Annotated in this window: 197 protein-coding genes and 2 pseudogenes (2 of these 199 only partly in view); 105 read left to right on the top strand and 94 right to left on the bottom strand. The window is 63.8% G+C overall.

The features are described 5' to 3' along the window. Together ACIPZB_RS10000 and ACIPZB_RS09995 are read left to right on the top strand one after the other, a co-directional pair. Positions 1–1,183, top strand: the 3' portion of a protein-coding gene (locus tag ACIPZB_RS10000) for a GntP family permease (RefSeq protein WP_400640074.1). 170 nt of this gene lie to the left of the window's left edge; 1,183 of the gene's 1,353 nt are visible here — the last part of the coding sequence; its start codon lies beyond the left edge, outside the window; it ends in the stop codon at positions 1,181–1,183. 84 nt (positions 1,184–1,267) lie between these two features. Beyond that, positions 1,268–1,564 carry a hypothetical protein gene (locus ACIPZB_RS09995; RefSeq protein WP_400640073.1) on the top strand — a complete coding sequence of 99 codons (297 nt, stop codon included), beginning with the start codon at positions 1,268–1,270 and terminating at the stop codon, positions 1,562–1,564. Positions 1,565–1,673: 109 nt separating this feature from the next. Here the strand turns inward: ACIPZB_RS09995 and ACIPZB_RS09990 are convergent, their stop codons facing one another. The 4 genes from ACIPZB_RS09990 to ACIPZB_RS09975 all read right to left on the bottom strand — a co-directional run bounded on the left by ACIPZB_RS09990 (position 1,674) and on the right by ACIPZB_RS09975 (position 6,985). Further along, positions 1,674–3,098 carry a sigma-54-dependent transcriptional regulator gene (locus tag ACIPZB_RS09990; RefSeq protein ID WP_400640072.1) on the bottom strand — a complete coding sequence of 475 codons (1,425 nt, stop codon included), beginning with the start codon at positions 3,096–3,098 and terminating at the stop codon, positions 1,674–1,676. Next, positions 3,067–4,566 carry a sensor histidine kinase gene (locus tag ACIPZB_RS09985; protein WP_400640071.1) on the bottom strand — a complete coding sequence of 500 codons (1,500 nt, stop codon included), beginning with the start codon at positions 4,564–4,566 and terminating at the stop codon, positions 3,067–3,069. Before ACIPZB_RS09985 ends, ACIPZB_RS09990 begins: the two co-directional genes overlap by 32 nt. Before the next feature lie 290 nt (positions 4,567–4,856). After that, on the bottom strand, positions 4,857–6,314 hold the full coding sequence (locus ACIPZB_RS09980; protein ID WP_400640070.1) for a sensor histidine kinase: 1,458 nt from the start codon (positions 6,312–6,314) through the stop codon (positions 4,857–4,859). Positions 6,315–6,391: 77 nt separating this feature from the next. Then, the gene (locus ACIPZB_RS09975) at positions 6,392–6,985 is read right to left on the bottom strand and encodes a lytic transglycosylase domain-containing protein (protein ID WP_400640069.1); all 594 of its coding nucleotides are present in this window, start codon (positions 6,983–6,985) and stop codon (positions 6,392–6,394) included. Between the two features lie 191 nt (positions 6,986–7,176). Between ACIPZB_RS09975 and gspG the strand changes: the two genes are divergently transcribed. Further along, a complete protein-coding gene (gene gspG / locus ACIPZB_RS09970; RefSeq protein ID WP_008091342.1) occupies positions 7,177–7,602 on the top strand; it encodes a type II secretion system major pseudopilin GspG in 426 nt (141 codons plus the stop codon). Between the two features lie 11 nt (positions 7,603–7,613). Continuing rightward, positions 7,614–8,804: a type II secretion system F family protein gene (locus ACIPZB_RS09965; RefSeq protein WP_400640068.1), complete on the top strand. Its 1,191-nt coding sequence runs from the start codon at positions 7,614–7,616 to the stop codon at positions 8,802–8,804. Positions 8,805–8,819: 15 nt separating this feature from the next. Here the strand turns inward: ACIPZB_RS09965 and xerC are convergent, their stop codons facing one another. After that, positions 8,820–9,734: a tyrosine recombinase XerC gene (gene xerC / locus ACIPZB_RS09960; protein WP_400640067.1), complete on the bottom strand. Its 915-nt coding sequence runs from the start codon at positions 9,732–9,734 to the stop codon at positions 8,820–8,822. A gap of 161 nt (positions 9,735–9,895) precedes the next feature. Here xerC and ACIPZB_RS09955 point away from each other — a divergent pair, with 161 nt between their 5' ends. Continuing rightward, positions 9,896–10,546 (top strand): DUF1345 domain-containing protein, encoded by a 651-nt coding sequence (locus ACIPZB_RS09955; RefSeq protein ID WP_400640066.1) that lies wholly within the window; start codon positions 9,896–9,898, stop codon positions 10,544–10,546. Here the strand turns inward: ACIPZB_RS09955 and ACIPZB_RS09950 are convergent. Further along, on the bottom strand, positions 10,469–11,698 hold the full coding sequence (locus ACIPZB_RS09950; RefSeq protein WP_400640065.1) for a pyridoxal phosphate-dependent aminotransferase: 1,230 nt from the start codon (positions 11,696–11,698) through the stop codon (positions 10,469–10,471). The genes ACIPZB_RS09955 and ACIPZB_RS09950 overlap by 78 nt on opposite strands. Positions 11,699–11,994: 296 nt before the next feature. Here ACIPZB_RS09950 and ACIPZB_RS09945 point away from each other — a divergent pair, with 296 nt between their 5' ends. Next, positions 11,995–12,255 carry a DUF1652 domain-containing protein gene (locus ACIPZB_RS09945; protein ID WP_400640064.1) on the top strand — a complete coding sequence of 87 codons (261 nt, stop codon included), beginning with the start codon at positions 11,995–11,997 and terminating at the stop codon, positions 12,253–12,255. Here ACIPZB_RS09945 and ACIPZB_RS09940 read toward each other — a convergent pair. From ACIPZB_RS09940 to ACIPZB_RS09900, 9 genes are all read right to left on the bottom strand, one after another. Beyond that, positions 12,252–14,339, bottom strand: a complete 2,088-nt coding sequence (locus ACIPZB_RS09940) for a putative bifunctional diguanylate cyclase/phosphodiesterase (protein ID WP_400640063.1) — start codon at positions 14,337–14,339, stop codon at positions 12,252–12,254. The two genes, ACIPZB_RS09945 and ACIPZB_RS09940, sit on opposite strands and share 4 nt — an antisense overlap. Positions 14,340–14,847: 508 nt before the next feature. Further along, positions 14,848–16,335, bottom strand: a complete 1,488-nt coding sequence (locus tag ACIPZB_RS09935; protein ID WP_400640062.1) for an efflux transporter outer membrane subunit — start codon at positions 16,333–16,335, stop codon at positions 14,848–14,850. Next, positions 16,332–19,439, bottom strand: coding sequence for an efflux RND transporter permease subunit (locus ACIPZB_RS09930; RefSeq protein WP_400640061.1), 3,108 nt, complete (start codon positions 19,437–19,439; stop codon positions 16,332–16,334). Before ACIPZB_RS09930 ends, ACIPZB_RS09935 begins: the two co-directional genes overlap by 4 nt. Then, the gene (locus ACIPZB_RS09925) at positions 19,436–22,534 is read right to left on the bottom strand and encodes an MdtB/MuxB family multidrug efflux RND transporter permease subunit (protein ID WP_400640060.1); all 3,099 of its coding nucleotides are present in this window, start codon (positions 22,532–22,534) and stop codon (positions 19,436–19,438) included. Before ACIPZB_RS09925 ends, ACIPZB_RS09930 begins: the two co-directional genes overlap by 4 nt. Beyond that, positions 22,531–23,832: an MdtA/MuxA family multidrug efflux RND transporter periplasmic adaptor subunit gene (locus ACIPZB_RS09920; RefSeq protein ID WP_400640059.1), complete on the bottom strand. Its 1,302-nt coding sequence runs from the start codon at positions 23,830–23,832 to the stop codon at positions 22,531–22,533. The genes ACIPZB_RS09925 and ACIPZB_RS09920 overlap by 4 nt, the downstream gene beginning before the upstream one ends. A 219-nt stretch (positions 23,833–24,051) precedes the next feature. Continuing rightward, the gene (tpx, locus tag ACIPZB_RS09915) at positions 24,052–24,552 is read right to left on the bottom strand and encodes a thiol peroxidase (protein WP_400640058.1); all 501 of its coding nucleotides are present in this window, start codon (positions 24,550–24,552) and stop codon (positions 24,052–24,054) included. Positions 24,553–24,720: 168 nt separating this feature from the next. After that, positions 24,721–26,001: a serine/threonine transporter gene (locus ACIPZB_RS09910; RefSeq protein ID WP_400640057.1), complete on the bottom strand. Its 1,281-nt coding sequence runs from the start codon at positions 25,999–26,001 to the stop codon at positions 24,721–24,723. A 197-nt stretch (positions 26,002–26,198) separates the two neighbouring features. Continuing rightward, positions 26,199–27,395, bottom strand: a complete 1,197-nt coding sequence (locus tag ACIPZB_RS09905) for an amino acid aminotransferase (protein WP_008091363.1) — start codon at positions 27,393–27,395, stop codon at positions 26,199–26,201. A gap of 223 nt (positions 27,396–27,618) precedes the next feature. Next, positions 27,619–28,644: an Ldh family oxidoreductase gene (locus tag ACIPZB_RS09900; RefSeq protein WP_400640056.1), complete on the bottom strand. Its 1,026-nt coding sequence runs from the start codon at positions 28,642–28,644 to the stop codon at positions 27,619–27,621. Between the two features lie 142 nt (positions 28,645–28,786). On the opposite strand from ACIPZB_RS09900, the gene ACIPZB_RS09895 reads away from it, so the two are divergent. The 11 genes from ACIPZB_RS09895 to ACIPZB_RS09845 all read left to right on the top strand — a co-directional run bounded on the left by ACIPZB_RS09895 (position 28,787) and on the right by ACIPZB_RS09845 (position 41,518). Further along, a complete protein-coding gene (locus tag ACIPZB_RS09895; protein ID WP_400640055.1) occupies positions 28,787–29,650 on the top strand; it encodes a MurR/RpiR family transcriptional regulator in 864 nt (287 codons plus the stop codon). Positions 29,651–29,671: 21 nt separating this feature from the next. Then, positions 29,672–30,424: a transporter substrate-binding domain-containing protein gene (locus ACIPZB_RS09890; RefSeq protein WP_400640054.1), complete on the top strand. Its 753-nt coding sequence runs from the start codon at positions 29,672–29,674 to the stop codon at positions 30,422–30,424. Positions 30,425–30,601: 177 nt separating this feature from the next. Beyond that, positions 30,602–31,321, top strand: a complete 720-nt coding sequence (locus ACIPZB_RS09885) for an ABC transporter permease (RefSeq protein WP_400640053.1) — start codon at positions 30,602–30,604, stop codon at positions 31,319–31,321. Next, positions 31,318–32,028 carry an ABC transporter permease gene (locus tag ACIPZB_RS09880; protein WP_008091370.1) on the top strand — a complete coding sequence of 237 codons (711 nt, stop codon included), beginning with the start codon at positions 31,318–31,320 and terminating at the stop codon, positions 32,026–32,028. Before ACIPZB_RS09885 ends, ACIPZB_RS09880 begins: the two co-directional genes overlap by 4 nt. 15 nt (positions 32,029–32,043) lie before the next feature. Further along, positions 32,044–33,288: an FAD-dependent oxidoreductase gene (locus ACIPZB_RS09875; RefSeq protein ID WP_400640052.1), complete on the top strand. Its 1,245-nt coding sequence runs from the start codon at positions 32,044–32,046 to the stop codon at positions 33,286–33,288. Between the two features lie 22 nt (positions 33,289–33,310). Further along, positions 33,311–34,093 carry an amino acid ABC transporter ATP-binding protein gene (locus tag ACIPZB_RS09870; protein WP_400640051.1) on the top strand — a complete coding sequence of 261 codons (783 nt, stop codon included), beginning with the start codon at positions 33,311–33,313 and terminating at the stop codon, positions 34,091–34,093. A gap of 382 nt (positions 34,094–34,475) precedes the next feature. After that, a complete protein-coding gene (locus tag ACIPZB_RS09865; RefSeq protein ID WP_400640050.1) occupies positions 34,476–35,285 on the top strand; it encodes a gamma-glutamyl-gamma-aminobutyrate hydrolase family protein in 810 nt (269 codons plus the stop codon). Between the two features lie 465 nt (positions 35,286–35,750). Next, positions 35,751–36,662, top strand: coding sequence for a 5-dehydro-4-deoxyglucarate dehydratase (gene kdgD, locus ACIPZB_RS09860; RefSeq protein WP_400640049.1), 912 nt, complete (start codon positions 35,751–35,753; stop codon positions 36,660–36,662). Between the two features lie 103 nt (positions 36,663–36,765). Next, the gene (locus tag ACIPZB_RS09855) at positions 36,766–38,127 is read left to right on the top strand and encodes an MFS transporter (protein WP_400640048.1); all 1,362 of its coding nucleotides are present in this window, start codon (positions 36,766–36,768) and stop codon (positions 38,125–38,127) included. Positions 38,128–38,206: 79 nt separating this feature from the next. Beyond that, a complete protein-coding gene (gene garD, locus ACIPZB_RS09850) occupies positions 38,207–39,760 on the top strand; it encodes a galactarate dehydratase (RefSeq protein ID WP_400640047.1) in 1,554 nt (517 codons plus the stop codon). A 177-nt stretch (positions 39,761–39,937) separates the two neighbouring features. Then, the gene (locus tag ACIPZB_RS09845) at positions 39,938–41,518 is read left to right on the top strand and encodes an aldehyde dehydrogenase (NADP(+)) (protein ID WP_400640046.1); all 1,581 of its coding nucleotides are present in this window, start codon (positions 39,938–39,940) and stop codon (positions 41,516–41,518) included. 148 nt (positions 41,519–41,666) lie between these two features. Here ACIPZB_RS09845 and ACIPZB_RS09840 read toward each other — a convergent pair whose 3' ends face one another. After that, positions 41,667–42,416, bottom strand: a complete 750-nt coding sequence (locus ACIPZB_RS09840; RefSeq protein ID WP_400640045.1) for a FadR/GntR family transcriptional regulator — start codon at positions 42,414–42,416, stop codon at positions 41,667–41,669. 154 nt (positions 42,417–42,570) lie between these two features. On the opposite strand from ACIPZB_RS09840, the gene ACIPZB_RS09835 reads away from it, so the two are divergent. Together ACIPZB_RS09835 and ACIPZB_RS09830 are read left to right on the top strand one after the other, a co-directional pair. Continuing rightward, on the top strand, positions 42,571–43,230 hold the full coding sequence (locus ACIPZB_RS09835; RefSeq protein ID WP_400640044.1) for a DUF998 domain-containing protein: 660 nt from the start codon (positions 42,571–42,573) through the stop codon (positions 43,228–43,230). Positions 43,231–43,301: 71 nt separating this feature from the next. Next, a complete protein-coding gene (locus tag ACIPZB_RS09830) occupies positions 43,302–43,631 on the top strand; it encodes a hypothetical protein (protein WP_008098255.1) in 330 nt (109 codons plus the stop codon). A 20-nt stretch (positions 43,632–43,651) separates the two neighbouring features. Here the strand turns inward: ACIPZB_RS09830 and ACIPZB_RS09825 are convergent, their stop codons facing one another. Together ACIPZB_RS09825 and ACIPZB_RS09820 are read right to left on the bottom strand one after the other, a co-directional pair. After that, a complete protein-coding gene (locus tag ACIPZB_RS09825; RefSeq protein ID WP_400640043.1) occupies positions 43,652–43,918 on the bottom strand; it encodes a hypothetical protein in 267 nt (88 codons plus the stop codon). Between the two features lie 107 nt (positions 43,919–44,025). Then, positions 44,026–45,240, bottom strand: coding sequence for a YeeE/YedE family protein (locus tag ACIPZB_RS09820; protein WP_400640042.1), 1,215 nt, complete (start codon positions 45,238–45,240; stop codon positions 44,026–44,028). A gap of 198 nt (positions 45,241–45,438) precedes the next feature. Between ACIPZB_RS09820 and ACIPZB_RS09815 the strand changes: the two genes are divergently transcribed. Continuing rightward, positions 45,439–46,347 (top strand): LysR family transcriptional regulator, encoded by a 909-nt coding sequence (locus tag ACIPZB_RS09815; protein ID WP_400640041.1) that lies wholly within the window; start codon positions 45,439–45,441, stop codon positions 46,345–46,347. On the opposite strand, the gene ACIPZB_RS09810 is transcribed toward ACIPZB_RS09815, so the two are convergent. Together ACIPZB_RS09810 and ACIPZB_RS09805 are read right to left on the bottom strand one after the other, a co-directional pair. Further along, positions 46,348–46,866 carry a DMT family transporter gene (locus ACIPZB_RS09810; protein ID WP_400640040.1) on the bottom strand — a complete coding sequence of 173 codons (519 nt, stop codon included), beginning with the start codon at positions 46,864–46,866 and terminating at the stop codon, positions 46,348–46,350. A gap of 131 nt (positions 46,867–46,997) precedes the next feature. Then, positions 46,998–47,576, bottom strand: coding sequence for a hypothetical protein (locus ACIPZB_RS09805; RefSeq protein WP_400640039.1), 579 nt, complete (start codon positions 47,574–47,576; stop codon positions 46,998–47,000). Positions 47,577–47,795: 219 nt separating this feature from the next. Between ACIPZB_RS09805 and ACIPZB_RS09800 the strand changes: the two genes are divergently transcribed. Both ACIPZB_RS09800 and ACIPZB_RS09795 read left to right on the top strand, forming a co-directional pair. After that, a complete protein-coding gene (locus ACIPZB_RS09800) occupies positions 47,796–49,916 on the top strand; it encodes a TonB-dependent receptor (RefSeq protein WP_400640038.1) in 2,121 nt (706 codons plus the stop codon). A 215-nt stretch (positions 49,917–50,131) separates the two neighbouring features. Continuing rightward, positions 50,132–50,431, top strand: coding sequence for a hypothetical protein (locus ACIPZB_RS09795; protein WP_400640037.1), 300 nt, complete (start codon positions 50,132–50,134; stop codon positions 50,429–50,431). A gap of 38 nt (positions 50,432–50,469) precedes the next feature. Here ACIPZB_RS09795 and ACIPZB_RS09790 read toward each other — a convergent pair whose 3' ends face one another. The 3 genes from ACIPZB_RS09790 to ACIPZB_RS09780 all read right to left on the bottom strand — a co-directional run bounded on the left by ACIPZB_RS09790 (position 50,470) and on the right by ACIPZB_RS09780 (position 54,277). After that, entirely contained in the window at positions 50,470–51,033 is a 564-nt protein-coding gene (locus ACIPZB_RS09790; RefSeq protein WP_400640036.1) for a hypothetical protein, read from the bottom strand. A gap of 27 nt (positions 51,034–51,060) precedes the next feature. Further along, positions 51,061–51,873: a class I SAM-dependent methyltransferase gene (locus ACIPZB_RS09785; protein WP_400640035.1), complete on the bottom strand. Its 813-nt coding sequence runs from the start codon at positions 51,871–51,873 to the stop codon at positions 51,061–51,063. Positions 51,874–52,090: 217 nt separating this feature from the next. After that, the gene (locus ACIPZB_RS09780) at positions 52,091–54,277 is read right to left on the bottom strand and encodes an OsmC domain/YcaO domain-containing protein (protein WP_400640034.1); all 2,187 of its coding nucleotides are present in this window, start codon (positions 54,275–54,277) and stop codon (positions 52,091–52,093) included. 268 nt (positions 54,278–54,545) lie between these two features. Here ACIPZB_RS09780 and ACIPZB_RS09775 point away from each other — a divergent pair, with 268 nt between their 5' ends. From ACIPZB_RS09775 to ACIPZB_RS09765, 3 genes are read left to right on the top strand one after another with little or no spacing between them, the layout of a single operon-like run. After that, complete coding sequence (locus tag ACIPZB_RS09775) at positions 54,546–55,001, top strand: (2Fe-2S)-binding protein (RefSeq protein WP_400640033.1); 456 nt, start codon at positions 54,546–54,548, stop codon at positions 54,999–55,001. Next, the gene (locus ACIPZB_RS09770) at positions 55,001–57,244 is read left to right on the top strand and encodes a molybdopterin cofactor-binding domain-containing protein (protein ID WP_400640032.1); all 2,244 of its coding nucleotides are present in this window, start codon (positions 55,001–55,003) and stop codon (positions 57,242–57,244) included. Before ACIPZB_RS09775 ends, ACIPZB_RS09770 begins: the two co-directional genes overlap by 1 nt. Before the next feature lie 18 nt (positions 57,245–57,262). Further along, a complete protein-coding gene (locus ACIPZB_RS09765; protein ID WP_400640031.1) occupies positions 57,263–58,609 on the top strand; it encodes a c-type cytochrome in 1,347 nt (448 codons plus the stop codon). Between the two features lie 18 nt (positions 58,610–58,627). On the opposite strand, the gene ACIPZB_RS09760 is transcribed toward ACIPZB_RS09765, so the two are convergent. The 5 genes from ACIPZB_RS09760 to ACIPZB_RS09740 all read right to left on the bottom strand — a co-directional run bounded on the left by ACIPZB_RS09760 (position 58,628) and on the right by ACIPZB_RS09740 (position 62,600). After that, positions 58,628–59,170 carry a membrane integrity-associated transporter subunit PqiC gene (locus tag ACIPZB_RS09760; protein WP_400640030.1) on the bottom strand — a complete coding sequence of 181 codons (543 nt, stop codon included), beginning with the start codon at positions 59,168–59,170 and terminating at the stop codon, positions 58,628–58,630. A gap of 26 nt (positions 59,171–59,196) precedes the next feature. Further along, complete coding sequence (locus ACIPZB_RS09755; protein ID WP_400640029.1) at positions 59,197–60,837, bottom strand: intermembrane transport protein PqiB; 1,641 nt, start codon at positions 60,835–60,837, stop codon at positions 59,197–59,199. Then, positions 60,821–61,465, bottom strand: coding sequence for a paraquat-inducible protein A (locus ACIPZB_RS09750; protein WP_400640028.1), 645 nt, complete (start codon positions 61,463–61,465; stop codon positions 60,821–60,823). The genes ACIPZB_RS09755 and ACIPZB_RS09750 overlap by 17 nt, the downstream gene beginning before the upstream one ends. Next, complete coding sequence (locus ACIPZB_RS09745) at positions 61,462–62,058, bottom strand: paraquat-inducible protein A (protein WP_400640027.1); 597 nt, start codon at positions 62,056–62,058, stop codon at positions 61,462–61,464. The genes ACIPZB_RS09750 and ACIPZB_RS09745 overlap by 4 nt, the downstream gene beginning before the upstream one ends. A 221-nt stretch (positions 62,059–62,279) precedes the next feature. Further along, on the bottom strand, positions 62,280–62,600 hold the full coding sequence (locus tag ACIPZB_RS09740) for a hypothetical protein (RefSeq protein WP_008093800.1): 321 nt from the start codon (positions 62,598–62,600) through the stop codon (positions 62,280–62,282). A gap of 255 nt (positions 62,601–62,855) precedes the next feature. Between ACIPZB_RS09740 and ACIPZB_RS09735 the strand changes: the two genes are divergently transcribed. The 3 genes from ACIPZB_RS09735 to ACIPZB_RS09725 all read left to right on the top strand — a co-directional run bounded on the left by ACIPZB_RS09735 (position 62,856) and on the right by ACIPZB_RS09725 (position 65,613). Further along, the gene (locus ACIPZB_RS09735; protein ID WP_400640026.1) at positions 62,856–63,518 is read left to right on the top strand and encodes a TetR/AcrR family transcriptional regulator; all 663 of its coding nucleotides are present in this window, start codon (positions 62,856–62,858) and stop codon (positions 63,516–63,518) included. Positions 63,519–63,586: 68 nt separating this feature from the next. After that, a complete protein-coding gene (locus ACIPZB_RS09730; RefSeq protein WP_400640025.1) occupies positions 63,587–65,065 on the top strand; it encodes an MDR family MFS transporter in 1,479 nt (492 codons plus the stop codon). A gap of 74 nt (positions 65,066–65,139) precedes the next feature. Further along, positions 65,140–65,613 (top strand): hypothetical protein, encoded by a 474-nt coding sequence (locus ACIPZB_RS09725; RefSeq protein WP_400640024.1) that lies wholly within the window; start codon positions 65,140–65,142, stop codon positions 65,611–65,613. A gap of 138 nt (positions 65,614–65,751) precedes the next feature. On the opposite strand, the gene ACIPZB_RS09720 is transcribed toward ACIPZB_RS09725, so the two are convergent. From ACIPZB_RS09720 to ACIPZB_RS09705, 4 genes are read right to left on the bottom strand one after another with little or no spacing between them, the layout of a single operon-like run. Continuing rightward, positions 65,752–66,543 carry a sugar phosphate isomerase/epimerase family protein gene (locus ACIPZB_RS09720; protein WP_400640023.1) on the bottom strand — a complete coding sequence of 264 codons (792 nt, stop codon included), beginning with the start codon at positions 66,541–66,543 and terminating at the stop codon, positions 65,752–65,754. After that, the gene (locus ACIPZB_RS09715; protein WP_400640022.1) at positions 66,540–67,280 is read right to left on the bottom strand and encodes an SDR family NAD(P)-dependent oxidoreductase; all 741 of its coding nucleotides are present in this window, start codon (positions 67,278–67,280) and stop codon (positions 66,540–66,542) included. The genes ACIPZB_RS09720 and ACIPZB_RS09715 overlap by 4 nt, the downstream gene beginning before the upstream one ends. After that, positions 67,277–68,626 (bottom strand): MFS transporter, encoded by a 1,350-nt coding sequence (locus ACIPZB_RS09710; RefSeq protein WP_008093793.1) that lies wholly within the window; start codon positions 68,624–68,626, stop codon positions 67,277–67,279. Before ACIPZB_RS09710 ends, ACIPZB_RS09715 begins: the two co-directional genes overlap by 4 nt. Before the next feature lie 40 nt (positions 68,627–68,666). Beyond that, on the bottom strand, positions 68,667–69,494 hold the full coding sequence (locus ACIPZB_RS09705) for an amidohydrolase family protein (protein WP_400640021.1): 828 nt from the start codon (positions 69,492–69,494) through the stop codon (positions 68,667–68,669). A gap of 147 nt (positions 69,495–69,641) precedes the next feature. Between ACIPZB_RS09705 and ACIPZB_RS09700 the strand changes: the two genes are divergently transcribed. After that, entirely contained in the window at positions 69,642–70,586 is a 945-nt protein-coding gene (locus ACIPZB_RS09700; protein ID WP_400640020.1) for a LysR family transcriptional regulator, read from the top strand. Here ACIPZB_RS09700 and ACIPZB_RS09695 read toward each other — a convergent pair. Then, the gene (locus ACIPZB_RS09695) at positions 70,576–71,055 is read right to left on the bottom strand and encodes an isochorismatase family protein (protein WP_400640019.1); all 480 of its coding nucleotides are present in this window, start codon (positions 71,053–71,055) and stop codon (positions 70,576–70,578) included. The two genes, ACIPZB_RS09700 and ACIPZB_RS09695, sit on opposite strands and share 11 nt — an antisense overlap. Positions 71,056–71,325: 270 nt before the next feature. On the opposite strand from ACIPZB_RS09695, the gene ACIPZB_RS09690 reads away from it, so the two are divergent. Both ACIPZB_RS09690 and ACIPZB_RS09685 read left to right on the top strand, forming a co-directional pair. After that, positions 71,326–71,634 (top strand): hypothetical protein, encoded by a 309-nt coding sequence (locus ACIPZB_RS09690; RefSeq protein ID WP_400640018.1) that lies wholly within the window; start codon positions 71,326–71,328, stop codon positions 71,632–71,634. 257 nt (positions 71,635–71,891) lie between these two features. Then, complete coding sequence (locus ACIPZB_RS09685; protein ID WP_400640137.1) at positions 71,892–72,530, top strand: TetR/AcrR family transcriptional regulator; 639 nt, start codon at positions 71,892–71,894, stop codon at positions 72,528–72,530. A 6-nt stretch (positions 72,531–72,536) separates the two neighbouring features. Here the strand turns inward: ACIPZB_RS09685 and ACIPZB_RS09680 are convergent, their stop codons facing one another. Both ACIPZB_RS09680 and ACIPZB_RS09675 read right to left on the bottom strand, forming a co-directional pair. Then, positions 72,537–75,332, bottom strand: coding sequence for an amino acid adenylation domain-containing protein (locus ACIPZB_RS09680; RefSeq protein WP_400640017.1), 2,796 nt, complete (start codon positions 75,330–75,332; stop codon positions 72,537–72,539). A gap of 131 nt (positions 75,333–75,463) precedes the next feature. Then, positions 75,464–76,645, bottom strand: coding sequence for an MFS transporter (locus ACIPZB_RS09675; protein WP_400640016.1), 1,182 nt, complete (start codon positions 76,643–76,645; stop codon positions 75,464–75,466). 305 nt (positions 76,646–76,950) lie between these two features. On the opposite strand from ACIPZB_RS09675, the gene mexE reads away from it, so the two are divergent. From mexE to ACIPZB_RS09650, 5 genes are all read left to right on the top strand, one after another. Then, on the top strand, positions 76,951–78,192 hold the full coding sequence (gene mexE / locus ACIPZB_RS09670) for a multidrug efflux RND transporter periplasmic adaptor subunit MexE (protein ID WP_400640015.1): 1,242 nt from the start codon (positions 76,951–76,953) through the stop codon (positions 78,190–78,192). A 12-nt stretch (positions 78,193–78,204) separates the two neighbouring features. Next, a complete protein-coding gene (locus ACIPZB_RS09665) occupies positions 78,205–81,384 on the top strand; it encodes an efflux RND transporter permease subunit (RefSeq protein WP_400640014.1) in 3,180 nt (1,059 codons plus the stop codon). Then, a complete protein-coding gene (locus ACIPZB_RS09660; protein ID WP_400640013.1) occupies positions 81,381–82,796 on the top strand; it encodes an efflux transporter outer membrane subunit in 1,416 nt (471 codons plus the stop codon). Before ACIPZB_RS09665 ends, ACIPZB_RS09660 begins: the two co-directional genes overlap by 4 nt. Positions 82,797–83,049: 253 nt before the next feature. Next, positions 83,050–84,105: a tetratricopeptide repeat protein gene (locus ACIPZB_RS09655; RefSeq protein ID WP_400640012.1), complete on the top strand. Its 1,056-nt coding sequence runs from the start codon at positions 83,050–83,052 to the stop codon at positions 84,103–84,105. Between the two features lie 100 nt (positions 84,106–84,205). After that, entirely contained in the window at positions 84,206–85,810 is a 1,605-nt protein-coding gene (locus ACIPZB_RS09650; protein WP_400640011.1) for a response regulator, read from the top strand. A 6-nt stretch (positions 85,811–85,816) separates the two neighbouring features. Here ACIPZB_RS09650 and ACIPZB_RS09645 read toward each other — a convergent pair whose 3' ends face one another. Next, complete coding sequence (locus ACIPZB_RS09645) at positions 85,817–87,883, bottom strand: response regulator (RefSeq protein ID WP_400640010.1); 2,067 nt, start codon at positions 87,881–87,883, stop codon at positions 85,817–85,819. Between the two features lie 251 nt (positions 87,884–88,134). Between ACIPZB_RS09645 and ACIPZB_RS09640 the strand changes: the two genes are divergently transcribed. Both ACIPZB_RS09640 and ACIPZB_RS09635 read left to right on the top strand, forming a co-directional pair. Then, on the top strand, positions 88,135–88,818 hold the full coding sequence (locus ACIPZB_RS09640; RefSeq protein ID WP_400640009.1) for a type 1 glutamine amidotransferase domain-containing protein: 684 nt from the start codon (positions 88,135–88,137) through the stop codon (positions 88,816–88,818). A gap of 149 nt (positions 88,819–88,967) precedes the next feature. Beyond that, on the top strand, positions 88,968–89,753 hold the full coding sequence (locus ACIPZB_RS09635; RefSeq protein WP_400640008.1) for a CSS-motif domain-containing protein: 786 nt from the start codon (positions 88,968–88,970) through the stop codon (positions 89,751–89,753). A gap of 16 nt (positions 89,754–89,769) precedes the next feature. On the opposite strand, the gene hppD is transcribed toward ACIPZB_RS09635, so the two are convergent. Then, a complete protein-coding gene (hppD, locus tag ACIPZB_RS09630) occupies positions 89,770–90,846 on the bottom strand; it encodes a 4-hydroxyphenylpyruvate dioxygenase (RefSeq protein ID WP_400640007.1) in 1,077 nt (358 codons plus the stop codon). A gap of 301 nt (positions 90,847–91,147) precedes the next feature. On the opposite strand from hppD, the gene ACIPZB_RS09625 reads away from it, so the two are divergent. Both ACIPZB_RS09625 and rarD read left to right on the top strand, forming a co-directional pair. Then, complete coding sequence (locus ACIPZB_RS09625; RefSeq protein ID WP_400640006.1) at positions 91,148–92,734, top strand: EAL domain-containing protein; 1,587 nt, start codon at positions 91,148–91,150, stop codon at positions 92,732–92,734. A gap of 33 nt (positions 92,735–92,767) precedes the next feature. After that, positions 92,768–93,655 carry an EamA family transporter RarD gene (gene rarD / locus ACIPZB_RS09620; RefSeq protein ID WP_400640005.1) on the top strand — a complete coding sequence of 296 codons (888 nt, stop codon included), beginning with the start codon at positions 92,768–92,770 and terminating at the stop codon, positions 93,653–93,655. On the opposite strand, the gene ACIPZB_RS09615 is transcribed toward rarD, so the two are convergent. Further along, positions 93,618–95,189 carry a TerC family protein gene (locus tag ACIPZB_RS09615; protein WP_400640004.1) on the bottom strand — a complete coding sequence of 524 codons (1,572 nt, stop codon included), beginning with the start codon at positions 95,187–95,189 and terminating at the stop codon, positions 93,618–93,620. The two genes, rarD and ACIPZB_RS09615, sit on opposite strands and share 38 nt — an antisense overlap. A 259-nt stretch (positions 95,190–95,448) precedes the next feature. On the opposite strand from ACIPZB_RS09615, the gene ACIPZB_RS09610 reads away from it, so the two are divergent. Then, the gene (locus ACIPZB_RS09610; RefSeq protein WP_400640003.1) at positions 95,449–96,030 is read left to right on the top strand and encodes a LysE family translocator; all 582 of its coding nucleotides are present in this window, start codon (positions 95,449–95,451) and stop codon (positions 96,028–96,030) included. Here ACIPZB_RS09610 and ACIPZB_RS09605 read toward each other — a convergent pair. Both ACIPZB_RS09605 and ACIPZB_RS09600 read right to left on the bottom strand, forming a co-directional pair. Further along, positions 96,005–96,913 carry a helix-turn-helix domain-containing protein gene (locus ACIPZB_RS09605; RefSeq protein ID WP_400640002.1) on the bottom strand — a complete coding sequence of 303 codons (909 nt, stop codon included), beginning with the start codon at positions 96,911–96,913 and terminating at the stop codon, positions 96,005–96,007. The genes ACIPZB_RS09610 and ACIPZB_RS09605 overlap by 26 nt on opposite strands. A 10-nt stretch (positions 96,914–96,923) precedes the next feature. Continuing rightward, positions 96,924–97,466 carry a helix-turn-helix domain-containing protein gene (locus tag ACIPZB_RS09600; protein WP_400640001.1) on the bottom strand — a complete coding sequence of 181 codons (543 nt, stop codon included), beginning with the start codon at positions 97,464–97,466 and terminating at the stop codon, positions 96,924–96,926. Positions 97,467–97,618: 152 nt separating this feature from the next. On the opposite strand from ACIPZB_RS09600, the gene ACIPZB_RS09595 reads away from it, so the two are divergent. Both ACIPZB_RS09595 and ACIPZB_RS09590 read left to right on the top strand, forming a co-directional pair. Continuing rightward, on the top strand, positions 97,619–98,401 hold the full coding sequence (locus tag ACIPZB_RS09595) for an aldolase (protein WP_400640000.1): 783 nt from the start codon (positions 97,619–97,621) through the stop codon (positions 98,399–98,401). Between the two features lie 32 nt (positions 98,402–98,433). After that, a complete protein-coding gene (locus tag ACIPZB_RS09590) occupies positions 98,434–99,321 on the top strand; it encodes a dihydrodipicolinate synthase family protein (RefSeq protein ID WP_400639999.1) in 888 nt (295 codons plus the stop codon). Between the two features lie 174 nt (positions 99,322–99,495). Here the strand turns inward: ACIPZB_RS09590 and ACIPZB_RS09585 are convergent, their stop codons facing one another. The 3 genes from ACIPZB_RS09585 to ACIPZB_RS09575 form a co-directional block, all read right to left on the bottom strand. Then, positions 99,496–100,914 carry a short-chain fatty acid transporter gene (locus ACIPZB_RS09585; RefSeq protein WP_400640136.1) on the bottom strand — a complete coding sequence of 473 codons (1,419 nt, stop codon included), beginning with the start codon at positions 100,912–100,914 and terminating at the stop codon, positions 99,496–99,498. A 159-nt stretch (positions 100,915–101,073) separates the two neighbouring features. Continuing rightward, complete coding sequence (locus ACIPZB_RS09580; protein ID WP_400639998.1) at positions 101,074–101,730, bottom strand: CoA transferase subunit B; 657 nt, start codon at positions 101,728–101,730, stop codon at positions 101,074–101,076. 35 nt (positions 101,731–101,765) lie between these two features. Beyond that, positions 101,766–102,464 (bottom strand): CoA transferase subunit A, encoded by a 699-nt coding sequence (locus ACIPZB_RS09575; RefSeq protein WP_008093761.1) that lies wholly within the window; start codon positions 102,462–102,464, stop codon positions 101,766–101,768. Positions 102,465–102,604: 140 nt separating this feature from the next. On the opposite strand from ACIPZB_RS09575, the gene ACIPZB_RS09570 reads away from it, so the two are divergent. Both ACIPZB_RS09570 and ACIPZB_RS09565 read left to right on the top strand, forming a co-directional pair. Then, positions 102,605–103,510, top strand: coding sequence for a LysR family transcriptional regulator (locus ACIPZB_RS09570; protein ID WP_400639997.1), 906 nt, complete (start codon positions 102,605–102,607; stop codon positions 103,508–103,510). Further along, positions 103,498–104,319, top strand: a complete 822-nt coding sequence (locus ACIPZB_RS09565; RefSeq protein ID WP_400639996.1) for an aldo/keto reductase — start codon at positions 103,498–103,500, stop codon at positions 104,317–104,319. The genes ACIPZB_RS09570 and ACIPZB_RS09565 overlap by 13 nt, the downstream gene beginning before the upstream one ends. A gap of 123 nt (positions 104,320–104,442) precedes the next feature. Here ACIPZB_RS09565 and ACIPZB_RS09560 read toward each other — a convergent pair whose 3' ends face one another. The 4 genes from ACIPZB_RS09560 to lexA are packed head-to-tail and all read right to left on the bottom strand — an operon-like array spanning position 104,443 to position 110,173. Then, positions 104,443–107,523: an error-prone DNA polymerase gene (locus ACIPZB_RS09560; RefSeq protein WP_400639995.1), complete on the bottom strand. Its 3,081-nt coding sequence runs from the start codon at positions 107,521–107,523 to the stop codon at positions 104,443–104,445. After that, entirely contained in the window at positions 107,520–108,938 is a 1,419-nt protein-coding gene (locus ACIPZB_RS09555; protein WP_400639994.1) for a Y-family DNA polymerase, read from the bottom strand. Before ACIPZB_RS09555 ends, ACIPZB_RS09560 begins: the two co-directional genes overlap by 4 nt. 6 nt (positions 108,939–108,944) lie before the next feature. Beyond that, entirely contained in the window at positions 108,945–109,556 is a 612-nt protein-coding gene (imuA, locus tag ACIPZB_RS09550) for a translesion DNA synthesis-associated protein ImuA (protein WP_400639993.1), read from the bottom strand. Continuing rightward, positions 109,556–110,173 (bottom strand): transcriptional repressor LexA, encoded by a 618-nt coding sequence (gene lexA, locus ACIPZB_RS09545; RefSeq protein WP_008093754.1) that lies wholly within the window; start codon positions 110,171–110,173, stop codon positions 109,556–109,558. Before lexA ends, imuA begins: the two co-directional genes overlap by 1 nt. Before the next feature lie 93 nt (positions 110,174–110,266). On the opposite strand from lexA, the gene ACIPZB_RS09540 reads away from it, so the two are divergent. Both ACIPZB_RS09540 and ACIPZB_RS09535 read left to right on the top strand, forming a co-directional pair. Then, positions 110,267–110,920, top strand: coding sequence for an HAD family hydrolase (locus tag ACIPZB_RS09540; protein ID WP_400639992.1), 654 nt, complete (start codon positions 110,267–110,269; stop codon positions 110,918–110,920). Between the two features lie 227 nt (positions 110,921–111,147). After that, positions 111,148–111,876 carry a DUF899 domain-containing protein gene (locus tag ACIPZB_RS09535; protein ID WP_400639991.1) on the top strand — a complete coding sequence of 243 codons (729 nt, stop codon included), beginning with the start codon at positions 111,148–111,150 and terminating at the stop codon, positions 111,874–111,876. A gap of 5 nt (positions 111,877–111,881) precedes the next feature. Here the strand turns inward: ACIPZB_RS09535 and ureG are convergent, their stop codons facing one another. The 8 genes from ureG to ACIPZB_RS09495 are packed head-to-tail and all read right to left on the bottom strand — an operon-like array spanning position 111,882 to position 117,434. Then, positions 111,882–112,505, bottom strand: coding sequence for an urease accessory protein UreG (ureG, locus tag ACIPZB_RS09530; RefSeq protein ID WP_008093751.1), 624 nt, complete (start codon positions 112,503–112,505; stop codon positions 111,882–111,884). 11 nt (positions 112,506–112,516) lie between these two features. Then, positions 112,517–113,191, bottom strand: a complete 675-nt coding sequence (locus tag ACIPZB_RS09525) for an urease accessory protein UreF (protein ID WP_400639990.1) — start codon at positions 113,189–113,191, stop codon at positions 112,517–112,519. Then, the gene (locus ACIPZB_RS09520) at positions 113,191–113,736 is read right to left on the bottom strand and encodes a HupE/UreJ family protein (RefSeq protein ID WP_008093749.1); all 546 of its coding nucleotides are present in this window, start codon (positions 113,734–113,736) and stop codon (positions 113,191–113,193) included. Before ACIPZB_RS09520 ends, ACIPZB_RS09525 begins: the two co-directional genes overlap by 1 nt. 20 nt (positions 113,737–113,756) lie before the next feature. Then, positions 113,757–114,242, bottom strand: a complete 486-nt coding sequence (gene ureE, locus ACIPZB_RS09515; protein WP_400639989.1) for an urease accessory protein UreE — start codon at positions 114,240–114,242, stop codon at positions 113,757–113,759. Between the two features lie 10 nt (positions 114,243–114,252). Beyond that, on the bottom strand, positions 114,253–115,956 hold the full coding sequence (gene ureC / locus ACIPZB_RS09510; protein ID WP_400639988.1) for an urease subunit alpha: 1,704 nt from the start codon (positions 115,954–115,956) through the stop codon (positions 114,253–114,255). Next, positions 115,953–116,270 (bottom strand): urease subunit beta, encoded by a 318-nt coding sequence (locus tag ACIPZB_RS09505; RefSeq protein WP_400639987.1) that lies wholly within the window; start codon positions 116,268–116,270, stop codon positions 115,953–115,955. The genes ureC and ACIPZB_RS09505 overlap by 4 nt, the downstream gene beginning before the upstream one ends. 18 nt (positions 116,271–116,288) lie before the next feature. Continuing rightward, on the bottom strand, positions 116,289–116,591 hold the full coding sequence (locus ACIPZB_RS09500; RefSeq protein ID WP_008093745.1) for an urease subunit gamma: 303 nt from the start codon (positions 116,589–116,591) through the stop codon (positions 116,289–116,291). A 9-nt stretch (positions 116,592–116,600) separates the two neighbouring features. Beyond that, complete coding sequence (locus tag ACIPZB_RS09495; RefSeq protein WP_400639986.1) at positions 116,601–117,434, bottom strand: urease accessory protein UreD; 834 nt, start codon at positions 117,432–117,434, stop codon at positions 116,601–116,603. Positions 117,435–117,699: 265 nt separating this feature from the next. On the opposite strand from ACIPZB_RS09495, the gene ACIPZB_RS09490 reads away from it, so the two are divergent. The 6 genes from ACIPZB_RS09490 to ACIPZB_RS09465 all read left to right on the top strand — a co-directional run bounded on the left by ACIPZB_RS09490 (position 117,700) and on the right by ACIPZB_RS09465 (position 123,609). Then, a complete protein-coding gene (locus tag ACIPZB_RS09490) occupies positions 117,700–118,077 on the top strand; it encodes a glyoxalase superfamily protein (protein ID WP_400639985.1) in 378 nt (125 codons plus the stop codon). Further along, on the top strand, positions 118,074–118,433 hold the full coding sequence (locus ACIPZB_RS09485; protein WP_400639984.1) for a hypothetical protein: 360 nt from the start codon (positions 118,074–118,076) through the stop codon (positions 118,431–118,433). Before ACIPZB_RS09490 ends, ACIPZB_RS09485 begins: the two co-directional genes overlap by 4 nt. Positions 118,434–118,601: 168 nt before the next feature. Next, positions 118,602–120,194, top strand: coding sequence for an ABC-F family ATP-binding cassette domain-containing protein (locus ACIPZB_RS09480; RefSeq protein ID WP_400639983.1), 1,593 nt, complete (start codon positions 118,602–118,604; stop codon positions 120,192–120,194). Between the two features lie 122 nt (positions 120,195–120,316). Next, the gene (locus ACIPZB_RS09475) at positions 120,317–121,336 is read left to right on the top strand and encodes a branched-chain amino acid aminotransferase (RefSeq protein WP_400639982.1); all 1,020 of its coding nucleotides are present in this window, start codon (positions 120,317–120,319) and stop codon (positions 121,334–121,336) included. Between the two features lie 223 nt (positions 121,337–121,559). Continuing rightward, positions 121,560–122,240, top strand: a complete 681-nt coding sequence (locus tag ACIPZB_RS09470; protein ID WP_008093740.1) for a response regulator transcription factor — start codon at positions 121,560–121,562, stop codon at positions 122,238–122,240. Beyond that, positions 122,218–123,609, top strand: a complete 1,392-nt coding sequence (locus ACIPZB_RS09465; RefSeq protein ID WP_400639981.1) for a sensor histidine kinase — start codon at positions 122,218–122,220, stop codon at positions 123,607–123,609. The genes ACIPZB_RS09470 and ACIPZB_RS09465 overlap by 23 nt, the downstream gene beginning before the upstream one ends. 102 nt (positions 123,610–123,711) lie before the next feature. Here the strand turns inward: ACIPZB_RS09465 and cysS are convergent, their stop codons facing one another. Then, entirely contained in the window at positions 123,712–125,094 is a 1,383-nt protein-coding gene (gene cysS / locus ACIPZB_RS09460) for a cysteine--tRNA ligase (protein ID WP_400639980.1), read from the bottom strand. Positions 125,095–125,103: 9 nt separating this feature from the next. Continuing rightward, positions 125,104–126,807 carry a glutamine--tRNA ligase/YqeY domain fusion protein gene (locus ACIPZB_RS09455; protein ID WP_400639979.1) on the bottom strand — a complete coding sequence of 568 codons (1,704 nt, stop codon included), beginning with the start codon at positions 126,805–126,807 and terminating at the stop codon, positions 125,104–125,106. A 235-nt stretch (positions 126,808–127,042) separates the two neighbouring features. Between ACIPZB_RS09455 and ACIPZB_RS09450 the strand changes: the two genes are divergently transcribed. Both ACIPZB_RS09450 and ACIPZB_RS09445 read left to right on the top strand, forming a co-directional pair. Then, the gene (locus ACIPZB_RS09450; protein ID WP_008093692.1) at positions 127,043–127,543 is read left to right on the top strand and encodes a peptidylprolyl isomerase; all 501 of its coding nucleotides are present in this window, start codon (positions 127,043–127,045) and stop codon (positions 127,541–127,543) included. Continuing rightward, the gene (locus ACIPZB_RS09445) at positions 127,540–128,262 is read left to right on the top strand and encodes a UDP-2,3-diacylglucosamine diphosphatase (protein ID WP_400639978.1); all 723 of its coding nucleotides are present in this window, start codon (positions 127,540–127,542) and stop codon (positions 128,260–128,262) included. The genes ACIPZB_RS09450 and ACIPZB_RS09445 overlap by 4 nt, the downstream gene beginning before the upstream one ends. Before the next feature lie 65 nt (positions 128,263–128,327). Here the strand turns inward: ACIPZB_RS09445 and ACIPZB_RS09440 are convergent, their stop codons facing one another. Beyond that, positions 128,328–130,646 (bottom strand): acylase, encoded by a 2,319-nt coding sequence (locus ACIPZB_RS09440; protein ID WP_400639977.1) that lies wholly within the window; start codon positions 130,644–130,646, stop codon positions 128,328–128,330. 197 nt (positions 130,647–130,843) lie between these two features. Between ACIPZB_RS09440 and ACIPZB_RS09435 the strand changes: the two genes are divergently transcribed. Further along, positions 130,844–131,218: a hypothetical protein gene (locus ACIPZB_RS09435; RefSeq protein WP_008093687.1), complete on the top strand. Its 375-nt coding sequence runs from the start codon at positions 130,844–130,846 to the stop codon at positions 131,216–131,218. 36 nt (positions 131,219–131,254) lie between these two features. Here ACIPZB_RS09435 and ACIPZB_RS09430 read toward each other — a convergent pair whose 3' ends face one another. Further along, positions 131,255–131,443, bottom strand: coding sequence for a hypothetical protein (locus tag ACIPZB_RS09430; protein ID WP_400639976.1), 189 nt, complete (start codon positions 131,441–131,443; stop codon positions 131,255–131,257). Between the two features lie 151 nt (positions 131,444–131,594). Here ACIPZB_RS09430 and ACIPZB_RS09425 point away from each other — a divergent pair, with 151 nt between their 5' ends. Both ACIPZB_RS09425 and ACIPZB_RS09420 read left to right on the top strand, forming a co-directional pair. Beyond that, positions 131,595–132,053, top strand: coding sequence for a hypothetical protein (locus tag ACIPZB_RS09425; protein WP_400639975.1), 459 nt, complete (start codon positions 131,595–131,597; stop codon positions 132,051–132,053). A 281-nt stretch (positions 132,054–132,334) separates the two neighbouring features. Beyond that, the gene (locus tag ACIPZB_RS09420) at positions 132,335–132,703 is read left to right on the top strand and encodes a transcriptional regulator (protein ID WP_400639974.1); all 369 of its coding nucleotides are present in this window, start codon (positions 132,335–132,337) and stop codon (positions 132,701–132,703) included. A 271-nt stretch (positions 132,704–132,974) separates the two neighbouring features. Here the strand turns inward: ACIPZB_RS09420 and ACIPZB_RS09415 are convergent. Together ACIPZB_RS09415 and ACIPZB_RS09410 are read right to left on the bottom strand one after the other, a co-directional pair. After that, positions 132,975–133,537: pseudogene (locus ACIPZB_RS09415) on the bottom strand (IS5 family transposase); the annotation flags it as partial. A 148-nt stretch (positions 133,538–133,685) separates the two neighbouring features. Further along, positions 133,686–134,498: a transporter gene (locus tag ACIPZB_RS09410; protein ID WP_400639973.1), complete on the bottom strand. Its 813-nt coding sequence runs from the start codon at positions 134,496–134,498 to the stop codon at positions 133,686–133,688. A gap of 316 nt (positions 134,499–134,814) precedes the next feature. On the opposite strand from ACIPZB_RS09410, the gene ACIPZB_RS09405 reads away from it, so the two are divergent. The 4 genes and pseudogenes from ACIPZB_RS09405 (at position 134,815) to ACIPZB_RS09390 (ending at position 138,923) form a co-directional block, all read left to right on the top strand. Next, positions 134,815–136,305, top strand: a complete 1,491-nt coding sequence (locus ACIPZB_RS09405; protein WP_400639972.1) for a DUF1254 domain-containing protein — start codon at positions 134,815–134,817, stop codon at positions 136,303–136,305. A gap of 63 nt (positions 136,306–136,368) precedes the next feature. Beyond that, positions 136,369–137,664, top strand: a complete 1,296-nt coding sequence (locus ACIPZB_RS09400) for a DUF1254 domain-containing protein (protein WP_400639971.1) — start codon at positions 136,369–136,371, stop codon at positions 137,662–137,664. Positions 137,665–137,820: 156 nt separating this feature from the next. Continuing rightward, a pseudogene (locus ACIPZB_RS09395) lies at positions 137,821–138,315 on the top strand (DUF3313 domain-containing protein); the annotation flags it as partial. 92 nt (positions 138,316–138,407) lie between these two features. Then, positions 138,408–138,923, top strand: coding sequence for a hypothetical protein (locus ACIPZB_RS09390; RefSeq protein WP_400639970.1), 516 nt, complete (start codon positions 138,408–138,410; stop codon positions 138,921–138,923). A gap of 267 nt (positions 138,924–139,190) precedes the next feature. Here ACIPZB_RS09390 and betT read toward each other — a convergent pair whose 3' ends face one another. After that, complete coding sequence (betT, locus tag ACIPZB_RS09385; protein ID WP_400639969.1) at positions 139,191–141,416, bottom strand: choline BCCT transporter BetT; 2,226 nt, start codon at positions 141,414–141,416, stop codon at positions 139,191–139,193. A 1,227-nt stretch (positions 141,417–142,643) separates the two neighbouring features. On the opposite strand from betT, the gene ACIPZB_RS09380 reads away from it, so the two are divergent. Both ACIPZB_RS09380 and ACIPZB_RS09375 read left to right on the top strand, forming a co-directional pair. Continuing rightward, positions 142,644–143,306 carry a DUF2589 domain-containing protein gene (locus tag ACIPZB_RS09380; RefSeq protein WP_400639968.1) on the top strand — a complete coding sequence of 221 codons (663 nt, stop codon included), beginning with the start codon at positions 142,644–142,646 and terminating at the stop codon, positions 143,304–143,306. Between the two features lie 71 nt (positions 143,307–143,377). Next, the gene (locus tag ACIPZB_RS09375) at positions 143,378–143,932 is read left to right on the top strand and encodes a DUF2589 domain-containing protein (RefSeq protein WP_400639967.1); all 555 of its coding nucleotides are present in this window, start codon (positions 143,378–143,380) and stop codon (positions 143,930–143,932) included. Between the two features lie 9 nt (positions 143,933–143,941). On the opposite strand, the gene ACIPZB_RS09370 is transcribed toward ACIPZB_RS09375, so the two are convergent. The 3 genes from ACIPZB_RS09370 to ACIPZB_RS09360 are packed head-to-tail and all read right to left on the bottom strand — an operon-like array spanning position 143,942 to position 150,056. Continuing rightward, positions 143,942–147,613 carry a translocation/assembly module TamB domain-containing protein gene (locus tag ACIPZB_RS09370; protein WP_400639966.1) on the bottom strand — a complete coding sequence of 1,224 codons (3,672 nt, stop codon included), beginning with the start codon at positions 147,611–147,613 and terminating at the stop codon, positions 143,942–143,944. Next, positions 147,613–149,355 (bottom strand): autotransporter assembly complex family protein, encoded by a 1,743-nt coding sequence (locus ACIPZB_RS09365; RefSeq protein ID WP_400640135.1) that lies wholly within the window; start codon positions 149,353–149,355, stop codon positions 147,613–147,615. Before ACIPZB_RS09365 ends, ACIPZB_RS09370 begins: the two co-directional genes overlap by 1 nt. 50 nt (positions 149,356–149,405) lie before the next feature. Continuing rightward, complete coding sequence (locus tag ACIPZB_RS09360) at positions 149,406–150,056, bottom strand: GNAT family N-acetyltransferase (RefSeq protein WP_400639965.1); 651 nt, start codon at positions 150,054–150,056, stop codon at positions 149,406–149,408. A gap of 162 nt (positions 150,057–150,218) precedes the next feature. Between ACIPZB_RS09360 and xthA the strand changes: the two genes are divergently transcribed. Continuing rightward, complete coding sequence (gene xthA, locus ACIPZB_RS09355; protein WP_400639964.1) at positions 150,219–151,031, top strand: exodeoxyribonuclease III; 813 nt, start codon at positions 150,219–150,221, stop codon at positions 151,029–151,031. A gap of 106 nt (positions 151,032–151,137) precedes the next feature. Here the strand turns inward: xthA and ACIPZB_RS09350 are convergent, their stop codons facing one another. After that, the gene (locus tag ACIPZB_RS09350) at positions 151,138–151,890 is read right to left on the bottom strand and encodes an anti-sigma factor family protein (protein ID WP_400639963.1); all 753 of its coding nucleotides are present in this window, start codon (positions 151,888–151,890) and stop codon (positions 151,138–151,140) included. Then, entirely contained in the window at positions 151,887–152,408 is a 522-nt protein-coding gene (locus ACIPZB_RS09345) for a sigma-70 family RNA polymerase sigma factor (RefSeq protein WP_400639962.1), read from the bottom strand. The genes ACIPZB_RS09350 and ACIPZB_RS09345 overlap by 4 nt, the downstream gene beginning before the upstream one ends. Positions 152,409–152,538: 130 nt before the next feature. On the opposite strand from ACIPZB_RS09345, the gene ACIPZB_RS09340 reads away from it, so the two are divergent. From ACIPZB_RS09340 to ACIPZB_RS09325, 4 genes are all read left to right on the top strand, one after another. Next, complete coding sequence (locus ACIPZB_RS09340) at positions 152,539–153,585, top strand: catalase family peroxidase (RefSeq protein WP_400639961.1); 1,047 nt, start codon at positions 152,539–152,541, stop codon at positions 153,583–153,585. Then, complete coding sequence (locus ACIPZB_RS09335) at positions 153,582–154,115, top strand: cytochrome b (RefSeq protein ID WP_008098174.1); 534 nt, start codon at positions 153,582–153,584, stop codon at positions 154,113–154,115. Before ACIPZB_RS09340 ends, ACIPZB_RS09335 begins: the two co-directional genes overlap by 4 nt. Positions 154,116–154,194: 79 nt before the next feature. After that, complete coding sequence (locus ACIPZB_RS09330; protein ID WP_400639960.1) at positions 154,195–155,400, top strand: MFS transporter; 1,206 nt, start codon at positions 154,195–154,197, stop codon at positions 155,398–155,400. 77 nt (positions 155,401–155,477) lie between these two features. Continuing rightward, entirely contained in the window at positions 155,478–156,023 is a 546-nt protein-coding gene (locus ACIPZB_RS09325; protein WP_008098170.1) for a cupin domain-containing protein, read from the top strand. A 19-nt stretch (positions 156,024–156,042) separates the two neighbouring features. Here ACIPZB_RS09325 and ACIPZB_RS09320 read toward each other — a convergent pair whose 3' ends face one another. After that, entirely contained in the window at positions 156,043–156,648 is a 606-nt protein-coding gene (locus ACIPZB_RS09320; RefSeq protein WP_400639959.1) for a 2-hydroxychromene-2-carboxylate isomerase, read from the bottom strand. A 27-nt stretch (positions 156,649–156,675) separates the two neighbouring features. After that, positions 156,676–157,407 carry an SDR family oxidoreductase gene (locus tag ACIPZB_RS09315; protein ID WP_400639958.1) on the bottom strand — a complete coding sequence of 244 codons (732 nt, stop codon included), beginning with the start codon at positions 157,405–157,407 and terminating at the stop codon, positions 156,676–156,678. Between the two features lie 88 nt (positions 157,408–157,495). On the opposite strand from ACIPZB_RS09315, the gene ACIPZB_RS09310 reads away from it, so the two are divergent. Next, positions 157,496–158,059: a TetR/AcrR family transcriptional regulator gene (locus tag ACIPZB_RS09310; protein ID WP_400639957.1), complete on the top strand. Its 564-nt coding sequence runs from the start codon at positions 157,496–157,498 to the stop codon at positions 158,057–158,059. Beyond that, complete coding sequence (locus ACIPZB_RS09305; protein ID WP_400639956.1) at positions 158,046–158,639, top strand: DUF4157 domain-containing protein; 594 nt, start codon at positions 158,046–158,048, stop codon at positions 158,637–158,639. The genes ACIPZB_RS09310 and ACIPZB_RS09305 overlap by 14 nt, the downstream gene beginning before the upstream one ends. A gap of 45 nt (positions 158,640–158,684) precedes the next feature. Here ACIPZB_RS09305 and ACIPZB_RS09300 read toward each other — a convergent pair whose 3' ends face one another. Then, positions 158,685–159,677 (bottom strand): bile acid:sodium symporter family protein, encoded by a 993-nt coding sequence (locus tag ACIPZB_RS09300; RefSeq protein ID WP_400639955.1) that lies wholly within the window; start codon positions 159,675–159,677, stop codon positions 158,685–158,687. Between the two features lie 121 nt (positions 159,678–159,798). Between ACIPZB_RS09300 and ampC the strand changes: the two genes are divergently transcribed. Continuing rightward, positions 159,799–160,947, top strand: coding sequence for a class C beta-lactamase (gene ampC, locus ACIPZB_RS09295; RefSeq protein ID WP_400639954.1), 1,149 nt, complete (start codon positions 159,799–159,801; stop codon positions 160,945–160,947). 297 nt (positions 160,948–161,244) lie between these two features. Next, positions 161,245–161,577 (top strand): hypothetical protein, encoded by a 333-nt coding sequence (locus tag ACIPZB_RS09290; RefSeq protein WP_400639953.1) that lies wholly within the window; start codon positions 161,245–161,247, stop codon positions 161,575–161,577. A 46-nt stretch (positions 161,578–161,623) separates the two neighbouring features. Here the strand turns inward: ACIPZB_RS09290 and ACIPZB_RS09285 are convergent, their stop codons facing one another. The 4 genes from ACIPZB_RS09285 to ACIPZB_RS09270 form a co-directional block, all read right to left on the bottom strand. Next, a complete protein-coding gene (locus tag ACIPZB_RS09285) occupies positions 161,624–161,923 on the bottom strand; it encodes a hypothetical protein (RefSeq protein WP_008098152.1) in 300 nt (99 codons plus the stop codon). Between the two features lie 151 nt (positions 161,924–162,074). Next, a complete protein-coding gene (locus ACIPZB_RS09280; protein WP_400639952.1) occupies positions 162,075–162,263 on the bottom strand; it encodes a hypothetical protein in 189 nt (62 codons plus the stop codon). 135 nt (positions 162,264–162,398) lie between these two features. Beyond that, the gene (locus ACIPZB_RS09275; RefSeq protein WP_008098148.1) at positions 162,399–162,719 is read right to left on the bottom strand and encodes a YbjQ family protein; all 321 of its coding nucleotides are present in this window, start codon (positions 162,717–162,719) and stop codon (positions 162,399–162,401) included. 74 nt (positions 162,720–162,793) lie between these two features. After that, positions 162,794–163,678, bottom strand: a complete 885-nt coding sequence (locus tag ACIPZB_RS09270; RefSeq protein ID WP_400639951.1) for an EamA family transporter — start codon at positions 163,676–163,678, stop codon at positions 162,794–162,796. A 233-nt stretch (positions 163,679–163,911) separates the two neighbouring features. Here ACIPZB_RS09270 and ACIPZB_RS09265 point away from each other — a divergent pair, with 233 nt between their 5' ends. Continuing rightward, the gene (locus tag ACIPZB_RS09265) at positions 163,912–165,309 is read left to right on the top strand and encodes a purine-cytosine permease family protein (RefSeq protein WP_400639950.1); all 1,398 of its coding nucleotides are present in this window, start codon (positions 163,912–163,914) and stop codon (positions 165,307–165,309) included. A 139-nt stretch (positions 165,310–165,448) separates the two neighbouring features. Here the strand turns inward: ACIPZB_RS09265 and ACIPZB_RS09260 are convergent, their stop codons facing one another. Next, entirely contained in the window at positions 165,449–166,204 is a 756-nt protein-coding gene (locus tag ACIPZB_RS09260) for a class II aldolase/adducin family protein (RefSeq protein WP_400639949.1), read from the bottom strand. 17 nt (positions 166,205–166,221) lie between these two features. Beyond that, on the bottom strand, positions 166,222–167,265 hold the full coding sequence (locus tag ACIPZB_RS09255) for an ABC transporter substrate-binding protein (protein ID WP_400639948.1): 1,044 nt from the start codon (positions 167,263–167,265) through the stop codon (positions 166,222–166,224). Positions 167,266–167,436: 171 nt separating this feature from the next. On the opposite strand from ACIPZB_RS09255, the gene ACIPZB_RS09250 reads away from it, so the two are divergent. The 6 genes from ACIPZB_RS09250 to ACIPZB_RS09225 all read left to right on the top strand — a co-directional run bounded on the left by ACIPZB_RS09250 (position 167,437) and on the right by ACIPZB_RS09225 (position 175,246). Beyond that, entirely contained in the window at positions 167,437–169,389 is a 1,953-nt protein-coding gene (locus tag ACIPZB_RS09250) for an FAD-dependent oxidoreductase (RefSeq protein WP_400639947.1), read from the top strand. A 39-nt stretch (positions 169,390–169,428) separates the two neighbouring features. Then, positions 169,429–170,031: a helix-turn-helix domain-containing protein gene (locus ACIPZB_RS09245; RefSeq protein ID WP_400639946.1), complete on the top strand. Its 603-nt coding sequence runs from the start codon at positions 169,429–169,431 to the stop codon at positions 170,029–170,031. Positions 170,032–170,125: 94 nt separating this feature from the next. Further along, entirely contained in the window at positions 170,126–171,331 is a 1,206-nt protein-coding gene (locus tag ACIPZB_RS09240) for an NAD(P)/FAD-dependent oxidoreductase (RefSeq protein WP_400639945.1), read from the top strand. A 230-nt stretch (positions 171,332–171,561) separates the two neighbouring features. Then, complete coding sequence (gene yghU, locus ACIPZB_RS09235) at positions 171,562–172,401, top strand: glutathione-dependent disulfide-bond oxidoreductase (RefSeq protein WP_400639944.1); 840 nt, start codon at positions 171,562–171,564, stop codon at positions 172,399–172,401. 136 nt (positions 172,402–172,537) lie between these two features. After that, a complete protein-coding gene (locus ACIPZB_RS09230) occupies positions 172,538–174,241 on the top strand; it encodes an amidase (protein WP_400639943.1) in 1,704 nt (567 codons plus the stop codon). Positions 174,242–174,328: 87 nt separating this feature from the next. Then, on the top strand, positions 174,329–175,246 hold the full coding sequence (locus ACIPZB_RS09225) for a pyridoxal-phosphate dependent enzyme (RefSeq protein WP_400639942.1): 918 nt from the start codon (positions 174,329–174,331) through the stop codon (positions 175,244–175,246). Between the two features lie 117 nt (positions 175,247–175,363). On the opposite strand, the gene ACIPZB_RS09220 is transcribed toward ACIPZB_RS09225, so the two are convergent. Continuing rightward, entirely contained in the window at positions 175,364–175,822 is a 459-nt protein-coding gene (locus ACIPZB_RS09220; protein WP_400639941.1) for a metallophosphoesterase family protein, read from the bottom strand. Between the two features lie 225 nt (positions 175,823–176,047). On the opposite strand from ACIPZB_RS09220, the gene nspC reads away from it, so the two are divergent. Continuing rightward, a complete protein-coding gene (nspC, locus tag ACIPZB_RS09215; RefSeq protein ID WP_400639940.1) occupies positions 176,048–177,145 on the top strand; it encodes a carboxynorspermidine decarboxylase in 1,098 nt (365 codons plus the stop codon). A gap of 33 nt (positions 177,146–177,178) precedes the next feature. Continuing rightward, entirely contained in the window at positions 177,179–178,423 is a 1,245-nt protein-coding gene (locus ACIPZB_RS09210) for a saccharopine dehydrogenase family protein (RefSeq protein ID WP_016394970.1), read from the top strand. A gap of 147 nt (positions 178,424–178,570) precedes the next feature. Here ACIPZB_RS09210 and ACIPZB_RS09205 read toward each other — a convergent pair whose 3' ends face one another. Beyond that, complete coding sequence (locus tag ACIPZB_RS09205) at positions 178,571–179,617, bottom strand: class I SAM-dependent methyltransferase (protein ID WP_400639939.1); 1,047 nt, start codon at positions 179,615–179,617, stop codon at positions 178,571–178,573. Between the two features lie 165 nt (positions 179,618–179,782). Further along, complete coding sequence (gene mqo, locus ACIPZB_RS09200; RefSeq protein WP_400639938.1) at positions 179,783–181,372, bottom strand: malate dehydrogenase (quinone); 1,590 nt, start codon at positions 181,370–181,372, stop codon at positions 179,783–179,785. Between the two features lie 224 nt (positions 181,373–181,596). Between mqo and ACIPZB_RS09195 the strand changes: the two genes are divergently transcribed. From ACIPZB_RS09195 to ACIPZB_RS09180, 4 genes are all read left to right on the top strand, one after another. After that, positions 181,597–182,268, top strand: coding sequence for a histidine phosphatase family protein (locus ACIPZB_RS09195; RefSeq protein ID WP_400639937.1), 672 nt, complete (start codon positions 181,597–181,599; stop codon positions 182,266–182,268). 2 nt (positions 182,269–182,270) lie between these two features. Further along, on the top strand, positions 182,271–183,092 hold the full coding sequence (locus tag ACIPZB_RS09190) for a phosphatase PAP2 family protein (protein ID WP_400639936.1): 822 nt from the start codon (positions 182,271–182,273) through the stop codon (positions 183,090–183,092). Positions 183,093–183,118: 26 nt separating this feature from the next. Beyond that, on the top strand, positions 183,119–183,781 hold the full coding sequence (locus tag ACIPZB_RS09185; RefSeq protein WP_400639935.1) for a class I SAM-dependent methyltransferase: 663 nt from the start codon (positions 183,119–183,121) through the stop codon (positions 183,779–183,781). A gap of 77 nt (positions 183,782–183,858) precedes the next feature. Beyond that, positions 183,859–184,743, top strand: coding sequence for a DMT family transporter (locus ACIPZB_RS09180; protein ID WP_400639934.1), 885 nt, complete (start codon positions 183,859–183,861; stop codon positions 184,741–184,743). Here ACIPZB_RS09180 and ACIPZB_RS09175 read toward each other — a convergent pair. Continuing rightward, the gene (locus ACIPZB_RS09175) at positions 184,740–185,618 is read right to left on the bottom strand and encodes a hypothetical protein (RefSeq protein WP_400639933.1); all 879 of its coding nucleotides are present in this window, start codon (positions 185,616–185,618) and stop codon (positions 184,740–184,742) included. The genes ACIPZB_RS09180 and ACIPZB_RS09175 overlap by 4 nt on opposite strands. Before the next feature lie 305 nt (positions 185,619–185,923). Between ACIPZB_RS09175 and ACIPZB_RS09170 the strand changes: the two genes are divergently transcribed. The 4 genes from ACIPZB_RS09170 (at position 185,924) to ACIPZB_RS09155 (ending at position 189,942) form a co-directional block, all read left to right on the top strand. Beyond that, positions 185,924–186,904: an aliphatic sulfonate ABC transporter substrate-binding protein gene (locus ACIPZB_RS09170; protein ID WP_400639932.1), complete on the top strand. Its 981-nt coding sequence runs from the start codon at positions 185,924–185,926 to the stop codon at positions 186,902–186,904. A gap of 16 nt (positions 186,905–186,920) precedes the next feature. After that, complete coding sequence (locus ACIPZB_RS09165) at positions 186,921–188,285, top strand: LLM class flavin-dependent oxidoreductase (RefSeq protein WP_400639931.1); 1,365 nt, start codon at positions 186,921–186,923, stop codon at positions 188,283–188,285. A gap of 132 nt (positions 188,286–188,417) precedes the next feature. After that, a complete protein-coding gene (locus ACIPZB_RS09160; protein ID WP_008093910.1) occupies positions 188,418–189,254 on the top strand; it encodes a bifunctional allantoicase/(S)-ureidoglycine aminohydrolase in 837 nt (278 codons plus the stop codon). A gap of 88 nt (positions 189,255–189,342) precedes the next feature. Beyond that, entirely contained in the window at positions 189,343–189,942 is a 600-nt protein-coding gene (locus tag ACIPZB_RS09155) for an START domain-containing protein (RefSeq protein WP_400639930.1), read from the top strand. 64 nt (positions 189,943–190,006) lie between these two features. Here ACIPZB_RS09155 and sodC read toward each other — a convergent pair whose 3' ends face one another. Continuing rightward, positions 190,007–190,522, bottom strand: a complete 516-nt coding sequence (gene sodC, locus ACIPZB_RS09150) for a superoxide dismutase [Cu-Zn] SodC (protein ID WP_400639929.1) — start codon at positions 190,520–190,522, stop codon at positions 190,007–190,009. A 138-nt stretch (positions 190,523–190,660) separates the two neighbouring features. On the opposite strand from sodC, the gene ACIPZB_RS09145 reads away from it, so the two are divergent. Continuing rightward, entirely contained in the window at positions 190,661–191,572 is a 912-nt protein-coding gene (locus ACIPZB_RS09145) for a LysR family transcriptional regulator (RefSeq protein ID WP_400639928.1), read from the top strand. Between the two features lie 168 nt (positions 191,573–191,740). On the opposite strand, the gene ACIPZB_RS09140 is transcribed toward ACIPZB_RS09145, so the two are convergent. Continuing rightward, the gene (locus ACIPZB_RS09140; protein ID WP_400639927.1) at positions 191,741–192,196 is read right to left on the bottom strand and encodes an REP-associated tyrosine transposase; all 456 of its coding nucleotides are present in this window, start codon (positions 192,194–192,196) and stop codon (positions 191,741–191,743) included. Between the two features lie 318 nt (positions 192,197–192,514). On the opposite strand from ACIPZB_RS09140, the gene ACIPZB_RS09135 reads away from it, so the two are divergent. Both ACIPZB_RS09135 and ACIPZB_RS09130 read left to right on the top strand, forming a co-directional pair. After that, positions 192,515–193,432, top strand: coding sequence for an AEC family transporter (locus ACIPZB_RS09135; protein WP_400639926.1), 918 nt, complete (start codon positions 192,515–192,517; stop codon positions 193,430–193,432). 48 nt (positions 193,433–193,480) lie between these two features. Beyond that, positions 193,481–194,092, top strand: a complete 612-nt coding sequence (locus ACIPZB_RS09130) for a cell wall hydrolase (RefSeq protein ID WP_400639925.1) — start codon at positions 193,481–193,483, stop codon at positions 194,090–194,092. A gap of 19 nt (positions 194,093–194,111) precedes the next feature. On the opposite strand, the gene ACIPZB_RS09125 is transcribed toward ACIPZB_RS09130, so the two are convergent. Beyond that, positions 194,112–196,289, bottom strand: a complete 2,178-nt coding sequence (locus ACIPZB_RS09125; RefSeq protein ID WP_400639924.1) for a TonB-dependent receptor — start codon at positions 196,287–196,289, stop codon at positions 194,112–194,114. 256 nt (positions 196,290–196,545) lie between these two features. On the opposite strand from ACIPZB_RS09125, the gene ACIPZB_RS09120 reads away from it, so the two are divergent. Further along, positions 196,546–197,397: a CAP domain-containing protein gene (locus ACIPZB_RS09120; RefSeq protein WP_400639923.1), complete on the top strand. Its 852-nt coding sequence runs from the start codon at positions 196,546–196,548 to the stop codon at positions 197,395–197,397. 50 nt (positions 197,398–197,447) lie between these two features. Here ACIPZB_RS09120 and ACIPZB_RS09115 read toward each other — a convergent pair whose 3' ends face one another. Next, entirely contained in the window at positions 197,448–198,431 is a 984-nt protein-coding gene (locus tag ACIPZB_RS09115; protein WP_400639922.1) for a GlxA family transcriptional regulator, read from the bottom strand. Positions 198,432–198,532: 101 nt separating this feature from the next. Here ACIPZB_RS09115 and ACIPZB_RS09110 point away from each other — a divergent pair, with 101 nt between their 5' ends. The 5 genes from ACIPZB_RS09110 (at position 198,533) to ACIPZB_RS09090 (ending at position 206,017) form a co-directional block, all read left to right on the top strand. After that, positions 198,533–199,144 (top strand): LysE family translocator, encoded by a 612-nt coding sequence (locus ACIPZB_RS09110; protein WP_400639921.1) that lies wholly within the window; start codon positions 198,533–198,535, stop codon positions 199,142–199,144. Between the two features lie 155 nt (positions 199,145–199,299). Beyond that, a complete protein-coding gene (locus ACIPZB_RS09105) occupies positions 199,300–199,653 on the top strand; it encodes a cupin (protein ID WP_400639920.1) in 354 nt (117 codons plus the stop codon). A gap of 125 nt (positions 199,654–199,778) precedes the next feature. Continuing rightward, complete coding sequence (locus ACIPZB_RS09100) at positions 199,779–201,983, top strand: TonB-dependent receptor (RefSeq protein WP_400639919.1); 2,205 nt, start codon at positions 199,779–199,781, stop codon at positions 201,981–201,983. Between the two features lie 237 nt (positions 201,984–202,220). Continuing rightward, a complete protein-coding gene (locus ACIPZB_RS09095) occupies positions 202,221–204,638 on the top strand; it encodes a glucose/quinate/shikimate family membrane-bound PQQ-dependent dehydrogenase (RefSeq protein ID WP_400639918.1) in 2,418 nt (805 codons plus the stop codon). 110 nt (positions 204,639–204,748) lie between these two features. Next, entirely contained in the window at positions 204,749–206,017 is a 1,269-nt protein-coding gene (locus ACIPZB_RS09090; protein WP_400639917.1) for a carbohydrate porin, read from the top strand. Positions 206,018–206,118: 101 nt separating this feature from the next. Here the strand turns inward: ACIPZB_RS09090 and argE are convergent, their stop codons facing one another. Both argE and ACIPZB_RS09080 read right to left on the bottom strand, forming a co-directional pair. Next, on the bottom strand, positions 206,119–207,279 hold the full coding sequence (gene argE, locus ACIPZB_RS09085; protein ID WP_400639916.1) for an acetylornithine deacetylase: 1,161 nt from the start codon (positions 207,277–207,279) through the stop codon (positions 206,119–206,121). Beyond that, positions 207,272–207,949: a DUF1028 domain-containing protein gene (locus ACIPZB_RS09080; RefSeq protein WP_400639915.1), complete on the bottom strand. Its 678-nt coding sequence runs from the start codon at positions 207,947–207,949 to the stop codon at positions 207,272–207,274. The genes argE and ACIPZB_RS09080 overlap by 8 nt, the downstream gene beginning before the upstream one ends. A 303-nt stretch (positions 207,950–208,252) precedes the next feature. Here ACIPZB_RS09080 and ACIPZB_RS09075 point away from each other — a divergent pair, with 303 nt between their 5' ends. After that, positions 208,253–209,572: a flavin-containing monooxygenase gene (locus ACIPZB_RS09075; protein ID WP_400639914.1), complete on the top strand. Its 1,320-nt coding sequence runs from the start codon at positions 208,253–208,255 to the stop codon at positions 209,570–209,572. Next, the gene (locus tag ACIPZB_RS09070; protein ID WP_400639913.1) at positions 209,572–209,988 is read left to right on the top strand and encodes a RidA family protein; all 417 of its coding nucleotides are present in this window, start codon (positions 209,572–209,574) and stop codon (positions 209,986–209,988) included. Before ACIPZB_RS09075 ends, ACIPZB_RS09070 begins: the two co-directional genes overlap by 1 nt. A gap of 118 nt (positions 209,989–210,106) precedes the next feature. Here ACIPZB_RS09070 and ACIPZB_RS09065 read toward each other — a convergent pair whose 3' ends face one another. Continuing rightward, entirely contained in the window at positions 210,107–211,012 is a 906-nt protein-coding gene (locus ACIPZB_RS09065; protein WP_008090951.1) for a LysR family transcriptional regulator, read from the bottom strand. Positions 211,013–211,193: 181 nt separating this feature from the next. On the opposite strand from ACIPZB_RS09065, the gene ACIPZB_RS09060 reads away from it, so the two are divergent. Both ACIPZB_RS09060 and ACIPZB_RS09055 read left to right on the top strand, forming a co-directional pair. After that, the gene (locus tag ACIPZB_RS09060) at positions 211,194–211,580 is read left to right on the top strand and encodes a VOC family protein (RefSeq protein WP_008090953.1); all 387 of its coding nucleotides are present in this window, start codon (positions 211,194–211,196) and stop codon (positions 211,578–211,580) included. A gap of 76 nt (positions 211,581–211,656) precedes the next feature. After that, positions 211,657–212,226 carry a hypothetical protein gene (locus tag ACIPZB_RS09055; RefSeq protein ID WP_400639912.1) on the top strand — a complete coding sequence of 190 codons (570 nt, stop codon included), beginning with the start codon at positions 211,657–211,659 and terminating at the stop codon, positions 212,224–212,226. A gap of 120 nt (positions 212,227–212,346) precedes the next feature. Here ACIPZB_RS09055 and ACIPZB_RS09050 read toward each other — a convergent pair whose 3' ends face one another. The 4 genes from ACIPZB_RS09050 to ACIPZB_RS09035 all read right to left on the bottom strand — a co-directional run bounded on the left by ACIPZB_RS09050 (position 212,347) and on the right by ACIPZB_RS09035 (position 216,408). Then, positions 212,347–214,026: an MFS transporter gene (locus ACIPZB_RS09050; RefSeq protein ID WP_400639911.1), complete on the bottom strand. Its 1,680-nt coding sequence runs from the start codon at positions 214,024–214,026 to the stop codon at positions 212,347–212,349. A gap of 184 nt (positions 214,027–214,210) precedes the next feature. Further along, positions 214,211–214,990, bottom strand: coding sequence for an alpha/beta fold hydrolase (locus tag ACIPZB_RS09045; protein ID WP_400639910.1), 780 nt, complete (start codon positions 214,988–214,990; stop codon positions 214,211–214,213). Continuing rightward, positions 214,987–215,406: a VOC family protein gene (locus tag ACIPZB_RS09040; RefSeq protein ID WP_008090958.1), complete on the bottom strand. Its 420-nt coding sequence runs from the start codon at positions 215,404–215,406 to the stop codon at positions 214,987–214,989. Before ACIPZB_RS09040 ends, ACIPZB_RS09045 begins: the two co-directional genes overlap by 4 nt. 75 nt (positions 215,407–215,481) lie before the next feature. After that, positions 215,482–216,408 (bottom strand): alpha/beta fold hydrolase, encoded by a 927-nt coding sequence (locus ACIPZB_RS09035; RefSeq protein ID WP_400639909.1) that lies wholly within the window; start codon positions 216,406–216,408, stop codon positions 215,482–215,484. 191 nt (positions 216,409–216,599) lie between these two features. Between ACIPZB_RS09035 and ACIPZB_RS09030 the strand changes: the two genes are divergently transcribed. Beyond that, a complete protein-coding gene (locus ACIPZB_RS09030) occupies positions 216,600–221,471 on the top strand; it encodes a dermonecrotic toxin domain-containing protein (protein ID WP_400639908.1) in 4,872 nt (1,623 codons plus the stop codon). Positions 221,472–221,477: 6 nt separating this feature from the next. Here ACIPZB_RS09030 and ACIPZB_RS09025 read toward each other — a convergent pair whose 3' ends face one another. Then, a complete protein-coding gene (locus tag ACIPZB_RS09025; RefSeq protein WP_400639907.1) occupies positions 221,478–223,982 on the bottom strand; it encodes a UvrD-helicase domain-containing protein in 2,505 nt (834 codons plus the stop codon). A 186-nt stretch (positions 223,983–224,168) separates the two neighbouring features. Between ACIPZB_RS09025 and ACIPZB_RS09020 the strand changes: the two genes are divergently transcribed. After that, positions 224,169–224,867, top strand: coding sequence for a pirin family protein (locus ACIPZB_RS09020; protein WP_400639906.1), 699 nt, complete (start codon positions 224,169–224,171; stop codon positions 224,865–224,867). 141 nt (positions 224,868–225,008) lie between these two features. Here ACIPZB_RS09020 and pgm read toward each other — a convergent pair whose 3' ends face one another. Together pgm and ACIPZB_RS09010 are read right to left on the bottom strand one after the other, a co-directional pair. Continuing rightward, positions 225,009–226,646 (bottom strand): phosphoglucomutase (alpha-D-glucose-1,6-bisphosphate-dependent), encoded by a 1,638-nt coding sequence (gene pgm / locus ACIPZB_RS09015; protein ID WP_400639905.1) that lies wholly within the window; start codon positions 226,644–226,646, stop codon positions 225,009–225,011. An 84-nt stretch (positions 226,647–226,730) separates the two neighbouring features. After that, positions 226,731–227,476, bottom strand: partial view of an ATP-dependent DNA helicase gene (locus tag ACIPZB_RS09010; RefSeq protein ID WP_400639904.1) — the 3' portion only. 1,516 nt of this gene lie beyond the right edge of the window; the window shows 746 of its 2,262 coding nt (coding positions 1,517–2,262); its start codon lies off the right edge, out of view; the stop codon is at positions 226,731–226,733.

Below are 227,476 nucleotides of genomic sequence, written 5' to 3'. Positions count from 1 at the left end.
GTTCCAGGATGGCTTCGGCGGCGTGCTCGGCTTCGTCGGCATCGTCCTTGCCTTGGGCACGATGCTCGGCAAGCTGATGGCCGACTCCGGCGGCGCCGACCAGATCGCCCAGACCCTGATCCGCGCATTCGGCAAGAAGAATGTGCACTGGGCCATGATGTTCGCCGCGTTCCTGGTCGGCATTCCGTTGTTCTTCGAAATCGGCTTTGTGCTGCTGGTGCCACTGGTATTCATCGTCGCCCGGCGCTCAGGCGTGTCCTTGATCAAGATCGGTATCCCGCTGCTGGCCGGCCTGTCCGTGGTCCACGGCCTGGTGCCACCACACCCGGGACCATTGCTGGCGATCGGTATCTTCCACGCCGACATCGGCAAGACCATCTTCTATGGCCTGCTGGTGGCCCTGCCGACGGCCATCATCGCCGGCCCGCTCTACGGTAATTTCATTGCCCGCTACATCCCCGGCAACCCTTCCCAAGAGCTGATGGACCAGATCGCCAAGGAGTCGGACCAGAACAACCTGCCCAGCTTCACCATCACCCTGGTCACCGTGCTGCTGCCCGTGGTGCTGATGCTGCTCAAGACCTTCGCCGACGTGGTGCTGCCGGCCGAGCACATCGTGCGCCAGTGGATGGACCTGATCGGCCACCCCATCACCGCCCTGCTGGCCGCACTGCTGCTGGCCTTCTACACCTTCGGCGCGGCCCGAGGCTTCAACCGCCAGCAGATCATGAAGATGCTCGACCAGAGCCTGGCACCGACCGCTGCCATCGTGCTGATCGTCGGTGCCGGTGGTGGCTTCAAGCAGATGCTGGTGGATACCGGTGTCGGTAACGTGATCGGGCAGATGGCGGTACAGGCGCAGATCTCGCCAATCCTGCTGGCCTGGCTGGTGGCTGCGGTGATTCGCATCGCCACGGGCTCGGCCACGGTGGCCACCATCACCGGCGCCGGCATTGTTGCTCCGGTGATCGACCTGGTGCCTGGGGTCAATCGCGAATTGCTGGTGCTGGCCACCGGCGCTGGTTCGCTGATCCTGTCGCACGTCAACGATGCCGGTTTCTGGTTGGTCAAGCAGTACTTCAACATGACCGTGGCTGAAACCTTCAAGACCTGGAGCATGATGGAGACCATTCTTTCCGTGGTCGGCATCATCTTCATCATGATGCTGGCGGCGGTGGTGTAACCGCTGATCGGCGTGAGGGCACCTTGGCGCGCTGGGTAGGGCCGAACAGAAGTACAAGCCCTACCCTCGCCAAGGAGCCTGCCCATGATCCGCACAAGCTTGTTGCTCGCTGCCCTGCTCGCCTCCCCGCTGGCCCTGGCGGTCGGCACCGGGACGACCTACCCCGACGACCCGCACAACCCGGCGCCCCAGCCGGGTGTCGACAGCACACTCAACCCGATTGAAAAGCCCATGCCGCGGGACACCGATCCGCGTATCCAGGGCAGTGACCCGCAAAGCCCACCCGCCAAGCAGAATGACAACCGCGACCTGCCGGGGATGGATGGCAGTGGGTCTGAGGGTACGGGTGGGCAAGGTGGTTCGGCGGGTAGTCAGCGCTGAAGGGGCTGCTTTGCAGCCCAATCGCCGGCAAGCCGGCTCCCACAGGTACGGCGGCGCCTCTCACTGTGGGAGCCCTTGCCGGCGATTGGGGCGCAAAGCGCCCCCAGCCTCACCACTGTCGCTTGTCCGGCCGCGTAAGCCCGAGCTTCTCGATCCGGTAACGCAACATGTCCCGCGACAACCCGAGCATCCGCGCCGACTTGGTCACGTTCCAGTCGGTGCGATCCAGCGTCTTGCACACCAGGTCGCGCTCCATGTCCGGCAGGCTGGTACCCGGCTCCGGCTCATGCCGCGGTACCTCGTAAAGCATCGGCGCCGGCGCGGTCAAAGGCTCGTCGATCAAGGTCATGCACAGGTTGAGCTGGTGCGCCTGGACCACTTCATTGGGCGCCAACAGCACAGTCTGCTCCAGCATGTTGCGCAACTCGCGGACATTGCCCGGCCAGCTGTAGCCCAACATCAGGTTCTCGGCCTCGGCGCTGAAGCGCAGGTTCGGCTTGCCATAACGGCGACCGTGATGGGACAGGAAGTGCCGCGCCAACAGCAGCACATCTTCTCCGCGGGCATGCAGCCGCGGTACTTTCAGCGCAATGATGCGCAGGCGGAAGAACAGGTCACGCCGGAATTTGCCCTGCTGCACCATCTGCTCCAGGTTGCAGTTGGTGGCGCTGATGACCCGCAGGTCGACCTTGCGCTCCTTCACCGCACCGATGCGCCGGATGCTGCGGTCTTCCAGTAGCTTGAGCAACTTGGCCTGCAGCACCAGGTCCATCTCGCCGATCTCGTCGAGGAACAACGTGCCACCGTCGGCCGCCTCGACCAGCCCCATGCGCCGCTCCTTGGCGTCGGTGAACGCGCCCTTCTCATGACCGAACAATTCAGCCTCAAGCAGGTTGGCAGGGATCGAGGCGCAGTTGAACTCGATGAACGGCCCCTTGCTGCGCGCACCATCGAAGTGCAAGGCACGGGCGACCAGTTCCTTGCCGGTACCGGTTTCGCCTTCGACCAGCACCGGAGGAAGCTCTTCACTGGCCATGCGGCGCTCAGCGTCGAGTACCTGGCGCAGGGTGTGCTTGAGCGTCTGCATGACCGGCGACTCGCCGATCAATGCTTGCAGTCCGGACTTCTGCGCCTCCCTGTCCTGATAGAACGACAGGGTACGCTCCATCCGGTCGGCGGCCAGGGCCTTGTCCAGGGTCAACTTGAGCTCGGCCAGCACCACCGGTTTGGTCAGGTAGTGGAAAGCGCCCTCCTTCATGGCCTGCACGGCATCCTCGACGTTGCCGTAACCGGTCATCATGATCACCTTGAGGTCCGGCGCCTGGGCGACCAGTTTGCGCAGCAGGTCGTGCCCGCTCATACCGGGCAGCGAGTTGTCGGTCAGTACCGCATCGGGCTGGGCCCGCTTGATCTGCTCGAGCGCAAGCTCTGCGGTGTTGCACAACGTCACCTCGTAGCCCTTGAGGCTCAGATAGGTGCGAATGTTATCGCCGAGAATGTCATCATCCTCGACTACCAGGATGCTCTGCTCCATGGTCCCCTCCCGCTGCGATATTGAAAGTGAGGCTGACGCGGGTTCCTTCCTCTTCGCGGCTGCTCAGGCTGACTGAGCCGCCAAACCGTTCCATGATGCGCTTGGCCAGGGCCAGGCCAACGCCGAGCCCGCCCTGCTTGGTGGTGAAGAACGGCTTGAACACCATCCGTTCCTGTTGCTCGTTCATGCCCTTGCCGGTGTCGCTGAGCAGCAGCTGCACGCGCTGGCCATCCTGCACACTGACCTGGGCGCGCAATTCCCCGCCCTTGGGCATGGCTTCCAGGGCATTGGAAAACAGGCTGTTGAGGATCTGCGTCAACTGCAGGGGCTGGCTTGCCACCCACTGGCTCTGCGGTCCTTCGAAGCTGAAGCGCACGCCGTTGCGTTCGATCTGCTGGGCAAAGGCCAGGTGGGTGTCTTCGATGGCCGCCACCAGGTCCACTGCCTCGGCCTGGTCGCTGGTCGGGCGCAGCGACACCAGCAATTCGCGAACCCAGCGCGACATGCGGTCGACCTGGCTGATGATGTCAGTGATGTTCTTGCGCGCCTGCGGGTTGGCGATCTCCTGGGCCAGCTCGGCACTGGAGCGGATATTGGCCAAGGGGTTGCGCAGGCTGTGGGCCACCGCCGAAGACATCTCGCCCAGGGCCACGTAGGTTTCGCTGGCCACCAGCCGCTCCTGCTGATGCTGCAGCATCTGCGCGGCGCGGCGCACGATCCAGAACAGGCCGAAGTAGATCAACGCCCCGCCCACCAGGGTCGAAGCCCAGATCACCACATAACCCCGCTGGATACGCCGGATCAGGTCCTGGGGCTCTTTGTAGATCTCGACCATGGCCAGCACCTGCTCGCCCTGGCTGTCAAACAAGGGAATGTAGTTCTCGATGAACAGGTACTGCGGATCACGCAGGAACTTCTGCTCCTCGCGATCATCCTCGGCCTTGTGGTAACTGGCCGAGACTGCCTTGCGCGAGCGGAAGGCATGGTCCAGATCGCTGTCGGCGTCAATGCGCTTGCCGATCAGTACGGGATTGGTCGACCACACGATCGTGCGGTCACGGGCATAGACATTGGCCAGCAAGGTGTCGGGCAGGTGCTCCACATGGTCGAGGAACTCGACGCGGGTCGACTCCGCCAGCGCGGGGCTGAACTGAAGGTGCTGTTGGTCCAGGCGCGAGTCGAGCAGCTCACCCATGGTAGTACCCGGCGGCAGCTGCGAGTGGCGTACTTCGGCCTGGGCCATGGCCTGGATGAACTGCGAGGTGAGCATGGCATCGCGCTCGACACTGTCACGGACCACGAAGCGCGTGGACACATAACCCAGGCCCCCGGCCACCGAGGCAATGATGAGCAGGCTGATCAGGGAAAACCAACGCAGCAAGTTGAACTGTTTGAGCGGTGTGGCGATGCCGCCACCGGGTGGTACCCCAGCCTTGTCGGGAACATCGTTTTCCAGCGTCTGCTGCATTGCTTTGTTCCCGCGCGGGATTCCGTTCAGAACGCCATCAACGACCTGCTACGCCAAGTAGCAATTTGATGGCGTTCACCAAGGCAACCGCAGCTGCCAGTTGATGCGCGTAAATCGTTGCAAAAAGCCAGCCAGTGAAACGACACAACTTTATATTTTTATATTTCAATGCCTTACAAAACGGTTATCAATCGAGTCCGGATATCAGCCCCCACTATTGGGGATTTTTTACCCACTTTAAATGTAATCGTTGTAAATCAATTAATTATGTAGCTTTTATAAATACTTAATTAAGTATCTGCCAATCGGAAAGTGAGTGAAACGCGGGTGCCATGGCCTTCGCTGCTGCTCAGCCTGACCGAGCCGCCGTAACGCTCCATGATGCGTTTGACCAGCACCAAGCCCACACCCAACCCACCTTGCTTGGTGGTGAAGAACGGCCTGAATGCCATGCGTTGCTGCATCTCGTCCATGCCCTTGCCGCTGTCGGAAAGGCGCAGGGTCAGGCTGCGTCGATCCTGCTTGACCACCTCTACCCGCAAGCGACCACCTTGCTCCATTGCTTCAAGGGCATTGGCGATCAAACTGTTGAAGACCTGCCTGAGCAATGCCGGCTGGCTCAACACCTCCATTGTCGGCAACGGTTGAAGGTCCAGGGCTACCCCACTGCGTGACAGCGGCACGGCAAACGCCTGCAGGCTTTCCTGCAAGGCTTGCGGCAGGTCAACCGAAACGGGGTCGTCATTGAGCGGTCGCAACGACTGCAACAACTGGCGAATCCAGTGTGACATGCGGTCGACCTGGCTGATGATGTCGTTGACATTGCGCTGTACCGGGCCCTCGTCGAACGCCTGGGCCAGTTCGGCACTTGAACGAATGCTCGCCAGGGGGTTGCGCAGGCTGTGGGCCACCGCCGAGGACACTTCGCCCAGGGCCACATAGGTTTCGTTGTTGATCAGTCGTTTCTGCTGCACCTCCATGACCCGTGCGGCGCGGCGCATGATGCCGTACAGCCCGACGTACACCAGCCCGGCCCCGACGGTGATGGCCAGCCAGATGAGCATCAGCCCATGTTCGATGCGCACGATCAGGTCATGGGGCTCCTTGTAGATTTCCACCATCGCCGTGACGCGTTCGCCGTCGGCGTCAAACAAAGGGATGTAGTTTTCGATGAACAGCTGCTCGGGCGGTGTCACGAACTTCTGCTCGGCACGGGCTTGCTCGAAATTGTGGTAGCTGGCGGAGACGCGCATCTTGTATTCGAAGGCCCGGTCCAGGTCGTCGTCACCCTGGATGAGCTTGCCTATCAGGGCCGGGTTGGTCGACCAGATCACCGTGCCGTCCGGGGCATAGATATTGGCCAGCAACATGTCAGGCAGGTGGGCGATGTGGTCGAGGAATTCACCCCGCGCCTTGCGCCGCGCTTCGGGGTCGACGTCTGGCAAGGCCGCCCGGTCGGTCCGTGGATCGAGCAGCTCACCCATGGTGCGCACGTTGGCAATCGCCACGTGGCGCACCTCGGCGTCGGCGATCGAGGTGATGAACTGGGCCGTCAACAAGGCATCGCGTTCGACGCTTTCGTTAATGATGAACCGGCTGGAAATCAGCCCCAGCCCCGCCGCCACCGAGAGGATGATGGCCAGGCTGACCCAGGCATACCAACGCAGCAGGTTGAAGGGCTTGCGCGCGGTTGCCGCCTCGCCGTGGTCGAGCACTTCGGGTGTATCGGAACCGCGGACGATGTCCATGTCGAGCTCCACTGCAGGGCACCTGTTGAGAGGTTATAGCCCAGAGTTGGGTAACCGGCGCATCTATTGGTGTTCAGTCAAAGCGGGGCGTCGGCTGCCAGCCCCTGCAGCTTGCGGTACTCACGCAGCACGTTGGGCACGTAGCGCCGGGTCTCGGCGAACGGCGGCACCGCGCCACGGCGCAGCACCGCATCGGGTCCGGCGTTGTAGGCGGCCACGGCCAACGTGATGTCATTGTCGAACAACTTCAGCATGCGCTTGAGGTAGCGGGCGCCGCCCTGCACGTTGTCCTCGGGGTCGAGGGCATTTTCCACCCCCATTTCCCGCGCGGTATCCGGCATCAGTTGCATCAAGCCGACCGCTCCAGCCGCCGATCGGGCCTTGGGGTTGTAGCCTGACTCCGCCTTGATCAACGCATGCAGCAAGGCCTGCGGTACGTTGTGCGCCCGTGCTGCAGCCGCCACCAGTTCGGCATAGGGCCGCCCCGTGATCAACTGGGCATTGGCCGGCCCGGCCTGGGCGATCGGTTCGCTGATCACCCGGTCATAGTGGCGCCCGGGTCGATGGACGTTGCTCAGCACATAGCCGCCCTTGGCATCGATGGAGATGTACACATCGGCCTGGGCGGCACCTGCCGCCAGCCATAGCAATCCCAGGATAAGTCCACGCATGTCGGTCGCCTCCCCGCCGTGCCCCCGATGTGGGGGAAATGCCCCGGAAAAACCGGGCTTTGCGGTTACGACGCAAGCACTGTGCCGGTTGCCATGGCGCATGGCGCAAGGGCCCGAGGCAGACGTGCACGACAGTTGCATGCGCCAGCAAAACCCTGAAAAAGCATGTCCCCATGCAGGAGGGCTTCACCATGCAGCGCAAACCCAATCGCCAACGTGGCTTCACCCTGCTCGAACTGCTGGTGGTGCTGGTGGTGCTCGGCCTGTTGGCCGGCATCGTCGCGCCCAAGTACTTCAGCCAGCTCGGGCGCTCGGAGGCCAAGGTGGCCCGGGCGCAGATCGAAGGTTTGGGCAAGGCCCTGGACCTCTATCGCCTGGAGGTGGGCCATTACCCCAACAGTGAGCAAGGGCTCCAGGCGCTGACCGCCGCCCCTAGCGGCGAATCACGCTGGTCGGGTCCTTACCTGCAGAAAGCCGTGCCGCAGGACCCCTGGGGCCGCCCCTACATCTACCGTCAACCCGGTGAGAACGGCGGGGAATACGACCTGCTGTCGATGGGCAAGGATGGCCAGCCGGGCGGCGATGGGGAAAACGCAGAAATCACCAGCTGGCAGTGAGGAGCATGACCATGCGCTACAGCCTCAAGGCCCTGGGCAGACAGGGCGTGGTGCAACTGCAGATCGACGCCGATGACGCCGAGCAGGCCCGTCGCCAGGCCGAAGATCAGGGCCTGCGGGTGGTCAGCGTGCGCGGCCGGGGGAGCGCCATGCCTGGCCTGCCCTGGCGCCGCGAAGCAGCCTTCGACCTGGTGCTGTTCAGCCAGGAGCTGACCACGTTGCTGCACGCCGGCCTGCCCTTGATCGATGCACTGGAGAGCCTGGCCGAAAAAGCCCCGACCGGGGGGGCGCGCAAGGTCCTGGAAGCGTTGGTGCGCCAACTCTATGAGGGACGTTCGTTGTCCCAGGCACTGGCCCTGCAACCACGGGTGTTCCCGCCTTTGTACGTGGCTCTGGTGCAATCCAGCGAACGCACCGGCGCCCTTGGCGATGCCCTGCACCGCTACATCGGCTATCGCCAGCGCCTGGACCTGGTTCGGCAGAAGCTGGTGGGCGCCTCGGTCTACCCGCTGTTGCTGCTGTTGGTGGGGGGTGGCGTGGTGCTGTTTTTGCTCGGCTATGTGGTGCCGCGCTTCAGCCTGGTGTTCGAGGGCATGGGCAGCGAGCTACCGTGGTTGTCGCGGGTGCTGATGCAGATCGGCCTGTTCCTGCACGCCCAGCAGCTGCCCCTGGCGCTGGCTACAGTGGCCGTGATCGGTACGCTGGTGGCACTGCGGCGCAACCCGCTGGTGCGGCGTTGGGGTTCACGCCAGTTGCGGCGCCTGCCGGCCTTGCATTCGCGGCTGCTGATGTACGAGCTGGCACGCTTCTATCGATCCCTGGGCATTCTGCTGCAAGGTGGCATCCCCATCCTGACGGCCATGGCCATGGCCCGCGGGCTGCTGGGCAGCGCTGCAGCGCAGGGCCTGGAACAGGCCACCGGGCGAGTGGGCGAAGGCCTGCCGTTGTCGGATGCGCTGGAAGTCGGGCAGCTGGTAACGCCTGTTTCGCTGCGCTTGCTGCGGGCTGGGGAGCAATCAGGCAACCTCGGCGAGATGCTCGAACGCTGCGCGGATTTTCATGACCAGGAGATCGGGCGCTGGGTCGAATGGTTCGTCAAGCTGTTCGAACCATTGCTGATGACCTTCATCGGCCTGCTGATCGGCCTGATCGTGATCTTGATGTACATGCCGATCTTCGAACTGGCCTCAAGCATCCACTAGTGCGCTCCGGTCGCTTCAGTAATCGAACCGGTCCACCGCCCGCCGCCGTTCGTTGTCATCGCGCCGGTCATAACTGGCGGTGGTCTGGATATTGGCGTGATGCGCAAGCTTCTGGGCAATCGACAAGTCGTGCTCTTCGATCACCCGGGTGATGAACGCCCGGCGAAAATCATGGGGCATGATCTTCACCCCCACTTGCGCACCGCGCTGGCGGGCGATGTAGTAGATGGCATGCTTGGTGATGCGTGCCCGGGTAATGTGGTTGCCACGGCGGATACGGTTGAACAGGAACGGGTCGTCTGCCGCGCCTTCGGGCAACGCCTGACGCCGCAGGTCGAGCCACGCCTGCAGCTTTTCGAATGCCCAGGCCGGCGCGTACTTGATCAGCTGCCGATTGCCTTTGCCCACCACCTGCAGGCTGCGGGCCTCGAAATCGACCTGGTCGAGGTCGATGTCCACCGACTCCGACTTGCGCATGCCGGTGCCGTACAGCAGCGCAATGATGGCTGCATCGCGCACGCCCTGGGGGCGTGGGTCGGCAGCGCACAGCTCCATCAGCTCGCGAATCAGGCTACGTCGCAGGTTGCGCCCAGGTGGTAGGCGGCTGCCGGTAGCCGGCTTCACCTCGCGAATGCGCAGCAGCTGCTCATGGTCGATCAAGCCCTGGCGCCAGGCTTCATTCATGACCCCGCGCACGGCGTTGACGTACAGCGACGAGCTGTTGGGCGCATAGCCATCGGCGCGCAGCGCCGCCACCAGGCCGATCACATGGCCAGGCTCGAGCCGGTGCCACGGCACCTCGGCCAGGTTGCAATCGACAAAGCCAAGGCGGTCTGCAGCGTCCTGCAGGATGTAGCGCATCGTCTGCTGACTGGACGGGGCAAGCCGGGCCAGGTACTGCAGCAGGGGATTTTGCGAAAGGTCGGACAAAACGTGAATCCTGTAGCGATGCCTGGCGGCGAAGTCACCGGCGCCAGGCGTGAAGCGGCCATGCCATTCCCTTGAATATCAGGGGCTTCGGCATGGACATGAGCGGAAATGTTATCCCATAGGCTATCGTGGTAGCCATGACTCCCTGTCGCCGAGGCTCCATGGCACTGCACCGACTGACCCGCACCCACCCCCGCCTGAGCCTCGCGGCACTGGTCGGTATCATCGGCGCCTGGTTGATCCCTGCCGACGACATCGTGCAGCGCATCCTGGCCGGCTGGAACCTCGGCGTCTGGCTCTACCTGCTGCTGGTGCTGTGGCTTACCTGGCGGGCCAGCCCGGAAAAAGTCCGCAACGTCGCCCGGGTGGAGGACGAAAACGCCGGCCTGGTGCTGTTCACCGTCTGTATCGCAGCGATTGCCAGCCTCGCCGCCGTGACCCTGCAATTGGTGTCCAGCCGTGACCTGCAGGGCGGCGACCTGGCCATGCACTACCTGTACACCGGCTTGACCGTAGCGGGCTCGTGGCTGTTGATCGGTTGTATTTTCAGCCTGCACTATGCTCGGCTGTTCTACACCGGTGACCACCAAGAACCCCTACTGCGCTTCGCCGATGGCGAACGCAACCCGGATTACTGGGACTTCCACTACTTCTCTTTCACCCTCAACGTGGCCGTGCAAACCTCGGATGTCGGTGTGGGCGGTCGCAGCATGCGCCGGGTGGTGCTGGCCCATTCACTGGTAGGTTTCGTGTTCAACACGGCGATTCTGGGCTTCACCATCAATATCGCCGCCGGCCTGCTCGGCAAGTAGGCGCAGCGCACAGGCGCGGATCCGCCCGCAGACCGCCTGCAATTGCTCGGCATCGAGCACCAACCCCATACGCACATGGCCGGCCGCGCTGGGTCCGAAGGCATCTCCGGGCAACAGTGAAACCCCCTCCTCCATCAGCAGCCGCTGGGCGAATGCCTGAGCGCTGAGCCCGGTGGCACGGATGTCGAGCATCACGAACATGCCGCCCGCCGGCCGATGGGCACGCACGCCAGGGCAGTCGGCAAGGGCCGCGCAAACCCGGTCGCGCCGCTGCCGATAGGCCTCGCGCATGCCCCGCACCGCCGGCAGGTCCTGCTCCAGGGCGACACAGGTCGCCTGCATGACGAACTCTGGCAAGCCGAACAGCATGGCCATGGCCAGATTGGCCAAGTGCGCGACCAGCGTCTCAGGTGCGACCACCCACCCTACCCGCCAGCCGCTCATGGCATGGGACTTGGACACGCTGTCGATGATCACGCAGCGCTCGGCCATGCCCGGCAGGCTGCCCGGGTCAACCGCTGCGCCCTCGTAAAGCAGGCCGCTGTAGACCTGATCGCACACCAGCCACAGGTCATGTTCACGGCACAGCTGTGCCAGCTGCGCCATGTCCTGCGGCGAAATTGCGGCACCGGTGGGGTTATGCGGAGTGTTGAGCAGCAGCCCGCGGGTTCGTGGGGTGATGGCCCGCGCCACCGCCAGCGGGTCAAGGTGAAACCCCAGCTCCGGGCTGACCGACACCGGCACCGGCCGAGCGCCGCAGGCACCGAGTACGCCGTGGTAAGTGACGTACATGGGTTCGGCGACGATCACTTCGTCGCCCGCCTCGAACAGGCATTGGCAAACGGCATAAAGCGCACATTGCGCCCCAGCCAGCACCATGACCTGATCAGCGCTGACCTGCGGGCCGCTACGCCGTGCGATGGCCTGGCGCAGCGCCAGGCTGCCGCGCACATCGCTGTAATGGGTTTCGCCCCGGCGCAAGCTGTTGACTGCGGCGTCGACGATGGCCACCGGTGTGTCGAAATCGGGGTCGCCCACCGACAGCAGAAAGATCTCGCGCCCCTCACGGCGCAAGGCCTGGGCTTGATAATGGATATCCCACGCCGCGGCGGCGTCGCCGGCGATGCGTTGGGTGAGCGTGGAAAAGCGCATGACTGTCTCCCTGTCTGCCCAGCTCGCACCGCTTGTCCGAAAACGCTGTGCGCCGAATGTCGATAAAAATAGCAGAACTGGCCTGTAGTTCTTGCGCCTCGGCACACGCAAAACGTTTGCCTGGCCATTTGCCGCCAAACGGCGAACATGAACCCTGTGTGACAGGGATCATGCAATGACAATTTCGTCATGTCTTCTCAGGAGTATGCGGCTTACCAGGTGCTATGGTTAGGTTCCCGGCGGCCACCGGCGTGGCCAAATGCTCACCGCTTCCAGGTACGGACAAGGAGGCTGGCATGAACAAGATGACATTCCCCAACGCCTGCCAGGTGATGCGCTGGCATTTCCACCCGCTCGGTTTCGAAGCCAGCATGGATGCGCCCCGCAGCATGATCGCCCGCCTGTTCGACAGGGCCACGGGTGAAACCTTGCTGGCCATTGCCGGTATCCCGTGCAGCGCGATCATGGCGGCTGCGGATGTGGAACGTATCATCGAGGCGGTGGAAGCCGAGATGGAGGCGTTCGTGCCTGTACTGGTCCTTCGCGACGCCGGCTAGCTCAGCGCCGGGCTGCTCTCGCGTAACACCTGCAATTTATTCATGAACTGCTCGGCCGGCACCGGCTGCCCGAGCAGATAGCCTTGCAGCGAATCGCAGCCCAAGCGGGTCAGGAAGTCCTGTTGCCCGTCGGTCTCCACCCCCTCGGCGACGATCCGCAGCCCCAACGCCTGACCCAGTGCGACGATCGCCGAAACGATCGCTGCATCGTCGCTGTCCTGCTCCAGGTCGCGGACGAATCCGCGGTCGATCTTCAGTTCGTTGGCCGGTAGCCGCTTGAGGTACATCAGGCTTGAGTATCCCGTGCCAAAGTCATCGATCGACAGATCCACGCCCATGTCGGACAAGCGCTGCAGCACGGTCAGGCTGGCATCGGCATCGTGCATGGCCGTGGTTTCGGTGATTTCCAGGGTCAGGTGGTTGGCCGGCAGACCGTTTTCGCGCAGGGCACGGGCGACGCTGTCGACCAGGCCGGCATGGCAGAACTGCAGGGCCGACAGGTTGACCGCCATGCGCCAGTCGCCATGGCCTTGCTCCAGCCATTGGCGCATCTGCCGGCAGGCTTCATCGAGCACCCACTCCCCGATGGGGATGATCAGCCCGGTCTTTTCCGCAAGGCCGATGAAACGGTCCGGCAGCAGCAGGCCGTGCTGCGGATGCTCCCAGCGCAGCAAGGCTTCGGCGCCGATGGGCTGGCAGGCCTGGGCGTCGAACTTTGGCTGGTAATGCAGGCGGAACTGACACTGCTCCAGGGCCATGCGCAAGTCCTGCAGCAGTTGCAACTGCTGGCGTGCGTTGCTGTTCATCGACACATCGAAGAAGCTGTAGCCATTCTTGCCGGCGCTCTTGGCGTGGTACATGGCGGCGTCGGCGTTGCGCAGCAGTTCGAGCTGGTCCTCGCCGTTGCCGGGGTACAACACGATGCCCAGGCTGGCCGTGAGCTGCAGGTCATGTTCGGCCACCCGGTACGGCCGCGACACCAGGTTGACCTGCTTGACCGCCACGTCCATGGCGTCGTCCGGTTCCTGCAGTTCCACCAACAGCACAAATTCGTCTCCGCCAATGCGCGCCAGGGTGTCCTGACTGTGCAGGTGCCCGCGCAAGCGTGCGGCGACGGCCTTGAGCAACAGGTCGCCGACATGGTGGCCGAAGGCATCGTTGACTGGTTTGAAACCATCCAGGTCGATGAACATCAGGGCAAAACAGCCCCCCTGCTCCGCGACCTTGCCGATGGCCTGCTCGATTCGGTCCGACAGCAGCGTGCGGTTGGGCAGGCCGGTCAGGGTGTCGTGCAGGGCCAGTTGGGTCAGTTCCTGATTGGCCAGTGTCAACGACCGGGCCAGCTCCGCGGTGCGGGCCTCCATCCGGGCGTCCAGCACCGAGGTGAGCAAGGCCACCGCGAGCACCGCCAGGGTGGTGATCAGCACCAGATACACCAGACCATCCCCCTGCAAGCCACCGCCCAGGGCGCCGCAGAAACTGCCTGCCGGGAAGTTCGCCGCAGCCATGCCCGTGTAGTGCATGCCGACAATGGCAAGGCCCATCAGCATGGCCGCCAGGCCTCGGATCTGCCGCACGTAAGGGGTGTGCTGGCGCAGGCGGAAGGCGATCCACAAAGCCGCTGCCGAGGCGCCCACGGCGATAGCCAGCGAGGCACCGAACAGCGTCGGGTCGTAGTCGATGCCCGGCAGCATCCTCATTGCCGCCATGCCGGTGTAATGCATGCAGCTGATGCCCGCGCCCATGAACAACGCGCCGAAGGCCAGTTGCAGGATAGGCAGGCTCGATTGGCTCACCAGCCACAAGGCAAAGCCCGACGACAGGACCGCGATCAACAGCGACAGCGCGGTCAGGCCAACGTCGTAACCCAGGTCGATGGGCAGGCTGAAGGCGAGCATGCCGATGAAGTGCATCGACCAGACGCCGATGCCCATGGCCAAGGCGCCACCTCCCATCCATAGATAGACCGCCCGTCCCTTGGCGGTGGCGATGCGACCGGTCAAGTCCAGGGCGGTATAGGACGCCAGGATGGCCACGCACAGCGAGATCAACACCAGCGAAAAGGAGTAGCTACCGGTAAGCATTGGGAGTTCCAGCGGAGGGACAAGGGGCCCAGAAAAGCTGACGATTGTACTCAAGCTTTGGCGAAACGCACGGGGTTTTTGCGAATGGGAATAGGTCTGATAGACCCTGTAACGGTGTGTCTGCGCGATCCCTGTGGGAGCAACTGTCTTGCTCAATTTCTAAAAGCTGACGCGATTTCCTGTGGGAGCCGGCTTGCCGGCGATAGGGCCCGAACAGGCAGCTCGAGATTGCATGCCCCGGCCTCATCGCCGGCAAGCCGGCTCCCACAGGTAAAGCACAGTCTTCATTCCTGCTCGGCATCCCAGCCACCGCCCAGCGCGGCGATCAACTGCACGCTGGCCACCAGGCGCCCCTGAAGCAAATCCAACTGTCTTGCTCAATTTCTAACAGCTCACGCGATTCCTGTGGGAGCCGGCTTGCCGGCGATAGGGCCCGAACAGGCAGCTCGAGATTGCCAGCCCCGGCCTCATCGCCGGCAAGCCGGCTCCCACAGGTACAGCACAGTTTTCATTCCTCATCGGCGTACGCCTGCTCGGCATCCCAGCCACCGCCCAGCGCGGCGATCAACTGCACGCTGGCCACCAGGCGCCCCTGGAGCAAATCCAGCACGCTACGCTCGTTGCTCAATGCCGTGGTCTGCACGCTCACTACATCCAGATAACCGATCAACCCGGCGCGGTACTGGTTCTCGGTCAGGCGCAACGACTCGCGCGCAGCATCCAGCGCTTCCTGGCGCACCACGGCCTCGTCGGCATACACCTTCAGCTGCACCAGGTAGTTCTCCACCTCCTTGAAGCCATCGAGCACGGTCTGGCGGTACTGCGCCACGGTCTGGTCATACACCGCGACGGTACGGTCCACCTCGGCGCTGCGCTTGCCCGCATCGAACAGGGTCAACGCCAGTTGCGGCCCCACCGACCAGTAACGGTTGGGCAGCTCGATCCAGTTGCTGAAGCTGCTACTGGAGTAACCGCCGCTCATGCTCAGGCTCAAGTCCGGGAAATAGGCGGCACGGGCCACGCCGATGTTGGCGTTGGCCGCCATGACATTGCGCTCGGCCGAGGCAATGTCAGGCCGGCGTTCAAGCAGCTGCGACGGCAGGCTGACCGGAATCTGCGGCAATGCCGGGATGTCCTTGCTGTCGGCCAGGGCGAAATTCGCCGGCGCCCGACCCAGCAGCACGGCGATGGCGTTCTCGAACTGGGCGCGCTGCCAGATCAGGTCGATCAGGTCGGCCTGGGTGCTTTTGAGCTGGGTGCGCGCCTGCGCCACTGCATCCGGGCCGGCCACACCGGCGCGGTACTGGTTTTCGTTCATGCGCAGCGAGCGCTGGTAAGCCGCCACGGTGGCTTCCAGCAGGCGCTTCTGTTCGTCGATCACACGCAACTGCAGGTAGTTCTGCACCAGCTCCGACTGCTGGCTGAGGCGAATCGCCGCGAGGTCGGCGAAGCTGGCTTCGGCACTGGCCTCGTCGGCGTTCAGGGTCTCGCGCAGCTTGCCCCACAGGTCGATTTCCCAGCTCACGCCGAGTTGCGCATTGTAGGTATTTCGAATGCCGCTGCTGTTGTTCGACAGGCTCGAACTGGAGCTGCCGGTGCCTTGCGCCGAACGGGTCTTGCCGGCGCTCAGGTCGAGGCTGGGGAACAGCGAGGCACGGCTGCTGCGCACCAAGGCCTGGGCCTGACGGTACTGGGCTTCGGACTGGGCGACGGTCTGGTTGCTGCGGTTGAGCTCATCCACCAGCGCATTGAGCCTGGCATCACCGTACAGCTCCCACCAGGCGCCACGGGCGATGGCATCGGCCGGGCTGGCCTGGGTCCAGCCTTCGGCCTGCTTGAACTGCGCGGGCGTGCTCAGTTCGGGGCGATGGTAGTCCGGGCTCAAGGTACAGGCGCTGAGCAGCACCACGCACAGGCCGGCGCCGACCAGGCGCGAACCTCGCCCCCGGGTCAGCAGCTGCAAGGCACGGTGGAGTGGAGTCTGGGCAAAAGTCATAGCGGAGTTTCCAGAGCGGCGTCGGTGCGCACGCCGCGCCAACGGTTGAATCGATGGCGCAAGCGGTCGAGGTACAGGTACACCACCGGCGTCGTATAAAGGGTCAGGACCTGGCTGAAGACCAGCCCGCCAATGATCGTCAGGCCCAGCGGCTGGCGCATCTCCGCACCCTCGGCGCGGCTCAGGAGCAGTGGCAAGGCGCCGAGAATGGCCGCCAGGGTGGTCATCAGGATCGGCCGCAGGCGCAACAGGCAGGCTCGGCGGATCGACTCCTCCGGTGTCATGCCCTGGTTGCGCTCAAACTGCAGCGCCAGGTCGATCATCAGGATGGCGTTCTTCTTCACCACACCGATCAGCAGGAACAGGCCCAGCAACGAGATCAGGCTGAATTCGCCGCCGGTGAGGTAAAGCGCCAGCAAGGCGCCAACGCCGGCCGAGGGCAAGGTCGAGAGAATGGTCAGCGGGTGAATGTAGCTTTCATAAAGAATACCCAGCACCAGATACACCAGTACCAACGCGCCGAGGATCATGAACGGCTGCCCTTCCTGGGTCTTGGCGAAGGCATTGGCGGTACCGCCAAGCTTGGCGATCACTTCCTCGGGCAGGCCCACCTTGGCCACTGCCCGCTCCACTGCGGCCATGGCCTGGTCGGTGCTGTAGCCCTCGGCAACGTCGAAGGCGATGTCTTCCGAGGCGAACTGGCCCTCGTGGCTGACCCGGTCGTTGGCCAGGCTGTTCTCGTAGTGGGCGATGGTCGACAGCGGCACGCGTGCGCCGTCGCTGGTAATGACCTGCACCTGCTCCAGCGTGCTCGGGTCCCAGGCGAACTTGGGGTTGATCTCCAGCACCACCTGGTACTGGTTCAGGCTGTCGTAGATGGTCGAGATCTGCCGCTGGCTGTAGGCGTTGTTCAGCACCGTGGTGACCATCGCCATGTCGATGCCCAGGCGCTTGGCCTGATCACGGTCGACCACCAGCGTCACCTGCTGGGTGCCGGCGCCATCGTGGGCATCGATAGCGGTCAGCTCAGGCAGCGCGCGCATCGCCGCGACCACCTTCGGGAACCACTCGCGCAGCGCCGCCAGATCACCACTCTGCAGGGTGTAGAGGTACTGCGAGGAGGTCTGGTCGCGACCACCGCCACCGAGCTGCAGGTCCTGGTCGGCCATCAGGAACAGCCGCCCACCCGGCACCTTGGGCAGTTCCTTGCGCAACCGCTCGATGACTTTCTGCGCGTCGAGCTTGCGCTCGCTGATCGGCTTCAGGCGCACCAGGACAAAGGCATTGTTGGTCCCGCTGTTGCCGCCGATGAATCCGGCCACGCTCTGCACCGCAGGGTCGGCGAGCAAGGCGCGACGGTAGATCTCCATCTTCGGCTGCATCACGCTGAACGACAGGCCGTCGTCGCCGCGGATGAAGCCTATCAACTGGCCGGTGTCCTGTTGCGGCATGAGGGTTTTCGGCACCACCACGTACAAGGCGATGTTCATGGCGATGGTCGCCAGCAGGCTCACCAGGGTCAGCCGCTTGTGCCGCAAGGCCCAGCCCAGGCTGATGTCATAGGCGCCGACCATGCGCTGGTGCAGCGAGTCGCTCCAGCGCTGCAGGCGAGTCGGCTCGGCGCGGTGCGGCTTGAGCCAGCGGGCGCAGAGCATGGGTGTGAGGGTCAACGACACGATCAGGGAGACGATGATCGCCGCCGCCAGGGTGATCGAGAACTCCTGGAACAGGTTGCGCACGATGCCGCCCATGAACAGGATCGAGACGAACACTGCCACCAGCGAGACGTTCATCGACAGCAAGGTGAAACCCACTTCCTTGGCGCCGAGAAACGCCGCGCGCATGGGCGGCTCGCCGTCCTCGATATGCCGGGAGATGTTCTCCAGCACCACGATGGCATCGTCCACCACCAGACCAGTGGCGAGGATCAGCGCCATCAGCGACAGGTTGTTGAGCGAGAAGCCGCACAGGTACATCACCGCAAACGTGCCCACCAGCGATACCGGCACCGCGAGGCTTGGGATCAACGAGGCGCGCAGGCTGCCCAGGAACAGGTAAACCACCAGGATCACCAGCACCACGGCGATCAGCAAAGTGTGCTCTGCCTCCGCGAGGGTCGCCTTGATCACTGGCGAGCGGTCCATGGCCACGTTCAGCTGGACATTGGCCGGCAGCAGCGACTGCAGGGCCGGCAACTGGGCCTTGATCTGCGCGACCGTCTCGATGATGTTGGCGCCGTTCTGGCGGTTGACCACCAGCAATACCGCGCTCTGGTCGTTGAAAAAGCCGCTGTTGTAGCGGTTCTCGACGCTGTCGGTGATGGTCGCCACGTCGGACAGGCGCAGGATCGCGCCATTCTGCTGGCGAATGACGATCGGCTCGTAGTCCTTGGCGGTTTCCAGCTGGTCGTTGGCACGCACCTGCCAGTTGCGCTCGGCGTCTTCGACGAAGCCCATGGGCCGACGCTGGTTGGCGTTGGCCACGGCCGTGCGCACCTCGTCCAGCGACAGGCTGTACTGGTTGAGCAGCTGCGGCTCCACCGCGATGCGCACCGCCGGCAAGGAGCTGCCACCGATCTGCACCTCCCCTACCCCGATGACCTGGGCCAGGCTTTGCGCCAGGATGGTATCGGCCAGGTCGTACAGCTGGCCCTTCTGCAGCACGTCCGAAGTCAGCGACAACACCATGATCGGCGCCTGGGACGGGTTGTACTTCTTGTAGGTAGGCATGCTGCGCATGCCGCTGGGCAGCAGGTTGCGGGTGGCATTGATGGCCGCCTGCACCTCGCGCGCCGCACCGTCGATGTCACGCCCCTGCTCGAAACCGATGATCACCCGGGTCGAGCCCTGGTTGGAGCTGCTGGTCAAGGTGCTGACGCCCGCGATGGTGCCCAGCTTGCGCTCCAGCGGCGTGGCCACCGTGGCCGCCATCACCTCGGGGCTGGCGCCGGGCAGGTTGGCCTGCACCACGATCACCGGGAAATCCATCTGCGGCAGCGGTGCCACCGGCAACAGGCCGAAGCTGACGCCACCGAGCAGCATGATCGCCAGGCTCAGCAGCATGGTCGCCACTGGCCGGCGAATGAAGGGTCCGGACAGGTTCATGCCTGGGCCTGCTGGACGTCGGTGGCTGGGCGCCAGCGGCGTGCCAGGCGGTCGAAGTACAGGTAGATGACCGGCGTGGTGAACAGGGTCAGCACCTGACTCACCAGCAACCCGCCGACCATCACCAGGCCCAGCGGTTGACGCAATTCGGCGCCGGAACCGGTGGCCAGCATCAGTGGCACGGCACCGAACAATGCCGCCAGCGTGGTCATCAGGATCGGCCGGAAGCGCAGCAGCGCGGCCTGGTAGATGGCGTCAAACGGGCTCATGCCCTGGTTGCGCTCGGCTTCGAGGGCAAAGTCGATCATCATGATCGCGTTCTTCTTGACGATACCGATCAGCAGAATGATGCCGATGATCGCGATCATGCCCAGGTCATTGCCACTGAGGATCAGCGCCAGCAAGGCACCGACCGCCGCCGACGGCAGGGTCGAGAGGATGGTCACCGGGTGGATGTAGCTTTCGTACAGCACGCCCAGCACGATGTACATGGTTACCACGGCCGCGAGAATCAGCAGCAAGGTGCTCGACAGCGACGCCTGGAAGGCCTCGGCGGCGCCCTGGAAGCGGGTCTGCACGCCGACCGGCATGCCGATCTCCTGCTGCACCTGCTCGATCACCTTGACCGCTTCGCCCAGGGACGCGCCGTGGGCCAGGTTGAACGACATCATCACCGCCGGGAACTGGCCGATGTGCGAGATCGCCAGCTGTGCCTGCCGCTGTTCGATGCGCGCCAGCGCCGACAGACGCACCTGGCCGCCATCGCTGGCCTTGACGTGGATCGACTCCAGCGCCTGCGGCCCGAGGCTCGCTGCGTCACGCGCCTGCAGCACTACGCGGTACTGGCTGGCCTGGGTGTAGATGGTCGAGATCTGCCGCTGGCCGAACGCGTCGTACAAGGCGTTGGTAATCTGCCCCACGTTGATGCCCAAACGGCTGGCCATGTCCCGGTCGATCACCAGGTACACCTGCAGGCCCTTGTCCTGCAGGTCGCTGGCCACGTCCTGCAGCTCCGGGCGCTGCTGGAGCGCCTCCACCAGCTTGCCGCTCCACTGCGCCAGCAAGTCGGCGTCGGGCGAGGACAGGCTGAACTGGTACTGGGTACGACTGACCCGGTCTTCGATGCTCAGGTCCTGCACCGGCTGCATGAACAGGCGGATACCGACCAGCTTGTCGAGTTGCGGTTGCAGGCGACTGATGACCTCGCCTGCCGTCACGTCACGTTCGCCATGGGGCTTGAGGTTGATCAGCAGGCGGCCACTGTTGAGCGTGGCGTTGTCGCCGTCCACGCCGATGTAGGACGACAGGCTCTGCACCGCTGGGTCTTGCAGGATCACCTTGCTCAGGGCTTGCTGGCGTTCGCTCATGGCGGCGAACGAGGTCGACTGCGGCGCTTCGGAAATGCCCTGGATCACCCCGGTGTCCTGGGCCGGGAAGAAGCCCTTGGGCACCGCCAGGTACAGCACCACGGTCAGTGCCAGGCTGGCCACGGCCACCAGCAGGGTCAACGGCTGGTGCCTGAGCACCCACTGCAGGCCCCGGCCGTAGTGCGCGATCAGCCAGTCGATCCAGGCGCCGCTGGCGCGGTAGAAACGGCCCTGCTCCTCGAACTTGGGTTCGCGTTTGAGCAAGCGTGCGCACATCATCGGGGTCAGGGTCAGCGACACCACCAGGGAAATCAGGATGGCCACCGCCAGGGTGATGGCGAATTCGCGGAACAGCCGGCCGACCACATCGGCCATGAACAACAGCGGGATCAGTACCGCGATCAGCGAGAAAGTCAGCGAGATCAGGGTGAAGCCGATCTGGCGGGCGCCTTTGAGGGCCGCCTGCAGTGGCGTCTCGCCTTCTTCGATATGACGGGAAATGTTCTCCAGCATGACGATGGCATCGTCGACCACGAAGCCGGTGGCGATGGTCAGGGCCATCAGCGTCAGGTTGTTGATCGAGAAGCCGGCCAGGTACATCACGCCGAAGGTGCCGATCAGCGACAGCGGCACGGCGATCGATGGGATCAGGGTGGCGCTGAAGCGGCGCAGGAAGACGAAGGTGACCATGACCACCAGGACGATGGCGATCAGCAGTTCGTGCTGCACGTCCTTGACCGCTGCACGGATGGTCTGGGTACGGTCGGTCAGTACCGAGACGTCGAGGCCGGCCGGCAGGTTGTCGGTGATCGACGGCAACAGTTCCTTGATGCTGTCGACCACCTCGATGACGTTGGCACCCGGCTGGCGCTGGATGTTTACCAATACCGCCTGGTTCTGGTTGGCCCACGCGGCCAGGCGCTCGTTCTCGGCGCCATCGACGATTTCGGCGACGTCCTTCAAGCGCAGCGGCGCGCCGTTGTTGTACGTCAGGATCAGGTTGGCGTACTCCTCGGGGGAGCGCAGCTGGTCATTGGCGTCGAGCATCGACACCCGGGTCGGGCCATCGAAGTTGCCCTTGGGCTGGTTGACGTTGGAGGCGCCGATCAGGGTGCGCACGTCTTCCAGGTTCAGGCCGTTGGCAGCCAGCGCATCGACGTTGACCTTGACCCGCACGGCCTGGCGTTGGCCGCCGGCGATGCTGACCATGCCCACGCCGCTGATCTGCGCGAGCTTCTGCGCCACGCGGGTGTCGACCAGGTCGTTGAGCTTGGGCAAGGGCATGGTCTTGCTGGAGATCGCCAGGGTCAGCACCGGCGTGTCGGCCGGGTTGACCTTGTTGTACACCGGCGGTGCCGGCAGGTCGCTGGGCAACAGGTTGCTGGCCGCATTGATCGCGGCCTGGACCTGTTGCTCGGCAACGTCCATGTTCATGTCCAGGTTGAAGCGCAGGGTCAGCACCGAGGCGCCGCCAGAGCTGGTCGAGGCCATCTGGGTCAGGCCGGGCATCTGGCCGAACTGGCGCTCCAGCGGTGCGGTGACCGCGCTGGTCATCACCTGGGGGCTGGCACCGGGGTAAAGAGTCAGGACCCGGATCGTCGGGTAGTCCACCTGCGGCAGCGCCGAGACCGGCAGCAACTTGTAGGCGATCAGGCCGGCCAGGACGATGGCCAGCATGCTCAGGGTGGTGGCGACCGGCCGCAGGATGAACAGGCGCGAGAGGTTCATGCGCCCGCCTTGCCTGCTGCTTTACCAGGCTGTGCTTCGCCCGTCTGCGCCGAGCCCTTGGCGTCCTGACCCTGCAAGTGCTGGCCGGGGGTGGTGGGCACTTGCGAGCTGTCTTCGACGACTTCCACCTTGGTCCCTTCGCGCAGGCGGTCGGTGCCTTCCAGCACCAGGCGCTCACCGGGCTTGAGGCCCTCGAGGATCACGCTGTTCTGACCGTCGGTGGCTCCTACCTTGAGCTTGCGCACGTTGACGGTGTTCTCGGCGTTGACCACATAGGCGAAGGTGCCGTCGTTACCGAACTGGATCGCCGCCGCCGGGGCCATGACCACCTGCTTGAGGGTGTCGGCCAGCAGGCGCACGTTGACGAACTGGTTGGGGAACAGGGCCAGGTCCTTGTTTTCGAAGCGACCCTTGAACTTCAGGGTGCCGGTGGTGGTGTCGATCTGGTTGTCGATGCTGCCCAGCACACCGCTGGACTGCAGCTTGCTGTCGCTGCGGTCCCACGCCTCGACCGGCAGGCTGGCGCCACTGCGGTAGCGCTCGAGCACGGTGGTCAGTTCGGTCTCCGGCAAGGTGAAGGCCACGCTGATCGGCTCGGTCTGGGTGATCACCACCAGGGCGGTGGTGTCGTTGGCGGCTACCAGGTTGCCCAGGTCGAGCTGGCGCAGGCCTACGCGGCCACTGATGGGCGAGCGGATCTGGGTGAAATCGAGGTTCAACCGGGCATCGCTGACCTGGGCCTGGTTGGTCTTGACCAGTCCCTGGAACTGCGCCACCTGGGCTTCGGCGGTATCGAGGGTCTGTTTGGCGATGCTGTCCTCGGCATACAGGCCTTTATAGCGCGCCAGGTCGACCTGGGCGTTCTTCAACTGCGCCTGGTTCTGCGCCAGGGTGCCTTCGGCTTGTTGCAAGGCGATACGGTAGGAGCGTGGGTCGATTTCGGCCAACAGGTCGCCGGTCTTGACCTGCTGCCCTTCCTTGAAGTGGATCTTCACCAGTTCGCCGGCGACCCGGCTGCGCACATTGACCGTGTTGGTCGCGGTGACCGTGCCCAGGGCCTTGTAGTAGAGCGGGAAGTCGCCCTGGCGTACCGGCTCGACGCGCACCGGCACCGGGTCGGTGGAGCCACCGAACCCTGGACGTCCGCCCATGCCCATGCCTTTGCCCGGGCGCCCCCCCACCGCCTCTTTATGAGCAGGCGTTGCGGGCCACAGCCACCAGGCCAGCAGGGCCACCAGCAGCAGGATCAGCAGGCCGACGAGCCAGCGACGGGGGGATCGGGAGACAGAAGCTTGCATGGGTTGAACGAACCTTGTTCGAAATGACGACTTTAGGAGGGTGAACGATAAGCACTGGCATCGTTTTAGCAAAGGGCCTTTACCAGAGGTTTACCTTTGCCTGACGTTGGCAAAACGCTGAACTTTAAATGAAAACGGCCCGGAACATGTTCCGAGCCATTACAGGGTGTTGCTTGGATGGCAGGTTGCAGCGTTGCGCTGTCAGGGCCGGCGCAATCCTTACTTCAGTACAGCCAGCGCCGCGTCGTAGTTCGGCTCGTCGGCAATTTCGCCAACCAGTTCGCTGTGCAGCACTTTATCGTTCTCGTCCAGCACCACCACGGCGCGGGCAGCCAGGCCGGCCAGCGGGCCGTCGGCAATCGCCACGCCGTAGTTCTCGAGGAACTCGGCACCGCGCAGGGTCGACAGGTTCTTCACGTTATCCAGGCCTTCGGCGCCGCAGAAGCGGGCCTGGGCGAACGGCAGGTCGGCGGAGATGCACAGCACCACGGTGTTGGCCACGTCATTGGCCTGGGCGTTGAACTTGCGTACCGAAGTGGCGCAGGTCGGGGTGTCGACGCTTGGGAAGATGTTCAGCACCTTGCGCTTGCCAGCGAAGTCCTTCAGCGACTTGTCAGCCAGGCCTTCACCTACCAGCGAGAAGGCAGGCGCCTGGGCACCGGCCTGCGGCAGGTTGCCTTTGACTTGAACCGGGTTGCCTTTGAGAGTCACTTGAGCCATGGACGAAATCCTTATGCGGGGTTTGAAAAAGACCCTGAGTTAAGCATGAAGGCGGCCGGGTGCCTATGGGGAACGATAAAATTGTTCTATTGCCAGACAATTCTTGTGGACAAAAAAATGTCCGGATGGCGACAAGCCAACCGGACACTCTTTACAACAGCGGTTGTATCAGGCCAGCAGGCCGTATACCACCGAGGTCAGCGCGACCAGGCCGACTAACGTTACGAACACGTTCGACATCGCGCCGCTGTACTTGCGCATCGAGGGCACACGACGGATGGCGTACATCGGCATCAGGAACAGCAGTACCGCGATGATCGGGCCGCCGAGCGATTCGATCATGCCGAGGATGCTCGGGTTGAGCGTGGCGACGATCCAGCACACCACCAGCATCAACGCCGCAACCACACGGTCCAGGGTCTTGGCGGCCGGGCGTGCGCCGGTCTTGGCGATGATGCCCTTGAGGCCTTCGCTGGCGCCGATGTAGTGGCCAAGGAACGACTTGGCGATGGCGATGAAGGCAATCAGCGGCGCGGCAAAGGCAATGGTCGGGTTGCTGAAGTGGTTGGCCAGGTAGGACAGGATCGACAGGTTCTGCGCCTTGGCCTCGGCCAGCTGGGCGCTGTCCAGGGTCAGCACGCAGCTGAACACGAAGAACAGCACCATGGCGACCATCAGCAGGTGGGCACGGGCCAGGATCTGCCCGCTGCGCTCGTCGGCGTGCTCGCCGTAGCGGCGTTTCTGGTCAACCGCAAAGGCCGAAATGATCGGCGAGTGGTTGAACGAGAACACCATCACCGGAATCGCCAGCCACACGGTGTGCAGGAAGGCCGAACCCGACGGCAGCTGGCTGGCGCTGTCGAGAATGCCACCGGTCCAGTGCGGCACCAGGTACAGGCCCAGCAGCGCCAGGGCGACGATGAACGGGTAGACCAGCAGGCTCATGACCTTGACCGTGGCCTGTTCGCCGCAGCGCACGATGGCCAGCAGGCCGAGGATCAGCACGAACGACAGCAGCGCCCGCGGTGGCGGTGTCATGTGCAGCTGATGCTCCATGAAGCTGCTGACCGTGTTGGTCAGGGCCACGCTGTAGATCAGCAGGATCGGGAAGATGGCGAAGAAGTACAGCACGGTGATCAGTGCACCGGCCTTGATGCCGAAATGCTCTTCGACCACTTCGGTGATATCGCCGCCACTACGCCCGGAGAGCACGAAGCGGGTCAGGCCACGGTGGGCGAAGTACGTCATGGGGAAGGCCAGCGCGGCCAGGATCAGCAGCGGCCAGAAACCGCCGAGGCCGGCGTTGATCGGCAGGAACAGCGTGCCGGCGCCGATGGCGGTGCCAAACAGGCCCAACATCCAGGTGGTGTCGTGACGCGCCCAGCTGCCAAGGGTGGCGGGGGTCGATTCTGCAAAGCGTTGTTCAACGCTAGAGGCCTGCTCATTCATTCCGGGTGAAGCTCCACTCGCAAGACTGCAACAGGCTGAGAATGGCGAAATAGACCACTCGCCCTACTCAACCGAATAAAGAAGGGCGCGATTGTGCGCTGATGGTTGCACTTTGGAAAGCCCCACCCGAGGGACGGTTGCACTTGTCATGACAACTGGAGATACGAAGGGGCCGCAACGCGGCCCCTTTTGTCACATCACTTCTGAACGGCGGCGAACGCCTCGGCAACCCGTTGCAGGTTGGCCGGGCGCAACCCGGACATGCACACCCGACCACTGTCGATCAGGTACACACCGAACTCGTCACGCAGACGGCGCACTTGCTCGACGCTGAACCCGGTGTAGCTGAACATGCCGCGCTGGCGCAGGAAGAACTGGAAGTCCTGGCCCGGCAGCAGCACGGCCAGGGCATCGACCAGCGCCTGGCGCATGTCGAGGATACGCTTGCGCATCACTTCCACTTCTTCCGCCCACTGGGCATTCAGGCCCGCATCGCCGAGCACGCCGGCCACCAGCTGGGCACCGAAGTTGGGCGGGCTGGAGTAGTTGCGGCGCACGGTCGCCTTGAGCTGGCCGAGCACGCTCTGGGTGGTGGCTGCATCGTCGCAGACCACCGACAGGCCCCCTACCCGCTCGCCGTACAGCGAGAAGATTTTCGAGAACGAGTTGCTGACCAGGCAAGGTACGCCGGCACGGGCCATTTCGCGGATGGCGAAGGCATCTTCCGCCAGGCCCACGCCGAAGCCCTGGTAGGCGATGTCGAGGAACGGGATCAGCTCACGCGCCTTGACCACTTCCACCACTTGTTGCCACTGCTGCGGCTCGAGGTCGGCGCCGGTGGGGTTGTGGCAGCACGGGTGCAGCAGCACGACGCTGTTGGCCGGGAGGGTCTGCAGGGTGGCCAGCATGCCGTCGAAGTCGACGCCACGGGTGGTCTGGTCGAAGTACGGGTAGGTGTGCACCTTGAACCCGGCACCTTCGAAGATGGCGCGGTGGTTGTCCCAGGTCGGATTGCTGACCCAGACTTCCGACTGCGGGAAGTAACGCTTGAGGAAGTCGGCACCGACTTTCAGTGCGCCGGAACCGCCGACGGTCTGTACGGTGGCCACGCGCTGGCCGGTCACGGCCGGGTGATCGGCGCCGAACAGCAGTGCCTGGATCGCCTGGCGGTAGCTGGCCAGGCCTTCCATCGGCAGGTACAGCGACGCCTCATGGGCCTGGCCTGCGATGCGTTTTTCCACCGCATCCACCGCCGCCAGTTGCGGCACCACGCCGGCCTCATCGTAGTACAGGCCGATACTCAGGTTGACCTTGTCGGCGCGCGGGTCGGCCTTGAAGGTTTCCATCAGCGAGAGGATCGGGTCGCCGGCATAGGCATCGACATGTTTGAACACAGCGTGCAGCTCCTTGGATCAGGACAGTTCGGAATGACTGCCCTGAGGATACCCGCAGTCGCGGGGAAGGAACATCACCTAATGTGCAAGGTTGTCTATGCAAGATTGCATGGCGGGCTGCTGGGGTGGATCGACTGGCCTCATCGCCGGCAAGCCGGCTCCCACACCAAGCCCGCCCAGGCGCGATCGGCGTGGGAGCCGGCTTGCCGGCGATGAGGCCCGTTCAGCCAGCCAATGCCTCAAGCTCCTGCAGCTCCCGCTCAGTCACCGCCACCCCTTCCCGCTCGGCAATTTCCCTTTCCCGATAACGCCGCTCACCCGGCATCCGCGTCAACCCCACCGCCTGCATCTGCTCGACCAGCGCCCGGCTGCGCAGGGCAAACCGCTCGCCTTCAGCCTTGCTCGGATCAATGACGATGATCAGCTGCCCGGTCCAGGGCGTCTTCGCCCCCGGATGGCCCGACCAGTCGAATTCCCAGGAGAAATGCCCGCCGGTCAGCGCCGCCGCCAGCAACTCGACCATCATCGACAAGGCCGACCCCTTGTGCCCGCCGAACGGCAACAATGCCCCACCTTCGAGGATGGCCTTCGGGTCGGTGGTCGGCAGCCCTCGGGCGTCCACCCCCATGCCCTCGGGCAATGTCTGGCCGGCACGCGCGGCGATCTGCACGTCGCCATGGGCCATGGCACTGGTGGCCATGTCGAAGACGATCGGGTCATGCCCTGCGCACGGTGCGGCGAACGCGATCGGGTTGGTGCCGAACAACGGCTTGCGCGCCCCGTGCGGCACGACGCAGGTCATGCTGTTGACCACGCTCAAGGCCACCAGGCCCTCATCGGCGAACGGCTCGACATCCGGCCACAGCGCGGCGAAATGGTGCGAGTTGTGGATCGCCAGCACGGCGATACCGGCATTGCGCGCCTTCTCCACCAGCAGGCCGCGCGCCGCGGCCAAGGCCGGCTGAGCAAAGCCACCCCCGGCATCGACCCGCACGAACGCCGGCGCCACGTCGGTGACCTGCGGCGTGGCCTGGCCATTGACCCACCCGCTGGCCAACGTCGAGACATAACCTGGAATGCGGAATACGCCATGGCTGTGGGCACCGTCGCGCTGGGCGCTGGTGCAGTTATGGGCAAGCACGCCGGCCACGTTCTGGCTGCAGCCGTGGCGCTGGAGAATCGCTTGCAGCAGCCCCTGCAATTGGCTGAACGGCACGCGCACGACAGGGCTGTTGGAAGGTGCAGACATCTGAAGCTCCTTTCTTGGAATTGGAATGGCAACAGCGTTGGCAACGACAAAAACTTTCCTGCAAGTGACAGCTATCTGTCAAATATTGACTTGATGACAGAAAACATCCATTTTCTGTTTCACGCCTCACCGGAGCAGCAGCATGAACCAATCGCTCAAGCAACGCCTGGAAAGCAGCCTGCAAGGGGCCGCCGCGTCGGGCCGCAAGATTGCCAGCTACATGCTCGCCAACCTCCACGAACTGCCGTTCCAGACCTCGGCCAGCATCGCCGCCAAGCTCAGTGTCAGCGAATCCAGTGTCGGGCGTTTCTGCCGTGCCCTCGGTTATGCCCATCTCAAGGCCCTCAAGCAAGACCTGCAGAGCGACCTGGGTGATGGCCCGTGGCTGGTCGGTGACCGCCTGCAAGAATACCGCCAGCAGCACGACGACACCGCCAGCGCTGGCAGCCTGGAGCTGGAAATCGCCGCGCTGGTGCGGGTGCATGAATACAGCCGTAGCGAGCCCTGGCATCGCGCGGCCCAGCGCCTGGCCGAACGGCCACGGGTATTCATTGCCGGTTTTCAGACCGAGCGCGGTGTCGCCCAGTGCATGGCGCACCTGCTGCATTACCTGCGCGACGGCGTGCAGGTGGTCGATGGCAGCGCCGGGCATTTCGGCGAAGTGCTGCTGGGGCGCCCGGAAAACAGCGCCCTGGTGGTGTTCGAGGCGCGCCGCTATTCCCGCCACGCCCTGTTGCTGTGCCAGAAGGCACGCCAGGCGGGCATCCCGGTCACCCTGGTGACCGACACCTTCTGTGACTGGGCCGATGCCAACGCCGACGAGGTGTTCCGCATCCCCACCGAGTTCAATCTGTTCTGGGAATCCACCTCGGCGATGCTGTCGTGGGTGCACCTGATGGTCAACGAGGTCTGCCGGAAACTCGGGCCTGATGTTGAAAAACGCTTGGAAGCGACTGCCGCTCTACATAACGAGTTCGTCGGCTACACGGCGGGCAAACAACAATAGCAAGAGTGCAAGAGGTGCAAGATGAACAAGACCATGGCTATGGTGGGTGCGTGTGCCCTGCTGCTGGCGGGTGCAGCCAGTGCCGAAACCCTGCGCTTCGCCACCGAGGGCGCCTACCCGCCCTTCAACTATGTCGATGCCGATAACCAGCTGCACGGCTTCGACATCGACATCACCCACGCCCTGTGCGCGCAGATGAAAGTCGAGTGCACCCTGGTCGCCCAGGACTGGGAAGGCATCATCCCGGCGCTGATGGCGCGCAAGTACGATGCCGTGGTCGCCTCGATGATCGACACCGAGGAGCGGCGCAAGAAAATCGCCTTCACCGACCACTACTACCGCACACCGCTGACCGTTGCCGTGGCCAAGGACAGCAAGATCAGCGACGCCCAGACCACCTTCAACGGCTTCACCGTGGGTGCCCAGTCGTCTTCGACCCAGGCGATCTACGCCGAAGACGTCTACGCCAAGGCCGGCGCCGACGTGAAGCTGTACCCGACCATGGACGAAGCCAACGCCGACCTCGCCGCCGGCCGCCTGGACGGGGTGATCGCCGACAAGTTCCCGCTGCACGAGTGGATGAACAAGAACGGCCAGGACTGCTGCAAGGTCCTCGGTGACGTGGCCGGAACCAAGGCCGATGCCGCCATTGCCGTGCGCAAGGACGACGAGGCGCTGCGCCAGCGGCTCAATACCGCACTGGCCGAGATCGTCGCCAACGGCACTTACCAGAAGATCGCCAGCAAGTACTTCGCCTTCGACATCTACAACTGATCCCGCCTGTTGGCGCAATTTCTGTAGGAGCGGCCTTGCGTCGCGAAAGGGCCGCAAAGCGGCCCCAGGATTTCGGCGGCGCCCCATGAATCTTTGGGGCTGCTACGCAGCCCTTTCGCGACACAAGGCCGCTCCTACAGAGTCCGCGCTTGGAGCAGTCCATTCAAGGGGTATGTCATGCTCGACCAATTGTCCTTGCTGTCCTTCGCCAGTGGTGGCTGGGGCCAGGCGCTGCTGGCCGGTGCCCTGGTCACCGTGTCGCTGGCCCTCGCCTGCCTGCCCATCGGCCTGCCACTGGGCCTGATCGTGGCCCTGGCGGCCCGTTCGCGCAAACGCCTGCCGCGCGCCTGGGCCACTACCTTCTCCACGGTATTTCGGGGCCTGCCCGAACTGCTGACCCTGCTGATCATCTACTACGGCTGCCAGATCGCCGCCCAGAAACTGCTGGCCGCCATGGGCTATGAAGGCGAGTTCCTGATCAACACCTTCCTCGCCGCGATGATCGCCTTCAGCCTGGTGTTCGCGGCGTTTTCCAGCGAAATCTGGCTGGCTGCCTTCAAGACCCTGCCCAAAGGCCAGCTGGAAGCCTGCTCGGCGCTGGGCCTGGGCAAGCGCACGGCGTTCTTCAAGGTGGTGCTGCCCCAGTTGACGCGCATCGCCCTGCCGGGCCTTTCCAACAACTGGCTGTCGCTGCTCAAGGACACCTCGCTGGTGTCGACCATCTCGCTGGTCGACCTGATGCGACAGACCAACCTCGCGGTCAGCGTGACCAAGGAACCGATGTTCTTCTATGGCGTCGCCTGCGTGGGCTACCTGCTGTTCTCGGCACTGTCGGGGCGGGTCTTCGCCTACATCGAACGGCGCAGCAACCGCCACCTGCAAGGAGCACGCGCATGAGTGCCGAACAACTGCTGAGCCTGGTCCTCGACCCTGACCTGCTGGAGCGCTATGGCCCGCGCTTCGTCGATGGCTTGCTGGTGACCGCCAAGCTGGTGGCGATTTCCTTCAGCCTGGGGGCCGTGCTCGGCCTGCTGCTGGCCCTGGCCCGCCTGTCGCGCAATCTGCTGCTGCAACGCCTGGCGGCGGGCTACATCTACTTCTTCCGCGGCTCGCCGCTGCTGGCCCAGCTGTTTCTGCTGTACTACGGCCTCGGTTCGCTCAAGGGCTTCTGGCAGGACGTCGGCCTCTGGTGGTTCTTCCGCGAAGCCTGGTTCTGCACTTTGCTGGCCTTCACCCTGAACACCGCCGCCTACCAGGCCGAGATCTTCCGCGGCAGCCTGATGGCCGTGGCCCCGGGGCAGTACGAAGCCGCGCGGGCACTGAACCTGAAACGCTCGACCACCTTCTTCAAGGTGATCCTACCGCAATCGTTGCTGGTGGCCATCGGCCCGCTGGGCAACGAGCTGATCCTGATGATCAAGGCCAGCGCCATCGCCTCGCTGGTGACGATCTACGACCTGATGGGCGTGACCAAGCTGGCCTTCTCGCGCAGCTTCGACTTCCAGATCTACCTGTGGGCCGCCGTGCTCTACCTGGTGGTCGTGGAGCTGGTGCGGCGCCTGCTCAAACACCTGGAAGCCCGCCTGGGCCGCCACCTGAACTGACCGAAGGATACCTCCATGCACTGCCAAACCCTTGTCCTCGGCGCCGGCATCGTTGGCGTCAGTACCGCGCTGCACCTGCAGGCTCGCGGGCGACAGGTGATCCTGATCGACCGCGACCAACCCGGCAGCGGCACCAGCCATGGCAATGCCGGGCTGATCGAGCGCTCCAGCGTGATCCCCTACGCTTTCCCCCGCCAATTCGGCGCCCTGCTGCGCTACGGCCTGAACCGTCAGCCGGATGTGCGCTACAGCCTGCTGCACTTGCCCAAGGCCGCGCCCTGGCTGCTGCGCTACTGGCAGCAGTCGGCGCCTAGACGCCTGGCCAGCGCAGCCGCCGACATGCTGCCGCTGGTGCAGCGCTGCGTCGAAGAGCACGACGCCTTCATCGACGCGGCCGGCCTGCAAGGGCTGGTGCAAGCCAAGGGCTGGATCGAGGTGTACCGCGACCCGGCACTGTTCGAACGGGCCAAGGCCGAGCTCAAGGGGCTGGCTCGCTACGGCCTGCAGTACGAAGTCCTTGAACGTGGCCAGCTGCAGGGGCGCGAACATCAGCTCGACAGCGCCGTGGTCGGCGGCATCCACTGGCTTGACCCGAAAACCGTGAACAACCCTGGCGCCCTGACCCGTGGCTACGCCGGGCTGTTCGTCCAGCGTGGCGGGCAGTTCCTTCACGGTGACGCGCGCACCCTGCGCCAGGTCGGCGGCCAGTGGCAAGTCGAGAGCCAGCGCGGGCCGATCACCGCCGACGAAGTGGTGGCCTGCCTGGGCCCGCAATCGGCCGACCTTTACCAGCACCTGGGCTACCAGATTCCGCTGGGCATCAAGCGCGGCTATCACATGCACTACGCCACCCAGGGCAACGCGCAGCTGCAGCACGCGATCTGCGACACCCAGGGCGGCTACGTGCTGGCGCCCATGGCCCGCGGCGTGCGCCTGACCACCGGTATCGAGTTCGCCGCCAGCAATGCGCCGGGCAACGAAATCCAGCTCGAACGCTGCGAAGCCCTGGCCCGCAAGCTGTTCCCGGCCCTGGGCGAGCGCCTGGACGACAAGCCTTGGCTGGGCCGCCGCCCATGCCTGCCGGACATGCGCCCGGTGATCGGCCCGGCGCCACGACACAAGGGTCTGTGGTTCAACTTCGGCCACGCCCACCACGGCCTGACCCTGGGCCCTGTCAGCGGCCGCCTGCTGGCCGAGCTGCTGACCGGCGAGCGCCCTTTCACCGACCCTGCGCCTTACAGCGCGGCACGTTTCGACTGAAACCCTGCGGGAGAACAACAACATGACCGCCCCTCTGAGCGTTGCCAGCCTTGCCCCCGAACCCGACCCACGCCCGGTATTGATCCGCATCGAGGGCCTGAACAAGCACTACGGCGCCTTCCATGTACTGCGCGACATCGACCTGCAGGTGCGCGAGGGCGAGCGCATCGTCCTGTGTGGCCCGTCCGGCTCGGGCAAGTCCACCCTGATTCGCTGCATCAACCGCCTGGAAGTGGCCCAAAAGGGCAGCATCCAGGTAGCAGGCACCGACCTTGCCGCCACCACGCGCCAGGCTGCCCAGGTGCGCAGCGAAATCGGCATGGTATTCCAGCATTTCAACCTGTTCCCGCACATGAGCGTGCTCGACAACTGCCTGCTGGCACCCACCAGCGTGCGCGGCCTGTCGCGCAAGGATGCCGAGGAACGGGCACGGATGTACCTGAGCAAGGTCGGTATCGAAAGCCAGGCGCACAAATACCCCAGCCAGCTCTCCGGTGGCCAGCAACAGCGGGTGGCGATCGCCCGGGCGCTGTGCATGAAGCCGAGGATCATGCTGTTTGACGAACCGACGTCGGCGCTTGACCCGGAGATGGTCGCCGAGGTGCTGGATGTGCTGGTGCAACTGGCCGATACCGGCATGACCATGCTCTGCGTCACTCACGAGATGGGCTTTGCCCGGCAGGTAGCGGAGCGGGTGCTGTTCCTGGAGGGTGGCCAGATCATCGAGGACAGCCCGCCGGAAGTGTTCTTCAACCAACCGCGTACGGCGCGGGCCAAGGGGTTCCTGGCGCAGATTCTTCATTGACTGCACTGGCCCTATCGCCGGCAAGCCGGCTCCTACAGGGTGTGGGAGACGGCTTGCCGGCGATGGGGGCGCAAGGCCCCCTTTATTGCACGGCTGCAATGATCCAACTGCGTCGTTAAATATTATTGACCTCACCCCCTGCCAAACCCTTGCCGCCTCAGGCTCGCAAGGGTTTTACCCCCCGAAATTCGGCGCAAAACCCCTTCCCACGGCCCCTTCAGCCGTTTGACATATCGAACGGCTCTGGCAAGCTATCAACAAGCCCCGACCGGAATCGTCGCCTCTGACGAGCCGGCAGTGCTCGGGACTTCAGGTGACACACCAGGCCCCGCGCCGTGCACCTGCACAACAACGGCAGGTCGAACCTGTCATAAGGTGACATATGTCCAACAGCAACATTGGCAACAAGAAACCCTCCCTGCGCAAACCCGTCGTCCTGATGACCATGGGCAGCCAAGAGCGCAAAGGCCATGACTATCAGGTCATGACCCACAAATACATCACCCCGCTGGTCGAGTTCTCCGATTGCGTCCCGGTGCTGGTGCCCACCTGCTGTGGCATCGAAGACCTCGAGACCTATCTGGACATGGCCGACGGCGTGTACCTGACCGGTGCCGGCAGCAACATCGAGCCGAGCCTGTACGGCCAGGAAAACCAGACTCCAGGCAAAGGCCAGGACGTCAACCGCGACCTGTTCGATATTCCGCTGGTGAAGGCGGCGATCGCGCGCGGCCTGCCGATCTTCGGTATCTGCCGTGGCATGCAGGAAATCAACGTGGCCCTGGGTGGTGATATCTACCAGAAGGTCTACGCAGAACCTGGCTTCAACGACCACCGGGAAAACCCGGAAGACCCGGTCGAAGTGCAGTACGCCCAGGTGCATGGCGTGAAGATCAAGCCAGGCAGCTGGCTGCGTGACACCCTTGGCACCGACGAGATTCGCGTGAACTCGCTGCATGGCCAGGGCCTGCGCAACCTCGGCGCCGGCATCGAGCCGATCGCCCTTGCCGAAGACGGCCTGGTCGAAGCGATTCATGCGCCAAGCATTTCGCCCTTCCTGTTCGCCGTGCAGTGGCACCCGGAGTGGCAAGCGGCCAAGAACCCTGATTCGATCAAGATCTTCCAGGCCTTCGGCGACGCCTGCCGCGCCCAAGTGCGCAAGTCCCAGGTCAAGCGCCAACAGGCGGCCTGACACTCAGCTTCGTTAGCTTTGATCGCGGGGCGGCGCAAGGTCGCCCCCGCTTCCCCGGTCACCCTCTGCTGGTCCCAGAACACTTCCCGTGGAAGCGGGCGGCGGGCTTGTGCCTGTCTCCGCGATCGTTTTTTACCCCTCCCAAGAGATACGATGACTGAACCCTGTGCTCAGCTTCTGTCGTGTCGACTCAAAATTCAAAAGCGCGCTCGATCCCTGTGGGAGCCGGCTTGCCGGCGATGAGGCCGGAGCAAGCAAAGCGACAGCCTGCCCTATCGCCGGCAAGCCGGCTCCCACATAGAACCCACAGCCTTCAAGACCTGCAGGATACCTGCGAAAGGTCGCACTCCAGCAACAGCAAAAAATTTCCCAAGGAGGACTAGTCATCGTACTGGTTGTACGATAACTTACCTCCATCGCAGCACGACACCCCTACACCCCAAGCGCCACAGGATGCTTACAACAATGAACCCACAAGAACTGCAATCCATCCTCTCCCACGGCCTGCTGTCTTTCCCGGTCACCGATTTCAACGCCCAGGGCGACTTCAACCAGGCTGGCTACATCAAGCGCCTGGAGTGGCTGGCCCCTTACGGCGCCAGTGCCCTGTTCGCCGCCGGTGGCACCGGTGAGTTCTTCTCCCTGGCCGCCAGCGAATACAGCCAGGTGATCAAGACCGCGGTCGACACCTGCGCCAAGTCGGTGCCGATCCTCGCCGGCGTCGGTGGCTCCACCCGCCAGGCCATCGAATACGCGCAAGAAGCCGAGCGCCTGGGCGCCAAGGGCCTGCTGCTGCTGCCGCATTACCTGACCGAAGCCAGCCAGGACGGCGTTGCCGCCCACGTCGAAGCCGTGTGCAAATCGGTGAACATCGGTGTGGTGGTGTACAACCGCAACGTCTGCCGCCTGAACGCCGACCTGCTGGAAAAACTCGCCGAACGCTGCCCTAACCTGATCGGCTACAAGGACGGCCTGGGCGACATCGAGCTGATGGTGTCGATTCGTCGCCGCCTGGGTGACCGCTTCAGCTACCTGGGTGGCCTGCCGACCGCCGAGGTGTATGCTGCGGCCTACAAGGCACTGGGCGTGCCGGTATACTCCTCGGCGGTATTCAACTTCGTGCCCAAGACCGCGATGGACTTCTACCACGCGATCGCCCGTGACGATCACGCCACCGTGGCCAAGCTGATCGACGATTTCTTCCTGCCGTACCTGGACATCCGCAACCGCAAGGCCGGCTACGCCGTGAGCATCGTCAAGGCTGGCGCCCGGATCGCCGGTTATGACGCGGGCCCGGTGCGCACGCCGCTGACCGACCTGACCGCCGAAGAGTACGAAATGCTCGCAGCACTGATGGACAAGATGGGTCCGCAATAAGCGCACCCCGCGGCCTGCCATAGCCGCACCCGGAGTGGGCTGCCCCCACTCCGGCTACAACTCGTGAGCCCGCACAAAAATAACTAGTGGGAGTATTGCCAGCATGCAAGCGACGAAAAAAACGCATGTGCGCTACCTGATCCTGTTCATGCTGTTTCTGGTGACCACGATCAACTATGCCGACCGAGCCACCATCGCCATCGCAGGCTCCAGCCTGCAGAAAGACCTTGGCATCGACGCCGTCACCCTCGGTTATATCTTCTCCGCCTTCGGCTGGGCCTACGTGGCTGGCCAGATTCCGGGCGGCTGGCTGCTGGACCGCTTCGGTTCGAAGAACGTCTACGCCTTCAGCATCTTCACCTGGTCGCTGTTCACCCTGTTGCAAGGTTTTGTCGGCGGCCTGCCGGTAGCCTGGGCGGTGGTCACCCTGTTCACCCTGCGCTTTCTGGTCGGTTTCGCCGAAGCCCCGTCGTTCCCGGGCAATGCCCGTATCGTCGCGGCCTGGTTCCCCACGCAGGAACGGGGCACGGCATCGGCGATCTTCAACTCGGCGCAATACTTCGCCACCGCGCTGTTCGCGCCAATCATGGGCTGGATCGTGTTCAGCTTCGGTTGGGAGCATGTGTTCGTGGTCATGGGCGCACTGGGCATCGTGTTCTCCATGGTCTGGCTCAAGACCATCCACAACCCGCGCCAGCACCCGCGCATCAGCCCCGCCGAGCTCGAACACATCGAGCAGAACGGTGGCCTGGTGGACATGGACCAGAAACGCGGCAACGACGGCCCGAAATGGGGCTACATCAAGCAGCTGCTGACCAGTCGCATGCTCCTGGGCGTGTACCTGGGCCAGTACTGCATCAATGCCATCACCTACTTCTTCCTGACCTGGTTCCCGGTGTACCTGGTGCAGGAACGCGGCATGACCATCCTCAAGGCCGGCTTCATCGCCTCGCTGCCTGCAGTGTGCGGCTTCATTGGCGGCGTGCTCGGCGGGGTGATCTCGGACTGGCTGCTGCGCCGTGGCAATTCGCTGACCTTCTCGCGCAAGCTGCCGATCGTCTGCGGCCTGCTGCTGTCGACCACCATGGTGTTCTGCAACTACGTCGACGCCGAGTGGATGGTGGTCGGCTTCATGACCCTGGCCTTCTTCGGCAAGGGCATCGGTGCACTGGGCTGGGCGGTGGTCGCCGACACCTCGCCCAAGCAGATCGCCGGGCTTTCCGGTGGCCTGTTCAACACCTTCGGCAACATCGCCTCGATCACCACGCCGATCGTCATCGGCTACATCATCAGCGCCACCGGTTCGTTCAAGTGGGCCCTGGTCTACGTGGGTGCCAACGCCTTGGTGGCGGTGTTCAGCTACCTGGTGATCGTCGGCCCGATCAAGCGTATCGAGTTGCGTGACGACGCAAAGCCTGAAACCCAGCCTGCCGCCAGCGGCGAGCTGGCCGACACGCGTCACTGAGTGAACACGCCCGCCCCGGCGACCCCGGGCGCGGGCAGCAGTACAAAGCCTGAGCACATATGACAGACAGGGCCCCATCATGCAGTTGATCGAACATTCCGACTCGCCGCGCTACGTCCGCCTGCACGACGACGATAACGTCGTGGTGGTGGTCAACGACGGTGGCCTGGGCGAAGGCGCCCGCTTCGCCGACGGCCTGACCCTGGTCGAGGGCGTGCCGCAGAGCCACAAGGTCGCTACCGTGCCTATCGCCAAGGGCGAGCCGGTGCGCCGCTACGGCCAGATCATCGGCTACGCCCTGGAAGACCTGCGCCAGGGCAGCTGGGTACAGGAAAGCCAGCTGGCCATGCCCGCCGCCCCGGAACTGGACAGCCTGCCCCGCTGCGACGCGGTGCCCGCCCCCTTGCCACCGCTGGAAGGCTTCACCTTCGAAGGCTACCGCAACGCCGACGGCACCGTCGGTACCCGCAACATCCTCGGCATCACCACCACCGTGCAATGCGTGACCGGTGTGCTGGAGCATGCGGTCAAGCGCATCCGCGCCGAGTTGCTGCCCAAGTACCCCAACGTCGACGACGTGGTCGCCCTCACCCACAGCTACGGCTGCGGGGTGGCGATCAACGCCCGCGACGCCTACATCCCGATCCGCACCGTGCGCAACCTGGCGCGCAACCCCAACCTGGGCGGCGAGGCGCTGGTGATCAGCCTGGGCTGCGAGAAGCTGCAGGCCGGCCAGGTGATGCACGACAACGATCCCTCGGTAGACCTCAGCGAACCCTGGCTGTACCGCCTGCAGGATGCCAGCCTCGGTTTCAGCGAGATGATCGAGCAGATCATGGGCCTGGCCGAAACCCGCCTGAAAAAGCTGGACCAGCGCCGCCGCGAGACCGTGCCGGCCAGCGAACTGATCCTGGGCATGCAGTGCGGCGGCAGCGATGCGTTCTCCGGCATTACCGCCAACCCGGCGCTGGGCTATGCCGCCGACCTGCTGGTGCGCGCCGGCGCCACCGTATTGTTCTCGGAAGTGACCGAGGTGCGCGATGCCATCTACATGCTCACCTCCCGTGCCGAAAACCAGGCAGTCGCCGACGCCCTGGTGCGTGAGATGGACTGGTACGACCGCTACCTGCAGCAAGGCGCAGCCGACCGCAGTGCCAATACCACGCCTGGAAACAAGAAAGGCGGCCTGTCGAATATCGTCGAGAAATCCCTCGGCTCGATCGTCAAGTCGGGCAGCGGCGCCATCCAGGGCGTGCTCGGCCCGGGCGAGCGTGTCAACCGCAAGGGCCTGATCTTCTGCGCCACCCCGGCCAGCGACTTCGTCTGCGGCACTTTGCAGCTGGCAGCCGGCATGAACCTGCACGTGTTCACCACCGGCCGCGGCACGCCTTATGGCCTGGCCATGGCCCCGGTGGTCAAGGTCTGCACCCGCACCGAACTGGCCCAGCGCTGGCCCGACCTGATCGACATCGACGCCGGGCGCATCGCCAGTGGACGGGCGAGCATCGAGGAGCTGGGCTGGGAGCTGTTCCACTACTACCTGGACGTGGCCAGCGGCCGCAAGCAGACCTGGGCCGAACAGCACCGTCTGCACAACGACATCACCCTGTTCAATCCGGCCCCCATTACCTGATTGCTCACGGATCTTGTGGGAGCGGGCTTGTCCCGCGAAGCAGACAACGCGGTACCTGTGGGAGCCGGCTTGCCGGCGATGCAGGCACTGCGGTGCGTGGCACCGGCTTTGCCGGTGATCGCCGGCAAGCCGGCTCCCACAACACCACGATCAACCCATTCATCAACGGAGCACCCCATGCCTGAGATTCTTGGCCACAACTTCATCGCCGGCCAGCGCAGCGCCGCCGGCCTTCAGCGCCTGCAGAGCCTGGACGCCACCACCGGCGAGGCCCTGCCCTACAGCTTCGCCCAGGCCACCGAGGCCGAAGTCGACCAGGCCGCCCAGGCAGCCGCCGCAGCCTTCGCCGAATTCCGCCAGCTGGCGCCTGCGCGCCGCGCCGAATTCCTCGACGCCATTGCCGCCGAGCTGGATGAACTGGACGACGCCTTCGTCGCCATCGTCTGCCGTGAAACCGCCCTGCCTGCCGCGCGCATCCAGGGCGAACGTGGCCGCACCAGCGGCCAGATGCGCCTGTTCGCCCAGGTACTGCGCCGTGGCGACTACCTGGGTGCCCGCATCGACCTGGCCCTGCCCGAGCGCCAGCCGCTGCCGCGTGTAGACCTGCGCCAGATGCGCATTGGCGTCGGCCCGGTGGCGGTGTTCGGCGCCAGCAACTTCCCGCTGGCCTTCTCCACCGCCGGCGGTGACACCGCTGCTGCCCTGGCCGCCGGCTGCCCGGTGGTGTTCAAGGCGCACAGCGGCCACATGGCCACCGCCGACCTGGTCGGCTGTGCGATCCAGCGCGCCGCCGAACGTACCGGCATGCCCAAGGGCGTGTTCAACATGGTCTTCGGGGGTGGCGTCGGCGAGTGGCTGGTCAAGCACCCGGCGATCCAGGCAGTCGGCTTTACCGGCTCGCTCAAGGGCGGTGATGCCCTGTGCCGCATGGCCGCCGAGCGCCCGCAGCCGATTCCGGTGTTCGCTGAAATGTCCAGCATCAACCCGGTGATCATCCTGCCCGGCGCCCTGGCCAAGCGCGGGGACGCCATTGCCCGCGAGCTGGCCGGCTCGGTCTGCCTGGGTGCTGGCCAGTTCTGCACCAACCCCGGTCTGGTGATCGGTCTGCAATCGCCGCAGTACAGCCAGCTGCTTGCCGACCTCGGCCAGCACCTGGATGCCCAGGCCGGGCAGACCTTGCTCAATGTCGGAGGCCTGCGCAGCTACGTCGGCGGCCTGGAGCACCTGCAGGCACACGCCGGCATTACCCATCTGGCCGGCCAGCCCCAGCAAGGCAGCCAGGCGCGTGCCCAGCTGTTCAAGGCTGATGCCCGTCTGCTGGTGGAAGCCGACCCACTGCTGCAGGAAGAAGTGTTCGGCCCGACCACCGTGGCGGTCGAGGTGCAGGACAATGCGCAACTGCGCGCCGCCCTGCTCGGCCTGCGCGGCCAGCTGACCGCGACGCTGATCGGCGAGCCGGAAGACTTCGAAGCCTTTGCCTGGCTGGTGCCGCTGCTGGAAGAGAAAGTCGGCCGGATCCTGGTCAACGGTTACCCGACCGGTGTCGAGGTGTGCGATGCGATGGTGCACGGCGGCCCTTACCCGGCCACTTCCGATGCCCGAGGGACGTCGGTCGGCACCTTGGCCATCGACCGCTTCCTGCGCCCGGTGTGCTACCAGAACTACCCGCAGGCGCTGCTGCCCGAGGCGCTGCGCGATGGCAACCCGCTGGGCTTGCGGCGCCTGGTGAATGGGCAGTGGAGTGATGGGGCAATCTGAGTGCCCTGATGCAAGAAGCCCCGCAAATGCGGGGCTTTCTTTTGTCTGTACTGGCCCTATCGCCGGCAAGCCGGCTCCCACAGGGTTCGAGGTGATCCTTGTGGGAGTCGGCTTGCCGGCGATAGGGCCGCAATGGCCAGCGAGAAAATCAGACCCCTTGCGCCTCGGCCTCTTCATGCGCCTGGCGCAACCGCTCGCGGCTATTGCTCAAATGCATGCGCATGGCCATCTTCGCGCCCTCGCTGTCGCGCCGGGCAATGGCCTCGTAGATAGCTTCGTGCTCATGCATCAGGCGGCCCATGTAGTGCGCCTGGTCATCATGCGCCAGGCGCGCCGAATTGAGCCGGGTCCGTGGAATGATGCTGGTGCCCAGGTGGTTGATGATGTCGGCGAAATAATGGTTGCCGCTGGCCTGGGCGATGCGCAGGTGGAACTGGAAATCCGCCGACACCGCATCGTTGGCATGGGCGGCCCCTTCGTTGAGCTCATCAAGCGCCGCACGCATGCCGGCCAGCTCATCATCGCTGCGCCGCTGCGCGGCCAGGCCGGCGGACTCGATCTCCAGGGCGATGCGCAGTTCCAGCACCGCCAACACTTCGCGCAAGGTGACCACGGTGGCGGGGTCTATGCGGAACCCGCCCGTGGCAGGCATGTCCAGCACGAAGGTGCCGATACCGTGGCGCGTCTCTACCTGGCCTGCGGCCTGCAGCCGCGAGATCGCCTCACGCACCACGGTGCGGCTGACCCCTTCCTCGGCCATGATCTGCGATTCGGTCGGCAGTTTGTCGCCGCGCTTGAGCTGGCCACTGCGGATGCGCTCGGTCAACACCGTGACCAGTTCCTGGGCCAGACTGCGCGGCTTGCGCCGGGTCCGTGCTTGTATCTGCTGCTCTGTCATGTCCCTGTATTTCACCTCGAAAGACAGCGGTCATGATAACGCAAGCAGTTGTACGATCACATACGCACATGCACTATTTGTCACAGTGCAAGAGACAGGACAATTGCCATTGAACACGGGTACTGTATGCGTTTCCATGGAAGGAAGCCCAAGCATGCAAACACTTGATCGCTCGCTGCTCACCTGTGGCCTGCTCATCCCCCTCTGGCTCCTGCTCGGCGTCTGGCTCACCGCCCAGGCCTACCCTGGCTACGACCACCTGCAACACGCTATGAGCCTGCTCGGTGCTCAGGGCGCACCCACCCAGCACTGGTCGCCGCTGGTCAACAACTACCCGCTTGCCCTGCTATTTGCCCTTTTTGCCTGGGGCCTGGCTCGACGCTGGCGGGGCTCCAGGCTGGCGTTGCTGAGCGCCATGCTGATCCTGTTACATGGTCTGGGCAGCCTTGGTACCGGCTGGTTTTCCTGCGACGTGGACTGCACACCTGTTCAGCCCTCACCCTCACAGCAACTGCACAACCTCTTCGGCATGTTGATGTTTCTCTCGCTGACCATGGCTTCCGCCCTCTGGGCATGGCTCGGCAAGTGCGAGGCTGACTCACTGCCACTAGGGTGGTTTTCACTGATTTGCGTGATCGCGTCTATCAGTACCGTCGCCCTCATGGCGCACGCCGCACAAAGCGGCCAATTTTTCGGCCTGTATCAACGACTGAATTATGGCGTATCCGTGCTGTGGATCGCCGGTTTGGCACTATTCAGCCTGCGCTCCACAGCAGCGAACAGTGCGCACAGCACCTCGCAACGGCCTAACTAGCAAAATACTGGCCCCCAGGCATCTCAAGCGAAGGCAAACTCCCTTAATCTTCAGATGCTTAGGACAGCAACATGCGAGTATTTCTAGCAACGATGGCCGGCTGCCTGCTGGCCTCGACCGCCTTCGGCGCCCACGCCAGGACGCTGAGCCAGAATGATCGCCAGGTCTGTGACTGGGGTTCCCAGATTGCCGCCGAGGCCCAGCAGGCCAAGCTTTCCGGCGTCACCCTGTACGCTACGCGCAATAAGCTGCAAAAGCGCAAGTTCCCCAAGCCATGGATGCGCATGACGGCCTTCGGCATTACCGAACAGACCTACAACAGCCGCTCCCAATTGAAGCCGCCTGCGATCAAGCAAACCTACTACGAGCAATGTGTTCAGCATGCGCTAGCCAAAAAATAAATTATATATTTTTCATATGCTTAACAGACATTTCTCATATTAGATCGAGAAAATGGTGTGCCGAGTCGCGCACCACAAGTAGATACCTGCTGCCACGCCCAGCGCCATTGCGGTAGCACCCGCGCGCGTGAGTCGCCGTTCAGAAAAAGATCGTAAGACACTGAAAGATAAGCAATTGTGTTGCGCAGACTGTGCATGCATTGCTGGCCGGGCTGCTGGGCTTGCAGGTGTTCGAGTTGCATGACCTCAGCGCCGCCGGTGGCGCTGAGGACGATACGGGTAGCCATGTTCGATTCCTTGAGGGAGTGCAAGATCGGCTCAGGCTAATTAGCCCGCGGGAATCGAACAATCAGGGCAGGTGCAGATGATTGCTGCACCGGGTGAAGCAATCTATTCAGCAGCCAGTGAGTGCCACCGGCCGGCGCTCCCCGGCAAAGAACAGCGGACGCAGGCGCACACCAATCAGGTTGCCGGTGTAGGCAGCCACCAGCCACAACCAGCCATGCACACTGCCCGAGGCGATGCCGCTGAAATAGGCGCCAATATTGCAGCCGTAGGCCAGGCGCGAGCCATAACCCAGCAACAGGCCACCAATGACCGCGGCGATCAGCGACGGCAGCGGAATCTTAAGGCTCGGCGCGAAGCGGCCGGCCAGGCCTGCGGCCAGCAGCGCACCGAGCACGATGCCGATGTCCATGACCGTGGTGATGTCTTGCCACAATGGCGCGGCCAGGGCCTTGGCGTTGGCCGGAGCCTGCCAGAACACCCAGCTGCCGACGTCCACACCCAGGCTGGAGAGGGTCTTTGCACCCCACAGGGCGAAGGCCGAGGTAATGCCCCATGGGCGCCCGGCCAGGGCCAGGGTGGCGTAGTTCAGCAACGCCAGTGCGACAGCACCCCAGAGCAGTGGCCACGGACCGCGCAGGAAGCGACGCAGGCCCCGGTGTTCGCTGCTCACTGGGGCTTCGAGGGCACCGTGGCGGCGCCGTTCCAGTACCACGGTGGCCCAGGCGATCAGCGCAAACACTGCCACGCTTGCCAGCAGCGCCGGGCCAACACCCCAGACTTGAACGATCGAGGTGGCCGGGAACGATGGCAGTGCGAACCACCAGTCAGCATGGTGCGTGGCGGTGACCGAGCCGATGATGAAGAACAGCAGGGTCACCAGCATCCGCGCATTGCCGCCGCCGACAGTGAACAGCGTGCCGGAGGCGCAACCGCCGCCCAATTGCATGCCGATACCGAAAATGAACGCCCCGAACACCACCGAGACCCCGGCCGGCGCTACCAGCCCGGTGACGGGGTTGCCGAACAGGCTGCCAGCGGACAGTGCAGGGAAGAACAACAGCACGGCCAGGGTCAGCATGACCATCTGCGCGCGCAGACCTGCGCCGCGTCGTTCGTTGATGAACACGCGCCAGGCCGAGGTGAAGCCAAAGGCGGCGTGGTAGAGCGTCAGGCCAAGGGCGGCGCCAACGCTCAGCAGCAACACCTGCTTGAAACCGGCGTTGAGATTGAGGAACCAGGCGCCGGCCAGCAGCAGGGCCAGGGCGATCAAGGGCGCGCCCAGGCGGCGCGGTACGGGTGTGGCGGTTGCGGAGAGACCCATGGGAATGCTCGGATTACAGTGAAACGGGCCGCGAGTATAACGCCGTTGTGCCTGTTCTGGCCTCATCGCCGGCAAGCCGGCTCCCACACAGATTTCAGTGTCTGTGCTGTACCTGTGGGAGCTGGCTTGCCGGCGATGAGGCCAATACATCTGTTAGGCTGATACAACCTCCCCCGAAGCCACCCGACCATTCGCCCCATGGATGAACTGCGCAAGATCGACCTCAACCTCTTGCTGGCCCTGCATGCGCTGCTCAGCGAAAAGCACGTGACCCGCGCCGCCCTGCGCCTGCACCGCAGCCAGCCGGCGGTCAGCCACGCCCTGGCGCAATTGCGCACCTATTTCGACGACCCCCTGCTGATCCGCCAGCATGGCCAAATGACCCTGAGCGCGCGTGCCCAGGCCTTGGCCAAGCCCCTGCAAGACGCCCTGGGCAGCCTCAACGGCCTGCTCGCCACGCCGCATTTCGACCCGGCTAAGGCGCAACGTCGCTTTCGCCTGTCATTGTCCGATTACTCCTCGCGCATCATCCTGCCGCCGTTGGTCCGTCACCTGCGCCGGGTGGCGCCAGGTGTCGACCTGGCGATCAGCCAGGCCAGTCGCGAGACCATGCTGGCGCAACTGCAGGATGGCGAACTCGACCTCGCCCTGGGCATCTTCCCTGAGCTGCCGCCAGCCATCACCGCGCAAACCCTGTTCGAGGACAGCTTCATCAGCGTGGCCGACCGCCAGGTATTGCCCGCCAAGGGTGGCCTGGCGCTCGACGACTGGCTGGCGCGCCCCCACGTGCTGATGGCCATGCGCCCGGACGCCCACGACGAAATCGAACGCGCCCTGGCCGCACAGGGCTTGCGCCGGCGCATCGCCCTGGCGCTGCCGCACTGGAGTGCTGCGGTCGAGGTGCTGAGCGGCACCGACCTGGTACTGACCGTGGCCAAGCGTGCCGTTGGCCCGATGCGCCAGTACCAGACCCTGCGCCAGTTCAGCCCACCCTTGCCCATTCCCACCTTTGCCTATCAGCAAGCCTGGCACGCGCGAAAGGACACCGATCCAGGCCATCGCTGGCTGCGAGAGGCGGTATGGGCGTGCAGCCAGCCCGGCCAATGATCAACCTTCAGGCTGTTTGGCAATGACCGCGCCATTACCCGCCGGGCTTGCCGCCCAACTGCCCTGAACCAGAAATACCCCGGCCAGGATCAGCACTACCCCGGCAACCCGGGCCAGGCTGATCGGCTTGCTGGTGACGCCCATCAGGCCGAAGTGATCGACGATCACCGAAGTGAGGATCTGCCCCGCCACCACCAGTACCAGAAAGCCCGCAGTACCCAAGCGAGGGATCAAGGCTGCAGCGCCCGCCACGTATAGGGCACCCAGTACGCCGCCGATCCACAGCCACCAGGGGCCTTGCAGGGCCTTGCCCAGGTCGGGCATGGGCACCCGCAGAATCAGCAGCGCCGCGATGACCACCAGTGAGCTGACCGTCAGCGACGTGAACGCGCCCCACAACCAGTGCCCCAGCGCACGGCCGACGGCCGCATTACCCGCTGCCTGGAAAGGCAGGACGGCGCCGGCGATCAGGGCCATGAGCAAAGGAAGGAACGCGAGCAGCAGGGTTTTGTTGGACATGGATGCACTCATCGACAGTCAGGATGAGTGCATCATGGTGAATTGACAGGGCGAATGGAAATCGAAGCGGTGCACCCTGATTATTCGCGGTATTGATAAGACGATTCAGCAGTGCCGCTTATCCCTGAGGTTCAACGCGAGGTTTCGACCCTCAGCACCTCGGTGTAGATCGCATCGACGGTCTGGCCTTTCTTGAGGTTCTTCATGCGCGCTTGCAGATCCGGGTTCTCGACTTTCACCACCTGCACCTTGCCTTCCGGCGGCATCAGGGTCACCTCGTGTTTTTTCAGGTCGATCGCCTCGATTTTCGAAGTGACCTTCACCTGACGGAACGCCTCGCCCCCCGGGTTCGGGTTGGCCTCGGTGGCGCGGATGGTACCGGATTCCGAACTGGCTTTCGGCGCCCCGCCTACCTCGGTATTGAGCACATACGCCACCGCACGGGTGACGTAGATGTCGACCTTGTCACCCACCTTCAGATTCGGCAGGGCCTTGGCCTTTTCCGTCAACTGGAACGTCACGGGCTTGTCATCTGCCCCTTTCACCGTGACCTGGCGGGTTGCCTGGTCGATGGCCGTGACCTCGGTTTTGATATGGCTTTCCAGCGCTTCGCTAGCGATCGGAATATCGGCCGCCTGCACGGTAAAACTGGCAGTGGCAACCAAGCTGGCGAGCGCAACGGCACGCGCGAGAGTGCTAAGAGAATTCATAGGCCTGCATCCCTGTGATCAAGAGCGGAGTCGTGTGCGTGAGAAGTTCACGCGCAAACAAGCATAGCTATTACCCGGCACTCTGCCCTTGTCCCATGTCATTTCGCCGCAACCTGACCTCGGCGCTATTGCGATAGCAAATACGAATTCTTTACACTTGCTTTACATTTACAAATCGTTACTATTCGTGACCTCAGATCAACAATCGAGTCGCGATTCATGACAAAGAAGTCTGTTGCCCCGGCCTCCCTCTCGGTCCTGGGCCTGCTGGTGGTTCCTGCGGTACATGCTGAAAGCCAGGGCGAACTCGCCTTGCCCGCCACCTCCGTCACCAGTGCCTACGAGCAGCAGAGCTACAAGGCCAGCGACAGCCGCAGCGCGCTCAAGATCGACGCCCCGCTGCGCGACATTCCGCAAACCGTCAACGTCGTGCCGGAAAGCGTGATCAAGGACCAGGGCGCCCAGTCCATGGAAGACGTGCTGAAAAACGTGCCTGGGATCGGCATGTCCAACGGCGACGGTCAGCGCGACCAGGTGACCATCCGCGGCTTCAGCGCTATTGGCGACATGTACATCGACGGCGTGCGCGATGACGCCCTGTACTTCCGCGACCTGTCCAACATCGAGCGCGTCGAGGTCGTCAAAGGCCCGGCCGCCGTGCTCTATGGCCGTGGCTCTTCCGGTGGCCTGATCAACAGCATCAGCAAGAAACCCAACTTCGCGCCCAAGCGCGAGGTGGGCGTGACCTTCGACAGCGAAGGCAAGCGCCGCACCCAGTTCGACACCGGCTGGGCCGACCCGCAGGGCAACCAGGCCTACCGCATGACCGGTGCCTTCGAAGACAGCGACACCTTCCGCGACGACGGCTACATCGACCGCAAGGCGATTGCCCCATCGGCCTATTTCAAGCTGTCCGACGACCTGGAGCTGAACCTCGGCGCCACTTACCTGTACGACAAACGCCTGATCGACTTCGGCGTCCCGGCGCTGGGCGACCGTCCGGTGGACGTCGACCGCGACAAGCGCTTCGGTTCCGGCGATGCCGACCAGGACTATGCCCGCAGCGAAGTGTTCTCGCTGACCGCAAGCTTGGACTATCGGATCAATGACGACCTCACCCTGACCAACACCAGCCGTTACTACCGTTACGACCTGGACCGCAACAACACCCTGGCCGACACCAGCCCGACCCGCTTCGTCACCTCCCCCGATGGCGAGCTGCTGATCAAGCTCAACCGCGGCAACGTCGCGCGTGACGAATACGGCGTGTTCAACCAGACCGAACTCAAGCAGCAGGCGCAGTTGCTGGGCATGCAGCACAATCTGCTGTACGGCGTGGAAGTCGGCTTCCAGGACAAGTACCAACGGGTGTTCAGCCAGAACAACGTGGCCCAGGTGCCGGTCTTTGGCGATGGCCTGGTGCCTGTACCGGAGCATGCCGCCAACCTGTCCTCCAAGGGCACCAACTACCAGGAGACTACCGGCCTTTACGTGCAGGACATGATCGAGCTGAACGAGCACTGGAAAGCCCTGGTCGGTGTGCGCTACGACATCTTCGGCCAGGAGTACGACGACGACCGCGTGCAGAATGTCGACCTCGACCGCACCGACAAGACCTGGAGCCCACGCGCAGGTCTTGTGTATCAGCCGGACCAGATCCAGTCGTACTACGTGTCGGTCAGCCGCAGCTACCAGCCTTCGGGCGAAGTGTTCGCGGTCAGCCCAAGCAGTGAGCACCTGGAGCCGGAAGAAACAACCAACTACGAAATCGGCGCCAAGTGGGACTTGCTCGACAGCCGCCTGGCGGTGACCGCGGCCATCTTCCGCCTGGAACGCACCAACATGAAGACCGCCGACCCGGCCAACCCGAACCTGACCGTGCTGGCTGGCGAGCAGCGCACCGATGGCTTCGAGGCCACGGTCAGCGGCCAGTTGACGGACAAATGGCAGGTATATGCCGGCTATGCCTACCTGGATGCCGAGATCACCAAGTCCAACAGCAAGACCAATGGTGTGCCCAACGAAGGCCAGGTGCCGACCCTGACGCCACGCAACAGCGCCAACCTGTGGCTGGTGCGCACGCTCACTCCCCAGTGGCGTGTGGCGGCGGGTGCCAACTACGTCGACGAGCGCTACACCGCACTCGACAACAAGGTGGTCATGCCGGGTTACACCACCTTCGACGCCGCCCTGCTCTACGGCGAGCCCGAGTGGGACATGGCGCTGCGCCTGAAGAACGTGTTCGACCGCGACTACTACGCCTCGGCGCACGGCTCGGTGGACCTGATCACCCCCGGTGCGCCACGCACCCTGGAAGCCAGCCTGAACTACCGTTTCTGATCTGGAGCAGGCTCGGCCCAATCGCCGGCAAGCCGGCTCCCACAGGAATCCCATGCAGTTCAAGGACTGCGCAGTACCTGTGGGAGCCGGCTTGCCGGCGATTGGGCCCGAACAGGCGACAGAGCTTGCGGATCGCCACGTCGTCCGATTGGTTCACCGCCTGGCTTGTTTGACATATCCTCAAAGCATTAACCCGCCCCAACAGAGGCAAAGGCATGAACGCTCACCCCGCACGACCCTACGCGTTCTGGGCTGCGCATGCCCTGCTTGCCCTGTGCGTGGCGCTGACCGCAGGGTGTTCGAGCAAAAGCAGCAAGCCCCGTTCCTACGCTGCGGCGCAGGGCTCCAACTGCTTCGCCAAAGCCGTGCCCAGCCTTGGCGAAGGCGGCCTGGCCTGGGGCAACACACTGAGCATCGCCCGGCAGAAGTCGATGAACAACTGCATTCGCTATGCAGGCCGCTCGGGGGGAACCCCGAACACTTGCCAGGTCGTCATGGCCAAGTGCAAGAACTAGTCGCTACTCAGGTTCTCATCCGCTGAGCGGGAAAGCATTCAGTCATCAACTACCGGTTGGCCAGTGGCGGCCACGTAACGGTCGAAGGCCGCGACCTGGGCAGCCATGCGGTCGGCCGACTGGTAATGCTGAACATGCTGCCTGTACCCGGCAAACTCGGCAGAGTGCGCACCATCGGCGAACAGGGACGCAGTGGCTGCGCTCTGCACCAGCCAGTAGACCTCATCCGAAAGTTCATGGGCTTTGCTGCAGCCCAGGGTGATGGCCTGGCTCAGCAGCTCGCTGGCCAGATGCCGACCTGCGTCGCGCAGCGCGTCATCGGTCACCGGCGCAGGCGCTTTGGTCACTTGCGCCAAAAATGCCGCATAGCGCTGCTGCAATGGCGCGCCAACAAGGCCTAGCGGTGGGATTTCAGGAGGCGGCAGGTCGAGCGGTTCGTACGCCCGGTTACGTGGTAGCCAGGCCAGGTTCTGCTCGACACGGGAGGGAGCAAAACCCGGCTCGACGGCCACCTGTTTGCCTGATCTGCGCTCGAGACAAGCTCTCAGACGGTGGTAGAACGTGATCACCATGACATCCTTGTGGGTGCGCGAGAACTGCATGCTACCCGGATCTCGAAAAGCCAGTACTCAGCGCTTCATGATTACAACTTCCAGGTATTCGCTGGGTACCACGAGCGACGATGACCCGCCCTGATTGTTTTCATTCAGCAATGCGGTCAGGTCGCTTTCCAGTGCCGCAGCGGCATCCGCTGGCAACGCCGCGAAAGCCTTGTGCACCGGCCCATACCAGGTGCGAAACATCTCGATGAAATGCGCCGCCGAGCGGTAACGGAAGTTGAAATGCTGGCGGGTGATGTCCATGGCGCCGATCGCGCCTTCGAACATGGCGCGAAGTTGTTCTTCATCGCCCCAGCGCGACGGCGGCAACGCCCCGGCGGGCGGTGGCACGTGCCGGCCGAGGGTCTTGAACATCTGCCCGACGAAACCCTGCGGCGTCCAGTTGGCCAACCCTACCCGGCCACCGGAACGACAGACCCGGGCCAGTTCTCGCGCGGCCTGGGCCTGGTCGGGGGCGAACATCACGCCAAAGGTCGAAACGACGGCATCGAAGGTGGCGTCCTTGAACGGCAAGGCCTCGGCATCGGCCACCTGAAAAACAACGTTCAGGCGTTCGGCGCGGGCACGCTCTTCCCCGCGCTTGAGCAGCTCGGGCACATAGTCCGTGGAGGTGACTCGGCAACCGCGCCGGGCGGCGGCCAGGGTGGCGTTACCATTGCCCGCCGCGACATCCAGCACCTGCTCGTCCCAGCGCAGGTCGCAGGCCTCTGCAAGCCGTTCGCCCACCAGTTGCAAGGTAGTACCGATCACTGCGTAGTCACCGCTGGCCCAAGCCGCCTGCTGTCGGGCCTTCAGTGCATTGGTATCCAAAGGAGTGCTCATTCGTCTGCGCCTTCTTGTTGTGAGCGCGGCCGAGGTCCTTCTGGCGGTCTACGCGCCATGCAGTAGGTGAAGTGTGTGGCCAGCTACGGCCGGCAAACAGCTAAGCGCTGGTACGGGAATGCAGCAAGCGCTAATGCCTGACTGGCAATACGGATTGGCAATAGGGATAAGACGTTGCCGCTATAAGAGGGGCGCATGGCGCCCCTCGGCAGCGCCGTCAGACCGCTTTGGCCCGCGCGGCGTGCAGCTTCTTGTAGCTCTCGATCAGGCGCAGGTGACGGTCCAGCCCTTCGAGCTTCATGCTGGTCGGCGTCAGGCCATGGAAGCGCACGCTGCCGTCCACCGAACCCAGCACCGCGTCCATGCGCGGGTTGCCGAACATGCGGCGGAAGTTGGCCTCGTAGTCCTGCATTTCCAACTCGTCGTCGAGCACCACTTCCAGCACGACATTAAGCGCCTGGTAGAACAGGCCGCGCTCGACGGTGTTGTCGTTGAACTGCAAGAAGGCCTCGACCAGTTCCTTGGCGTCCTCGAAACGCTGCAACGCCAGGCAGATCAGCAGTTTCAGCTCAAGGATGGTGAGCTGGCCCCACACGGTGTTGTCGTCGAACTCGACACCGATCAGGGTGGTGATGGTGGTGTAGTCATCGACATCGCAGTTGTCCAGACGCTTGCGCAGCGCACGCAGCGCGCGGTTGTCGAGACTGTGCAGGTTGAGGATGTCGGCACGGAAGCCAAGGGCGCGGTTGGTGTTGTCCCAGATCAGATCCTCGACCGGGTAGATCTCCGAGTAACCCGGCACCAGGATGCGGCAGGCGGTGGCGCCGAGGTTGTCGTACACGGCCATGTACACTTCCTTGCCCAGGTCCTCGAGGATGCCGAACAGGGTCGCGGCCTCTTGAATGTTGGAGTCTTCGCCGTGACCGGAGAAGTCCCACTCGACGAACTCGAAATCGGCCTTGGCACTGAAGAAGCGCCACGACACCACACCGCTGGAATCGATGAAGTGCTCGACGAAGTTGTTCGGCTCAGTCAACGCATGGCTTTCGAAGGTCGGCTGCGGCAGGTCGTTCAAGCCCTCGAAGCTGCGCCCTTGCAACAGCTCGGTGAGGCTGCGCTCCAGCGCCACCTCGAAGCTTGGGTGCGCGCCGAACGAGGCGAACACGCCGCCGGTGCGCGGGTTCATCAAGGTCACGCACATGACCGGGAACTCGCCACCGAGCGAGGCATCCTTGACCAGCACCGGGAAGCCCTGCTCTTCCAGCCCCTGAATGCCAGCGAGGATAGCCGGGTACTTGGCCAGTACTTCTTGCGGCACGTCCGGCAAGGCCAGCTCGCCTTCGAGGATCTCACGCTTGACCGCCCGCTCGAAGATCTCCGACAGGCACTGCACCTGCGCCTCGGCCAGGGTATTGCCGGCGCTCATGCCGTTGCTCAGGAACAGGTTTTCGATCAGGTTGGACGGGAAGTACACCACCTGCTCGTCCGACTGGCGCACGAACGGCAGCGAGCAGATGCCACGGGCGGTGTTGCCCGAGTTGGTGTCGTACAGGTGCGAACCGCGCAGCTCGTCGTCCGGGTTGTAGATCTCCAGGCAGTACGCATCGAGAATCTCGGCCGGCAGCGCATCCTTGGGGCCTGGCTTGAACCACTGCTCGTTGGGGTAATGCACGAACGGCGCGTTGGCGATGTCCTCGCCCCAGAACTGGTCGTTGTAGAAGAAGTTGCAGTTCAAGCGCTCGATGAACTCGCCCAGCGCCGAGGCCAGCGCGGCCTCCTTGGTCGAGCCCTTGCCGTTGGTGAAGCACATTGGCGATTGCGCATCGCGCACGTGCAGCGACCAGACGTTGGGCACGATGTTGCGCCACGAGGCGATCTCGATCTTCATCCCCAGCCCGGCAAGAAGGCCCGACATGTTGGCGATGGTCTGCTCCAGGGGCAGGTCCTTGCCGGGGATGTAGGTGGTGGTGTCGGCCACCGGCATCAGCAGGCCCTGGGCATCGGCGTCGAGGTTGTCGACTTCTTCGATGATGAACTCGGGGCCGGTCTGCACCACTTTCTTGACCGTGCAACGGTCGATGGAGCGCAGGATGCCCTGGCGGTCCTTTTCGGAAATGTCTTCGGGCAGCTCGACCTGGATCTTGAAGATCTGGTTGTAGCGGTTCTCCGGGTCGACGATGTTGTTCTGCGACAGGCGGATATTCTCGGTGGGGATATCGCGGGTCTGGCAGTACAGCTTGACGAAGTACGCGGCGCACAGTGCCGACGAGGCAAGGAAATAGTCGAACGGGCCTGGCGCCGAACCGTCGCCTTTGTAGCGAATCGGTTGGTCGGCGATCACCGTGAAGTCGTCGAACTTGGCTTCCAGACGAAGGTTGTCGAGAAAATTGACCTTGATTTCCATGCGGGATTACCGTGATTTAAGCGTGCAAAACGAAATTGGCCGGCATTATCCGGGTTTTTCGACTGGAAGTCCTGTTTGTCGGCACTGGCCCTATCGCCGGCTTGCCGGCGATGGGGCCACAGGTTTGCGCATTCCAACGGAATGCTTGCCTGATCCTCTGGACCTGCCGCCCACGGCAGACGAACGGTTCCTGCCCTGTGCTAGCGTTTCTGGATTGGGGAACAACGTATTCCCCACGTGAAGACAACCGATGATCAGCAGGTGAGCCATGGAACTTCGTATCAACCAGCAGACCTACCAGGTCGAGGCTGCCGCCGACACGCCCCTGCTGTGGGTGATCCGCGACGACCTGGGCCTGACCGGCACCAAGTATGGCTGTGGCCTGGCCCAGTGCGGCGCCTGCTCGGTCCTGGTGGACGGCAACGTGGTGCGCGCCTGCGTGACCCCGGTGGCCGGCGTGGTCGGGCGTGAGGTGACCACCATCGAAGCCATCGAGGCCGATGCCGTGGGCAAGCGCGTAGTGGCGGCCTGGGTCGAGCATCAGGTGGCCCAGTGCGGGTACTGCCAGTCCGGGCAGGTGATGGCGGCCACCGCGCTGCTCAAGCACACCGCCAAACCCAGCGATGAGCAGATCGCGGCAGCGATGGTCAACCTGTGTCGTTGCGGCACCTACAACGCCATCCATGCCGCCGTGCATGCACTCGCCCAAGGGGAGAAGGCCTGATGAACGTGCCAATCGATACCCCGGCAGCGCTTCTTGACCTGCCACTTGGCGAAACCGTGAACCTGTCGCGCCGGCGCTTCCTCGCCGGCACCGCCGTAGGTGCCCTGGTCCTCGGCTTCGGGCTGCCCTTGGGCGGCGCTCGGGTCCAGGCGGCAGCGGCCGTGGAGCGCGGCACCCAGGTGCCGGCATTCCTGGAGATCCGCCCGGACAGCAGCGTGCGCCTGCTCTGCCCGTTCATGGAGGGCGGGCAAGGCACCTACACGGCCATGGCGCAGATCGTCGGTGAAGAGCTGGACGCCGACCCCGCCACCTTCCTGGTCGACAGCGCCCCGCCCGGCGAAACCTATGTGGTGATGGAAAACGGCATGCGCATCACCGGCGGCAGTATGTCGGTGCGCATGAGCTACCCGACCATGCGCCGCCTCGGTGCCCTGGCCCGGGCCATGCTGATGCAGGCTGCCGCCGAGCAATGGGGGGTTCCGCTCGGCGAACTGTCGACCGAACCCGGCAAGGTGCTGCACACCGCCTCTGGCCGGGCGCTGACCTACGGCGAGTTGGCCGGGCGCGCCATGGACCTGCCGGTGCCGGACCCCACCAGCGTCAAGCTGCGCGACCCCAGCCAGTTTCGCTGGATCGGCAAGCCGGTTCGGCGTGTCGACGCCTACGACAAGTCCACCGGCAAGGCGCAATACACCATCGACATCAAGGTCGACGGCATGCTCCACGCGGCCGTGCAACACGCACCGCGCCTGGGTATGACCGTGGGCAACCTGCGTAATGAAGAACAGGTCAAGGGCCTGCCTGGCGTACACTCGGTGCACCGCTTGCCGGGCGCCGTGGCGGTGGTCGCCGAACGCTGGTGGCACGCCAAGCGCGCGGTCGAGGCGCTGCAGGTCGATTGGCGAGAGCCCACGGCGGACAGCAAAGTGCGCCCCATGCCCGCGGACTTCTCCAGCGCCGCCTGGCGCGAGCACCTGGCGGCGCAGCAGGGCCCGGCCCGAGACGATGAACGCGAAGGCGATATCGACGGCGCCTTGGCCAACGCCAAGACCCAGATCGAGGCCACCTACCACAACCAGTACCTCAACCATGCCCAGCTGGAGCCGCCGAGCGCGCTGGCGCGTTTCAACCCGGACGGGTCGCTGGAGGTGTGGCTGCCGAACCAGGCACCGGACATGTTCCGTGACGACATCGCCAAGCGCACCGGCCTCTCCCCTGCGCAAATCACCCTGCACTCACCGCTGCTCGGCGGTTTCTTTGGCCGCCACTTTCTCTATGATTCGGCCAACCCCTACCCGCAGGCCATCGAACTGGCCAAGGCCGTTGGCCGGCCGGTGAAGCTGATCTGGAGCCGCGAAGAAGAATTTCTGCGCGATGTGTTGCGGCCTGTGGCCGTGGTCAAGTTCCGCGCCGGGCTCGATGCCGACGGCCTGCCCATCGCCCTGGAAGCGGTGAGCGCCACCGAAGGCCCGACCGAAGCCCTGGCCGGCAAGCAAGGCGAGCAGATCGACCCGACCGCGCTCGAAGGCCTGTCGGGCAAGGCGTATGCCATCGCCAACAAGCGCATCGCGCAGGTCTATGTCAAAGGCCCGGCCATGCTGGGTTACTGGCGCTCGGTAGGCAATTCGCTGAACGACTTCTTCTATGAGGCGTTTCTCGATGAACTGGCCGACAAGGGCGGCAAGGACCCCTTCGAGCTGCGCCTGCACCTGCTGCGCGACAACCCGCGACTGACCACCTTGCTGCGCGCGGTCGGCGAACTGTCGGGGGGCTGGAAACGCGGCCCGTTCACCGCCGAAGACGGCAGCAAGCGCGCGCGGGGCGTGGCCATGGCATCGCCGTTCGGCTCGCAAGCGGCAGTGATTGCCGAAGTGTCGATCGAACAGGGTCAGGTCAAGGTGCACGACATCTGGCAGGCCATCGACCCCGGCAGTATCGTCAACCCGGCGATCATCGAAGCCCAGGTCAATGGCGCCGTGGCCCTTGGTCTGTCGCAGACGCTGGTCGAGGAAGCGGTGTACGTCGATGGCCAGCCGCGGGCGCGCAATTACGACCTGTATCCGATCCTGCCGGCCTCGCGCATGGCCCGGGTGCATGTGCGCATCGTCGAAAGTGGCGAGAAGATGGGCGGTATCGGCGAACCGCCGCTGCCCGCGGTGGCACCGGCAGTCGCCAATGCGGTGGCGCAGCTCACCGGCCAGCGCATCCGCAGCCTGCCCCTGAGCCGCTATACCTTCAGCTGACCGGACAAGGACCGCCCCATGACCCACCGCCGATTGGCAAGCGTTGCAGGATGGCTGGTGTTGCCGTGCCTGCTCGGTGCAGGCCTGCTGGCCTGGTACGTGACCCGCGAGCCCGCCTCGCCTTTCGCCGCTGAACAGCCCCCCGGCAGCGACCCGGCGCTGGTCAGCCGCGGCGAGTATGTGGCCAGGCTCAGCGACTGCGTGGCCTGCCATAGCCTGCCAGACGGCAAGCCCTTCGCCGGTGGGCTGGAAATGGCCACCCCGCTGGGTGCGATCCATGCCACCAATGTCACCCCCGACCGTACCACTGGAATCGGCAACTACAGCCTTGCCGACTTCGACCGCGCGGTACGCCACGGCGTCGCGCCGGGAGGCCGGCGCTTGTACCCGGCCATGCCCTACCCTTCGTACGCCAAGCTCAGCGATGAGGATGTGCGCGCCTTGTACGCCTTTTTCATGAACGGTGTGCAGCCCGCGCAGCAGGCCAATATTCCCAGCGACATCCCCTGGCCATTGAACCTGCGCTGGCCCATCGCCTTGTGGAACGGCCTGTTCGCTGCCACCACGCCTTATGCGGCCAAGCCGGGGCAAGACGCGTTGTGGAACCGCGGCGCCTACATCGTCCAGGGGCCTGGCCACTGCGGCAGTTGCCATACCCCGCGTGGCCTGGCATTCAACGAAAAAGCCCTGGACGAGGGCGCTGCGCCCTACCTCGCCGGTGCCTTGCTCGATGGGTGGTACGCCCCCAGCCTGCGCAGCGACCCCAACACCGGCCTGGGCCGCTGGAGCGAGGCGCAGATCGTGCAGTTCCTCAAGACCGGGCGTAACCAGCACGCAGTGGTGTTTGGTTCGATGACCGAAGCGTTCAACAACTCCACGCAGTTCATGACCGATGACGACCTGGCGGCGATTGCCCGCTACCTCAAGTCGCTGCCCGGTGACCCCCAGCGCGACGGTACGCCCTGGCAGTATCAGGCCAATGCAGCCGGCGAGCGCCTGGACAGTCCCGGCGCCCACACCTATGTGACCCGCTGCGCCACCTGCCATGGCCTGGACGGCAAGGGCCAGGCCGAATGGATGCCGCCGCTGGCCGGGGCGACCTCGGCGCTGGCGAAGGAAGATGCATCGGCGATCAACATCACCCTCAATGGCTCGCAGCGCATCGTCGCGGCGGGCTTGCCGGATGCCTACCGCATGCCGGCCTTCCGCGAACAGCTGTCGGACCAGGAAATTGCCGACGTCCTGAGCTTTGTGCGCAGCACCTGGGGTAACCACGGCGGTGCAGTGGCTGCACAGGCGGTTGGCAAGCTGCGCGACCACACCGGCCCCGCCAGCAGCAGGCCGATCATCCTGCACATGCGCTGAAGGGGATGTGTGAGGGGATCACTGCGTGCTCGGGCAAGCGCTCCTGCCCGGCGCCGCGGCCGCCCTCACCGCTTCGGCCAGTTTGCGCAGGTTGGCCTGGTGGGCATTGACCAGGCTGGTGATGCTGTTGTCGGCTGCAGTCTGCACCGATGTGCGGCAGGTCATCTCAGCCTCGGCCGGTTTTTTCAGGCGCCACAGCGTATCCAGTGACGCGTACTGGCCCGGCACGCTGTCGAAGCGCTGAACATCCACACGCAGCAGCGCGGTAGATCCCGCTACCGGTCCGCCCAGCATGTCCTGCAAGGCGCTGCGAAACTCATCCACCAGGTTGGCGCCCCACCACTCGGTTTCAAGGATCGCCAAGCCACTGGCGCCCTGACGCACCACCAGCTGCGAGCGATCCACCTGGGGCGGCAGGCTCACCCGGCCGACCATGATGTGCTGGTTATTTCCCTGGGCCGGCTGCGCCGGCACCAGCGTGTGGTAGTTGTTCGGGGTACTGCTGCACCCCGACAGCCAGATCAGCAAACCGGCTCCACACAGATTGCGCAATCGATGCATCGGCAGCACTCCTCTGGCCTGCGCCCTCAAGGTTTCAAGTTTTCTGCGCCGGCCGCTTTGGGGCGGCCACGGATCAGCGATTCGGGGTGCCGGCCCAGGTAGTCGGACAGGTCACGCAACGAGCGCGACATGCGCTCCAGTTCGTCCAGTGTCTCGCCCAGCCGTTCGCGTTGCGGCGAGTCCTCGGCAAGGGTCGAATTGGCGCTTTTCAAGGTCTTTTGCATCTCGTCGAGGGTGGTCTTCACACCCGGCAACGTCTGGCCATTGAACTGCTTGAGGTTGGCACGCAGCTCACGCAGGCTGCCGTCGAGGTTGTTGGCGATGCTCTCCAGCGGCAACTTGCTGACGCGCTCGATGAAGTGCTGCAGCTGCTCTTGCAGTTTTTCCAGGCTGCCCGGCAGCGTGGGAATGACGATGGGCTCGGCCGTCATGTCGAACGCGACTTTCGGCGCATCGGGGTAAAAGTCCAGGGAAATGAACATTTGCCCGGTGATCAGGTTGCCGCTGCGCGCCTGGGCGCGCAGGCCATGCTCGACGAAGGTGCCGATCAGCCGCCGTGCCCCGGCCAGGTCGCCGGGGGTCTGCTTGAACACGCCGAGCATCTTCTGGTGCACAGGGCCAAGGCGCTGCGGATAGATCACCGCATCGACCACCACGGGGAAACTTTGTTTGGCCTGATCGTAGTCGAGCTGGATTGATGTGACCTTGCCGAATTCCACGCCCTTGAACTCCACCGGCGCCCCCACCGACAGGCCGCGCATGGCCTGGTCGAAGCGCAGTTGCAGGTACTGCGGCCGGCCATGGGGCGGCGACAGTGCCATCTCCCGGTCAGCAAACAGACGGAAACGCGCCTGGTCCTCGGCGGGCTCGGCGTCCGGCGCGAAATCGGGAGAGCCGAACGCCAGCCCACCCACCAGGATCGACGAAATCGACTCGGTGTCGACTTTCAGGCCATTGGCGCCAATCTGCATGTCGACACCGCTGGCATTCCAGAAGCGTGTGTTCGTGGTCACGAAGGCATCGTAGGGTGCTTGCACGAAGACGCCGAGTTCCACGCCCTTGCCATCTTCGCGCAAGTTGTAGGACACCACTTCGCCTACCGGTATCTTGCGGTAATAGATCGACGAGCCGATATCCAGCGAGCCCAGGTCGCGGGCCCTGAGGGTGAAGCGCTTGCCAATTTCGCCATAGGTGATCGCCGGCGGCAGCTCCAGACCAGTGAATTTTTTCTCCGGTGACTTCGACTCACCGGCATCGGCGCCAATGAAGCTGCCGGACAGCAGGGTATCCACCCCGGAAATCCCTCCCGCGCCAATCCGTGGACGGACCACCCAGAACCGCGCGCCCTTGGTCGCGAACGATTTGGCTTCGTTGGACAGCTGCACTTTGACCAGCACGCTCTTGTGGTCGTCGGCAAGGTCCACCGTGGTCACCTCGCCGATCACCACGCTGCGGTACTTGACCTGGGTCTTGTGCGCCACCAGGCCTTCCCCGGAACGGAAGGAAATCGAGATCACCGGCCCCTGCTCCATCCAGTTGCGCACTACCAACGAAGCCCCGACCAGGATCGCCAGGATCGGCACGATCCATACCAGTGACACATTCCAGCGCCGGGTACGGATCTGCGCTTGCCCTGCACCTTCTTGCCTGTCACTCACTTGCGCCATCGGTGCCGCCTCCGTCGTTGCCAGGGTCATCCCAGATCAAGCGTGGGTCGAAACTCATTGCCGAGAACATGGTCAGCACCACGACCATGCCGAAGAACAGGATGCCCGGCCGGGGTTCGATGGTGCCAAGGCCACGCAATTGCACCAGCGCCGCCACCAGCGCCACCACGATCACATCGAGCATGGACCAGTAGCCGATCAGCTCGACACCGCGATACAACTGCGAACGCTGCCGGCGGGCCCAGCTGGAACCGCTTTGAGCGGTGAACAACAGCAGGCCGAGCGAGAAGAACTTGATTGCCGGCACGCCGATACTGGCGATGAAGATGATCAAGGCGATATCCCAGGCGCCGGCCTCCCAGAACTCGATCACGCCGCCGACAATCGTGCTGTCACTGCCACTGCCGAGCATTTCGGTGTGCATGACCGGCAGCAGGTTCGCCGGGACGTAGAACACCAGCGCGGCGAACAGGAAGGCCCAACCGCGGGTGATGGCATTGGTCTTGCGCGGGTGCAGCGCAGCACCGCAGCGCTCACAGCTGTGCGAACCGTCGCTCAGGTCGCAGGCCTGGCCACAACCGTGACACAGGCACAGGCCCAGGTCCTCGGCTTGCGCGGGCGTGTTCATACCTGCTCCCACAGGTCGCGTATGTCACGCCCGGCGATATAGATGATGAGCACGCTCAGCGCGGCCAACGCGATCAGGCCAATGCCCGGGATGACATCGAGCAGGCCCGCCAGCTTGATCACCGCCACCAGTGCCCCCAGCAGGCAGACTTCCAGCATGCTCCAGGGGCGCAGGCCTTCCAGGCAGCGCATGCACATGGCAAAACCGGGGGCTCGACGACCGGCCAGGGCAAAGCTCAGTACCCAGCACAGCAAGGCGATCTGCAAAATGGGGGCGAAGATGATGGCCAAGGCCATCACCAGGGCAATGAAGGTGATGCTGCCGCTGCTCAGGATCAACACCGAATCCCACAGGGTGGCCGAGTTGGACAGGCCCTGCATGCCGATGGTCATGACCGGGTACAGGTTGGCGAACACCAGCAACACAGCGCCTGTGACACTCAGGGCCAGACGCTGCTGAATGCCAAGGCTGGAATGCCGGTACAGGACGCCGCCACAACGGGTGCACAGCGCCCGCTGATGCCGTTGCACGGGCGCACGCTCGTACACCGCGTCGCAGTATTCGCAGATGATCAGGTTCCGGGGCCCACTCATGCTCATGCTCTTTCCCTAGGACGTCTTGTTACAGGCAGTCACTCCAGGCCTTCACGCACGCTGACACGTGCAAGCCTAGTAGGAAAATGTACTTATGCAGGGTGAAGGAAAACGATTTATGCACCGAATGGTGCAGCCAGCGGGCCAGTGCATCGAGCGGCGCGTCGATGCCCTGCCGCCGCGTCAGGCCCTGATGGAACAAGGCCCGAGCGAAATTCGAATCAGCCGCGGATACGCGCCAGCGAACGCTCCGCTGCCGCTTGGAACACGCGCCGCAAGGCGTCGATCTGGCCTTGCGCAAGGCCCCTGGAGCAGATCAGCCCCTGCAAGAAGCCAATGCCCCAGTTGCGGGCTTCTTCCAGTTGCTGGTGGTCTTCAGCGTCAGCGATATCACCCAGGTGCAGGGCAGCATGGTGCTCGTAGCGGTCTTCCAGCGCCAGATTGCGCAATTCCTTCAGCGCAATCTTGAATTCTGCAGCGGCAACATCGTCCAGGCCCAGGTGCTCGAACTGCAGCAGGCTCAGACGGTCGGTGGCGGTCATCGGCGAATCTCCGTTTCTTAATCAGGGCAGCGGGCAAGAAAATCACCAGCCAAGCGTCGACGCATCCAGGTGGCGGGCGATGGTGGTGTCGGTAACGGCTTGTATACCATAGGAACCACCTCTCTCCCTAGCGGTGAGCGCCGTCCGGTCGGCTTTGAAGCGGGCTTTTGCCTTTTGTCATCATCACTAAATTTAAATTGAATTTAACTTAAAACTAGCCCAGGCTTCTCCCATTGCTCAACGGAGAGAAAAGCCATGGCGACAACCGTTCGTGAACCCCGCAAGGACGGCGAAGCTACCCGCGCCCGTATCCTCCAGGCGGCCGGCGAACTGTTCGCGGCTGTCGGGTACGCCGAAGCCAGCAACAAGGCCGTGGCAGCCAAGGCCGAAGTCGACCTGGCGTCGATCAACTATCACTTTGGCAGCCGCAGCGGCCTCTACCTGGCCGTGCTCGATGAAGCCCGGCGGCGTTTTCTGGACATTTCCGACCTGCAGCGCATCACCCTCGCCGAGCAGCCAGCGACAGAGAAACTGCGCGCGCTGGTCGAGCTGGTGGTGAACAAGGCGCTGCAGGGGCACAACAATTGGCACCTGCGCGTGCTCGCCGCCGAAATCCTGGCGCCCAGCCCGCACGGCCAGGCGCACCTGCAGACCGGGGCGCCGATGAAACTGGCACTGCTCAAGGGCCTGTTCAGCGAAATCACTGCCATCCCGGCAGACGCACCAGCGCTGACCCGCTGCATTCTTTGCGTCACGGCGCCCTGGGCCATGCTGCTGATCGGCCCGCGCGCAACGTCCGGTGCGCTGCACGAGATCCTTGGCATGCCTGCTGATCAGATCAGCACGCACTTGTATCACTTCGCGCTGGCGGGCCTTGAAGCAATCGGCCGCCAGTACGCTCAGGGCGAGGGCTGCTGATCATGCACGGACGCGCCGCTGAAACTGCCCTCCCGGATCAAGCCAGCCCCTCACCTGCGCACGCCAACGTGGATAGGCAGACGTCCATCCCGTGGTTGCTCGGTGCCTTGATGTTGGTGATGTTCCTCGCTGCCCTCGACCAGACCATCGTCTCCACCGCGCTGCCGACCATCGTCAGCGACCTCGGCGGCCTGCGCTGGTTGTCGTGGGTGGTTACCGCGTACCTGCTGGCCTCGACCGTGGTGGTGCCGCTGTACGGCAAGTTCGGCGACCTCTACGGGCGCAAGCGGGTACTGCAGATCGCCATCGCCTTGTTCCTGCTGGGCTCGGCGTTGTGCGGCGTGGCCCAGGACATGACCCAGCTGGTGCTGTTCCGCACCTTGCAGGGCCTGGGTGGCGGCGGCCTGATGGTGGTGGCGATGGCCGCCATCGGCGATGTCATTCCACCTGCCGAGCGCGGCCGCTACCAGGGCTTGTTCGGCGGTGTGTTCGGCCTGGCGACTGTGGTCGGGCCACTGATCGGCGGCTTTTTGGTCGAGCACCTGTCGTGGCACTGGATCTTTCTCATCAACCTGCCGCTGGGCCTGCTGGCGGTGCTGGTCATCGGTTACGTGTTCCGCCCGCATGTCGCCCCGGTCAAGCACGTGGTCGACTACATCGGTGCCTTCTTCCTCACCGTTACCCTGGGTTCGCTGGTACTGATCACCAGCCTCGGCGGCAGCCTGGTGCCGTGGGCGTCGCTGGACATTCTGTGCCTGGGGCTGTTCGCCGTAGTCGGCCTGGCCGGCTTCATCTACGAGCAGCGCCGCGCCGTCGAGCCGATCATGCCGCTGCACCTGTTCCGCCACCGCACCTTCGTGCTCGCCGGGCTGATCGGCCTGGTCGTCGGCGTGTCGCTGTTCGGCTCGGTGACCTTCCTGCCGCTTTACATGCAGGTGGTCAAGGACGCCACCCCGACCAGTGCCGGCTTGCAGATGCTGCCGTTGATGGGTGGTTTGCTGGTGGTGTCGGCCATCACCGGGCGGCTGATCAGCCGCTGGGGACGCTACCGGATCTTCCCGATCCTGGGCACGCTGCTGCAGGTGATTGCCCTGGGTCTGTTGAGCCGCATCGACCTGGACACGCCGAAGATGCTGATGAACCTGTACATGGGCCTGCTGGGTGCAGGCCTGGGCATGGTCATGCAGGTGCTGATCCTGGCGGTGCAAAACAGCGTGGAGCGGCGCCATATTGGCGTGGCGACCTCGGGCGCCACCCTGTTCCGCTCGATAGGTGGGGCGGTCGGCGTGTCGGTGTTCGGGGCGTTGTTCGCCCATACCCTGCTCGATCGCCTCCCCAGCGATTTCGCCGCCACCACCGGCGGCCCCGCAAGCCTTTCGCCGACAGCGGTACATGCGCTGTCGGCCCCCTTGCAGCAGGCCTACCTGCAGGCGTTCTCCGGAGCGATGCATGGCGTGTTCCTGCTGGCTGCAGTGATTACCTGCGTGGCATTCGCGTTGTCGTGGATGCTGCGCGAGGTGCCCCTGCGTTCGGCCGCAACCCCATGAGGGCTGCGGTCTCCCGGCCCGGAGTAGTCCGGGCTATTCTCAATGATACGGTTCATATTTAGTGGAGGTGTGCCATGCGTGCGCTCACGTTGAGTTACATGCTGGTACTGCTGTGTGCAGCCCCGGTAGTCCAGGCCCAATCAGTAGTACCGCTCAAGGGTCAGAGCAGCCAGCAGACGCAGCTGGACATCAATGATTGCAATACCGTGGCGACCAACGCCGCGAACAGTGCCACCAGCAGCACCAGCCCGCATGTCGGTGGCCGGGTGAAAGGCGCGGCCGTAGGCGCCGCGGCGGGCGCAGTCGGGGCGCAGGTGCGCGGTAACCAGCACGATGAGCTCTATGACCGGGTCGGCGACGACGCCAAGCAAGAGTATCGCCAGAACCGTGCCGGCGAAGTGGCAGCAGCCGGTGCCGTGGTCGGTGGCTCACGCCAGCGCCAGGAGCGTCGCCAGGACCGGCGTAACCAAGGCGAAGCACAAAGCTCGGCACATGCCAATGCCTTCAGCGGTTGCCTGCAAGGACGGGGGTACCAGGTCAATCCTTGAAGACTTGCACGATCCCTGTGGGAGCCGGCTTGCCGGCGATGAGGCCGGGGCAGGTAAACTTGAATTGCCTGTTCGGGCCCTATCGCCGGCAAGCCGGCTCCCACAGGGGATGGCGCTGGCTGCAGCCCCCCTCTTAATTTACAGGCACGCTAACCAGGAGCAGGTAGCGTCATACGCCCGCCGTACGTTCTGCTTGCCAGCGTGCTGTCGCGTTGGTGTTTCCACGCTTATCTGCACGTCCACCGGCAACGCCCCGAGCAACGGCGCCAACGGCAGTTGCCCCTGCCCCGGCAACAGCCGCCCTTCTCGTGCCTCCTGAATGATCAGCGCGTCCACCGGCGCCAGCCGCGGCGCATCGCACAGTTGCACGGCCCGCAGGTAACCTGGGTCAACGCCGGCAAGGGCCGCGACATCGCCCCCCGAACGGAACAGGTGCAAGGCATCCAGCAACACGCCACTGTTGCCCTGCCCGGCCGCCATCACCACGGCAAGCGCGTGTTGCAGCGTGGCCACCGGCCGCCAGCGCATGAACTCAAGGTCCACACGCAACCCGTAGCCACTGGCCAACTCGCACAATGCCGCGAAGCGCTGGGTCAGCCGCGCGAGCTCCGGGTCGTCCCCGGAAACCGTAAGGCTCTGCGCTCCCAGCTCGGCGCCTGCCGCCAGCAACGCTTCGCAGTCGGCTACCTGAAACGCGGGCGTCAGCGCGACGAACTCGATATCGGCAACCTGCACGCCCTCGCCGGCCATCACCGCCTTCAGCTCGCCCATGGCCTGGCTGCCTTGCGCCACCGGGTAGGCCCGCGCACCCGGCTGTACCGGGTGCAGCCGCAGCCCCACCGCGGCGAAACCGGCCCGGCCGGCCTCGCGCACCAACACAGCCGGGGCCAGGTCCAAGGCCGTCAGGTGGGCCACCCCCAGCGCTTTCAATAGGTCGCCCTGCCGCCGCTGAGGTCGAATACGAAGCCGGTGGTGAAACTGCATTCGGGTCCGGCGATCCAGGCCACCATGTTGGCGATCTCCTCGGCCTTGAGGAACCGCCCCATGGGGATCTTGGCCTTGCTCGCGGCAATGTGCTCCGGGGTCATCTCGGCCATCAGCGGCGTTTCGACCATGGCCGGCGCGATGCAGTTGAGCAGCACGCCGTCCTGCGCAAGCTCCTTGGCCGCGGCCTTGGTGAAGGCGATGACCCCGGCCTTGGCCGCGGAATACCCCGAAATGAACTGAACGCCGTCCTTGCCCGCCATCGAAGCGACATTGACGATACGCCCGTAGCCACGCTCGCGCATGTGCGGTATGGCCGTGCGGCAGCAGTAGAAGACGCTGTTCAGGTCAACGGCGATGACCTTGTCCCAGGCCTCTGGGGAGTACTCCCAGCACGGCAGCACCGGACCATTGATGCCGGCATTGTTGACCAGGATCTCGACCTGCCCCAGGCGCTCCAGCACCTCGGCGAATGCGCTCTGCACAGACGCCAGCGAGGCCACGTCCACCGCCTGGCGTAGCACCGGCTCGAAGCCACTGGCAGCACTGTCCCAGCCGTCGACCGCCAGGTCCCAGATCACCACCTGGGCGCCAGCCACCTGCAGCCGTTGCGCAATGGCCAGGCCGATGCCGCGCATGCCGCCGGTGACGATTGCCGTTTGCCCTTGCAAAGATTGACTCATTGTCTTGCTCCATTTTCGACAGAGGGAATATCCGGCAGGCGACGCAGGTCGCGCACCATGAACAGGTAGCACAGCGCACCCAGCGCGGTGATGGTGGACACGAAAGCCAAGGCCCAGACGAACGAGCCCGTGGCGCTGACGATCAGGCCGATGGTCAGCGGGGTGACAATGCCGGCGGCGTTGGCGAACAGGTTGAACAGCCCGCCGCTGAGCCCCAGCAGGCCTTTGGGGGCGATATCGGAAACGATCATCCAGGCCAGCGCCGACATGCCCTGGGCAAAGTAGGCAACGCAAAGGATGGTGATCACCAGCGCGTCGGACTCAACATAGTTGGCCAGCACGATCACCGAGGCGGTCAGCAGTCCGGCAATCACCGGCAGCTTGCGCGCCACGTTCAGCGAGTAGCCGCGGCGCAGCAAGGCATCCGACAGCCAGCCACCGGCCAGGGTGCCCAGCGATGCGGCGATGAAGGGCAGCACCGCGACCCAGCCGACCTTGAGCCAGGGCATGTGCCGCTCGGTGACCAGGTAGGTGGGGAACCAGGTGAGGAAGAACACGTTGGTCGAGTTGCAGGCGAACTGCCCCAGGCAGATGCCCAGCATGTTGCGGTGCTTGAGCAGTGCCGGAATCTGCGACCAGCGGAACACGGTGGCTTTCTGTCCGCCGTCGACCACGCCGCCGCCGGCGGCGATGTAGTCCAGCTCGGCCTGGTTGGCGGAGGTCGACTGATGTGGCTCATGGTACTTGCGCCACCACACCAGACCGTACAGCACCCCGAGCAGACCGACCGCCATCAACAGGAAGCGCCAGCCATAGGCGTGCAGCACCCAGAACAGCAGCGGCGTGAGGAACGCAAGCCCGGTGTACTCGGCAAAGGTGTAGATGCCGGTTGCCCTGGCTCGCTCGCTCTGCGGGAACCAGGTCGCCACCACGCGGCTGTTGGTGGGGAAGCACGGTGCCTCGGTCACGCCCACCAGAAAGCGCATGCCCAGCAACGACAGAAAACCCTGGGCCAGGCCCTGCAAGCCTGTGAACAGCGACCACAGGGTCAGCGCCAGCCAGTAGGTGAACTTGGTGCCGAGGCGGTCGATCAGGATGCCACCGGGAATCTGCGCCGCGGCATAGGTCCACGAGAACGCCGAGAAGATCACCCCCATCAGCGCAGCGTTGAGGCCCAGGTCGGCGCTGATACTGGGTGCGGCGATCCCCATGACACTGCGGTCGAGATAATTGATCATGGTGCCGCCCGAGATCAACGCCAGGATCATGAAGCGGGTGCGGGTCCTTTGTTGCAGGCGCGCGGGCGTGTCTAGCACGCCTTGGCCGAGGTGCTGTTCAACGGTCATGACAATTGCTCTCTTGTTATTGGAATGGCAATGCGTGGGGTCAGGCGAAGCCGAACAGGCGCCTGGGCGTGTCCCACATGATCGTTCGGCGCAGCCGAGGGTCCGGCATCAAGCGCTCGGCCAGTTTCAGCAGCGGCCCGTAATCGACCCGCGCAGGTTGGCGGATGAAGGGCCAGTCCGAGCCCCAGACACAGGCATCCGGGCCAAACGCCTCGATCAGCGCCTGGACATAGGCGGCGCTCTGCGCGTGCAGCGCATGGGCAGCCGCGAACTTCTGCATACCGGAGAGCTTCACGCTGACGCGGCCAAGCCGGGCCAGCCTCAGCAGCGCCTGGAAACCGGGCTGCTGCAACCCGGCAGCGGCCTGCGGGCGACCGCAGTGGTCGATCAGCACGCGCACCGGGCTACGCTCGATCAGGCCCTGCAAGTCGACCAGTTGGTCTTCGCAGACCTGGATCTGGGCGAACAGGCCCAGTTCGGCCAGCTTGCCCAGCAGCGGCTCGGCCTCCTGCAGCCTGGTCAGGCCATGCATCGCGGGGTTGAACGCCACGCCCACCACCCCCTGCTCACGCAGGACGGCCAGTTGCTCCAGGCCGATCTGGCGATCGACCACCGCCACCCCCTTGAAGCGCCCCTGGCCGCTGGCCAGGGCGTGCAACAGGCAGCGATTGTCGGTGTGATAGCCGCTGTTGGGCCCCACCAGCAGGGCATGACGCACACCGTAGGCATCCATCACCTGGTTGAACTGCTCCAGCGGGGCGACTTCCTGGCCGGACGGTGCATAAGGTGCATCCGGGTGATAGGCAAAGCGCGCAGGGTCAAACAAATGGTTATGGCAATCGATCTTCGGTTCATCAAAGATGTTCAAAAGGCGGCTCCTTCAAGCGCCACTGCGCTTGCCTGCAGATCTTGTTATCGTTCGCCATCCAGGCGATTGGCCTGGGCTCAAGATACTGCGGGCGTGTGCGTTGCGCTCATACACAGATGGCGTAGACCATAACCAGAGGTAATACCCATGCAGCTCGGCAAAGAAGGCGCGGATGCCAGCGCGATGCTGTTCAAACTGCGCCATATGGAAGTGTTTCGCGCAGTGATGCTGACCGGTTCGATCAGCGCCGCCGCCAAGCTGCTGTATGTTTCGCAACCGGCGGTGAGCAAGCTGATCGGCTATATCGAAGGACGGCTGACCTATCGCCTGTTCGAGCGCATCAACAACCGCCTGGTGCCCACCGAGGAGGCGCAGGTGCTGTTCCGTGAGGTCGAACGGGTGTACCAGGCGGCTTTGCAGGTCAACGAGTGCGCGCTGTCACTGGCGGCGGGTACGCACCGTAGCCTGCGCCTGTGCTGCAGCGCTTCGTTATCCACGGTGGTCATCCCGATGGCCCTGGCCCAGCTCAAGCGCGAGTCGCCCGCGCTGCAGATCGAGTGGCAGACCTCGCTGATGGGCGAGATGCCTAACCAGATCCTGGCGAAGAAGGTGGATCTGGCGATCGCCGCCCTGCCGGTGGTTCACGATCACTTGCATTCGCAGGCGTTCATGCGCGGGCGCATGGTGGCAGTGATGCCGGCCGATCACGTGCTGGCGCAGCAGCCTTCACTGACCCTGCAGCAGCTGGTGGGCCATGCGTTGTTGCTGTTCCGCCCGGACATGCCGTTCGGCCAGTTGCTGGCCGAAGCGATACGCCGGCAGGGTTTGCAGCTGGATTCGCTGCTGTCGTTCACCAATGCCAATGAAGCGGTGGCGCTGGTCAAGCAAGGCATGGGCATCACCCTGATCGACGAGTTCGTGGCGCAGGACAGCGGCCTGGCCGTGGTGCCGCTGGCGGAAGACATTCACTTCGACATCAGTTTCGTCTACTCGCGCTTCGAGCCCCCCTCGCAGGCGGCGTTGCAGCTGATGCGGGTCTTGCAGGCCCAGGCGCACAAGCTGGGCCGCAGTATCGAAGGGGTCAGGCTGTGAGCTCGGCCTGTACCTCGGCCCGGGTAGTGACATTGCCGAAGTGATGCTTCCACAACTCGATGCCCATTTTCCCTGAGCGGTCGAGCGATGAGCCTACCGTCAGGTCGGTGATCAAGGTCGGCACCAGCCCCGCATCGAACAAGGCGAAGCCAGCGGCAAGCACGCAGGTTTCGGTCTGCAGCCCGCACACCAGTACCCGCTCCGCCCCCAGTTGGCGCAGGTGCTCGATCGTCTCTGCAGTCTGCCCATAGCCGTGCTTGACGAACACCCGGTCGGCCTCGACCAGGCTCTCGTCCTGGGCTGCCGGGTGCCAGCCGAGCTGCTTGTCGAACGGGGTGATCTGCTCGTCGTGCAGCTCGATCGAGGCGATGGTAGGAATCGTCGCGGACAACGCCCGTATGCCATCGACCAGCCACTCGGGCGGGCTGAAGGTGGACTGGACATCGACGATGAGTAAAACCTGCCGCATGAGCGCTCCGAGGCCTGGGTAAAGGTGCGAAGTATAGCGTTCCTGGCAGCCGCTGACTGCATTCGGCCAGCAGCGAGTGGCCCCTTGCTGGTGTTTTAAGTGACGGTTTTCTAGAACTTTTTCCGGATTGCTGGTCTATGTGAACAGGCCCTTGGCCTAACGCCCAATACTCAGCAGAGGTTGTCTTCGCTCATGAAAATCCATGTCCCACGGATAGTGCTTGTCAGCCTGTTCGCGTTCGCGGCAATGGGCTCGGCATCTGCAACACCGATGAAGGTTTCAATCCCTGTACGCGCCACCGAGGTGCCCGCCGAGAAGGCCGCCGAGAACCCGTGGCCAAGCCTGGCCAGTGTGGCAGCGCAGCAGCCGGCGACACTGCTGGCCCATGATGACCGCTACGAGCACGACCACTACCGGCATGACCGGCGCAACGACTGGCGCCGTGAAGAGTGGCGCCGCGAGCAATGGCGCCGGGAGCAGGCGCGCCGTGACTACGAGCGCCGCCGCGACTGGGAACGCCGGCATGAGCGAGCGATGCATCATCGTTATGATGGGGATCATCGTTACTACCGGCGCTGAGTCCAGTACCTGAAGGTTACGCGATCCCTGTGGGAGCCGGCTTGCCGGCGATGAGGCCAGCACAGGCTCAATGCACAGCCTGTTCGGGCCCTATCGCCGGCAAGCCGGCTCCCACAGGTCTGTCACTGACTTCGATAGCAGTGCAGGTCCTGTAGGAGCGGGCTTGTCCCGCGAATGGGCCGGCCCGGACACACTTTCGCTATATATTTTTGTATATTACGGCTTTGGCGTTTCAGGGAAGCCTTGCCGTGTACATCATGCCGTTCGAGTTGCCGCGAGAAATGCCCAAGGCTTGCGAAGAGCCATCGGCCGAGCCCGTGCGCTGCACCATCCTCAATGCCGCCAGCGAAGCGTTCGCCCAACAGGGCTATGCCGCAACCAAGCTCTCGGCCATCGCCGCCCTGGCCTGCCTGCCGCGGTCCAACGTCCTCTACTACTTCAAGTCCAAGGCGAACATCTACAGCCACGTGCTGCAAGACATCGCCCCCCGCTACCTGGACGCCTGCGCACCTTTTCGCCACGACGACCCGCCGCTGGAAGCGCTGAGCCGCATGGTCAGCGTGATGATCCGCCTGTTCGAGGGGCGCCCGTTCGCCTCGAAAGTGCTGTTGCAGGAACTCAAGGAAGGTGGTCGACGCATACCGGGGGACTTTCTCGAACGCTGGGCCTGCCAGGCTCAGGAAAATACCGCCCACATTCGCCAATGGGTCGGCAGCGGGCAATTGGCAGCGGTCAACCCGGAGCACGTGCTGCCGTCGGTCTGGGCCATTGCCCAAGCGTGCATCGACCGATGCTGGCACGCGCCGAAAGAGACGCAGCAACGTATCGACTACCAGGCCGCAACAGCCTCGTCAGTACGCTTGCTGCTCAATGGCCTGGCGCCAGGCAACCCCTGACGCCGCTCAAGCGACAGGTTCCAGGGTATCGGCTTCGTGCTTCTTGCGTGCCCGGCTCCAGCGTTTCAGGGCCAGGCCTAGCGAAGCGTTCCAGCAGTAGGCCACCAGGATGCCGCCGACGATGGCCAAGGCCACCGCGACCAGTGGCTGATCGCTGATACGCCGGGCCACGGACTGGAACTGGAAATGGGTCAGGTAGATGAACAGGGTCGACGAGGCGATCAGCGCACCGACCCGTGCCACAACAGCGGGTACCGGCACCGACCTGAACCAGATCAGCGCCAGCACCGCCGGCAAGGCGATGTCGATGTGCACCCCGCTCAGCCAGGCATCCCACCCGTAGCCTGCGATGGTGGCGATCTCCAGTTCGCCGATCACCAACATGGCCACCGCACTGGCCAGCCATTTGCGCGACGTCGAATCGGCGTATTGCACGGCCATGCCCAGCACCATGGCCGCCAGGTAATGCTGGGGGACGCGGTTGTAGAGCGGCGTGGCGTCGAACACCCAGCGGCCAAGCACGAGGTCCATCACCAGCAGGACGCATGCAGCCTGCAACAGATGGCGGAACGGGTCGGCCATGATCAGCAGGCGCACCGGCCTGATCGACAGGACCAGGCCGACGATCAGCAGCATCTGTACCAGCACTTCGATGTACCAGTAGCTGAAATGGCCGACCCGTTCGGCAGGGAACCAGTTGGAAATCAGCAGCAGCGATTGCCAGTGCACCTTGTCGAACAGGCACTGCACCAGCGCGGTATACAGCACGGTGGGCAACGCGATGGCGAGCATCGACTTGAGCAGCACGCGGGCGTCGCCGCGCTCATTGATCGCATTGACCTGGAACCTGGCAAAGCCGATGCCAGACACCAGGAACAGCGCGGTGGTTTCGCCCGTGATCACCCACTTGCCGAGCACGCCCAAGTGCCCCATGACGATCAACAGGATCGACAACATGCGCATCAATACCGGCATCTCCATCGCCCGCAGTGCGTGCCTGGGCGCCTTGGCCTGACCGGCCAGTTCGGCCAGCCGCTTCACCGGGATCAGTTCCCAGCGTGCCGGCAATTGTCCGATCAGCTCTTCAAGCACCCTCGAAGCCTGGACGAACGACAACGAATCGCCGCCCAGCTCTACGAAACTCAAGTTGGCGTCGATACTCGGCACCTGGAGTATCTTGGCCCAGGCATCGGCCAATTTTTGCGTCACCGGCGTCAGCGCCTCGCCGGCATGGCCATCAGATGGCGCCGGCAGTGCCCGCCGATCGATCTTTCCATTGGGTGTCAGCGGTATCGCCTCGATGAACACGAACAGCGCCGGCACCATGTAGTCCGGCAACTGCGCTGCCAGGGCCTCGCGCAACTGCGCAGACGCAACAGTGGATCGCGCGACGCAGTAGGCAATCAGCCTTGGCGCTGCACTGTCGGCGCTGGCCACGACCACGCACTGCTCGATCTGCGGCTGCCTGGCGAGCACGCTTTCGATTTCTGCCAGCTCGATGCGGTGGCCGCGAATCTTCACCTGGCAGTCGGCGCGGCCGAGGAAGGCGACACTGCCGTCAGGCAGATAGGTGCCCAGATCGCCCGTGCGGTAGCAGGTATCGCCCTGCACGCCGGTAAACGGATTGACCACGAATTTTTCCGCGGTCAGCGCCGCGTCCCGCCAGTAACCCATCGACAGGTACGGGCTGCGGATAAGGATTTCGCCCACCTCGCCTTCGCCGACCAACTGTTGCTGTTCGCCCACCACCACCAGCACCTGGGCGTCGTCGATGCCTTTGCCCAGCGGTAGCGCCGTCTGCCCAGGCTGCCCATCGAGTTGATGGAACACCATCGCCTGCGGCGTTTCCGTGGTGCCATAGAAATTCACGCTAGTGGCATTGGGTGCGATCGTTCGCATCGTCTGGTAGAGCGTGGGGCTCAGTGCATCGCCGCCCCAGAACAGCCAGCGCAGTTCACCGAGCGGCTGCGGGTCGATGCTCGCGCCGGTCGCGATCAGCTTGCCCAGGGGCGGTGTCAGGTGGATGACCGAGATGCCATGTTGGCGTATCCAGGCTGCCAGCTGCGCCGGGTGGGTGAGTGTGCATTGAGCCGGGCAAACCACTGCCGCGCCAATCGACAAGGGCGTGAAGACATCCCGGTAGACCGGATCGTGCCCAAGGCCCGACAGCAGCGAAAAGCGATCGTGCTCGGTGAAACCGTGGCGGCGCACATGCCAGTCGATGAAATGCACCAAGGGTGCGTGATGGGTCACGACCCCTTTGGGTGTTCCGGTGCTGCCGGAGGTGAAGGTGATATAGGCAGGACGGCTGGGATCGATTTCGGGCAGGGCCCTGGACTGCTCGGGGAACTGCTGCAAGGCCTGGGCGGGTGCTTCCGCTACCCTGACAAGCTGCGCCGGGTTACGGCCTGCCGGGACGGCGACCTGCGCGTCGCCACAGAGCATGATGAAGGCCGGCTCCAGGCTATCGACCAACTGCGCGATGCGGGCTGCCGGGTAAGCCACATCGACCACGCTGAAGGGCAAGCCGGCGCGTAGCGCGCCGAGCATGGCATAGACCAGGCCCGCGCCGCGGCTGCAGACGATCAGCACCCGATCGGTGCCAGCGGTACCGTGTTCGAGCAGGAAGCTGGCGATGCCCAGGCTGATCCGCTGCAGCTGCTGATAGCTGCAGCTTGCGCCCTCGGCGATGATCGCCGGGGCATCGGGCGAACGCTTCGCTTGCTGCAGGAAGTCGCTGACGATCGGCCGTTCGGCACGATATTCCAGGGGGAACGTCGGATTCGGGCGCGAGTCCTGCATAGGTGTCTGGTCTCACAGCGGGGGGACTGACGTCGGCGTTCGCGGACCCAGCGCGATGAACGCTGCTGGCGAAGTTGAACAAAACGCTAGTGCACCCGGTGCCTGTGCGCCAATGCGGCTGGTCGGAAGCTTCAACCCGTACAGGCGCTGCGGCGTACCCTGCGCATCACTGCCAGCACCAACCCCACGTTGGCCAACGCCAGCAGGCACAGCGTTGCCAGCACCCCCATCGCGCCAAAATGCTCGAACAGGTAACCCCCGACCAGCGGCGTCAACGCCTGCCCGATCAGCGAAGGCCGCGACATGCGTCCCATCAGCAGCACGTATTGCGCAGGTGGCATCATCGCCAGCGGCAGTAACCCCCGCACGATCGCCCGCAGGCCATTGCCGCAACCGAATACCAGCAGGCCCACGGCGGTGGCCGCCGGCACCAGCGTGACCAGCAGCAGGCCGACCAGCACCAGGCTCACCCAGGCCAGCGCCGTCCAGACCGGATGTCGCTTGCCTGCAAGAATCTGCAGGACCCGCGACGCCACCTGGCTGGGGCCGAGCATCGCGGCCAGGCCGATGGCCGCCGGTAGCGAATGCCCAAGGCCCTGCAGTACGGCCACCAGCTGCACGGCAATGGCCGTCATGATGATCGCGCCGATGGCGAACAGGCTGGTCAGCAGCAGGTAGAGCTGGCGGTCAACCTCGCCTCCCTCAGCGCTTTGGTGTTGTTTACGCGGCTCGACCCGGCCACCCGCGGGCAGGACCCGCCAGTACAGCGGCGCCACCACCACGATCAACACCAGCGCGTAGCAGACGCAGGTCACCCGCCAGCCCAGGTGCTCGATGGCCAATGCCACGATGGGCCAGGACAGGGTCGAGGCGAAACCGGCGATCAGGGTGATGCCGGTGATGGCCTTGCCTGCACCCTCCCCATACAACCCGCCAAGGGTAGCGAACAGGGCTTCGTACAGCCCCATGGCCATGCCCACGCCAATCACCGCCCAGGCCAGCAGGAACAACGCCAGGCTGTGGCTGGCGGCCATGATCAGCAGGCCCAGCGCGACCACTGCGCCGCTGGCGGCCATTTGCGGGCGGCCGCCGTAGCGGGCGACCAGACGGCTGCTCAGTGGGGCCAACAGGGCCGAAACCATCAGGCTCAGCGACAGTGCGCCGTAGACCCATTGGCTGGGCCAGCCGGTGTCGCGGCTGATCGGGTCGGCCATGACTGCCATGAGGAAGAAGGAACCGCCCCAGACCAGGATTTGCAGTACGCCCAGCCAGACGATGCCGAGGGGACTGGGGAATTTTGGGGGGGTATTCACGGTTGGAGCCTTAGGTCACTTTTGCGAGGGTGCTGGGGTTTCACTGTGGGAGCGGGCCTGCACTGGCCTCATCGCCGGCAAGCCGGCTCCCACCCGTACCCCATCGCCCTTCAGGCCTGCGAGCTCTTATGTGGGAGCCGGCTTGCCGGCGATGAGGCCAGTGCAGGCACCCTACCATGCCCACCATCGATGAAACATGCCGACCTATCATTGCCCGTGATAATAACCTTCGCTGCGTTCGATTCGTGCGCCGCGCGCAAGGCACTCACACTCCGCCCACTACTAATATCTTGGCGGAGTTCTCCATGGACCACTCACTCAAACCCTTGCGCTTCCCCCTCGCTGCCCTGGCAGTGGTGGTGCTCAGCGCTTGTGGCCGAACCCCGGACGCTGTGCAGGCGCCCGCCGCGCCAAAGGTCAGCGTGGCCAAGGTGATCGAACAGCCGATCAACGAATGGGACGAATTCACCGGCCGCCTCGAAGCCCCGGAAACCGTCGAAGTACGCCCACGGGTCTCCGGCCAGATCGACCTGGTGGCCTTCACTGAGGGCGCCCAGGTCAAGAAAGGCGACCTGCTGTTCCAGATCGACCCACGTCCGTTCCAGGCTGAAGTCCGCCGCCTCGAAGCGCAGCTGCAGCAGGCCAAGGCCACCGCCATTCGCAGCGCCAACGAAGCCCTCCGTGGCGAGCGCCTGCGCGACAGCAATGCGATCTCCGCCGAACTTGCCGAATCGCGCAGCAGCGCCGCCGCCGAAGCCCGCGCCGGGGTCGACGCGATCCAGGCCCAGCTCGACCTGGCACGCCTGAACCTGAGCTTCACCCGCGTCACCGCGCCGATCAGCGGCCGCGTCAGCCGCGCCCAGTTCACCGCCGGCAACATCGTCAGCGCCGATGTCACGCCGCTGACCAGCGTGGTCTCCACCGACAAGGTGTACGCCTACTTCGACGCCGACGAGCGCGTGTACCTCAAGTACACCCAGCTGGCGCGCGACGGCCAGCGCGGCCAGAGCACCCCGGTGTACCTGGGCCTGACCAGCGAAACCGGCAACCCGCACCTGGGCCAGATGAACTTCGTCGACAACCAGGTCAACCCGCGCACCGGCACCATCCGTGGCCGCGCGGTGTTCGACAACCGCGACGGACAGTTCACCCCGGGGCTGTATGCGCGCCTGAAGCTGGTCGGCAGCGCCCAGTACGACGCCATGCTGATCAACGATGAAGCGGTCGGCACCGACCTGGGCAAGAAATTCGTGCTGGTGATGGACAAGGACAACAAGGCGACCTACCGCGCCGTGGAGCTGGGGCCGAAGCTCGAAGGCCTGCGCATCGTGCGCAGCGGCCTGGCCAAGGACGACCGCATCGTGGTCAAGGGCCTGCAGCGGGTTCGCCCAGGCTCGCCGGTGACCCCGGAGGAAACGCCGATGGCCAGCGAACAGACCCTCGCCGCCCTTGCCCAGCAGCGCCAGGCCCTCGAAGCCAGCAACAGCGCGCAGAAGGTAGCGGGCTCCACTGAGAAAGTCGCCAGCGCTCAGTCGCCGCGCGGTTAAGGGATCACACCGATGAACTTTTCGAAATTCTTCATTACCCGGCCGATCTTCGCGGCCGTGCTGTCGCTGGTACTGCTGATCGCGGGCTCGATCTCGCTGTTCCAGCTGCCGATCAGCGAATACCCGGAAGTGGTTCCGCCCACCGTGGTGGTACGCGCCAACTTCCCCGGCGCCAACCCCAAGGTGATCGGCGAAACCGTCGCCGCCCCCCTGGAGCAGGCCATCACCGGTGTCGAGAACATGCTGTACATGTCCTCGCAGTCCACCGCCGACGGCAAGCTGACCCTGACCATCACCTTCGCCCTGGGCACGGACCTGGACAACGCGCAGGTGCAGGTGCAGAACCGCGTCACCCGCACCCAGCCCAAGCTGCCGGAGGAAGTGACACGGATCGGCATCACCGTCGACAAAGCCTCGCCCGACCTGACCATGGTCGTGCACCTGACCTCGCCGGACAACCGCTACGACATGCTCTACCTGTCCAACTACGCCATCCTCAACATCAAAGATGAGCTGGCACGCCTGGGCGGCGTGGGCGATGTGCAGCTGTTCGGCATGGGCGACTACTCGCTGCGTGTGTGGCTCGACCCGAACAAGACCGCCTCGCGCAACCTGACCGCCAGTGACGTGGTCGCCGCCATCCGCGAGCAGAACCGCCAGGTCGCCGCCGGCCAGCTGGGCGCCCCGCCCGCCCCCGGTTCGACCAGCTTCCAGCTGTCGATCAACACCCAGGGCCGCCTGGTCAACGAGGAAGAGTTCGAGAACATCATCATTCGCGCAGGTGCCGACGGTGAAATCACTCGCCTGAAGGACATCGCCCGGGTCGAGCTCGGCTCCAGCCAGTACGCCCTGCGTTCGCTGCTGAACAACCAGCCGGCGGTGGCCATCCCGATCTTCCAGCGCCCAGGTTCCAACGCCATCGAGATCTCCGATGAAGTGCGGGCGAAGATGGCCGAGCTGAAGAAGGACTTCCCCGAAGGGATGGACTACAGCATCGTCTACGACCCGACCATCTTCGTGCGCGGCTCCATCGAAGCGGTGGTGCACACCCTGTTCGAAGCGCTGGTGCTGGTGGTGCTGGTGGTGATCCTGTTCCTGCAGACCTGGCGCGCCTCGATCATCCCGTTGCTGGCCGTGCCGGTGTCGCTGATCGGTACCTTCGCGGTGATGCACCTGTTCGGCTTCTCGCTCAACGCCCTGTCGTTGTTCGGGCTGGTATTGGCCATTGGTATCGTGGTGGACGACGCCATCGTTGTGGTGGAGAACGTCGAACGTAATATCGGACTGGGCCTTAAACCCCTGGAAGCCACGCAAAAGGCCATGAGCGAAGTGACCGGGCCGATCATCGCCACGGCGCTGGTACTGTGCGCCGTGTTCGTACCTGCCGCGTTCATCTCCGGCCTTACCGGGCAGTTCTACAAGCAGTTCGCCCTGACCATCGCCATCTCCACCGTGATCTCGGCGTTCAACTCGTTGACCCTGTCGCCAGCCCTGGCTGCCGTCTTGCTCAAGGACCACCATGCACCCAAGGACCGTTTCTCGCGGTTCCTCGACAAACTGCTGGGCAGCTGGCTGTTCGCCCCGTTCAACCGCTTCTTCGATCGCGCCAGCCACCGCTACGTCGGCGGCGTGCGCCGGGTCATCCGCTCCAGCGGCATCGCCCTGTTCGTCTATGCCGGCCTCATGGGCCTGACCTACCTGGGCTTCTCGTCCACCCCGACCGGTTTCGTGCCGGCCCAGGACAAGCAGTACCTGGTGGCCTTCGCCCAGTTGCCTGACGCCGCCAGCCTCGACCGCACGGAGGCGGTAATCAAGCGCATGAGCGAAATTGCCCTGAAGCAACCCGGTGTTGCCGACTCGGTAGCCTTCCCTGGCCTGTCGATCAACGGCTTCACCAACAGCCCGAACAGCGGCATCGTGTTCACCCCGCTCAAGCCGTTCGACGAGCGCAAGGACCCAAGCCAGTCGGCCGCCGCCATCGCCGCCGCGCTGAACGCCCAGTTCGCCGACATCCAGGACGCCTATATCGCCATCTTCCCACCGCCGCCGGTACAGGGCCTGGGCACCATTGGTGGTTTCCGCCTGCAGATCGAAGACCGCGGCAACCTGGGCTACGAAGCGCTGTACAAGGAAACCCAGAACATCATCGCCAAGAGCCAGAACGTGCCGGAACTGGCGGGGCTGTTCACCAGCTACCAGGTCAACGTGCCGCAGGTCGATGCCGCCATCGACCGGGAAAAGGCCAAGACCCATGGCGTGGCGATCACCGACATCTTTGACACCCTGCAGGTCTACCTGGGCTCGCTGTACACCAACGACTTCAACCGCTTTGGCCGCACCTACCAGGTCAACGTCCAGGCCGAGCAGCAGTTCCGCCTCGATGCCGAGCAGATCGGCCAGCTGAAGGTGCGCAACAACCAGGGCGAGATGATCCCGCTGGCCACCTTCCTCAAGGTCAGCGACACCGCAGGGCCCGATCGTGTGATGCACTACAACGGTTTCATCACCGCGGAAATCAACGGCGCGGCGGCGCCGGGCTACAGCTCCGGCCAGGCCGAAGCTGCCATCGAGAAGCTGCTGAAAGAGGAACTGCCCAACGGTATGACCTTCGAATGGACCGACCTAACCTACCAGCAGATCCTCTCCGGCAACACTGCCCTGCTGGTGTTCCCGCTCTGCGTGCTGCTGGCGTTCCTGGTGCTGGCGGCCCAGTACGAGAGCTGGAGCCTGCCGCTGGCGGTGATCCTGATCGTGCCGATGACCCTGCTGTCGGCCATTACCGGGGTGATCGTCTCGGGTGGCGACAACAACATCTTCACCCAGATCGGCTTGATCGTGCTGGTGGGCCTGGCGTGCAAGAACGCGATCCTGATCGTCGAGTTCGCCAAGGACGAGCAGGCCAAGGGGCTGGACCCACTGGCTGCGGTGCTGGAAGCCTGCCGCCTGCGTCTGCGGCCGATCCTGATGACCTCCATCGCCTTCATCATGGGCGTGGTACCGCTGGTGTTCTCGTCCGGTGCCGGTTCTGAAATGCGCCATGCCATGGGTGTCGCGGTGTTCTCGGGGATGATCGGTGTAACCGTGTTCGGGCTGTTCCTGACCCCGGTGTTCTTCTTCCTGATCCGCCGTTTCGTCGAGCGTCGCCAGGCCCGCAAGGCCGAACGCGCTCACTCGCTGGAGAGCCACGCATGAAACTGCTCAAACCCCTGACCCCGAGTCTGCTGGCCCTGGCCCTGGCGGCCTGTGCGGTAGGCCCTGACTACAAGGTGCCGGACACCGAGCCTGCACGTGTCGATACCGAGCTGCAAGCCAAGGCCTTCGACCGCAGCCGCTTCGAGAGCGTGTGGTGGAAACAGTTCGACGACCCGGTGCTGAACCAGCTGGTGCAGGCATCGCTGGACGGCAACCGCGACCTGCGGTTGGCCTTTGCCCGGCTCAAGTCGGCACGGGCGATCCGCGATGACGCCGCCAACGACCAGTTGCCGGTGGTCACCAGCCGCGTCAGCAGCGAAATCGGCAAGGGCCAGATCCCTGGCCAGACCGACCAACGGGTCAACAGCGAACGCTACGACCTGGGCCTGGACATGGCCTGGGAGCTCGACCTGTTCGGCCGCATCCAGCGCCAGATCGAAGCCAGCGAAGCCCAGGAAGCGGCCGCCCAGGCCGACCTGCAACAGCTGCAGGTCAGCCTGATCGCCGAGCTGGTCGACGCCTACGGCCAGCTGCGCGGGGCGCAACTGCGCGAGAAGATCGCCGTGGCCAACCTCAAGACCCAGGAAGAGTCGCGCAACATCACCGTGACCCTGCGTGACGCCGGGGTCGGCAACGAACTCGACGTGGTGCGTGCCGATGCGCGCCTGGCCGGGGTCGAGGCCACCGTGCCGCAACTGCAGGCTGAACAGGCAAGGGCTCGCCACCGCATCGCCACCCTGCTCGGCCAGCGCCCGGACGCCTTGAGCGTGGACCTTTCGCCCAAGGCCCTGCCCGCAATCGCCAAGGCCCTGCCGGTGGGCGACCCCGGCGAGCTGCTGCGCCGTCGCCCGGATATCCGCAGCGCCGAGCGCCAGCTAGCGGCGGCCACCGCCAATGTCGGCGTGGCCACCGCCGACCTGTTCCCTCGGGTGAGCCTCAGTGGCTTCCTCGGCTTTACCGCGGCACGCGGTTCGCAGATCGGTTCGGCGGCGGCCAATGCCTGGGCGTTGGGGCCGAGCATCACCTGGGCGGCATTCGACCTGGGCAGCGTGCGGGCCCGCCTGCGCGGCGCCAAGGCCGATGCCGAAGGGGCGCTGGCCAGCTATGAACAGCAGGTGCTGCTGGCCCTGGAAGAGTCAGCCAACGCCTTCAGCGACTACGACAAGACCCAGCAGCGGCTGTTGTCCCTGATGCGCCAGAGCGACGCCAGCCGCAAGGCCGCGGAGCTGGCCTCGGTGCGCTATCGCGAAGGCACGGTGGACTACCTGGTGCTGCTCGATGCCGAACGTGAACGGCTGAGCGCCGAAGACGCCCAGGCCGTGGGCGAAGTCGAGCTGTATCGCGGCATCGTGTCGATCTACAAGGCGCTCGGCGGCGGCTGGCAGCCCGAAACGGTCGCCAGCGTGCGCTGAACCTCCCCTTTGCAACGACTCCTTTGGTTGGTCTCTCCCAACCTTTTGCCCCGCAGGCCTTGGTCCGCGGGGCTTTTTTATGTTGGCTGCACGGGCCTCATCGCCGGCAAGCCGGCTCCCACAGGGTGGCAACTCCCAGGCCCCCTGTGGGAGCCGGCTTGCCGGCGATAGGGCCGGTGCAGACAAGCCACGGTGCTTGCAGCCCACGGCATTCTGCCCCAAGCTCTTCCTTCCCACCGCCATGGTTCGCACGATGCCCACACGCCACCGCTACCTGATCGCCTTGCTGCTGCTGATCCTGGTATCGGTCACCATCGGCTACCTTCGTCGTGATACCCCGCCAGCGCCACCGGCCCCTCCTGCGCAAAGCTATGCCAAGGCCTTGCGCATGGCCCACGAAGGCCGGCCGGGTGCCGCGCGGGTGTTGTACCAGCAACTGCAACGTGACGACCTGGCACCGATTCGCCGTGCCGCGCTGTTCGCCGAACTGCCCAACTACCCCTCGCCACAAGCGCTGAAACTGGCGCGTGCGGGGCTGGACGCCGATGAACCGTTGGTGCGCCGAGCCGCCATCGCCAGTCTTCGCCGCCTCGTCCCGGCAGCGCAGCGCAGCCTGATACTGGGGCCGCTGCTGGACGATGACGAGCAGAGCGTGCGGTTTGCCGCAGTCGATGCCCTGCTGGGCCTCGACCCCGATGCCATCGGCCTGTATTTCGGCCCGCTGCAAGTGGCATTGGAGCAGTACCAGCAGGTGTTGGAACAACAACCCGACGACGCCGCAGCGCAAGTGCACCTGGCGCGTCTGTACCTGCACGAAAATGACTACACGCAGGCAGCCATTGCCTTGCAACGCAGCCTGGCAGTGGACCCGGACAGCCCCGACGCGTTGGCCACCCAGGTTCGCCTGCTCGAACGCCAGGGTCACCATGACCAGTCCAGGCAGGTACTGGCCAAGGCGCTGGCCTTGCGCCCGGACTCGGCGTTCCTGCAAAACCAGCTGGGGCGCTGGCTGATCCGCCACGATCAGCGCGAATATGCCCTGCTTGCCTTGTCGCGCGCCGTCGAGCTGGAACCGGACAACGCCGCTTATCGCTATACCCTGGCGGTTACCCTGCACGACCTGGAGCAGGCTGATGCGGCGCAAAAGCAACTGGAAACCCTGCTCAGCCGGCAACCGGCCAACCGCGCCGCGCGGGTATTGCTCATCGAGTACTGGAAAGAAACCGGGCAACTGCAGAACGTGCAAGTGCTGCTGGCCGAGCTGGAGCGGCAGAACCCGGACGATCCGTATCTGCAGCAAGGCCTGTAGTTGCGTTGAACCCTTGGCAAGTGGCTGTGGTCCAGTGGGTATCGGACCCCTGACGGCATGACCCTGCATCGGCCTTGCCCACTGTCAAAGGAGATACGCATTGGCCAGCTCTGTGTCACTGGACGAACGTGCCGTGATCCTGGCGCCCAGGCAGGTTGCCACGGACACTTCGCGGCTGCTGGCGGCCGCGGGCGTGCAAAGCCTGTGCGCCCGCGACATGTCCGGCCTGCAGGCGGGCCTGGTCGAAGGCGCAGGGCTGGCGATCATCGCCGAAAACACACTGAATGAAAGCCCTGGCGCTGTGCTGCAGCAATTCGTTGCGCAGCAACCCAAGTGGTCCGACCTGCCGATCGTGATGCTCACCGCGACCTCAACCACTGCCACCACGCCCGCCGATCACCCGCTGGGTAACCTGACCCTGCTGGTCATGCCGTTCGAAGAAGCGCAACTGCTGCAACTGATCCAGACCGCCCTGCGCACCCGCCGACGCCAGTACTTGGCACGTGATCAGTTAATCGATCTGCAGCAGCGCCTGGACGCTCGCAGCGAAGCGCAACAGCGTGAAGCGCTGGCCACTCACCAGGCCCGCAAGATGGAAGCAATCGGCCAATTGGCGGGCGGTGTGGCACACGACTTCAATAACCTGCTCACCAGTATTGGTGGCAGTTTCGAACTGATCGACCGGCGCTTGAAACAGGGGCGCAGCGAGGGCCTGGAGGGCATCTTGCACATGGGCCTGGAAGCGGTGTCGCGCGCGGCCCGGCTCACCCACCGGCTGTTGGCGTTTTCGTCCCGCCAGTCCCTGCACAGCCAGCGCATCGACCTGCCCACACTGCTACAGACGCAGCGCCTGAACTCGGTGCTCACGGCCAGCGTGACCCTGCAATTGCAACTGGCCCCCGACCTTTGGCCGGTCCAGGCAGACCAGACACAACTGCAGGAGGCCATCGACAACCTGTTGCTGAACGCCTGCGAAGCCATGCCCAGCGGCGGCCTACTGCGTATCGAAGCGAGCAACCGGCAGGTCAGGACGCAACAACTGGCGGGAACCGGCTTGAGCGCCGGCGATTATGCTTGCCTGAGCATCATCGATGAAGGCCAAGGCATGTCGGAAAGCACCCTGGAGCATGCCTTCGAGCCGTTCTTCAGCACCAAGCCGGTCGGCCAGGGAATCGGGCTGGGCCTGTCGATGGTGTACGGCTTCAGCAAACAATCCCAAGGCCATGTGGTGCTGCGCAGCCAGATCGGCCATGGCACGCGGGTAGAACTGTTCATGCCACGCCACCACGGCCGCACGCCCGTGCAGAAAACTGCGCCAGGGCCGCCTACGGGCCGCAAAGGGCGTTGTGTATTGCTGGTCGAAGATGACCCGCATGTGCGCCAACTGTTGTGCCAGACCCTGCAGGAGGACGGCTTCCCCTGCAATAGCGTCAGCAATGCCAGTGAAGCGCTGCAAGTGTTGCGCTCCAGCGAAGTCATCGACCTGCTGGTCAGCGACGTTGGCCTGCCGGGCATGAACGGCAGGCAGCTGGCAGAGATCGCCCGCACCTTGCGCCCACAGCTGCCGGTGCTGTTCATCACCGGTTACGCTGAAACCGCAACGACCCGGGAGGAGTTTCTCGCCCCTGGCATGCAACTGATCTGCAAGCCGTTCGAACTCAAGCAACTGCAGGCACAGATCGCGCAGATGCTCGGTGGCCGTTGATCGGATTCATTCGGTGAGCATCAGCATCGCCTGGTTGGCCAGGGTCTCCAACGGGAAAGGTTTGAGCAACAGCGCTGTACCGGGCGCTTCGAGCAACTGCGGTTCCAAGGTGGGGTGGGTATAGCCGGTGATGAACAGAATCTTCTGTTCCGGTTTGATCATGCGCATCGCCCTGGCGACCTGGCGCCCGCTGAACCCACCCGGCAAACCGATATCGGTGATGACCAGATCGAAGGAACCCTTGTGACGGAAGCGATCCAACGCCGAGTTGGCATCTGTCACGTCACACACCTCGAAACCCCGTTCGCGAAGGTATTCACGCATCAACAGACGCAGGTTGTGCTCATCGTCCACCAGCAGCACGCGCTGACCGTTGGCCCGCTGTACGGTCGGCACACGTACAGGCGGCACTTCAGGGATGGCATCGGCACAACGCGGAAACAGCATGGAAACCGTTGTCCCTTGATCCTGGACGGACTCTATCCACATGTAGCCACCGGACTGGCCGACGAACCCATGGATCATCGGTAGCCCCAACCCCGCCCCGCGCCCGACGGGCTTGGTGGTGAAAAACGGCTCGAATGCCCTGGCCACGTCTTCAGCCGGCATGCCATGGCCATCGTCCGAGAAGTGCACGGCGACGTAGTCGCCCGGCGGCAGGCCAGCTTCATCGGGAAACGCAGTAGCCAGACGCGTATTGGTCGTGCGTACCGTCACAGTGCCACGCCCCAGGCAGGCATCGCGCGCATTGGCACACAGGTTGACCAAGGTACTTTCCAGTTGCGAGTCATCCAGGCAGACCGCCCAAGGCTCCACGTCCATCTGCCAGAGCAAGCGCATCTCCGCCCCCAATACGTGGTGCAGCAAAGGTTCCAGGGTTGACAGTTGGCGGTTGATATCGAGCGGTTTCGGTGAAAGCGGCTGGAGACGGGAAAAGGCCAGCAAACGATGGGTGAGGGTCATGGCACGCTGGACCGAATCGCGGGCCAGGACGACATAATGATCGATCCGCTCCAGGCGCCCTTGGCTCAGCCGTCGCTGCAGCAATTCCAGGCTGCCACTGATGCCCGACAACAGGTTGTTCATCTCATGGGCCATGCCGCCTGCCAGGTGGCTCACCACTTCCAGTTGCTGGTTGCCACGCAGCAGGGCCTGAGACTGGCGCATCGCCTCCTCGCGGTCATCGGTGATGTCACGCCCTACGGCGGTCAGGAAGGTACCGTCGAACTTGGCCGTCCAGCGGAACCAGCGGTAATGCCCATCGCTATGGCGCAGGCGGGTTTCCAACTGTTCGGCGCCTTGGTCACGCACGAAGTCGATCACCGCCACTTCCACTTCTGCCCGGTCGGCCGGGTGCACCAGCTGCAGGATCGGGATGTCATGCACCTCGGCCATGGTCCAGCCGAGAATACGCAGCCAGGCGGGGTTGGCCGCCTGTAACCTGAGGTCGCGTGTCACGGTGATCATGGCGTCGCGTGACAGTTGCCAGATCGATTCGCGATCGACCAGATAGCGCTTGATCTGCTGTTCGAAGGCCTCGGCCTGCTCACGCCACTTGTTCAGCGCATCGACACTGGCGGTGGTTTCGATGACCGTGTGCAGAAACCCCGCCACTTCCCGCTGCTCGTCGCAGATCGGCGTATAGCTGAAGGCGTACCAGGCCTTGACTCCGTCATTGGCGGAAACGACCCACAGCGGTTGGTCTTCGACAAAGCTGGCATGGCCCTGCAGTGCCTTGAACACCCACGGCCCGACCTCTTCCCAGTTTTTTTCCCACAACGCGTCGAATCGCTTGCCCAGGGCAGCGTTCAGGCCATCGAGCAACCTGACGTACGCACTGTTGTGAATCACCGTCAGGTCCGGCCCCCAGACCACAGCGCTGGGAAAGGGCGACATGAGCATCGCGTCGACCGCCAAACGTAACGGCGCCTGCCACAGCGGCAATGGCCCAAGCGCGGTTCGCTGCCAATCATGTGCGGCGATCAACTCGCCCATACCGCTGGCCGATGCGGCCAACGGAGTCAATTGAATGCGTTGCCCCGACAGTTTGCTCCGACCGTTTTTAACGACCATTGTCGTGATTCCACCGTAACGCTGAACAAACAAGCGATTCGCACATCATCTGCTCCTCTTTCAGCGCCGCAGTCCCTGGTAGGGGCAAAGGCTCGCCATTGGATCAACAGGATATTCACTGGTAATCGGCCCCCAACAACAGTAGCACACAGCCACTATTGGTGGGCGTACCAGCAACCGGCAGCTATGCTCACTAGGTTTCCCTACGTCATGGCGCAACTTTCCTTATTACTACAGACCGGAGTGTGGTGATGAGCAAGAAAATTCTCGTGGTATTGACCAACACCGCCAAGTACCCGGAACTGAACCGGGCCACCGGCCTGTGGCTGGGTGAAGCCGTGCATTTCATTGATGTGGTGCAAAAAGCGGGGTACAGCGTTGATTATGTTAGCCCCGAGGGCGGCTACGTGCCGATCGACCCGCATAGCCTGCAATTGGCACCAGAACTGGACTGGCAATGGTACGACGACAAGTCGTTCATGAATCGCCTGGGCGCCTCACTGCCACCGGGCATGGTCAAGGCCGAGGACTACAGCGTCATTTACTACACCGGCGGACATGGGGTGATGTATGACTTCCCTGATAATCAGCCATTGCAGGAGCTGGCGCGCAGAATCTACGAAAACAAGGGCATAATCGCTGCAGTGTGTCACGGCGTGGTCGGCCTGCTGAACATCAAGCTCAGCGACAACACGCTGTTGCTCAAGGACCGTAAGGTCACAGGCTTCTCCAATACCGAGGAAAAGCTTGCCGAACTGGACAAAGTTGTACCGTTCCTGACCGAAAACGAAATGGGGGCTCGCGGAGGTATTTACAGCAAGCATGACGATCCCTGGGCGCCATTCGTGGTCGCCGACGGACGTCTGATCACAGGGCAAAACCCAAACTCTACGCATTCGCTGGCGAAGAAAGTGCTGGAACAGCTCAGCCCATGACAATTCCTACGCATCAACGCATTGCTTGCCCAGCCATAAACGGCGGTGGATTACAGTAGACCTGCCACAGTTTTCCTAGGCTCTTCGCTCGACTGCCCATCCCGGACAGCCTGGAAGCGGAGGGCCGCAGGCCTATGTCAAGAACCACCATGATCGGTCGCTCCCTGCTGGAAGTGCTGCTGGTCTTGTCTATCAGCCTGATACCTGTCGCCTCAGGGCTCGTGGTGATGGTTTACCAGCAGGATCGCAAACTCGCGGAAAACGCGCGGATCTCCTTGCAGGAAGCGATTTATTCCGTCGATTTGTCGCTGGACAGGTTAGATGCCGTTGCCAACAACGCCTTGATGCTGACAGGCAAGCCCTGTGCAGAGGTGAAACCAAGCCTGATCAAGCAAGTCACGGAAACGCAATACTTGCGCTCACTCACGTTGAGCCAGAATCGCAAGGTCTACTGCAGTTCATTGGCGGGTGTCACTGACAGCGGTATCAATTTCGCCGAGATACAAGCGCCCCTGCAATTGGTTATCGACACCACATTGACACCGAGTCACGCCGTTCTCGTCTACCAGCTTCAGCGCGATGATTTCAGTGCGACGGCCACCGCCTATGCCGATCAACTGCGCGATGAACTTCGTGCTTTCCAGGACGGGCTGACCTTGCTGCTCGAATTTGGCGACACCTATCTCTGGGATGGGGACTCACGCAGCCAGTCTCGGCCTTCCCAATCCGAGTACTTCCAATCGGCTGTATCGGAAAAGTACGGCTATACCGTCAAGGTTGGCTATGCAAAAGGCTACTCCGCCCAGGAGGCTCGCCAGTCGATGATCCTGGTGCTCCCCTCTTTGGTGCTGATCGGAATCGTCACCGGCTCTATGATCTACTGGGCCATGTTCCGACGCGGCCCTCGAGGCGGTAACGCCGTCAACCCGCGTTGACGGCGTTACGCTGGACTCACTCAGCGTTGAGCACACCACGGCGAACCTGGTCGCGCTCGATGGACTCGAACAGCGCTTTGAAGTTGCCTTCACCAAAACCGTCATCGCCCTTGCGCTGGATGAACTCGAAGAACACCGGACCCAACAGGGTTTCCGAGAAAATCTGCAGCAGCAGACGTTTGTCGCCGGACTCGGAAGCACCGTCAAGCAGGATACCGCGGGCCTGCAGTTGGTCGACCGGCTCACCGTGCCCTGGCAGGCGCTCTTCGAGCATTTCGTAATAGGTCTGCGGCGGCGCAGTCATGAAGCGCATGCCGTAGCCCTTCAGGGCATCCCAGGTCTTGAGCAGGTCATCGGTGAGGAACGCCACGTGCTGGATGCCTTCACCGTTGAACTGCATGAGGAACTCTTCGATCTGGCCAGCACCCTTGGACGATTCCTCGTTCAGTGGAATGCGGATCATCCCGTCGGGCGCAGTCATGGCCTTGGACGTCAGGCCGGTGTATTCGCCCTTGATGTCGAAGTAGCGGATCTCACGGAAATTGAACAGTTTTTCGTAGAACCCGGCCCAGTACGCCATGCGCCCGCGGTAGACGTTGTGGGTCAGGTGGTCGATGATTTTCAGGCCTGCGCCCACGGGATTGCGGTCGACGCCTTCGATGAAGTTGAAATCGATGTCGTAGATCGAGCTGCCTTCTTCGAAGCGGTCGATCAGGTACAGCGGCGCACCGCCGATGCCCTTGATCGCTGGCAGGCGCAGCTCCATCGGGCCCGTTTCGATCTCCACCGGCTGGGCCCCCAGCTCAAGCGCACGGGCATAGGCCTCATGGGCATTGCGCACGCGGAAGGCCATGCCGCAAACCGAGGGGCCATGCTCGGCGGCAAAGTACGAGGCGATGCTCTTGGGTTCGTTGTTGAGAATCAGGTTGATGCCACCCTGGCGGTACAGGTGAACATCCTTGGAGCGGTGAGTGGCCACCTTGGTGAAGCCGAGTATCTGGAATACCGGCTCAAGCACACCTGGGGTCGGCGAAGCCAGTTCGATGAATTCGAAGCCCATCAGGCCCATTGGATTTTCAAAGATATCAGCCATGTTCGTGTCCTCATCTGCAGCGAAAGATTATTGAATGCGTGGGATGTGGAACGGTAATGGCGGTGAGCACGGGATACCGCGCACGCTGCGGGCGAGGAAGTCACCAATGATCAGCTTGAACCCAGGGTATGTCATATGGACCATTCTCGGTGGGGTTGATCCTTCAGCAAATGAAGGACCTTATTGTTGTATTCGTAAACCGATTCTACAGTGCGTAAATTCTCTTGTCGCGCTTTTGTTCTCCATCGGCGCCGACAAACGGCTATCCTTTCCAGGTTACCTTTCACAAGATTAGGCCAGCATGCCCCTTACCGTTAAACGCCCTGCCCGTTGGAGCTGGCGCACCCTGCTCCCCTGGATTGTTGGCGCGTTGCCGCTGGGATTCGGCCTGATCGTGATGAATTGGCAAATCGAGCGCGAACTGCGTGCCGACAGCAAGGCCACCACGCGCCAGGTGGTGGAGCAAATCGAACACATCCTCGACAACCTTTCCAGTACTGCCCAAGCCCTGCTGCCCCTGGCCGGCAGCCCGTGCGAGCAGACCCAGCTGACGCTGCGCGGCCAGCTCACCCGCAATGCCTTCGTGCGTTCGACCAACCTGTTCCAGCACAATACCCTCTATTGCACGTCGCTGTTCGGCGAGTTCGATGAGCCGGTCGATCCCCGCGATTACACTGACGGCACCTTGTGGCTGATGGATGGCAATTCGGTCACACCGGGCCGTGCCTTGCTGGTGTACCGTGCCAGCGATGGCGATCGCGGCGCCATCACCACCGTGGACGGCGAACACCTGTTGACCGCACTGCGCCTGATCGGCCCCAATCAGGAGCTGCAACTGCGGGTGGGCGATGACTGGATGGGCAAGGACGGCCTGGTGCACCAAGGCCAGTTACCCCGCGCCCCTGTCGCCGAAGTGACGCAAAGTTCGACGCGCTACCCGTTCAGCGTGCACGGCGGCTACAGCGACGGTACCCCTGGCCAGTTGCTGCGCAGCCACTACCCGGCACTGCTCAGCCTGCTGCTGTTGCTGGGCGTGGTGGCCGGCATCGCCTGTCGCTGGCAGATCCGCCGCGCCAACTCGCCGCGTGCCGAACTGCGCCGCGCCCTGGAGGCCGACGAGTTTCTGCCGTATTTCCAGCCGGTGGTGCGCAAGGACGATTACCGCTGGGCGGGCGCCGAAGTGTTGATGCGCTGGAACCACCCGCAGGAAGGCCTGGTACGCCCCGACCTGTTCATCCCCTATGCCGAGCACAGCGGGCAGATCGTCGAGATGACCCGGGCGCTGATCCTGCAGGCCGCGCAAAGCCTGGCCCCCTACGCTGCACTGATGGAGGATGGCTTTCACATTGGCATCAACATCACCGCCGACCATTGCCGCAACTTCGAGCTGCTCGACGATTGCCGCACCTTCTTGCAACATTTCCCGCCCGGACGTGTGGTGCTGACCCTGGAACTGACCGAACGCAAGCTGATCGAGGCCTCCCCGGTCACTCTGGAGCTGTTCGAGAAGTTGCATGAAATGGGCGTGATGATTGCCCTCGACGACTTCGGCACCGGCCAGTCGAGCCTCAGTTACCTGCGCCAGTTCCAGGTCGATTACCTGAAGATCGACCAGAGCTTCGTGGCCATGATCGGTGGCGATGCACTCTCGCTGCACATCCTCGACAGCATCATCGAACTGTCCGCCAAGCTGGGCCTGGGCCTGGTCGCCGAAGGCGTGGAAAGCGAGGTCCAGCGCGACTACCTGGCCCGACACGGTGTCGACTTCCAGCAGGGCTACCTGTTCGGCAGGCCGATGCCGGCAGCCGAATTTCTCCAGGCATTGGCCACCCGGCCAGGGGTTGAGCAGTTGCCGCAGGGCGCGCCCCCTGAGATCATGCGCGGCTGATCCACCCGCTCACTCCCCCTATCCGAGGCATTCGTGTCAAAAGGCATTCTCTGTTCGGTCATGGCGTCCTGTCTGTTCGCCGTGATGTACTTCTATACCTCTCTGCTTGCCCCCCTCGATGGCGAAGAAATCTTCGGCTGGCGCACCCTGCTGACGCTCCCTTGCCTGACCCTGTTCATGCTGGTGAGCAAGGACTGGAAGCGGGTTGGAGACTTGCTCGCACGTGTGCGCCAGACGCCTATCCTGCTGCTGGGCATGGTCGGCACCTCGTGGTTGATGGGTGTGCAGTTGTGGCTGTTCCTCTGGGCGCCGCTGCACGGGCGCAGCCTGGAAGTATCGATGGGTTACTTTCTCCTGCCGTTGGCGATGGTGCTGACCGGTCGCCTGGTTTATGGAGAACGTCTGTCGCGCCTGCAGAAAGTGGCGGTGAGCTGCGCCGCACTGGGCGTGGGCCACGAGCTGTACCAGAACGGCAGCTTTGCCTGGGAAACGCTGCTGGTGACGATCGGCTACCCGATCTACTTCGTCCTGCGCCGACGCTGCCGCACCGACCACCTGGGTGGTCTGTGGTGCGACATGTGCCTGCTGTTGCCCTGGGCCCTGTACTTCGTCAGCCAAGGGCCACTGACCAGCGCTGACCTGCTGGCGCACCCTGGCCTGTACGGCTTGATCCCACTGCTCGGGGCGATCAGTGCCTCGGCCCTGATCGCCTACGTGCTGGCAAGCCGCTTGCTGCCGTTCAGCCTGTTCGGCCTGCTCAGCTACGTGGAGCCTGTGCTGCTGGTCGGCGTTGCGCTGCTATTGGGCGAGACCATCGGCCCGGATCAGTGGCTCACCTACCTGCCGATCTGGGCCGCAGTGCTGGTGCTGGTGCTCGAAGGTTTCAAGCACCTGCTGCGTCAGCGTCGACGTTCGGTGTAAGGCGCACCTGACGCACCCGGCGCTCCTCCACCGCCACCACGGTCATGCTCCAGCCGTTCCAGGCCAGGTGGTCACCGACCACCGGAAGGCGATCCAACAGGCTCATCACCAGGCCCGCCAGGGTCTGGTAGTCCTCTGTCGCACGGGCGGCAAAGCCGGTACGGGCTTGGACCTGGCTAAGGTTCAGGGCACCGCTGACCACAAAGCTGTCCCCCTCCTCCACGATCGCCGGGCCTTCCACCTCACTGGCATCCGGCAGTTCACCGGCGATCGACTCCAGGATATCGGTCATGGTCAACAGGCCGGTGAAGTCACCGAATTCGTTGACCACGAAGGCAATGTGCGTCGACTGGCTGCGCATCTGTTCCAGCGCGTTGAGGATGCTGAAGCTCTCCAGCAGGTTCAACGGTGCCCGGGCCATGCGCTCAAGGTCGGGCTCAGCACCCGACAAGAACTCCTTGAGCAGCTCTTTCTTGTGCACGAACCCCAGCGGCTCGTCGATGCGGCCATCGCGAATCAGTGGCAGACGCGAGTACGGCGAGTTGGCCAGGGCCTCGGAGATGGCGGCAGCAGGCTGCGCCAGGTCAAGTACATCGACTTCGGCACGGGCGGTCATCACGGTACGGATCGGCCGCTCGGCAAGGTTCAGCACCCCGCTGATCATCACCCGCTCACGTCGGTCGAACAGCACCTGCTCTTCGCCTCCCGCCACCAGGTCGGCGATTTCCTCGCCGACCTCGTCAGCCTCGACCCGACGCCCGCCGAGCAGGCGCAGCACGGCATGGGCCGTGCGCTCACGTAGCGGCCGGTGCTGCTGCAGGCTGCGCTTGCGACGGGCGCGGGCCAACTGGTTGAACAGCTCGATGAGGATCGAGAAGCCAATCGCCGCGTACAGGTAGCCTTTCGGGATATGGAAGCCCAGGCCTTCGGCGGTCAGGCTGAAACCGATCATCATCAAGAAGCCCAGGCACAGCATGATCACGGTCGGGTGGGCGTTGACGAAGCGGGTCAGTGGCTTGCTGGCGACGATCATGATGCCGATCGAGAAGATTACCGCGATCATCATCACCGACAGCTGCTCGACCATTCCCACAGCGGTAATGACCGCATCCAGCGAGAACACCGCGTCCAGCACCACGATCTGCGCCACGATCGGCCAGAACGCCGCGTGGCGTACCGCACCGCTGGCCTGGGTGACGTGGCCCTCAAGGCGTTCATGCAGCTCCATGGTGGCCTTGAACAGCAGGAACACACCACCAAACAGCATGATCAGGTCACGACCGGAGAAGCTCTTGCCGAACACCTCGATCAGCGGCGCGGTCAGGGTGACCATCCAGGAGATACTGGCCAACAGGCCCAGGCGCATGATCAGCGCCAGGCTCAGGCCGATCACCCGCGCGCGGTCGCGCTGATGCGGTGGCAGCTTGTCCGCCAGGATGGCGATGAACACCAGGTTGTCGATACCCAGCACCAGCTCTAGGACGATAAGCGTCAACAGGCCTAACCAGGCCGTGGGGTCAGCTAGCCATTCCATTAGCGGGTACTCTCGAAGAAGGCGTCACGGGGACGGGGGGAAGATGGCCGGGACGGCCGGGGACTGGGGGGCTCCGCGAAGGTGCTCATGGGGACCTTGATAGCAATTAGGGACGGTGATCCTACAAGCACAGCAGGTTTTTCTGATAGCGCAAAACTATTACAAAACCTGTAACAAAGCCGCTGGGCACTTTTCTTCAATACGCCTGCCTGGCGGGGCGGCAGGATGCCCGGACATCCTTCATCGCGGAAGAAATTCAATGAGCCTGTCACTTTCCATGGCCGCCTTCGCACTGGCGGCTTCCATCTCACCTGGCCCGGTGAACATCGTTGCGCTGGGCAGTGGCGTTCGCCACGGGTTGCGCGCGAGCCTGGCACATGTAACAGGCGCAACACTGGGGTTCTGCCTGTTGCTGGTGCTGGTGGGACTGGGCCTGCACGAGCTATTGATACGCTGGCCGTTGCTGGGCGTGGCGCTGCATTGGGGCGGCGTGGCGTTTTTGCTGTTCATGGCCTGGAAACTGGCTAGCGACAACGGCCAGTTGGGCGGTGCGCATCAGCATCAGGCGCCCTCGGCCTGGCATGGCGCCGTGATGCAGTGGCTGAACCCGAAGGCCTGGCTGGCAGCGGTTGCGGGTGTGGGTGCCTATACCGGTGGGGAGCAACAGCTGTTGTGGTGGTTTACCTGGATCTATGCACCGATCTGTTTTGTCTCGGTGGCCAGTTGGGCTTGGGCGGGGAGCGTTATTCGGCAGTCGTTGAGTGAGCCACGGTACTTGCGGCTGCTCAATCGCGGCTTGGCTGTGCTGCTGGTGATCAGTGCGGGGTATCTGGTTTTCTGAGGCTGGCCGTACTGGCCTCATCGCCGGCAAGCCGGCTCCCACAGATATTTCCTTGCCCTTGAGGGCAGTGCAGACCCTGTGGGAGCCGGCTTGCCGGCGATAGGGCCAGGCCATTTCTATAGTGCCCCGGCGTCGCCGCCAGGTGCTGCTTGAACGCCCGCTGCAGGTGCGCCTGATCGGCAAACCCCGCCTCCGCCGCTACTTCAGCAATCGCCCTGCCCCTGCGCAGTTGCGCGCGCGCATGCTGCACCCGCTGGTCGAGCAGGTAACCATGCGGCGTCAGGTCAAAACGCTGGCGGAAGGCGCGTATCAGATAGGATCGGGACAGGCCGCTGGCAGCGCAGATATCTTCAAGGCTCAGCGGGTCGGCCCGGTGTGCGCGAATGAACGCTGCAGCCGTTTCCAGGCGCGGGTGCTCTGTACGTGCAGGCCCCTCAACGGCGTGCAAGTAACCGGGCAGCTCGTTGAAAAAGCAGACCAGCCCGGCCTCCCGATCCTCGTTCGCACTATCGAAAAGATCGGCGAACAGTTGCAGCAACCGGTGGTACAAATCAGGCGAGCTACTCCAGGTCTGCGTCGGCAGCAAGAAGCCACGCGCCTGCAACCACGGCATGTCGACATACAGCATCAGGTACGACCAGCCCTGCCCCGCGACCGGATTGCAGGCGTGCACCACGCCCGGGTTCATCAGCACCGTGGAACCGGCGCTCAGCTCGACCTGGCGGGCTCCGCTCAAGTAGGTGCATTGCCCGCCGGTGATCACACCGATGGAAAAACTCTCATGGGAATGGGCCGCATAGCACACCTTGCGCCCGTCCCCCACGCGGCGGGCTTCGACGAAGGGCAAAGCCGGATCCCGCCAGAACCGCGACACCTCCATCATCGATCGGCCCTCACTCGCCGTTGTCGTGCACCACCACCAGCAGCTGCGCCGGGCGTGCGCCTACCGATCGCAGGCGGTGCGGGGTCTGGGCATTGAAGTGCAACGCATCGCCCTGCGCAAGCAAGACGCGCTCGTTCATGAAGTCCACTTCCACCTCTCCCTCATGCACGAACAGGAACTCTTCGCCCTGGTGCTCCTTGAAGGTCGGGTCACTGAATTCGGTCGGCGGCTGGATGAGGAACGGCAACAAGCTGCGCTGCCCGACCTGGTGGGTCAGCGCGGCGTAGCCCGGTCCATGACCATCCCCGACCAAGGCCTGACGCTCGCCCTGGCGCACCAGGCTGTAGCGGCTCTGCCCAGCCTGCTCCTCGGCGAACAGCTCCTCGACATTGACGTTCAGCGCCCGCGCCAGCTTCAGCGCAGCCGCGATCGACGGCGTGCTCAAGCCCCGTTCGACCTTGGAGAGGTAGCTCTTGGTCATGCCGGCCTTCCCGGCCAACACCTCCAGCGTGATACCCAGTTTTTTTCTCAGCAATTTCAATCGGATAGACATGTGAAGCAGCTTTCCCAGGCGAACCCACTTGCTCATGACACCTTGTGTCATATAGGATAATTTGTGTCATGTAGTTGACCGCCTCTCTACCGACCAAAGCATCGAGGCGGGCAAGCACTGACATCGACCATCACGCCACAGAGGACACCCCCATGGCCAAGACCCTGACACACAGCAAAGACCAGCTGGTGCAAAAAGCCCTGACGCAGATGCAAGGCTCGCTTGCCGATAATACGTGGACTGTACGGGAAAAGCTGGCCCTGACCTGCCGAATTCTCTTCGACCATGGCCACGACTCTGGCCTGGCCGGGCAGATCAGCGCCCGTGGGCCACAGCCAGGCACCTTCTACACCCAGCAACTGGGCCTGGGTTTCGACGAGATCAGTGCCAGCAACCTGCTGCTGGTCAATGAGGACCTGGAGGTCCTCGAAGGCCAGGGCATGCCCAACCCGGCCAACCGCTTCCACAGCTGGGTGTACCGCGCGCGCCCGGATGTTAACTGCATCATCCACACCCACCCGACCCACGTCGCGGCCCTGTCCATGCTCGAAGTGCCGCTGGTGGTCTCGCACATGGACCTGTGCCCGCTATACGACGATTGCGCGTTCCTCGAAGCCTGGCCGGGGGTGCCGGTGGGCAACGAAGAAGGTGAGCTGATCAGTGCCGCCCTCGGCGACAAGCGCGCCATCCTGCTCTCGCACCACGGCCAGCTCTCTACCGGCACTAGCATCGAACAGGCCTGCGTCTACGCCCAGTTGATCGAGCGCGCCGCACGTCTTCAGTTACTGGCCATGGCCGCCGGTACCGTGAAGCCCATCGCCCCGGCGCTGGGGCGCGAAGCGCACGACTGGATCGACCGGCCCAAGCGCCATGGCGCTGCGTTCAACTACTTTGCCCGGCAGAGCCTGCGTGCCCACGCCGACTGCCTGAACTGACCCAGAATGCCTTGCTTGCGGAGCCCACAACCATGACCACAGAATTCAACGGCATCATCGGCTACACCATTACTCCGTTCAGCGCCGACGGCGAGTGCCTCGACCTGCCGGCCCTCGGCCAGTCCATCGAGCGCCTGCTCGACGGTGGCGTGCAAGCCATCGCGCCCTTGGGCAGCACCGGCGAAGGCGCCTACCTGAGCGACAACGAATGGCAGCAAGTGGCCGAATACAGCCTTGCCCAGGTCGCCAGGCGCGTCCCCACCCTCGTCAGCGTGTCCGACCTGACCACCGCCGGTGCCGTGCGCCGTGCGCGCTTCGCCCAGGACCACGGCGCCGATGCGGTGATGGTACTACCGGCGGCGTACTGGAAGCTCGGCGAAGCGGAAATCCTTCAGCACTACCGGGCCATCGGCCATGCCATCGATATCCCGATCATGCTCTACAACAATCCCGCCACCAGCGGTACCGACATGCCGGTGGAGCTGATCCTGCGGATCGTGCGTGAGGTCGCCAACGTGACCATGGTCAAGGAGAGCAGCGGCGACATTCAGCGCATGCACAAGCTGCAGCTGCTCGGTGAAGGCCAGGTGCCGTTCTACAACGGCTGCAATCCATTGGCGCTGGAAGCGTTCGTGGCCGGGGCCAAAGGCTGGTGCACGGCGGCGCCGAACCTGATCCCGGCGCTGAACCAGCAGCTCTATCAGGCCGTGCTGGCAGGTGACCTGAAGCAAGCCAGCGCGCTGTTCCACCGCCAGCTGCCGTTGCTCGACTTCATTCTCAAGGGTGGCTTGCCGGCAACCATCAAAGCCGGATTGGCCCTGACCGGGCTGCCGGTGGGTGAACCCCGTCGGCCGGTGTTCGGGCTGGACGAGCAAGGGCGGGCGAACTTGGCGGCATTGCTCACAGACCTGAGCAACTAGCACCTCACCCCGCTCTAACGCGATCCCTGTGGGAGCCGGCTTGCCGGCGATGAGGCCAAGGCAGGCACAAACCGGCTCGGGCCCTATCGCCGGCAAGCCGGCTCCCACAGGTTCTCTGCAAGTTCTCTGCAAGTTCTCTGCAAGTTCTCTGCAGGTCCTCAGCACCCCATCACTTCAAGGCATCACCGGCGGCACATACTCCAAGGTGGTGCCCAGCGCCCACAGCAGCACCAGCACCAGTGGGATATGCACCAGCAGCTGCACGAACGAGAAGCCGATCAGGTCGCGCGCCTTCAGCCCCAACACACCCAGCAGCGGCAGCATGTAGAACGGGTTGATCAGGTTCGGCAGCGCCTCGGCGGCGTTGTAGATCTGCACGGCCCAGCCCAGGTGGTACTGCAGGTCGTTGGCGACCATCATCACGTAGGGGGCTTCGATGATCCATTTGCCACCGCCCGAGGGGATGAAGAAGCCCAGCACCGCCGAATACACGCCCATCAACAGTGCATAGGTGTCATGGGTCGCGATCTGGGTGAAGAACAGCGAAATGTGGTGGGCCAGGGTCTGCTCGTCCACGCCCTTCACCTGGGTCATGATCGCCGCGATCGAGCCATACAGCGGGAACTGGATCAGCACCCCGGTGGTGGTCGGCACGGCGCGGGCGACAGCATCGAGGAAACTGCGCGGGCGCCAGTGCAGCAAGGCACCGAGCATGATGAACAGCAGGTTGTAGGTGTTGAGTCCGGAAATCGCGGTGATTGCAGGCTTGGTGGCGAACTCCTGGTACAACCAACCGCCCGCCAGGGCCACCAGCATCAGAATCAGGATCGGGCTGTATTCCAGCCACTCGCCGGGACGGCTACGCTGGGGCGTCGGCGGGGCCGTGAAGCTGGGGTCGACGCCACAGTCCTGGGCGCTGCGCGCGCTGTTCTCCCCGGGAGCGGTGGCATAGGCAATCACCAGCGAGACCACGATCAGCGCCGCCAGCATCACCCCCGACTGCCACAGGAAAATGGTGTCGGTGAACGGAATCACCCCGGTGATCGACAGAATCGATGGCGGCAGGCTGGCCGGGTTGGCCTGCAGCTGCGCCGCCGAAGACGACAGGCCCAGCGCCCAGACGGCGCCAAGGCCCAGGTAGGCGGCGGCGCCGGCGGCGCGGTAATCCATCTTCAGCTCGGTGCGGCGCGCCAGCGCACGCGCCAACAGGCCTGCGAACACCAGGGCCAGGCCCCAGTTGAGCAGTGAAGTCAGCATCGAGATCAGCGCTACCCAGCACACGGCGGAGCGGCCATTGCTCGGCAGCCGCGCGAGGCGGTCGATCAGCCGTGCAGCGGGCGGCGAGCTGGCCACCACGTAGCCACCGATGACCACGAAGGCCATCTGCATGGTGAACGGGATCAGGCTCCAGAAGCCATCGCCAAAGGCCTTTGCGGTGTCGGTGGGCTTGGCGCCCATGGCCAGGGCACCCAGGCTTACCAGCATCACCGCCAGGGCTGCGAATACCCAGGAATCGGGGAACCAGCGTTCGGCCCAGCTGGAGCAGCGCAGGGCAAAGCGGGCGGAGCGGCTGTCTTGCAGTTCAGCGGCCATGGTTACTTCCACGGTTACATCCTTTTATTGGTCTTATCGAATTGCAGAAACAACGCAAAAAACCTGCGGGAACAGGTCTACCTGCAAATGCTTGGGTATCGTGGCCTTCGCATTCGCGGGTAAACCCGCTCCAACAGGGTCATTGCACAGCGGGTGAAATCAGAAGGTCATTTCCTTCACATCGTCCGGGACGATCAGTTTGCCAGCGGTTTTCTCGATGATTTCCTCGACGCTCACGCCCGGCGCAGTCTCGCGCAGGATGAAGGCGCCGTCCTCGATCTCCAGGTAGGCCAGGTCGGTCAGCACCTTGCGGATGCAGCCGGCGCCAGTCAGCGGCAGGCTGCATTGCGACAGCAGCTTGGACTCGCCGTCCTTGGAGGCGTGGGTCATGGTAACGATGATGTTGTCGGCACCGGCCACCAGGTCCATGGCGCCGCCCATGCCCTTGATCAGCTTGCCAGGGATCATCCACGAGGCGATGTTGCCCTGCACATCCACCTCGAAGGCACCCAGTACGGTGAGGTCGACGTGGCCGCCACGGATCATGGCGAACGATTGCGCCGAGTCGAAGATCGAGGCGCCGCGGCGGGCGGTGACGGTCTGCTTGCCGGCGTTGATCATGTCGGCATCGATGGTGCTTTCGGTGGGGAATTCGCCCATGCCGAGCAGGCCGTTTTCGGACTGCAGCATCACATCCATATCGGCAGGTACATAGTTGGCCACCAGGGTCGGAATGCCGATGCCGAGGTTGACGTAGTAGCCGTCCTTCAGTTCACGGGCGACGCGTTGCGCCATCTGTTCGCGGGTCAGTGCCATGGTCAGGATCTCTTTGTTGTTCTGGTGGACGGCGCTCAGGCCTTGACGGTGCGCTTTTCGATGCGTTTTTCGAAGCTGCCGACGATGACCCGGTCGACATAGATGCCCGGGGTGTGGATTTCGCTGGGCAGCAGCACGCCGGGCTCGACGATCTCTTCCACTTCGACCACGGTGATCTTGCCGGCGGTGGCTGCCAGCGGGTTGAAGTTCTGCGCAGTGTTGCGGTACACCACGTTGCCGTAGTGGTCGGCCTTCCAGCCCTTGACGATGGCGAAGTCGCCGGTGATGGATTCTTCGAGGATGTATTTGCGCCCGTTGAACTCGCGCACTTCCTTGCCGTCGGCAACCGGGGTGCCGTAGCCGGTGGCGGTGAAGAATGCGGGGATGCCGGCGCCACCAGCGCGCATTTTCTCAGCCAGGGTGCCTTGCGGGGTCAGTTCGACTTCCAACTCGCCGCTGAGCAGTTGGCGCTCGAACTCGGCGTTTTCCCCTACGTAAGATGCAATCATCTTGCGGATCTGCCGGTCTTTCAGCAGTACGCCAAGGCCGAAGCCATCGACGCCGCAGTTGTTGGAGACCACGGTCAGGCCCTTGACGCCACGACGGCAGATTTCGTTGATGAGGTTTTCCGGGATGCCGCACAGGCCGAAGCCGCCGGCCAGTACCGTCATGTTGTCGGTCAGGCCTTCAAGGGCCTGTTCATAAGTAGCTACGCGCTTGTCCAATCCGGCCATGCTGATCCGCCTTTTGTAGTTGTTGAACCGACGAGGCTGTCGGTGAGCGAGTGCATGCATCTTCACCGCTGGCGACTGATTTGTTAATTTTGTTTTCATCATCGATTGATAATATTTTCAAAACAAACCGTGAGCCTGCCATGAACGTCAAGCAACTACGCGCCTTCGTTGCCGTGGCCAAGTACCAGAGCTTTGCCCAGGCGGGCGAACACCTGCACGTTTCCCAGCCGGCCCTGAGCCTGACCATCAAGGCGTTGGAAGACAACCTTGGCGGCGCCCTGCTCGCCCGCACCACCCGCAGTGTCAGCCTTACCGCCGAGGGCGAAGTGCTGCTACCCCTGGCCCGTCGCCTGCTGGCCGACTGGGACGACACCGAGGAAATGCTGCGCCAGCGCTTCACCCTGCAGCTGGGCCGGGTATCGGTCGCGGCCATTCCAGCCTTTGCCGGCAACCTGTTGCCGCACAGCCTCAAGGTATTTCGCCAACGCTACCCCAAGGTCAACGTCACGGTGCACGACGTGATCAACGAACAGGTGCTGGAACTGGTGCGTCACCGCCGCGTCGAACTGGGCATCGGCTTCGAACCCGACAACAGCGATGGTTTGAACTTTCATCCCCTGTACCTGGACCGTTTCGTCGCGGTCGTGCCCGCCGATTCGCCGCTTGCCGCCCAGCGCGAGGTCACGTGGGCACAGTTGCTGGCCGAGGACTTCATCGCCCTGCAACGCCCTTCGGCGGTGCGCCTGCTGCTTGAGCAGAATGTCGCCGCCTTGCACGGCAAACTGGCGGTGGCGTTCGAAAGCCACCAGCTGTCCACCATCGGCCGCATGGTCGCCAGCGGCCTGGGCGTCAGCGCCGTGCCGGCGTTGTGCATCAACCAGATGCAGGAACTTGGTGCGCGTTGCGTCACGCTGGTCGAACCCGCGATCGAACGGCGTATCAGTGTGATGGCCCTGAGCGACCACAAGCTTTCCACCGCAGCGCAGGCGCTGCTCGAAGTGCTGCTTTCCCATACCCAAGCTCCGGAGGTGACATGCGTTACGTGAAACTGGCAGGTTGCAGCGTGCCGGCCATTGGCCAAGGCACCTGGTACATGGGCGAAGACCCGGCCCAGCGGGCCGCCGAAGTGGCCGCCCTGCAGCAAGGCATCGACCTGGGCATGGGCCTGATCGACACCGCCGAGATGTATGCCGAAGGGGGTGCCGAGGCGGTGGTCGGCCAAGCCATTGCCGGGCGCCGCGACCAGGTGTTTCTGGTCAGCAAGGTATACCCGCACAATGCCAGCCGGCGCGGCGTACCGGCGGCCTGTGAGCGCAGCCTGCAGCGGCTGGGTACGGACGTGATCGACCTGTATCTGCTGCATTGGCGTGGCCAATACCCGCTGGAGGAAACCGTCGAGGCGTTCGAGCGTTTGCGTGAACAAGGCAAGATTCGACGCTGGGGTGTTTCCAACTTCGATGTCGATGACCTGCGCGAGCTGCACAATCCTGACTGCGCCACCAACCAGGTGCTGTACAACCCGGTGCAGCGTGGCATCGAGTTCGACCTGCTGCCCTGGAGCCGGCAACGCAAGTTGCCGACCATGGCCTACTGTCCTTTGGCCCAGGCCGGGCGTCTGTTGCAGCATCCGCTGCTGAGCGAGATCGCCGAGCGCCATGGGGCGACGCCCGCGCAGGTCAGCCTGGCCTGGGTGACGCGTGATGAGGGGGTGATTGCCATTCCCAAGGCCGTGGTGCCTGAACATGTGCGGTTGAACGCGGCGGCTGGGGCGTTGACCTTGACCAGTGAGGACTTGCGCGCCATTGACCGGGCGTTTCCGGGGCCGACGCGCAAGCAGCATCTGGCGATGGTCTGATTGGCATTGCAGGGGGCTGCTTTGCAGCCCAATCGCTGCGGTTCGTCGCCACGACAAGCCAGCTCCTACAGGCCTGTAACGTTCCTTGTGGGAGCCGGCTTGCCGGCGATGAGGCCAGTGCAATCAATGAAAATCCCGGCTGCGCACATCCAACCCCTGTAGCAACACGCTGATATCTTCGAGCCGCCGCGCAATCAGGTGACGCACCCCATTCTCCTGCTCCAGCCGCCCACTCACCTTGAGCAGTTGCGACCCCACCAGCGCCCGCCGCTGCCGCTCGGCCAGCTCACGCCAGACCACCACATTGACCATCCCGAACTCGTCCTCCAGCGTCACGAAGGTCACACCACTGGCCGTCTGCGGGCGCTGCCGCCCCACCACCAGGCCGGCCACGGCAATCGCATCGCCATGCTCGACGCCTGCCAGCTCGCCCGAACTCCGACAACCCAAGGCGCGCAGTCGCGGGCGCAGCAAACGCAGCGGATGAGGGCCCAGGGTCGTGCCCAGCGTGTCGTAATCGGCCACCAGGTCCTCACCCACGGTGGGCGCCGGCAAGGCCACCGCAACCTCAGGTGCCGCCTCAAGGTCGGCGAACAACGGTAACTGCGGTTGCACGGCAGCCACCTGCCAGCGGGCCTGATGACGGTCGCGGGCCAAGGCACACAACGCACCCGCATCGGCCAGCCGCGCACGGGCACGGCTGTCGAGGCCGGCACGCAGGCACAGGTCCTCGACATCACGCCAGGGCCGCTGCGCCCTCGCCTGCTCCAACCGCCGGGCATCGGCCTCGGCGAATCCGCGGATCTGCCGTAACCCCATTCGAATGGCCAGGGCACCCTGGCCGACAGGTTCCAGGGTGCAGTCCCACTCACTGTGGAACACATCCACCGGTCGTACCTCGATCCCCTGCCGCCGGGCTTCCTGCAGCAGTTGGTCGGGGCTGTAGAACCCCATCGGCCAACTATTGACCAGGGCACAGGTGAAGATCGCCGGTTCGTGGCACTTGAGCCAGCTGCTGGCATAACACAGCAGGGCGAAACTGGCCGCGTGCGACTCGGGGAAACCGTAGCTGCCAAAGCCTTTGATCTGCTCGAAGATGCGTTCGGCGAACGCCAAGTCATAGCCGTTGCGCAGCATGCCCTGGATCAGCCGCTCGCGGTGCGGCTCCAGGCCACCGTGGCGCTTCCAGGCCGCCATGCTGCGGCGCAGTTGGTCGGCCTCGCCGGGGCTGTAGTCGGCGGCGACCATGGCCAGCTCCATGACCTGTTCCTGGAACAACGGCACACCCAGGGTGCGCTCGAACACTTCCTTGAGCTTGAGCGATGGGTAGGTGACCGGCTCCTGCTTCAAGCGCCTGCGCAAGTAGGGATGCACCATGTCCCCTTGAATCGGCCCAGGGCGCACGATGGCCACCTCGATCACCAGGTCGTAGAAAGTGTTGGGCTTGAGCCGCGGCAGCATGGCCATCTGCGCCCGCGATTCGATCTGGAACACACCCATGGTTTCGGCGCGGCTGATCATGGCATAGGTGGCCGGGTCTTCAGCGGGGATGGTCGCCAGGGTCAACTGCCTACCCCGGTGGTGTTGCAGCAGGTCGAAACAGCGGCGCAAGGCACTGAGCATGCCCAGCGCGAGCACATCGACCTTGAGCAGGCCGACCATGTCCAGATCGTCCTTGTCCCACTGGATCACCGTGCGCTCTGCCATGGCCGCGTTTTCCACCGGCACCAGGTGATCCAGTGGCTGCTCGGAAATGACAAAGCCGCCGGGATGCTGGGACAGGTGACGCGGGAAGCCGATCAACTGCTCGGCCAATAGCAGGATACGCTGCAAGGACGGGCTAGCAGGCTCGAAACCCGCCTCGGCCAGGCGCTGCTCATCAGGTATGCGGTCGCTCCAGCGGCCGCAACACCTGGCCAGGGCATCCACCTGGTCGGCGGGCAGGCCCAACGCCCGGGCGACATCACGCACGGCACCGGCCGCGTGATAGGTATTGACCACCGCCGTGAGCGCGGCACGGTGCCGACCATAGCGGCGGAACACATACTGGATCACTTCTTCGCGCCGGTCGTGTTCGAAATCCACGTCGATGTCGGGAGGTTCATTACGTTCGCGGGACAGGAAGCGTTCGAACAGCAGGCGGTGCTCCATGGGGTCCAGCTCCGTGATGCCCAGCACGAAACACACCACCGAGTTGGCTGCCGAACCACGCCCTTGGCAGAGAATATGCTGGCTGCGGGCAAAGGCGACGATGTCGTGAACTGTGAGGAAATAGCTTTCGTAGCCCAGTTCCTCGATCAGCGTGAGTTCCTTGGCCAGCACTGCGCGAACCTTCTCGCCAGGCCCTGACGGCCAGCGCAGGGGCAAGCCACGCTCGCACAGTTCGCGCAACCAGCTGGCGGGCGTGTGGCCCTGCGGTACCAGCTCGCGCGGGTACTGGTACTGCAACTCGCCCAGGTCGAAGCGACAACGCTCGGCGATGCACAGGGTTTCGGCGATCAGATCGGCCGGGTACAGCTCGGCCACTTGCGCCAGGGTACGCAGGTGGCGCTCGCCATTGGCGTACAGGTGACGCCCGGCCTCGGCCACGCTGCAGTGCTGGCGGATGGCCGTCATGCAATCTTGCAGGGCGCGCCGACCGCGCACATGCATGTGCACATCACCACAAGCCACGGCACGGATGCCCATTTGCACCGCCAGGTCGCGCAAGCGGGCCAGTCGGGTTTCATCATCGCTGCGCCGATGCAGGTGCACGCCCAACCACAAACGTTCGGCGAACAACGCCTGCAGCCACTCGCCCGATGCCCGATCGTTCGGGTCATCGGCGATCCATAGCGCCAGCAGCCCGGCATGGTGCTGGTGCAAATCATCACGGAACAACTGGTAGTCGCCCTTCTCCGCCCGCCGCCTGGCACGGGTGATCAAGGCACACAGGTTTTGATAGCCGGTGAGGTCTTCCACCAGCAGCACCAGTTTCGGGCCATCCTGCAGGCGTACTTCGCTACCGACGATCAAGCGTACCTGCTGCGCCTTGGCAGCCTGCCAGGCGCGGACGATGCCGGCCAGGGTGCACTCGTCGGTGATGGCCAGGGCCTGGTAACCCTGTTCACGGGCGCGACGGAACAACTCTTCGGCACTGGAGGCACCGCGCTGGAAGCTGAAATTGGACAGGCAATGCAGTTCGGCGTAGTCCGCTGTACTCATGCGAACCAGCCTTGCAGCCACAGCGGGCCGGGTTGCGCCAGGTCGCGATACGCCCAGCCGCGCAGCCCTTCGCGGGTTTCGATGCGGTAATAGTCACGGCGCACATCGCCTCCATCCCACCAGCCCGACTCGATTCGCTCGGCCTGGCTCAGTACGGTGTGGCCATGGGCGTCCAGTGCCTGGGGTTGCGGCAACAACCAGCCAGGGCGGCTGCCGGGCGGGACTGCCAGGCTGCCCAGCGCCCCTTGCTCGGCCCCTTGCCAGGCGCATTCAGGGCGGTGGTCGGCTTCGGCGCGCAGGCCCTTGACCGCCTCATCGCCCAAGCGGGCGCGCAGGCGTTCGCGCAATTGCTCCCAGGGTTGCGCCTGTTGCGCGCGTGGGTCGAACAGCGCCTGATGCTGGGGCACGAACGGCGGCAGGTCCGTGGCCACCAGGCGCAGGTTGCGCACCGGGGCCGGAATGCGCAGCGGCTCCAGGCGACCGCGCGCCAGCTCGAACAGCATCGCCGCATCGCGCTCGGCGGCCAGCAGGCCAACCTGCAGCTGCGTGTCGGGCCCCTCGGCGTGCTCCAGGTACAGGCAGAATCGCTGCACACCGCAATCGCGCCCGGCGAGAAAGGCGGCCAGGTCGTTGAGCATGCGTCTCAGCGGGAACAACAGGGCCTGGTGCGACTCGACGTCGAAATTGAGTTCCAGCCGCGTCTCGAAGCGGTCGGGGGGCTGATAGAAACCCAGCCCCAGCGTGCGCAGGCCGAGCAATTGGTCCAGGTGCAACTGCACCTGTGCCGTAAAGCGTTTGGCCAAAGCGTCACGCGGCAAGGCCAGCACCTGACCCAGCTGGTGCAGGCCCATTCGGGCAAACGCTTCGGCCGCCTCCGGGGGCAGCCCCACGCGCGCGATGGGCATGCGTGCCAGCGCGGCACGGGTCTCTTCGGGACAGGTCAACGCCAGGCCGTCATGGCCGTTGGCAAGCATGCGCGCCGCCACCGGGTTGGTCGCCAGCACGATACGCTGGCGCAGCCCCAGCGCTGACAGCTCCTCGCGCAGCCGCGCCTCGAACAACGGCCAGGGGCCGAACAGCTGCAAGCTGGAGCCCACCTCCAGCAACAGTGCCCGCGGGTAATGCAGGCTGACCTGGGCACTGAAGCGGTAGGCCCAGGCGGCCAGCAACTGCTGCAGCTGCTCGATACGCGCGGCATCGGCCTCGACACAGTGGAAGCCGTCTGCCATGGCTCGGGCGGCAGTCAGGCTCTGCCCGGCACGCAAGCCCAGTGCCGCTGCAGCCGGGTTGACCGCCTGCAGCACGCGACGCTGGCTGGGCCCGCCGATCAAGACCAGGGGCGAATCGGCGTCGTCACGTTCGCGCAGGATCGAGTCCAGCGCCAATTGCGGCAAGAGAATGCAGGCCCAGAGCATGGTGCATCAGCCCCGCCCGATTGGCGCAGTCGGCGGCAGGCCACCGCGGCACTTGAGCACGCGCCACTGGGCCGGAAGGGTGTCGATGGCAATGCGCAGCGCAGCCGGTGAAGGGTTGTGCGCCGCCGATTGAGGGCGGCAGGCAATGGCCAGTGCCTGGCCCGTTTCGGCGGCCACCTGCAGGCGCCGCAGGGCACGGTCGTCGGCCCGCTGGGGCCAGCACAACACGGCGGCACAACTGCCAGAACGCAGGCACTGCTCGGCGGCCCAGAGTGCGTCCTGCGGCTCGGCATCGACCTGAACCAGCCAGCGCAAGTCGACACCCGCCGCTTGCCAGGCTGGCGCGTAGGGAATGAATGGCGGTGCCACCAGTACCACCCGCCCGCCCTCGCCCGTCAACCGTGACAACGAGGGCCAGAGCAATTGCAGCTCTCCGCAGCCAGGGCTGGCCAACAGCAACTCGCTGAGCGCTGCGGCCGGCCAACCGCCCTCGGGCAGGCGCCCGTCGAGCTCGGCATGGCCAGTGGGCTGCAGGCCGCTCGGGCGGACCTGGGTCTGCCGCCCGCGCCAGACCTGGCGCTGATCCAGCAGCCGATCGAGATCGACCACCGCGCCCATCAGTCGCGCCTCAACAGGCCACAGAACACGCCTTCGATGAAGAATTCGCGCTCAGGCCCGACATCGATCGGCGCGTAGGCCGGGTTGCGCGGCAATAACCGATAGCCACCGGGTTGGCGCTGCAGGCGCTTGATGGTGACTTCGCCGTCCAGGCGGGCGACCACGATCTGGCCGTCTCGGGCGTCGCCCTGCTGGCGAATGCCTACCAGGTCGCCGTCGAAGATGCCGTCATCGACCATCGAGTCGCCGCGCACCTTGAGCAAATAGTCCGGGGTGCGACGGAACAGGCTCGGGTCGAGCAGCAACTGTTCGTGGATGCCCAGGTCCGGCCCGATAGGGGCGCCTGCCGCGACCTGGCCGAGCACAGGCACTTCGAGGATTTCCGGGCGACGCAGAGGCTCGGCCAGGCGGATACCGCGCGCCTGGTTCGGGGTGACGTCGATGTAGCCAGCCTGGCACAGGGCCGTGATGTGCTTGCGCGCCACGCTGCGCGAAGCGAAGCCGAAGCGGCTGGCAATGTCGGCCAGGCTCGGTGGCTGGCCGTGGTCGGCAATGCGCTCGCGGATGAACGCGAGGATTGCCCGGCGTTTTGGGGTGAGATTGTCCATGGAGTACATTTGTACTCTTTTCGACGCACACTGAACAGCCCCCTTCGTCGTCGGCTTTCGCTATCATCCCCGTGCTTGTGTTTTTAACTGACTGGATACCTGATGCTGACTGCCCTGCTGTTCGACCTCGACGGAACCTTGACCGACACCGACACCCTGCATTTGCAGGCGTTTCGCCAGTTGCTGCGCGAGTACGACGGGCGTGAGCTGACCCAGGCACAGTTCGATGCCAAGGTCAGTGGCCGGGCCAATGGCGAGTTGTTCGCCGAGCTGTTTCCGCAGGCCTCCCCCCTTGAATGCCAGGCATTGGCCGAGCGCAAAGAAGCGCTGTTTCGTGCGCTGGCGCCGGCACTCGACCCCATGCCGGGCCTGTTGCGCTTGCTCGAGCATGCCCAAGGGCGCGGGATTGGCATGTGCGTGGTGACCAATGCGCCCCGGCTCAACGCCGAGCACATGCTGGCGGCCATGGGCTTGGGCGAGCGCTTTGCACATGTGCTGGTGGCCGAGGAGCTGGCACGGGCCAAGCCTGATCCCTTGCCCTACTTGACCGGGCTGGAGCGACTGCAGGCGGTCGCCGGGCAGGCGCTGGCGTTCGAGGATTCCTTGCCGGGGGTGAAGGCGGCCAGTGCTGCGGGGATCTTTACCGTGGGGATTGCGACTACACAGACGGCCGAGCGGTTGCTGGCTGCCGGGGCACAGTTGGTGGTGGGTGATTTCGATGATCCGCGACTGTGGGCGCTGATCGAATCCCTGTAGAGGGTATCTGCGCGCGATCCCTGTGGGAGCCGGCTTGCCGGCGATGAGGCCCTGACAGGCAAACGCCGGCCTGCTCGGGCCCTATCGCCGGCAAGCCGGCTCCCACAGGTTCTTCGCTGGCCTTGGGTTTGTGGCAAACCCACCATTCGTCGCCCTGCTTTTTTCCCTGTCGAAACGCCCCTTACCCACTCGACCACTCATGAATCCCCAAGCGCGGAGTCACCGCCATGAGCCATTCAGAAAAGGGTCACCCGGTCGTGTCACGCAGCCAATGGCTGGCCGCCCGCCACCAACTCTGGCTGCACGAAAAAGCCCTCACCCACCAGCGCGATGAACTGGCCGCGGCCCGCCGTGCCCTGCCCTGGGTCAAGGTCGAACAACCCTATCGCTTCCAGGGCCCGGACGGCGAACTGAGCCTCGCCGACCTGTTCGCCGGGCGCAGCCAGTTGCTGCTCTACCACTTCATGTTCGTCGAAGGCTGGAGCGAAGGCTGCCCCGGCTGTTCGTTCCTCGCCGACCACTTCGACGGCGCCAACCTGCACCTGGCCCATCACGATGTGTCGCTGGTCGCCGTGTCGCGCGCCCCCTATGCCGAGTTCCAGGCGTTTCGCCAGCGCATGGGCTGGCGTTTCCCGTGGTATTCGTCGCAAGGCAGCGGCTTCAATGAAGACTTCGGGGTCAGTGTCGGCACTGAAGGCGAGCGGCAATACAACTACGAACCCTATACCGGCAACGAAGCCGAGCTACCGGGGTTGAGCGCCTTCTACCGCGGGCAGGATGGCGCGGTGTATCACACCTACTCCACCTATGCCCGCGGGCTGGACATCCTGGTCAATACCTACAACTTCCTCGACATCGCCCCCCTGGGGCGCAACGAGGACGGGACCATGGACTGGGTGCGGCACCACGATCGCTACGAGGGGCAAGCCGGGAAGCCGCACTGCTGTCATGAGTGAAGGGCTCAGCCCCTCACGCCTAGCATGCCGCGCTCGACGATGAAGTCGATCACCGCCTGCAGGCCTTCGCCTTTCTTCAGGTTGCTGAAGGTCCACGGGCGCTGTGGGCGCATGCGCTGGGTGTCGCGCTCCATCACCTCCAGCGACGCACCCACATACGGTGCAAGGTCGGTCTTGTTGATCACCAGGAAATCGGACTTGGTGATACCAGGGCCGCCCTTGCGCGGGATCTTCTCGCCCTCGGCCACGTCGATGACATAAATGGTCAGGTCGGCCAGCTCCGGGCTGAAGGTGGCACTCAGGTTGTCGCCGCCGCTTTCCACGAAGATCACTTCCAGGTTGCCGAACTTGCGCGCCAGCCCTTCCACGGCAGCCAGGTTCATCGAGGCATCCTCGCGGATCGCGGTGTGCGGGCAGCCACCGGTCTCGACGCCAACGATACGCTCGGGTTCAAGCGCCCCGGCCTCGGTCAGGATGCGCTGGTCTTCCTTGGTGTAGATGTCATTGGTGACCACGGCGATCTGGTAATGGTCGCGCATGGCCTTGCACAGGCATTCGAGCAGCGCGGTCTTGCCAGAACCGACCGGGCCGCCGACACCGACGCGCAGGGGTTGCTGATAGCTTTGCATGTAGGCAGTCCTCAGGATCGGAACAAACGGGTGTATTGGGTTTCGTGACGCGATGAGGCAATCGCCAGCAACGGCAAACCGCCGCCAAGCTGGTCATCTTCAAGGGCCAGGGATTGGTCGAGTAACGCCGGCAAGGCTGCCGCCAGGTCACGCAACAGGGTCTGCGCGGACTGCTGGCCGAACGGCACCAGCTTGACCCCGGCCATGACCGCCCCTTCCAGCCAGGCGAAGGCATGGCCGAGGGCGAGCTGGCGCAGCGGGATCGACCAGTGCACGGCCAGCCAGGCCATACCGCCCAGCTGGCTGAGTTCGAGACTGGCACGCCAGGCTGGGGCCTGGCCCAACTGCCAGCCATCGAGCAGCCGAGCGAACGCCGAGCCGCGTTGCTGCTCTTCAAGGCGCAGCTCGGCGGTTTCGCGGTTGGCCAGCAGAAAGCGGCTCCAGTGGCCGAACGCTTCGGCGTCATCGGCCTGGCAGGCGTGGTACAGGCGCACCAGGACCGGCCAGTCGAGACAGGCCAGAGTGTCGTGCAGCTGTTCATGCTGCCAGGCGCTGAAACCGGCGGCGTCACGCACCCAGCCCGCTTCCACGGCCCACTCCAGGCCCTGCGAATAGGTGAAACCACCCACCGGCAACCCGGGGCTGGCCAACTGCAGCAGGCGCAGCAGTGCCAGGTCACTGTTCATCAACCGGCCAACACCAGCGCGGCACCGGCCAGCATGCCGCCGCCGAACGCCTTCTGCAGGCCGCTGTGACGGCGCAGCAGGCAGCCGACGGCAAAGCCCACCACCAACAGCAGGCCACTGACCGTGACGAAGCCGGCGCTGAACTGCCAGAACGCGCTGGGGGTGGCTTCAACGCCGTGGGCCCAGCCATGGAACAGGGCAAATACCGGCATCGCCAAGGCCAATAGCAGCTGGCGGCTGGGCAACAGCACGGCGGCGGCGGCGACCAGCACGGACACGGCGATCAACGTTTCCATACCCACTACATCCCCAAACAGGTGGCCGCACACGGCCCCGGCGAACATCGCCGCCAGGGTCGCCAGTGGCAGGCTCAAGTTGCGCCGGGTCAGCGCGGCCAGCACGCCAGTACCCAGCAGCATCAGCAGGTGGTCGAGACCGGTCAGCGGGTGCAGCAGGCCATCCTGCAGCGGGTTGCTGTCGTGGCCGGGATGGGCGAAGGCCGGCAGTGCGACCAGCAGCAGGACAAGGGCGAAAGTCTTTTTCATGGGGTGCTCCATTGGGCAGATCAGGAATGGGCTGGCAGGCGCACGAACGGATGATCGTGGCCGTGGCTGTGGCTGTGTGGCGCGCTCTGGTAGGCACCGGCTTCTGGCTCGAACGGTGCCTGCTCGGTGTTCACCGCCAGGCCCAGGCCGCGCAGCATGTCGTCGAGCACATGGTCGTGCTGGTAGCGCAGCAAGCCAGGCTCGATCTGCAGCGGCACATGGCGGTTACCCAGGTGGTAGGCCGCACGGGCCAACAGATGCGGGTCGTCGCAGCGTACCGTGGACACCCGTTCGGGGGCGGCGAGCACGCGCACCACCTGGCTGCCGGCAGCATCTGCAAGCAGCTCGCCGCCGCGCAGCAAGTGGCCGCGTTCGAGCATCAGGCCGGCCTCGCGGCCGTCATCCAGGGTTACGCGCAGCCGGCTCTTTATACGGCTGTCGACGTCCAGGGTCAGGGTACCGGTGACCGTGTCGGCGGCGCCGAGGCGGCGGGTCAGAACAATCATCTTCGCTCCTTCAGAACAGGAAATAACGCTGGGCCAAGGGCAATTCGCGGGCCGGCTCGCACACCAGCAGCTCGCCATCGGCGCGCACCTGGTAGGTCTGCGAATCGACTTCGATCAGTGGCTGCAAGGTGTTGTGGACCATGTCGGCCTTGCGTACGCGTCGGCAACCGTGGGCCACGCCGATCAGGCTCTGCAGTCCCAGCTCACGGGCCAGGCCACGGTCCATGGCGGCCTGGGACAGGAACGTCATGCGCGTGGCATGGCGGGCCGCTCCGAGCGCGCCGAACATGGGCCGGTAGTGCACCGGCTGTGGGGTCGGGATCGAACCATTGATGTCGCCCATGGGCGCGGTGGCGATCATCCCGCCCTTGATCACCAGGGCGGGCTTTACCGCGAAGAAGGCCGGTGCCCACAGCACCAGGTCGGCCAGCTTGCCCACTTCGATCGAACCGACTTCATGGGCAATGCCGTGGGTCAGCGCCGGGTTCAGGGTGTACTTGGCGATGTAGCGCTTGACCCGGAAGTTGTCGCTGTAACCGGTGTCCGGTGCCAGCGGCCCCCGGCGCAGTTTCATCTGGTGCGCCACCTGCCAGGTACGCAGCACCACCTCGCCGACGCGGCCCATGGCCTGGGAGTCGGACGAGGTCATGGCGAAGGCGCCCATGTCGTGCAGGATGTCCTCGGCGGCGATGGTTTCGCGGCGGATGCGTGATTCGGCGAAGGCCACGTCCTCGGCGATGCTCGGGTCCAGGTGGTGGCAAACCATGAGCATGTCGAGGTGCTCGTCGACAGTGTTGATCGTGTACGGCAGGGTCGGGTTGGTCGAGGACGGCAGCACGTTGGCCTGCCCCGCCGCGCGGATGATGTCCGGCGCGTGACCACCACCGGCACCTTCGGTGTGGAAGGTATGGATGGTGCGGTCGCCGATGGCGGCCAGGGTGTCTTCGATGCAACCGGACTCGTTGAGGGTGTCGGTGTGGATCGCCACCTGGATGTCCATCTCCTCGGCAACACCCAGGCAGCAGTCGATGGCGGCCGGCGTCGACCCCCAGTCCTCATGCAGCTTCAAGCCCACCGCGCCGGCGGCGATCTGTTCGCGCAAGGCTTCGGGCCGCGAGGCATTGCCCTTGCCCAGCAGGCCGATGTTGATCGGCAGGCAATCGGCGGCCTGCAGCATGCGCGCCAGGTACCACGGCCCCGGGGTGCAGGTGGTGGCGTTGGTGCCGGTGGCCGGCCCGGTGCCACCGCCGATGAAGGTGGTCACGCCACTGGTCAGTGCTTCTTCAACCTGTTGTGGGCAGATGAAGTGGATGTGCGAATCGATACCGCCGGCGGTCACGATCTTGCCTTCGGCGGCGATCACTTCGGTGCCTGGGCCCACTGGCACGGTCACGCCCGGCTGCACGTCGGGGTTGCCGGCCTTGCCGATGGCCGCAATGCGCCCGTATTTGACGCCGATATCGGCCTTGACGATGCCCCAGTGGTCGATGATCAAGGCGTTGGTCAGCACCAGGTCCATGGCCTGGGCGGCCAGCATCTGGCCTTGGCCCATGCCGTCGCGGATGACTTTGCCGCCGCCGAACTTGACCTCTTCGCCATAGACGGTGAAGTCCTTCTCGACTTCCACCCACAGCGCGGTGTCGGCCAGGCGCACGCGGTCGCCGACCGTGGGGCCGAACATGTCGGCGTAGGCCCTGCGGGAAATCCGGCTCATGCCCTGCCCTCCAACGCACCCATCACCTTGCCCTGGAAGCCGTAGACCTCGCGTTTGCCGGCATAGGCCACCAGTTGCACGGTGCGCGACTGGCCCGGCTCGAAGCGCACGGCGGTACCGGCCGGAATATCGAGGCGAAAACCAAGGGTCGGCGCGCGCTCGAACACCAGCGCATCGTTGACCTCATAGAAGTGATAATGCGAGCCGACCTGCACCGGCCGGTCGCCATGGTTGGCCACGCTGACACTGACCGTTGCACGGCCGGCGTTGAGCTCGATGTCGCCGTCGGCGACCTGAATTTCACCTGGGATCATGCTGGGCTCCTGGCCAGGTCAGACGATGGGGTCATGCACGGTCACCAGCTTGGTGCCGTCGGGAAATGTGGCCTCGACCTGCACGTCGTGGAGCATCTCGGCAACGCCGGCCATGACCTGCTCGCGGCCGATCACTTCGCGGCCCAGGCTCATCAGCTCGGCCACCGTGCGGCCGTCGCGGGCGCCTTCGAGCACCGCGGCGCTGATCAGTGCCACCGCCTCCGGGTAGTTGAGCTTCAGGCCACGGGCCAGGCGCCGTTCCGCCAACAGGGCAGCGGTAAACAGCAGCAGTTTGTCTTTCTCTCTCGGGGTCAGCTCCATGGCGCTCTCTCAAGTGGCCCAGATACGCGGCGGGCACGCGGGCAGGCCGAGAACGGCCGGACGCAGGACGTGCCAGAGGCGCTGCAGGGTGCGTTGCAGGTGTTGGTTGTCGTGGTCGAGCAGGCGAATCACCAGCAGCGAGCCGAGCAAAGTCGCGCCGGCGGGCGTGTCGAGTTCATCGATCACGGCCCTGACCTGCTCCAGTACGGTCGGGTCCGCAGGTGATGCACAGAAGGTGGCGGACAACGGGTGCCCGCCCAGCTTGGCCAGTTGGCCGCCGCTGATGCGCAGGCGCTCGTGCAGGCCGGGGGCGTCGGGCAGCTCGATGCGCAGGCGGCTGTCCAGGGTGCCCTGGTCGAAGCGCTCGTTCATCACCGGGCGGCCCAGGCACAAGGTTTCCCAGGCCAGTAGCCGGGCCCCGGCCTCCAAGGTGAAGCAGCTGTCCAGGCTGGCGCGCGCGCCGCAGAAGAAGATGCTGTCCTGGGGCAGCCACTCCAGCGTGCTGCCGGCTTGCAGGTGAAAGCGCTGGGCCAGGTACGCGGTCGGGCCGATGCTGCGGTAGAACTTGCTGGCACCGGGCATGGTCAGCAGCGCATGGCTGCCGGGCTCCAGGTGAATGTCCAGCTCCAGCCGGTCACCGGCGACGATGCCGCCGGGTGGGTGCAGCACATAAACGTGGCAGGGTGCGCCTTCCGGGTAGAACGGGCGCTGCACCAAAAGAGGTCCGAAATGACGACGCGCACCAAGGCGGGTCACGCCATCGCGCTCGATGAAGCGCAATTGTAGGTGGGCGCTCCACCCTGCATCCCTTTCAGATTTATCTACCTGTACGGCGAGCGACATCCTACAGCCCCCGAGATTCATGGCCTTTCGGCTCTCTGGAGGGATCTGGCCACTGCGCGAACGCGTGATTGGCCTGACCACTCGATCAAATTCAATGGCTGGGATATAGCAGGTAGCGGGCCAACTACGCAGGCAGATGAAATATTCGGGGCGATAGCTCTGGCATGGGGCATACAAAGGACCAGGCGCACAATGCGGGCGCGCCGCTTGGCCCCAATCGGGTGCTGCGCTACAGTCGCGGTTTACCCACGGCCAAGGAACCGCCATGTCCCTCGCACCCGCCATTCCCGTGCTGCGCATCTTTTCGGTCGACAAGGCCAAGGAGTTCTACCTCGATTTCCTCGGCTTCACCCTGGACTGGGAGCACCGCTTCAGCCCGGACCTGCCGCTCTATGCGCAAATCCACCGCGACGGGCTGATCCTGCACTTGAGCGAACACCACGGTGATGCCTGCCCAGGCTCGACCGTATTTGCCCGGACCGAAGACCTCCGCGCACTGGAGCGCGAGCTGCAAGACAAGCAATATGGCTATTCCCGCCCACATGCTGAGCCTGTCGACTGGGGCCTGCAGATGCAGATCCACGACCCGTTCGGCAACCTGCTGCGCTTCTGCCAGCAGATCGACGACGAGGCCGCCCAGTGAAACCCATGAGCAAGCGCGAACTGGCGCGCCTTGAGCGTGAACTGGTCGCCTGCCTGACCGATGCCTGCGAAACGGCCAAGGCGCACATCGTGGGCTTTACCTGGCTGACCCATCGCCTGGACCCTGACCAGTTCCCGGCCAGCCTGCGCATCACCTGGGTCTTCGAGCGCGAGGCCGACAAGGCCGCAGCGCTGGCTGGGGAGGCAAAAGCGCGCATGCTCATGCTGACGTCCCAGGCGCTCGACGAGGCCGGCATTCAGCTGGATCACCCCGCCTGGCACGTGCGTTTCGACAGTGAAGAAGCCTGTGCACGCAGCCATGCGGGCGATTGGAACAAGCGCTTGCAGGGGCGCTGAGGGCAATCGGCGAGCGGTGCTTTACCTGCCCTCGCCTGTCCGCTAGCCTGTTGCATCCCACTTCACGAGGTGTTCGTCCAATGCGCCATTGATGCCGCCGTCCCTTCGACGGCCAGTCTTCAGCCTTCGGTTCGCTCCGGAGATGTCGCGGCATGAGTGGAGTTGTGCATGACGAATACGTCGATCCTGACGCTGGACAGCGTCTCCCTGGTCTTGCCTGATGGCAGGCCACTGTTTACCAACCTGAACGAGTCCTTCGACCTGCGCCGTACCGGCCTGGTCGGGCGCAATGGCGTGGGCAAGAGCTTGCTCGGGCAGATCCTCGCCGGCCAGCGCTCACCCAGCAGCGGCCGTTGTCTGCGCCATGGCCGGGTTCATCACCTGGACCAGCAGGTGATCCGACACAGCACCTGCGTGGCCGAACTGGCGCAGGTCGGCACAGTGATCACCGCGCTGCAGCGTATCGAGCAAGGCAGCTTCGACCCGCTTGATTTCGACACCGTGGGCGAACGCTGGGATATCCGCGACAGACTGCACGTGCTTTTGCAGCGTCACGGCCTGGGCCACCTCGACCACGATCACCCCGCTACCCACCTCAGTGGCGGCCAGGCCATGCGCATCGCCCTGCTGGGCGCCTGGCTCAGCGATGCCGATTACCTGATCCTCGACGAGCCCAGCAACCACCTGGATAGCGAGGGCCGCGATCAGCTGATGGCAATGATCGAGACCTGGGACAAGGGTTTGCTGGTCATCAGTCATGACCGCCGCTTGCTCGACCGCCTGTCGCGCATCGTCGAGCTTTCCAGCCTTGGCCTCCAGCCATTCGGGGGCAATTACAGCTTCTATGCCCAGCACAAGGCCGAACAGCGCGATCAGGCCCAGCAACAACTGGCCCGCGCCAAGCATGAGCGTCAACGCGTGACCCGCGAGCTGCAGCAGCAGCGCGAGCGCCTCGAACGACACCAGGCGCGCGCCAGCCACCATGCCAAGCACGCCAATCAGGCGAAGATACTCATCGACCGCCAGCAGGAACGCAGCCAGGCCACCGCAGGAAAGCAGCGCCGAGACCATCGCGACGCCCTCCAGGCACACCAGATGCAGGTGCAGGCCGCAGCGCGCCAGGTTGAACGAGACGACGCGATCACGCTCCATGCACCGATTCCGCAACGGCACGCCGGCCGTGAAGTGCTGGTACTGCAAGGCCTTGTACTGCCACGTGGCAGCGCCAGCCCCATCGACCTGCACCTGTGCCTGGGCCAGCGGCTTGGGCTGGTCGGTGCCAACGGCAGCGGCAAATCCACGCTCCTTCAGGTGGTGTGCGAGGCACTACCCGTCCAGGCCGGCAGTGTTCGAGTAAGCGGTGAAGTAGCCTTGCTGGATCAGCACTGCAGCGCATTACCCGGGCAGCAGAGCGTTCTCGATCACGTGCGCGAGGCCAATCCGACACTGCAACCTGGCATCCTGCGCACCCGGTTAGCGCAATTGGGGCTCGATGCCGCGCGAATCGACCTGCCCAGCAGCCTGCTCAGCGGCGGCGAGCGTCTGAAGGCAGCGCTGGCTGCCGTGCTTTACCGCGAACGCGCCGTGGACCTGCTTTTGCTCGACGAGCCCGGCAACCACCTTGACCTGCCGTCGCTGGAAGCGCTGGAGGCCATGCTGCGCCTGTTTCAGGGGGCGATGATGGTGGTTTCCCATGATTCGGTGTTTCTCCAGCAGCTTGAGCTGGACGCCTACCTGCACCTGCCTTTGGCTACACGGTGACCGAGATAACCGCCAATTCGTGACTGGCCGTTCCCGATCCGCGACGGATGTATTATGGTGGCGTGGTGCGCATATAACAGCAGCCCGAGCGATCGGGCATCTGCAATACAATCGAGGGTGTCATGAGTAACGAGAGCATTAACTGGGACAAGCTGGGTTTCGACTACATCAAGACCGACAAGCGCTACCTGTCCGTGTGGCGCAATGGTGAGTGGGACAAAGGCACCCTGACCGAAGACAATGTGCTGCATATCAGTGAAGGCTCCACTGCCCTGCACTATGGCCAGCAGTGCTTCGAAGGCCTGAAGGCCTACCGTTGCAAAGACGGCTCGATCAACCTGTTCCGCCCAGACCAGAATGCCGCCCGCATGCAGCGCAGCTGCGCACGCCTGCTGATGCCGCACGTGCCGACCGATGTGTTCATCGAGGCCTGCAAGCAAGTGGTCCTGGCCAACGAGCGCTTCGTTCCGCCGCACGGCAAAGGGGCCCTGTACCTGCGCCCGTTCGTGATCGGCACCGGTGACAACATTGGCGTGCGTACCGCCCCCGAGTTCATCTTCTCGGTATTCGCCATCCCGGTTGGCTCGTACTTCAAAGGCGGCATGAAGCCGCACAACTTCCAGATTTCCAGCTTCGACCGCGCAGCCCCGCAGGGCACCGGCGCGGCCAAGGTCGGTGGCAACTACGCGGCCAGCCTGCAGCCAGGCGCTGAAGCCAAGAAGGCGCACTTCGCCGACGCCATCTACCTCGACCCGCTGACCCACACCAAGATCGAGGAAGTCGGTTCGGCCAACTTCTTCGGCATCACTGCCAACAACGAGTTCGTTACCCCGAAATCGGCCTCGGTACTGCCCGGCATCACCCGCCTGTCGCTGATGGAACTGGCGTCCTCGCGCCTGGGCCTGACCGTGATCGAAGGCGATGTCGAGATCAACAAGCTCGACCGCTTCATCGAAGCCGGTGCCTGCGGCACCGCTGCGGTGATTACCCCGATTGGCGGCATCGAATACAACGGCAAGCTGCACGTGTTCCACGACCTGGAAAAAGTCGGTCCGGTCACCCAGAAGCTCTACAACGAGCTGACCGGCATCCAGAGCGGTGACGTCGAAGCGCCAGCCGGCTGGATCGTCAAGGTCGCCTGAGCCTTCGTAACAGGCTGAACCACGGGGTATGCCAGTCGCTGGCATGCCCCGTTTTTTTTGGCTGCATGGACCGGCCTCATCGCCGGCAAGCCGGCTCCCACAGTGAAGGCGTGGGAGCCGGCTTGCCGGCGATGAGGCCATTTCAGAAGATGAATTTTTCTTAAATCGCCGTTTGGCTATTCTTTGGCACAATCAAGTCTCCTCTAGACGCCCAGGAACGAGCATGCCACGCGTACTGACCATCGAAGACGACGCCGTCACCGGCCAGGAAATCGTCGCCGAACTGACCAGCCACGGTCTGGAAGTGGATTGGGCCGACAACGGCCGCGAAGGCCTGTCCAAGGCCATCGCCGGCGGTTACGACCTGATCACCCTCGACCGCATGCTGCCCGAGGTCGATGGCCTGACGATCGTCACCACCCTGCGCAACCTCAAGATCGCCACGCCGATCCTGATGATCAGCGCCCTGTCCGACGTCGACGAACGTGTGCGTGGCCTGCGCGCTGGCGGTGATGACTACCTGACCAAGCCGTTCGCCTCCGACGAGATGGCCGCCCGGGTGGAAGTGCTGTTGCGGCGCAACAGCGTGCCCATGACCCAGACCCGCCTGCAGGTCGCTGACCTGCAACTGGACCTGATCAGCCACGAGGCCCGCCGCGGCGAGGCGACCCTCAACCTGCTGCCCACCGAATACAAACTGCTGGAGTACCTGATGCGCCACAGTGGCCAGGTGATTACGCGGATGATGATCTTCGAGGAAGTCTGGGGTTATCACTTCGACCCTGGCACCAACCTGATCGACGTGCACATCGGCCGCTTGCGCAAGAAGATCGATTCCCCCGGGCAGTCGCCGCTGATCCGTACGGTACGGGGCTCGGGCTATGCCATTGCTGAACCCGTCTAAGGGCTGGAGCTCCTCGACCAGCCGTTTGCTGGCGTTGTACAGCTTCCTCTTCGTGGCCTGGAGCAGCATCCTCATGGGGGTGCTGTACTTCGAGGTTTCCAGCTACCTGAACAAACTCACCCGCCACTCCATGCTGCAGCGCCAGCACTTGTTCGCCCACATGAGCGGCAAGCAACTGGACGACGCCCTGATCGCCAGCCAGGCCTTCGAGGAACGGGCGTTCGATGCCTATGGCCTGTTCGACGCCCAGCTCAACCCGGTTGGCGGGCGCATCCGCGCCATTCCAACGGGTCTTGGCCTGGACGGCAAGGTGCACGAACTCAAGCGCTGCCTGGACGCCGATGACCCGCACATGCCACGCGACAGCTGCGACGCGGTGGCGATCAAGGTGCAGGACGGCCGCTGGCTGGTGCTGTTCCGCGACAATGGCTCGCTGTTCGTGGTCACCCGCATCATCCTGCACGCGCTGCTCTGGGGTATATCCCTTACCCTGATCCCTGGCTTTGCCGGCTGGTACCTGCTGCGCCGCCGGCCACTCAAGCGTATTCGTGCGATCCAGGCCCAGGCCGAGCTGATCGTCGCCGGCGACCTCACCCACCGCCTGCCGCTGTCGGCACGGCGCGACGAGCTGGACATGCTGGCAGCCATCGTCAATGCCATGCTCGACCGTATCGAGCGGCTGATGCATGAGGTCAAAGGGGTATGCGACAACATCGCCCATGACTTGCGCACCCCCCTCACCCGCCTGCGTGCCCAGCTGTATCGCATCCGCCAGCAGAGCGATGCGGATTCAGCCCAAGCCGAGGCGCTGGACCAGGCCATCGGCGAAACCGACACCCTGATGGCACGGTTTCGCGGCCTGTTGCGCATCAGTGAGCTGGAGGACCGCCAACGCCGTGCGGGCTTCGTCGAGCTGGATCCGCATGGGTTGCTGGTGGAGCTGCATGACTTCTACCTGCCTCTGGCCGAGGACGGCGGCATTCGCTTGCAGCTGCAGCAACCGGAACGATTGCCAGCCCTGCACGGTGACCGCGAGTTGCTGTTCGAGGCATTGGCCAATCTGGTGGGCAACGGTATCAAGTTCACCCCTGAAGGGGGCCAGGTGGCCATCCACGCGACCCAGGACGAGCTGGGCGTGCACATTGCCATCGAGGACAGCGGGCCGGGGATTCCCGAAGAAGAACGTACCGCCGTGTTGAAGCGGTTCTATCGCAGCGAGGAAGGCCATCGTCACCCAGGGTTCGGGCTGGGGTTGTCGATCGTCGCGGCGATCGTCGACCTGCATGGGTTCAGGCTGGAGGTGGGCGACAGCGAGTTGGGTGGGGCGAAGCTGGTGTTGCACTGCCCGTTGGCCGGGGTGGCCAGGTAGAAGCTGGGGCTGCTACGCAGCCCAATCGCCGGCAAGCCGGCTCCCACAAGTACTGCGCTGTACCTGTGGGAGCCGGCTTGCCGGCGATTGTGCCTACATCGTTTAGTCAGCCAGACGCCAGGTCGTGCCGCCCTTGCCGTCTTCCAGCACCACGCCCATGGCGGTCAGTTGGTCGCGGATACGGTCGGATTCCGCCCAGTTCTTGTCCGCACGCGCCTGCAGGCGCGCCTGAATCAAGGCTTCCACCTCGGTGGCATCGACTTTGCCTTCCGCGCCTGCACGCAGGAAGTCATCGGCCTCGAGCTGTAGCACGCCCAGCACATCACCCAGCTCACGCAGGCGACCTGCCAGGCCAGCAGCGGCGTCAAGGTCGCTGTCACGCAGGCGGTTGATCTCGCGCACCAGGTCGAACAGCACGGCGCAGGCTTCCGGAGTACCGAAGTCATCGTTCATCGCCACGCTGAAGCGCTCGACGAATTCCTCACCGCCCTTGGCCGGAACACGCGGCAGGCCACGCAGGGCGTGGTAGAAGCGCTCCAGGGCACCCTTGGCGTCGCGCAGGCTGTCTTCGGAGTAGTTGATGGCACTGCGGTAGTGGCTGGCCACCAGCAGGTAGCGCACCACCTCCGGGTGGTACTTCTCGAGCACGTCACGGATGGTGAAGAAGTTGTTCAACGACTTGGACATCTTCTCGCCATTGATACGGATCATGCCGCAGTGCATCCAGGCGTTGGCGTACTGCTTGCCCGTAGCGGCCTCGCTCTGGGCGATCTCGTTCTCATGGTGCGGGAACTCCAGGTCGCTGCCGCCACCGTGGATGTCGAAGCTTTCGCCCAGGCAGCAGGTGGACATCACCGAGCACTCGATGTGCCAGCCCGGACGGCCCGGGCCCCAAGGCGAATCCCAGTAGGGCTCGCCCGGCTTGACGCCTTTCCACAGGACGAAGTCGAGCGGGTCCTGCTTGGCCTCGTCCACTTCGATGCGGGCACCGATGCGCAGGTCTTCGATCTTCTTGCGCGACAGCTTGCCGTAGCCGACGAACTTGCCGACCCGGTAGTACACGTCGCCATTGCCCGGCGCGTAGGCATAGCCCTTGTCGATCAGGGTCTGGATCATCGCGTGCATGCCGGCGATATGGTCGGTGGCACGCGGCTCCTGGTCCGGCTTGAGGATGTTCAGGCGGCGCTCGTCTTCGTGCATCGCGTCGATCATGCGGGCAGTCAGCGCATCGAACGATTCGCCGTTCTCGTTGGCCCGGTTGATGATCTTGTCGTCGATGTCGGTGATGTTACGCACGTAGGTCAGCTCATAGCCGCTCTTGCGCAGCCAGCGGGTGACCAGGTCGAAGGCGACCATGCTGCGGCCGTGGCCAAGGTGGCAGTAGTCGTACACGGTCATGCCGCACACGTACATGCGCACCTTGTTGCCATCGAGCGGCTTGAAGGCTTCCTTGGTCTTGCTCAGCGTGTTGTAGATGTTAAGCACGGCGGTTCCTCAGCTGCCCCAGGAGTCACGCAGGGTGACGGTGCGGTTGAACACCGGGCGGCCCGGCTGGCTGTCCTTGAGGTCTGCGCAGAAGTACCCTTCGCGCTCGAACTGGAAGCGGTCTTCAGGCTGGGCCTGGCCCAGCGACGGCTCGGCGCGGCAGCCGGTCAGCACTTGCAGCGAATCCGGGTTGATGTTGTCCAGGAAGCTGCCGCCTTCCTCGGCCTTTTCCGGGTTCGGCGAGCGGAACAGGCGGTCGTACAGGCGCACTTCGCACTCGACGCTGCCCTCGGCCGGCACCCAGTGGATCACGCCCTTGACCTTGCGGCCTTCGGGGTTCTTGCCCAGGGTGTCCGGGTCGTAGGAGCAGCGCAGCTCAACGATGTTGCCGGCTTCATCCTTGATCGCCTCGTCGGCGCGGATCACGTAGCTGCCGCGCAGGCGCACTTCACCGGCCGGTTCCAGGCGCTTGTAGCCCTTCGGCGGCTCTTCCATGAAGTCGTCGCGGTCGATGTACAGCTCGCGCGCGAACGGCAGCACGCGCACGCCCATGTCTTCCTTCGGGTGGCGTGGCAGTTCGAGCTGCTCGACCTTGCCTTCCTCGTAGTTGGTGATGACCACCTTCAGCGGGCGCAGCACGCACATGGCGCGTGGCGCGGCGCGGTCGAGGTCGTCACGGATGCTGAACTCGAGCATCGACATGTCGACCACGCCGTCGGAACGGTTGGTGCCGATCATTTCGCAGAAGTTGCGGATCGAGGCCGGGGTGTAGCCGCGGCGACGGAAGCCCGACAGGGTCGACATGCGCGGGTCGTCCCAGGCGCTGACGTGCTTTTCGTCGACCAGCTGCTTGAGCTTGCGCTTGGAGGTGATGGTGTAGTTCAGGTTCAGGCGGCTGAACTCGTACTGGCGCGGGTGCGCCGGCACTGGCAAGTTGTCGAGGAACCAGTCGTACAGCGGACGGTGGCCTTCGAACTCGAGGGTGCAGATCGAGTGGGTGATGCCTTCGATGGCATCGGACTGACCGTGGGTGAAGTCGTAGTTCGGGTAGATGCACCACTTGTCACCGGTCTGGTGGTGGTGGGCATGGCGAATGCGGTAAAGGATCGGGTCGCGCAGGTTCATGTTCGGCGAAGCCATGTCGATCTTCGCGCGCAGCACGCGCTCGCCGTCCTTGAATTCGCCGGCCTTCATGCGCGCGAACAGGTCGAGGTTTTCCTCGACGCTGCGCTCGCGGAACGGGCTGTTCTTGCCGGGTTCGGTCAGGCTGCCACGGTATTGCTTGGCTTGATCAGGGGTCAGGTCGCAGACATAGGCCTTGCCACGCTTGATCAGTTCGACGGCCCAGTCGTGCAACTGGTCGAAGTAGTCCGAGGCATAACGCACGTCGCCGGCCCACTCGAAGCCCAGCCATTTGACGTCGCTCTGGATGGCGTCGATGTATTCCTGGTCTTCCTTGGCCGGGTTGGTGTCGTCGAAGCGCAGGTGGCAGACGCCGCCAAATTCCTTGGCCAGGCCGAAGTTGACGCAGATCGACTTGGCGTGGCCGATGTGCAGGTAGCCGTTGGGCTCCGGCGGGAAGCGGGTGACGATGCTGCTGTGCTTGCCCGAGTCCAGGTCGGCCTGGATGATCGGCCGCAGGAAGTTCGCAGGGACAGCGGGGGCGCCTTTGGCAGCGGCGTTGGGCGCGTTGTCGGCAGTGGGCTTGCTCATAGGATCCTTGAATGCACGTGTCCGGCCTGGGTAGGCCGATTGAATCAAAGGGCCTATCATAGCCGAAGCAGCCAAGCTGCTGACAGCCAAGCACCGACAAACTGGTGCGTTTTATTGCAACCCGTGCAAAATGGCCTACGCGCCCCATGTGTCGCGCTCGCCCGATCTTGCGTCAGGTGATAAACCCGCGCACTGCGCCCCTAATTCCGATTGCCTTGAAAGAGCGAATTTCAGCATGTCCAAAGTCAAACTGAGCACCAACCACGGCGATATCGTCCTGCAACTGAACGCCGAAAAAGCTCCGCTAACTGTTGCGAACTTCGTTCAATACGTTAAAGAAGGCCACTTCGACAACACCGTCTTCCACCGTGTGATCAAGGGCTTCATGATCCAGGGCGGCGGCTTCGAGCCAGGCATGAGCCAGAAGAAAACCCGCGCCAGCATCCAGAACGAAGCCGACAACGGCCTGAAGAACACCAAGTACAGCATCGCCATGGCCCGTACCATGGAGCCGCACTCTGCCTCGGCGCAGTTCTTCATCAACGCCTCCGACAACGACTTCCTCAACCACAGCGGCAAGAACGTGCAGGGCTGGGGCTACGCGGTGTTCGGCGAAGTGACCGAAGGCCGTGAAATCGTCGACGCTATCGAGAAGGTCGCCACCGGTTCCAAAGCTGGCCACCAGGACGTACCGAAAGACGACGTGATCATCGAGAAAGCCGAGATCATTGAGTGATACTGCTGATCTCCGATCTGCACCTGCAAGAAGAACGCCCGGACATCACCCGGGCGTTTCTTGATCTGCTCGACGGCCGCGCACGCCATGCCAAGGCGCTGTACATCCTTGGCGACTTTTTTGAGGCCTGGATCGGCGACGACGCCATGACGCCCTTTCAGCAGTCGATCTGCCAGGCCCTGCGCCGGCTGAGCGACAGCGGCACGGCGATCTACCTGATGCACGGCAACCGTGATTTCCTGATTGGCCAGGATTTCTGCGAGGCGGCGGGCTGCACCCTGCTTGCCGACCCCAGCGTGGTCGCGCTGGGCGGCGAGCAAGTGCTGCTGATGCATGGCGACACCCTGTGTACCCGCGATGTCGGCTACATGAAGATGCGCCGTTATTTGCGCAACCCACTGACCCTGTGGATCCTGCGCCATCTGCCACTGTCCACGCGGCACAAGCTGGCGCGCAAGCTGCGCAGCGAAAGCCGCGCGCAGGTGCAGATGAAAGCCAACGAAATCGTCGACGTCACACCCGAGGAAGTTCCCAAGGTGATGGCGGCGCACGGTGTGCGCACGCTGGTGCATGGCCACACCCACCGCCCGGCGATACACAAGCTGGTGGTCGACGGTGAGCCGGCACGGCGCATCGTGCTGGGGGACTGGGACCGCCGGGGCTGGACCCTGCAGGTGGATGCCCAGGGCTTTCAGCTGGAGCCGTTCGAGTTTTCCTGAAGGTGGTGGTTTTGCCGTACCTGGCCTAATCGCTGGCAAGCCAGCGATTAGGCCAGGTACATAGCTTAAGGCTGGCTCGCCACCGCACCCTTGTCCCGCTCACTGATCACATACTGCCGGTACTCAGGATCAGCTTTAATCTGCGCTTCAGTGAACGGTATCGGCGCCAGCTGCTTGGCGGAGAACGCCTGGGTCTGGTCGCTTGCATGTGCCGAACCCGCTTCGCTGGACTGCGAGAACGCCAGCAAACCACGCGCCTGTGGCCCCTCATCGGTGAAGCTGACCAGCTGCAGGTAGCTGGTGCCACTCACCACCAGACGCTTGCCCGGCCCATGCGGCACGCTGAAGATCGCGTTGTACACCCCCAACCCCTGCGGACCGCCCGGCACCGGCGTGCCATCGGCCGCCTGCTGGATCTGCCCCCACTGGCTGCCCTGCTCCACACCGGATTTCGCCACCTGCTGCAGCGAAGCCAGTGCTGCTTCGTGGAGCAGCTTGGCGACGGCTGCCTGTTCCACCGCCAGGCCACGTGGCGTGTGCTGCGGGTCTGCCGGGTCGAAGGCGACCCGCCAGCTTTGCGGTTGCTTGGCCAGCGCCTCGACGATGTTGCTGAAATGCACCAGGCCGATGCCGCTGTTCAGGTCAGCCTTGCCATTCCAGGTGGCAAGGCTTGCGCACACCGCTTGCACATCCGCCTCGGCGCCTTTGCACCACTGCAGCAGGTCCGGCAGCACCAGGCTTGCCACGTAGACTTCGTCATCGAGCACCATCCGCTGCAGGTCATCGACACCAATCCTGGCGTTACCCTGCAGGCGCTGCAGGGCGAAGCGCCCGCGCATGCCCAGTGGCTGGTCGTTGCGGCTGATCAATGGGGAATAACCGGTCAACGGCTGGGCCGGGTTGGCCATCCAGGCGGGGTCGTTGGAGTTCTGCACGAAGTCACTGCGCTCCAGCTGCGGCAGCAAGTGTGCAGGGAAGATCCCCGGCTGCGCGGCTTGTGCATCGACCTTCCACTGGCAAGCGCTGCGCGACCCGTCCAGCACCACCAAGGGCCCTGGCGCGCCAGGGTTGCTGCATTGGCTCAACAGTTGCTGATCGACATACGGCACCACCGACTGGTTCAGGTACAGCGCCCGGCCACCCGCGTCCACAGCCAGGGTGTTGACCCACGGAATGCCTTGCAACTGCTCGATCGAGCCCTTCAAGGCATCGAGGCCGTCTGCCCGATTGATGCGGTACCACTGCTGCAGCACGCGGGTGTTGTCCAGGTTGGCGTCGCGCAAGCTGTAGGCGGCCTGGGTATCCCAGTCCAGGCGCCCGGGCCACTGCACCACCGGGCCGAATTTCGAACTGTAGACCTGGCGCTGCACCTGGCTCAAGGTACCGTCAGCGGCCTTTACGGTGACACTGACGGCCTGCTGGGTCAGTGGCAAGGACTGGCCATCGAGCAGGTAACGGGTCGGATCCTTCGGATCCAGTTGCAGACGGTAGAGGGTGAAATGCTTGGAGGTGTCGACGGTGTGGGTCCAGGCCAGGTGCCGATTGAAACCGATGTTGATCATCGGCAAGCCGGGCAATGCAGCCCCCATCACATCCAGCTGGCCGGGGATAGTCAGCTGCATCTGGTAGAAGCGCATCCCGCCCATCCACGGGAAGTGCGGGTTGGCCAGCAGCAGTCCCCGGCCATTGGCCGAACGTTGGGCGCCTACTGCAACGGCGTTGCTGCCCCGCTCCGAGGCAAAGCGCTGCTGTTGGGCCAGCGCTGCACCGAAACCAGGCGCTACCTGCTGGCTGGCCAGCTGCGGTGGCTGCGCGGCTGCCAAGGCCTCGGCGAACTGGCCGACACCGCCCTCGGACAGTAAACGACGGGTCAGCTTCACCAGGTCCAGACTGGTGATCGGCCGCAGCCATTCGCCCGTCCCGCATTCAACAGGTAACCCCTGGCTACGACGCTCGGCCAGGGCACGGTTGTAGCCGCTGGCATAGCCCTCGAGCAGGTCACGTACCTGCGCGGGCTGGGCTTCCAGAAAACCGTTCACGGCTGTGGGTGTATTGAGCCAGATGAAGAACAGGTCGCTGGCAAGGTTGTCACGCTGCTCGAAGGTTTTGCCCTGGGCACCGAAATAGCGCGAACGCTCACCATTTACCGTCAACACCTCGTTGGCCAACAGGCAGAGGTTGTCCTGGGCATAGGCATAGCCGATGCCGTAACCCAGGCCGCGCTCATCCTTGGCCAGGATATGCGGCACCCCGAAACTGGTGCGACGGATCTGTGCGCTGGCATCGGCGCTGGTTTCCCGCGCCTGCACGGCAAAACTGGAGATGACCAAGGCAGCCGCCAGGCCTGCACAGGTCAAGGGACGCGAAATTGACAACACGGGCATTCCTCGGATTCAGGGGGTCATTTCCGATCAGACGAATGGCTGGATGAAAATTTTACGCGCAGGGGGCAGGACGTTCGTCTTTATGGACATCGGTCATGCATCTTTTTTTTCGCAAAGGCTGCAGATTTGCCGATCTCATTCGTCCTAGTAAGTGAGGCACCCACATTTCGGGACAGTCCATGAAAAGGAGCATTCACATGTACAACCCGCAACCCTCGATGCTCACCGAGCGTGCACCGGCCAAGGCGACCCAAGGCAAGGAGGCCTGCGGGGAGGAGCGCGTCGGCAACGAGCAGATTCGCGAATTGCTGCGTGCCTATGGCCTGCGTACCAGCCTGATCCGCCTGAAGGTCATCGATGCCCTGCACAATGCCGGCCGCTCGGGCCGCAGCATTGGCGTGCGTGGGGTGCACGCACAGCTGGAGCTTTTGGACATCCCGCTGTCGTTCCTGAGCGTGCGCGAGGTACTCAAACGCCTTTGCGCAGAAGGCGTGATAAGCCTTGGCAGCGACAAGTGCTACAGCCTGGACCCTCAGGCGCGCGCCATGCTGGAGCAGCCCTGCACGCGCTGAGGCCATGGCCGGCCAGCGCTTGCCGGCCGGCACAGGTCAAAGCTTGACCTTGCGCCGCATAATCCCGTTGATCACGACCACGACCACGGCAATGGCGATGGCCAGCATCTGGAAGGTCTGTTCACTGATCGTGCCCTCTTTCTGCAGATGGGATAGGCCCAGCATGAGGCCCAGCACCACCAGGATGATCAGGAGTGAATATTTGAGGCGCTGCACGTGTGTCATTGAAAGGTCCTTGCAACATCAGAGTCAAAATGGCTCGCAACGAGCGGCCGCAATGATACAACGCCCTTGCCCACCGGCGCTGCATTTCCTGCTTAGCGTGGCGTGGTCGAGCTGAAAGCATTGGTTTTCCCGAACCCATGCTGGAGCCATCATGCTCAAACAGGCCCTGTTCACTCTACTGCTGCTCCCTGCCCTGCCCACCCACGCCCTCGACACCGAACAGGTTACGCCCGAGCAACTGCTCCAGCTGGGTAACCAACTGGCAGCCAGCGCTGGCACCAGCCAATGGCAGCAGCTGTGGCAGCGAACCCGTGCGGCTGGCTACCTGCAAGCGCAGGCGCAGCAGCCGCACTTCACCCTCGAGCAGCTTCGGCTGCCGGCGCTGGCCGAGCAGACCTTGGCCCAGGCCGATCAGGTCAAAGCCCTGGGCAACAGCATTGCGCGCTATCGACGTCAATTCCCTGGCCAGGTCATCGGCATGCTCGATCAACACACGCTCAATGCCCTTTGTCTGGAGGTCGACTGGCGCACGCTGCCGCAAGGCATGGTCGACCATCCGCAGGCCTACCTCGGTAGCGCACGCCTGCTGAGCAGTTACCCGTGCGACTAACTGGAGGTTCAGACACCCATCTGGCTGCAGGAAAGGTCACCTCACGTGAGTTCAAGGCTTCCAGAGCATCGTTGAAGAGATGTCCTACACGCGGAGAACTTGCTGCCTTCAACACCCGCCCACCAAGGCTACAACTGTCTGACCACTTGGCGCCTAGCGACAGCCTTCACCGGTCACTGAGAATCAATCCACGCCAACGACACTTCACCGCTGGCTGCCACCGACCCGCCATTACGGATCTTCGAAGCAATCGCGCCCCATCCACCGCGAGGAAGCCTCACATGGAATTGCCAGATCTCTCCGCCATTGACACCAGCCAACTGCCGCATTCGCTGCAGGCACTGATCGAATGCATTGGTATCGAAAATGCTTATCAGCTGACCTGCGCCTATGGCGGCAGGCCCAAGTACATTCCCAAGCACCGAGAGCGCAGCAAGCTTGCCGAGCTGTTGCCAGGCGATGCGCTGGACGCGCTGATCAAACGTTTTGCCGGGGTGGCCCTGGAAATCCCCAAGCCAGATCATTTCCTGCGCCAGCTACGCAACCTGCAAATTCAGAAAGAAAGTGCCGATGGCTTGTCACGCAGCCTGCTGGCCGACAAGTACGGCCTGAGCCTGCGTCAAATCGGCAATATCCGTCGCCAGGCCTAGGTTGCCAAATTGATTTGAAATTTTTTCATCCAGATTTGAAATGGATCCAATAGAGCTTCACGAATGTGTGAATCGCCTTGCCGGACAAAGACCGGCTTTGTTGACGCTCACTAAAACTTGCCCACTTCGATAAAGCAAAGAATTCTTTGTCTTATTCAGTGAAATCGGTTCTAAGACAAAGAATTCTTTGCTTTATGGTGCAATCAGCGTGGTAGCAGACTGCAAATTCGTCCTAACGTCCAATGCAAAGAGGTCAATCCCACCATTACTGAAGCCATTTGCAGCGCTTGCGCGGACGACCTCGTTGCCTTGATGGAATGCTGACGTCGTCCAGCAGTGGCTGGGCGTAGCTAATGACACTGGCTTGACCACCAGAGAGGAGAAAACGCAGCGGTGTCCCATTAGCGTCGCAGAGCATGTGGATCTTGGTGGTCAGTCCACCGCGACTGCGGCCTAGAGCGTGATCGGCAGGCTCGTCAGGCCCCCTTTTTTCCCGGCGCCAGAAGTGGCTCGGGTTGCGCGTACAGCAGTTGAGTCGATCATCCAGGTTTGCAAATCGATCAGGCCTTGCTCATTCAATCTCAGGTGCAAGCGTTTGAGCATCTGATCGAATGTGCCGTGGTTTCGCCAACCTCGGAACCGTTGATACACCGTTGACCATGGGCCGAAGCGTTCCGGCATATCTCGCCACGCAGCGCCCGAGCAGAGTACCCAGAACACGCCATCGAGCATCAGGCGGTCGCTCATGCGGGGCCGCCCCCGACCATGGGTTTCAGTGAAGAGATCGGCGACCACAGTCCAGGCCTCATCCGAGAGTTCGTAACGCTTTGCCATCACAGAATTCCTTTCCGTAGATGGCCGGAAACCCTACAGAATTCCAGCTTCCGAAGGGCGCCGATTGGGTTTCTCGGGATTTCGTACAGAGCCTAGGGCTTCACATTCCTCACGAAGGGCTGATATGCATCGATTGAATGGAAGCCTATCAGCGAGGGAACAGCAACGTCACTGCTGCACGGAATCCCCAGCCTTGGGGGCCATCGCCTGATCTGTCCAGCCAGTACCTTGGGCCCGCTTGGATGGTCAGGGGTTGGCCATTTATTTTGAGCAGTTGGGTGACGGTCAAATTGATGGGGATCGACCATTCGCGTGATTGCCAGTCATAGGTCGATTCCGTGTTGATGCCATAAGTGGTGAGTGTCTTGGTGGTGTACGACAGGAAGGGTTGCAGGAATGTCTGATTGACCTTTTCCTTGCCATCCGGTGGACTGCCATCCAAGCCCCAGATATGGTTGGCGAGCACCCCTCGGGTCCAACCATTTGACTGTTTGAGTGCTACGGCCGTCGGGCCCAAACCCCACTGTTCGTTACCGAGCAATTCGTCACTGGCGGTTGGAATCAGCAAGGCTGGACCTGCACCGAGGATCCATCCACGCTCGGTGGGTTTGCTGGGTGAGAAGAAAAAACTTTGCGTAACGTCCCCTGCGCCTGATTTGTCCGCTGCGCCGTTGGGTGCCAGGCCGTGCTGGTCGATGACAGGCAAGATGGTGCGTGAAATGAGATTCCAGTCCTCATTCAGCGTGAATGGCAGCACTGGCTGGATGTTGGTGACGCTGTGCATACCATCACCGGTGGAGCCGATCTTCTGATCCCAGTTGTACTGTATGGGCAGGCTGTACATGGCAGCCACAGGATTGAGGGCAGCCTTGGCCAGTTCTGCGGAGTCTTCGGCCTGGGCACTTCCGGCGCCAACAGCGATGGCCAGCGAGATCCAGCATGTGCAATGGACTTCTTGCATAAGCTCTTCCTGTTCAGAGGCGGTTCGAAGTTCGCAGGCATTGCCCCAGCGCCAGTGTAGACGTCGACTGCTCGCACGGTGAGAGCAGGCAAATGGCAATATCAATTGCCGCCGAGCGCGCGTTGAAATTGCCAGTGCCATAGCTGAAGGCCTGGAGAATCAGGTGCAGAAAGTTGGCAGCTCATCAAGCTGCCCAGTAAACCTGATCTACACTGCTTCAAGTTTTCTGAAATCGCCATGCTGCATACAGCAGGCTGACTAGCGCCTCGTTACCTCTGCCGTCTACCGACAGTCTTTCTGGCCCAAGGAGATGTTCATGGAAGTCATAGATGGGTTGATGACTCGGATGGTTACTTGTCTGAAGCCCTGCCTGCTAGCCACAGCGATTGCCGCTTGTACTGTCGTCACCGCGCAGGCGGCTACCGAACCCATGGGCGGGCAACCCCCAGCGGGGGCCAGCCCTTCGGTCAAGGACTTCGACTACCAGATCAAGTACCAGCGTGCGTTCGAAGCCATCCTCTGGAACATGCCGGCGATTGCCATCTACTCCTTCCGCCGTGCTGCCGAAAAGGATCTTGGCTACAAGGACAATGACATCATTGCCTATTCGGCAACGGCTACCCCACAACTTGAAGCCATTACTGCCAACAGCACCACGCCTTACATCGCGGCCTACACGGACCTGCGCAAAGGCCCTGTGGTGCTGGAAATCCCGGCAGCCTCTGCGGACGGCAGCCTGTATGGCCAGGTGGTCGATGCCTGGCAACTCACCATCGCCGATGTAGGCCCGGCAGGGCTCGACAAAGGCAAAGGCGGCAAGTACCTGTTCACTGCACCTGATTACCAAGGTGAAGTACCCAAGGGCTATATCCACGTGGCCTCGCCCAACTACCGTATCGCTCTGGCGTTTCGCTCGGTGCCGCCCGCTGGCAAGACAGCCAAGGACGCCTACGAATACGCCAAGCGCCTGCGCATGTACTACCTGGCTGAAGCCAAGTCGCCACCGCAGCAAAAATTCATCGACCCTGCCCATGAGCGCTACCCGACGCTGCCGTTCTATGACGAACGTCACTTCGAAGACATGCACGCGATCATGAGCGTGGAGCCAGTGCGCGAACACGACAAGGTCATGATGGGCATGCTGTCGTCCCTGGGCATCGTCAAAGGCAAACCCTTCGCACCGGACGAAACCGCCAAAAAGGCCATGCACCAGGCCGCGATCGATGCCTGGTTCTTTCTCCAGCAATGGTTCGACACCGAGATGTCCAAGCGCGTGTACTGGCCGGATCGGCACTACGTCTCGCTGTTGCAGCCTGATGCCAACCACACGTTCACGTTCATCTACGAAGATCGCATCGACTTGCTCGAACGGGCAGCGGAGTACTTCTGGTGCACCTACATGCCTAAAGTCCTCAGCGCCTCGCCGGCGACGTCGTACCAGATGGCGATGGCCGACAAGGACGGCAAACCGCTGGAAGCCGGCCAGCTCTACAAGCTCGATGTGCCCAAGGACATGCCGGTCAAGCAGTTCTGGGCGCTGACGGTATATGACCGCGCCACCTTCTCGTTCATCTACAGCGACAGCAACCGCACCACGCTGTCGTCGTTCGATGTCGAGAAAATGAAGAAGAATGCCGATGGCGGCGTGACGATCTATGTCGGGCCGACGGCCCCGCAAGGTGAGGAAGCCAACTGGATACCCACCTCCGGCAAGCGTCCATTGCCTGCCATGCGCTTCTACGGTCCCACCGAAGCGTTCAACAACAAGACCTTCAAGTTGCCCGACTTCGAACGGGTAAACCCCTGAGTACTGCTTGCATCCTTCGAAAACCAAACGACAGGGGCTGGCCCGCTGGCCCAAGGAGACTTGATGAAACCCATGGTGCTTGGAGCAGCCCTGCTTTCGCTTGCCGTGCCGGCCTTCGCGCAGATCCCCGACAAGCTGGCGGAAGACGCTTATATCTATGGATACTCCATGGACGAAGCCTACAAGTTCTTCTATGAGACGGCAGTCAAGACCAACACGCCGCTAAATCGCTTCCAGAACATCCGCCACCTGGCCGATGACACGTACGTCGACCACCCCACCATCAACAATGACACGCTGCACTTGATGGGCTGGCTGGATATCGCCGCAGAACCGGTGATCGTCAGCGTTCCGGACATGGAAAAAGGTCGTTACTGGATCCTGCACACCATGGACATGGGCCATTACACCACGTCCATGATCGGCTCCCGCACGCGGGACACCAAGGGCGGCCACTTCATGTTCGCCTCACCACAGTGGAAGGGCACGGTGCCTGACAGCGTCACCGAAGTGATCCGTGTCGAGTCCAACCTGGTGAAGCTGATGGGCAGGATCATGTCCACCGGGCCTGAAGATCAGAAGAAGGCGCTTGCCTACATGGACGACTGGAACGTCCGTACGCTATCGGCTTACCTGGGCGAGCCCGGCCCAAAGGCCAAGCAGCGCACGTACCCCGACCCGGCCAAGACCAATTGGCTGCAACGGGTGAACTTCGTGCTGTGCGACGGCAACATGGGCCAGGCTGACAAGAAATGGCTCGACCAGTACAAGTCAGTCGGCGTTGAACCCTGCAAGGAAAACTTCACCAAGGAGCAGTTGGCAGCCGCGAAGAAGGGTGAAGAACTGGGCATGAAGCACATCAAGGAACTCGCTCCGAAGATGACCGATGCCGGCAAGCTGCTGGGCACACGCGAGCAGTTGGGTGACGGGCCCCGTGACCTGTTTGCCGAGGGCACCTACATCGGCCAATGGGGGCTGCCACCGGATGAAAGTATCTACCTGCGCACCGAGACCGCTGCGGACGGCAAGCCGATCAATGGTGCCAATGGCAAGTCCTACACCATGCACTTCAAGGCGCCCGAGGTCAGCCAGTTCTGGTCCTTCACCGTCTATGCCTCAGACAACCGCCTGATGGCCCACAACGCCATCAACCGCCACAGCCGCGGTGACCGTACGCTCAAGCCGGATGCGAATGGCGAATACACCATTGAGCTGAGCGCCAAGGGTGAAGAGAGCAACCCCAATTACCTGCCAATTCCAGAAAAGGATGCCTACATCGTCTTGAGGTTGTACGGCCCAAGCAAGGCAGTGCAAGGCGGCGGATACAAGTTCCCGCCCGTCGAAGTGACCTCGCCCTGATTCGTGTGGAGGGTGTCGCACCCTCCGGCAAGGGCTTCTGAAGGTGCGCTCAGGAGCCGTTGAGTCACACAGACGTGTTCGGGCCTGCCCCTTTCACACCTTGATTGCTCCCTTGACGCAATCGGACGTCAAGCAGGGCACTGAAAATTCGGTGGGGTCAATGCCAATAGCTACAGCAGCATCTTTATTGAGCCCAGCCAGCTGTACCCTAAACCACAGCCGACTGAAAAGATCCCCCAGCAGACGCTACAAGGTCTAACGCAGTACTACGACCAAGCTTTGAAAACTCAGTTTTCCAAGTACCTGCCCTTGGCAACCAGTCCCGGTCCTGGCGTGCTGACCGTGCGACCGGCGATCACCGGGGTGAGTGCCAAAACCAAGGGACTGCGCCCGTATGAAGTGATCCCGATCGTGTTGGTAGCGGCAGGTATCAGCACTGCTACGGGGATCCGCGACCAAGATACCAGTGTGGCCACCGAAGCGGCATTCATAGACGGCCAGACCAATGAAGTGGTCGCTGAAGTGGTTCGCAAGGGCGCCGGCACCGACCTGGAGAATTCCTCGCAGGTGATGCAGGCCAAAGACGCTCATGCTGTGCTCGATGGTTGGGCCAAGGACATGGCCACTTCCTACCAGTCGTTAAGAAAATAGGCTGTAGTGCCCCTGTCGCGCTGTTTACGACAGGGGACGCTAAGGCTTGATAGCTTACACACGAAACATTTCACGTTATGAAGGATTCCCTGATGAAAACAGCGATGCTAAAAATAAAACATGAGTTCATGAAGGCGCTTCCTCCAACCCTGTTCTTCTTCGTCATTCTGCATATCGTAGCCTTGATTCGCTCACTGATGATCAAGGGGACTGGGGTGGATCTCCCCGTTACCGGATCAGTATTGATTGCCTCCCTAATCCTCGGCAAGTCGGTATTGCTGGCTGACATGCTGCCGTTTATTAATCGATTTCCCGATAAACCACTACTGTGGAATGTCGGATGGAAAACCTTGATGTATGCCTTCGTCGCCCTGGTAATCCACTACTTGGAGCGACTTTATGACTACTGGAAAGAGTCCCCGGGCTTCATGGATGCAAACGCCCTCCTGTGGTCCTCGATGAACTGGCCTCGCTTCTGGGCCATACAGATTCTACTGGTCACCCTGATATTCATGTACTGCGTCATTGCTGAGTTGGCACGTGTTATCGGACGAGAGAGACTAAAGGTAATGTTCATCGGACCGCTGCCGGCAAAGCAGGCTAAATAATCGAAGGATGTTTAGGGCCCAACGAACCGTAGGTTGATATCCAAGTAATGTCCGCTATGGGTCGAAAGCAGACGGTCATGACTGACCGCAATCGACCCGAAGCGGACACTTATTCAAAGCTCATTTATCAGCGCCGGCCTGGCCAGGCGCTGGATCAATCACAGCGCCAGCTGTGCCAAACTGCCAGGCAAAGTCCGCTTGAACCAGAACACTGGATGCCTCACCAGCGCCAGGTCGCTGCGCACGCCAAAAATGCCACGGACAGCATTACGACTGCCTGGGTGTCAACACTGAGGCGGTGGCGTTCTCGCTGGAGAATACAAGGAACGCCAAGTGGGCCTCATAGCGATTGAGCACATCGTCTATGACCTGCTGCTTGGTCAGGCCCATCAAGTCATAACCACCAGACCCCGTCTGGGTGAACACCTCCAAACGGTAATAGACATCGATCTCGCGCGTCATGCGGCCACTGAACATGGGCACAGGCGCCTCGACAATGGCGACGTGGTAATGGAAGTCACGGAATCTGTCCATAGATACCCGCAGCAACGGTTCTTCGATACCGCTTGTATTGACCAGACTTTCCCGGGTGACGTCATAGCCCTGATGGCGAAATTCAGCGACGACCTCGTCCAGCGCTGGCCCGACTGTTCGGTTGAGGAACTGGGTAATCTGGCGCAGCGATGGGTACGCCCGCAGGTGCTCGAGCCGTTGCTTCCAGGAGCGCTCCGGGATATGCCCCCCGCTAGCCGCCATCGAGGGGCGGCGCAGCACGCGCCCTTCACGTTCGGCACGTTCCATGCGCAATACCTTGTAGAAAGATGCCATCACCAGATAAGCGATGATCGTCACCGGTAGCGCGAAGATCAGCGTTGCATACTCCATGGTCGTGACACCGCCTGCGACAAGCATCGCCACAGTGAGCATGGCCGTGAGCAAGGCCCAGAAGATCCGCAGCCAGCTCGGGCCGTCATGGGAAGGGTCGGGAATCGTTGCAGAAAAGTTCGACATCACCATCGCCCCGGAGTTGGCGCTGGTGAGGTAGAACAGCAAGCCTGACAGCGTTGCCAGACCAATCAGAAACATTGAGCCCGGGAACATCTGAAGCAGTGCATACCAACCTCGCTCGGGGCTGTCCATCGCCAGCGTGGCAAACTCGGTGTTGCCCTGAAGCACCTGAAAAAGTGCGCTGTTGCCGAATAGCGAGACAATGATGAAATCACACAGCACCGGCGCAGTGACTGCCGCCAGGACGAATTCACGCAAGGTGCGACCTCGCGAGATTCGCGCCAGGAACACGCCGACGAATGGCCCCCAGGCCAGCCAGAAGGCCCAGAAAAACAACGTCCACCCCGCCATCCAGCCGGCCCCGTCGGGCTCGTAGGCAAAGGTCTGGAATGTACGCGCGGGAAAGGTGACGAGAAACTGGCCGATGTTCGACACCAGTGCATTTAACAAGAACGCCGTCTGCCCTGTTATCAGGATGTACAGCATCATCGCCACGGCGCTCCAAAGGTTCAACTCGGCGATCCAGCGGATGCCTCGGTCAACCCCGGAGGTGGTGGCCGCAATGGTAAGCGCTACAGCACCCAACACCAATGCGATCTGTAATGAGAGGCCCTGTTCCAGGGCGAATATCAGCGAAAAACCAACACTCAGCAGTACCACACCGATACCCATCGACGTGGCGACTCCAAACACGGTGCCGACCAGCGCAATGATGCTGATGCCATCGCCCAAGGGGCCGCGCACGCGTTTGCCAAACAGCGGGTAGAGCGCGGCGCGAATCGACAGCGGCATGTCCCACCGATAGGCGAAGTAACCCATGGCCATACCCAGCAGGGCATACATCGCCCACCCTGCGATGCCATAGTGAAACATGGTCCAGATGACCGCGTCCTGCATGGCCTGGGCAGTACCGCCTTCGCCGCTGGGCGGGTGCAAGTACTGCACGACCGGGCCGGTGACCGAATAGAACAGCATGTCTATGCCGACCCCTGCGGCGAACAGCATGGCGACCCAGGTCACTAGCTTGTACTGCGGCCGCGAGTGGTCAGGGCCGATGCGCACGTCCCCTTCCTTGGAAAACGCGACCCACAGCACGAAGCCGATGACCAGGGTCATCGTCAGCACGTAGTACCAACCCAGGTTCGTCGCAATCCAGTCGGTGGTCCGCTTCATGGCCGAGCGTGCTGCATCGGGCATGAGGATCGTGGTAATGGAAAACACCAGGATCACCATTGACGAAATCAGCAGGACGCGCCAGTTGATGCGCGCCTCCTGATGTACGACCAATTGGTCGTGACCTTTGCTGAGGTCACTGCGAGATACGGGAGAATCGTCAGCGTCGCCTGGCCGCCCAGGGCGGCGTGCCGTGCCGCCGAATTTGCTGCGCTCGAGTGCTGGCGGCGACTTCACGCATGGGCCAGCAGTCGCTGAGGTGGTCGGATCATCACCGTTGCAGTGTTGATCCTTGGGAGGTACGAAGGGCATGAGCTTTCTCCTGTTGCGTACTTCATTCAACTCCGCCTGATAAGGCCTGCCTCACAGTAGGAGCGAATTCCATCCATTTGGTTGTTTCATGCGATTGCACGCGCGCATGTGCGCGTTTGGGCAGCAGCCCCCAAGGCAGGCTCGCCCGGCGCCAGCGCAAGTGCGTGGGTTGGGTGACCAAGCGTGCTGACGCCATCGGAAGCGCATTTGAAAGCGTTGACTCGAACCACCTTGGGGTAGCTCAGTCCAGCTGATGAAACGCCCAGCCACGAAAGGGCCTGATGACGGCGACCACTCTGATCGTGCCGGGCAGGATTGCCGGTTCTGGACACGGCTCCGTTGGCCGGCCGGGAGGCAGACAGCGCAGGGGTACCACGCGTGTCGGCTAGATACACCGCAGTTCAAGCCCGCAGTGCCAATCAAGGTTTCAACTGAGCCTTGGCTCAGTTGAGGGTGAAAGCCCTGGGCAGGGAGCATCGCCAGGGTTCGCGTCGTCGCTGTTGCCGACGACGCATTGGGGGGTGTTCTGGTGGAACCCACGAATTGTAACGATACAGGCAGTCAAATAGAAGGCTCACCCACAGCTATCGGGGGTATACAGGGGGCATATACTGTACATAATCACAGTTCCGTATAGCGTAAGCTCGCAGGGGCAATTGCCGATCAGCGGCCTAGTGGAGAGGCGGCAGATCTTTCCCGCGGGCCTAGGCCACGACCCGCAACTGGTCTCGGAATCAGCTTGGAATAGCGATTCCGCAAGCCGCCTTAGGCGCTCAACCTCTTCCGGTGGCTCCCCGCTTGCCTCGGTCTCTTGCGAGTTTTGAGAGCTCATCTCTTCCTATGCCTAGTTCTCTGCGGGCTTGATCAAATGTGATGGCTCTACTGTTGCCTAAGCGCAGGACACTTTGATTTTGTGTACAAACTTATTCGCAATCTTCCCCGAAATGTTTTAGGCCCCATTAATCTCATTTGAGCCAACCCCCTTTTTGTTAAGCGTCTTTTTCTCCGAGGAACAAAACCAAACTGACCTGGAAAACAATCCTCCTATTCAAAGTACTTGATAAAAAATTAATCTAGCACTGAATCAACGCTTCTGGCGACGCCCTACTAGACGAGCCCGTTTTCAATAACGCTTGAAAATCAAGGCCAGGAGCCTTGCGCTCGCTGAGCGCCCGTCCGTGCCATCGACCGTCACTCTGAAACAACCCCTACAAAGAGAAGCCAATAATGTCCATAGACAGCAGTCTCATCGGCTCCGTTATCAATGCCTTGCCCATGGATCGGATGATCGCCGGGCCACTTCAAGCCATGGTCCAGGCCCAAGTGGCCGCCAGCAAGTCCTATGCAGACTTCCTCATGCAGGTTTGCATACAGGACGGCAAAGCGGTCGCCCTCCAGTTCGACTATGACGAAACCATCGTCGACGAGCAGGGCGCATACCAGGGCATCGCCAGCAAAAGCATGAAGGTGCCGCTGGTAGCGGCCATCACCCACCCGAACATCACCATCGAAGAAGGCACTGTCGAGTTCGAACTGACCATCAGCCAGATGGCCGAGGATTTCAGCGAGTCCAGCAAAAGTGGCGATCTTGCTGCTTCACTGGGTTGGGGACCATTCAAGCTGGATATCAAAGGCAGCATCAGCCATAAAGCCACGCAAACCCGCAAGACCGACACCCGTGCCCGCTACGCCTTCAACACCACCGTGCGCCGGCAGGACCCACCCGAAGCGATGATGCGCGTTATCGACTTCCTCACCGACGCCGCAGTCAAACCGACCGTATTGAAAAGCGCGACCCTCGCAAACCAGGATGCCATCTCGACGGACGACACCCTTAAAATTGCTCCGTCAAGTGACGACAACCCAGGCCCTACGCCTGACCAGCCGTAAAAATACGTTCAATTGCCCTTCTACACTCCGCTGGCGACGGCGGGGTGCCGCCTGAGCGAGGAGCCATTTGATTGGAAAAGCCAGCCGTCCCTATGACCGCCATCGACCTGCGCGATATCACCCGCGGCCTGCAAGAAGCGGCCGCCGCCGCCAACAGCCTGATCGCCCAGCAATACATCAACCTGTTCGACCAGTATTTCGATTGCGACAGCCAAGCCCTCGGTACCCCCATGAAAGCCAGGATGGTCGAAGTGGCCATGGATGATCAGCACATGATGCGCGTGCCCTTGTTCGCCCTGGTATCGCCCAAGGGCCTGGCACTGGAACGCATGCAGGTCGACCTTTCGGTGCGGGTCAACGGTACGCAAGCGCTCCAGCAGCTGCAGGCCGAGAGTGAAAGCGCCAGCGCTGCAAGCTTCAAAGTCACCATCGGCGCGTACGGCCGCCAGGGCGAGGGGCGCGATCCCGACGAAGTTCAGATCCGCATGCAGTTCCACGCCACCGAGCCGCCCGAGGCGCTCAACCGTCTCATCGAGGAGTACACCAAGTTGATCACACCCACGCGCATCCCCTCTCCACCCCCTGCCGATACCAACGAATTCATCGAGGCCGCCACACGTCGCTGACCGTGGCCATCAGAAGTCCCGCTTGTAGAAGATATCCAGCGAGCTTGCCACGCCGCTGGCCGCTTCCAGGTAGACCTTCTTGCTCAATTTGTAGCGCAGGGCGATGGTATTGGCCGGCTCGAACACCCCTACCCCATAACGCAGGCTCAGTTTCTCGGTCAGGTTGCCGCTGGCCACCACACTGGTGGTGGTTCCGGAGCCTTCGGTGTCCAGCTGGAAATCATCGATTCCCAGGCTCGACGCCAGGCTGCCGGTAATCCCGGCACTGCCAGCCAGCCCCAGGCCAAGGGCCGCCTCGGCGAGCATGTTGTTATCCTCACCCGAAGTGCCCAACGGGCGGCCCAGTACCAGATAGGACAGGGCCTGCTCCTGGCTCATGGCAGGCTCCGAGAACACCTTGGTGGTGGGTTGCTCGGCGCTGCCACTGAGGCGAATGCCGGCGATCACATCATCGACTTGGCGAATGGCTTCGATATCCAGGTATGGCTGGTCGATGGGACCGGCGAACAACAAGCGGGCACGGCGGATGGTCAGGCGTTGACCGTAAGCCCGGTAGCGGCCATCGGCCAGGCTCAGCTCCCCACGGGTGTCCATGTTGTCGCCGATGTGCACGTGGCCAAGCAGGTTGGCGGTCAGGCCGAAGCCCTTGAAGGACAGCTTGTCTCGCCCCACCTCGACATCGACGTCCATGGCCATGGCCATCGGCGGCTTGCCCTCCTCGGTCTGGTGGCCGACGATGACTGTATCGTCCGACACCTTGACGGTGGACGGCGGCAGCTCGCGCACCGTGATCTTGCCCTTGGGCACCTGCACCTTGCCCGTCACTGCCAATTTGTCGTCGATCAGCCGCAGAGTGAGATCCGGGGCCACTTCGAGCGTTGCGTAAGGTTCTACGGTAACCGGCAACTGCTGGCCCTGCAGACGCAGGTCCATGCCCAGGGCCTGACCCCAGGTCAGCTGGCCGTTCAACTGGCCGCGCCCTGCGTCACCGCTGCGCCAACCACCATTGAGATGCACCTGCTCGCCTGCAATCAAAGCCTTCAGCGACAGGTCCTGCAGGCTGACCGGCAGTTGCGCACCACTGACTTCGCCACCACTGAGCATCAGGTTGCCGTTGACCTGCGGCGCCAACAGCGTGCCGGACAAGCTGCCACTGCCGTTCAACTGCCCGGCCAGGCGCTCTACCATCGGCACGAATGGCCGGGCGATCGACAGGTCCAGGCCAGCCAGACGGAAATCACCCGACAGCGGCTTGTTCTTGCCCAGCGGGTCGAGCCGGGTGTTCAAGCTAAGCTCTCCCAAACGCTCGCCACGGAACGCCAAACGGGTGTCGACACGGCGCGGCGCCAGGCTGCTGTCGATGCGCAGCGTCTGGTAGGGGAAGTCGATCCAGCGCCCTTTGTCACGCACCCGCAGGGTGCCGCCACTGGCATCGATACTCACCATGCCTTTCGGGCCACTGGCTGGAATGTCCAGATTGACGTCGGCATTGAGCAGGCCCTGCCAGGCAAAGTCCTTCGGCAACCACTGTGCAAGGCTTTGCAACGGGAATTGCTTGAGGTGATAACGCAGGCGCGGTTCTGGCGCCAGGCGCTGATCCTCGCCGCACAGGCTGGCCTGCCCGGAGCGCCAGCAGTGCGCGCCGAAGTCCAGTTGGCCGCTGGCCAGCCGCTGCAGACGCGCCGGGGCTTGCAGTTGCCAATCCTGGCCACCGGCCTGGATCCTGCCACTGGCCAGACGCCCGCGCCAATCACCCTTGTTCAGTTGACCGTCCAGGCCCAGGTCGAGCTTCAGCTGCGGGCCATCGAGGGCAAGGGTCAGGGCCTGCTGGCGGATGTCGCCCTTGCCATTGGCGTGCAGGGTGCCCAGCACGGTATCACCCAGGCGGATGCCGTTGGCCTTGAGGTCGATCAGGCCACGCTGGGCGCTGTCCAGGCGGGCATCAAGGTCCAGACGTTGAATACGGTTTTCCGCCTGTGCCAGTTGCTGGCCCAGCAAGGTCAAGTTGCCCAGGGGTGCATCGAGCGTACCGCCCACATCCAGCCGGCCTTTCACCTGCCCTTGCAGCCGGGGCCACAGCTGTCCCAGGCGCGGCAGGTCGAGGTCGACACGCCCGGCCAGTCGCTGCTGCAGGCTGCCGCTGCCATTGATGCGATTGTCGCCCAGCTGCACGGCCAGGGCACCGAGGGTCCAGGCCTTGCCGGCGCCCTGGGCCTCGACCTTGAGCAACGCCGGCTGGCCGCGCAGGCGGCCTTTGAGATCGAGCTGCGCATCGAGGCTGAGCTGTTCGCCCTTCATCTCACCTTTGCTGCGCAGCGGGCCAGCCAGGGTACCGGGCAACTCGGCGAGCCAGTAGGCCGGGTCGAGTGCCGACAACTGCAGGTCGACGTCCCAGGCCAGGGCGTCGGCAAAGCGCACTGCGACACTGCCGGCGGCCTTGCCCTGGCCCGCCGTGAGGGCCAGCTGCGGCAAGCGCACCTGCCCCAGGTCACCGTCGAACGGGCTGGCCACGTTGAAGGCCCCCGCAGGGCCATCGAGGTCACCATTGAACGCCCCCTGGTAATTGCCATCGCGATACTGCACCTGGGCATTAAGGCGCTTGAGCGTGACCTGGGGCGGTGTTGCCAGCGGATACAGACGCAGCCAGGGGAAGTCCTGCCAGTCGAGCTGGGCATCGGCCACCAGGCCCTTCTGCCAGTCGGCAGTGGCTTGCAGCTTGACGCGCTGGCTGTCGCTGGCCGTCAGGTCCAGGGCATCCAGTTTCGCGCCCTTGGCATCGACTTTGCCAGTCAGGGCCAAGGCGATTGGCGCCTGCTCGGCGGGCAGGCTGGCGCTGCCGGCAAGTTGATAGCCCTTGAGCAGGTCACCTTGGGCATCGAGCTTGAGTTGATTCAACTGCAGCGTGTCGGGCAGCGACGCCGTTGGCTTGAAGGCATCGGAGCGGATCTGCACCTTGGCCGGCAGGTGTTCGGCCAGCGCCTGCACGCTGCCGGTAAGGTGCGCATCGAGGTAGCCGCTGCTGGTCGCGTCGAGCTCCAGGGTTTTCTGCAGCTCGCCCTTGGCGGTCAGTGCCAGTTGCCAGGCCTGCCCCTCCACCTTGGGGAGTTGCACCTGCCCTTGCAGTTGCAAGGGCCAGTCGCCCTCAGGCTGCAGGTCACCCTGCAGGCTCACCTGGAGGTCATCGCGCTGCAGATTCAGACTATCGATGCGCAGTCCACTGGCAGTCCAGTGCGCCGCCAGGTGCAGGTCACCCAGCAGGTCGCTGCCGTCCAGGCGCACCTGGCCTACCTTGACTTCACCGAGCTCGATGGCCACTGGCAGGCGCAGCATCGGCAACTGCACCGGGCCGCTTTCGGCAGGCTGATCGCTTGGCGCAAAGGCCATGTCGATGCGTTCGGCCTGCAACTGTTCGATGCACAGCGTGGCCCGCAGCAAGCAGCCAGGCGACCACTTCAGCAGCGGCGCTTGTACCTCGACACGGTTGCCGGCGTCGTTCCAGCTCAACTGGCTGGCCTGCCAACTGCCGGCCAGGCGTCCCTTGAAGTCGATTACCGAAAGGCCCGGCACCTGCCCGAGGGCCCAACGGCCGCCACCTTCGGTGCCCAGCAACACGCTCAGGGCCAGGGCCACCAGCAGTACACTGCCGAGCACGCCCAGCACAATGATTTTCAACGCACGCATCACAGCTCAGGCCCCATGGAGAAGTGCAGGCGAATACCGCCGTCGTCATCGAGCGCCTTGGCCAGGTCCAGTCGCAGCGGCCCAACCGGCGAAACCCAACGCACGCCGAAGCCGACACCGGTCTTGAGGCTGGGAAGCTCCAGGGTATTGAACGAATTGCCCTGGTCGACGAAGGTTGCCACCCGCCATTTTTCGGTCAGCGAATACTGGTACTCGACACTTCCCGCCACCAGGTAGCGGCCACCAATGCGGTCGCCGTCGCTGTTTTTCGGCGACAGCGTCTGATAGTCGTAGCCACGCACGCTCTGATCGCCACCGGCGAAGAAGCGCAGTGACGGCGGGATGTTGTTCTTGTAGCCGTTGGTTGCGCTGCCACCGAATTGCACCCGCCCCAGGAAACGATGGTGATGGCCCAGGGTGGTCAGGCCTTTGAGCAGGACATTGCCATGCAGCAGGTTGGTGTCCGACACCACGCCCTCCTTGGCCGCCTGCGTGTCGAACTGCAGGCGATAGCCATTGTGCGGATCGATGCGGTTGTCGCTGCGCAGGTACGAGAAGCTCACGCCCGGCATCAGCAAAGTACTCAGTCCCGAGTCGTCGCCCAGGCGATATTCTTCGTGCTGGTACTTCAGGGAAATGACCCGCTGCCAGCCGCTGGGCAACTTGCTGTGCCATTCAGGGCCAACGGTCAGCAGCTGGCTGAGGGTATCGGTGCCGGCGATCTCTTCGTTCTGATAGCCACCGGCGAATCGCAGCTTGTCGGTCAGTGGCGGGTCCAAAGGCACGTCGTACCACAGGCCGACGTTCTGCCGAGGCACCGACAATTCGGTTTCCCAGCCGTAGCTGTGGCCCTGTGGGTTGACCCAGTGACGCGTCCAGTTGGCCTTGCCGCGCGGACCGACGTCGGTCGAGAAGCCCAGACCCAGCCCCATGGTCCTCGGTTTGCGGATATCCAGGCGGACATCCACGGGGATTTCTTCAGCCACTGCAGCGGTGGGTGCGGCGTCGACCCGCACGCCTTCGAAATAGCCGCTCGATTGCAGGTCGTTGTTGAGTTCGGCGATCAGCTCCGAGTCATACGGCGTGCCGGGTTTGAATGAAACCATGCGTTGCAGCAGGTCCTCATCCAGCGGCGAGTCGCCACTGAACACCACCGCGCCCAGGCGATACCGCGGGCCGCTCTGGTACACCAGCTCGATGTCGGCCACACCGGCCTGCGGGTCGACCGCCAGGCGCTGCCGGCTGAAGCGCCCGCTGAAAAAGCCATAGCGCGACGCCTGGTTCTGGATCAACCGCTTGGCGTCCTCATACAGGCCATGGTTGAGCGGTTCGCCTGCGCGCAGGGCTTTGCTGTCGGGCACGCGAAAGGCCTTCATCTCGCTGGCCGGCCCTTCGATACGCACGGTCACATTCCGCAGGCGCACGGGTTCGCCTGGGTCGATATGAATGATGAGCTTTGCCGGTTGGTCAGCCTTGGTCGGCGGCTTGACCTCGGTGTCGATCTGCGCCTGATAGTAGCCAAGTGCCTGCGCGGCCTTGCGCGCCTGCTCCTGTGCCCCGCGGCTGAAGCGCAACAGCGCTTCCTCGTCGCGGTCTCCCAGGCTGCCGATATAGCCTTCGACATTGGCCTTGAGCGCCTTGTTGGCGGGCTTTACCTGCACCAGCAACTCGCTCTGGCCCCATGCTGCAAAACTGGCGGCCCAGATAACCAGGCCCCAGGTTAGTCTTCCTGAATACGTCATGGCGCGCATGCTACCAGAGCCAGCCGCTCAAGGGAGCCGTCTGCCGCTCCTCATGCAGTCCTTGGCATGGAGGATCGCGGATTGGGGTGGAAAAAGACCCGCTCGCGGATCGGCCCCACGGCAACCTCGCCTATCTCTTCGTAGCCCTGGCGCTCATAGAAGGCCAGGTAATGCTCATTGCCAGAGTCCAGTACCACACCTTGGGTATTAGGGTCTTCCGCGCACCAGTCGTGCACAGCCTGCAACAATTGTTCGCCGTAGTGGCTGCCGCGAAACTGCGGGTGCACGCCCAGCAGCGGCAGCATATGCACCTTGCCCGTGGGCAGGCAGCTGGCGAGCGCTGCCTGGTAGTCCATGTAGCGTCGGGTACAGCGCTGGCCAGTGCCCAGCAGCATGCGCAGGCGCCAGGCCCAGCTGTCGGCCACACCCAACCTGCGTTGCGGCGGCACGATCAGGGCCAGGGCGATCAAGCGGTCTTCCAGCAGCAGGCCGATGGCAGGCAATTGCAGATAGAAGTGCTGGCGTACCCACTCGCGCACCATCACCCGCAAGCGTCGTTCATAGCCCGGGCGCTGGGCTTCGAAAATATAGGCGAAGGTAGGCTCGTGGCGGTAGGCGTGGTACAGCAGCGAGCGCGCCTCGCGGCTGTAGCCATCATCGAGCGAGCAGATGCGGGCCTGGGCGACAGTGGCTTCGGGCATTGCGAGTAGTCCTCCTGGAATGGGCATACAGTGCCTTGGAGGTGCCGCAGTGCGCATCGTTCACCCCTGACTGCACGTTAGCAGCGCCTTGGCGATGCTGCCATGCTGGAGATCAAGGCCGATGTCGGCTAGCATCCGGCCTTTTACCAGGATCGTCTTTCCATGAAGATCGTCTGTTTCAACATCAACGGCCTGCGAGCCCGCCCGCACCAGCTGGCGGCGCTGATCGACAAGCACCAGCCGGACGTGATCGGCCTGCAGGAAACCAAGGTCAGCGACGATCAGTTCCCCTTGGCCGATGTCCAGGCGCTGGGTTACCACGTGCACTACCACGGGCAAAAGGGCCACTACGGCGTCGCCCTGCTCTCGCGCCAGGCGCCCCTGAGCCTGTACAAGGGCTTTGCCAGCGATGAGGAGGACGCCCAGCGCCGCTTCATCTGGGGCACGTTCGCCGATGCCGACGGCAACCCGATCACCATCATGAACGGCTACTTCCCACAAGGCGAAAGCCGTGACCACCCCACCAAGTTCCCGGCCAAGCAGCGCTTTTACAGCGATCTGCAGGCGCTGCTCGAAGGGCAGTTCAAACAAGACCAGCCAGTGCTGGTGATGGGGGACATGAACATCTCGCCCCAGGACTGCGACATTGGCATTGGCGCGGACAACGCCAAGCGTTGGCTGAAGACCGGCAAGTGCAGCTTCCTGCCCGAGGAACGCGAATGGATGGAGCGTCTCAAGGGCTGGGGCCTGGTGGACAGCTTCCGCCACTTGTACCCGGACGTGACCGACCGTTTCAGCTGGTTCGACTATCGCAGCCGTGGTTTTGAGGACCAGCCCAAGCGTGGGCTTCGTATCGACCTGATCATGGCTTCGCAGCATCTGGTGCCGCGGATCAAGGCTGCGGGCGTGGACTATGAGCTGCGCGCGATGGAGAAGCCTTCGGATCATGCGCCGATCTGGCTGGAATTGAGCTAAGAGCCTGCCTTTATCGAGTGGGTGTCCTTGAGATCGAGCGCCGCGCGGGCGGCGCTCGATCTCATGAACGCTGACAATCTTCCGCCAGGCCTGCTCGCGACACCACCTACAAACCCAACCGCAACGCCTCCCCCACTCCCGCCCCGCGCACATCGTCCGCCGCGCTGACCAGGGCAAAGTTGTACGCCCCATGTGACCAGTACCGCGCTTGCAGCTGCCCATCGACCCGCTGCCCATCCGGCATGCGCTGGTAGCGGTCGCCCGGCGAGCGCAGGAACAGGCTGATGCGCTGGCCATGGCGATCCTGAAACACCAGCAACGCCGCCGGCCCCTGCTCGTTGCTCAGCAACCTCGCGCCCACTGGCTGAAAGCCATAACCGCTAAGGTCGGGCAACTGGCCTACCCGATTGAAATGGCTACCAAGCCATTCGCGCAACCGTGTCGGATCACTGGCCTGGATATCCAGCGCCTCACTGCCGGCAAACAATCGGTGCGCCTGGACTGCATCGGCCATGGGCAGTTCGTTGCGCGCCCAGGTCGCCTGCCGCGCCTGCCAGCCACCCAGCCCGCCCACCCCAAGGGCCAGCAGCAGAACCGCTGCCGACGCCAGGCGCCGCTGCCGACGCTGGCGCAAGCGCCGCTGCACCTGAGCCAGATCGAGCTGCGCCCCCCCCGGCTGCTCGCCGAACCCCGCCAGCGCCGCGCGCAAACGCCGGGCATCGCTGCGCCAGGCCTCGATCCTCGCCGCTTCGTGTGGATTGGCTGCCAGCCAGGCCTGCACCTCGGCACGGCGCGCCGGCGCAAGGCGGTCGTCGACATAGGCGTGCAGTTCGTCTTCGCTGGGTATCAGGCGTGTCATTTCAGTCTCCGCAAGGCCGTAGGCTTGGGGTTGCCTTCGGTCAGATCGCGCAAGGCGGCACGGGCGCGGGACAGGCGCGACATCACCGTGCCGATGGGAATGTTCAAGGTCTCGGCAGCCTCCTTGTAGCTCAGCCCCTCGATACTGACCAACAGCAGCAGGGCACGCTGTTCAGTCGACAAGTGGGCAAACGCCTGCAGGTCGGCCTGGGCCAGGACGATGTTTTCGATATTGCCACCCACCGCTTCGCAGTCCTGCTCGGCACGGCCGAACCAGGACAACCAACGGGCGTGCAGGCGCTCACGGCGTTTGCCGTCGAGAAACAAGCGGTAAAGGATGGTGAACAACCAGGCCCGCAATGCCTCCTCGTCACGTTGCTGGTCACGCCGGCTCAAAGCGCGTTCGACGGTGGCCTGGACCAGGTCGTCGGCGCTGCCAGTCTCACGGGTCAGCCACAAGGCAAAGCGGCGCAAGCGCTGCAGCAGTTCGCGCCACTGCTGTTCGTCCAGGTCGTGCATGGCAAGTTACCGGCTTTTCGGGTTGTCAGTGTATGGGGCAGACGCCTGGCTACAAAATTTATTCCCCGCGAGGGAATAAGTATTCCCCTGCCCCGTCGTACTGGCACCTTCACTGAACCGGAATTTCATCATGAACTCACCTTTGCACGGCCCCGCCAAGGCCTTGCGCCTGGCCGGCATCGGCGCCGTGATGCTGGCCCTGGGCGCCGGCTTCGCCTATGCCGCTGGCTGGATCGGCGGGCCCCGACTGACCCCGCAGCGCATCATCGACACCTTCGAGGCCCAGTCCGGCCACTACGCAGGCTATCGCAAGAACCACGCCAAGGGGCTGTGCGTCAGCGGCTACTTCCAGCCCTCGGGTCAGGCCGCCACATTGTCGACCGCCCGCGCCTTCAGCCAAACCCGCGTGCCGGTGATCGGCCGCTTCGCCATAGGCGGCGCCAACCCGTTCGCGCCCGATACCGGCGTACCGGTGCGCAGCCTGGCGATCCAGCTGAGCACCGACGATGGCCAGGTGTGGCGCACCGGGATGAACAACCCGCCGGTGCTGGCCGTGAGCAACCCGCAAGGTTTCTATGAACAGGTGCTGGCCGGTGCGCCGGTCCCCGCCACCGGCAAACCGGACCCGGCGAAGATGCAGGCGTTCTTCGCCGCCCACCCTGAAAGCGCGGCCTTCCGCCAGTGGGCCGCGAGCTACAAGCCCAGCGACAGCTTTGCCAGCACCCAGTACCACAGCATCAATGCCTTCCGCCTGATCGATGCCGGCGGCGCCGCCCACCCGGTGCGCTGGCAGCTGGAGCCACAGACACGCTTCTCGCCCTTGCCTGGACAGGTCGACGACAAGCAGTTCTTGCAACATGACCTGCAGCAGCGCCTGGCCCAAGGCCCCCTGCGCTGGACCCTGCGCCTGGTCCTGGCCGAGCCCGGCGATGCAGTGGACGACCCCGCAAGCCCATGGCCTGCCGAACGGCGCAGCGTCGACGCCGGAACCCTGGTGGTCGAACGGGTCGATGGCCCTGAACAAGGCGCCTGCCGTGACCTGAACTTCGACCCATTGATCCTGCCCGCCGGCATCGAACCTTCCGCCGACCCGATCCTCGCCGCCCGCTCGGCTGCCTATTCGGAATCGTTCAACCGCCGTAGCCGCGAATCGCTCGGCACAGGAGCCAAGCCATGAATCCGCACGCTTTCCACCCGCTGCACCGTCTGCTGCACTGGCTGATGGCGATCCTGATCATTGCCATGCTGTTCATTGGCGTGAGCATGGTGGCCGACCTGTCGCCACGCCACCCCCTGCTGGTGGAACTGCACAAGGCCACGGGCCTGGCGCTTCTGCTGCTGGTCGTGGTGCGCATCGGCCTGCGCCTGACCCTGCCCCATCCCCCGCTGCCCCAAGACTTGCCGTCCCTGCAACGCTTCGCCGCAGGCGCCTCGCACCTGCTGCTGTACGGCTTGATGCTGGCCATGCCACTGCTTGGCTGGGCCATGTTGTCGGCAGGCGGCTACCCGCGCCCCTTGCAGCTACCGGCCATCGCCCCGCACGACCTGCAGCTGTATGCGGTGCTGCGCCAGGCCCACGGCTGGGCCGGCTACCTGTTGTTCGCCACCGTGGTGGTGCACCTGGGGGCCGCACTGATGCATGCCCTGGTACGCCGCGACGGCGTGCTGCGCAGCATGTGGCCAGGCCCGTTGCGCCGCAGCGAATGATGGCAGGCTGCCCAGGCAGGCTCGACACCCGGCAAGCATTCTCATTACTCTTGCCTGTCGAACTGCCCTGGACAGCCCCATGAATGCCGCAAAGGACTCTGCCACCCTCATTCCCGCCACCACCCTGGACCTGCGACCGCTGTTGCTGGTGACCATGGCGTGCACCATGTCGATGATGGCATTCGTCGCCCTGATCGGCCCCATCGCCCGTCTGCTCGGCATGGCCACCTGGCAAGCAGGCGCGGCGGTGACCGTGGCCGGGGTCGTCTGGGTACTGCTGGCCCGCCGCTGGGGCCGCGCCGCCGACCGCCTTGGCCGGCGGCGTATCCTGCTGCTGGGCAGTGCCGGCTTCACCCTCGCCTATTGGCTGCTGTGCCTGTTCATCGAAGGTGCCTTGCGTTGGCTGCCGTCAGCAGCCGTGGCATTCGTCGGCCTGATGCTCGCCCGGGGCGCCATCGGCGCTTTCTACGCCGCCATCCCGGTGGCCTGCAACGCCCTGATCGCCGACCATGTCGAACCGCAGCGACGTGCCCGAGCCATGGCCTCACTGGGCGCGGCCAGTGCCATCGGCCTGGTACTGGGGCCGGCACTTGCGGCATTGCTGGCCGAGCACAGCCTGAGCCTGCCGTTCCATGTGATGTCATTGCTGCCGGCCGGTGCGTTCCTGGTGCTGCTGTTCAAGCTCAAACCGCAACCCTTGGCCCACAGCCATGCACCCAGCCCGGTGCGGTTGACCGACCCGCGCCTGCGCCGGCCGCTGCTGGTGGCCTTCAGCGCGATGCTGAGCGTCACGGTTTCGCAGATCATCGTGGGTTTCTTCGCCCTCGACCGGTTGCACCAGGGCCCGGCAGAGGCCGCGCAAACCGCGGGCATAGCACTGACCACCGTCGGCGTGGCGCTGATCCTGTCCCAGGTCATCCTGCGCCAGTTGCAGTGGCCACCGCTGAAAATGATCCGGGTCGGTGCCAGTGTCTCGGCGCTGGGCTTCGCGGCGGGCGCATTGGCCACCACCGCGCCGTGGCTGTGGAGCTGCTACTTCGTTGCAGCCGCGGGCATGGGCTTCGTGTTCCCGGCCTTCTCGGCACTGGCGGCCAATGCCATGCAGGCCTCGGAACAGGGCTCGACCGCCGGTTCCATCGGCGCCGCACAAGGGATGGGGGCAGTGATTGGGCCGCTGGCCGGGACACTGGTCTATGCCCTCGACCCACGCCTGCCATTTCTTGCCGTGGCCCTGTTGCTGCTGCTAGTCGGGCTATGGCCGATGCCGCGCGAGCACCGGGCCTGACAAGCACAGCGCGCAAGTGAGCAGAGTGTGTTTTAATGCGTCGCCCATTATTTTTAACACCTCTGATTAAGGCGGCTATGGACACGGGGACACGACTCAAACTGGTGCGTGAACGCAACAACCTCTCCCAGCGGGAGCTGGCCCGCCGCAGCGGGCTGACCAACTCGACGATCTCGCAGATCGAGCAGAACCGCGTCAGCCCTTCGGTCAGCTCCCTGAAAAAACTGCTCGAAGGCATCCCCATGACCCTGGCGGAGTTCTTCAGCTTCGACGAACCGGTCCGGGAAGAGCGCTTCGTGTTCCGCGCCAGCGAACAGCCGGACCTGGGCCGAAATGGCCTGCGCATGCTGCTGGTTGGTGCCAGCGTCGAGGCACGCCAGATGCGTATGCTGCGTGAGCTGTATGCACCCGGCGCCGACTCGGGCGAACCCATCGTGCATGCCGAAGGCGAGGAATGTGGCCTGGTCACCCGCGGCACCGTTGAACTGTGGGTCGATGGCCAGGTGAGCATCCTCAGCTCTGGCGATGGCTACTACATCCCCACCACCCTGCCGCACAGCTTCAAGAACATTGGCCAGGATGAGGCCGAGATCATCAGCGCCAACACCCCGGCCAACTTCTGATACCTGGCTGGCGGTACCGCTAGAGGTGAGCCGGCCGAGCCAGTGCCTGCTCGACGAAATCCAGGCGATCCTGGCCGAAGTACATCTGCCCTTCGACAAAACACGTCGGCGCGCCAAACACCCCGCGCGCCACCGCCTCAATGGTCGTCTGCTTGAGCGCTGCCTTCACTTCACCGTCTGCCGCCAGGGCGTGGAATTGGGCCGGGTCGAAACCGGCCTCGCCGAGCGTTTCGTCCAGCACGGCAGGCTCGCCCAGGTTGCGCCGCTGCGCCCAAAGCCCGTTGAACAACGCTGCCAGCAGCGCCTCGAAGCGTGCCGGCGCATGCAACTGAGTGCCGATCACGCCGCGCATCAGGGCCAAGGTATTGAGCGGAAACCCCGGCGGCAGCCCGAACGGCACGTCATAGCGCGCGGCAAATCGGGCCAGGTCGGTGAACATGTAGCGGCCCTTAGCCGGGATCATTACAGGCGAAGCATTGCCGGTGGCCTGGAATACCCCGCCCAGCAACATGGGCCGGTAGCACAGCGTTGCGCCCTGCCGGGCGCAGAGGTCGGGTAGCTGGGTCCAGGCCAGGTAGCTGGCAGGGCTGCCCAGGTCGAAGAAGAACTCGACGGTCTTGCTCATGTGATGCACTCCTTGATGAGTCAGGGCTTACCAGCGTTCCATCCACGGGCGCAGGTCCAGTTCGAACGTCCAGGCATCGCGCGGCTGTGCGTGCAGGAACCAGTAGCTGTCGGCGATGTGTGCAGGGTCGAGGATGCCGTCCTGCGCCTTGAGGGCGTAGCGCTCAGGGAAACTGTCGCGGATGAAGGCCGTATCGATGGCACCGTCCACCACCACATGGGCAACGTGGATGTTACGCGGCCCGAGCTCCCGCGCCATGCTCTGCGCCAGGGCGCGCAACCCATGCTTGGCCCCGGCGAAGGCCGCGAAGCCGGCCGCACCACGGGTGCCGGCGGTGGCACCGGTGAACAGCAGCGTGCCGCGCTCGCGGGTGACCATGCGCCGGGCGACCGCCTGGGCGGTCAAGAAGCCGGCAAAGCACGCCATTTCCCAGACCTTGAAGTATCTGCGCGGGGTTTCGTCGAGGATACTGCAGGGCACATTGGCGCCGATATTGAAGACAAAGGCTTCGATTGGCCCGATATCGCGCTCGATCGTCTCGACCAGCTCGGCCACTTCCTCTTCCTTGCGCGCATCTGAGCCGAAGCCATGGGCCTGGCCGCCAGCGGCACGAATTTCGTCCACCAAGGGTTGCAGTTTTTCGGCCTGGCGCCGGGTAACGCAGGCGACGTACCCCTCGCGGGCGAACCGCTTGGCAATTTCTCCGCCCGTGGCGTCTCCCGCGCCCACCACCAGCACCACTTTTTGTTGTTTTGCCACGTGCACCTCCATTGATGAACGATCATTTAGTAAACGAACGCTATGTTATGATCGCCCCCAACGTCAAGCCAGCGCTCAGAGGTTTTTCATGCGCTACTCCAGCGAACACAAGCAACAGACCCGCGACAAGCTGCTGGCCAGCACCGGTGCACTGGCCAAGCGCGGCGGTTTCGCCAGCACGGGGGTCGCCGGGCTGATGAAAGCCATAGGCCTCACCGGCGGCGCCTTCTACAACCACTTCCCGTCCAAGGATGATCTGTTCACCGAAGTGGTCCGCCAGGAACTGAGCAACAGCCCGCTGGGCCGCCTGGCTCAGAAAGGCGCCAGCCGCGAACGTCTGGCGCGCTGCCTGCAGCAGTACCTGAGCCTGGCGCACCTGCACGATGCCGAAGGCGGCTGCCCATTGCCGCCCTTGGGCGTGGAAATCGCCCGGGCTGAACGACCGGTACGCGAAGAGGCCGAACATTGGCTGACAAGCTTGCACGCCGCCTGGAGCGAAACCCTGGCCGATGATGCCCTGGCCTGGGCCCTGATCAGCCAGTGCGTCGGCGCGCTGGTGGTCGGGCGCATGCTGGCCAGCGAATCGGTGCAGTCCCAGGTGCTGGAAGCCAGCCGCGGATTGGTTGACAGGGCGCTGAATGAAAGCCACTAACCTGCTGTTGCTGTTATTGGCGAGCCTGTCGGCGTCAGCGGAGCAAGCCTGCCCACCCGGCCAGTACCCAATATGCCTGATGGGCTGTTTTTGCGCGCCATTCGATCCCGGCCAGGCTGGCCAGGTGCTCAAGGATGTCGAGGTCATGGCCTCCAGCAGCCTGGCCTATGCCTTGCGCCAGGCCCGCGACGAGGCCACCGCCAGCGGCAGCGAACCTATTCCCCTGCACATCCGCGTTCAGCTCGAACCCTGGTACGACTTTGCCGTGCTCGACGCCGCACGCTACCGGGTGGGCGACGAGCAGCAACTGAGCGCCGCCAACGCGCTGCTGCAAAACCCCGATGTGAACGCGGTGACGTTGATCGACACGATCATGTTCCGCCATGCCAGCGATGCCGAGGACAATGTGGCGCTGTGGGCGCACGAGCTCAAGCATGTGCAGCAGTATCAGGAACTGGGCGTAGAGGAATTCGCCCGGCGCTACACGCGCGACTACCAGGCGCTGGAGGGGCCGGCCTACCAGATTGAGGCCGAGGTCGCCAAGGCATTGCGCGAGCGCGGCTCAGGGCAGGCCCGTTAGCGAGTACCGGCCTCGGTGAGGAGGCCGTGTGAAAACACGCCGCTGTCAGGAAGAAGCAGCAGCCTCCTCGCCCGCGGCTTCCCGGCTGGCATACCGCTGAGCCAATACCGCACAGACCATCAGCTGGATCTGGTGAAACAGCATCAACGGTAGGATCATCGCCCCGATGCCACTGCCAACGAACAGCACCTGGGCCATGGGCACCCCTGTCGCCAGGCTCTTCTTGGAGCCGGCGAAGAGGATGGTGATGCGGTCTTCCAGGTTGAAACCCAGCACCTTGCCGAGCAGGCGCGTACCGAACAGCACCACTGCCAGCAGGATGCCGCAGACGACGAACAGTCCAGCCAGGTGCTGCGTCGAAACCGTGTGCCACAGCCCGGTGACCACCGCCTCGCTGAACGCGGTGTAGACCACCAGCAGGATCGAGCCTTGGTCCACCAGCTTCAGCCAGCGTGCATTACGCTTGACCCAGGCGCCGATCCAGCGCCGGGCGATCTGCCCGGCCACGAAGGGCACCAGCAGCTGCAGGGTGATTTTCAGCACCGCATCGAGGCCCGAACCGGTGTCGCCACTGGCGCCCAGCAACATCATCACCAGCAGCGGCGTCAGGAAGATCCCCAACAGGCTCGAGGCAGCAGCGCTGCAGATGGCTGCCGGCACGTTGCCGCGCGCCAGCGAGGTGAAGGCAATGGCCGATTGTACGGTGGCCGGCAAGGCACACAGGTATAGCACGCCCAGGTACAGTTCGTTGCCCACCAACGGCACGAACACCGGCTTGAACGCCATACCCAGCAATGGGAACAGCACGAAGGTGCAGGAGAACACCAGCAGGTGCAGGCGCCAGTGGCCCGCGCCAGCAATGATCGCCTCGCGCGACAGCTTGGCGCCATGCAGGAAGAACAGCAGGCCGATGGCCAGGTTGGTCAGCCAGCCAAAATAGACCGCGCCGTCGCCCGAGCAGGGCAGCACGGTGGCGATCAACACCACACCGAGCAACGCCAGGGTGAAGTTGTCGAACAACATGCGCAAATACTTCATAACAGTTTCCGTCTTGTCGTTGTGCAAGGGCAGACGATAAGGTCTGGAACTTTTTCACGCTAACGCCGGAACCCCCACTGGTGTCGCTCAACGGACACAAATCCGAAAAGGATCTTTTTGCATGCCACTCGCTCGACTCGCACGGCTTCTTGTTGCCACTGCCTTCGCGTTGGGCAGCGTCACTGCACATGCCGGCACATCACTGCAGGCCCAGGTGGACGACGTGATCGAGCCCATGATGCGGGAGCACGGCATCGCCGGCATGGCTGTGGCCGTGTTCGCCAATGGCCAGGCGCATTACTTCAGCTATGGTGTGGCCAGCAAGGCCACAGCCGTACCGGTTAACGCCGATACCCTGTTCGAGATCGGCTCGCTGAGCAAGACTTACACCGCCACCCTCGCCGGCTTGGCCAGCGCTGAGGGCAAGCTCGATCTGCAAGCACCGGCCCGACGTTACCAACCAGCCCTGGCCGGCACGCCACTGGGTGACGCCAGCGTACTGGAACTGGGGGCCTACAGCGCCGACTGCCTGCCATTGCAGTTTCCCGACGAAGTACAGACCGACAGCCAAGCGCTGGACTTCTTGCGCAACTGGAAAACCCGGAGCGTCCACGGCACCCAGCGCTGCTATTCGAACCCAAGCCTGGGTTTGTTCGGCGACCTCGCCGCACGCGCACGCCAGCAACCGTTCGCGGAACTGATGAGCCAAGGCCTGTTACCGCAGATGGGCTTGCAACACACCTACCTGCAGGTGCCGGCGAACGCGCAAGGGCTGTATGCGCAGGGTTACGATGCGCAGAACCGTCCCGTGCGGGTCAACCCGGGTCCCTATGCCGATGAGGCCTATGGCATCAAGACCAGCGCCCGCGACCTGCTGCGCTACGTGCGTCTGCACATGCAGCCCGCCGAACTTTCACCGGCGCTGCGCAAAGCTGCCGCCATCACCCAGGCCGGCTACTTCCAGGTAGGCGCGATGACCCAAGGGCTCGGCTGGGAACGCTACCCCTTGCCGGCTTCGCTCGACACCCTGGTCGATGGCAACGGCCCCAGGCTGATCCGAGAACCCCAGGCTACCCATCGTCTCGACCCACCCCTGCCCGCCGTGCCCGATGCCTGGTACAACAAGACCGGATCGACCAGTGGTTTTGGCGCCTATGCCGCGTTCATTCCAGCCGAAGGCAAGGCCATCATATTGCTCGCCAACCGTAACTACCCCAATGAAGCGCGCGTGCGTGCCGCCTACCGGATTCTCTCCAGCCCTGGCCAGTGAAAGCCTCCCGCGAGCGGATTGTCGGACAAGATGTAGTGCATAAAAATATTCACTACAAAACGGTTGACGCCGTTCATCGCCCTTGTGCATGATGAAGCCGTCTCCCTGATCGGGAGCGGTGGCAAGGGTGTTCCAGACGGCCTGCGCGGTAACGCAGGCCGTCCGTGGAGAGGGAACTGTCCAAAAGGCAGCGTGAGAAAGCCCCTGTTGCGATGCTGCTGTAGCAGCCTAGGTAGCGCGCTACACGTGTAGCGCCAACTGTGAAAAATCACTAAAACAATGGGTAATGGGGGCTTTATGATGAACTTGAACAACAATCCTACGATCGACCAACTGGCTCAGCTGTTCGCCATGCGCAAGGACAGCCTCGACGACCACTTGCTGTGGGTCAGCCAAACCGGCGAAGTGCGTATAGACCGCCTGCCGCCGAACACGATCGAAGCCGAATTCGAAGCGCACCTGCCCAGCATGCGCGCCCGCTTCAAGGTCTACCGTCGTGGCCTGGGCTACGTCGGCAAGAAGGCCGCCGCCGACACCGAGTTCGTCGGCCGCGTACTGCAGACCCTGCAACAAGAATGGCCCGCCGCCCGTGAGCGGCAGGCAGTCAAGGTGATCGATCCACTCAACTGAGTGATCGCACCACTTACGGAGCCCGGCCCGCATAGGCCGGGCTTTTTCATGCCCGCCGTCGTTGCTGCTGCGGCAACTCCAGGGCACCGGTCGCCAGCGCCCGCGCCCGCTCGACACCCCACACCAGCGCGCGCGTCATGGTCTCGCCAGGCCGTGACGGGTAATACTCTTCCAGCAACGCCCTGCCATTCTCGCCGTACAGCCCAAGAAACAGTTGCGTGGCGCCAAGCCGTGACAGGCGCACCTGTATATCCAGGGTGGTGCCATCGCTCAATGCTTCATCGTGGCAGCGGCTGTGCAATTGCGCATCTGCCCACTGCCAGTAGGTTGCTTCCCTGACTCGCATGGCTCACTCCTTCCTTGCCTGAAATGCCTGAGATGTGGCGCCAGAAAACCACAACTGCCGGGGTTCGGCGAGCGCAACCCGCCGTTACCATGAGCAGGGTCAAACAACGCCAAGAAAAACCCCGCCAGTGGGCGGGGTTGTGTGAGCGGGATCACTTTTTCGGCGGTAGCCGAGGCGTGAAGCGGCCCTTCTTGCTGCGCTGCAGGTGTGCCGGCTGCAGCTCTTGCGAATCGTCCAGGGTCATGTGGGCGAAGCCCAGGCGGAAGGCCGCCTGACCGCAACGCACCTGGCTGTTGATCGGATACGCATCGTTCATGTCTTCGAAAAAGGACTCGCTCATGCCCTGTCTCCCTCCAGTGGCGACCGCGCCGGCAGAAGGTTTGCCTGGAAAAACGCAGCCTGTGAAAGTGAGACTAGCCGGTCATTTGCAGACTGCCCGGACAAACCCAGCAGACCCGACCAGTGGCGGCGCCGTCTATTTCAGGCGCACGGCGGTGCCGGTGGCGAACACCACGACCATGCCTCCTTGCACCGAAGGCATGCTGATCTCGAAGTCGACACCGACCACGGCATCAGCGTGCAACTGCCGTGCCCGTGCCTTGAGTTCTTCGGTGGCCTGCTCGCGGGCTTCACGCAATGCGCTTTCCAGGGTCTGCGAACGTCCCCCGAAGAAATCGCGAAATCGTGCGAAGAAATCGCGCACGAAGTTGATGCCCTGCACCGATTCAGAGCTGACCACGCCGAGGTACTCGGCGATCGGGCGGCCTTCGAGCTGGCTGGTAGTGGAAATGATCATCGCAAGCTCCGTTAGCCTGACAAAAGAAGCCAAGTCTAACAAAGCGCGGGCGACGTCGAGGCACTTGCCAAACCTTACGCGCTGACGGCCCGCAGCCGCTGCCCCAGCTTCGGCCCGAACACATTGACCAGCAACCCGAGCATCACCAGCAGCGCCCCCCACCCCTGCACTGCCGTCAGCCGCTCACCCAGCAACCAGGCCGAGGAACTCAGGCCGATCACCGGCACCAGCAGCGAGAACGGCGCGACCTTGCCGGCGGGGTGGCGCGACAGCAGCTTGCTCCACAGGCTGTACCCCAGCATGGTGGCGACGAACGCCAGGTAGGCCAGCGCCAGCACCGAATGCCAACTGATGTTGACCAAGGCATGGCCGATACGCTCCGGCCCTTCCAGCCACCACGACAGCGCCAGGAACGGCAGCGGCGGAATCAGTCCACCCCAGATCACCAACGCGACCAGGTCCACCGAACCGAAGCGACGCGTGATGATGTTGCCCATGCCCCACATGGCCCCCGCACACAGGGTCAGCAGCAGCGCCACCATCGGCACATGGCCGCTGTCTTCGCTGCCGATCAGCGCCAGGCCGCTGGCGGCCACCAGCAAGCCCATGACGCTGGCCAGGCCCAGGCGCTCGCCGAGAAACAGCGCGGCGAACCCCAGGGTGAAAAACGCCTGCGATTGCAGTATCAGGGACGCCAGGCCCGGCGGCATGCCGCTGTACATCGCCTGGAAGAGGAACGCGAACTGGCCCAGCGAAATCGTCGCGCCATAGGCGAACAGCCAGCGCCACGGCAACTTGGGCCGCTTGACCAGCAGAATCGCCGGGAAAGCGACCAACAGAAAACGCAACGCCCCCAGCAGCATCGGCGGCAGGCCATCGAGGCCGACCTTGATGACCACGAAGTTGACGCCCCAGGCAATGATCACCACCAGGGCGATCAGCAGGTCCTTGAGTGGCATTGCAGTTTTCCTCATCAGCCGTTCTAGACATATTTCGTTACAGCATACGGCCAACGCTCGGCGGCGGACCGGCACAGTTGCCCGCCAGCCTGGCATAACAGTACGGCTGTTCCGCCCTGCAAGCTTCACTTGACCCTACTTGTATAGACATGCTCATATCGCTGTCAGGCCACGCATGTGACGTGCCGCCCGTGGCCCCTCCCCGACACAACAACAACGAAGCGGAGCCCGCAATGTCCAGCAAACCCGTGCTCGAACGGCGTTCGATCGACTACATTCCCGAGGCCGAACGCCATGGCAAGGTGTACAGCCAGTTCACCCTGTGGCTGGGTGCCAACCTTCAAATCACCGCAATCGTCACCGGCGCCTTGGCCGTGGTGCTTGGCGGCGACGTGTTCTGGTCGCTGATCGGCCTGCTGCTGGGGCAACTGATCGGTGGCGGGGTCATGGCCCTGCATGCGGCCCAAGGCCCGCGCCTGGGCTTGCCGCAGATGATCTCCAGCCGCGTGCAGTTCGGGGTCTACGGCGCCGCCATCCCGATGGTGCTGGTGTGCCTGATGTACCTCGGCTTCACCGCCACCGGCACGGTCCTGTCGGGCCAGGCCATCGGCCAGCTGCTGAGTGTCAGCGACAGCACCGGCATTTTGATCTTCGCCGCGGTGATCGTCCTCGCCACCCTGGCCGGCTACCGGGTGATCCACTGGATAGGCCGGGTCGCCAGCGTGCTGGGCATCATCGCCTTCGTCTACCTGTTCAGCCGTATCCTGCTGATCGCCGACATCAGTCAGTTGCTCGACAACCGTCATTTCAGCTGGGCTTCGTTCCTGCTCGCCGTCTCCCTGGCCGCGTCCTGGCAGATCGCTTTTGGTCCTTACGTTGCCGACTACTCGCGCTACCTGCCCAGCAGCACCTCACCGCTCACGACCTTCCTCGCCGCTGGGCTGGGCTCGGTGATCGGCGCGCAAGCTTCGATGATTCTCGGCGTGTTCGCCGCAGCGATCGCCGGCGGCCAGTTCTCGGGCCGCGAAGTGGCATACATCGTCGGACTGGGCGGCGCCGGCACCACGGCGGCACTGCTGTACTTCAGCATTGCCTTCGGAAAGGTGACCATTTCCACCCTGAACTCCTACGGCAGCTTCATGTGCATCGCCACCATCATCAGTGGGTTCCGGGGCAATTTGACCATCACCCGCGCGCAGCGCCTGCTGTTCGTGCTGCTCATCGTCGGCGCCGCTACTTTGGTAGCCCTGCTCGGCCAGCACTCGTTCCTGAGCGCGTTCAAGTCGTTCATCCTGTTCCTGCTGACCTTCTTCGTGCCCTGGAGCGCGGTCAACCTAGTGGATTACTACTTCATCACCAAGGAGCGCTACGACGTGCCCGCACTGGCCGACCCCGAGGGTCGCTATGGTCGTTGGAACTGGCCGGGTATCAGCGTCTACACCGTGGGTGTACTGGTGCAGATGCCGTTCATTGACACCAAGCTGTACACTGGCCCCATGGTCGCTCACCTGGGTGGGGTGGACGTGTCGTGGCTGATTGGCCTGGTGGTGCCCAGCCTGCTCTACTACTGGGTGGCCCGCCACCGTGCTGGCGAGGCCCCGGCCGGTCTGATCGTGCCTGAGGCTCGCTGACATCCGAGTTGGGCCTTCGTGCCCAGTGCGATCCCTGTGGGAGCCGGCTTGCCGGCGATAGGGCCCCAGCCGGCTGTGCCTGTGCTGGCCTCATCGCCGGCAAGCCGGCTCCCACAGGTGCTCTACAGGTCTCGATGTTTCAGTCGCAGTAATCCGGCGCCGTCCTGTCCAGCATCCGCAACAATGCCCCCCAGGCCAACTGCACCGCGTCCGGGTCCGTCAGCTCCCCCTGCTTCAGTCCCCGCATCGGCTCGTTGAACTGCCGCTCGGTATGCGCGCACACCGCGGGCAACGGCAGCACCAACTGGCCGGCGCTCTGCGCCGCCAGCTGGATCTCGCAGGCTTTCTCCAGGTAGTACATGCGCAAGAACGCCTCGGCCACTGTGCGCCCGGTGGTCAACAGGCCGTGGTTGCGCAGGATCATCACCGGCTTGTCGCCAAGGTCCGCCACCAACCGCTGCTGCTCGTCCAGGTCCAGGGCGATGCCTTCATAGGTGTGGTAGGCAACCTTGCCGTAGAACTCCATGGACATCTGGTTGACCGGCAGCAACCCAGATTCCAGTGCCGCCACCGCACAACCGGCACGGGTATGGGTGTGCAGCACGCACTGGGCATCCTCGCGGGCGGCGTGGATGGCGCTGTGGATGACGAAACCTGCCGGGTTGACCCGGTGCGGGCTGGCCTCCACCGCCCTGCCCTGCAGGTCGATCTTGACCAGGCTCGACGCGGTGATTTCGTCGAACAGCAGGCCGTAGGGGTTGATCAGGAAGTGATGTTCCGGGCCCGGCAGACGCACCGAGATATGGGTGAAGATCAGGTCCGACATGCGAAAGTGTGCAATCAGCCGGTAACAGGCAGCCAATTGCTGGCGCAACGATTGTTCAGTGGCAGTCATGGTCGTTCGTCCTTCGTTCATTTGCTGGCCCAGGCATTGAACCGCTGCTCCAGCTCCTCGCCATGGTCGACCCAGAAATCGACGTTCATCGCCAAGGCGCCCTGCAGGTTCTGCGGCGATGTCGGCACCCAGTTGGCCAATACCGGGTCGAGCTTGGCGGCTGCCTGGGTATTGGTCGGCCCATAGGGAATCTGCTCGACATAACGCACCTGGGTATCCGGCTGGTTAGCGTAGCTGATCAGCAGCTTGGCCTGGTCGACGTGTTTCGAGCCCTTGATGATCGCCCAGTAGTCCATGCCATACAGACTGCCCGGCCAGACCAGCGCCAGTGGGCTGCCCTGCTGCGCGGCGACAGCGATGCGGCCGCTGTAGGTCGACGTCATCACCACGTCACCGGCGGTCAGCCACTGGGCCGGTTGCGCGCCGGCATCCCACCACTGGACATAGGGCTTGAGTTCGCTGAGTTTGGCAAAGGCCCGATCGACACCGGCCGGCGTGGAAAGCACCTTGTACACGTCCTCCACCTTGACGCCGTCGGCCAGCAGGGCGAACTCCAGGTTGTACACCGCGCGCTTGCGCAGGCCGCGTTTGCCTGGGTATTTCTTGATATCCCAGAAGTCCGCCCATGAACTGGGCGCCGCGGCCAGCTTGTTGCGGTCGTAAGCGATCGCCACGCTCCACACCAGCGCCGCCGAGCCGCACGCCTGGGCTGCGTCGGGAATCAGTTCGGCGGCGTGTCCCAGTCGTTGCCAGTCGAGGTGCTCGTAGATGCCCTCCTCACAGCCGCGGGCCAGGTCCGGCCCCTCGATCTGCACCACATCCCAATCGACGTTACCGGTATCGGCCATCACCTGGATGCGCGCCATTTCGCCGTTGTATTCGCTTTGCATCAACTTGCTGCCGTCCTGGGCGCTGAAAGGCTGAAAGATCGCCACATCCTGGGCTTTCTGACCCGCGCCGCCATAGCCAACCACGACCATCTGCGGCGCCGCTTGCGCACTGCCAAGACCGATGGCCAGCAGCGCTGCGCAAAGGCCTGTAACGCGAGGAAATGCCTGCATCGAGTTGCCTCCTGCCGGTGCCCGAAGGGCCCGTTTTCTTGTTGTTGTGAGGTCACGACCCACTGCCGTGGGTGAGAAAAAGCTAGTCGGGCGCCAGTAAAAAAACAAGTTGATTTTTTACTGAAGCTACACTTTCATAAGAAAAACAAGAAAAACACCGGAGCCGCCCGCATGTCGACCGCCTTTGCCCACCTGTTCGAGCCCTTGCAGATTCGCGGCAAGCTTCTGAAGAACCGCATCATGTCGACCGGCCACGATACGTGCCTGCCCACCGACAACCTGGTCAACGACAAGCTGATCGCCTACCAGAGCGCCCGCGCTGCCGGAGGTGTGGGGCTGATCGTGCTACAGGTGGCCGGGGTGCATGACAGCGCCCGCTACACCTCCCATGTGCTGATGGCTACCGACGATGCCTGCATCGAGGGCTACCGGCAGTTGGCCGAAGCCTGCCATGCCCATGGCACGGTGGTGCTGTCGCAGCTGTTCCACCCAGGCAGGGAGATCATGGAATCCGCCGACGGGCTGCTGGCCGTCGCCTATTCGGCATCAGCGGTGCCCAACGAGCGATTTCGCGTGATGCCGCGAGCCCTGGACCAGGCGATGATCGACGAGATCGTCCAGGGGTATGCCAACGCCGCCCGCCGCCTGCACCAGGCCGGACTGGATGGCGTGGAAGTGGTGGCCAGCCATGGCTACCTGCCGGCGCAATTCCTCAACCCGCGGGTCAACCTGCGCAGCGATGGTTACAACGGCGGCCTGGAACAGCGCCTGCGCTTCTTGCGCGAGGTACTGCACGCGGTGCGCGCGGCCACCGACGAACAATTCATCGTCGGCCTGCGCATCAGTGCCGACGAACGCGACAGCGAAGGGCTCAGCGAAGATGAATCGCTGGCTGCCGCCGAAGCGCTACAGGGCCAACTCGATTACCTGCATATCGTCGCCGGCACCTCGGCGACGCTCGGCGGCGCCGTGCACATCGTGCCGCCGATGGCCATCGCCCCGGCGTACCTGGCCCGCGAGGCCGGCACCTTCAAGCAGCGCCTGGATATTCCGCTGTTCGTCACCGGGCGCATCAATCAGCCGCAGGAAGCGGAGCTGATCCTGGCCCGGGGCCAGGCCGACGTCTGCGGCATGACCCGTGCGCTTATCTGCGACCCGCAGATGCCGAGCAAGACAGAACAGGGTCAGGTGGAGGACGTGCGCGCCTGCATCGCCTGCAACCAGGCTTGCATCGGCCACTTTCACCGAGGCTTGCCGATCTCCTGCATTCAACACCCGGAAACCGGCCGCGAACTGCAGTACGGTACGCTCAAGCCCGCCACCGCACGCAAGCGCATCCTGGTGGCAGGCGGCGGCCCTGCAGGCATGAAAGCCGCCGCCGTGGCCGCCGCGCGCGGGCACGAGGTGACGCTGTACGAGGCCAGCGCGCAGCTCGGCGGCCAGGTACAGCTCGCGCAACTGCTGCCCCGGCGCAGCGAGTTCGGCGGAGCCAGCACCAACCTGCAGCGCGAAATGCAGCTGGCAGGTGTACGTGTGGTACGTAGTACGCGAGTCGACCGCGCCCTGGTCGAGCGCGAGCGTCCCGACCTGGTGATCGCCGCCACCGGCGCCACACCCTACTGGCCATCGTTCGAACGTAGCGGTGAGCTGCAGGTGGTGGATGCCTGGCAAGTGCTGCGCAATGAAGTCACGCCCGGCCGCTCGGTGCTGGTGGTGGACTGGCGCAGCGACTGGATCGGCCCTGGTATCGCCGAACGCCTGGTCCGCGAAGGGCATCAGGTGCAGTTGGCGGTCAATGGCACCCACTGTGGTGAAAGCCTGCCGCTGTACGTGCGCGACCAGATGGCCGGGGAACTGCACCGCCTGAGCATCCCGATCACCCCCTATGCCCGCCTGTACGGCTGCGACGACAACACCGTGTACCTGCAGCACACTGCCAGCGGTGAACCGATGATCTTCGACAACATCGATACCCTGGTGCTGTGCCTGGGCCACCAGCCGCAAGACACGCTGGCCGAGGAGCTGGCCGACCTGGTCGAGGTACGGCGCATCGGCGACTGTCTGGCGCCGCGTACCGTCGAAGAAGCGATCCATGATGGCCTGACTGTTGCCTGGTCCGTCTGACGCTGTACATACTGCCGCTTTCCCGATGGACCGAAGCGCATGAGCCAGCTGCCACAGACCCCGCCCGCCGCCGAAGACGGCGGCGCCGCCCCCCAGTTTCTCGGCACCCGTATCCGCGGCCTGCGCAAGCGCCGCGGCATGACCCTGGCGGAGCTGGCGGCGCAGAGCGAGCTGACGGCGGGCTACATCAGCCAGCTCGAACGCAACCTGTCGTACCCGTCGATCCCGGCGCTGTTCAACATTGCCCGCAGCCTGGGCGTGACCATCCAGTGGTTCTTCGCCAGCGAAGCCAGCACCGCCCCCGAAGACCAGGGCTACGTGGTGCGGCGCAACAGCCGGTTGAGCGTGCATTACGAAGACGGCATCGTCGACCAGTTGCTCACGCCCCAGCCCAACCGCCAGCTGGAGATCCTGCATTCACGCTTCCCACCTGGCACCTACAGCCAACAGAGCTACAGCCACGAAGGCGAAGAGGCCGGTTACATTCTCTCGGGCAGTTTCGAATTGTGGGTGGGCGAACGGCACTTCCAGCTGGGCGAAGGTGACAGCTTCAGTTTTCCCAGCCAGGAACCGCACCGCTACGGCAATCCGGGCGAGGTGGATGCCGTGGTGATCTGGGTGATTACTCCCCCGACGTTCTGAGTTGTAGCGCCAGGGTGCGCGTTTCGTCGCCCGCTACATCGTTGGCCGTGAACAAGGGCTACCTTGTTTAACCGGACTCTCCAGGAGCACAACGATGAACAATATCCTGATCATTGGCGCCGGTTTCGCAGGCCTGTGGAGCGCCCTCAGCGCGGTCCGCCAACTGGACCTGCACGGGCGCACGGATATCGCGGTGACGCTACTCGCGCCAAAGGCTGAACTGCACGTGCGCCCACGCTTCTACGAACCTGAAGTGCACACCATGGCCGCCCCGTTGCATGAGCTGTTCGAGGCGGTGAACGTGCGATTCGTGCAAGGCACGGCGTTCCACATCGACGAATCCGCCAGGCAGGTGCGCTACCGCACCCAGAGCGGCACCGAGTGCAGCCTGGGCTACGACCGCCTGATCATGGCCTGTGGCAGCGTGCTCAACCGGCCGGACATGGTCGGAATCGAGCACCTCTTCGATGTCGACAAGATCGACAGCGCCGCACGCCTTGAAGCCCACCTCAAGTCACTGGCCAACCTCCCCGACACGCCCGAGCGCAACACCGTGGTAGTGGCGGGCGGCGGCTTCACCGGCATCGAGACCGCAACCGAACTGCCGGCGCGTTTGCGCGACATCCTCGGCGAGCAGGCACGGCTACGTGTGGTGGTGGTCGACCGCGGCGTGAAAATCGGTGCTGCGCTGGGTGACGGCATTCGACCGGCTATCGAGCAGGCATCCGAGGCACTGGGCATCGAATGGATCTGCGGCGCCACCGTGACCTCGGTGGACCGCGACGGTGTACTGCTGGACAACGGCCAGCGCATCGCGGCGAGCACAGTGGTCTGGACCGTGGGCTTCAAGGCCAACCCGCTGACCGAACAGATCAGCGGCGAACGCGACCGCCAGGGCCGCTTGCATGTGGATGGCAACCTCAAGGTCAAAGGCAACGATGCGGTGTATGCGGCGGGTGATGTGGCCTACGCGGCGTGCGATGAGGTGGGCAACCACGCGGTGATGTCCTGCCAGCATGCCATTCCGCTGGGCCGATATGCAGGGAACAATGCCGTGGCCGAGCTGATCGGCGTGGCGCCGATGACTTATAGCCAGCCCAAGTACGTGACTTGCCTCGATCTGGGGGCCTGGGGTGCGGTGTACACCGAGGGCTGGGACCGCAAGGTGTCGCCACCGACCGACAAGGCCGAGGCCAAGGTGCTGAAGTCGCAGATCAATACGGTCTGGATCTATCCGCCAGCGGCCAACGACCGCGCGGCGGCGCTGGCCGCAGCGGATCCGACCATTCCGGTGGCCTGAGTTGTGTTCCCACAGGCACTGTGATTCCCCTGAGGGAGTGATTCACCTGTGGGAGCCGGCTTGCCGGCGATGAGGCCCGAGCAGGCAGTTCAACTTTGCCTGCCCCGGCCCTATCGCCGGCAAGCCGGCTCCCACAGGGATCGCGTGAGTGCCCATAATGCATTTGCGAATTGCGCCGAACCCGTGGCATAGATGCAGTGACAGCTTCACGCCATTCAAGGAGTTCGTGCATGAGCAAGCCCCCCTATGTCCCGCCTGCGGTCTGGCGCCACGACGCAGCGTCCGGCGGCCAGTTCGCCAACATCAACCGCCCTGTTGCCGGCCCAACCCATGACAAGGACCTGCCGGTAGGCAAGCACCCCTTGCAGCTGTACTCCCTGGCCACGCCCAATGGGGTCAAGGTGACCATTCTGCTCGAAGAGCTGCTCGCCCTTGGCCACGGCGGTGCCGAGTACGATGCCTGGCTGATCCGCATCGGTGAGGGCGACCAGTTCTCCAGCGGCTTCGTCCAGGTCAACCCCAACTCCAAGATCCCCGCCCTGCTCGACCGCAGCGTCGAGCCGCCGGTACGGGTGTTCGAGTCGGGCTCGATCCTGCTGTACCTGGCCGAGAAATTCGGCGCATTCCTGCCCAAGGCACCCGCCGCACGGACCGAGTGCCTGAACTGGCTGTTCTGGCAGATGGGAGCGGCGCCTTACCTGGGTGGCGGCTTCGGCCACTTCTATGTGTATGCGCCGGAGAAATTCGAGTACGCCATCAACCGCTTCACCATGGAAGCCAAGCGCCAGCTCGATGTACTCGAGCGCCGCCTGGCCGAAAGCCGCTACCTCGGTGGCGACGAATACAGCATTGCCGATATCGCAGTGTGGTCGTGGTACGGCCAGCTGGTGCGCGGCAACCTGTATGACGCGGCGCAGTTCCTGGCCGTGCACGAGTACCCGCAGGTGCAGCGTTGGGCCGAGGAAATTGCCCAGCGACCAGCGGTGCAACGGGGCACACGGGTCAACCGCACCTGGGGCGATGAAGCCAGCCAGGTGCCTGAGCGGCATGCCGCTACCGACCTGGATTGACCACGCCGGGGCCGCTGGGCGGCCCCGACAATGCCCCCTTGCAAAAAACCATTTCTGCCGCGCAAACCTCCCTCCCCAACTGCCTTCTTGTACACTCCTCGCAAAAGCCCCCACCTGCACAATTTTTGGTGAAAGCATGATCGAGGTAACCGAGGTTTCCATTGCCGAGCTGCGCGACGCGCTCGAATCGGGCCGCACGACGGCGGTCGAGCTGGTCAAGGCCTACCTGGCGCGTATTGACGCCTACGATGGAGCCAATACCGCTACCGCACTGAACGCCGTGGTGGTGCGCAACCCAGAAGCACTCAAGGAGGCCGAGGCTTCCGACGCCCGCCGCGCCAAGGGCCAGACCTTGAGCCCGCTCGATGGCATCCCCTACACCGCCAAGGACAGCTATCTGGTCAAAGGCCTGACCGCCGCCTCCGGCAGCCCGGCCTTCAAGGACCTGGTGGCGCAGCGCGACGCCTTCACCATCGAGCGCCTGCGCGCCGCCGGTGCAGTGTGCCTGGGCAAGACCAACATGCCGCCCATGGCCAACGGCGGCATGCAGCGTGGCGTCTATGGCCGCGCCGAAAGCCCGTATAACGCCAACTACCTGACCGCGCCGTTCGCCTCTGGCTCGTCCAACGGTGCCGGTACCGCCACCGCCGCCAGCTTCAGCGCCTTCGGCCTGGCCGAAGAAACCTGGTCCAGCGGCCGGGGCCCTGCCTCGAACAACGGCCTGTGCGCCTACACCCCATCGCGCGGCGTGATCTCGGTACGCGGCAACTGGCCGCTGACCCCGACCATGGACGTGGTGGTGCCTTATGCCCGGACCATGGCCGACCTGCTGGAAATCCTCGACGTGGTGGTGGCCGACGACGCCGACAAGCGTGGCGACCTGTGGCGCCTGCAGCCTTGGGTACCGATCCCGGCCGCATCCAGCGTGCGCCCAGCGTCCTACCTGGACCTGGCGGTGGACGCCAGCTCGCTCAAGGGCAAGCGTTTCGGCGTACCGCGCATGTACATCAATGCCGACCCTGAGGCCGGCACCTCGGAAAAACCCGGCATCGGTGGCCCGACCGGTCAGCGCATCAACACCCGCGCCACCGTCATCGACCTGTGGCAACAGGCGCGTCAGGCCCTGGAAGCGGCCGGCGCCGAGGTAGTCGAAGTGGACTTCCCGCTGGTGTCCAATTGCGAAGGCGACCGTCCTGGCGCACCGACCGTGTACAACCGCGGCATCGTCAGCAAGGAATTCCTCCATGACGAACTGTGGGAACTGTCGGGCTGGGCGTTCGACGATTTCCTGCGTGCCAACAACGACCCCAAGCTCAACCGCCTGGCCGATGTCGATGGCCCGCTGATCTTCCCCCACGACCCGGGCACCCTGCCCAACCGTGAGGACGACCTGGCCGCCGGTATGGACGAGTACGTCAACATGGCCAAGCGCGGCCTGAAGACCTGGGACCAGATCGAGACCCTGCCTGACGGCCTGCGCGGTCTGGAAAAGACCCGCAAGATCGACCTGGAAGACTGGATGGACGACCTGGGCCTGGACGCGGTGCTGTTCCCGACCGTGGCCGACGTAGGCCCGGCCGATGCCGACGTCAACCCCGCGTCGGCGGACATCGCCTGGAGCAACGGCATCTGGGTAGCCAACGGCAACCTCGCCATTCGCCACCTGGGTGTGCCGACCGTCACCGTGCCAATGGGCGTGATGGCCGATATCGGCATGCCGGTTGGCCTGACCTTTGCGGGCCGGTCCTACAGCGACAACAACCTGTTGAGCTTCGCTGCCGCGTTCGAATCGACCGGCTCTCGCCGCATGATCCCGCCGCGTACGCCCGCTCTGGGCTGATCGCCCTATCCCCAACGCCGGCTTGCCGGCGCTGGGGACAGCTGGTATGACATCCTTCTTTTTGTATTTAGGAATCAGAAGGCTGCCATGTCCCTGCATATCCAGACGCCCCTCATCGAATCCCGCCCCCTGACGCTGGCCGCTGGCCGTTCGGTCTGGCTCAAGCTCGATGCCCTTCAGCCCTGTGGCTCGTTCAAGCTGCGTGGCGTGGGCCATGCCTGCGAAGTCCACCATGCCCGTGGCGCGCGACATTTCGTTTCCTCGTCCGGTGGCAATGCCGGCCTGGCAGTGGCCTATGCCGGTCGCAAGCTCGGCGTGCCGGTGACGGTGGTGGTGCCTGAAACCACCAGCGACCGCGCCAAGGAGCTGCTGCGCCTGGAAGACGCCAAGGTGGTGGTGCATGGCAGCTCCTGGCAGGAGGCCAATGAGCTGGCACAGACCCTGGTCGGGGCCGATGATGCCTTCATCCACCCCTTCGACGACCCGCTGCTGTGGACCGGGCATGCCAGCCTGGTTGACGAGGTCGCTGCCGCCGGGATCAAACCCGACGCCGTGGTGCTGTCGGTCGGCGGCGGCGGCCTGCTCAGTGGCGTAGTCGAAGGGCTCAAGCGCAACGGCTGGGATGACGTGCCGGTGTTGGCGGTGGAAACCGAAGGTGCGGCTTCGCTTCACGCTGCGGTGCAGGCCGGTCACTCGGTGGAGCTGGAGCGTATCGCGTCGGTGGCGACCTCGCTGGGCGCCAAGCGTGTTGCCGACCAGGCCCTGGTGTGCGTGCGCGAACATCCGGTGCAGAGCGTTCTGGTCACCGATCGCGCGGCACTGGAGGCGTGCGAGCAGTTCCTGAGCGATCATCGGGTACTGGTCGAGCCTGCCTGCGGGGCGGCGTTGGCGCTGGCTTACGCGTCTGGGAAGTTGGCCGGTTACCAGAATGTGCTGGTCGTGGTGTGTGGCGGCGCTACGGCAACGCTTGGGCAGATTCAGGATTGGTTGAAGCAGGTCGACTGACGCTACCTTTACTGGCCTCATCGCCGGCAAGCCGGCTCCCACAGGGCACCCCAGAGCATCTGCGACCTGTGGGGTAACTGTGTGGGAGCCGGCTTGCCGGCGATGAGGCCAGTAGTCTCACTCGATTAATGGAATGATCCGCGGCACCAGTTTCTCCCCTTCGACCTCAATCACCGCCACCGTCACTGGCAACTTGAACCGCCGCGGCCCGGCACTCCCGGGATTCAGGAACAACCGCCCTTCCCGCCAGTCGATCAGCGGCTTGTGCGAATGCCCGGTGATCACGACCCGCACCCCCTCATCCAACGCGTCCGGCACATCGGCAATGTCGTGGACCAGCAGCACCTGCCAGCCCCCCATCTCGAAGCGCAACTGATCGGCTATCTGCGCCGCCCAAGGCAATTTCAGGTCGTTGTTGCCACGCACGACCTGAAGCGGCGCCAAGGCCCCAAGCGCCTCGATGACTTCGGGTTTGCCGATATCGCCGGCGTGCACGATCTGTTCACACCCCTTCAGCGCATCGATCGCCTCGGGGCGCAGCAAACCGTGGGTGTCGGATATGACGCCAACTTTCATGCTCAGCTCCTGTTCGATAACGGCTACTCATCCGATTCTTCTTCATCTGCATAGCCGGTGATTAGGATGTTCACACAGGCCTGTTCAAATAAGCCCGTCGCCATCGGAAAAACCCGCCCCAACAGCAACGACCGCGACGAAATGCTGATCTCACTCTTTCGATATGCAGCAAGTGAAGGCACAATGCGTGTCCTTTTTTTGGCCGGCCTGGCCGGGGGCCTTTAAATGATCAAGACGCCGTACTACCTCATCGATAAAACCAAGCTGCTGGGCAACATGGAGAAGATCGCCTACGTGCGCGAACACTCCGGTGCCAAGGCACTGCTCGCCCTCAAGTGCTTCGCCACCTGGTCGGTTTTCGACCTGATGCAGCAGTACATGGACGGCACCACCTCTTCCTCGCTTTACGAGCTCAAGCTCGGCCGCCAGAAGTTCGCCGGCGAAACCCACGCCTACAGCGTGGCCTGGGCCGACGACGAGGTCGAGGAAATGCTCGAGAACTGCGACAAGATCATCTTCAACTCGATCGGCCAGCTGCAGCGCTTCGCCGAACAGTCCGAAGGCAAGGTCCGTGGCCTGCGCGTCAACCCGCAGGTGAGCAGCTCCGATTACCTGCTGGCCGACCCGGCCCGGCCGTTCAGCCGCCTGGGCGAGTGGGACCCGGAAAAGATCGAGAAGGTCATCCAGCAGATCTCCGGCTTCATGTTCCACAACAACTGTGAGAACGGTGACTTCAGCCTGTTCGACAAGATGCTCACGCACATCGAAGAGCGCTTTGGCCACCTGCTGCACAAGGTCGAGTGGGTCAGCCTCGGTGGCGGCATCCACTTCACCGGCGAAGACTACGCAGTCGACGCGTTCTGCGCGCGCCTGAAAGCCTTCTCGGAAAAATACGGCGTGCAGGTCTACCTGGAGCCGGGCGAAGCCGCCATCACCAACAGCGCCTCGCTGGAAGTGACCGTGCTCGACACCCTGTACAACGGCAAGCACCTGGCCGTGGTCGACAGCTCGATCGAAGCGCACCTGCTCGACCTGCTGATCTACCGCCTCAATGCCAAGATGGCACCCAACGATGGCGAGCACACCTACATGGTCTGCGGCAAGTCGTGCCTGGCCGGTGACATCTTCGGCGAGTACCAATTCGATCGTCCGCTGGCCATCGGCGACCGCCTGTCGTTCGTCGACACCGCGGGTTACACCATGGTCAAGAAAAACTGGTTCAACGGTTTGAAGATGCCGTCCATCGCGGTCAAGCAACTCGACGGCAGCGTCGAAGTGGTGCGCGAGTTCGGTTTCGAAGACTACGTTTCCAGCCTGTCGTAAAGACCGGCACTCAAGTAAGGAGCAAAAGGTAAATTGAAGAAGAACGTTCTTATCATTGGTGCAGGAGGTGTCGCCAAGGTGGTGGCCCACAAGTGCGCGCAGCATAACGACGAACTGGGTCGTATCGCTATCGCGTCACGGAACATCTCCAAATGCCAGGCCATCATCGACAGCGTCAAGGCCAAGGGTAGCCTCAAGGTTCCCGCCGACATCCAGGCCTTCTCGCTCAACGCCCTCGATGTCGAGGCGACCAAGGCACTGATCCGCGAGACCGAATCGCAGATCGTGATCAACGTCGGTTCCGCGTTCCTCAACATGTCGGTGCTGCGTGCCTGCATCGATACCGGTGTCGCCTACCTGGACACCGCCATCCACGAAGAGCCGGGCAAGATCTGCGAGACCCCGCCGTGGTACGGCAACTACGAGTGGAAACACCTCGAAGAGTGCCAACAAAAGAACATTACCGCCATTCTCGGCGTCGGTTTCGACCCGGGTGTGGTGAACAGCTACGCAAAACTTGCGCAGCAACAGTACTTCGACAGCATTGATTCGATCGACATTCTCGACGTCAATGCCGGTTCCCATGGCAAGTACTTCGCCACCAACTTCGACCCGGAGATCAACTTCCGCGAGTTCACCGGGCAAGTATGGAGCTGGCAGAACAGCCAGTGGACCAGCAACACCATGTTCGAAGTCAAGCGTACCGACGACCTGCCGGTGGTTGGCTCGCAGAACCTGTACCTGACCGGTCACGACGAGGTCCACTCGATCTCGAAGAACCTGAACGTGCCGAACGTGCGCTTCTGGATGAGCTTCGGCGAGCACTACATCAACGTGTTCACCGTGCTGAAGAACCTTGGCCTGCTCTCCGAGCAGCCGGTCAAGACCGCCGAAGGCCTGGAAGTGGTACCGCTGAAAGTGGTCAAGGCCGTGCTGCCCGACCCAGCCTCCCTGGCCCCGGGCTACACCGGCAAGACCTGCATCGGTGACCTGGTCAAGGGCACCAAGGACGGCCAGCCGCGCGAAGTGTTCATCTACAACGTGGCTGACCACGAGGAAGCCTACGCCGAGACCGACAGCCAGGGTATCTCCTACACCGCCGGTGTCCCGCCAGTGGCTGCGGCCCTGCTGGTCGCCCGTGGCGAGTGGGATGCCAAGCGCATGGTCAACGTCGAGGAGCTGCCAGCCGAGCCGTTCCTCAAGGCGTTGGACGTCATGGGCCTGCCAACCCGCGTGAAAGATGAGAAAGGCGATCGTCCTTGGGACGCTGAAGCCTAAGCAAGACTGAAAGGGGCGCCAACCAGGCGCCCCTTTTTTGTCTGCCCCGGCCTCATCGCCGGCAAGCCGGCTCCCACAGGTACCCCACTGTACTCAGGTTCGGTGCCGTACCTGTGGGAGCCGGCTTGCCGGCGATGGGGCCGCTAGCTACTTCCTGGCCTCCAGAATCAGGTTGAACGGCGTCTGCGTCGCCCGCCGGAACCTTGTGAACCCTGCCTCCTCGAACACCGCCCGCAACCGCGCTTCCCCCGCCTGCGCCCCCAACCCCAGCCCCACTTCCTGGGACAGCGAATTCGGCGTGCAAATGAACGTCGACGCCGCGTAGAACAGGCGCCCCACCGGCGTCAGGTTGCCATCGAGCGAATCCTCGGCATAGGGCTCCACCAGCATCACCGTTCCGTCGGCCTTCAGCGCCCGGTAGGCATGCCGCGCCGCGCCGACCGGGTCGCCCATGTCATGCAGGCAATCGAAGAAGCACACCAGGTCATGATCGTGGCCCGGGTAATCCTTGGCCGAGGCCTGCTGGAAGTTCACGCGCCCTTCCAGCCCCGCCTCGCGCGCACGCTCGCTGGCGGTGGTGATGGAAGGTGCATGGTAGTCATAGCCGGTGAACGTCGATGCCGGAAACGCCTGGGCCATGACCAGGGTCGAGGCGCCATGCCCGCACCCGACATCGGCCACTTTGGCCCCAGCCTGCAACTTGCCCACTACACCGTCGAGCGCGGGCAGCCACTCAGCCACCAGGAAGGTCCGATAGCCCGGCCGGAAGAACCGTTCGGTACCGCTGAACATGCACGGGTGATGGTCACCCCAGGCCAGCCCGCCGTCACCACGCATGGCCGCCACGAGCTTGTCCTTGTCGTGGAACAGCGCCGCCACCACCGCCGCGCCTCCGGCCATGTAGGCCGGCGAGTCCTCCAGCGCAAGCGCCATGGCCTGCTCCTCGGGCAGCACGAATTGCCCTTTGTCATGGGTCATGTAACCGGACGCCGCCTGGGCATTGAGCCACTCGCGCACCAGCCGTGGGTGGCAACCGGTCTTGGCCGCCAGCGCTTCGGGCGTGGTCGGCTGACTGTCGGCCATGGCCCGATAGAGCCCCAGTTCGTCACCGAGAATGACATTGGCCAGCGTCGCCGCCGCGCCCATGTCGCCCACCAGCTTGCCCATGAAGTCCTGAAGCCTTGCCTCGTCCATGACCTGCCCTCCTCTGCAAGAAGGCCACCGTCGACGAGGGAAGTCCGGCCCGGGGGCGGTGGTCATTGGAATGGATGGTTATGCCTCGCCGTAAGTTTAGCCCTTGGGCTTCAACCCAAGGGCTACACATCGGCAGACGATGGCTGGATCAGCCGGCGCCTCCGGCTAGGGGACGGTCGCTTGCGTTTCAACGGTGGACGGCGGGCTCAGTTGCAATACCTCATTGGTATAGGCCCACTCTTTCTGCACCTGGTCGGGATGATCGTTCAGGCGGATGCCATAGGAGGGAATGATCTGCTTGATCTTCGCCTGCCAGTCCGCTGAGGCCATCTTGTCCTTGAACACCTTGCCCATCAGGTCGAGCATGATCGGCGGCGCGGTGGAGGCGCCTGGCGACGCGCCGAGCAGGCCGGCGATGCTGCCATCCTTCGAAGTGACCACTTCGGTACCGAGCTTGAGCACACCGCCCATGTTCGGGTCTTTCTTGATGATCTGCACGCGCTGCCCCGCCTGCCACAAGCGCCAGTCCTGCTGCTTGGCTTCCGGGAAATAGGTGCGCAGCGCCTCGAAGCGGTCATCGTCGGACTGCAGCACCTGGCCCACCAGGTACTGCACCAGGTCGAACTCGCGCACGCCCACCCGCACCATGGGCCAGGTGTTGTGCACATTCACGCTGGCGAGCAGGTCGAGCAGCGAGCCCTGCTTGAGGAACTTGGTCGAGAACGTGGCAAACGGCCCGAACAGGATCATCCGCTTGCCATCGAGGACCCGGGTGTCCAGGTGCGGCACCGACATCGGCGGTGCGCCGGTGGCGGCAATGCCGTAGGCCTTGGCCATGTGCCGCTGGGCGATGGCCGGGTTGTCGGTCACCAGGAACGAGCCACCTACGGGGAAGCCGGCGTAGTCCTTGGCTTCATCGATGCCGGACTTCTGCAGCAGCGGCAACGCCGCGCCGCCGGCACCGATGAACAGGAACCTGGCATCGGTGGCTGCCTTGTTGCCGTCCTTGAGGTTCTTGTACTCGACATGCCAGGAGCCATCCTCATTGCGGGTAATCTCTTCGACTTCGCTGGACAGCTTCAGGTCGAAATTCGGCCGCGTTTGCAGGTAGGCAACATATTGCCGGGTGATCTCGCCAAAATTGACGTCGGTGCCGATGGGCGTCCAGGTCACCGCCAGTTTCTGCTGAGGGTCGCGCCCCTCCATCATCAGCGGTACCCACTTGCGAATCTGCTCATGGTCTTCGGAGTACTGCATGGGCTTGAACAGCGGGCTGGCCTGCAGCGCTTCGTAGCGTTTCTTGAGGAAGCGGATATTGTCGTCACCCCAGACGAAACTCATGTGCGGGGTGGTGTTGATAAACGAGTGCGGGTTCTTCAGCACGCCTTGCTTGACTTGCCAGGCGAGAAACTGCCGGGTGATCTGGAACGACTCATTGATCTCCACCGCCTTGGTGATATCGACCTTGCCGTCTTTTTCCGGTGTGTAGTTGAGTTCCGCCAGGGCGGAATGGCCGGTGCCGGCGTTGTTCCAGCCGTTGGAGCTTTCTTCGGCCACCTTGTCCAGCCGCTCGACCATCTGCATCGACCAGCCCGGCTCGAGCTCGTTGAGCCAGACCGCCAAGGTCGAGCTCATGATCCCGCCGCCCACCAGCATCACATCGACCTTTCGGCTGTCGGCGGCCTGGGCGTTGAGCATGCCCCAGGCCAACGTCATGCCGGCCAGCAACAGCTTCGATTTGAGCGTGATGTTCATGATTACTCCCGCGCGCTAGCTGTCGGTAAAGTGCAGAACAAGCTTAGCTGACGGATTTTGTCGGGTATAACCGGCTTCCACTCGGCACTGGCTGCATCCGGCGCCGTGCATATTTTTCACATTCACTTCACTTCAGCGCCACAACCACAAGGTTATGGTGCCGGCCAGTTTCGGGTGATAGGCCATGCCGCCCACCCGTAGAACCGGAGTCTTGGAGTGCCAGCATGCTGGAGAATGTGATCGATACCCGCCTGCGCCCCGTGCGCGCAAAGCGCCGCCGACTGCCCTGGCTGTTTGGCGGGCTGCTGGCGGTGCTCCTGCTCGGTCTGTGGCAGGCTTCCGGCACCCAGGTCAGCAACCTGGGCAGCGTGCAACAGATGAACAAGCACGGCGTTTATAGCGCCTGGGCCAAGGGCGAGGTGATGGTTCTGGTTCGCCATGCCGAACGCTGCGATCGCTCCAACAATGCCTGCCTCAACGACCCCACCGGCATCACCGTCGACGGCAGCCACGCGGCGATGGCCGTGGGCGAGGGCATTCGCCGCCTGGGGCTGGGCACGGCCGACCTGCTCAGCAGCCCGGAAGTACGTACCCGGCAGACCGCATTTTTCATCTATGGCAAGGCCATCGAAACTCAAGACTGGCTGGTGCAATGCGACGGGACATTTGCTGACTCGGCGTTCGCCCACAAGCGCGAGGGGCGCAACCTGGTTCTGGTCACCCACAGCGGCTGCATCGACCAACTGGAGCGGCAGTTGGACGTTTCCGGGGGGCAGCGAGACAGCGGCTATGCCAGCGCGCTGTTCGTCACCAAGGGCAGCGACGGCCAGCCCCACATCCTGGGCCAACTCAATGCCAAACAATGGCGCGAACTTGTCAGCAGCACAGGGAAGTAACCATGCCAAATCCTTCACGTACCACGTTCTACATCAACAACTTGCTGCTGCCGCTGGTGCTCTCGCTGATCGTCTTCCTGCTGTTCGACCTCACCGAACTGGACCGCTGGATAAGCAACCTGCTGATCGACCCGGCCACGGGCAGCTTCCCGCTGCTGCATGACCAATGGTTCGAAAAGGTCACCCACAAGTGGCCGCGCATCCTGCCGGATTGGACAGGTGAACTGGCCGTGATCGGCTCGCTGCTGTCGTTCGTGTGGCCGCGTCTGCAGCATCACCCGGACGCGTGGGTGACGCGCATGCTGAACAAGGCCAGGATCAGCCCGGCACTGCGCTTCACCGCCCAGCATCGCCGCGATTTCCTGTTCGTCGTGGTCGCCTTCGCCTTGAGCACCACGGTCATCCACTACCTGAAAAGCCACACCAGCGTGTACTGCCCCGTGGAAACCACCTTGTACGGTGGCCATGAACTGCGCAAGGAGTGGTACGAAAACTTCACCCTGCTGAGCAAGGCGGGCGATGGCCGCTGCTGGCCAGGCGGCCATGCTTCCAGCGGCTTCACCTTGTTGGCGTTGTACTTCGTGGCCCTGCGCCACCGCTGGCAGCATGCACGCAAACTGCTGGTGGCGATCCTGCTGATCGGTTTCGTCTACGGCACCACCCGGGTCCTGCAAGGCTGGCACTACATGTCGCATACCTTCTGGGCCGGGATCTTCGTCTGGTTCACCAGCTGGGCGACCGCCCTGCTGTTCTACGGCCGGCCGGCCTTGCAAGGCGCTGAGCAACCGGCCTCGGACAATCCTGCGGCGGACGCCTATGCTTGAGCTGTCCCACTGCACTGGAGGGTGCAATGCACAGCCGCGAAGCCGCCTTGCTGCACAGCTGGCAGCACAACGCCCAGGCCTGGATCGACGCCGTGCGCAGTGGCGCCATCGAAAGTCGCCGGCAGGTGACCGACCAGGCCATCCTGTTGGCCATACTCGGTCGCCAGCCTGAGCGCGTGCTCGACCTGGGTTGTGGTGAAGGCTGGTTGCTGCGCGCCCTGGCTGACCGAGGCATCGACGCCACGGGCGTGGATGGCGATGCCGCGCTGGTCGCTGCGGCGCGCGCGGCCGGTTCGCCACAGGTGTACCAGGCCAGCTATGAACAGCTGGCCGAAAGCGCTTCTGGCATGGGTACAGGTTATGACGTGATCTGCGCCAATTTCGCCTTGCTGCAACAGGACATCATTCCCCTGCTCGCCGCCATGAAAGCACTGCTGCTGCCGGGCGGCGCACTGCTGATCCAGACCCTGCACCCATGGAGCGTGGCCAACGGTGACTACCAGGATGGATGGCGCGAAGAGTGTTTTGCAGGCTTTGCCGGGGACTGGCGGCCAATGCCGTGGTACTTCCGCACCCTGGCCAGTTGGCTGAATGCATTGGACATGGCGGGGTTCAGGCTGGCCAGTCTGCAGGAGCCGCAACATCCACAGAGTGCAGTGCCGCAGTCGCTGCTGCTGGTGGCTGAATAACCCTCGACGAACCGGGTTGATCTCCCCCCGTTCAACCCGCTAGCCTGCGCTGCCCCCTCTCGGACGGACCCTGCCCCATGCGCCCACGCGATCTCGCCGCCTACCTGTTCCTGGCCATCGCCTGGGGTTTTTCCTTCCTGGTGGTGCTCAAGGTGGTGCACGCCTTCGGCTGGGCCGGTGCGGTGAGTTTCCGCTCGCTGATCGCGGGTAGCACACTGGCGGTGCTGGGCGCCCTGCTCGGCCGCCGACTGAAACTGCGCCCCTTGCTCAAACCCTTGCTGGTAGTCGGCGCCACCACCGTGGCTGGCCAACTGATCGGCCTGTCCTACGCCACGCCCTTGATCGGCACGGCCATGGCCGCGATCTTCATCGCCACCATCCCGCTGTTCTCGATGCTCATCGGCCGTGCCTGGGGCCTGGAGAAGATCACCGCGCAGGGGCTGGCCGGATTGCTGCTGGGCGTGCTCGGCATCGTGATGCTGGTGGGTTTCCCGGCCCAACCGGTGAATGAAGCCTTCATCCACGGCTGCATCGCTTCGGTGTTCGGCTGCGTGTGCGCCGCCTTCGGCAGCAACTACGCCAGTTTGCACCTGCGCGGGCAAGATCCCTGGACAGTGACCGGCGGCGCCTTCCTGGTCGGCGGCGTATTGACACTGCCCCTGTTACTGCTGGTACCGGTGCCAACCGTGCCACAGGCCAGCGACTGGCTCTATTTGCTGCTCAGCGGTTGCGTGATGAGCGCCACCACCTATGTGCTGTATTTCGGCCTGGTGGCGCGCATCGGCGCGACCCGTGCCATCAGCGTCGAGTTCGTCGTGACGCTGGTGGCCGTAGTGATTGGCGCATTGTTCCTGAACGAGGCGTTGAGCCTGCTGCAGGCCGCGGGCGGCCTGGTGATCCTGCTGGGCTGCATGTTGGTGCTGGGGCTGCTGCCTGGGCGCAGGCGCCGCTTGCCCAGTTAACGCTGGGCGGTGCTTTGCTCAGGGGGTGGGGTCAGTTGCAGCACCCGGTTGCGGCCACCTTCGGCCAGCAGATAGCCGCCCTTGCCGTCCGGGGTGATGGCCTGGGGCGCCTTGAGGAAGGTCAGCACGGTGTGCCGGGTGCCGTCGGCATCGATGCGCAGCAGGCGAGCACGGTGCGTGCTGTCTTCACTGATCCACAGCCCGCGCTGGTCGCACAGCAGGAAAGTCGGGTTGCGCAGGCCCTCGACCACCACCGGGTCCTGGCCATCTTCGGTCAACGCGCGGACCTTGCCGGTGGCTTTTTCGGTATAGAGCAGGCGGCCATCGGCGCAACGGGTCAGGCCTTCGGTTTCAGTCAGGTTCGAGCGCAACACCTCAAGCTGGCCGCTGGCCCACTGGTAGCGCATCAGTCGGCCATTGCCCTTGCGATCCTCGATGGCGTAGAGGTAGTCGCCATCGTTCCACAGCCCCTGCACGCTCTCGCCGTCGAACAAGTGCGTGACCTGGCCGTCACGCGACAGGCTTACCGGCGCGAGCCCGCCTTCCTGGCTGAACACCCAGCCGCCCTGGGCCGCGACCATCCCGTCAGGCTTGGAGAGGTTATCGATCAACACCACGCGCTCGCCCTGGGCGGTGATCTTGAGGATGCTGCCGCGGCCGTCGTCCAGCTCGCGGCTGACCAGCAGGCTGCCATCGGCCTGCAGCAGCAGCGAGGCGGCCTTGGTCACGTCACGGTGCAGTATATCGACATCCCAGCCGCCACTGGCCTGGACGGGGTAGAAGCTTTGCCAGGCGAAGAAGCCAAGGGTGGCGGTGAGCACTGCGGCGGTGGTGGTCAGAGCGATACGGGTGCCGCGCTGGCGCAGGATGGGCATGGGTTTGAGGCTCCTGGAAAGTGCTGGGGATCCTAGCAATGGGATGTGAAAAAAATGTCAATGAAAGCTGGGGGGTGTACTTGTGGGAGCCGGCTTGCCGGCGATAGGGCCCTGACAGGCTAGCCAATGTTTGTCTGCCCGGGCCTCATCGCCGGCAAGCCGGCTCCCACAGGGAGATCGCGCTGATGCAAAAGGATATAAAAAGAACAAAACAATCTAACCAAATGGAATTAAAAAATTGAAAGCCAAACGCCACCTCCTTAGGCTGAGTGCATCCATTACCCGCCGTTCAAGGAGCTTCCCCCATGCCTGCCCGTGCCTTCTCGCCCTTGCGCCGCCTGCTCGTCGGCGGCCTCCTGGCCACTGTCGCCAGCGCCCTGCTGCCCTGGTCCGACGCCTTTGCCGATGACGCCAAGACCCTGCGCATCGGCTACCAGAAATTCAACAGCATCAACATCCTCAAAGGCAGCGGCGCCCTGGAAAAAGCCCTGGCCCCGCAAGGCGTCAAGGTGACCTGGCACGAATTCGCTGCTGGCCCGCAACTGCTCGAAGCGCTGAGCACCGGCGCCATCGACCTGGGCCACGCCGCCGATGCGCCCTCGGTGTTCGCCCAGGCCGCCGGCAAACCTGTGGTCTACCTGGCCGCCGAACAACCCTACCCGCGCGGCATCGGCCTGGTGGTGCGTGAACAAGACCAGCTCACTAGCGTGCAAGACCTCAAAGGCAAGCGCGTGGCCACCGGCCGTGGCTGGAACGCCCAGTACCTGCTAGCCGTGGCGCTGGAACAAGCCGGCCTGAGTTACCAGGACATCACACCCGCCTACGTCAACAACGCCGCCGATGCCGTGGCCGCCCTGCAGTCGGGCAGCGTCCAGGCCGCCACCCTGTGGGATCCGTTCCTCGCCGCTGCGCAAAGCCAGCCGGGGCTGAAGAACCTGCGTGACGGCAGCGGGTTGTCCAACAACCGCACCTTCTACCTGTCCACCGCCGCCTTCGCCGACCAGCACCGCGACCTGCTCAAGACCTTCTTCGTCGAACTGGGCAAGGTCAGCCAGTGGGCCAACGCCAAGCCTGCCGAGGTTGCCGCCCTGCTGTCGCCACAACTGGGCATCAACGCCAGCGTCCTGCAAGTGGCCAGCGAACGTCGCAACTACAACGCCGTGGCCATCACCCCGCAGATCGTCGCCGAACAGCAGAAGCTGGCCGACACCTTCCAGGGCCTGGGCCTGATCCCGCACAAGCTGCAGGTAGCCGATGCGGTCTACCCGACCTCCGTGCTGCCTTGACCTGAGAGCCTGCGCCATGCCCCGCCCGATCCGCTTCAACGCCTTCAGCATGAATGCCGCCAGCCACCAGTCGCCTGGGCTGTGGCGCCACCCCCGCAACACCAGCGTGGCCTTCAACCGCCTGGACTACTGGACTGACCTGGCGCGCCTGCTCGAACGCGGGCTGTTCGACGCCTTGTTCATCGCCGATGTGCTGGGCATCTACGACGTCTACCAGGGTGGCCCGCAAGCCGCCCTGCGCGGCGGCGTGCAAGTGCCGGTCAACGACCCGCTGCTGCTGGTGCCGGCCATGGCCGGGGTGACCGAGCACCTGGGCTTTGGCCTGACCTTCTCGCTGACCTACGAACACCCCTACCCATTCGCCCGGCGCATGTCGACCCTCGATCACCTGAGCAATGGCCGGGTCGGTTGGAACATCGTCACCGGTTACCTGGACAGCGCCGCGCGCAACCTGGGCCTGGCCCGCCAGCTTGGCCACGACCAGCGCTACGACCTGGCCGAGGAGTACCTGGAGGTGCTGTACAAGCTCTGGGAAAAGAGCTGGGACGACGACGCCGTGCAGCTGGAGCGCGACACTGGCCGCTACATCGAACCGAGCAAGGTGCACGCCATCAATCACGCCGGCGAGCACTTCCAGGTGCCCGGCATGCACCTGTGCCAACCGTCGCCGCAACGCACCCCGGTGCTGTTCCAGGCCGGTGCCTCGGCGCGTGGCCAGCAGTTCGCCGCGCGGCACGCCGAGTGTGTGTTCATCAGCGGGCCGACGCCCACGGTGCTGCGCCGCTATGCCGACGGCATCCGCCAGGCCAGCGAAGTGGCCGGGCGTGGCCGCGACGAAGTGCTGATCTATGCCCAGGCGTTGCTGATCGTTGCCCCCACCCGTGAAGAGGCCCAGGCGCGCTTTGCCGAGTACCGCCGCTATGTCGACCTGGACGCCGCCCTCGCCCTGCTTTCGGGATGGACCGGCATCGACTTCGCCGGCCTCGACCCCGACACCCACATCGAGTACGTCGAGAACGACGCCGGCCGCGCCGCGTTGGCGGCCTTCACCGCCGCCGACCCGAACCGGCGCTGGACCGTGCGCGAGGCTGCGGAATTTGTCGGCCTCGGTGGCCGTGGCCCGGTATTGGTGGGCGACCAAGAGGACATTGCCGACCAGCTGGAACACTGGCTCGACCAGACCGGCATCGACGGTTTCAACCTGACCTACGCCGTGCAACCGGATGATCTGACTCATGTCGTCGAGCTGCTGGTGCCAGCGCTGCAACGTCGCGGCCGCTACCCGCTGGGCTACCGCGACGGCACCTTGCGGCACAAGCTGTTCGGCAAGGGCGACCGGCTACCCGAGGCCCACGCAGGCCAGCAGGTCCGCATTCAGTAAGCAAATACCGGGTATTTCAACATTTAATTTGTGGATGCCACGGACTGCCCCATATGCTGTCCGTACATCCCCTGCACGCACCGGCCGGTGTGGTCCAAGGCACGGGGAGAGAACAACAAGTCGAGACCGTCCATGTCGAATCACTCCTACTTCGCCCCCCACGGTGGGCACCCGGCTCAAACCGAGCTGCTGACTGACCGTGCCATGTTCACCGAAGCCTATGCCGTCATCCCCAAAGGCGTGATGCGCGACATCGTCACCAGCCACCTGCCGTTCTGGGACAAGATGCGCATGTGGGTCATCGCTCGCCCGCTGACCGGTTTTGCCGAAACCTTCTCCCAGTACATCGTCGAACTGGCCCCGGAAGGCGGCAGCGAGCGGCCTGAGCTGGACCCGAACGCAGAAGCCGTGGTGTTCATCGTCGAAGGCGAGCTGGACATCACCGTCGAAGGCAAACACCACACCCTGGTACCGGGTGGTTATGCCTTCCTGGCACCGGGCGCCGAGTGGAGCCTGCGCAACAACAGCAAGTCCAACGTCACCTTCCACTGGCTGCGCAAGCACTACCAGAAGGTCGAGGGCCTGGACATCCCCGAGTCGTTCGTCACCCACCGCGACAACGCTACCGTCATCGAAATGCCGGGCACCGAAGGTCGCTGGAAAACCACCCGTTTCGTCGACATGGCCGACATGCGCCACGACATGCACGTCAACATCGTCACCTTCCAGCCGGGCGGCGTGATCCCGTTCGCTGAAACCCACGTGATGGAACACGGCCTGTACGTACTCGAAGGCAAGGCGGTGTACCGCCTGAACCAGGACTGGGTCGAAGTGGAAGCCGGCGACTTCATGTGGCTGCGCGCCTTCTGCCCGCAAGCCTGCTACGCCGGCGGTCCAGGCAACTTCAGCTACCTGCTGTACAAGGACGTCAACCGCCACGTGCACCTGACGCTCAACCCGCAGCGCTAAGCCCAGGCTGCTTGAAGAAGCCCGCCATTCTGGCGGGCTTTTTATTTGCCGCGCATACTGCAGGTTCCCCTGTTGCGCGGTACTTGCCATGAACCGCTGCCTGCTGCTTGCCGCCCTGCTGCTGTCCACCGGCGCCTTGGCCGACGATGGCTGGAGCCTGGCCTACGACCGCGAGGGCATTCGCGTCTACCTCAGCGGCGTGGCGGACTCCCCCTACCAGCAGTTTCGCGGCGTCAGCACCATCAAGGCCAGCGTGCGCACCCTCGTCGACCTGCAGGAGAACCTGCGGGTCGCCTGCAAGTGGCTGTATGCCTGTGACCAGATGCGCCTGGTCGAGGTCGACGGCGACAGCACCTGGATCTACCTGACCACCAACCTGCCTTGGCCGACATTGCCGCGCGACATCATCCTCAAGGTCACCACCGAGCGCCTGGACGACGGCACCCTGGTGCGGCACCTGAGCGCCGAGCCCGGCAAGCTGCCCGAAGAGCCGGGATTGATCCGCGTGCAGCACCTGAGCGGTGAATGGGTGATGAAACCGCTGGGCGAGCGAGAAACCGAAGTGACCTACCAGCTCAAGGCCGACCCGGCTGGTGACGTGCCAGGCTGGCTGGCCAACCGCTTCGTGGTCGATGCGCCGGTGGTTACCTTGCGGACCTTGCGGGCGGTCGCCGAGCGCCAGCGCTGAGGCCTGGCGCTGGAAACCCGGTCGATGAACTGCAGCAGGCAGTGGCGCTGCCCTGAAACGCAAGTTACTGCACTACGCCACAGGCGACACGGGCACCACCACCGCCCAGCTTTTCGGGATGGTCGCTGTGATTGTCTGACCCGGCATGCACCATCAATGCATGCCCCTTGAAATCGGCGACCTTCAGTCTTGGCGCCAGTACCGGGTAGCTGGCCTTGCCGTCAGCACCGACATACAGCGCTGGTAGGTCGCCGCGGTGACCACTGTCGTCATATGGCCCCTTGTGCGCATTGCTTGAGCTGGGATCCCAGTGGCCGCCTGCAGCGCCCGCGGGCACGGGCTTGCCGTTTTCTTCTGCTGGGCCGCAGGAAGGGTTCTGGTGCAGGTGGAAGCCATGTACGCCGGGCGGCAGGTCCTTCAGGTCCGGCGTGAGCAAAGTGCCGTACGGGTTCTGCTCGATGCTGATGGTACCGATCGACTTGCCTGGGCCGTCTGGCCCGGCGAGCTTGAGTTCCACCGTCTGCGCGGCCTGAGCAAAGCCGGCAGAGGCCAGCAAGGCAGTGAATAGCGCTGCTTTCATGTAGATTCTCCATGGCGTGTGAAACACGGGCGTTGCTACCCGCGTAACAGCTGGGACTGCCCAGGCCGCCAGGCATTCCATCCAGCCACAGACTGAAACACAATGCCGCATTGCCCGCTCAACCCGGAGCCTGCCCGCGTGTCCCTCAAAGCCCTGCGCACCCTGGTGACCATCGCCCGCCACGGCACCTTCGCCCGTGCCGCCGACCTGCTCAGCCTCACCCCGTCGGCGGTGAGCCTGCACATCAAGACCCTGGAAGAGGAGCTGCAGGTCGTGCTGTTCGACCGCAGCCGCCGCCAGGTGCTGCTGACCGAGGCGGGGCAACTGGCCGTGGCACGCGCCGAGACCCTCCTGGCGGCGTATGACGAACTGGCCGACGCCCTGGCCAGCGGCCCGAGCCTGCGTGGCCGCCTGCGGCTCGGGGCGATTCATACGGTACTCGCCCGCCGCCTGCCCAACGCGCTGGTGTGGATCAAGGCGCATCACCCGGATCTGCACATCAGCGTGGCCTCGGGGATGTCTGCGGAGTTGGCGCGGCGCGTGGAGGACGGCGAACTGGATGCGGCGATCACCACCGAGCCCGTCAGCCCCTATCCGCAAAACCTCGACTACACGCCGCTGTTCGAAGACCGCTTCTGGGCCATCGCCAGCCCTGAGCTTGCCGGCCAGAGCCTGCCACAGCTGTTGGCCAGCCAGCCTTTTCTGCGCTTTGACAAGCGTGCGTGGGCCGGCCGGCAGATCGAGCAGGAACTGCGCCGACAGCACCTGCAGGTGAGTGAACAGATGGAACTGGACAGCCAGGAAGCGCTGGCGCGCATGGCGGTCATGGGGTTGGGGGTGGCGATCATTCCCATGTCTGACGACGATGTGCAGAGGCTGCCACCTGCAACCTGCCTGCCCTTCGGCGAGCCGCAACTGACACGGCGGGTGGTGCTGCTGGAGCATGAAAAAAGCCAGCGGCGGCATTTGAGTGCGGTGGTGAAGACAGCGCTGGAAGCAGACGTGATTCCTGTGGGAGCGTGTCGTGCGAGCATAGCGCGGCTCAATTGAGGCAGGGCAGGCCCTATCGCCGGCAAGCCGGCTCCCACCGGTAAGCGCAGCCTTCAAAGCCTGTGGTGCACCTGTGGGAGCAACTCTTTTGTACATGATCTAAAAGCTTGCACCACCCCTGTGGGAGCCGGCTTGCCGGCGATGAGGCCCTGACAGCCAGCACCTCAATCAAAGCCAGATTGCATCCCAATGCGGATAATCCCCCACCCGATCAACCAAACCCGCCCGTTTCGGGTTCAAGACGATATACCGCGCCACATCCTGCACATCCTCTTCGCGCCGCAAAGCCCGGTCATGAAACCCCTTCTGCCAAAGCCTCCCATATCGCCCTAGATGATGGTTGATGACGCAGGTACTTCGCGACTTCACTCGGCGCATGAGGGTTTTCAGGCTCACCGGCCCCAGCTCGATCAACCAGTGGAAATGATCAGGCATCACCACCCAAGCTAATGATCGGGCGGCACCTTCCAGTTCGGCCTGGCGAAACTCGCGGACCAGCAGGCGAGCCGAGTGAAATCCACTCAGTACTGGGTCTCTGTGCAATGTGGTGCTGGTGAGGAGATACAGCCGATTCCTTTCTGAAAACCGGCCAATTCTCAACTGATTTGAATGGGGACGTTCCATGTACCCTGCCTCCTGATGGTTGGCTCATCAGGCTAGTAATGATGGAGCTGACAGGTTGGGTTCAATTGGCACCTGGTGTTACTGCGTTGCTCCCATCGCCGGCAAGCCGGCTCCCACAAGCCCTCAGATGCACTGCAAAACTCCCGTGGGAGCCGGCTTGCCGGCGATAGGGCCTGCCCCACAGGAGGGGTGGGGCAGCTTCTGGATTCTGAGCTGGAACTGTGCAGTTTTTCTCAACGGTGACTGCAGAAATGCGCGTTTTTAATGACCTGTCGGCCGCGCTAACCTGTGCCGGTACCCGACCACGGAACACCTGCCATGCTCCCCCTGCTGCTGACCACCCTGGTGCCCATCATCCTGCTCATTGCCCTGGGCACCCTCTTGCGCATCCGCGGCTTTCTCGCCGAAAGCTTCTGGCCCGGCGCTGAACGCCTGAGCTACTACGTGCTGTTGCCAGCGCTGTTCCTCCACGGCCTGGCCACCGCCAACCTCGAGGGCGTGCCGGTGCTGGGGATGGTGGGTGTGCTGATGCTCTCGACCCTGCTCGGTGCCGTGCTGCTGGTGCTCTACCAGGGCGCCGTGAACCACGACGGCGCCGACTTCACCTCGGTGTTCCAGGGCGGCGTGCGCTTCAACAACTACATCGGCGCCACCCTGGCCGCCGGCATCTACGGCAGCGCCGGGATTGCCCTGGCGGCCGTGGCCAACGCGGCCATCGTGCCATTGGTCAACCTGCTCTGCGTGCTGGTGTTCGCCCGTTTCAGCGCCCGCCACAGCTCACCCGCCACGGTGCTGCGGGCGATTTTCGCCAACCCGCTGATCGTCGGCTGCGCCGGCGGGTTGCTGCTGCGGGTGACGGGGCTGGGCCTGCCTGCGGGCCTTGAACCGACGGTAAAAGCCCTGGGCCAGGCCGCCCTGCCCCTGGGCCTGCTGTGCGTAGGCGCAGCACTGGGCGGTGCCAGCCTCGGTCAGCAGGTGCGGCCACTGATGGCGGCATCGACGTTCAAGTTCCTGGTCATGCCACTGACCACCTGGGGCCTGTGCCGCCTGCTTGGCCTCAGTGGCCAGGCGGCAGTGGTGGCGGTGCTGTTCCAGGCGCTGCCAACGGCGTCATCGTCCTATGTCATGGCGCGGCAGATGGGGGGCAACGCGCCGCTGATGGCGACCATCATCGCCTTGCAGACCGTGGCCGCCGCCGTGACCTTGCCCTTGGTATTAATGCTTACGCTGAAGTGATGGCGTTTGGCTAGACTGTGAGGCAACCCACACTACGGAAGCTCGACCATGCGCTGCTCGTGGATGCTGATCGGATTGACCACAGCCCTGCTCGCAGGCCCTCTGCACGCCGTCGAGCCAGCCAAGGCCGCAGTGGCCGAAGACAAGGCGGAAAAGCTCGAAGAAAAAGTCGTCGAAGACGCGCCGCCGCCGAAAAAGGCCGAAACCCTGACACCCGGCGAGGTAAAGGCTGTCGACCCGGCAGGCCAGGCGCCCATGGATGACAGCATCACCTGCCTTGCCCGCACCATCTACTGGGAAGCCAAGGGCGCCGATGCCAAGGACATGAGTGCGGTCGCCAGCGTGGTGCTCAACCGCTTGGGCCATGAGGGCTTCCCGGACACCATCTGCGGGGTGGTCAAGCAAGGGGTCGAAAGCAAGTCCTGCCAGTTCTCCTGGTGGTGCGACGGGCGCTCCGACCAGGTCGAGGAAGCGCAGCGCTATGACATCGCCAAGGAGATCGCGCGCAAAGCAATCAACCAGCAGCTCAAGGACTCGACCGGGGGCGCGCTGTACTTCCATGACCGCAACGTGCACCCCGACTGGGCGAAAACCTATCGCAAGACCGCCGAGACCCGGCATTTCCTGTTCTACAAGCCCAACCAGGCGTTGGCGCGCTGACCGATGAACGCCCTGCTCATCAGAAGTCGATCGTCCCGGAGAACTTCACCAGGCGCGGATCGCCCTGGGTCAGATAACCGCCATTGGCCGAAGCCCAATAGTTTTTGTCGGTGAGGTTTTCCACGTTCATCCGCAGGGTGACTTCCTTCTCCTGCACCTTGAAGCGATAGCGCGCGCCAGCGTCGAAGCGGTTCCAGGTCGGCAGGCTGAGGGTATTGGACGGATTCGCATACTGCCCGCCCGTGCGCAGCATGCGGGCATTGAGCGCCACACCTTCGAGCCCTGGTACATCCCAGTCGACACTGGCGTTGAGCTGGAAGGTCGGCACCCCTACCGCGTGATTGCCATCGTTGGCGCCGTTCTGAGTCTTCTTCAATTCGCTGTCCATGCGCGTGCCGCCCGCCATCAGACGCAGACCTCGCAGCGGCTCGCCGAAGACACTGAGTTCGATGCCCTTGTTGACCTGCTCGCCGTCCTGGACGAACACATTACCCTCAACGAAACCGTCGGTAGGCCGTTCGATGCGGAACACGGCCAGGTTGGCCCCGAATGTCTGGTAATCGAGCTTCACCCCGGCCTCCACTTGCTTGGTCTTGGCTGGCGGGAACACTTCGCCGGCGTTGACCACCTGCCCCGATGCCGTCGCGCCCTGGGCCAGGCCTTCGATTCGGTTGGCATACAGCGAGATCGACGGGTTGACCTTGTAGACGATGCCGTACACGGGCGTGGTGACCGACTCGTCGTAGAAGGCATTGCGGCCCAGGTCCGGCCCCTCGCCATCGTAGGCATAGCCCTCGACGCGCAGCTGCTGGCGGCGCACACCGGCGGTGAGCAGCAAGGTATCGTCGAACAGGCCCACGGTGTCGGACACGGCGATACTGCGGTTGCGGGTCTTGCCAGTCACCCCTGGGTCATCCAGCTTGCCACTGGCGAAGGTCGGCGTGGTGGGTTTGGGCAGAGGGTCGGTGTTGTAGATGTTGGTCGCTTGCGAATTGTAGAAGACGAAGGCGTTTTCCTGCTGGGTCCAGATGCTGGCTGCGCCGAGGTTCAGCTGATGACTGACCGGGCCCGTCTGCAAGCGGCCATTGATGCCGCCCATCAGCGTGCTGTTGTCCTCGTTGTGGGGGATCTCCGACCCGCCGATGGTGGCCGCGCCGGTGGCCGCGCCGGTGGCCGCATTGGTGAGGATCGGCGTGCCGTAGAAGCCGTTTTCGTGTGTGTGCTTGAGGCCACCGGCCAGGTAGCCGCTCCAGTTTTCGTTGAAGTCGTAGTCGCCGCGGACCATGCCGAAGGTGTCCTCGGTCTCGGTCCATGACCAGTCCTGGCCGTAGTTGTGATCGGCATCCGGCGCACGCGGGATATCGGTCAGGCCAGCGCCCAGGCGCACCGAGTTGCGCATGTGGTTGACCCGCTGTTTCTGGTAACCGATGTCGGTAGAGAGGCGGAAGTTGTCGCCACGGTAGTCGAGGCCGACGATGAACAGCTTGCTGCGCTGGTCCTGATCGTCGACCGCGGTTTCGCCTTCGCGCTGCGACAGGTTCAGGCGCACGCCAAAGCGGTTGTCCTCACCAAAGCGCTGGCCCAGATCCAGGTGCTCGCCGAGGCGGCCATCGCTGCTGATGTCCTGGGTGTAGCGCCGGGTTGGCGTATCACCCGCGCGCTTGGGCTGCAGGTTGACGTTGCCGCCAAGGCCGGTGCCGGTGGGGCTGGCACCGTTGAGGAAAGCGTTGGGGCCCTTGAGCACTTCTACCCGCTCCACGGCATCGGTGGAAATCATCTGCCGTGGCAGCACACCGTACAGACCATTGAACGCCACATCGTCGCCATTGAGCGGCAGCCCACGGATGACGAAGACCTGGGACTGGTTACCGAAGCCGAACGACTGGCGCACCGAAGGGTCGTTGAGCAGCACATCGCCGATGTCCTCGGCCTGTTGGTCCTCGATCAGCTGCGAGGTGTAGCTGGTCATGGTAAAGGGCACGTCCATCATGTCCTGGTTGCCCAACACGCCCATCTGCCCGCCGCGCGCGACCTGGCCACCGGCAAAGGCTGGCGGTGGTTCGCCCTTGGGCTGTCCAGCCTCGGCATTGATGGCGGTGGCATCGAGTTCGATGGCGCCGTCGGCCGCCTGGGCACTGACGGCAACGGAACAGCAAGCAACGAAGAAGGTCAACCGATACGAAGGGAAGCGTGCCATGCAAGGCTCCGGTGTTCTAAGTAAAGCCTCCCTGGCAAGCGCAATCATTTTCAATTGCGTATTGTTTACAGCCGATATTACGAATATTTAACAATGTTTCGCACTTTTTTGTCGACCAGTGGTCTACTCCCTCTTTTGCCGCCTGCAAGCCTTTGCCGGCGTTTACTTCGCGATGCACGATTCCGGGCCAAAAGCCCTGGGCTTGTGTAGGATGAGCAGCGCATACCAAGACGCTGCCAGTCACAGGGAGATCCACATGCGCGTCCTGTCATCCGTTGCCGCCTTGTCGCTGGGCCTGGTCGTCACGACCGGGAGCCTGGCCGCCACCGGCGAAGAGGCGCAGCTGATCGAGTCGATCAATACCTACCGCAGCCAGGCCCAGCCCTGTGGCGGCGAGGCATCGCTGGAACTGCCACCGCTCAATAGCGACACCCGCCTGGCGCTGTCGCCGGAAGGCACTCGCGACCTGCAGCAGGCCATGACCCGCGCCGCCTACCCGATGGTCAACGTCCAGGCCATCAGCCTGTCCGGCCCGCGCGACGCTCGCGCCGCGATGCATGCCATCGAAGAGAGCTTCTGCCAGGTGGTGCTCGACCCGCAGTTCGTCGATATCGGCGTCAGCCAGGAAGGCCGCGACTGGCGCATCGTGCTGGCCCGCCCCTTGTTGAGCGGGCGCCTGGGTGATTGGCAGGCCGAGGGGCAGAAGCTGATGCAAGCCATCAATGTGGCGCGCAAGGCGCCGCGCCAATGTGGTGGCCAGCCGTTCGCGGCGACATCGGCGCTGACCTGGAGTACCGCCCTCGCCGGCGTGGCGGCCGGCCATACGCGGGCGATGGCCAACCAGAATTTCTTCGACCACATCGACCGCGATGGCCGCACCCCGGGTGACCGGGCGGAGCTGGCCGGCTACCTGTACCAGCAGATCGGCGAGAACATCGCCGCCGGGCGCGACAGTGCGCAGAAGGTGGTGGATGGCTGGCTGGCCAGCCCCGGGCATTGCGCCACGCTGATGAACCCGGATTTTCGCGAGATGGGCGCCGCCTATGCCGTGGACCCGAAGAGCGATGCCGGGATCTACTGGACGGGGTTGTTTGGCACACCGCAGTAATCAGTTTCACTTCTGAAAACACCCCGATCCCTGTGGGAGCCGGGATCGCGTCAGTGCTTGGAAATTGAGCAAGACTGTTGCTCACGCAACGCCATCGCCGTGCACCCAAAGCGTTGCCGCACGCATCTCCCCAAGTAACTGGCATCGCCCAGCCCCACCTCATCGGCGATCTGCCCCAGGCTGTGGCTGGAATTGAGCAACCGCCAGCGCGCCTGCTGCAGGCGCATCTCCTGCCACCAAGCCTTGGCGCTCATGCCATGGCTGGCCTGGAACTGACGGTCCAGCTGCCGCCGGCTGATGCCCAGCTCGGCCGCCAATTGCTCGATGGACAGGCGCGCCGCCATGTGGTGTCGCATCAGCGCCAGGGCGCGCTGCACCTGACGCCCCTGCCCTGCCCCTGCCTCCAGCGAACGCAGGGCATGGCGGCTGTTCCGGGACTCGTCCACCAGCATGTCGGCCAGGCCCTTGAGCGCACGGGCGCGCCCGCAGCCGTGTGACAGCAGTTCCACGGCAAGGTCGATGGCAGCCGTACCGCCGGCGCAGGTGATACGCCCCCTGTCGATGCAATACAACTGTTCACGCAGCACCTCAAGGTGAGGGAAGCTGGCGCGAAACTCGGCTTCATGCCGCCAGTGCACCACCACCTTGTGCCCGTCCAGCAAGCCGCAGGCCGCCAGCAGAAACGCGGCATTGTCGATGCCAACCAGCTTCACGCCAGCCCGCGTCGCGCGCTTGAGCAGGTTTTTGTATTGCGGCGCAAGGCGCGCCGTGGCCCCGGCATTGCGGCCGCCAAACAGCACCAGGTAGTCGTAGTCCGCAAGCCGCTGCTGGGCGATGGCCTCGACCTGCAGCACCGCCCCGCTGCTCGACATCACCGGTTCACCCGTCAGGCTACCCAGCGTCCAGGCGCAATAGCGTTGGCGGCTGTAGTCCTCATCGTCTGCACTGAAACGCAGTTTGTCGAGAAAGGCGCCAAAAGGCAGCAGGGCGAATTCCGGCAGTGGCAGGATCAGCAAACGGATATCAGGGGGCACGGTGGAATGTCCAGAAAGCACCATAGGATGTCCAGATAATACCCTTGGCATTCCTGGCCGTCCCTTAAACTGGCCGCCTTCGCTCACACAAGGCATTTTCCATGGCACTGGATACCTGGCTCATCTACCTGCTGGCGAGCATCGGCCTGTCGCTTACCCCGGGCCCCAACAGCTTGCTGGCCCTGACCCACGGCGCGCTGTACGGCGCGCGACGGACCTTGTTCACCATCGTTGGCGGGGTGTTCGGTTTCAGTGCATTGATCGCCCTGGCCATGTTCGGCCTGAGCGCCTTGCTGCAGACCTCGGCATCGGTGCTGACCGTGCTGAAGTGGGTAGGCGGGGCCTACCTGGTATGGCTGGGTATCCAGCTCTGGCGCAGCCCGGCCTTGCACCTGGACGTGAATGCGCGAGCTGCGCGCTTGAGCAACGCCGGCATGTTCCGCCAGGGCCTGCTGTCGGCCATGGCCAACCCCAAGGTGCTGCTGTTCTACGGCGCGTTCCTGCCGCAGTTCATCGACCCGCAGCGCGGCTTGTTCCTGCAGTTCGTGATCATGGCTGCTACGTTCGCCAGCGTGGAGTTCGTGGTCGAGTACCTGCTGGCGCGCCTGGCGTTTCGTATCAAGCCCTGGTTGGCCAAGGGCGGCAAGGGTTTCAATCGCTGCTGCGGGAGCTTGTTTGCCTTGATCGGCGTGGCCTTGCCGCTCGGGCGTTAGGGCGAGCGGCACCGCCGGATCGCCAGAAGCTTGTCCAGATGTACCCTTTTTTTTTAAGTCTCAGACAATTCCTACATCCCGGATAGGCGGTCAAGAAGCGCGCCGCCTTTCGATGAAGTCCATAGTGAATTACCTCCCGAAGAGCGAGATTTCCTATGACACTCACCAACGTGCTGACCCCTCTCCCCCCTTGTGACCCTGCCACGCCAGAGTGGGTCGACGACCTGCTCAAACGCCCTGGCCTGCGCATCGAGCGCATCGTTTCCAGTGGCCAGTGCAGCCCACCTGGCTTCTGGTACGACCAGCCCGAAGGCGAATGGATCTTGCTGCTGAGCGGCAGTGCCGGACTGCGCCTGGAGCATGAAGCCCACACCCGGTCGCTGGCACCCGGTGATTGCCTGGACATCCCGGCGCACTGTCGACATCGCGTGGAATGGACCGCCCAAGGCACCCACACCGTCTGGCTTGCCGTGTTCTACGACAGCACAACGCCCTGGCCTGTCAGCTGACCTGATCGCCCCAATTCATCCTTTCTAAACGCCTGCGCGGCCTGTGGCCGTGGCGCAGTGCCCCCGCTTGCCTGTGAAAAATCACTCACAGCTCGGCTTCACTCTCCAACGCTGGACGTTCGAACATGCATGACCTCACTACCGACCGCAATATCCGCAGCGCCCTGCGCAGCACCGCCTTCGGCCTAGGTGCCGCTTCCCTGTGTGGCAATGCCCTCGCCGCGCCACCCTTGATCGAGCTGGAGGAAACGGATGTCACGGCGCCAGCCGCGATCAGCCCACGTACCGAACGCTCGGCATCGATCAAACACAGTGCCCCATTGCTCGATACCCCACAGACCATCAACGTGGTCCCTGCTCCTGTGCTCGCCCAGCAACAGGCGCTAGGCTTGCGCCAGGTGCTGTCGAACGTTTCAGGCATCACTTTCAATGCCGGTGAAGGCGGTGGCGGCTCTGGTGACAGCATCAACATCCGCGGCTTCTCGGCCAGCAACAACATCCAGGTCGACGGCCTGCGCGACAGTGCACAGACCACGCGTTCCGACACCTTCAACACCGAACAGGTCGAGGTCGTCAAAGGCCCCAGTTCAGTGTTCGGCGGCGCCGGCACCACCGGCGGTAGCATCAACCTGATCAGCAAGCAGCCCGAGCAACAGGCTTTCACCCACCTGGGCGGCAGCCTGGGCAGCGCCGGCTATCAACGCCTGACCCTGGACAGCAACCAGCCACTGAACGATGTCGGCCAGGGTAGCGCCGCGCGTATCAACCTGATGGCGCACAGCAACGAAGTGCCCGGTCGCCCCGGCATCGACCAGAAACGCAGGGGCATTGCACCGGCCCTGCAACTCGGCCTAGGCGACGCCACCTGGCTGACCCTGAGCGCCGTGCATCAGCGTGATGACAACCTGCCGGACTACGGAGTACCGGCTCTTGATGGCAAGCGTCTGGCAGGTGTCGAGCGCAAGCAATACTTCGGCTGGAAAAACCTCGATAAGGAACACATCGAACAGAACCAGTTCACGCTCAACCTGGAGCATGACTTCAACGAGCGATTGCGCCTGCAGCAACTGGCCCGCTATGGACAGCTCAGGCGTGACACGGTGGTGTCCGCCTCCCACGTCAATACCGAGGGTTTGCCACCTGGGCGCTACTGCCCGGCCGGGCCACAGGGGTACGGCCGCGACGCCACCACGCAGATGTGGATCAGCCAGACCAGCCTGCTAGGCCACGACCAGCTGTTGGGCGTGGGCCACGACTGGGTAGTCGGCGTAGAGCTGTCCCGCGAAACGCTGGACCTGAAAACCTACGATCACGGCCTCGGCACCACGCGCTACCCCGCCAACGGTTACGACCTGGGGAACCCACCCGGTTACTGGTACGGCCCAGTGGAAAAGGCTGTCACGGGGTACAGCGAAACCGCGCTGGACAACCAGGCCATCTACCTGTTCGACACCGTGGCCCTGAGTGAACGCTGGGACCTGCACCTTGGCCTGCGCCAAGACCGTTTCGCCGGCAGCGCCAAAGGCTATTCCCCGGCCCACGTACGCACCTCGGCGTTCAATTCCGTGGACACCCCCCTGAGCAGCCGCGCGGGGCTGGTCTACAAGCCCACCGAACACGGCCGCGTGTACCTTGCCTGGGGCAACTCCTTCAACCCGTCGGCCGAATCACTGGCCGGTAATGCCCGGGGCCTGACCGCGGCAACCGAAGGGCTTGCTCCGGAAAGAAATCAGAGCTGGGAGCTCGGCAGCAAGTTGGCGTTGCTCGACCAACAATTGGAGCTCGATGCAGCGCTGTTCCATATCGTCAAGAGCAACGCCCGCGAGACGCTGGCTGACGGCTCCACCCAGCTGTCCGGTAAACAACGTGTACAAGGCCTGGAACTTGGCCTCACGGGCCATCTGAGCGAACGCTGGACGGTGTTCGCCAATTACACCTTCCTCGACAGTGAGACGCTCAAGGCCACCGCAAGCGGCAACAGCTTCGCCAGCAAGGGGCATGCGCTGGCCAACACCCCGCCCCGTTCGATGAACCTGTGGACCACCTACCGGCTCACCCCTGGCTGGACCTTCGGCTATGGCGCCCGGTATATCAGCGAACGCAATGTCACCTCCAGCACCACCGCCAAACTCGATGCCTACTGGCTGCACAACGCCATGCTCGGTTATCAGGTGAACCGGCAACTTGACTTGCAGTTGAACGTCAACAACCTGTTTGACAAAGCCTACGTGGAACGGGTGCGCCAGCAAAACGGCAACGCCGCGCGCTCCTCGGCCATCGAGTATGGCCCCGACAGGGCAGCAATCCTCACCGCCAAGTATCAGTTTTAAGCAAAAAAGGGCCTGCCTGCGGCAGGCCTTCATGCCTAATACAAAAGTCTGACCACTCCTCAAGCCGTGAATCAAACGTGCTGTTTTCTGCAATTTTCAACGCATGTTCTAGACTTTTCGCGACCAGCCTGCAAGTTCAGCCCTGCGACAATCAGCCTCAGAAGAATATGTACTAACTTGTTAATTAGCTTGCTAAGGGCTTAAACTGCGCGCATTCCACCTGCTGAGATCCCTGGCATGAACGAAACACCGCGCGCCTCTGGCGCCACAAAACTCATTCTGGTCGGCCTGGGCGTGATCATCGCCCTGCTCGGCCTCCTCCTGGCTGCTGGCGGCGTCAAGCTGGCCGGCCTGGGCGGTTCCTGGTACTTCCTGATCGGCGGCCTGGCCATGGCCATCGCCGGTGTCCTCATCGCCCGCCGCAAACGGGCCGGTGCCTGGCTGTACGCGGCATTCCTGGTCGGCACCGCGCTGTGGGCGCTGATCGATGCCGGGCTGGTGTTCTGGCCACTGTTCTCGCGCCTGTTCATGTTCGCTGCGATCGGCATGGTGGTGGCGGCGGTCTATCCGCTGCTGGTGCGCGCCAATGGCGGCAGCACCGGCCGTGGTGCCTACGGCATCGCTGGCGTGCTGGCCGTGGTGCTGGTGATCGCTGCCGGCAACATGTTCGTCGCCCACCCAAGCGTTGCGCCCACCGGTAAAGGCCCGGGCATGACCCCGGTCGAAGCCGGCAAGGGGCAGAAAGACTGGGCCCACTACGGCAACACCGAAGGTGGCAGCCGCTTTGCCGCACTGGACCAGATCAACCGCGACAACGTCGACAAGCTGAAAGTGGCCTGGACCTACCACACCGGCGACGTGGCGATCAGCGACGGCAACGGTGCCGAAGACCAGCTGACCCCGCTGCAGGTCGGCAACAAGGTGTTCATCTGCACCCCGCACAACAACCTGATCGCCCTGGACGCCGACACCGGCAAAGAGCTGTGGAAGAACGCGATCAATGCCCAGTCCAAGGTCTGGCAGCGTTGCCGCGGCATGGCCTACTTCGACGCCACGGGCGCCATCGCCCAGCCGACCCAGCCGAACAGCTCGCCGATCACCGTCGCCAGCGTAGCGGCCGGTGCCAACTGCCAGCGTCGCCTGCTGACCAACACCATCGACGGCCGCCTGATCGCGGTCGACGCCGACACCGGCGCGTTCTGCCAGGGCTTCGGCAACAACGGCCAGGTCAACCTGATGGCCGGCCTGGGTAACGTACCGGACTCCTACTACCAGCTGTCGTCCGCGCCGCTGATGGCCGGGACCACCGTGGTGGTGGGCGGGCGTGTCGCCGACAACGTCCAGACCGACATGCCTGGCGGGGTGATCCGTGGCTTCGACGTGATCACCGGTGAAATGCGCTGGGCCTTCGACCCGGGCAACCCGGAAGATCGCAACGCGCCTGCCGAAGGCAGCAGCTATGTGCGCAGCACCCCGAACAGCTGGGCGCCGATGTCCTACGACCCGGCGATGAACACCGTATTCCTGCCGATGGGTTCGTCGTCCACCGACATCTATGGCGTCGAACGTAGCAAGCTGGACCACACCTACGGCGCTTCGGTACTGGCCCTGGACGCCACCACCGGCAACCAAAAGTGGGTGTTCCAGACCGTGCACAACGACCTCTGGGACTTCGACCTGCCGATGCAGCCGAGCCTGATCGACTTCACCAAGGACGACGGCCAGTCGGTCCCTGCGGTGGTGATCGGCACCAAGGCCGGACAGATCTACGTGCTCGACCGCGCCACCGGCAAGCCGCTGACCCAGGTCGACGAAGTACCGGTCAAGCCCAGCAACATTCCCAACGAGCCGTACGCCCCGACCCAGCCCAAATCGGTGGGCATGCCGCAGATCGGCGCGCAGACCCTGACCGAATCGGACATGTGGGGCGCCACTCCGTATGACCAGCTACTGTGCCGCATCGACTTCAAGAAGATGCGCTACGACGGCCTGTACACCGCGCCAGGCACCGACCTGTCGCTGAGCTTCCCGGGCTCGCTGGGTGGCATGAACTGGGGCAGCATTTCCACTGACCCGGTGCATGGTTTCATCTTCGTCAACGACATGCGCCTGGGCCTGTGGATTCAGATGATCCCGTCGCAGAACAAGGGCCAGGCCACCTCCGGTGGCGAAGCGCTGAACACCGGCATGGGCGCCGTGCCGCTCAAGGGCACCCCGTATGCGGTGAACAAGAACCGCTTCCTGTCGGTCGCCGGCATCCCGTGCCAGGCGCCTCCGTTCGGCACCCTGACCGCCATCGACATGAAGACCCGCCAGATCGCCTGGCAGGTGCCAGTGGGTACCGTGGAAGACACAGGTCCGCTCGGTATCCGCATGCACCTGCCGATCAAGATCGGCCTGCCGACCCTCGGCGGCACCCTGTCGACCCAAGGCGGCCTGGTGTTCATCGCCGGCACCCAGGACTTCTACCTGCGCGCCTACGACAGCAGCAACGGCAACGAAGTCTGGAAAGCCCGACTGCCAGTGGGTAGCCAGGGTGGCCCGATGACCTACGTTTCGCCGAAGACCGGCAAGCAGTATGTGGTCATCACCGCCGGCGGCGCCCGTCAGTCGACTGACCGTGGCGACTATGTGATTTCTTACGCCCTGCCATAAATCGCGTCGTTTCCATCGCCGGCAAGCCGGCTCCCACAAGGTTCGCTGCAGTACCTTTGGGAGCAGGCTTGCCGGCGATGAGGCCCTGAAAGATCAATCGAGAACCCGCAATGCCATCCGCTTTTCGCATCACTTCCCCCCTGCTGATTGCCCTGGCCAGCACCACCGCCATGGCCGAAGGCGACCTGATGACCCGCAACACAATGACCGGCGACTGGGGCGGCCTGCGTCACCAGCTCGAAGATGACGGTATCAAGTTCACCGGCGACTACAGCGGTGAAACCGCCTACAACGCCCACGGCGGCCTGCACCGCTCGGCCCGCTACTCGCAGAACCTCAAGCTCGGCGTGCAGTTCGACCTGTCGAAGCTGTATGGCCTGGACAACGGCGGCAAGGTCCAGCTGACGATCAACGACCGTCGCGGCAACAGCGCCTCGGAAGACCTGGTAGGCAACCGCCTGCCGATCCAGGAAAACTTCGGTGGCCTGTACACCCGCCTGACCGAGCTGAGCTACGAGCGCACGCTGTTCACCCCGGCGCTCAACGTCAAGCTCGGCTACATGGCCATGGGCAACGACCTCGGCGGCCTGGACAGCGGCATCCTGTGCAACTTCATGAACGCAGGCTTCTGCGGCCACCCGCTGAACATGTCCGGCGGCAGCGGCTGGACCAACTACCCCAACGCCCACCTGGGCGTGCGTGTGAAGTACGACCTGTCGCCGTCCTGGCAGCTTCGTGTGGCAGCGTTCAATGTCGACCCGGAAAGTAACGGCAATTCCAGCCGTGCCTGGCACCTGGGGCCAAAGCACACGACCGGTACGGTGCTTCCGGTGGAGCTGGTGTACAAGCTGCAGGGCGAGCTGCCGGGTGAGTACAAGCTGGGTTACTACTACGACAGCTCCGACGTGAAGCGCATTGGCAGCGACGAGGAAGTATCCGGCCGAGGCGGCCACTATGTGCTGATCGACCAGGCGGTGTGGAACGATGCCGGCTCGCCAGGCCGCAGCTTACACGCCTTTGGCCAATATTCGGCATCGAGCGAGGCCGCCTCGCCGTTCACCAAGTGGTATGGCACAGGCGTGGTGCTGTACAAGCCGTTCGAGGGGCGTCCGCGCGACACCGTGGCCCTGGGTTATGGCCGCGCCGTGCCCAACCCGCGCAGCCGCGACGTGCTGGAGGACGCGGCGTTCAATGCCGGGCAGCCCTTCCCGAATATCGACAGTGCAGAGCAGCTGATCGAATTGAGTTATGGCTACCAGGCAACGCCGTGGCTGAACCTGCGGCCCGATGTGCAATACATCATCGAGCCGGGGGCGTTCTCCGGGAAGGCCATCGATAACGCGCTGGTGGTTGGGTTGCAGGTCAAGGCGATCTTCTAAGGCCCTGGGGCCGCTTTGCGGCCCATCGCCGGCAAGCCGGCTCCCACAGGGTTCAGTGCAGTACCTGTGGGAGCCGGCTTGCCGGCGATGGGCCAGCGCAATCAGCCCTGCTTGAGGTAATCCACCAGCCTCAGCAGCATCGCATCACACCCCTGCAACTGCTCGACACTGACGTACTCATCCGGCTTGTGCCCCTGATCCATGCTACCCGGTCCGCACACCACCGTGGGGATGCCGGCCTGGTCGAACAACCCACCTTCGGTGCCGAACGCCACCGTCCCGAAATCCTCCGAACCACTGAGCAGCGCCACCAACCGCGCCGCCTCGCTGTCCGCCGGGGTGGCCAACCCCGGGTAGGCACTCAACGGGGCCAGACGAATCGCACTGGCCGCGTTGACCTTGCGCATGCGCGGCAACAATTGGGACTCGGCATAGGTCTGCAACTGGTCAGCCACAGCCTGGGCCTCGAACCCCGGCAAGGCACGCACCTCGAAGTCGAACGTGCATTCCTCGGGCACGATGTTCAGCGCCCTGCCGCCGTTGATCACGCCGGCCTGCACGGTCGAGAACGGCGGGTCGAAACGTTCGTCATGGTGTTCGGGCAGCGCCAGCGCCTCGCCGATCTCGCCCAACTTGCCGATCAACTTGGCGGCGTACTCGATGGCATTGACCCCGTAAGGCGCATACGCCGAATGGCAGGCAGCGCCCTGCACCTGGCAGCGCATGGCCAGCTTGCCCTTGTGCCCGAGAACCGGCTTGAGCTCGGTGGGTTCGCCGATCAGGCACAGCCGGGGCTTGTGCGGGCGCTGTTGCAGGGCGGCCAGCATCGAGCGCACGCCCAGGCAACCGACTTCCTCGTCATAGGAAAACGCCAGGTGCACCGGCATGCGCAGTGGTTGCGCCAGAAACGCCGGCACCGCTGCCAGCACCGAGGCGATGAAGCCTTTCATGTCGGCCGTGCCGCGGCCATACAGGCGCCCGTCGCGCTCACTCAGAGCAAACGGCTCGACCGTCCAGGCCTGGCCATCCACGGGCACCACGTCGGTATGGCCGGACAACACCACACCGCCCACATCCTTGGGGCCGATGGTGGCGAACAGGTTGGCCTTGGTACCTTCAGGGTTGAGGAACAGCTCGCTGTCCACGCCAAGGCCCGCCAGGTAATCACGCACGAAGCCGATCAGTTGCAGGTTGGAATCGCGGCTGACCGTGGCAAAGCCGACCAACCGCGCCAACAAGGCGCGGCTGCTGAACTCACTCATCACCCGGCACCCCATAGCTTGGCGCGGTGGTCGGGTCGAGGGCGCGGGTGACGTAGTCCTGCATCTGCGGGCGATACGCCTGCCACAGGCCGTCGAGCACGCCGATCGGGTCTTCGTCGGCCCAGTCCACACGCAGGTCCACCAACGGCCAGGTCAGCTCGCCGGCGATCTTCAGCGCCGCCGAGTGCACCGGCCCCGCCTCGCCACCGGCGGCCATCGCCGCGTGCATGGCCGCCAGCAGACGATCAGCCAGGTGCCCACCGGCCTGTTCGAAGGCCTGCACCATGGCCTCGATCACCTGCAGCGAAGACAACAGGTTACCGGCCGCAGCGCATTGCTCACCGGCAACGGCGTTGTGCACGCCCAATGCTTCCTTGCCGGTGAACAGGGCGACCTGGCCTTGACTGTCAATCACCGTGACCTGGCGGTACTCGCTCCAGCCATTGGCGCTGAGCACCCGGTCCAATGCCGCGGCGGGCGGCATCTGGCCCTGTTCCAGGGCATCGAGGATCTGCGGCCCCAGTGCAGGCAAGGTGATGTTCTGGGTGGCGACGGCGCCGACACCGGCACGTACCCATGGGCAACGCGCGCCAACGGCGATACTCGACGAGCTGATGGCGATACCGACCTGGCCGGTTTCCTGGCAGCGACCGATGATGGAAAAGGTCATGTGAATGCTCCTGTTGTTCTGTGCGATTGCAGGCAATCTGAACAGAAGCCTCTAGTGCGCGAAACGACCTTTTTCCTGTGCCTTGAACAGGAAAAAACTAAGGCTGCAAAGCGCCCTTTAAAACACGCGCAAAACAGCGCAAAACCTTCACGCAGGCCTTGCCCCTCAAGGCCTTCGCCGTTTTATCGGCAAGCACTAGCTAAATACTATTTTCGCGATTCCCCCTGCATCCCTAGTCTGGCCCCAGGTAACGGCGGTCCTCCAAACCGACCTGACAAAAACCGCCTGAACAAGGGCTCGGACATGACACTGAACAATATCGAAATCGACACCCTGGTCGTCGGCGCCGGCCAAGCCGGCGTGGCCATGAGCGAACACCTGAGCAAGCTTGGCGTGCCGCACCTGGTGCTGGAACGCAAGCGTATCGCCGAGGCCTGGCGCACCGGTCGCTGGGATTCGCTGGTGGCCAACGGGCCAGTCTGGCACGACCGCTTCCCCGGCCTGGAATTCAACCTCGACGCCGATGCGTTCGCCGGCAAGGAACAGGTGGCCGACTACTTCGAGCAGTACGTGCGCAAATACAACCTGCCGGTGCGCACCGGTATCGAAGTGAAGAAAGTGGTGCGCAATGCCGACCGCCCAGGCTTCACCATCGAAACCAATGAAGGCATGATCCGCGCCAACCGCGTGGTCGCCGCCACCGGCCCGTTCCAGCGCCCGGTGATCCCGGCCATTGCGCCCAAGGACGAGCAGCTGCACCAGATCCACTCCGCCGCCTACTTCAACCCCGAGCAACTGCCGCAAGGCGCCGTGCTGGTGGTGGGTGCCGGTTCCTCGGGCGTGCAGATCGCCGAAGAACTGATGCGTGCCGGGCGCCAGGTGTACCTGTCGGTCGGCGCCCACGACCGCCCGCCACGGGCCTACCGCAACCGTGACTTCTGCTGGTGGCTGGGTGTGCTGGGCGAGTGGGATGCCGAGATCGCCAAACCGGGCCGCGAGCACGTGACCATCGCCGTCAGCGGCGCCCGTGGCGGTCACACCGTGGACTTCCGCGCCCTCGCCCACCAGGGCATGACCCTGGTCGGCCTGACCCAGTCGTTCGACAACGGCGTGGCGCGTTTCCAGGACAACCTGGCCGAGAACATCCAGCGCGGCGACGAGAACTACCTGGCCCTGCTCGATGCCGCCGATGCCTATGTCGAGCGCAACGGCCTGGACCTGCCGGAAGAGCCCGAGGCCCGCAACCGCCTGCCCGACCCGGATTGCATCAGCAACCCGCTGCAGGAACTGGACCTGGCCAAGGCCGGCGTCACCAGCATCATCTGGGCCACCGGTTATGGCGTGGACTTCAGCTGGCTGCAGGTCGACACCTTCGATGCCAACGGCAAGCCTCAGCACCAGCGCGGCGTATCCCGCGAGCCAGGCGTGTACTTCCTCGGCCTGCCGTGGCTGTCGCGCCGTGGCTCGTCGTTCATCTGGGGCGTGTGGCACGACGCCAAGCACGTCGCCGGCCACATTGCCACCCAACGCACCTACCTGGCCTACCGCGATCGCGAACAGCGTGATGCGGATGAGCAACACACTTCCTCGATCAGCAACGTCAGCACCCTCGGAGCCCACTGATGCCTACTCACACTCGCATCCGCATGTTCAACACCAAGGTCACCTACCCTAACCAGACCCTGGACAACGACCTGTGCCAGGCCGTGCGCGCGGGCAACACCGTCTACGTGCGTGGCCAGGTCGGTACCGACTTCGAAGGGCGCCTGGTAGGCCTGGGCGACCCACGGGCGCAAACCGAACAGGCGATGAAGAACGTCAAGCAGCTGCTTGAAGAAGCAGGCTCGGACCTGTCGCACATCGTCAAGACCACCACCTACATCACCGATCCGCGTTTCCGCGAGCCGGTGTACAAGGAAGTGGGCAAATGGCTCAAGGGCGTGTTCCCGATTTCCACCGGGTTGGTGGTGGCGGGCCTGGCTCAGGCTGAGTGGCTGATGGAGATCGATGTGATTGCGGTGATTCCGGATCAGGAGTGATTCGGTGACATAGCCGGGGGCGCTTTGCGCCCCATTCGCGACACAAGGCCGCTCCTACAAGTATCGCTGTAGGAGCGGCCTTGTGTCGCGAAAGGGCCGCAACGCGGCCCCAACCATTTCAGAACTTGGCCAACTCTTCCCGGCAGAAATCCACGAACAGCTGCGCCGGCTTGGTCAACTGCACCCGCTTCAGCCGCGCCGCCGCCAGCCCCGACAGGGCCACGGGCTCGGTAATGTCCAGCGTCACCAGCTTCTGCCCGTCATAGGTGTATTCCGAATGTGGCCGGGTCACCAGCAGCGAAAACCCGAAGCCCTGCCCCACCATCCCGCGCACCATCTCGATCGACGGCGAACTGAACACGATGTTCGGCGTCAGGCCCATTTCATTGAACAGGCTGACGAAATAAGTACGGCTCGGCGCCACGTCCAGCAGGATCATCGGCTCGGGGCACAGGTCGCGCAGCGACACCTGTGCCTGGCCTGCGAAGCGGTGCTTCTCGGGCAGTAGCACATAAGGCTTCTGCGGCGGCATCAGCGGCTCGGCCTCGATGGTGTTGTCCAGGTCGTGATCGTAGAGAAACGCCAAATCGAAAGTGCCTGCCGTCAGGCCCTGGATCAGGTCTTGCTGTTCGCCATCGCGCAGGCGAATGTCGACGCCCGGGTAGCGCTGGCGAAAACCGGCGATCAAACGCGGCAGGTACAACGGCGCCACGGTTTCGAAGCAACCGATGTCGATCTGCCCGGCCACGGTGTCGTTGTCGGCCAGGGCGTTCTGCTCGAACTCGTGGGTCATCTGCAGCAGCGTCTTGGTCTTGGCATAGAAGCGCTTGCCGCTGGGGGTCAACGACACGCCCTGGGCGTGGTGGCGGATGAACAGCTGCACACCGAAGCTCTCTTCCAGGCTCTTGATCGCCGTTGAAATCGACGGTTGGGCGATGTACAGCTGGCGCGATGCTTCGGCAACACTGCCGGCCTCGACGGTGGTGACGAAATACTTGAGTTGTCGCAGGGTGTAGGAAGCCACAGGCACCTCTCTGGCGCCGATCAGCGCCGTGGGAATTTTCCTGTCACTTTACCTTGCGGGCGCAGGGCACAGGTTGCCGGGTGATAAAGGTTTTGCCTATGGCTTGAGCACATTTTTTTTCGCAGGTGCCTGGCAGAGCGTCTTTACTGAACCTAACGCGCCACAGGTACGGTGTACGCCTATGAAGATCGTTGTCACCAGCATCCTCGTCGACGACCAGGCCAAGGCCCTGGCGTTCTACCACTATGTGCTCGGCTTCGAGCCCAAGGACGATATACCCATGGGCCAGTATCGCTGGCTCACCCTCACCTCGCCCAACGACCCGAACGGTGTACAGCTCGTGCTGGAGCCTGACACGCACCCGGCTGCCAGAACCTACAAGGCTGCCCTCAGGCAAGATGGCATTCCGGCCACCTCGTTTGGCGTGCGCGATATCCAGGCCGAGTACACCCGCTTGTGCAAGGCCGGTGTGAAGTTCACCAAGGAGCCCACCCAGCTGGGCCCGGTCACCATTGCCGTGTTCGATGACACCTGCGGCAACCTGATCCAGATCGCCCAGAAGCACTGACCCTGGCCGCTGGCAGGCGGGGTACCCATTCGCTAAATTGGTTGCTGTTGCCCGTGAGCCACAATAAGGAAGCCAAATGCGCCACGAATTCAGCGAAGTGCTCAACGACCTGGTCGACTACTTCCTGGTCGGTGACATCCAGTTGCTCGACCGTTTCAAGCACGAACACCAGCTGCCTGCCGACCTGGCCAACGCATTCACCCATGGCGACAGCGGCGACCTGGCCGTGCAGGAAGGCGTCGTGTTACCCCTGGCCGGGATCGACAACCTGCCCTACCACATCATCTTCACCCTCGATGGTCACCCGCCAGCCCTGCTCGAGCCCGGCAGCCGCCTGAAACATCGGCGCAATGGCTACGTGCTGCAGGTTCAGAACCGTTCCGTGATGCTCTACACCTGGCGCATCCTGCAGCATTTCACGCCCAAGACCCTCGGCGACCTGCTGGCCCGCTACCAGGTACCTGGGCGGCCGATCGTCGAGGTGGACAATGGCTGGTATGACGTCGAAGTGCTGGGCGGGGCGGTGGTGCGTGATGGCCTGTACGAGCCGGCGTTCGAGTTCGTGATGAAAAAGCGCTGGAGCCGGGGGGAAGGCAAAGCCGTGGACATGGGGTACGCCTATACCTTGCGCGGCTACTTCGACTGACTGCACCGGCCCTATCGCCGGCAAGCCGGCTCCCACAGGTACATCACAAGTCTTGAAACCTGTGGTGTACCTGGGGGAGCCGGCTTGCCGGCGATAGGGCCGGCAGCCTCACCCCAAAACTCAAGTGTGGGTAATGTCCCGGTCCTTGGTTTCCGGCATGAAGAAGATCCCCAACACCGCCGTCATCACTGCAATCACGATCGGGTACCACAGCCCGTAGTAGATATCCCCGGTCGCCGCCACCATGGCAAAGGCCACGGTCGGCAGGAAACCGCCGAACCAGCCATTACCGATATGGTACGGCAGCGACATCGAGGTGTAGCGGATACGCGCCGGGAACAACTCCACCAGCCATGCTGCAATCGGCCCGTACACCATGGTCACGTAGATCACCAGAATGGTCAGCAGCAACAGCACCATCGGGTAATGGATCTTCGCCGGGTCGGCTTTTTCCGGGTAACCGGCCTCTTTCAATGCACCCGTCAACGTCGCGGTGAAAGCATCTCCTTGGGTCTTGAGATCCGCCGCCGCCAGGCTGCTGCCCTCGAAGCTTGGGATCACCCGCTCACCAATGCGGATCTGCGCCACGCTGCCCGGCTCGGCTTTCTGGTTTTCGTAGGGGATCGCCCGCTTGGCCAGCAGGCTCTTGGCGATGTCGCAAGAACTGGTGAATTTGGCCTTGCCCACCGGGTCGAACTGGAACGCGCACTGCCCAGGGTCGGCTACCACCACGACCGGGTTCTGCTCCTGGGCGACGAACACATCCGGGTTGCCGTACTCGGTCAGCGCCTTGAAGATCGGGAAGTAGGTGAGCGCGGCGATGATGCAACCGGCCATGATGATCTTCTTGCGACCGATGCGGTCGGACAGGCTGCCGAAGAAGATGAAGAACGGCGTACCGATCAGCAAGGAACCTGCGATCAACAGGTTGGCGGTCTGCGGGTCGATCTTCAAGGTCTGCAACAGGAAGAACAGCGCATAGAACTGCCCGGTGTACCACACCACCGCCTGGCCGGCGGTGCCGCCGAGCAGCGCCATGATCACCACCTTGAGGTTTTCCCAGCGGGCGAAGGACTCGGTCAACGGCGCCTTCGACGCCTTGCCTTCGGCTTTCATCTTCAGGAACACCGGCGACTCGTTGAGCTGCAGGCGGATGTACACCGAAATCGCCAGCAGCAGGATCGACAGCAGGAAGGGTATGCGCCAGCCCCAGGCCTCGAACGCCTCGGTGCCCATGGCCGTGCGACAGGCCAGGATCACCAGCAGCGAAAGGAACAGGCCAAGCGTCGCAGTGGTCTGGATCCAGGCCGTGAAGAACCCGCGCCGGCCTTTGGGCGCATGCTCGGCCACATAGGTTGCCGCACCGCCATACTCGCCACCCAGGGCCAGGCCCTGCAGCAGGCGCAGGGTGATCAGGATGACCGGAGCCGCCACGCCGATGCTGGCATAGCTGGGCAACAGGCCGACGATGGCGGTCGACAGGCCCATGATGATGATGGTGATGAGGAAGGTGTGCTTGCGCCCGATCATGTCGCCCAGACGGCCGAACACGATGGCGCCGAACGGCCGTACGGCGAAGCCTGCCGCGAAGGCCAGCAAGGCGAAGATGAACGAGGTGGTTTCATTGACGCCGGCGAAGAAGTGCTTGGCGATGATCGCCGCCAGTGAGCCATACAGGTAGAAGTCGTACCATTCGAACACCGTGCCCAGGGAGGAGGCGAATATGACCTTGCGCTCCTCCTTGGTGATGCCACGTTGGGGCGCGCTACTGCCCGTGGATGCGCTGTCGATAACCGCCATGGGTTGCCTCCGTCTTGTTGTTATCGCAGGCCGGAGCACCTCATACACGATTCAACTTCGCACCCAGGCCCCAGGGCTTGCAATGGTTGCGCGAAGCACGACGAGGCGGGCCGCCTCGAATCGCTGCAAGGTAAGCATAATAGGCTTTGTCGGGATATCCACTTGCCAGCATCGGCGGATGCCATCACCCCAGAAACCGTTGCACCTCGGCCAGCACGGTCGCCGCCTGCTCCCGGTGCGGTACGTGCCCGCAACCCTGCAACAGGCGCATCACGCTGGGGCCGCCGGCCCGTTCGGTGAAGCGCCGCGGATGTGCCACCGAGCCGAACTCGTCCTGGTCACCGTGCAGGCAGAGCATCGGGCAGCGCACCTTCGCCAGCAAGGCATCGAGGTTCCAATCGGTGAAGGCAGGCTGCAGCCAAGTGTCCACCCATGCCCGCAGGACCCACTCGGCCTTGTCGCCGTGATACCGCGTCAAACGCTCCAACTGCCCCGGCTCGGCGAACTGGCGGTCGGCATCGCGGATGCCCTGCAGGGTGAGATCTTCGACGAATGCCTGGGCCGACTCGATGATCAGCGCCTGGCACCGCTCGGCAAAATGGGCTGCACAGGCAACCGCCATACCGCCCCCGACGCTGTGCCCGAAGACAATGAAAGCGTCAACCCCGAGTTGACCCAGCACCGCCGCAAACCCCTGTTGCGCCTGTGCCTCGACGAAGCCCCGAGCCAAAAAACCCGGATGCCGATCGGAACGGCCAAAGCCCAGGCGATCATAGGCAATCACCCGATGCCCGGTGGCCGCGGCAAGTTGCGCGGGGAAGTCACGCCACAAGGCCACGCACCCCAGCGAGTCATGCAGCAGGATGATCGGCACACCCTGCGCTGAAGCCGGTAGCCAGTCCTGGGCGAACAGCCTGCCCTCGGCCGTGTCGATCCAGTGTTCACGCAATGTGACCGCCGTCATACCGCCTCCACCACCGGCCCCTTGAGCTCGACCTGGTTGCCATCGGGGTCGAAGCAGTACAGTGACAGCCCTTCGCCCTCGGCGCCGTAGCGCTTTTCGGCCGGCTCGACCGTCACACCGGCGGCCTCCAGGTAGGCCGTCAGCGCCTGTTCGTCGAACGGTTCGATGCGCAGGCAGAAATGATGCAGGTTGCGCCCTTCAGCGCCCGGTGCCGCGCCACCTGGGCGCCCCAGCGGGCCATCCAGGGTCACCAGGTCGATCATCGCCGTCCCCGTGGCCAGGTGGACCATCCCCAGGTCTTCGCGCTCCCGGCTGACCGTGCAGCCCAGCAGGTCGCGGTAGAACGCCACGCTGCGCTGCAGGTCACTGACCCGCAAAACCAGATGATCGATGTGCTTGAGGGTGAAGGGTCGCATGCCGGTTCTCCTTGTGGCGATTGCGCGAAGGCAGCGCCCACGATAGCCCAGGAGCCTGCACGCTGACCATCCTGCTCATTCGTTGACCAGCCGTTGCAGCAGGCCGCCGTCGTGGCGGCTCAGCATGCGCAATATCTGCTCGGCCAGCGCACGCTCCGGCGCCTCCAGGTGCAAATGGTGCCCACCGGGGTGCCAGGAAACCCGCGCATGGTCTGGCAGGGCTGGCTGGCGCCGCTCGAACGCACCACCGGTAAATGCGCCCTGGCGGCCGAGCAACAGGTACAGCGGGCAACGGATTTCCCGAAGCAGGTCGCAGGCCTCGCGCTCGGTCAGCGGCATCGGCTCGGGCAGCACCAGGCGCGGGTCATGCCGCCAGCAATAACCCTCCCCCACCTGCAGCAGGTCGCGCAGGGCCAGCAGCCGCGCGGCGTCTTCCGACAATTCGCCATCCAGGCGCTTGCGTCGCTGTTCCAGGGCCGCTTCAAGGTTGTCGAACTGACTGCCGTCAGGCGCAGCAAAGCCTTGCAGCTGGCTGCGCTGGACCATGCGTTTGAGCCGGTAGGCACGGGCCAGGTGCTGCACCCGGTCATCCTCGGCAACGGTGAACGGTGCGCCCATGCCATCGAGGAAGATCATGCTGGCGATGCCACTGGTCATGGCGGCAAGCAGTGAAGCGATGCCGGTGCCCATGCCATGGGCCAGCACATGAAACCGCCCCAGGCCCAGGCTGTCGGTCACCGCCAGCATGTCCTCGGCGTGCTCCCAGAGGTAGTAGCCGCTGTCGTGGCGGCGATGGTCGGAGCGGCCATGGCCGACCAGGTCCGGGGCCACCACGAAGCAGCCCTCGAGCATCGGCGCCAGGCGCTCGAACGACGCGGCGTTATCCAGCCACCCATGCAAGGCGAGCACGGGTATGCCGTCTTCCGGGCCCCAACAACGTACGGCAATCTCGATTCCGTCAAGGTCCAGCAGATGATCCTTGGGACTGAACGGCGAACGCATGCTCTCTCTCCCTGACTGTTGCCTGGCGTCTACGCGTCAGGCCGGCAGCCAACCATGACCCAGCCGAGCGGCCGCCGCTGGTCCCTTGCCGACAACCACATAGGCGTGACCGACCGCACCGTGCAGTTATCTACCGCACGGCAGTTGATGGTCTGCGGCCCCATAGCGGCTCCTTTCTCCGGAGCGCCAACATGACCCACACGCCTTATCACCATACGCAGATGGTCCGTACCCTGCCCGACTGGAGCAAGGCCCTGCACCCCGATCACGCCAGCCGAATCGTGCAGAGCCTGCGCAAGGACTACCTGGATGCAGAAGGTGTCGCCTACCCTTGGTACACCCAGGCCGATAGCCTCACCCGCGAAGCCTTGCAGCGGGCCATCGCCAAACGCGACAACAGCCGCAATGCCTTGCAGGCTGCCTTGAAGCCATTGCAAGGCGTCACCGAGTACTGCACACCGCTGCTCGAAGATCACTTGAAACTCGACACCCCGGTCAGCCAGGCGCAGTACGTGCATCAAGCGACCAAGGTCAAGCAACCGGAAGGTTTACCTGGCGGCCCTGGGGTACCTTCGGAACAGAACGAGATCGTGGCCGATGGCGCCCCGCAGTACCGTAGCCTGCTGGAAGCCGCCCTGCACAACTTCGAGGGCACCAGCGACACCACGCGGCTCAGCCGCTTGCAGCGCAGCCGCCAGGACATCATGCCAATCGCCGGCCTGACGCTGCCTCGCTTCATCGAAGCGTGCCGCACACTGGACCTTGGCCAACGCTATCAGGAGCACCTGGGCACGGTGTTCGAAGGCGAAAACAAAGACCGGCTTCATGCCCTGGCTGTCCAGGCACGACGCGATGAGTTTCGCGTCCAGGTCCGTATCGCCACATGCAAGGGCCTGCTCAGTGCCGCCCAATCGTTGGCGCTGCACGGGATATGTGCAGACGATGCCAACGCTCCGACGACCTATGAGGGCCGCCCGCTGCGCTGCTGGCAGCTGTTGCTGCTCGGCGTCCCTGTTCATGAACTGCTGTTCATCGCGCCAAAGACCAATGGCAAGCATGACCCGGTATTCCTCTACAACCCGGTCGATGAAGACCCGATCAGAGGGTTCGCCTCCTTGGGCGATGCCTACAAGCACCTGCGCACGCAATTGCTGGACACGGCCTACCGCGCACGCTTCGTGGCCCTTGCCCTGCAGGCGCAGCAAGCCGAGCTGGACACCAAGCTCAAGGGCCAACTGTTCAGCAACGCCGACGAAGCGCCCGACAAGCCACTGATACCTGACACTTCGATTCACCTTGAAGTCATCGAAAAGGCCTTGCCTGTCCGGCCGTGGGCGTCCCTGGAGTCGAATCACCTGATCAGGCTCAAGGCCGACGCGCGAAGGATCGCAGTCCCCACAGCGGATGTGGACGCCAACGTACGCCTGCGCAACCTGGAATACTGGTTCGAACTGGGCATGACCGTGCTCAACGTCGCGGCCATGTTCGTGCCTTGCCTGAACCCGATCATGCTCACACTCGGTGCCTCGCAAATCATGCAAAGTGTCTTCGAGGGCATCTCGGCCTGGGAGGAAGGCGACAACGCACAGGCCCTGGCGCAATTGGAGTCGGTGTTGCTGAACGTCGCGGTCATCGGTGTGATAGGCGCCGGTGCGGTGGCCCTGAAGGCGTCCGGATTCGTCGATGGCCTGCAGAGTATCGTCAAGGACGGTAAAGACCAGTTGTGGAACGGCTCCCTGAAAGACTATGTGAGCACCACGTCGATTCCGCCGCACCTTGAACCCGATGCTCTGGGCCGCTACGCGTTGGATGGCCGCCACTATGTGCGACTGGATGGCGAACTGTTCGAACAGGTGCAAAAGGACGGCCGCTGGCAGATAGACCACCCACACGACCCACAGGCCTACCGGCCAGCCTTGATCGACAACGAAGCAGGCAGCTGGCGCACGGTTCATGAAAACCCTGTTGAATGGGACCAGCACCGTTTGCTGCGGCGCCTGGGGCCGATCAGCGACGGCCTCGATGATGCAGAACTGGACGCAGCCATGACATGCACCGGCGAACGCAGCGATACCCTGCGCCATGTACAGGTCGGCGCACAACGCCCCCCCGCGCTGCTCGCCGATGTCATCGACCGCTTGAGGTCTACCCGCCAGGTAGACGACATCATCGACCGGGTGAGCCATGGCAAGGCGCTCGCAGCTTACAAGAACTTTGCGCTGCCCAGCCTGACCGAGCTCGATGGCTGGCCGCAGCAGTACGTGATCAAGGCCTACCATGGGCCGGAAAGCTGGGGGGAATGCACGCTCTACGGGCGGGTGGATCAAGCCCACCCGGTGCCGATCGAGATCAACCGCAGTGAACTGGAGAACGGCCAGCTCAGCGAGCGGATCGTGGCACAACTGGATGATGACGCGATCAACAGGGTTTTACCTGAAGGTACCGGCGTGGCCGATCAGGCCAAGGCGTTGAGCGAAAAGCTCGCTCGGCACCTTGAAAACGAACGCGATGCGCTGTTCGATCGACTGTACACCCATCACGCCGGCGTTCTGTCCGAAAACGCCCAGGTCATCGCCGCGCAGTTTCCCAGTGTGCCCCACCGAGCCATCGAGCAGATCATGGCCAGGATCAGCGCCAGCGAACGCTTGCACCTGGGCAACGGCCGAGTGCCCCTGCGCGTTGCCGAGGAGGCCCGGGCGCTGCAAGCTCACGCCCGGCTGGACAAGGCCCTGCTGGGGCTCTATCGGCCAGAACTGGCCAACACCGATAGCGCGGTATTGGACGCAGCCCTTGAAACCGAACATCCCGACGCCGATGCGCTGCAACGCTTCGAGATCGCTGCTGCCGACCGGCCCCATGCGGCCAAGCTGATTGGCCAGCAGCCGATCAGGCCAGGCTATCGTTCGCCGATGCGCCTGGCCGATGGGCGCACTGGCTATCCGCTCAGCGGTCGTCTGCGTTGGCCCAACACGGCTGATCGACGGCTACGCGCGCTCTATCCAGGCCTGAGTGCAAACGAGCGTAATGCCTTGCTGGGCCAGTTGCGCCAGCGCGGCGATGTCGCTGGGCAGATCCGTGCGCTGGAAATCCAACGCGACACACTCGACAACAGCCTGCGCGATTGGCAGAACCAAGGGCCCGAAGAGCAGCGCGCCGGACGTGGCGTGTTGCGCGAGCTGATCAACAGCGCCTGGCGCCGGGACGAGCCTGACACCCTGACCCTGCAAGGGCTGGATATCGCATCCTTGCCGTCATTGCCCGCGCGGTTCGATCACATCACCACCGTGAACATCCGCAACCTTGGCATCCGCCACATGCCGGCGGACTTCTTCCAGAGCTTCCCTTCACTGCGCACGCTTCGCCTGGCGCAAAGCCCTGAGCTGGACTTCGAAGAGGTGTTTGCTGCGCTCGCCTCCACCCCGCAGCTGGAAGCGCTGGAACTGGGCAACAACCAGCTAGGCACCCTGACCGAGAGCATGCGCCAGCGCCTGGCTGGCCTGACCCGCCTGCAGCGGTTGAGCTTGCGCCTCAACAGGCTGCAGATTTCCGATGCAGATCTGCAGACCATCACACAGTTGCCCCTGGAGCGCCTTGACCTGGAAAACAACGACATTGCCCTGACCCAAGCCTTGGCAGCACGTTTCTCCAACCTGACCCGACTGCGCGACTTGCGCCTGACCAACAACCCCCTGCAGCACGCACCCGACCTCACCGGCCTGACCCGCCTGGCCAACCTGCGCCTGCGCAACTGCCTGCTGCAGACCTGGCCACGCGGGCTCACGGCGCGGATGACGCAAGCTGACCTGCAGCTGCGCTACCTGAGCCTGAGCTACAACCCCATTGCCGAGCTGGTGGACCTCGAGCCGATTCTCACCAGCCCCTTCGCCGAGGCCGTACGCTCAGGAGAAGACAATGGCCATTGGGACTTCACTGCCAATGACCTGGATGCGCAAAGCAATCGCAGGCTAGGTGCCACGGGGGTCGTCATCGACAGCGAAAACGAGCTGGCGGCCGCTGCCGAAGATTTCTGGCCGCAGCATGCCAACGATGAACAGCGCGCGCTCTGGGACGAACTGTTCGAAGAGGATGCCAATCGCCATCTACGCGATGTGGTCGAACGCGTCGCAGGTTCGGCGCAGGCCCGGAACAATCTGCGCGAGTTGACTGATCAAGTCTGGCAACTGCTCGAGCAGGCCGGTCGAGATGAGGAGCTGCGTACGCATCTGGACACCGTCGCGCAAGATTATCCGCCCACCTGCGGCGACGCCGGGACCGATGGTTTCAGCGCCCTCGAACTCGAAGCACTGGCTTTCAGGGAGCTTGCCGAAGAAGCCGACCGCCCCGCCTACCTGTTCAACTTCTTCAGGAAGCTCTACCGCCGCGAAATGGTCAACGCACTGGGTGAGCGGATTCAACTCGCCCGCCTGGCACGGCAAGCGCGTCTGCTGGAACTGGAACGACTTCCGCCCGAGGCGCAGCCTGCAGACCTGGCCGTGCCGGCACTGGACGAACTCGATAGGCTCACTGACGATGACCTTCTGCAGGGCGGAACGGACCTGATCGAAATCCGCCTGGCGTTGCGCCAATCGTTGGCGCTGGGGCTGGATTTTCCGGAAACCAGTCAAGGTATGCTCTACCGCACCGAAGCAATGATCTCAGGACACGTGGCCAGCAACGTCGAACACGCGGTCCTCGCGCTCGACGAAACGGCCGCCGGGCGCAGGGCCTGGATTGCGCGACAACCCAGCTGGCAGCGCTACCTCAGCCAACACTTTGCCGCGCGCTTCATGGCCCTGGACGAACGCTGGTACCAGGGCATCCAGTACCTGGACTACTGCCTGGATGCAGAGAACGAAGCGGTAACTTCGCTGGATCAGGCGGTCTTGCAGGCAATCACCGATGTGATGCCCGAGGCGCCGCTGGATGACGCTGGCCAATTGCGCAGAATGGACCTGGGAAGCGCAGCCTACGACCAGGCCAGCCGCCGCCTGAACGCCGGCCGCGATCAGGATCGTCAGGCGTTGTTCGAACAACTGACCCGCGATCAGGACCGCAACGACTGAAGCTCGCTACTGGCCGCGCAGGTCTTCGAAGAAGGCCTGTCGGCCGTCCACCTGGCTTGACGCACGTGGCACCGCCGCCGCCTCACCATTGGCCGCTTCCACATGCCAATAGCAGTGCCTGACCGCCCGGGTCACCGCCACATAGGCCAGGCGCTGCACCTCCTCCTTCTGCGCCGTGTCGAACGGCTGGGCATCGCCGGCGCGGCCAAGGCCGGCCTGGCGATACACTTGGTTCTTGTACGGCGAGCTGGTCAGGTACTGACAATCACCGAGCATGAACACCGCATCGGCCTGCAGGCCCTTGGCACTGTGGTAGGTGAGCTGACGCAGACGCCGCTGTTCGGCGGGCAACGCGGCCTCAGCCTGCAACACACTGTGCAGGTGCTCACTCATCAGCGCTTTGTCGTTGCCTTTGCGGTACAGCATCATCACCGACTCGCCACGCTGGTAATGCTCGATCAGCGTCTGCCCCAGCGCCGCCTCGTCGCGCTCGAACACCTTGACCGGCGAACCTGGCAGCTCAGCCGCCGGACCCGCGGCCCGGGCTTTCTTGCCGGCGATGGCCGGCGCGCCCTTGACCAGGTGCTCGGCCGCATCGATCACCTGCTGCTGGCAGCGGTAGTTGTCGACCAGCATCACCCGGGTGTTGGCCGGCGACGGGAAAGCCTTGGTGAACTCCATGAAGTACTTTGGCGAACTGCCCCGCCAGCCATAGATCGACTGCCAATCGTCACCCACGCACAACAGCGACGAATGCTGGGCGTGGCGCCCGGCGTGCAGGGTCGGGCCACGGCGACGGATCTCCACCAGGCAGGCGCGCAACCAGCTGACGATCTGCGGCGAGACGTCCTGGAACTCATCGATCATCAGGTGTGCCAGGGGCCGCAACAGCGGGTCGGGCAGCAGTTGCAGGTTCTCCGGATTGTTCTCGCCGAACAGGGCGAACATGCGGTTGTAGCTCATCACGGGCGGCGACTGGTTCAGCAGGTGCGCTTCCAGCGCTGTCCAGTACAAGGCCAGGGCTTCGAAGAACAGCGCGTCATGGTCGCCCGACGGGAAGCTCATGGCCGTCACAGCCGTATTCACCTCAAGGCCGAGGTTCTCGATGAACGTGGCGGCGCCGACGAAGGCATCGAGCAACGGCGCCGGGGCAAGCTCGCCTTTGACCTTGTACTCGAAGCCAGGGCCGGCCACGGCATCGCCTGCCAGCGACGCAGCGAGGCGCCGGGCCATGGCGTAGTTGTCCAGCCAGATCAACGGCTTGTCGCAGAAAGCTTGAAGTAACGTGCGCTTCACCGCCCATTCCGCGCGCACCGCAAGCTTTGCGCCGGGGCGCTGGTACTGGGCACTCTCGGACGGGTCGAAGCCCAGCACCACCCAGGCATCCAGACCGTCCAGGAGACCATGGACATGAAAGCGGCTGCCACGGATCTCGACGGTTTCGCGGCACGGCTCGATGCCCTTGATCGGCCAGGCGCCGGCGGCGAACCACAGGTCCTCGATTACGTCGCACAGCTCTTCGTCGCGCTGGGCGGCCAGTTGCAGCACCTGCACGCGTTTCTGCACGTCGGGATGGTCCGGGTCCAACGGTTTGAGCTGCAAGGCTTCACGGCGCAGGGTGGCGATGATCTCGGCAAAGCGCGGGCTGTTTTCGAGCAGGTCGCGGTAACAGAGGTTGAGCTGCTGGCGCTGGGCATCGTTCAGGCGCAAGTCGAACGGGTTGCTCTCGGCTTGCGCCTCGCTGCCGGCGGGCATCTCGTTGCCCAGGGTCTCGAATGCCCGCAACTGGCCAAAGCCCGGCAGGCTGCGCACCAGCGGCAGGATGCGCGAGTGGAAGGTGCGCACCAGTTCGCGGGCGCGGGCCGGTTGCAGGTCGAGCTGCCACAAGGCGAACACCTGCACCAGGCGCTTGATGAAGTCCTTGCGCGACTCGCGGGTGAAGGTCACCACGGTCATGGCGTCCAGCTCGTAGCCCAGGTAGTGGCGCAGCAGCAGGATGCGCAGTACCAGCGAGGTGGACTTGCCCGCCCCCGCCCCCGCCACCACGCAGGTGGACGGCGTGTCGCTGAAGATCAGCTTCCACTGCGCGGCGCTGGGCTGGGCTTCTGCGGGCAGGCGCTGGGCCACATCGGCCTTGAAGCGTTTCTTCAGCTCCGCAGTCAGTGGCAGGCGCCAGTCGTCGAACAAATTGTCATCCTGGCCGGGCACGGCGGCGCTGTCGGGGCGCGAGTCGCGGATCACCAGTACCTGGCGCCCAGCCTCGTAACCTTCTGCACGCCCCCGCTCGAAGCCTTCGCGGTGGCCATCGACATGGCCGCTGCGCTGGCCACTGGCGTGGCCGAGGAACCAGGAGTCGCGGTGTTGCGCCTGCAGGCGGGTCAGGCCACGGCCCAACAGGCGCGCGGCGAGGCGGCGAAACCAGGGCAATTGGGCGGGTGGGATCAGTTCGGCGGGGGCCTGGGGTTGCTCGTGGGCCACGGTCACTCCGTTGCAAATCGAATCAGCGGGCATGTTCGCTTCATCTGCCAAAAATCGCCAGCGAATGCTTGCAGATCAGTGCATTAGGCGATGAACCGGAGATTTCACAACGCCTTATACAATCGATTATACCGATAATAATCAGCCGATATTTACGCTTATTTTCGATGTTTCATTGGCGCATCATGGCGTCATTCCACTGATTCAAGGAGCACGACCATGCTGCAACTGCGACCATTCGAAAGCCTCGGCCACGCCAACCACGGCTGGCTCGATGCTCACCACCACTTCTCGTTCGCCGAGTACCACGACCCCGCCCGCATGCACTGGGGCAACCTGCGGGTGTGGAACGACGACTTGATCGCTGCCGGCAGCGGTTTCCCGCCGCACCCGCACCGCGACATGGAGATCATCACCTACGTGCGTGAAGGTGCCATCAGCCACCAGGACAGCCTGGGCAACAAGGGCCGAACCGAAGCCGGCGACGTGCAGGTGATGAGCGCTGGCAGCGGTATCGTGCACAGCGAGTACAACCAGGAAGCGGTCGATACCCGCATCTTCCAGATCTGGATCGTACCGGAGCGTGTGGGTGATGCACCGTCGTGGGGCACGCGGCCGTTCCCCAAAGGTGAACGTGGCGAAGGGTTCGTGACCTTGGCCAGTGGCCGGGCGGGTGATGCAGACAGCCTGCAGATTCGCACCGATGCACGGCTGGTGGCGGCGACGCTGAAGGCCGGTGAAACGGCCGAATACCGCTTCGATGCCGGGCGCCGGGGTTACCTGGTGCCGGCCAAGGGACTGGTGGAGGTCAACGGGGTGCGGGCCAAGGCCCGGGATGGCATGGCGATCGAGCGGGAAGAGGTGCTGCGGGTGACTGCGGTGGAAGACAGCGAGATCGTGCTGGTTGATGTGGCTTGAGTGAATTGGGGCCGCTTTGCGGCCCAATCGCCGGCAAGCCGGCTCCCACAGGGATCAGCGCAGGTTTCGAGAGCTGCGCTGTACCTGTGGGAGCCGGCTTGCCGGCGAGTGGGCTGCAAGGCAGCCCCAGTCACCGATCAATCAGGCAATCGCCGCATCCACCAACACCTGCGCTTCGGCCACCAAACGCTGCAGGTGCGCCTCGTCGACAAAACTCTCGGCATAGATCTTGTAGATATCCTCGGTGCCCGAAGGCCGCGCGGCGAACCAGCCGTTGGCAGTCATCACCTTCAGCCCACCAATCGCCTGGCCGTTGCCCGGCGCGTGGCTGAGGATCTGTACAATCGGCTCACCCGCCAGCTCAGTCGACTTGACCTGCTCTGGCGCCAGCTTGCTCAGCAACGCCTTCTGCCGCGCATCGGCCTTGGCCTCGACACGGGTAGCAAATGGCTTGCCCAGCACCGCCGTGAGGTCGTCATAGGCCTGGCTCGGATTGCGGCCGGTGCGCGCGGTCATCTCGGCCGCAAGCAGCGCCGGAATCAGCCCGTCCTTGTCAGTGGCCCAGACCGTACCGTCCTTGCGCAGGAACGAAGCGCCGGCGCTCTCCTCGCCGCCAAAGCCCAACGAACCGTCGAACAGGCCTTGGGCAAAGAACTTGAAGCCCACCGGCACCTCATACAGCTCACGCCCCAGACGCTCGGTCACCCGGTCGATCATGCCGCTGGACACCACGGTCTTGCCCACCGCGGCATCGCTGCGCCATTGCGGGCGGTGGCGGTACAGGTAGTCGATGGCCACGGCCAGGTAGTTGTTCGGCTGCAGCAGCCCATCGGCGGTGACGATACCGTGGCGGTCGTGGTCCGGGTCGCAGGCGAAGGCCACGTCGAAGCGTTCGCGCAGGCCGATCAGGCCTTGCATGGCGTAGGGCGAGGACGGGTCCATGCGGATCTGGCCGTCCCAGTCGACGGTCATGAAGCGGAAGGTCGGGTCGACCTCGGTGTTGACCACTTCCAGGTTCAGTTGGTAGCGCTCGGCGATCGCCGACCAGTAGCGCACCCCTGCCCCGCCCAGCGGGTCGACGCCCAAGCGCAGGTTGGCGGCACGAATGACGTCGAAGTCGATGACGTTTTCCAGGTCGGCCACGTAGTGTTCGATGAAGTCATGGCGCTGGGTGGTCGATGCCTGCAGCGCCTGGGCATAGTCCATGCGCTTGACCCCGGCGAGGTCCGCAGCCAGCAGTTCGTTGGCCTTGGCCTCGATCCATTTGGTCACATCGCTGTCGGCCGGGCCGCCATTGGGTGGGTTGTACTTGAAGCCACCGCTTTGCGGCGGGTTGTGCGACGGGGTGATGACGATGCCATCGGCCAGGCCCTGCGCACGGCCACGGTTGTAGCAAAGGATGGCATGCGACACCGCAGGCGTCGGGGTGTACTCGTCGTCTTTGGACAGCATCACCTGCACGCCATTGGCCGCCAGCACTTCCAGCGCGCTGGCGGCGGCCGGCGCGGACAAGGCGTGGGTATCGGCACCGATGAACAGCGGGCCGTCGATGCCTTTTTCCTGGCGGTACAGGCAGATCGCCTGGGTGATCGCCAGCACGTGGCTTTCGTTGAAGCTCAGATCGAACGAACTGCCCCGGTGTCCCGAGGTGCCGAAGGCCACGCGCTGGGCCGCTACGGCGGCGTCAGGGCGGCCGGTGTAGTAAGCGGTGAGCAGGCGGGGGATATCGACCAGCACGCTGGCCGGAGCCGGCTTGCCTGCCAAAGGACTGAGCGTCATGCAGAAACCTCGAGTTCAACGGATGTTGGGGTTGGAACACGCAGTGTACTGGGAGTTGCAATGCCGCGCGACGGCCCGTCGGGATTATTCGCTGGCCGTTCGCCACCAGCCGGGAAACATCTGCTGCACCCGCGGTTCGGCGAAGCGCTGATCGATCAGCACCAGCACACCACGGTCCTGGTCGCCCCGAATGACCCGGCCTGCCGCCTGGATGACCTTGCGCACGCCCGGGTACAGGTAGGCATAGTCGAACCCCGCGCCAAACTGGCGGCCCAGGCGTTGCTTGAACTGCTCGTTGACCGGGTTGACCTGGGGGAGCCCAAGGGTGGCGACGAAGGCCCCGATCAAGCGCGTGCCGGGCAGGTCCACGCCTTCGCCGAAGGCACCACCGAGCACGGCAAAACCAACCCCTTGGCCATCCGCCACGAAGCGATCGAGAAACGCCTGGCGTGCCGCTTCATCCATGCCAGGTGCCTGGGCCCACAACGGGATCGCGGGGTGCTGTTCGGCCAGCAGGCTGGCCACCTGCTGCAGGTATTCGAAGCTGCTGAAGAACGCCAGGTAATTGCCCGGCTGGCGCTGGTATTGCTCGGCAATCAGGGCCACGATCGGCGCCAGCGATGCCTGGCGCTCGTTGTAGCGGGTCGACACCTGGCTGGCGATGCGCACTTCGAGCTGCTCGGCACGAAACGGCGCGGCCACTTCCAGCCAGGCGGTATCGGTCGGCATGCCCAGTAGGTCGGTATAGAAATGCCGTGGGCTGAGGGTGGCGGAAAACAGCGTCACGCTGCGCGCGGCCTGCATGCGCGGGCCCAGCAGGCGAGCCGGGT

The organism is Pseudomonas sp. NPDC089396, from assembly GCF_044749545.1.
Classification (GTDB): domain Bacteria; phylum Pseudomonadota; class Gammaproteobacteria; order Pseudomonadales; family Pseudomonadaceae; genus Aquipseudomonas.
The sequence above is the reverse complement of the archived record's forward strand: the minus strand, read 5'-3'. Positions and strand labels throughout refer to the sequence as shown.

What these genes read in the sequence shown, in the direction of transcription:
- ACIPZB_RS09050 (WP_400639911.1), bottom strand. Translation starts at nt 214,026, where the DNA reads ATGGCGGTTATCGACAGCGCATCCACGGGCAGTAGCGCGCCCCAACGT.
- ACIPZB_RS09645 (WP_400640010.1), bottom strand. Translation starts at nt 87,883, where the DNA reads ATGGTCGTTAAAAACGGTCGGAGCAAACTGTCGGGGCAACGCATTCAA.
- ACIPZB_RS09990 (WP_400640072.1), bottom strand. Translation starts at nt 3,098, where the DNA reads ATGGAGCAGAGCATCCTGGTAGTCGAGGATGATGACATTCTCGGCGAT.
- ACIPZB_RS09135 (WP_400639926.1), top strand. Translation starts at nt 192,515, where the DNA reads ATGCTCCCCCTGCTGCTGACCACCCTGGTGCCCATCATCCTGCTCATT.
- ACIPZB_RS09785 (WP_400640035.1), bottom strand. Translation starts at nt 51,873, where the DNA reads ATGAGCACTCCTTTGGATACCAATGCACTGAAGGCCCGACAGCAGGCG.
- ACIPZB_RS09700 (WP_400640020.1), top strand. Translation starts at nt 69,642, where the DNA reads ATGCAGCTCGGCAAAGAAGGCGCGGATGCCAGCGCGATGCTGTTCAAA.
- ACIPZB_RS09405 (WP_400639972.1), top strand. Translation starts at nt 134,815, where the DNA reads ATGGAAGTCATAGATGGGTTGATGACTCGGATGGTTACTTGTCTGAAG.
- ACIPZB_RS09780 (WP_400640034.1), bottom strand. Translation starts at nt 54,277, where the DNA reads ATGGAAATCAAGGTCAATTTTCTCGACAACCTTCGTCTGGAAGCCAAG.
- mexE (WP_400640015.1), top strand. Translation starts at nt 76,951, where the DNA reads ATGGACCACTCACTCAAACCCTTGCGCTTCCCCCTCGCTGCCCTGGCA.
- ACIPZB_RS09595 (WP_400640000.1), top strand. Translation starts at nt 97,619, where the DNA reads ATGGCCAAGACCCTGACACACAGCAAAGACCAGCTGGTGCAAAAAGCC.
- ACIPZB_RS09060 (WP_008090953.1), top strand. Translation starts at nt 211,194, where the DNA reads ATGAAGATCGTTGTCACCAGCATCCTCGTCGACGACCAGGCCAAGGCC.
- ACIPZB_RS09370 (WP_400639966.1), bottom strand. Translation starts at nt 147,613, where the DNA reads ATGCGTGCGTTGAAAATCATTGTGCTGGGCGTGCTCGGCAGTGTACTG.
- ACIPZB_RS09440 (WP_400639977.1), bottom strand. Translation starts at nt 130,646, where the DNA reads ATGCCCGTGTTGTCAATTTCGCGTCCCTTGACCTGTGCAGGCCTGGCG.
- ACIPZB_RS09615 (WP_400640004.1), bottom strand. Translation starts at nt 95,189, where the DNA reads ATGGAATGGCTAGCTGACCCCACGGCCTGGTTAGGCCTGTTGACGCTT.
- ACIPZB_RS09560 (WP_400639995.1), bottom strand. Translation starts at nt 107,523, where the DNA reads ATGAGTACAGCGGACTACGCCGAACTGCATTGCCTGTCCAATTTCAGC.
- ACIPZB_RS09040 (WP_008090958.1), bottom strand. Translation starts at nt 215,406, where the DNA reads ATGCGACCCTTCACCCTCAAGCACATCGATCATCTGGTTTTGCGGGTC.
- ACIPZB_RS09830 (WP_008098255.1), top strand. Translation starts at nt 43,302, where the DNA reads ATGCGAGTATTTCTAGCAACGATGGCCGGCTGCCTGCTGGCCTCGACC.
- ACIPZB_RS09525 (WP_400639990.1), bottom strand. Translation starts at nt 113,191, where the DNA reads ATGAACAGTGACCTGGCACTGCTGCGCCTGCTGCAGTTGGCCAGCCCC.
- ACIPZB_RS09070 (WP_400639913.1), top strand. Translation starts at nt 209,572, where the DNA reads ATGCCTACTCACACTCGCATCCGCATGTTCAACACCAAGGTCACCTAC.
- ACIPZB_RS09260 (WP_400639949.1), bottom strand. Translation starts at nt 166,204, where the DNA reads ATGACTGCCACTGAACAATCGTTGCGCCAGCAATTGGCTGCCTGTTAC.
- ampC (WP_400639954.1), top strand. Translation starts at nt 159,799, where the DNA reads ATGCCACTCGCTCGACTCGCACGGCTTCTTGTTGCCACTGCCTTCGCG.
- ACIPZB_RS09410 (WP_400639973.1), bottom strand. Translation starts at nt 134,498, where the DNA reads ATGCAAGAAGTCCATTGCACATGCTGGATCTCGCTGGCCATCGCTGTT.
- ACIPZB_RS09950 (WP_400640065.1), bottom strand. Translation starts at nt 11,698, where the DNA reads ATGCGCTTTTCCACGCTCACCCAACGCATCGCCGGCGACGCCGCCGCG.
- ACIPZB_RS09120 (WP_400639923.1), top strand. Translation starts at nt 196,546, where the DNA reads ATGCGCGTCCTGTCATCCGTTGCCGCCTTGTCGCTGGGCCTGGTCGTC.
- ACIPZB_RS09750 (WP_400640028.1), bottom strand. Translation starts at nt 61,465, where the DNA reads ATGAACACGCCCGCGCAAGCCGAGGACCTGGGCCTGTGCCTGTGTCAC.
- argE (WP_400639916.1), bottom strand. Translation starts at nt 207,279, where the DNA reads ATGAGTGAGTTCAGCAGCCGCGCCTTGTTGGCGCGGTTGGTCGGCTTT.
- ACIPZB_RS09710 (WP_008093793.1), bottom strand. Translation starts at nt 68,626, where the DNA reads ATGACCGTTGAACAGCACCTCGGCCAAGGCGTGCTAGACACGCCCGCG.
- xthA (WP_400639964.1), top strand. Translation starts at nt 150,219, where the DNA reads ATGAAGATCGTCTGTTTCAACATCAACGGCCTGCGAGCCCGCCCGCAC.
- ACIPZB_RS09380 (WP_400639968.1), top strand. Translation starts at nt 142,644, where the DNA reads ATGTCCATAGACAGCAGTCTCATCGGCTCCGTTATCAATGCCTTGCCC.
- tpx (WP_400640058.1), bottom strand. Translation starts at nt 24,552, where the DNA reads ATGGCTCAAGTGACTCTCAAAGGCAACCCGGTTCAAGTCAAAGGCAAC.
- ACIPZB_RS09825 (WP_400640043.1), bottom strand. Translation starts at nt 43,918, where the DNA reads ATGGCTACCCGTATCGTCCTCAGCGCCACCGGCGGCGCTGAGGTCATG.
- ACIPZB_RS09490 (WP_400639985.1), top strand. Translation starts at nt 117,700, where the DNA reads ATGTCCCTCGCACCCGCCATTCCCGTGCTGCGCATCTTTTCGGTCGAC.
- ACIPZB_RS09185 (WP_400639935.1), top strand. Translation starts at nt 183,119, where the DNA reads ATGCACAGCCGCGAAGCCGCCTTGCTGCACAGCTGGCAGCACAACGCC.
- ACIPZB_RS09660 (WP_400640013.1), top strand. Translation starts at nt 81,381, where the DNA reads ATGAAACTGCTCAAACCCCTGACCCCGAGTCTGCTGGCCCTGGCCCTG.
- ACIPZB_RS09965 (WP_400640068.1), top strand. Translation starts at nt 7,614, where the DNA reads ATGCGCTACAGCCTCAAGGCCCTGGGCAGACAGGGCGTGGTGCAACTG.
- ACIPZB_RS09335 (WP_008098174.1), top strand. Translation starts at nt 153,582, where the DNA reads ATGAATCCGCACGCTTTCCACCCGCTGCACCGTCTGCTGCACTGGCTG.
- ACIPZB_RS09840 (WP_400640045.1), bottom strand. Translation starts at nt 42,416, where the DNA reads ATGACAGAGCAGCAGATACAAGCACGGACCCGGCGCAAGCCGCGCAGT.
- ACIPZB_RS09745 (WP_400640027.1), bottom strand. Translation starts at nt 62,058, where the DNA reads ATGAGTGGGCCCCGGAACCTGATCATCTGCGAATACTGCGACGCGGTG.
- ACIPZB_RS09875 (WP_400640052.1), top strand. Translation starts at nt 32,044, where the DNA reads ATGCACTGCCAAACCCTTGTCCTCGGCGCCGGCATCGTTGGCGTCAGT.
- ACIPZB_RS09325 (WP_008098170.1), top strand. Translation starts at nt 155,478, where the DNA reads ATGGACACGGGGACACGACTCAAACTGGTGCGTGAACGCAACAACCTC.
- ACIPZB_RS09125 (WP_400639924.1), bottom strand. Translation starts at nt 196,289, where the DNA reads ATGGCACGCTTCCCTTCGTATCGGTTGACCTTCTTCGTTGCTTGCTGT.
- ACIPZB_RS09480 (WP_400639983.1), top strand. Translation starts at nt 118,602, where the DNA reads ATGACGAATACGTCGATCCTGACGCTGGACAGCGTCTCCCTGGTCTTG.
- ACIPZB_RS09755 (WP_400640029.1), bottom strand. Translation starts at nt 60,837, where the DNA reads ATGGCGCAAGTGAGTGACAGGCAAGAAGGTGCAGGGCAAGCGCAGATC.
- ACIPZB_RS09495 (WP_400639986.1), bottom strand. Translation starts at nt 117,434, where the DNA reads ATGTCGCTCGCCGTACAGGTAGATAAATCTGAAAGGGATGCAGGGTGG.
- ACIPZB_RS09025 (WP_400639907.1), bottom strand. Translation starts at nt 223,982, where the DNA reads ATGCCCGCTGATTCGATTTGCAACGGAGTGACCGTGGCCCACGAGCAA.
- garD (WP_400640047.1), top strand. Translation starts at nt 38,207, where the DNA reads ATGCAGTTGATCGAACATTCCGACTCGCCGCGCTACGTCCGCCTGCAC.
- ACIPZB_RS09360 (WP_400639965.1), bottom strand. Translation starts at nt 150,056, where the DNA reads ATGCCCGAAGCCACTGTCGCCCAGGCCCGCATCTGCTCGCTCGATGAT.
- ACIPZB_RS09590 (WP_400639999.1), top strand. Translation starts at nt 98,434, where the DNA reads ATGACCACAGAATTCAACGGCATCATCGGCTACACCATTACTCCGTTC.
- ureE (WP_400639989.1), bottom strand. Translation starts at nt 114,242, where the DNA reads ATGATTGTTCTGACCCGCCGCCTCGGCGCCGCCGACACGGTCACCGGT.
- mqo (WP_400639938.1), bottom strand. Translation starts at nt 181,372, where the DNA reads ATGAACATCACGCTCAAATCGAAGCTGTTGCTGGCCGGCATGACGTTG.
- ACIPZB_RS09625 (WP_400640006.1), top strand. Translation starts at nt 91,148, where the DNA reads ATGCCCCTTACCGTTAAACGCCCTGCCCGTTGGAGCTGGCGCACCCTG.
- ACIPZB_RS09805 (WP_400640039.1), bottom strand. Translation starts at nt 47,576, where the DNA reads ATGAATTCTCTTAGCACTCTCGCGCGTGCCGTTGCGCTCGCCAGCTTG.
- ACIPZB_RS09935 (WP_400640062.1), bottom strand. Translation starts at nt 16,335, where the DNA reads ATGACTTTTGCCCAGACTCCACTCCACCGTGCCTTGCAGCTGCTGACC.
- ACIPZB_RS09505 (WP_400639987.1), bottom strand. Translation starts at nt 116,270, where the DNA reads ATGATCCCAGGTGAAATTCAGGTCGCCGACGGCGACATCGAGCTCAAC.
- ACIPZB_RS09930 (WP_400640061.1), bottom strand. Translation starts at nt 19,439, where the DNA reads ATGAACCTGTCCGGACCCTTCATTCGCCGGCCAGTGGCGACCATGCTG.
- ACIPZB_RS09100 (WP_400639919.1), top strand. Translation starts at nt 199,779, where the DNA reads ATGCATGACCTCACTACCGACCGCAATATCCGCAGCGCCCTGCGCAGC.
- ACIPZB_RS09775 (WP_400640033.1), top strand. Translation starts at nt 54,546, where the DNA reads ATGGAACTTCGTATCAACCAGCAGACCTACCAGGTCGAGGCTGCCGCC.
- ACIPZB_RS09110 (WP_400639921.1), top strand. Translation starts at nt 198,533, where the DNA reads ATGGCACTGGATACCTGGCTCATCTACCTGCTGGCGAGCATCGGCCTG.
- yghU (WP_400639944.1), top strand. Translation starts at nt 171,562, where the DNA reads ATGAGCAAGCCCCCCTATGTCCCGCCTGCGGTCTGGCGCCACGACGCA.
- ACIPZB_RS09475 (WP_400639982.1), top strand. Translation starts at nt 120,317, where the DNA reads ATGAGTAACGAGAGCATTAACTGGGACAAGCTGGGTTTCGACTACATC.
- ACIPZB_RS09975 (WP_400640069.1), bottom strand. Translation starts at nt 6,985, where the DNA reads ATGCGTGGACTTATCCTGGGATTGCTATGGCTGGCGGCAGGTGCCGCC.
- ACIPZB_RS09725 (WP_400640024.1), top strand. Translation starts at nt 65,140, where the DNA reads ATGCGTGCGCTCACGTTGAGTTACATGCTGGTACTGCTGTGTGCAGCC.
- ACIPZB_RS09285 (WP_008098152.1), bottom strand. Translation starts at nt 161,923, where the DNA reads ATGCGAGTCAGGGAAGCAACCTACTGGCAGTGGGCAGATGCGCAATTG.
- betT (WP_400639969.1), bottom strand. Translation starts at nt 141,416, where the DNA reads ATGCCCTTCGTACCTCCCAAGGATCAACACTGCAACGGTGATGATCCG.
- ACIPZB_RS09695 (WP_400640019.1), bottom strand. Translation starts at nt 71,055, where the DNA reads ATGCGGCAGGTTTTACTCATCGTCGATGTCCAGTCCACCTTCAGCCCG.
- ACIPZB_RS09985 (WP_400640071.1), bottom strand. Translation starts at nt 4,566, where the DNA reads ATGCAGCAGACGCTGGAAAACGATGTTCCCGACAAGGCTGGGGTACCA.
- ACIPZB_RS09865 (WP_400640050.1), top strand. Translation starts at nt 34,476, where the DNA reads ATGTCCAACAGCAACATTGGCAACAAGAAACCCTCCCTGCGCAAACCC.
- ACIPZB_RS09105 (WP_400639920.1), top strand. Translation starts at nt 199,300, where the DNA reads ATGACACTCACCAACGTGCTGACCCCTCTCCCCCCTTGTGACCCTGCC.
- nspC (WP_400639940.1), top strand. Translation starts at nt 176,048, where the DNA reads ATGATCAAGACGCCGTACTACCTCATCGATAAAACCAAGCTGCTGGGC.
- ACIPZB_RS09195 (WP_400639937.1), top strand. Translation starts at nt 181,597, where the DNA reads ATGCTGGAGAATGTGATCGATACCCGCCTGCGCCCCGTGCGCGCAAAG.
- ACIPZB_RS09540 (WP_400639992.1), top strand. Translation starts at nt 110,267, where the DNA reads ATGCTGACTGCCCTGCTGTTCGACCTCGACGGAACCTTGACCGACACC.
- ACIPZB_RS09640 (WP_400640009.1), top strand. Translation starts at nt 88,135, where the DNA reads ATGAGCAAGAAAATTCTCGTGGTATTGACCAACACCGCCAAGTACCCG.
- ACIPZB_RS09465 (WP_400639981.1), top strand. Translation starts at nt 122,218, where the DNA reads ATGCCATTGCTGAACCCGTCTAAGGGCTGGAGCTCCTCGACCAGCCGT.
- ACIPZB_RS09810 (WP_400640040.1), bottom strand. Translation starts at nt 46,866, where the DNA reads ATGTCCAACAAAACCCTGCTGCTCGCGTTCCTTCCTTTGCTCATGGCC.
- ACIPZB_RS09760 (WP_400640030.1), bottom strand. Translation starts at nt 59,170, where the DNA reads ATGCATCGATTGCGCAATCTGTGTGGAGCCGGTTTGCTGATCTGGCTG.
- ACIPZB_RS09880 (WP_008091370.1), top strand. Translation starts at nt 31,318, where the DNA reads ATGAGTGCCGAACAACTGCTGAGCCTGGTCCTCGACCCTGACCTGCTG.
- ACIPZB_RS09055 (WP_400639912.1), top strand. Translation starts at nt 211,657, where the DNA reads ATGCGCCACGAATTCAGCGAAGTGCTCAACGACCTGGTCGACTACTTC.
- ACIPZB_RS09900 (WP_400640056.1), bottom strand. Translation starts at nt 28,644, where the DNA reads ATGTCTGCACCTTCCAACAGCCCTGTCGTGCGCGTGCCGTTCAGCCAA.
- ACIPZB_RS09095 (WP_400639918.1), top strand. Translation starts at nt 202,221, where the DNA reads ATGAACGAAACACCGCGCGCCTCTGGCGCCACAAAACTCATTCTGGTC.
- ACIPZB_RS09170 (WP_400639932.1), top strand. Translation starts at nt 185,924, where the DNA reads ATGCCTGCCCGTGCCTTCTCGCCCTTGCGCCGCCTGCTCGTCGGCGGC.
- ACIPZB_RS09740 (WP_008093800.1), bottom strand. Translation starts at nt 62,600, where the DNA reads ATGACCGCCACCGACCGTCTGAGCCTGCTGCAGTTCGAGCACCTGGGC.
- ACIPZB_RS09500 (WP_008093745.1), bottom strand. Translation starts at nt 116,591, where the DNA reads ATGGAGCTGACCCCGAGAGAGAAAGACAAACTGCTGCTGTTTACCGCT.
- ACIPZB_RS09035 (WP_400639909.1), bottom strand. Translation starts at nt 216,408, where the DNA reads ATGCGTTCGCCGTTCAGTCCCAAGGATCATCTGCTGGACCTTGACGGA.
- ACIPZB_RS09320 (WP_400639959.1), bottom strand. Translation starts at nt 156,648, where the DNA reads ATGAGCAAGACCGTCGAGTTCTTCTTCGACCTGGGCAGCCCTGCCAGC.
- sodC (WP_400639929.1), bottom strand. Translation starts at nt 190,522, where the DNA reads ATGAAAGCAGCGCTATTCACTGCCTTGCTGGCCTCTGCCGGCTTTGCT.
- ACIPZB_RS09455 (WP_400639979.1), bottom strand. Translation starts at nt 126,807, where the DNA reads ATGAGCAAGCCCACTGCCGACAACGCGCCCAACGCCGCTGCCAAAGGC.
- ACIPZB_RS09790 (WP_400640036.1), bottom strand. Translation starts at nt 51,033, where the DNA reads ATGCAGTTCTCGCGCACCCACAAGGATGTCATGGTGATCACGTTCTAC.
- hppD (WP_400640007.1), bottom strand. Translation starts at nt 90,846, where the DNA reads ATGGCTGATATCTTTGAAAATCCAATGGGCCTGATGGGCTTCGAATTC.
- ACIPZB_RS09090 (WP_400639917.1), top strand. Translation starts at nt 204,749, where the DNA reads ATGCCATCCGCTTTTCGCATCACTTCCCCCCTGCTGATTGCCCTGGCC.
- imuA (WP_400639993.1), bottom strand. Translation starts at nt 109,556, where the DNA reads ATGGGCGCGGTGGTCGATCTCGATCGGCTGCTGGATCAGCGCCAGGTC.
- ACIPZB_RS09205 (WP_400639939.1), bottom strand. Translation starts at nt 179,617, where the DNA reads ATGGACGAGGCAAGGCTTCAGGACTTCATGGGCAAGCTGGTGGGCGAC.
- ACIPZB_RS09855 (WP_400640048.1), top strand. Translation starts at nt 36,766, where the DNA reads ATGCAAGCGACGAAAAAAACGCATGTGCGCTACCTGATCCTGTTCATG.
- ACIPZB_RS09585 (WP_400640136.1), bottom strand. Translation starts at nt 100,914, where the DNA reads ATGGCCGCTGAACTGCAAGACAGCCGCTCCGCCCGCTTTGCCCTGCGC.
- ACIPZB_RS09735 (WP_400640026.1), top strand. Translation starts at nt 62,856, where the DNA reads ATGGCGACAACCGTTCGTGAACCCCGCAAGGACGGCGAAGCTACCCGC.
- ACIPZB_RS09425 (WP_400639975.1), top strand. Translation starts at nt 131,595, where the DNA reads ATGCTCAAACAGGCCCTGTTCACTCTACTGCTGCTCCCTGCCCTGCCC.
- ACIPZB_RS09140 (WP_400639927.1), bottom strand. Translation starts at nt 192,196, where the DNA reads ATGGAACGTCCCCATTCAAATCAGTTGAGAATTGGCCGGTTTTCAGAA.
- gspG (WP_008091342.1), top strand. Translation starts at nt 7,177, where the DNA reads ATGCAGCGCAAACCCAATCGCCAACGTGGCTTCACCCTGCTCGAACTG.
- ACIPZB_RS09300 (WP_400639955.1), bottom strand. Translation starts at nt 159,677, where the DNA reads ATGAAGTATTTGCGCATGTTGTTCGACAACTTCACCCTGGCGTTGCTC.
- ACIPZB_RS09305 (WP_400639956.1), top strand. Translation starts at nt 158,046, where the DNA reads ATGAAAGCCACTAACCTGCTGTTGCTGTTATTGGCGAGCCTGTCGGCG.
- ACIPZB_RS09765 (WP_400640031.1), top strand. Translation starts at nt 57,263, where the DNA reads ATGACCCACCGCCGATTGGCAAGCGTTGCAGGATGGCTGGTGTTGCCG.
- ACIPZB_RS09175 (WP_400639933.1), bottom strand. Translation starts at nt 185,618, where the DNA reads ATGCCCATCCTGCGCCAGCGCGGCACCCGTATCGCTCTGACCACCACC.
- ACIPZB_RS09820 (WP_400640042.1), bottom strand. Translation starts at nt 45,240, where the DNA reads ATGGGTCTCTCCGCAACCGCCACACCCGTACCGCGCCGCCTGGGCGCG.
- ACIPZB_RS09835 (WP_400640044.1), top strand. Translation starts at nt 42,571, where the DNA reads ATGCAAACACTTGATCGCTCGCTGCTCACCTGTGGCCTGCTCATCCCC.
- ACIPZB_RS09555 (WP_400639994.1), bottom strand. Translation starts at nt 108,938, where the DNA reads ATGCTCTGGGCCTGCATTCTCTTGCCGCAATTGGCGCTGGACTCGATC.
- ACIPZB_RS09535 (WP_400639991.1), top strand. Translation starts at nt 111,148, where the DNA reads ATGAGCCATTCAGAAAAGGGTCACCCGGTCGTGTCACGCAGCCAATGG.
- ACIPZB_RS09610 (WP_400640003.1), top strand. Translation starts at nt 95,449, where the DNA reads ATGAGCCTGTCACTTTCCATGGCCGCCTTCGCACTGGCGGCTTCCATC.
- ACIPZB_RS09570 (WP_400639997.1), top strand. Translation starts at nt 102,605, where the DNA reads ATGAACGTCAAGCAACTACGCGCCTTCGTTGCCGTGGCCAAGTACCAG.
- ACIPZB_RS09635 (WP_400640008.1), top strand. Translation starts at nt 88,968, where the DNA reads ATGATCGGTCGCTCCCTGCTGGAAGTGCTGCTGGTCTTGTCTATCAGC.
- ACIPZB_RS09020 (WP_400639906.1), top strand. Translation starts at nt 224,169, where the DNA reads ATGCTGCAACTGCGACCATTCGAAAGCCTCGGCCACGCCAACCACGGC.
- ACIPZB_RS09715 (WP_400640022.1), bottom strand. Translation starts at nt 67,280, where the DNA reads ATGAGTCAATCTTTGCAAGGGCAAACGGCAATCGTCACCGGCGGCATG.
- ACIPZB_RS09885 (WP_400640053.1), top strand. Translation starts at nt 30,602, where the DNA reads ATGCTCGACCAATTGTCCTTGCTGTCCTTCGCCAGTGGTGGCTGGGGC.
- ACIPZB_RS09160 (WP_008093910.1), top strand. Translation starts at nt 188,418, where the DNA reads ATGTCGAATCACTCCTACTTCGCCCCCCACGGTGGGCACCCGGCTCAA.
- ACIPZB_RS09345 (WP_400639962.1), bottom strand. Translation starts at nt 152,408, where the DNA reads ATGCACGACCTGGACGAACAGCAGTGGCGCGAACTGCTGCAGCGCTTG.
- ACIPZB_RS09925 (WP_400640060.1), bottom strand. Translation starts at nt 22,534, where the DNA reads ATGAACCTCTCGCGCCTGTTCATCCTGCGGCCGGTCGCCACCACCCTG.
- ACIPZB_RS09945 (WP_400640064.1), top strand. Translation starts at nt 11,995, where the DNA reads ATGAACAAGATGACATTCCCCAACGCCTGCCAGGTGATGCGCTGGCAT.
- ACIPZB_RS09130 (WP_400639925.1), top strand. Translation starts at nt 193,481, where the DNA reads ATGCGCTGCTCGTGGATGCTGATCGGATTGACCACAGCCCTGCTCGCA.
- ACIPZB_RS09045 (WP_400639910.1), bottom strand. Translation starts at nt 214,990, where the DNA reads ATGACGGCGGTCACATTGCGTGAACACTGGATCGACACGGCCGAGGGC.
- ACIPZB_RS09520 (WP_008093749.1), bottom strand. Translation starts at nt 113,736, where the DNA reads ATGAAAAAGACTTTCGCCCTTGTCCTGCTGCTGGTCGCACTGCCGGCC.
- ACIPZB_RS09685 (WP_400640137.1), top strand. Translation starts at nt 71,892, where the DNA reads ATGCCGTTCGAGTTGCCGCGAGAAATGCCCAAGGCTTGCGAAGAGCCA.
- pgm (WP_400639905.1), bottom strand. Translation starts at nt 226,646, where the DNA reads ATGACGCTCAGTCCTTTGGCAGGCAAGCCGGCTCCGGCCAGCGTGCTG.
- ACIPZB_RS09845 (WP_400640046.1), top strand. Translation starts at nt 39,938, where the DNA reads ATGCCTGAGATTCTTGGCCACAACTTCATCGCCGGCCAGCGCAGCGCC.
- ACIPZB_RS09470 (WP_008093740.1), top strand. Translation starts at nt 121,560, where the DNA reads ATGCCACGCGTACTGACCATCGAAGACGACGCCGTCACCGGCCAGGAA.
- ACIPZB_RS09940 (WP_400640063.1), bottom strand. Translation starts at nt 14,339, where the DNA reads ATGCTTACCGGTAGCTACTCCTTTTCGCTGGTGTTGATCTCGCTGTGC.
- ACIPZB_RS09655 (WP_400640012.1), top strand. Translation starts at nt 83,050, where the DNA reads ATGCCCACACGCCACCGCTACCTGATCGCCTTGCTGCTGCTGATCCTG.
- ACIPZB_RS09435 (WP_008093687.1), top strand. Translation starts at nt 130,844, where the DNA reads ATGTACAACCCGCAACCCTCGATGCTCACCGAGCGTGCACCGGCCAAG.
- ACIPZB_RS09770 (WP_400640032.1), top strand. Translation starts at nt 55,001, where the DNA reads ATGAACGTGCCAATCGATACCCCGGCAGCGCTTCTTGACCTGCCACTT.
- ACIPZB_RS09310 (WP_400639957.1), top strand. Translation starts at nt 157,496, where the DNA reads ATGCGCTACTCCAGCGAACACAAGCAACAGACCCGCGACAAGCTGCTG.
- ACIPZB_RS09030 (WP_400639908.1), top strand. Translation starts at nt 216,600, where the DNA reads ATGACCCACACGCCTTATCACCATACGCAGATGGTCCGTACCCTGCCC.
- ACIPZB_RS09340 (WP_400639961.1), top strand. Translation starts at nt 152,539, where the DNA reads ATGAACTCACCTTTGCACGGCCCCGCCAAGGCCTTGCGCCTGGCCGGC.
- ACIPZB_RS09600 (WP_400640001.1), bottom strand. Translation starts at nt 97,466, where the DNA reads ATGTCTATCCGATTGAAATTGCTGAGAAAAAAACTGGGTATCACGCTG.
- ACIPZB_RS09450 (WP_008093692.1), top strand. Translation starts at nt 127,043, where the DNA reads ATGTCCAAAGTCAAACTGAGCACCAACCACGGCGATATCGTCCTGCAA.
- ACIPZB_RS09680 (WP_400640017.1), bottom strand. Translation starts at nt 75,332, where the DNA reads ATGCAGGACTCGCGCCCGAATCCGACGTTCCCCCTGGAATATCGTGCC.
- ACIPZB_RS09980 (WP_400640070.1), bottom strand. Translation starts at nt 6,314, where the DNA reads ATGGACATCGTCCGCGGTTCCGATACACCCGAAGTGCTCGACCACGGC.
- ACIPZB_RS09815 (WP_400640041.1), top strand. Translation starts at nt 45,439, where the DNA reads ATGGATGAACTGCGCAAGATCGACCTCAACCTCTTGCTGGCCCTGCAT.
- ACIPZB_RS09265 (WP_400639950.1), top strand. Translation starts at nt 163,912, where the DNA reads ATGTCCAGCAAACCCGTGCTCGAACGGCGTTCGATCGACTACATTCCC.
- ACIPZB_RS09180 (WP_400639934.1), top strand. Translation starts at nt 183,859, where the DNA reads ATGCGCCCACGCGATCTCGCCGCCTACCTGTTCCTGGCCATCGCCTGG.
- ACIPZB_RS09275 (WP_008098148.1), bottom strand. Translation starts at nt 162,719, where the DNA reads ATGATCATTTCCACTACCAGCCAGCTCGAAGGCCGCCCGATCGCCGAG.
- ACIPZB_RS09165 (WP_400639931.1), top strand. Translation starts at nt 186,921, where the DNA reads ATGCCCCGCCCGATCCGCTTCAACGCCTTCAGCATGAATGCCGCCAGC.
- ureC (WP_400639988.1), bottom strand. Translation starts at nt 115,956, where the DNA reads ATGAGCCGGATTTCCCGCAGGGCCTACGCCGACATGTTCGGCCCCACG.
- ACIPZB_RS09220 (WP_400639941.1), bottom strand. Translation starts at nt 175,822, where the DNA reads ATGAAAGTTGGCGTCATATCCGACACCCACGGTTTGCTGCGCCCCGAG.
- ACIPZB_RS09895 (WP_400640055.1), top strand. Translation starts at nt 28,787, where the DNA reads ATGAACCAATCGCTCAAGCAACGCCTGGAAAGCAGCCTGCAAGGGGCC.
- kdgD (WP_400640049.1), top strand. Translation starts at nt 35,751, where the DNA reads ATGAACCCACAAGAACTGCAATCCATCCTCTCCCACGGCCTGCTGTCT.
- ACIPZB_RS09390 (WP_400639970.1), top strand. Translation starts at nt 138,408, where the DNA reads ATGAAAACAGCGATGCTAAAAATAAAACATGAGTTCATGAAGGCGCTT.
- ACIPZB_RS09350 (WP_400639963.1), bottom strand. Translation starts at nt 151,890, where the DNA reads ATGACACGCCTGATACCCAGCGAAGACGAACTGCACGCCTATGTCGAC.
- ACIPZB_RS09155 (WP_400639930.1), top strand. Translation starts at nt 189,343, where the DNA reads ATGAACCGCTGCCTGCTGCTTGCCGCCCTGCTGCTGTCCACCGGCGCC.
- ureG (WP_008093751.1), bottom strand. Translation starts at nt 112,505, where the DNA reads ATGCAAAGCTATCAGCAACCCCTGCGCGTCGGTGTCGGCGGCCCGGTC.
- ACIPZB_RS09225 (WP_400639942.1), top strand. Translation starts at nt 174,329, where the DNA reads ATGTCCCTGCATATCCAGACGCCCCTCATCGAATCCCGCCCCCTGACG.
- ACIPZB_RS09955 (WP_400640066.1), top strand. Translation starts at nt 9,896, where the DNA reads ATGGCACTGCACCGACTGACCCGCACCCACCCCCGCCTGAGCCTCGCG.
- ACIPZB_RS09565 (WP_400639996.1), top strand. Translation starts at nt 103,498, where the DNA reads ATGCGTTACGTGAAACTGGCAGGTTGCAGCGTGCCGGCCATTGGCCAA.
- ACIPZB_RS09190 (WP_400639936.1), top strand. Translation starts at nt 182,271, where the DNA reads ATGCCAAATCCTTCACGTACCACGTTCTACATCAACAACTTGCTGCTG.
- ACIPZB_RS09580 (WP_400639998.1), bottom strand. Translation starts at nt 101,730, where the DNA reads ATGGCACTGACCCGCGAACAGATGGCGCAACGCGTCGCCCGTGAACTG.
- ACIPZB_RS09575 (WP_008093761.1), bottom strand. Translation starts at nt 102,464, where the DNA reads ATGGCCGGATTGGACAAGCGCGTAGCTACTTATGAACAGGCCCTTGAA.
- ACIPZB_RS09420 (WP_400639974.1), top strand. Translation starts at nt 132,335, where the DNA reads ATGGAATTGCCAGATCTCTCCGCCATTGACACCAGCCAACTGCCGCAT.
- ACIPZB_RS09795 (WP_400640037.1), top strand. Translation starts at nt 50,132, where the DNA reads ATGAACGCTCACCCCGCACGACCCTACGCGTTCTGGGCTGCGCATGCC.
- ACIPZB_RS09665 (WP_400640014.1), top strand. Translation starts at nt 78,205, where the DNA reads ATGAACTTTTCGAAATTCTTCATTACCCGGCCGATCTTCGCGGCCGTG.
- ACIPZB_RS09800 (WP_400640038.1), top strand. Translation starts at nt 47,796, where the DNA reads ATGACAAAGAAGTCTGTTGCCCCGGCCTCCCTCTCGGTCCTGGGCCTG.
- ACIPZB_RS09870 (WP_400640051.1), top strand. Translation starts at nt 33,311, where the DNA reads ATGACCGCCCCTCTGAGCGTTGCCAGCCTTGCCCCCGAACCCGACCCA.
- ACIPZB_RS09230 (WP_400639943.1), top strand. Translation starts at nt 172,538, where the DNA reads ATGATCGAGGTAACCGAGGTTTCCATTGCCGAGCTGCGCGACGCGCTC.
- ACIPZB_RS09605 (WP_400640002.1), bottom strand. Translation starts at nt 96,913, where the DNA reads ATGATGGAGGTGTCGCGGTTCTGGCGGGATCCGGCTTTGCCCTTCGTC.
- ACIPZB_RS09255 (WP_400639948.1), bottom strand. Translation starts at nt 167,265, where the DNA reads ATGCAGGCATTTCCTCGCGTTACAGGCCTTTGCGCAGCGCTGCTGGCC.
- ACIPZB_RS09075 (WP_400639914.1), top strand. Translation starts at nt 208,253, where the DNA reads ATGACACTGAACAATATCGAAATCGACACCCTGGTCGTCGGCGCCGGC.
- ACIPZB_RS09890 (WP_400640054.1), top strand. Translation starts at nt 29,672, where the DNA reads ATGAACAAGACCATGGCTATGGTGGGTGCGTGTGCCCTGCTGCTGGCG.
- ACIPZB_RS09995 (WP_400640073.1), top strand. Translation starts at nt 1,268, where the DNA reads ATGATCCGCACAAGCTTGTTGCTCGCTGCCCTGCTCGCCTCCCCGCTG.
- ACIPZB_RS09400 (WP_400639971.1), top strand. Translation starts at nt 136,369, where the DNA reads ATGAAACCCATGGTGCTTGGAGCAGCCCTGCTTTCGCTTGCCGTGCCG.
- ACIPZB_RS09250 (WP_400639947.1), top strand. Translation starts at nt 167,437, where the DNA reads ATGTCGACCGCCTTTGCCCACCTGTTCGAGCCCTTGCAGATTCGCGGC.
- ACIPZB_RS09270 (WP_400639951.1), bottom strand. Translation starts at nt 163,678, where the DNA reads ATGCCACTCAAGGACCTGCTGATCGCCCTGGTGGTGATCATTGCCTGG.
- lexA (WP_008093754.1), bottom strand. Translation starts at nt 110,173, where the DNA reads ATGTACTCCATGGACAATCTCACCCCAAAACGCCGGGCAATCCTCGCG.
- ACIPZB_RS09430 (WP_400639976.1), bottom strand. Translation starts at nt 131,443, where the DNA reads ATGACACACGTGCAGCGCCTCAAATATTCACTCCTGATCATCCTGGTG.
- ACIPZB_RS09290 (WP_400639953.1), top strand. Translation starts at nt 161,245, where the DNA reads ATGATGAACTTGAACAACAATCCTACGATCGACCAACTGGCTCAGCTG.
- ACIPZB_RS09365 (WP_400640135.1), bottom strand. Translation starts at nt 149,355, where the DNA reads ATGACGTATTCAGGAAGACTAACCTGGGGCCTGGTTATCTGGGCCGCC.
- ACIPZB_RS09240 (WP_400639945.1), top strand. Translation starts at nt 170,126, where the DNA reads ATGAACAATATCCTGATCATTGGCGCCGGTTTCGCAGGCCTGTGGAGC.
- ACIPZB_RS09910 (WP_400640057.1), bottom strand. Translation starts at nt 26,001, where the DNA reads ATGAATGAGCAGGCCTCTAGCGTTGAACAACGCTTTGCAGAATCGACC.
- ACIPZB_RS09330 (WP_400639960.1), top strand. Translation starts at nt 154,195, where the DNA reads ATGAATGCCGCAAAGGACTCTGCCACCCTCATTCCCGCCACCACCCTG.
- ACIPZB_RS09245 (WP_400639946.1), top strand. Translation starts at nt 169,429, where the DNA reads ATGAGCCAGCTGCCACAGACCCCGCCCGCCGCCGAAGACGGCGGCGCC.
- ACIPZB_RS09690 (WP_400640018.1), top strand. Translation starts at nt 71,326, where the DNA reads ATGAAGGTTTCAATCCCTGTACGCGCCACCGAGGTGCCCGCCGAGAAG.
- ACIPZB_RS09280 (WP_400639952.1), bottom strand. Translation starts at nt 162,263, where the DNA reads ATGAGCGAGTCCTTTTTCGAAGACATGAACGATGCGTATCCGATCAAC.
- ACIPZB_RS09920 (WP_400640059.1), bottom strand. Translation starts at nt 23,832, where the DNA reads ATGCAAGCTTCTGTCTCCCGATCCCCCCGTCGCTGGCTCGTCGGCCTG.
- ACIPZB_RS09080 (WP_400639915.1), bottom strand. Translation starts at nt 207,949, where the DNA reads ATGACCTTTTCCATCATCGGTCGCTGCCAGGAAACCGGCCAGGTCGGT.